This is a genomic window from Longimicrobiaceae bacterium (genome assembly GCA_036375715.1).
Lineage (GTDB): Bacteria > Gemmatimonadota > Gemmatimonadetes > Longimicrobiales > Longimicrobiaceae > DASVBS01.
The window spans coordinates 1-175867 of record DASVBS010000034.1 but is presented as its reverse complement, the minus strand read 5'-3'; the positions used below and the strand labels follow the sequence as shown (position 1 = coordinate 175867).

The following is a 175867-nucleotide window of genomic DNA, read 5'->3' as shown; positions in this document are numbered from 1 at the left end:
TCAATCCCAACCGCGCGAGACTCGCTCTCGCACCTGCTCTAAACGCCACCCGACCGTTCCACCGGCCAGGAAGCAATCCCAAATCCATCTGTTTCGCGTGCCCAGCCAGGCTCGCCGGGCGAGCCTTATATCTTATCCCCTCCGCTGCCCGCCGTCAAGGACCCGCGCGAGATTTCGCGGGAAAATGGATGACGGCGTTTTTGCGGGAGGGCCTCCAATATAGGCGGCTGCGGAGAGCACAGTCAACCCTGCGAGGAGGCCGTGACGGAGAGGATCGGTCCTTGCCTCTGGCCCTCGTACGAGGCCACGCCGCGGTGGCCGGAGCCTCAGAACCGACCGCCCGGAGAAACGCTATGCATGGAGCTCAGGCACAGGGGCCCGCACCCGCTTCGCTCGGGGCGACGCTCCTCGGCGGAGGCGGCACTCGCTTCCGCGTCTGGGCGCCCGCGCGCCGCCTGGTGGAAGTGGTCCTGGAAGGGGGGGCCGGGGCCCCCGCGGTCTTCCCTCTTCGTCCCCAGCCCGGCGGCTACCACCAGGGCGACGTGCCCGGAGCGCAAGCGGGCACGACCTATCGCTACCGCCTGGATGAGGATCTGCTCCGACCCGACCCCGCCTCGCGCTTCCAGCCCGAAGGCCCTCACGGCCCCTCCCAGGTGATCGACCCCGACACCTTCCGCTGGTCGGATTCCGGATGGCGGGGGCTCGACGCTGCGGAGCAGGTCTACTACGAGCTGCACATCGGTACCTTCACGGCTGAAGGAACCTGGCGGGCGGCCGAGGAGCAGCTCCCTGAGCTGTCGCAGCTCGGGGTCACGGCGCTCGAGGTGATGCCCGTCGCCGAGTTCGCCGGCGCCTTCGGATGGGGCTACGACGGCGTCGACATGTTCGCCCCCTACCATCGCTACGGCACACCCGACGACTTCCGCTCCTTCGTGGATCGGGCTCACGGGCACGGCCTGGGGGTGATCCTCGATGTCGTCTACAACCACCTCGGGCCTGACGGCAACTACCTCCCGGATTTCTCGGACAGCTACTTCACCGACGCCTACGAGGCCGAGTGGGGGGATCCGCTCAACTTCCACGGACCCGGTTCCGCGCCGGTGCGGGAGTTCTTCATCACGAACGCCGCCTACTGGATCCGCGAATTCCACCTGGACGGACTGCGCCTGGACGCCACCCAGAGCGTGCACGACATCCATTCGGGCCCCGCACACATCCTGGCGGAGGTCACGCGCGCAGCCCGTGCCGCGGCGAAGGGGCGGTCGATCGTCGTGGTCGCGGAGAACGAGCCGCAGCACGCGGAGCTGGTGCGGCCCGAGGAGGAAGGGGGGATGGAGATGGACGGGGTCTGGAACGACGACTTCCATCACTCCGCCATCGTGGCTCTGACCGGGCGCACGGAGGCCTATTATCACGACTATCTGGGCACGCCCCAGGAGCTCGTCTCCAGTGCCCGCTGGGGCTACCTCTACCAGGGGCAGCACTACGCCTGGCAGAAGAAGCGGCGCGGCCGCCTCGCCTTCGACCTCTCGCCGTTTCGATTCGTCCACTACCTCCAGAACCACGACCAGGTCGCCAACTCCGGCCGGGGCGACCGCATCCATCGCCTGACCAGCCCGGGGCGGCTACGGGCGATGACCGCCGTCCTGCTGCTCGGTCAGAACCCGCCGCTCCTCTTCATGGGGCAGGAGTTCGCTGCCGAGTCGCCCTTCCTCTACTTCGCCGATCACAAGCCGGAGCTCGCGGCCGCGGTCCGTGAAGGACGGCGAGAGTTCCTGGAGCAGTTCCCTTCCCTGCAGCGTGCCAATCTGCCCGATCCGGCAGACCCCGCCACCGTTGCCGAGTGCAAGCTCGACTTCACCGATCGGGAGCGAAATGCCCACGTGTACCGGCTCCACCGGGAGTTGCTCACCCTGCGTCGGACCGATCCGGTACTGGCCGCCCGCCGTGATCAGCGCCCGGAGGGTGCGGTGCTGGGTGGATCGGCCTTCCTGCTCCGCTACTTCGGCCCCCTCCACGACCATCGCCTGCTCGTGGTCAACCTGGGCCGGGAGATGCGCTTCTCTCCGGCGCCTGAACCATTGCTTGCACCGCCGAATGAGGCCGGCTGGAAACTGATCTGGTCCAGCGAGGACGAGCGCTACGGAGGAGGGGGAGCGGTGGAGCCGGAGCAGGAGGACGGGAGATGGCACTTGCCTGCTGAGTGTGCGATGCTGCTGGCGCCCGCGTCGCGAAGCGCGCCGCGGCACTGATCAGGGGCGGCGCAGGTCCAACATACAAACACGGAGGCGCGCTGGGGGTCGCCGGCGCGATCGTACCGGAACCCCATCAACTAGGGCTCGGCGTCGGGGCCTTCATGGATTCGTCGCCAGTTGCCCGGCGCGCGGGCGCGCGACGCGGAGCTCCACCGCCTCGCGGTGTTCCGGAACGCGAGCTTCCCATCCGAAAGTCTCCTTGATGCGCAGCCGCAGCGTATCGGCCGCTTCAGGATCGCCGTGGACGATGAAGGTTTCGCGCGGCGCCGCATCGAAGTTCCTCAGCCAGGTCAGGATCTCTTCGGCGTCCGCGTGAGCGGAGAGGTTGTCCAGCACGGCGACCTCCGCGTGCACCGGCACGTACTGTCCGTGGATCTTCACACGCCCCGCGCCGGACACCATGGTGGCGCCGCGCGTACCGGGGGCCTGGTAGCCCACGAAAAGGATGGTATTGCGGGGATCCGGGGCCAGCGCCTTCAGGTGGTGCACCACCCGCCCACCGGTGGCCATGCCGCTCGCCGAGATGATGATCCGCGGCATGCGCATGCGATCGATGCTCTTGGATTCCTCCACGGACTCCACGGGCTTCGCCACGGAGCAGACGGCGCGGCACTCCTCCGGCGTCAGCCGATGCTCCGCCGGATGCTGGCGGAAGATCTCGATGGCCGAAGACGCCATGGGACTGTCCACGAAGACGGGGACGTCCGGGATCCGGTTCGCAGAGCGGAGGCGGTAGAGCAGGTAGAGGAGCGTCTGGGTGCGACCGACCGCGAATGCCGGGATCACCACGGCTCCGCCTCGGTCAATGGTGCGGCGAACGATCGATTCGAGCTGGTCGAGCGGGTCGACGCGCTCGTGCAGGCGATCGCCGTAGGTGGACTCGACCAGCAGGTAGTCGGCGTGCGCAACCGTGGTGGGCGCCGGGAGCAGCGGATCGTGCGGTCTTCCCAGATCTCCTGAAAAGAGAATCGAGATTCCGTCGGCGCGCAGATCGATCATCCCCGCCCCCTGGATGTGCCCGGCCGGAACGATGGTGGCCGTGACCTCCTGGCCGAGCTCGATGAGGGTCCGGAATGGAACCTCTTCAAAGCGGTCGAGGCAGGCGATGGCGTCGTCGCGGGTGTAGAGTGGCAGTGCCGGCCGATGTTTGGTGAGGCCGTGCCGGTTGAGGTACTCGGCCTCCTCCTCCTGGAGGTGTCCGCTGTCGGGGAGGAGGACCCCGCACAGGGCCCTGGTCGAGGGCGTGCAATAGATCGGGCCGTTGAAGCCGTTGCGGACGAGCAGCGGAAGGTAGCCTGAGTGGTCGAGGTGCGCGTGCGTGAGCAGCACCGCGTCGATGCTTGCCGGGTCGACCGGGAACGGCTCCCAGTTTCGCTGGCGAAGCTGTTTCAGACCCTGGAACAGCCCGCAGTCGATGAGCAGACGTCGGGTGGTGGTCTCGAGCAGGTAGCGCGAGCCGGTTACGGTGCTGGCTGCTCCAAGGAAGGTCAGCTTCATCTCTCCTCCGCATTTGAGGGGGACACCACCAGCACCGAGCAGGGAGCGCTACGCACCACTTTGTTGACGATCCGCCCGATCATCGGGGTGCGGGCGACGTCACCTCCTTTGCTACCCAGCAACAGCAGGTCGGCCTTCTCGCTTGCGGCTGCCGAAATGATCTCGTAAGCCGGGTCACCCACCGCCACTTTCGTCGTCACCCGACCGTCGGAGAGACCCGCAGTCCGGACCTGCTCCCGGAGCCACGACTCCATTGCGCGGGTCGCATCCTCCTGCAGCCGCTCGAAGGTCTTCGTGGTGGGAAGCCCCGTGAGCTCGTCGACGAGGAGCACACGGTCCACCACGTTCAGGAGGGTGACGGAGGCATCGAAGCGCGATTGCAGTGCCCTGGCCCATTCCAGCAGCCGCGCTGAGATCTCGGAAGGATCGATGGCCACGAGGAGGTGGCGCGGAGGAGCATCGCCCACCTTTCTCGCTACCAGGACCGGGATGTCCGATTCGAAGAGCACGCGCTCCGCCGTGCTGCCCAGTAGCGCAGCCACACCACGCGTCGGCCCCTGTTCGCCGACCACCACGAGGTCGCCACCCGATTCCTCCGCCAGCCGGAGAATCTCGGCCGCCGGCGCTCCTTCACGAATGTGGGTGGTCACGTGGGGAGATACCCCCAGGTCGCGCAGCTCTTCCAGGCGGCGTTGCGCCGCGTTCCGGGTGGCAATGCGGAGCTGTTCGCGGTTCCCCGCGAGCTTCCGCAGCGGTCCCGGCAGATCGGGTGGGTCGATGACATGGACCAGCTCGTGGGCAGCCTCGGGAGCGAGATACCGCATCGCCCACAGCGCAGCTTCCCAGGAGCTCTCGTGGAAGTCGACGCCCGTCACCACGGTGTCGACCCGCAGGGCGCGAGCCGCCTCTTCGAGCTCCGACGCGGGGGTGTAGTCGGGCGGGACGAGAAGCACGGAGCAGGGGGCGGTCCGCGCCACGGTCGAGGCCAGGCTGCCGAGGTAGAGGTATGGCAACCGGCTGATCCCCTGGGTGCCGAGCACGACCAGCGGTAGCGATTCGTTCCGAACCCACCGGGTAATCGTATCGATCGCGTCCTCCGCCCAGAGAACCCGCGGAAGCACATCGACATTGCGTAGCGCGTCGGCGGGGACGACTCGCTCGATGAACCGTTCGAGCTGCGGGCGAATGGTCTCGGTCTCCACCTTTGCCGTGTCCGTCGTGGTTCCGGCCCAGGCGAGGTGTGCCACGGAGACCTGCACGCGATCGTCGCCCCTCGCGGACGGGCCGCCGGAGAACCCTTCGATCCACCCCAGGGCGGCTGCGAAGGCGGCGCGTGCCGCGGAGGAGAAGTCGGTGAGAACCCCGATCCGCCGGATAGGAAACTCGATCTGCTCCCGCACGATCAGGCAGGGGACGCTCGTCATCCGGATCACCCGATCCGCCGTGGTGCCCAGGTAGGGGCGGTCCGTCGGTGAGCCCCTGTGCGGCCCAAGCACGACCAGGTCAGCGCCGGTCTCCTCCACGTGTCGACGGGTCGCCTCGGACTCGGACGGATCCGCAACGACCAGCATGCCGGCTGGTTCGAACCCTGCTGGGGTCGATCGCTCGACCTGCGCCTCGAGCGCTTCCTGTGCCTGCTCGAAGGCCTCGAGATCGGGTGTGGTGTCCTCCGTGCTCAGCGCGGGGGGCAGCGTAGTGATCTTGAGCACGTGGATCAGGTGGAGCTCCGCCCCGGTGAGAGCGGCGATCGAGGCGGCCGTGCGGACGACCCGATCGCATTCGGTTGTGAGGTCGGTCGCGACGACGATCGACCGGATATTCCTCGGTTCCATCTCAGCTCCTCCCATGCTGGTCGGCCCGGCCCGGGCCGCGCCTCGCGCAGATCCTCCCCATCACCCGGTAACCATGAAGAGGACGACGACCCGCACGCTTCAAGCTGTCGGTCTCTCGATCGGCGCTCCGCTGGGCTGGTTGCTGATCGAGCTGCTTCGCGGCGTTCCCGCAGGTGCCGCGCTGCTTCGCAGTCCCCTGCTCTACCTCTACATGACCATAGGCACGGCGGTCGCCTTCGGTCTCTTCGGCTCGATTCTCGGCCGCCGTGAGGACCACCTGCTGGACGTGAACGCGCGTCTGGAGATGCTCTCCGTTACCGACGCGCTGACCGGCATGCGCAATGTGCGCTACTTCTATACCCGGCTGGCCGAGGAGCTCGCGGAAGCGAAGCGCACGGGCGATCCGCTGGCCGTGGTGATCCTCGACCTGGATCATTTCAAGCGCATCAACGACGAGCACGGTCACCTCGCGGGCGATGCCGTGCTCATCAACACCGCGCGCGCCGTTACCGCGACGACCCGCCACGGAGAGACCGAAGCGCGCATCGGGGGCGAGGAGTTCGCGCTCCTGTTGCCGAACAGCTCTGGATCCTCCGCCTGCGAGGTCGCGGAGCGCGTTCGCGCGGCCATCGCGCAGGTGGAGACCCGCCTGCCCAACGGCGATGCCGGCTTCGTTCGGATCACCGCGTCCGCCGGGGTGGCAAGCACCTCCGAGCTGCCTGGCGCCACTGCGCAGGAGCTGTTGCAGGCGGCCGACGAGGCGATGTACGCGGCAAAGGCTCAGGGGCGAAACCGCACCGTCGTGGCCGCCCCGCGACGCTGAGATCGGCGGCTTACGCAAAGCTGACCCGTCCGCAGATTTCTCTTGCGGGCGCCTACAAGGGGCCCCACAAGGGGCGCGCCTACGGGCCGGGATCGTGCCATCCGACGGTTACTGGTTGTGTGTCGCGGCGTTTCGTCCTCGGAAACCGTCCGGTCGGCGGCGCTGGCCGCACCCCCCATCACCGCGCCACCGCGGGCTCCTCGAGCTCGAGCAGCCGGAGCGTGGTGCTGACGACGGCGTCCGGAATGAGCGAGATGCTGTCGATCCCCGCCTGCACCAGGAAGCGCGCGAACTCGGGATAGTCGCTCGGGGCCTGTCCGCAGATGCCGACTTTCCGTCCGGCTGCTCGCGCGGCGGCGATGACCTCAGTGATCATCCGCTTCACCGCTTCGTTCCTCTCGTCGAACAGGTGAGCGACGAGCTCCGAGTCTCGATCGACGCCGAGTATGAGCTGGGTGAGGTCGTTGCTGCCGATCGAGAAGCCGTCGAAGATGCGGGCGAACTCGGCGGCGAGAATCACGTTGCTCGGGATCTCGCACATCACGTAGATCTCGAGGCCGTTCTCCCCGCGGACGAGGCCGTTTGCAGCCATCTCCGCGAGCACTCGCTCCCCCTCCTCCACTGTGCGACAGAAGGGGATCATCAGCTTTACGTTGCGCAGCCCCATCTCGTCTCGGACCTTGCACATGGCGCGACATTCGAGCGCGAAGCCCTCGCGGTAGCGGTCGTCGTAGTACCGCGAAGCCCCACGGAAGCCGAGCATGGGGTTCTCCTCGACCGGCTCGAAATCGCGGCCGCCGATCAGGCTTGCGTACTCGTTGGTCTTGAAGTCGGAGAGGCGAACGATCACGTCACGCGGCCAGAAAGCGGCCGCGATCATGGCCACCCCCTCCGCCAGGCGATCGACGAAGTACTGCCTGCGATCCGGGTATCCTTCCGTCAACCGGTAGATCTCCGCCCGCTCCCGCGCCTTCGAGACTCGTTTGGGGTAGAGGAGCGCCATCGGGTGGGTGCGCACGTGCGACCCGATGATGAACTCCAGGCGAGCCAGGCCAACACCGTCATTGGGGAGGGCCGAGAGCGCGAACGCCTCGGACGGGTTGCCCACGTTGAGCATGACTGCCGTGCGGGGGCGCGGCAGGTCGGCGAGGTCCGTGCGCTCGATGTGACTGCGTAGCAGCCCGCGATAGATATGGCCGATTTCCCCTTCTGCGCACGAGACGGTGACCTCCTCGCCGTCCGGAATCACCGACGTGCCGCGTTCGGTGCCGACCACCGCGGGGATGCCCAGCTCGCGGCTGACGATGGCGGCGTGGCAGGTTCGTCCACCCCTGTCGGTCACGATTGCTGCGGCGCGCCGCATCACCGGCTCCCAGTCGGGGTCGGTCATCTCGGTGACCAGCACTTCCCCTTCCCGGAGCTGATCGAGGTCGGCCGGGCTCCGGATGATCCGGGCGACTCCCTTCCCGATGCGATCGCCCACGCTGCGCCCGGTCACGATCACTTCGCCGGTCTCATCCAGGATGTGGCGCTCGATCACCGTTCCCGCGCGCTGGGCGTGCACCGTCTCCGGGCGCGCCTGCACCAGGAACAGCTCGCCCGTGAGGCCATCCTTGGCCCACTCCATGTCCATCGGGGTGGGCGTTCCGTGGTATTTCGAGTAGTGCTCCTCCACGGCGCACGCCCAGCGGGCCAGGGTGAGGATCTCGTCATCGGTGAGGACCCAGCGCCTGCGCTCGTCAGGGGGAACCGGGACGCTGCGTGTGGGCCGGCTGCCGCCTTCCTCGTAGATCAGCTTGAACTCCTTGGAGCCCAGCTTCTTCTGCAGCACCGGGCGGAAGCCCTGCAGGAGCGTCGGCTTGAAGACGTAGTACTCGTCCGGGTTGACGCTTCCCTGCACGACGCTCTCCCCCAGGCCGTACGCCGCGCTGATCAGGACCGCGTTATTAAACCCGGTCTCTGTGTCGATGGAGAACATCACCCCGGCGCTGGCGAGGTCGGAGCGCACCATCTTCTGGACGCCAACCGAGAGGGCCACCTGTCGGTGTTCGAAGCCCCGGTCGGCTCGGTAGACGATGGCCCGGTCGGTGAAGAGCGAGGCGAAGCAGCGCCGAATCGCATCGACGAGCATGCTCGGGCCGCGCACGTTCAGGAAGGTCTCCTGCTGGCCCGCGAAGCTCGCCTCCGGTAGGTCCTCGGCGGTGGCGCTACTGCGCACCGCCACGTCGCACTGCTCGCCGTATTCCTCCTCCAGGCGCTCATAGGCCTGGGACACGGCGTCCACCAGCCCGCGCGGTAGCTCCGCCGACAGGAAAGCGCTGCGCACCCGCCGCCCCGCTCGCTTCAGGCTGTCGATGTCCCTTACGTCGAGCCCGCTCAGCTCCTTCTCGAGTACCTCCTCGAGGCCGTTCTCGTGAAGGAAGGCGCGATAGGCTTCCGCCGTGGTCGCAAACCCGTCCGGCACGGCAATGCCGAGCGGTACGAGCGCCCGGCGCATCTCGCCCAGCGAAGCATTCTTTCCGCCTACCTCCGCCACGTCGTCCAACCCGACGTCGTCGAACCACCTCAACCAGCGAGCCACGGACATCGGATCATCTCCTTCCATAGTTCTTCATGGGCGCCCGGCGATCGCGAGCCCCACGCGGATCGAACACGCCGCCTGGGAGGCGCCGGTCGCTCATGGCGTTTGCGCTTCCGGTTGGGCCGCCAGGGCGGCGCTCGGAATCACCAGGACGTCGCACATCGCCGTGCGCACGACTCCTTCGGCCACGCTTCCGATAAGGAAGCGCGATGCGCCTTTCCGCCCGTGGGTGCCCACCACCAGGAGATCCGCCTTCCAATCAGAGGCTTCCGCTACGATCTCCTTGGAGGCCTCACCGATTCGGATTGTCGCAATCGAGCCAGGAGCCGAAGGATCGACCGAGCGGAGGAACCTTTCGAGTTCGGGCATGGCCGAATCGACGAGTGATTCCCTCGACAGGGGTGGCAGCGGCGGCACGTCGTAATCCAGCACCAGCAGAACCCGGTGCTCGGCCACCTCACCCCGGCCGAGTATCGCGGTGAGCTCGCGCCCGCGCCGATATACGGCCTCGCTATGGTCGGAGAGGTCGGTGGTGAAGAGGATCCGTCGAAGCTGGTCGTGCTCTTCCCTTCGCCGCACCAGGACGGGAGCTTTTGCCGCGCGCACCACCCTCTGCGCGGTGGTCCCGAGAATCGTCCGCGCGAGCGTGCCGCGCCGGGTTGCTCCCACCACCACCAGGTCGGCATGCACCTCGTCGGCGACATCGAGAATCGCCTTTTCGGCCGGGAGCGGTACCGCCCTGCAGACGATGGAAGCTCCCCGGGAGAGCGCCTGGACCTGGGCTTCGAGCCGCGTGCGCGTCTGCTCCTCGACCTCTTTCAGATGCTCGGAGCTGAAGACGGGCATCTCCGGATACGGGTACAGCACGGGGTCAGGAAGATGGTAAGCGTGGACCACGTGCAGTGTTGCCCCGAGCGCCTCCGCCAGGCGGAGCGTGGGGGCGAGCTGCGGGTCCTCCGGCTCCAGCTCGGCGACTCCGAGAACGATGTTACGAATGCCTTGCTCCATGTCTGCCTCCGGAAAGGGATGGACAGGACGAGGTAAGTCGCCCGGTCGCGGTCTGGTGCCGCTTCCCAATGTGCAGGGGGTGGGGTCGCAGGGTAATGGGGAATTGTTGGAGAGAATTGTCGGGAGGAACCCGAGCCCGCACCGACTCGACCGGGGCTCGGCCACAGCAATCGACCCGCCGCTTCGAACGCGACGGGCCGATGCCAGCGACCGCCGGAACCGCGACCCGTCAGCCTCTACTCGTTCAGGAAGCGTACCACCACCGGCACGTCCCGATCGGCGGACAGCACCACCGCGCGCGTGACGACTTCGCGCGCCTCCTCGAGCGAGGCGCGTGCCGGCACCTCGAAGCGGTCGAGTGCGGCCGCGCCCCGCGAGGCGCAGCGCACGGTGATCTGCATGGGTGTGTAGATCCCCAGCGTCAGAGCGCTCGCGACCTGGTTCAGGAAGGAGAGCTGGGTCTCTACAGTCGCGACGCCGTTGGGGCACTCCTCCGCCGCCTCGATCGTGGAAGGAGGCACCAAGCCGTAGACGAAGCCATGCGCCCACTCCACCTCGATCACCTCGCCGGATGGAGGCAGTCCCGTTTCGATGGTCGCGTGATAACAACCCGCGAGCAGGACGGTACCGACAAGCATGAACCCACGTCTTCCACGGCGCATGGGAGCCTCCGGGTGGGGAATGAAGCGGGCGTGCGGCCCGCAAGCGCGCCCGAGCGCTGCTCGGGCGGGTAGGTGCTCAGAGATTCGGAGGGTTTGTCGCGTTGTTCGGGTGGTGAGATCCGCCGCAGGTGCTCGGGAGAGCCACTTCGTTCGGTGTGCCGACGAGCTCGTGCGGAGCAGAGGGGGGCGGACGGAGAAGGTACCCGTCAACTATGCGAGCACGCCGCCTGAGCGCAACGATCTTCGCGTGCAGGCGGCGTGCATCCGTCGCGCTGCCGGCGGCAGCGGACACGCTCCGGGGAAGCGAGAGGCAGTCGAGAGGCTCAGGCGCAGCGTCGCCCGCCCCCGTTGGCCGGCTCGGGAGTCAGACGGTACATCGCCCTGCGGCCACGGCGGTCGGCCGAGTCGTGACCTTCCCCTTCGGCCAACCGGCGCAGGCGGTCCGGCTGCAGCACCTGGATCCTCGCTCCACGCTGGTCGATCGCGCCGGTCATGCGGAGATGACGGAGGGCGCGCGAGACGCCTTCGCGGGTCGTCCCGAGCTCTCCGGCCAACTCCTCCTGCGTACGCGGCAGCCGGAAGGTGGCGCCGGGTCGCAGCGCGTCGTGGGCGGTCGCGAAGGCCAGCACTGCACCCGCCACCCGGGTGCGCACGTTCTGGAGGGCGAGCCGGTCGACGAGCGCCGCGAGCGCGCGGACGCGCTGGCCCAGCTCGCGGACCACTGCCATGGCGACCTGTGGGTGGGTGCGATAGAGAGCATGCACCTCGTCCAGCGGGAGGAAGAGCACCCGCCCCGCCTCCGTGACGCGTGCGGAGGCCAGGTGTGCGCCCTCATCGAAGAGGGACACCTCCCCCAGCGAGTCGCCCGCCCGGAAGGTTCCGAACACCTGCTCGTCGCCGTCGCGGTTGGCGCGATAGCTACGCACCTCCCCTTCGACGACCAGATACAGACCGCGACACGGCTCTCCCTCACGGAAGAGGACCTCGCCACGACTCACGGCCCGGCAGACGGAACGCCGTACGAGGGCGGCGCACTCAGCCTCGGACAGCGAGGCGAACAGGGGCTGCTTCGAGACCACCCGGACTGGATCGTGTGTGCATCGGCGGCTCATGACCTCCTCCGGTCTGCGGAGTCCCGCGGATTGCTGCGGGGACGGCCGAGCGTAAATCGTCGGCCTGCACGTGACGCTAGGCCCCTCTGTGCAGCCGGTCAGTGACACATGTCACATCTTCTCAGGCGCCGCAGGAGGAACGCCGTGCCTCCGCCGATGCGCGGCTGCATGCCGATGCCGCCCCCCTTGTACTCCAGCCCGTCGCCATGCGGCGATGTATCCCTGGCTTCCACGTCTGCGAGGACCTCCGGAGCCGCCTTCAGACCGACTCTGCGACGATCTCGCGGGAGCGCTCCAGGTCGGCGAGGAACATGGCCTCCGCGTCCTCTCCGAGGTCGGGGTCGTCGATGATCGCGTCGAGCTCGTAGTTGACCGCGAATCCTAGCGGGTTGAGGTCGGTGGATCCCACCCGCACCCAGCGGCCGTCGACCACCGTCGTCTTGGCGTGCATCATCACGCCGCCCCATTCCCAGATCCGTACGCCGCTGCGCAGCAGGTTCGGATAGAACCGGCGCGCGAGGCGCGTGACCCAGGGGTGATCGTTTTTGCTGGGCAGGAGGAGCCGCACGTCCACTCCGTCCCGCGCCGCGCCGGTGAGCCCTTCGATCTCCACGAAGGAAGGAATGAAGTAGGCGGTTGCGATCCAGATCGAGCGCTCGGCCAGAACGCTTTGCACCTGGAGCCCCCGAGCCACACGGAGCTTCCAGGGCTCTCCCTCGACGATCGCCACCAGCGCTCCGCCGTCCGTCAGCGGCGGCCCCGGCCGGTTCAGGTGCTCCTCGAGAGGCGGAGCGGAGGCGGATCTACGCGCCGTTCGCTCCCACATCCGCTCGAAGGCGCGGTGCATGTCCCGGGCGGCTGGGCCGTCGATCTCCACCGCCGTGTCACGCCACTGGCGAGGCGGGCCCGATTCAGGACGGGCGGGATCCCACTCCTCCCCCAAACCGAAGCCCCCGGTGAACCCGATCCGCTCATCGACCACGAGCAGCTTCCGGTGATCGCGTGGGACGAGTCCGAACCACGGACGCCATCCGATGCGGTTGAAGATCCGCACGTCGACGAGGCCGACGCGCAGCTCATCCCAGAACCGGCGCGGCGTGCTCCGGCTGCCGATGCCATCCACCAGCATGCGAACGCGCACGCCCCTCTCCGCCACGGATCTCAGAGTTTCGGAGAAACGACGGCCCACCGCGTCGGGTCGCACGATGTAGCTCTCCAGGACCACCTGCTCGCGGGCGCTCTCGATCGCGCCGATCATCGTATCGAAGGTTTCGGGGCCGTCGTGAAGCAGTCGCACCCGATTTCCCGCCGTCATGCGCGCGGATGCCAGCCGCCACACTCCCCGAGCGATCTGTCGCGTGCGGCTCGAAAGTGCGGTGACGTCGGTCGAGGCGATCGGCTGGAGATGTTCGCCCGTCATCTGGCGGGGACCGAGGGTCGCAGAGGATGGGGTAACGCAGGCGTTCGCTGGCACCCGGGCCTCGTGACTCGGGCGGTCAGCCGGGGGACGAGGTCAAGCTCGCTCGACGATCCGACGGACCGTGCCTTCGTTCGCCCCCGCGAGGGGGGATCACCGCGGGAATGGTGAACCAGAAGGTGCTGCCGCGCCCGGGACAGCTCTCTGCGTGGATCGTTCCACCATGCGCTTCGACGATACCCTTCGCGATGCTGAGCCCGAGCCCCAGGCCATCACGCTGCTGTCGCTCTGCTTGCCAGAACGGCCGGAACAACCGGGAAAGGTCGTCCGGTGCAATGCCGCAACCGGTGTCGGTAACGGAGAAGCGCACCATGCTCCCGAAAGGGGCAGCACTCAACACGATCTCTCCCCCCGGGGGCGTGAATTTCAGGGCGTTGCCCACCAGGTTGGAGAACACCTGCAGAATCCGATCGCGGTCGGCCGAGATCTTAGGTAGCTCTTCGTGGATTTCGCCGCGCAGGGAGAGCGAGCCGACCTTGGCGAGAGACTGGTTGAGCTCGACAATCTCTTCGACGAGGCGGGCCGGCTCCAGCAGCACCCGGCTGAGGTGAAGCTGACCGGATTCGATGCGACCCACGTCGAGCAGGTCCTGAATGAGCCGGTTCATCCGCCGGGCGGATCGACCGATGAGCTCCGCCTGTTGATCCCGCTGTTCCGGCGTCAACCGGTCGGATCGCAACAGATCTGCGCTCATGGTGATTGCGTTCAGCGGATTGCGCAGATCGTGAGCGACGATGCGCAGAACGTTGTCCCTCGCAAGCAGCGCCTGCTGGCTCTCGCGGAACAGGCGTGCGTTGTCTACCTCGAGGGCGGCCAGGCGGACGAGTCGCTCGGCGAGCAGCAGGTCCGACTGGGAATAGGTGCGGGTGGAGGACACGAACAGCACCACTCCGAGCAGCCGATCCCGTGCTAGGAGCGGGACGGCCATAAAGGAGCGCGGGTCAAGCGCTGTGAGGATCCGTCGATGCTCCTCGTTCTGGGTCATCTGCCGCAGGAGCTGGTCGGATACCTCGGGTACCAGGACCGACTTCCCGGTTTCGAGCGCCTCCCGGGAGAGGTGCGGGCGGGTGCGGTCGAGCGGGAATCGCAGTAGCTCTCGAGTGAGGTCCGCCTTCAGAGGATCCGCGTGCGCTGCCTGCTGTCGCTTGATCGCCCCATCTTCGAGGAGATCGATAATGCAGAAGTCCGCGATGAACCGAACGGCGAGCTCGGCTACTCCTGCCAGGGTCTCCTCGTAGTCGAGGGAAGAAGCGAGCAGCTTCCCGAACTCGGCCAACAACGCTTCGGCCTGCACCATCCCTCCCGGCGTTTCCCGAATCTGCAAGGCGACGTTCATCGATCTCCCCCCCGGTGGAAGGCTTCGTGGGCGGATGATACCGGCCGCAAGGGATGACACGGCCAATGTGGGTGCCGCTTTCGCCCGACTGAAGTCAGGGAAAGTCAGGAATCTTTGTGGTGAAGTGCTGGACACGCCTACGGCGATCAGCGCGCCAGGTAGCCGCCGTCCACCGGGAAGTACGCACCGGTCACGAAGGAAGCCCGATCGGAGCTGAGGAAGCCGACGACCTCGGCCACCTCCTCCGGTTCTCCCAGGCGCCCCATCGGGTGAAGCGAGACCAGCATCTCGTAGGTCTCGGGATCGTTCTCCAGCTCAGCGATGAGCGGGGTGCGGATGAAGCCCGGGCCGACGGCGTTCACGCGAATGCCTCGCTGTGCGTATTCTATGGCGGCGGTCCTGGTCAGCCCGAGCATCCCGTGCTTCGCGCTCACGTAGGCGGGGGCAGTGGCGAAGCCGACCTGCCCGAGGATCGATGCCATGTTCACGATCGACCCGCCTCCGCTCTCGAGCATTGCCGCGATCTCGTACTTCATGCAGTACATCGCCCCCGAGAGGTTGATGTCGAGCACCTGGCGCCACCCCTCGATGGTGTAATCGGCGGTGTGGCTCGCCTCTCCGCCGATTCCCGCATTGTTGCAGGCGATGTCGAGCCGGCCGAAGGCCTCCACCGTCTCCCGGATCAGTGCGTCACATTCCTCCGGGCGGGACACGTCTGTTCTGACGAAGCGGGCTTCCCCTCCTGCCTCCCGGATCAGGCGGACGGTTTCGCTTCCCCCTTCCTCGCTGACATCGGAGACAACCACCCGCGCTCCGCCGCGCGCGTAGAGGAGTGCCACGGCTCGGCCGATCCCCGACGCCGCGCCGGTGACGATCGCGACCTTGCCCGCAAAGTCCGCCATTGTTTCCTCCCGGATCGAGAGTGGAGGGTTTGGGTGGATCTGCCCACGGGTTTGCTCCCGGAGCCGTCTCCGCCCGCGCCCGATCTTTGCTGCATCGTTGACCGCCCGGATCTGTCTCCGGCGCCTGATTCCGGCCCTGCAAGCGAGCGAACATGCGGCTGCTGACTCTGAAATCGATCCTCGTCGCCACCGATCTAGAGGGCGGCTCCGAGCCGGCTCTCCGTGCCGCAGCGGGACTGGCCCGCCTCTCGGGCGCCGGCCTGCATCTGCTACATGTGGCGGACGAGCCGACTCCGGGCGACTCGAATCACCTACGGGAGAGGCTTGCGCAGATCGCGCCACCGGGAGCGGAGGTGGCGAGCTGCAGAGTGCTCGCGGGCAATCCCGCGGAGGCGATCCTGAAGCACGCCGAGCTCCTGAGGGCAGATGCCATCGCGCTGGGTCCGCACCGCCGCGGCCGCGAATCCGTGGGGCCGATGGGCAGCACCGCGGCCGCGGTCGTCCGCGGAGCGCCCTGCCCTTGCCTGGTGGTTCCCGAGGACCTCCGGCTGCCGCTGGAGCGGGTTACGGCGGCGGTCGACCTTTCGGAGTCGAGCGCCGGGGCGCTGGTCGTGGCGCTGTCGTGGGCCTCGGCATTGCGCCCTCCGCGGCGCCGGGCGAGCCTGACCGTGCTGCACGTGGCCCGCAACGCGGACGCCAAGAGCCGGAGCGCGGCCCTTCAGGCCGAGGTCGAGCGGCTACGCGCGACCGGAGCCGACGCGGCGCACGTCGATGTCGACAGCCGCCTGGTTACCGGAGTCGACCCGGCCGAGGCGATTCTGGCGCAGACTCGATCGGAGCCCGTCGACCTGCTCGTGCTGGGCACACGCAGGGTTATCACCGCTGCCTCGGAGCTCGGCAGTGTCTCAGCCGCTGTGGTCGAGGCCGCCACCTGCCCTCAGCTGCTCGTCTCCCCGGATGCCGCGCGCGATGCGCTCCGCAACTCGCCGCCGATGGGCGTGGGGCACTGACCGTTGCTGAACCTCCAGGGCATCCTGGACGACCACTGCTCAAGCGACCACTTCCCAGAAAGGCGGGAAGGTGCCGAGCAGACCCAGCAGCACCAGCAGCAGCGTGCCGATGGTGATCATCCGCGGGTTCAGCTCCGAATCCCGCCAGCGGAGGTGCAGCGCTCCCCAGCTCACGAGCCAGATCAGCACGGCTGCGGTCGTTCGGGACGAGACGCCGCCGGCCGGCTCGTAGAGCACGGGAAGGGTCAGCAGCCCCATCTCGCTGAGGGTCACCACGAGCCCCATCGCGAAGACCCCGATTCCCGCCGCCAGGTAGGCCGCCATTCCCGCGCCATTCGACTGATGGGTGGCCACCCTGACCGAAACGGTCACTTCTCTGTCGCGAATCGCCATCTTGGTCCTCCTCTCGAGCTGCAGTGCGCCGGCGTTCCAGTGCCCCCTATTGCAGCGGCGCAACCTTGTTCACGAAGACCCCCAGCAGCGACACGTAGGCAACGAGCGCGAAGGCGATGGCCAGTAGCGCCGTTGCCATCCGACGAAGGGACGGCTCGCGCGTTAGACGCTGACGGTAGCGCCAGGCGACGAAGGCGACCGCCGTCGCCAGCATGGAGGCGATGAAGGGAACGTGTTCCTTGGACTCCATCGCGAAACGGTGCAGCCACTCGTTCGAAGGATCGGCCAGGAGCAGCGCGCGTGGGTAAGCGGCCAGATCCGTTGCGCCGTCGGGCGGTGTCGCGCGATACGGGGGGAAGATGACGTACGTGCCCACCAGCGTGGCGAGCCACAGCATCAGTGCGCTGAATCCGGTCAGGCCGGCGATAGACCGCGATCGATCGACCGCGACGCCTCCGTCCTGGGGGCGTGGGATCAGCAGGTAGATCGCCGCGAGGGCGGCCGCGAGGGCCAGCAGCCCGCCGCCACCGAGGACGACACCGTGGATCATCGTCCACAGGCTGCGTTCGGAGAATAGCATGGTCTCCTCCCCCGAAGGTGGATGGTTCGGCGCCGGATAGGTACAGGCGCCGTCAGCTTCCTCGCCGAAGTTAGCGGGCGGCCGTCGGGAGGCTGTCGGAGCTTCTTCGCGACGGCTGTGGGGAGATCGACGATCTGGTGTGAAAAAGGGAGCCGTGAGGGTTGGGGTTGTGGACTGCAGGCGGCCACCAACCCGGCTGTTGATGTCCGCGTTACCGTCCGGCGGGCGCGTCGGTGTCGGATCGGCCGAGCCGCTCACCATCCCGGCCGCGACGCTATCCTTCGCAGCAGCTGGGCGTTGACGGCGACGATCACCGTGGAGAGTGACATGAGCACCGCACCGAGCGCCGGGTGGAGCAGGATTCCCCACGGTTGCAACACCCCCGCCGCCAGCGGGATGGCGACGATGTTGTAGCCGGCGGCCCACCAGAGGTTCTGGATCATCTTCCGGTAGGTCGCCCGACTCAGCTCGATGATGCGCGGGACGTCGCGCGGATCGCTGCGCACCAGGACCACGTCGCCGGCTTCGACCGCGACCTCGGTCCCGGCGCCGATTGCCACGCCTACGTCCGAGGCGAGCAGCGCCGGGGCGTCGTTGACCCCGTCTCCGACCATGGCCACGCGCTTCCCCTGGCGCTGGAGCTGCCGGATCTTCTCGGCCTTGTCCTCAGGGAGCACCTGGGCGAAGACGGTGTCGATCCGCAGCTCGCGCGCGACCGTGTGGGCGACCGCCTCTGCGTCGCCGGTGAGCATCACGACCTCGATCCCACGCTCGTGCAGCCGCCGCACCGCGTCGTACGACTCCGGCCGGATGGCGTCGGCTACCGCGAAGGCGGCGAGGGCACGGCCGTTCTCGACGAGGTAGATGGCGCCCTGGCCACCCTCGGCGAACCGCTCGATGGCCGAGCGCATCTCCGCGTCAGGCTCCACGCCCAGCCGGTTCAGCAGATTCGGTCCACCCGCCCGCACGTCCCTGCCCTCCACCATCGCCCGCACGCCGCAGCCGGGGATCGCCTCGAAGTTGCTTGCGGGAGGGATCTCCAGCCCCTGTTCGCGGGCACTCTCGACGATGGCGTGCGCCACGGGGTGCTCGGCGTCCTGCTCGACGGCGGCAGCCATGCGCAAGGCTTCTTCGCGCGTCACTCCCTCGGCGGTGACCAACTCGACCACCCGGTGCTCGCCTAGCGTCAAGGTGCCCGTCTTGTCGAAGACGATCGCATTCAGCTTCCGGGCCTCCTCGAGCCCGCGTCGATCTCGCACCAGGAGCCCGCCCTTGGCGCCCAGCGTGGTGGAGATCGCGACCACGAGAGGAATCGCGAGCCCCAGCGCGTGCGGGCAGGCGATCACCAGTACCGTGACAACTCGCTCGATGGTGAAGCCCCAGGGGGCGCCGAGGAGGGCCCACGCGGTCAGCGTGACCACGGCCGCCGCGATGGCGATCAGTGTCAGGAGGAAGGCGGCCCGGTCGGCCAGTGCCTGAGAGCGCGATCGGGAGCTCTGCGCTTCGCTCACGAGGCGCATGATGCCGGCGAGGGCCGTGCCCTCCCCCGTGCGGGTGACCTCGACGCGGAGCGAGCCCCGTCCATTCACGGTCCCGGCGATGACCTCGTCCCCTTCTGCCTTCTCCACGGGTCGCGATTCGCCAGTGAGCATCGACTCGTTGACGGCGCTCTCGCCCTGTCGAACCACGCCGTCCGCGGGGATACTCATCCCTGGTCGGACGAGCACCAGGTCGCCAGTGCGCAGCGCGTCCAGGGGAACCTCTTCCGTTCCTCCGTCCACGACGCGCTCGGCCGTATTAGGGAGCAGCTTTGCCAGCTCCTGGAGAGCTCCCCGAGCCTGGGAGATGGAGCGCATCTCCATCCAGTGACCGAGGAGCATGATGGTCACCAGCGTGGAGAGCTCCTCCCACAGCGCCATCCCCGGGTAACCGAAGGTGACCACCAGGCTGAAGACGAATGCGACGGTGATCGCCAGGGAAATGAGCGTCATCATCCCCGGGAGGCGGTCCTTCAGCTCGCGCCAGGCCCCCTGCAGGAAGACGCGTCCGCCGTAGGCGAAGACGGCGGTTCCGAGGAGCGGAGCGATCCACTGCGAGCCGGGAAAGACGGGTGGTGTGTACCCGGTGAGCCGCGTCAGCAGATGGCCCCAGACGATGGTGGGGATCGTGAGGGCGAGCGAGACCCAGAAGCGGTTGCGAAAGAGCTCGGCGCTGTGGCCGGCGTGCCTGTCGTGAGCGGCGTGTGCATCGCGACCGACGTGCTGGTCCTGGTCGGTGTGGGCACCGTGGGCGGCGTGCTGGTCCTGGCCTACGTGCTCGTCATGGCCAGTGTGAGCAACGTTGACGTCATGACGGGTGTCACCCGCATGGTCGACCCGCGCGGGGGCTGCGCGGTCGTTGGGGCCGCCGTGCACGACGTTGCCGTCGTGGCCTGGCTGGCCGGCGTGCGCCGCATGGCCGTCGTGGGCTGCCTGGCCTACCCGCGCTTCGCGACCACCATGGATGTCGCGTGCGATGGCGGGAGGCTCGGCTGGCTCCCGCGTGGGAGGGTCATTCTCCGTTGACTGCCGACCGGCATGCTCGCCGGACCCGTGATCGTCCCCGTGTCTCATTTTCGCGGCCGTGAAAGCTGGAAGCACCAGATCGGCATTCGCCGACAACGCATGATCCCGTCCAGCCGTCCTGCAGTTCCGAGTGCCTGCACGGGCTCGGCCTGGGAGCGGGTGTGGATGGCCTGTAGTGCGGAAGCGCTAACTTAAGCGCCACCGCACTGCGGGTCCTTGCACCGAAGCCACATCGTGATCCTCCCCACGCCCGGGCCGTCATCCCCCGACAGACGCCGACGCTCCGGGAGCCTGCCGCAGGCGATACCCCGATCCGTCGCGCACCCACTCGATGCCGTTGCGAGCCAGGTAGCCCGGATAGCCGGCAGGAGATCGCAGCCGGGATGAGTCGCCGCGTCGAGCGGACGGTGGCGCTGCAGGAGTCCATCCCGGTGCACATCTTTTACACCACGGTCTGGGTCGACTCGGCCGGCCAGCTTCAGTTTCGAGAGGACCTCTACGGGCACGACCGACGCCTTGCCGGCGCGCTCGACGGCGACCTCGAGCGGGTCACGGAGCGGGCGAGCGGCGATTGCGTACCGGCTTGAGGGGCCTCAAACGTTACGGTACTCGAATTGCGCCCGCCTCCATACTGTCTGCCCTCATCCACCAGGGTAGGTTCGTCATGGCTGCCACCACTCCCGCACCCGTCATCGGCATCGCCCTGGGAGGCGGATCGGCCCGTGGCTGGGCGCATATCGGGGTTCTCGCCGCGCTCGCCGAGCGTGGCATCGAGCCCCAGATCATCTGCGGCACCTCCATCGGGGCGCTGGTGGGAGGAATCTACGCGGCCGGGAAGCTGGGTGAGCTCGAGTCGTGGGTCATGCAGCTGACCCGCCGGGAAGTCCTCGCGCTGCTGGACTTCACGCTCGGCGGCGGAGGAGCGATTGCCGGCAAGCGGCTGATCGACCTGTACCGGAAGCATCTCGGCGACATCACCATCGAGGAACTACCTCGACGCTTCGCCGCGGTGGCAACGGACCTGGGATCGGGGTCGGAGATCTGGCTTCAGGAAGGTTCCCTGCTGGATGCCATCCGCGCCTCGATCTCAATCCCGGGACTCTTTACTCCCGTGTTTCGCGAGGGGCGTTGGCTCGCCGACGGCGGGTTGGTCAATCCCGTGCCGGTCAACCTCTGTCGGGTGCTCGGGGCGGAGTTGGTGATCGCGGTGGACCTGCACGGGGCTTCCCTCCAGCGCTCCTCGCGCGGTGGGGTCGGCCCCGCGCGGCCGGCCGTCGTGCGCGACGGGGCGGATCGGTCGCCGTCCGCCGCCACCGAGCCCAGCGGGGTCGACGCCGCTCAAGCGCCCGCCAGCAACAACTCTCCCCCACCCTTCGGCTGGGTGGTGCAGTCGGCGTTCGACATCATGCAGATCCGCCTCAGCCGCTCCCGCCTCGCCGGCGATCCTCCGGACTTGCTGTTGACTCCGCGCGTCCTGCAGGTGCCCTCGTTCGAGTTCACGCGGGGCAGATCCACCATCGAGGAGGGGCGCAACGCGGTCCGGCGGATGATGCCAGCGCTGAACGACCTCATCGGCCTCGCGTCCGAGCGTCATCCTCTGCTGGACCGGCGGCCCTGAGACCAGCCTGAGGCCAGCTCTGAGACCATCTCCAAGAAGTGGCCGCGGCCGGACTTTCCTGGCCGAGCTGATGCGATTGATCCAGGGAACTATGGCCGCACTCGTACGCTCGGACCGCTTGCCGGCGGGCGACGATCGACGTCGGGGCGACGGCGGGTGCCGCTTCCAGGGAAGGGGACGGATTGCTTTTCGCCGGTGCAGCGATCGATCACCCGTCGCAACTTTTCGCTGACCTGCGCCTCGGCCCCGGCCAGCGCGTTGGCGCGGCGGACTTTCTCCACGAGGTCATCCGCGATACCCGCCTTGCCGGTGGGATCGGTGGTGCACGGTGGAGGTTTCGGTGGGAAGGCCATGCAGCCGCTCCTGAAGGTGCCAATCGGACTCTATCCTCCAAGTCTAGCCAGGGCGCCACTGGCCGGCTGCCGGGGTTCGTCGGTGAGCCCTGTCGGGGATCTCTCTACGGCGTACTCGTCATCCTCCATCCGGGTGAACCCCAGCGCCTCGATGATGGCTCGGGACAGCGCCCCGAAGGCCGACGCCGCGGTTCCCCGTGGGCTCTCCAGTACAGGCGGGGCGCCCCGATCCTCTCCCTCCATCACCGGCTCCTCGAAAGGAACTTCCACCAGCAGGGGCACCCCGCTCCGCTGAGCCAACACTGTGCCACCGCCGCGACCGAAGGGATGGGATCGGCGCCCGCAGGCGCAGGCGGTGTAGCACATGTTCTCGACGATGCCGAGCACTGGCACCTCGAGCTTGCGGAACATCCCCACCGCCTTCTCCGCCTCCTGCACGGAAAGACGCTGCGGCGTGGTGACCACGATCCCTCCGTCGACCACTACCGACTGCGCCAGCGACAGCGGGACGTCACCCGTTCCCGGAGGGAGATCGACCACCAGCACGTCCAGCTCGGGCCAGACGACCCCGCGGGAGAACTGCTTGACCGCCTTGCTCACCATCGGTCCCCTCCAGACCGCTGGAGACTGAGGGCCCAGGAAGAAGCCGAAGGAGACCACGGCAAGCCCGTGGGCTTCGAGTGGCAGGATCTTCTTGTCCTCGCTCATCCGGACGCGTTGAGCACCGTCCTCGATCCCGAGGATGATGGGGATGGACGGCCCGTAGATGTCGGCATCCATCAGCCCTACTCGCAGACCTTCCGAACGCAGCGCGAGCGCCAGGTTGGCCGCGACGGTGCTCTTCCCTACCCCGCCTTTGCCGGAGCCGACCGCGACGATTCGCGATACGCCGGGCAGTCGCCCGCGGCCGGCCCAGGGATCCGGGACTCCCGGGGCACGACGCTCCGGGGGTAGGATCTGCACCTCCACGCGCACCGCACCGATGGAGATGAGCTTCTCGCGGATCTCCCTTCGGAGCAGCTCGGGCACCTCCTCACGGGTGCTCGACAGCACCAGTGAGACGTGCACCCGGCCGTTGCGGACGGCGACGGAGCGCACCATCCCGAAGGAGACGAGGTCGCGATTAAGGCCCGGATAACGCACCTCCGCCAACGCGGCGCGCACCATGGACGGTGTGAGGTCCTCGTTGTCCGGCACGGCGCCGGGCGTCGACTCGTCGAACGGCCGCTCCATGCGCTTGCTCACAACCCGTGTTCCGCTCGCCAGCCGATCCGATCGAGCAACCAGGCGCCCGCGAGCCACGCGGCTGGTGTAGCCACCATCAGCAGCACGAGCCAGCGTCCGTACACGCCTTCGGGTCCGTAGGGCTCCGTGGCCACGTGCAATGCCGTGCTGCCAGGCAGCACTCCGGCTTCGGCGAGCTCGTGAAACGAGGTGATGGCGATCTGCACGCTGAAGAGGAGCAGAAAGATTCCGGTCACCTGGAAGAAGCGACGCAGGTCGATCCGGTGTCCCACCCGGACCCACAGCCACGCCATGGCGAGCGCGCCGACCAGCCCCAGGGCCGCTCCGGCGAGCAGACGCCCCTGCCGGACCTGGAAGAGGAGCAGCGCCGTCTCCATTCCTTCACGCGCGACCATGAGCGCGGTGAAGATGAAGATCCCGGCTGCAGCGGAGCCGGTAGCGGGCCGAGAGACGCTGGCTTCGATCCTGCCCTCGATCCGGCCGCGCATCCGCGGACCTTCCCTCCACATGTGCACCACCAGCCCCACCACCAGGGGAAGGGCGAGCAGGCCCAGCAATCCCTCCCAGAGAGGGAGGTTCGCCCCCTGCATCAGGATCCAACCGAGAATCGCGCTGGCGAGCAGCGCGGCTGCGATCCCCGCGTGGACGGCGAAGAGAAGCGCCGTCCTCCCGGTTCGTCGGAGGTACGCGATCGTGATCGCCACGATCAGGAAAGCCTCGAACCCCTCCCGAAGCACAATGATGAATGCCTGGAGCATCTCTCCTCGCCGTTGCCTTGTGCCGGGAAGGTGCGTGCACACCGGTCGACCCCCGCGCAGCCCGCTCCGCCAGCGGTCCGGAAGGCGGCCAGCGTCTGCACCGTTGAGATCGATTCTCAACCTGGCAACGGCGGTGCTCCCAGACCGTGACTTTGGTCACGATCCGGTGGTATGGCGACTCATGGCATGGCGGGAGAAGGCGCGGACCACCGCCGGCGGTCGGAGGTTCCATCAGCCGGGGTAGCCGTGGGAGGATGGAGCAGCGTCCTACGGCGCGGGGCGTGTCGGTTGGCAGCAGATTTTCGGAGCGTCCGCTGCGCTAGTCACCCGCGCTGGGCCGTGCCTGCGACGGTCTGACATCCAGGATTGGAGGGACCAGCAGGACCGGGCATTCCGCCTGGCGTACCACGGCCGACGAGACGCTTCCGATCAGCGCCCGTGCCAGGGCTCCGCGACCGTGGGTGCCAAGTACGAGCAGATCGACATCCGCGCTGGCGAGGCGCAGGATTTCCTCGACCGGTGAGACGTTCTGCAGGATCTCCGGCTGCACCTTCACGGGTACCTCCGGGGGCACCTTCTGCCGGGCGATGCCGATCTGCTCCATTAGCTGCTCCCGATAGAAGTCGAGGCTCACAAACGATCGTGCGACTTCGGCGCGTAGCGGCACGACGTAGGCAACCACCACGGTCGTGGGCTCTCGCTCGTCCGACCTCGGTGGGACGCCGAGCGCCGCGGCCCAGGTAAATGCCTCGTTCATCGCCAGCTGGGCCGGGTGCGACAGGTCGGTCGCGACCAGCACCTTCCGGAGCGGCAGGTTGATAGGATGTCTGACGATCAGGCAGGGCACGTCGCTGGTCCGGATAAGCCGATCCGCCGTCGTGCCGAGCGGTCTCTCCGGCAAGGGGCGGTGTCGGTGCGGCCCGAGGACGATGAGGTCCGCGGACACCTCATGGGCGCGCTCGTAGATGCCTCGGTGCGCGGAATTCACCTCGAGGCGCGCGCTCGCGACGGTCTGTTCAATCCCTACGCGCTCCAGCTGCGCCGCCAGTGCACCGCGAGCCCGATCGAGGCGCTCCTGTATCTCCGGAGCGCTCTCGATCACCCCCAGGAAGGTGACCTCCGCCGGCTCCACGTGCACCGCGTGAAGGTCCGCGCCGGCCAGCGACGCGATCTGAGCCGCCGCGCGTAGCACCTCGTCTGATGAGTCCGACAGGTCGGTGGCAACGAGCACGGAGCGAATCGGAAGCGGCATGAGCTCCCCCCGTTGAGCCGTTTCGGGTCGCGAATGAAGTAATCCCGCCCCTCACCCTACGATTCCGCGTTCTGTGAACGTGGTCGACGTCGGGTACTGATCCCCAGCGCCGAGTAAATCGGACACCATCCGACTAGCCCCGCCACCAGGAGCGCCGCGCCCACGATCCCTGCCAGCGCCCCGAGCCACGATCGCGATGGGTCGCCCCAGGCGAGGAGCACGAGGAGGCCCCCCACCAGGATCCGCAGAATCCGATCCCATCCGGCTTGGTTGACTCTGACCATGTGTACCTCCTGCTCTGCAAGTCGCAGCGCCCCAGGACCGCAATCAGCATGCGGTGCTGGGTTGTGCTGCCATAGCGGCTTGTGGGCAAGCGGTCTATTGGCGCCCGCTCTTCATGTCCGGGGCTGGTTCCCGAGCGCTGGCCAATCGATCCCAGGTATTGCGCCCCGAACCGTCTCCTCGCCTTGCGGGGTACGCTGCGGCATCCGCCTGTAGGGAGCGTCCTACCGGCCGGTACCGCGCTACCACGCCAATCCTCGCCCGCACTACAACTTAGCGCCCCAGCTCTGCGCGGGAGTCAGAAAACGCCCGCGAGAGGCGTAGGGAGAGCTACGCATCGGCACGGAAGGTTCGGGTGGGTTCGTTCGGGTAGCCGGCTCGTTCCGGTATCGCGCATCGCGCTCGCTCCGGGTGGTGGCGCGGCCACGGATCGGCATCTTCCCGACACGGTTCTCCGGCAATCCGCGACTGACGGGGGGATGAACCAGCACCAGTGTTCGCGGAGAAGCACACGGCTCCGATGAAGGCAGGACCCTACTGAAGCCCTATTGAAGGAGGAAGGGAGGACGAGATGCCGCAACAATCCACAGCATTCGGCAGCAGTCCGACCCTGAGCGAGTTGATGACAACCGAGGTCGTCACGCTCTCGCCGGACGACTCCCTGCGCCGTGCAGTCGAGGTGCTGTCGGCGCACAAGGTTAGCGGGGCCCCGGTCGTCGTCGGGCAGGAGGTGGTCGGTGTGCTGTCCGTCACCGACGTCATCGCCTTCCAGGGATCGACGCCCGGAGTACCCGCGGAGCGACCGGATCAGGTCGAGTGGGGAGAGTGGCAGCCGGCGGAGGAGTGGGTCGAAGGAGAAGAGCCCCCCGCCGCCTACTTCCTCGAGTTGTGGGAAGATGCGGGAGCGCCGGTGGACGAGCGCTTCCGCGCCAGCTCGGGCCCCGAATGGGACGTTCTCGAGGAGCACACCGTTTCGGAGGTCATGAGTCAGCGCGTCTTCTCGCTGCCGCCTGAGGCCACGGCACAGGAAGCCTCCGCCCAGATGCTGCGGCTCGGGATTCATCGCATCCTGGTGATGGACGGCTCGCGCCTGCTGGGAGTGGTCTCCGCCACCGACATGCTGCGTGCCGTGGCCGCGAGCTCGCCCGCGGACAGCCGATAGAGGACCGGACCTCAGCCGGCTCCCGGGAGAGTGACGGCACCAGTCGGCGCGGACCGCATCCGGGTTCCGAGCGGGGCCGATGAGACGCCGGTACGGGCGAGAGTTCGTAGGAGCACGCTGCCTTCTGCGTTGGAGAAAGCCGGCGGCAGTAGAGGCGGGTGCAAACCTACCCAGGCAGACCCCGGAAACAATCGCCTGGAGATGGCCGCCACTGAAGGCCACCTCCAGGCGACGGGAAAAGGCCGCCGGCGGATGGCGGCGCGGCGCAGCTTCCCTCCTCAGACCTTCAGGAAGATCCGCCTCCGGTACATCCAGAACAGCGTGAGCCAGAGGACCAGGAGCGCAGCCCCTCCGCTGGTGATCGGCTCGAACTCCGCTCCGAAGAGCTCGAAGAAGCCGCTCCCCAGGTGGATGCGCATGGTGTCGACGATGTATCCGGTGGTCTCGTGCACCAGCACGTACATGGCGATCGAGTTCATCCCCACCACCAGGAAGGGGAAGGCCCAGCGCCGGTATCCCTTCATGTCCAGCACGTAGTAGAAGAACGCGAGGAACAGCACGGCCCAGCCGCCGCTGAAGATCGCCCAGGATGGGGTCCAGATCCGCTTGACCAGGGGAACCACGCCGAGCACGTGCAGCAGGAGCCCCAGCACGATGCCCAGCGCGCCGAAGGCGAGCATCATCCGCAGCTTCTCCGACGCTTCCCGTCGGGTTCGCAACAGCTCACCCGCCAGCAGGCCGAACATCATCGTGGCCAGGGAGGGGATGAAGTTGAGGGTGAGATACCCTCCGCGGTTGTAGACGAAGGGTTCCTCGCGCGGGAAGAGGTTCAGGAACCACTGGTCGAACCAGGCCGCGAAGTTCGTGTTCTTGTTCCAGTGTGCCGCGAAACCTTGGAGTTGGTGCGGCCAGTCTGGCGGCACACCCACGCTGGCGGTATTGAAGCCGGGACCGGGCAGCGGGAAGAGAGCGAAGGCGAGCCAGTATCCGAACAGGATCAAGCCGGCGGACAGCCACTGCACCGTCGGCCGTACGTGCGCCAGCAGGAAGAGGAAGACGTAGCCGAGGCCGATCTGGGTGAGGACGTCCTCGAAGGTGAAGTACGTCTGAGGCCGTCCATTCGAGCGCAGGTAGATGCCCAGGAGGATCAGCACCACCGCCCGGTAGATAGCGTGTCCCAGCATGTGGCGGAAGGACTGCCCCCTGGCGCGGCGGCTCGCCAGCGAGAAGGGCAGCGACACCCCTACCATGAACATGAACGCCGGCTGGATCAGGTCCCAAGGGGAGGCGCCCACCCACGGGACATGGTCCAGCGACCACGCGATCCACTGGGCAACCGTGTTGTCAAAGGTCCGCGCCACCTGCGGGATGCGCATGATCTCCGAGGCCATGAACAGCATGGTGAAGCCCCGGAAGACGTCGAGCGAGGTCAGGCGCCCTGAGCCGGGCGGCGGTGCGGCGGTACCCGGAACCGCGATGGAAGCCCGCGCGGGAGCCTGAGGCGGTGCCTGAGTGGCTGCGGATGCGGGCGGAGGAGAGGACACCAGGCGCTCCATGGTCATCGTCCGGTCGGTGGGGCGGTCGGTTGCACGGCCACCGCGGCGCTGAGGCGGTGGCGGCGGTGAGCGGTGGTTCGAGGAGAATGGATGGTACGACGGGAGCGAACGGCGAGCAAGCGCTTGGAGCGGGTTCCGGTCATCCTCGGGAGGAGTGCACCCGAAGCGTTCGCTTCGAAACCCGTCCCTTCTCCACTCGACTCCTGCGAGGATGATGACCGGGACCGATCCGACGCTCTCTTTTCAGGCGGTTCCAGCCGCAATCATGCCGAACGTGCGCCCAGCACGTCCAGCATGATCTGCTGCTCGATGTAGCTCCGCTCGCTGGATCTCGCCGGCACGCGCACCACCAGGTGGACCTCGCCGGCAGCGGGCACCTGGATGGTGACGCGCGGCTCGACGTTCGGGATGTCGAGCCCGCGCTGACGGCTGAGCTGCTCCATGTGGCGGCGCACGTCGTCGAGGTACGGCGCGCAGTGGCGGCGTGCGGAAGCGAGGAGCGCCTCCGACGCGCTCTGCCAGTCATCCTCCCGTTTGTACGGGATCGTGAAGACGTGCAGGATGTAGTCGTGGGTGTAGCTCTCGTTGATCACCGGCTCCGACACGAACAGCGAGTTCGGAATCACCGCCATGCGGCCGGTCCGCTGGTGCGTGAGCTTGCCCGGCCCCACCTCGAGGATCGTCGTTGCCAGCAGGTTCTGGTCGATGACGTCGCCGCGGAACTCCTTGATCTGGATCCTGTCGCCGATCACGAACGAGCGCGACGCCATCTTCAGGATCGATCCCGTGATGCACAGGATCAGCTCCTTGGTGGCCACCACGAAGGCGACCGCGATGGCGACGATGGAGATGGCGATGGTGCGCAGCTCCTCCGCCCAGATCGTTACCAGGCCCAGGATCAGCAGCAGCGCCAGGCCGTTTCGCGTCTGAACCAGCCAGCGACGCCGCAGCTCCGGCGCCTGCACGTGGCTGTGAATGAACCGAGCTGCAATCAACCTGAGCACGATGACCGAGACAACGAGCAGTCCACTGCTCAGGATCAGCGGGATGGGCAGGGTGGTGGCAAAATCGAGATCGGGGACCATTCCGTGTTCGTGTCTCTGTGAGGCGGTTCCCGCCACCCGTCGGCGGGCACGAGCGACAGGAGGATATCGCCAGAAGGCCGCGCAGGCGATGGTCTGTGAGGAAGTGGGGGAGTACCGGACGGGCGCCGAGTCGCGCGCGGTCGCGGTCAGGGGGCCGTGCTCCGCCCGGTGTGTCACGCGGGACGACGAGCCAGCAGATGGCGAGCTGGCGTGGGCGACCGCAAGGGGGCGGATGACGACGACGCCGGCAGTTGAGCTTCGTGAGGAGAATCCCTAGTCGGCCTATCAGCTCGCTATCCGACCAGTCCGCCCGCGCTCGAGTACGGGGATCTCAGGACGGCATAAGAGAACAACTCCCGACACTCCGGGGCGGTGCTCGCGGATACGTTGGTCAGGCGGTGCTGCATTCGCGAACAGGACGGCCTCCACGACGCCCGTGGCACCCGCGGGGGAACCAACGTTGGCCGAACATCGTGTAGCGGCGGGCGTAGCCGTGATTGCGGCACCTCGATCGCCTGCGTCGTCGCCGGGCTCACGTCAGGGCTATCCACCAGGCCGCTACGAGCGTCCCGAGGATCCCGGTGAGACCCAGGAGAGCCACGAGAATGATGCCGACCCGCTCGCCAGGTTCAAGGTCGTTCGCAGTATGACGCGGTATCCTTCGAATCCACCGCTCGCGCAATTGCCAGTGCTCCATGATGGCTCCTTCCCCGCTCATTCCCGCCAGCCTGGAGTGCGATTCGGAACAGGGCGTGGATCACCTCCTCCCGGCGGCGGGAACCGCGGTCCACAGGAGTGTTTGCCTGATCCTCCGGCAATGGATACCCAGCATTTGGCGCCGTCGGAGTGACCTTCATCACAGCAGTCGCCGCCCGAAGCCAAGCTGAAGACAGGCGGCCCCGGGGATCCCTCATCCCGGGGCCGCCCTGTGTGGGGAGCCGTGCTGCTGGGTCCTTGCGCCGGATGTCCCGGCGCGGAGCTGTCCTCCTAGGACACGATCGTCCGAATGCGATCGGTCACGGCAGTCCAGCGGATCACATCGCTATCACCAAAGCCCGGCCGTCGAGCTACCCGGCCACAGAAATCTGGCTCGAGAAGGAATTCATTGCGGCTCGGGTAGCACGGTCAGGTCCACCGAATTGGAGAACTCATTCGTGTCGGGGTCGACCACGGCGACCGGATAGACCCCTTCCACCTCCAGGAACCCCGACAGTACCTGGCCACTGACCTCCGTCTCGCTGATGAACGTGGTCTGGAGCGTCATCTCACCAATGGCGATGATCAGGCCGGGGTGGAAGTTGCTGCCGAGGACCGTGAGCGTGAACGGGTCGTTCGTGAAAACGGTATCGGGCGCGATGTCCTCGACTACCGGCGTGTTGTTGACGGTTTCGAAGCTCTGGACGCCGCCATACGTAGTGTCGATGGATTCGCCGACGACGACCAGCTGATAGAAGTACTCCAACCCTGAGCCGAGACCCTCAACCAGTTGGGTGACCGTTCCCGCGCCGCTGCCAGGCGTGAACTCCACACCCGGTTGGATGGACGCTACGCTATCCGGGCTCGCGGAGAACAGGAACGCGTACTCGTAATCGAGTCCTGCCGCGTCGATGCTTCCCGCGAGGACCACGTCAGTTTCGCCGATGGCCGATGGGGGCAGCGTCTCGACGAAGGGGGTCGCTCTGTCGACCGAAAACACCAGCGGCTCTGCCTCGCCGCCGCCAGGTCCGGGTGAGACGATGTCGACCACATACGAGCCCGGCAGACGCAGATCGCCGGGCTGAAGCTGCACCCGAAGCTCTGCGGGGCTCACATACGTCGTCGGGCGCTCCTCACCTTCCCATAGCGCCTGGGTACTGGTGACGAATCCCGTTCCCGTGATCGTGATCGTGAGCCCGTCCGTGCTTGCCGTCGTGCTGGCCGGTGAGATCGCGTTCCCGACCGGCGTGGGGTTCTGAACCGTGACGCGCGCCTGTCCGGACTGACCCTCGCTCGTCGCCGTGATGTCGACGACGCCGGCTCGGACTGCCGTGACCAGACCGTCGGCGGATACTCGGGCGATGGAGGTGTCTGTGCTTGCCCAGCCGACGGGGCGACCCGGGAGAACGCTTCCATCCGCCGCCTCCACGCGCGCGGAGAGCTGCACGGTGGAACCCACCAGCAGGCCCACCGAGTCGGGCGTCACGATCACGGATCCTACCGGCACGCGGCTCACGATCACCGGCACGGTTGCCGGCGGCGCGGAGCCCGCCTGGGCCTCGATGGTGGTCTCCCCTTCCCCGACCGCGCGCACCATACCGGTTCCATCGACCGTGGCGACCGTTTCGTCGGCGCTGGAGAACTGCGCCGTGCGCGGCAGCGGATTGCCGTTGACGTCGTGCACGATCGCGGTAATCCGTGCCGAGTCGCCCACCTCGAGCTCGATCTGCTCGGGGACGATTTCGATCTCGGCTTCCGTGGCCCGCACCTCCACCACCGACTCTGCGGAGAGCTCTCCGCTTGTCACCCGCACCCGCGCCTCGCCCTCCGCGAGCGCTTCTGCGACGCCCGCGGGCGTAAGGCTGATCACGTCCGGGTCAAGGATCTCCCAGGTGAGCGGCGCGCCGGCAATCGTATCGCCCGTGGCGAAGAGGGCGTGGGCGCTGAGCCGCAGAGAGTCGCCGATGGCGGTGAGAGGCCCGTACCGGTCCTCGACGTGGATCTCCGCGGCAATAGGCACGAGCCCCGGTGTCGCCGTCACCACCTCCCCCTGGCGCAATACGACCTCGGACTCGGCGGAGAAGATGGGAGCCGCCCCCGCCCGGAGCTCGAGCACAAGAAGGAACGGCTCTTCAGGCTGTTCCATCTCGATCGAGACCTGTACCGGACGCGTAGAGCCGGGTGCAGGTAGCGCGAGCGTCGAGTCGAGAGCGGCCACGTCGCCCCGCCAGAGCTCGACGCGAACGGAATCCGCCTTGTCGAAGGCCTCCGCGGCCCCGCCGCTCTCGCCCGGGACGAACTGGTAACTGATCCGCATGCCGGCGCTGCCGAGCGCGGGCGCCGAGGGCGCGAAGAATCCGTCCTTGCATCCAGCGGCCAGGAGGGCGGCGAGCGCAGCGGCCGATCCCAGCCGGCGCATCTTCGAGCGGCTCATGGGCGGCCTCCCATGCGCACGGACAGGCTGAACTCGGCACCCGTGAAGCTACTGGAGCTTCCCGAGCGGACGTCTACGTTCCCATAGCGGCCGCGGATCGCCGGGATGAGCGTCACCCCTCCACTCGGCACCTCCAGGCCGATCATGGCGCTGCCGACGTAGCCCTGTCCCACGCCGTCGTCGTTCCGGTAGACGCGCGCGTCTGCCGACGGCGCCAACACGACGGAGCCCAGTGGCGTGCGTAGCCCCGCGCCGAACAGGAGCAGATCCTCCCCCGGCGCCGAGCCGCCCCCGAAGATCTCCGCCCGCTCACCCTCTCCGCGGTGCATCCAACCCGCATAGGTGATTGCATTGCCTCGAGCCCCCGCGGCGAAGGTGAGCGCACCCACCGCCTCCAGTTGGTCACCCGATCGATAGATGCCGGCCCCGCTCATCTGGTCCTCAGCGCGGTTCGAGTAGCCCCCTTGAAGGGTGAACCGAGCAGAGGGGGAGAGGTCGACGTAGCCGAACGCCCGCAGGAGTAGCTGGTTGCCAGGACGATACGCCTGGCCACCGTTCTTGAACGCGTCGTATTCGCGCTTCACGAGATAGGAGGCAGAGACGCTCAAGCCTGAGCCCTCGAAGGCCTGCGTGAGCGAGGCGCCGCCTCCCACGCCTCCGCCACTGCCCCAGGAGTTCACCCGCAGCGGGAGCAGGTACGAGGAAGCGAGAGCCGCCACCCGGGCTTCGTCGGCAGTCATGCTCTGCACCCCCGTCGGCAGCGCCGCGATGAAGGCCGCGCGGAGCGGGCCCGCAACCGCCAGGTCCAGCGAAAGACGGGAGTCGGTCAGACCCTGCAGCTCATACCTCTTTCCACGGACCGTCTCCACCTCGCCCCGCGCAAACGCTCCCTCCAGCGAGAGGGTGCTGGATGAGCCCAGGATCGGCACACGTACACTGAACGGGGCCGACAAAACGGTGAGAGATCTGGCGCCCACCGCCTCCGGATCGGAAAAGGTGTAGATCTCGAAGGATTCTCCGACGGTCGTCTGGGCGAGGGCGGCCGAGCCGTTCAGAATCCAGGCGAGGCCCGAGATGGCCAGCGCGCCTCGCATCACAGAGCGGTGGCTCATGGGGCCCCTGGCCGGCTGAGGATGATGTCGAGGATGCCGAGTCCGCCGAAGGGTCCAATATCGAAGGCCTCGACTGCGGGTGGCTTCTCCGGTGGGAGTGGCGGCCCGATGTCTGGAAGGAGCGGCGTCGTCCTCTCGACTACCGCGGTTACTACGGCGACGGTAATTGCTTGAGTGGGCAGCTCCTGGGCACGATTCATTGCCGCAGCCTGCATCGCACGCTGATTTGCCGCGTCGAAATTGGGGTCGAGGCGTGCTGCCTGGCGGTAGAGCTCCGCAGCCGCGCCGAAGTCGCCCCGGTCCTCGGCTTCCAGCGCGCTGCCGTAGGCGAGGAGCGCGTCCAGGCTCTGTGTGGGAGGCTGTCCGATGCGATCGAGCTCGGCCTGGGTCAGCTGAATACCCAGCCGCTCGTAGATGCCGATAGCGAGGCGTCGCTGCGCGTCGAAGAGGCGTCGCAACGCATCGCGCTCCTCCACTCGCCCGGTGCTCTCGGCCGAGCGCACGTCCATCACCGTCGCCAGCAGCTCGACGTCTTCGCCGCTCCCAGTGAGACTGCCCTGCACCACGTGCTCGGCCTGCAGCAGCCGCCCGCTTCTCGCCGCCGTGGCCGGATCCACATAGCCTTCCTGCGAGAGGCTCATCTCATCGAGCAGCAGCTGCACGCGGCTCCGCTCTAGCACCCTCAGACGCTCGGTCTGCGAAAGGTCCGTCGTCAGCAGGTCCGCAAGCGCGCGGCCGAGCGGCTCCAGGCGCGGGTCGTTGCCACGGTACAGGAACGGGTAGACGGCGACGGTCCCCGGTTGCGGCTCGGTGTCGGCCAGCTCGGCCTCCTGTGCCACCAGGCGCTTCGCCTCCGCCACCATCACCTTTCGCTGCAGCAGCCGGATGCGTCGAGCGACCTCCGTCGGCCACCTGCCCCTCTTCTCCACCTCGAGATAGGCCCGATAGGCCTCGAGGGCGTCGTCCAGGTCGCCCTGTTCCTCCCGCAGCGTCCCGAGCAACAGCAGGACGCGGGCATCGCCCGGGTTCTCCGCTCGGGCTTCCTCCAGCAGGGGCAGCGCTTCGTCGGCTCGTCCGGTCAGGCGATACGCCGACGCCAGAGCGAGTGCGGTAGAAGGCGAGTTCGGATCCCTCTGATGTGCCGCTTCGAGACGTGCGACCTCAGCGGCATCCGGCGGGGGGATGGTGGCGATGGCGCAGGCCGAGAGAAGGACGACTAAAGGTGCGCCGAGCCACGTGAAGCGGAGGCGAGAACCGGCGTTCGGCATGGGAGATAGTCCTTGTCCGCGAGGGGACCCGCCCAGCCAGCGCGCGTAGCGGCGCGCGGGCTGAGGAGAGAGGTGCGAAGTTGTGAGCGCCCGCGCTGGCCACGAGCAGGAATCTGTCACCGCCCAGGAATGTGACATCGACGTGATTCCGAGGAGGCGTGCAGTGGCTCGGTGCGAACTTCGCTTGACGTTGTGCTGGCCTGTATCCGGAGCCGTGATGGAGCGCTCCGAAGGAAGGACCGGGCAGCCTGACCTCAACCGCGCAATATGTATAGCGACATCTTGGCGAGCCAGGATCTTGTTGCGCGGGTGCGGCGCGGAATATCGAAGTTGCGGGGCCCGGCGTACAGACGGCGAGCCCGCGAAGCGCATCCACCCGTTCTGTCGTAGGATTGCGCGGCAGAGTATCAGGGGCTGGCGCCTTAGGGTTTCACGGCGGAGCGCCGGCGTCAAGCCCGGGCGGCCGCTGAAGCAGGCGGGCGGGGCGCCGAAAGGTTCGGCGCCACCCCCCGCGTGCCTGGATCGGCCTAGTCGCCCCGCTGAATCTGCTTGAAGCGCTTAGCGTTCTCGGTCATGGCGACCTCGGTGGGTAACCGTTCCATGCTCGAGGCCCCGAAAAAGCCGACCACACCCTTGGTGCGGGCCAGCACGTACTGGGCGTCCTCGGGTTCGGCGATCGGGCCCCCATGGCAGAGCACCAGGATCTCCGGGTTGACCTCCTTCGCCGCGTCGTGCATCGCCTGGATCAGCGGCACGCAGTCGTCGAGGGAGAGGGCGGTCTGCGCGCCGATGGTGCCCTTGGTGGTGAGTCCCATGTGCGGCACCAGTAGGTCGGCTCCTGCCCTGGCCATCGCCACCGCGTCTTCGACCGTGAACACATAAGGGCAGGTCAGCATCCCCTCCTCGTGGGCGATGCGGATCATCTCGACCTCGAGCTCGTAGCCCATCCCCGTCTCCTCGAGGTTCTGGCGGAACTTGCCGTCGATCAGGCCCACGGTGGGGAAGTTCTGCACTCCGCTGAAGCCCTGGTCCCTGAGCTGCCGGATGAAGGGGCGCATCAGGCGGAAGGGGTCGGTGCCGCACACGCCGGCGAGCACGGGGGTCTGTTTGACGATCGGCAGCACCTCGTAGCCCATCTCGACCACGATCGCGTTGGCGTCGCCGTAGGGCATCATGCCCGCCAGCGAGCCACGCCCGGCCATGCGGTAGCGGCCCGAGTTGTAGATGATGATCAGGTCCACCCCTCCGGCCTCGGCGCACTTGGCCGACAGGCCGGTGCCAGCCCCGGCGCCGATGATCACGCCGCCGCTCTCGACCGTCGCGCGGAGCTTGGCAAGGGCTTCAGTGCGATCCATGCTGGTTTCCTCCTGTGGCTAGACCGTGAGCATCTGGTGCGGGCGCTCCGCCCGGGTTTCGGCGAAGCCTGGGTCGAAAGTACGGAATAGCTGGCGTTGGCGAGCCTGCCCGGTGCGGCTATCTATAGCCGATGGCGTGTATGCCCGCCAATCAACCCAGGGCGCATGAAACAACCGGTGCGCAGACGCGCACCCTTGGCACACACTGACTACGCAATGCCGAGTAAGAAGAGGAGTGTGAACTACCGCATTAACGGAGCGGCGGACGAGTTGATCAAGCAGCTAGGCCTGCGGTTGGGGCTTTCGGGCGCGGCAGTGGTCGAATTCGCCGTGAGGCTGGCTCTCCGAACACCAGGGCTTCGCCCGACTCCGGAGTGGCGGCGATGGCACGACAACGCGGGGATCACCTCACCATGGACCCGGAGGGTCTCCGACCTGGCTTACGTGGGGATCAAGGAGCTCGCGGAGCGCTGGGGCCTGTCGGAATCCGACACGCTGGAATTCCTCGTGTGGGATATGGCGAAGCGCGAAGAGCTGATCGGGCGCACCTCTGTCACTTCGTAACCGATTGTTCGTGAGATAAGCGCGGTGCGGCTCTGACAGCACTCACCGATATCTCGCTTCTCACCTAGCCTCTGGAGGAGGTATGAAGATCGAAGTCAACGAGGCTCGGGAGTTCGAACGTGTATCGAGTCTGATGGAGGACCCAGCGGCGGTGTTCGTGTTCGGCTCCAATCTGCGAGGGGCACATGCAGGAGGGGCAGCGCGTGCGGCTCGCCTCCATTACGGCGCCCTCGAGGGTAAGGGTGTCGGGTTCTGGGGCAGGAGCTACGCAATCCCGACCATGGACGAGGCCCTGCGCACGCTTCCTCTGGAAGAGATCGACGTCTACGTGCATCGATTTCTCCGTGCCGCGAAGGCTCTGCCGGAACGGATCTTTGTGGTCACCCGCATTGGGTGTGGTATTGCGGGTTACCAGGATGAGCAGATCGCGCCCCTCTTTGACCTTGCCCCGGAGAACGTGAAGCTGCCGGAGGGCTGGAGAGAATACAACCTGGATGGGTAAGTGGGTGCCATCGTGGACCTCCACCCAATCCGGCAGATCGTTAGCGCGAGTGGTCGGTGACGCTTCCACCGCCCTCGTCGTCTATCTGACGGATATCCGGCTGGAACTGCCTAATCGTTCTCAAATTGCTCGGTCGTAGCGGTGCGGCGCACCCCAGAAGATTGGCGCATCTGGAACTCCGGCGGTGAGCCCCAGCTGTTTGGATCGAGAACTGGTTTGTCTTCATCGAGCTCCGCTTGGACCGGACGCCCAGCCACGTTCGTCTGGCCCGGCGAACGGACCACGCAGGTCCGCGCGACGGTGATCGGCTATCCAAGCGGAGGAAAGCCGCCCCCCGGGGGTGCGCATAGAGAAGGCGACGTTGCGGCAGCTTCTCACGATCAAAGGGTTCTCACGATCTCAGGGGACGGTCATATCAGGTATCGAGACACCTGGGCCGGGTCGCCCGAGCGAACGCCGGCGGCTTCTCGTGGCAGCGGTCCTGCTCCTGACGGCTGCTTGCACGGATCTCACCGAGCCCGAGCTAGCGCCGAGGGTTCAGGAGGACTTGCTGGCGGCTGGCAGCGGTGGCATCGTCGGGCAGCGGATCGGCGCCGGCGAGCGACACACGTGTCTTCTGCTCGGCGACGGCGTGATCAAGTGCTGGGGATGGGGGCCGGACGGCCAGGCGCCGGTAGTGAAGTACGCCGCCACGGCCAGATTCGTCGAGGTCGGTGCGGGCAACCTCCACAGCTGCGCGCTGCGGACCGACGGCGTCATCGAGTGCTGGGGATCGAACTGGACGCGGCAGGCGCCGGCCATCAAGCAGGCCACCCTAGGCACCTTTTTCACCCAGGTCAGCGTCGGCCGCGACCACAACTGCGCGCTGCGGAACGACGGGGTTGTCGAGTGCTGGGGCTACAATGAGGAAGGCCAGGCGCCGGAAACGCGCGCCACCCCCGTCGGGTTCGCGCAGGTCAGCGCGGGCAGGTACCACACCTGTGCGCTGCGCAAGGACGGCGTGGCCGAGTGCTGGGGATCGAATGAGTACAGGGCTGCGCCGGCCACGAGAAGCGCCACCGTCGGCAGATACATCCAGATCGCCGCCGGCTGGCTGCACACCTGCGCGCTGCGGAGCGACGGGGTCGTCGAGTGCTGGGGCAGCAAGTACTACGACCAGTCGCCGGAGACGAAGGTTGCCGCCACCGGCTCTTTCACCCGGATCGACGCTGGCGCTCATCACACGTGTGGACTGCGCACCGACGGCGCCATCGAGTGCTGGGGCGACGGCCATAACTTGGAGCGGCACGCCGCGAGCGGGCGCTTCGTGCGGGTCTCGGCCGGACCCTTTCACAACTGCGCGATCCGCGACGACGGCTGGGTGGAGTGCTGGGGGTCCGGCCGCGGAGTGCTCAACCCTCCCGAGCCACCGACCGGGGTCGTGGCGACGGCGGTTTCCCCGACCCGAATCGAAGTTACCTGGGAGGACACGGACACCGAGTGGTCCTTCCGCGTGAATCGCCAGGTCCTCCGGGACGACGGGCTCTGGGACTGGCAGTACCTCGGCACGACGGAGAAGAACCAGCCCTCCTACACGGACGACGCGGTGGCCCCGGGCCGGACCTACCGATACGTCGTGCGCGCCTGCAATCCGACCGGCTGCTCTGACTTCACGTTCGCGGACTCCGTAACCACGCCGACGGGCTGAGCCCGGCGGGCCCCCGGCCCCCCTCCGTCGGCTCCCCTCCAGGATCTCGTCAGCAGTCAGCGGGGAATCATCGATCGATTCCCGCCTGGATAAAGTCTGACGCAACTAGCCCGGTCGCTCGCCGCATCGGCGGCGCTCGACCGGGCTATCCATGTCCGTGACAAAACAACTCCGAAAGACGCGCCAGCCTGGACTCGAACCAGGGACCTACGGCTTAGAAGGCCGTTGCTCTATCCAGCTGAGCTACTGGCGCATGACCAGGCGCGGGCCCACGATGCGCCGCGGCCCGCGCCACTTCCGTGCCTTGCGCTGATCCGGGCGGCGCGACCGCAGCATCATCCGACCGCAGCATCATCGTGCGGGCGCCCACAAGGGGGCCCACCAGGGACGCCCCTACAGGCAATACCGTGCCCGATCGCGTAAGTCTCAGAACAACGCGGCGTTTGGTGTTGCGACCGGCTGCCCACACGGAGCAACACCGTGCCCGATCCGCACAGCTCGGGAACGGCGCGGCGCTCTTGTACCCGCCCGCGATCCGCGTGCGTCGTCTGACTCGAAAAGTCGGGACGGCCAGATTCGAACTGGCGACCCCCTGGTCCCAAACCAGGTGCGCTACCGGGCTGCGCCACGTCCCGCGAAAGGCTTCGCCGAAAGCTAGTTACGGCGCTACTGCGCGTCAACTCGGCGCGGGCACCGCCACCTCCTCGGTGGTCAATACCGCTGCGCCCCGAACCCGCCCCTCCCGCAACGCCCGCAGCGCCTCGTTCGCCGCCTGCAGCGGATAAGGCTCGACGGCGATCTCCAGAGTGAGCTCGGGCACTAGCGCCAGAAACTCCTCGCCGTCGCGCCGTGTGAGGTTGGCCACGGACCGCACTACTCTCTCCCCCCACAGGAGGGAGTACGGGAAGCTCGGGATGTCGCTCATGTGGATCCCGCCGCACACCACCGTGCCGCCCGGCTCGACCGCCGCCAGCGCGTGCGGCACCAGCGCACCCACCGGGGCGAAGATGATCGCGGCCTCCAGCTCCACCGGTGGGTGCTCGGTGGACGCCCCGGCCCAGACGGCGCCTACCTCCCGCGCGAACCGTTGCCCCACCTCGTCACCCTCGCGGGTGAAGGCGAACACCTGGCGACCCTGGTGCACGGCGACCTGGGTAATGATATGGGCGGCGGCACCGAAGCCGTAGATCCCCAATCGGCGCGCATCACCCGCCATCCGTAGCGAGCGGTAGCCGATCAGCCCGGCGCAGAGCAGCGGGGCCGCTCGCAGGTCGGGAAAGCCCTCCGGGATGCGGAAGCAGAAGCGGGCATCCGCCACCGCGTACTCGGCGTATCCACCATCCAGGTGATAGCCGGTGAACTCCGCCCGCGGACAGAGGTTCTCGCGCCCGCTCTGACAGTATTGGCACCTGCCGCAGGTCCATCCCACCCACGGGATCCCGATCCGGTCCCCGAGCGCGAGTCCCTGCACTCCCGCGCCGAGCTGCACGACCTCTCCCACCACCTCGTGCCCGGGAACGATCGGCAGGCGGGGATCGGGCAGCTCCCCGTCGACCACGTGCAGGTCGGTGCGGCAGACGGCGCAGCATCGCACCCGGACCAGGACCTGCCCGGGGCCCGGCTCCGGCACTCGCAGGCTGACGGGCACCAGCGGGGTGCCCGGAGCCTGCAGCTGCATCGCGAGCATCGAGGACATCGCCAATCCTGCCTGGTTATCCGGTTTCTCCGTCGGGGAGGATTGCTCCGCTGGGAAGGCCTATCCGTCGGTGCGGTCCGGCGACGCCACGCGGTTCCGCAGCGCCTCGGCTACCGCACGCATGGCGCGCGCCCGGTGGCTGAGCTGGTTCTTCCGCGCCGCGTCGATCTGCCCGAAGGTGGCACCTTCCTCCGGCACGTAGAAGAGCGGATCGTAACCAAAGCCTCCATTTCCGCGCGGCTCGCGCAGGATCTCGCCGTCGCACCGGCCGGCGAACACCCGTTCCCGCCCGTCTGGCTCCGCCACTGCCGCCACGCAGACGTAGTGGGCCGTTCGCCGGTCGTCGGGCACGTCGGCCAGGCGCTCGAGCAGGAAGGCGTTGTTCGCCGCATCCAGCGCGTCGCCTTCCAGGTCCGCCCGGCCGGAGAAGCGCTTCGACCGCACCCCGGGCGCACCACCCAGGGCGTCCACGCACAGACCGGAATCGTCCGCCAGCGTCGTCATCCCCGAGCGCCTCGCGAAGTAGCGCGCCTTGGCCATCGCGTTCGCCTCGAAGCTGTCGTGGACCTCGATCTCCTCCTCCGCCGGATCGTAGTCGACCCCGGCTTCACTGAGGTCGATGACGGCTGGCCCGCCGACCTCCTCCATGATCTGCCGGATCTCGCGGAGCTTGTGCGCGCTGCGCGTGGCGACGAGCAGGCGCCGGGTCATCCCAGAAGCTGCCGCTGGGCGGCGATGAGCCGCTCGATGGCGGGGCCGGCGAGGTCCATCATCCGCACGAGCTGATCGCGGGTGAAGGGCGCGCGCTCGGCGGTGCCCTGCACCTCGATCAGACCGCCCCCCTCCAACGCCACCACGTTCAGGTCTACCTCGGCGCGGGAGTCCTCAGCGTACTCGAGGTCGAGGAGCATCTCGCCCTCCACCACCCCCACACTCACGGCGGCGACCAGCTGCCGGAAGGCCCCCGTCGGCGAGCCACGCTGCGCGTCGATCCACGCGCAGGCGTCGCGCAACGCCACGGCCCCGCCGGTGATTGAGGCCGTACGGGTTCCCCCGTCCGCCTGGAGCACGTCACAGTCGATCCGGATGGTCCACTCCCCCAGCGCCTCGAGATTGACGCAGGCGCGCAGGCTGCGGCCGATCAGGCGCTGGATCTCCTGCGTGCGTCCGCCCACGTGGCCACGCTCACGGTTGGTGCGCTGCTGCGTGGCGCGCGGCAGCATGGCGTATTCGGCCGTCACCCACCCTGCCCCGCTTCCCTTCCTCCAACCCGGCACCCCTTCCTCCACGGAGGCAGTACACAGGACCTGCGTCCGCCCCATGCGGATCAGGCACGACCCTTCGGCATACTCGGACACGCCGCGCTCCATGGTCAGCTCGCGCATCTCGTCCGCGGCTCGTCCCTGTCGCACCGGTGCCGGCTCGGTCATTCGCCCCTCTCCTTAACCCGTTCGATGATGCTGCTCGTTGAGCGCCCGGGGACCAGCGGCACCACCTCTACTCTGCCGCCGGCCGCGATCACCTCGGCAGCGCCCACGATCTCCTCCGGCCGATAGTCGCCCCCTTTGACGAGCACGTCCGGGAGGATCGCCTCGATCAGGCGCAGTGGAGTATCCTCGTCGAAGCGCACGACGGCGTCGACAAACTCCATCGACGCCAGGACGAGCGCCCGATCCTCGAATTCGTTCAGCGGCCGACCTTCCCCCTTCAAGCGGCGCACCGAGTCGTCGCCGTTCAGCCCGACGATGAGGCGATCGCCCAACTCCCGGGCGGCGCGCAGGTATTCGACGTGTCCCCGGTGGATGACATCGAAGCAGCCGTTGGTGAAGACGACGCGATCTTCGCGGGGACGGCCGAAGCGGCGTACCGCCTCGTTCCAGCTCAGGACCTTCTCGGATGGATGGCGGACGCGTGAGGTCATGGGGCCGTAGGAGGCACCGCTTCCTGTGAGCGAATCTCGGCCAGGATCGCGTCGGCGCCCTGCTCGCGCAGCGCCGCGGCCGCCAGCCGACCGATCTCCTCCGCCTCCGCGACCTTCCCTGTCCGCTGGTGGCGCAGCAGCCGCTTTCCGTCGAGGCTCGAGACGAAAGCCGTCAGCCGCAGGTCGTCTCCGTCCACTTCGGCCAGCGCCCCGATCGGAATCTGGCACCCGCCCTCCAGCTCGCGCAGAAGGGCGCGCTCGGCCGCGACCGCGCATCCGGTGGGCACGTCGTGGAGCGTGGACAGCCGCTCGGCGGTCCGGGCGTCGTCGGCCCGCGCCACGACGGCCAGTGCTCCCTGCCCGACCGCGGGGAGCCACCGCTCGGGCTCGAGGTACTCCGCGATCCGCTCGGCCATACCCAGCCGGATCACCCCGGCGGCCGCCAGGAGGATTGCGTCGTAGTCGCCGGCCTCCAGGCGATCGAAGCGGGTGTTCAGGTTCCCTCTCAGGTCCTCGACGCGGAGGTCGGGGCGCGTGGCGAGGAGCTGGGCACGCCGTCGCAGTGAGCTGGTGCCGACCCGCGCTCCCGGCGGCAGGGTGTCGAGTGCGACCGTCGACCCCGGTGGGCCGATGAGCACGTCGCGAGGATCCTCCCGAGCGGTCACCGCGACCAGGGTCAGTCCGGTGGTGATGCGCGTCGGCAGGTCCTTGAGCGAGTGAACGGCGATGTCCGCGCCCCCTTCCAGGACCGCGCCGTCGACTTCCTTGGTGAACAGCCCCCGGTCCCCGATTCGCGACAGGGGTGCGTCCGTGATCCGATCCCCCTTGGTGCGGACGACGGAGATCTCCACCTCCAGTTCCGGATCCGCCGCGAGCAGAGCGTCGCGGATGGCGTTCGCCTGCCAGAGCGCCAACTGGCTCCCTCGCGTGGCGATTCGCAGGGTTCGGGTCATTGCGCCACCGCTGGACGCTACCACTGCGACTGCGCGCCCTCGACGAAGCGCGTCACTAGCTCCTGGATTGCGCGGTTGCGTCCCGCATCCGGGTTCTCGCTGTCGCCGAACGATCCCAGCACTGACTGTCCCTGTGCCCGCCAGAGCACCGCGTCGTTACGCACATCGTAAATCTCGGCGTTGAACACGACGCGTACCTGTCGCTGGGCGACCGGCACCTGGCTCGATCCGGTGGGGTTCTGGTTCGGGCGAACGCTGCTGACGACCTCCTCGTAGCTGGTGACCGCGCCGCGCACCACCGCGTCGGCGACCGACTGGTTCGCGAGCCTCACCCCGAGCTTGCGCGGCAGCTCCCGCTGGAGCGCTCGCTGTATGTCGGTTTCCAGCAGCGGCTGGCTCGTCTCGTTCTCGAAGGGGAGGATGGCGACCGTGCGCACGTGCGAGGGCAGCCCACCGCCCACGAATCCGTAGTTGCACGCCGCGGCGAGGATTGCCAACCCCGCCGCCAGTGGAACACAGCGACGCGTCATCTCACGGGGTCCAGATCTGCTCGGGAAAATTCTGCGCAACGACGTTCTGCTCGATCTCCAGGGTGAGGTTGCGATACGCTGCCCAGTCGCGATAGCTCGCGCGGGTGATCTCACCGGTTTCGGACCACTCCAGCCCGACCGTCTCCAGCGGACCTCTCGATCCCAGGCGCTGCACCTCGCGCAGCCGCGGCTGGGGCTCGTCGCCGACAGTGTACTCGTAAACCTCTCCATCCTCGGTGGCGTAGCGCAACACGGTCACTCCCTCGGCCGCCGTGGCGCTCTGCAGCGTGGCGTCGGAGGGCGGGCGAATCGCGCCCACACCTCCCCAGAGCAGTGCTGGTGAGGGGATGGCCACGTCGGTTCGAACCGCCGCGGGCATGCGTACCTGCTCGCCCACCATGGCGGCTGCGAGCACTGTTTCGTTGCGGGGACCGAAGAGGTCGAGCCTCAAGCGGTCGGGCGGCTGCAATCGAACGACCCCGCGCCCGCTGACCCGCGAGCCGGACTCGTCCAGCCGCCAGCTGAAGGTGATCTGCCGGGGCTCCGTCGGCGCCGTCGCCTCCGCCAGGGCGACGGCGGTGGCGCTGGGATCCGGTACCGGTGTCCCCACCGGAGCGGCCCTGCCCGCCGCGCAGCCGGTCAGCACGGAGCTCGCCAGAAGGAACCCGGCCAGCGCCGAGCAGCGGTGCGCTGCACCGGATGTGCTTCCCGATTCGGCTCGTCGTGGGGCCTTTCGACCGCCGGATCCCCGGAGCCCCTCCTTTCTCCTCCCCGTCATCGTCAGCATTCAGCGCACGCTCCGGATCGAGTCGATGATATCGCCAGGCAGGACCGATTGAATCGTCTCCCGCCCTTCCACCAGCTCGCCGAACGCCGTGTAGGTGCCGTCGAGGTGCGGCTGCGGCGAATGGGTGATGAAGAACTGGCTGCCGCCGGTATCGGGCCCCGCGAGCGCCATGCCCACGGTGCCTGCTCCATAGCGGAGCCGGTTGAGCTCATCGCGGATGCTGTACCCCGGACCGCCCGAAGTGTCCCCACGGGGATCGCCCCCCTGTACCACGAAGCTGGGCACGACCCGCGGCCACTCCTGGCCGTCGAAGAAGCCGGCGTCGGCGAGGGTCAGGAAGTTGTGGACGGTGAGGGGCGCGCTCGCAGGGTGTAGCCGCAGACGGAGCGTGTCACCTCCCGTGACCACCGCCGCTTCGACATTGCCGCCCACAAGGGCCGGAGCCACCAGCCGCTCCACCAGGGAACGATACCAATCCGGGTCGCGGCCCGTGTGGATGGGGAGTGGATCTCCCCAGCGTGCGGCCACGGCGGCCGAGTCGAGCCGCTCGACCGCGCGAAGGCGAAGCAGCGGGTCTTCGGCACGGTCGAAGCGGGCGAGAAAAGCGCGCGTCGCCTGCGGCCCACGCTCGGAGAGCGCACCGAGCCCGTCGAGGGCCGCCAGGGCCGCGTCCGGAACGGTGTCGGCCAGGGCGCGATCGTAGGCGTCGAGCAGGAGCGGCAGCAGCGAAGGGTCGGGATCACGCGCCAGCGCACTCAGTGCCGCCGTGCGGACCATCACGTCGCGGGCGCCGAGCTGCTCCACCAGCAGGTTCCGCAGCGATGCCAGTGCCGAATCCGCGGCCTCGATGAGGGCGTTCAACGCCGCGGCGGCAACCCGCCCATCGGGATCAGCTAGTGCGGCGCGGACCGCCTCCACCCTGCCCCCGGTCGCCAGCGCCACGGCGCGCGCCGCGGCGGACCGCAGGCGCCAGCTCGGAGAGGCGGCGAGCCTGCCCGCGACCTGCTCAGCCGTGACCGGCTCGATCAGGGCGAGCGACTCCGCTGCGGCGGCGCGCAGCGCAGCGGGCACAGAGTCGGCCATGGCGAGCGCCGCCAGATCGGACACAGTCGAGCGGGCCGCGGCGCCCGCTCTGCCCAGCGCCTCGGCGGCGGCGAGCGCCCGGTGTCGATCAGCGGCATGGAGAGCCTGCCGCAGAGTCTCGATTGCGGCCGGTTCGCCGTACCCGCCGAGCACCCGCAAAGCATTGACGGCAACCGTATAGGCGCTGTCGCCGGCCAGCGGGAGGATGCGTTGCAGCGCCTCGGACCGCGACACCCTCGCCGAGTCGAGGCGCTCCGCCGTGAGGGCGCGCAGCGCCTCGGCACGGACGCGCGGGTCCGGGTCGGAGAGAACCTCCAGGAGCCTCGGCGCCGCCCGAGATCCTGCTCCTCGCGCCAGGGCGTAAGCCGCCTTCCAGCGCAGGTCTGCGTCGGCCGCGGCGAGCCATCGCTCAAGGGGCTCGAGCCGCGGAAGCGGTGCCGTCTTCCAGACCGCCAGCAGTGCCTCACCCGCCAGCCGGCCGCGGCCTCCCCCGATCGGCAGGGTGTCAAGCAGGGCGAGGAGCGTCTCTCGTGCCTCGGATCCCCCGACCTTCCCGAGGGCATGGGCCGCTTCGAGGCCGACGGTGACGGTGGTGGAGTCCCCGCTCGCCAGCCGGGCTGCGAGGGCCGCAGCGTGAGTGGAGTCGCCGAGCTGGCCGAGGGCAAAGGCTGCGCTGGCGGCGACGGCCGTGTCCCGGTCGGCCAGGAGCCGCAGGAGGAGAGGCGCCCCCTCGGCCCGTCGCAATCGCCCGAGCGCGATGGCCACTCGGGCGCGGATCCGGGAGGAGGTGTCGGAGGCGAGCGCCTGCAGACGCGATAGATCCAGCTCGCGCCGGTCCTCCAGGCGGATCAGCTCGGCATGGGCGGCGAGGAGCTCGGAAGAGGGCGGGCGTGGCGCAACCTCGCCGACTGTTGCAGTTGGCGCGGGCTGAACGGTGGGGGCACAGGCTGCGAGCAGGGGCAGGCACACCGCCGCCGCAAGGGCACCGGCCCGACAACCGCGCGTCCGGAGCATTTCGGCCATCGCGGGAGCGTGCGGCAAGCTCCCCTCCCCTCTACCTCGCCTGCCGGGTGGTTCAGCCATCGCGCAGGCGCGCGACCAGCTCCGCCGGGAGGGTCCGCGGGCGGGAATTCGGATCGAGCGCGATGAGGGTGGTCTGCGCGGAGACCAGCCGCTGCGGCTCAGCTCTCGGCTCGCCCGCTTCGGGGATGCGGAAGATCGTGTAGTCGAAAGTGACCGAGCGCGAGCGGACCTCGCGAACCCGGGTCTCGACCCGGATGAGGTCGTCGTACCGGGCGGCGGCGTGAAAGCGCAGGCTCGCGTCAGACACCGCGAGCGCGACCCCCTTCCTCTCGACCTCCGCATAGGAGGCGAAGCGCTCCCGGATCAGCTCCGTCCGGCCGATCTCGCACCACACCAGGTAGTTGGCGTGATAGACGACCCCCATCTGGTCGGTCTCGGCGTAGCGGACTCGGAACTCGATCGTGCTGGTGCGATCCTGCGCCTCGGGCATGGGGTGGAGCTCGGGTGAACGGCCTCTCGGAAGAGCCGGGATTGTAGTCCGGAGGCGCGGAGAGTGTCAATCACCGGGGGGTATCGATGGGTAAGCCGTCGCAAAGGCTGAATTCGCAGCCAGCCGCATTGTGGCGCCGCCTGCCGGCCGGTACTTTGGCGCACCCATGAGCGAGAAGCCCTTTCTGATCGTATCGGACACGCACCTTGGCGCGGTGCCGGAGAGCACCGAACGCGCCTTCCGCCACTTCCTGGAGACGGAGGCACGCAGTGCCTCGGGGCTCCTGATCAACGGCGACCTCTTCGATTTCTGGTTCGAATACCGCTCGGTGGTGCCGCGCAAGCACTACCGGGTGGTCGCCGCACTCGCGAACCTGGTGGAGGCGGGGGTCCCGGTGTGGTTCATGGGCGGGAACCACGACGCATGGGGAGGCGACTTCCTGGAGAAGGATGTCGGCGTCACCGTGCTGCGCGAGCCGACGATCCTCGATCTGGCGGGGAGAAAGGCGCTGGTGGCCCACGGCGACGGCGTCGGGGCCGGTGACCTGGGCTACCGGGCGCTGAAAAGGTTCATCCGACATCCCCTGACCGTCGGCGCCTTCCGGCTTCTCCACCCGGACTGGGGCTCCTGGATCGCGGAGCGGGTCTCGACCACCGAGGAGAAGGCGATCCCATCGGATACCAGCAACCTGACCCGCGCCGAGCCGATCCGCGCCTGGGCGCGCGAGAAGCTGCTCGAAGATCCCTCCCTTCAGCTCGTTGTGGCCGGCCACTCGCACGTGCCCGAGCTGGAGGAGGTGGCGCCAGGCCGGTTCTACGTGAACTCAGGGGACTGGGTGCGGCACCGTACCTACGTCGTGCTCGATCCGGACGGCTCTCCCCCCCACCTGCGGAGCTGGTCCACCGACTGAACCTCGATCGGCCCTGTCCAGAGGCGGCGCACGATGGCCTCTACCTGCTCGCGGTCACCGGTGGTCAGCAGGCGAATGTCCCCCGGACCATCGTTGATCGCGAGAGCATCCATCCCGGCCAGCACGCGCTCGACCTGCCGCGCCACGGCTTCGCCGCTGTCGAGCACCTCGACCTCGGCGCCCATCACGTCCTGGATCGCGTCGCGCAGGAAAGGATAGTGCGTGCATCCGAGAACCAGCTTGTCGATCCCCGCTTCCCGCAGCGGAGCAAGCGTCCGGTCCAGCAACCGCTCCACGCTCTCCCCCGAGATCTCTCCCGCCTCCACCAGCTCGACCAGCTCCGGCGAGGCGCGCTGGAAGATCTCGACATTCTGGCCGTAGGTCTGCACCAGGCGGTGAAATCGCGCAGTCTGAAGGGTCGCCGCGGTGGCGAGCACTCCGATCCGCCCGACGCGGCTGTTCGCCGCCGCCGGCTTCACCGCCGGCTCAAGCCCGACAATGGGCACGGAGTACTCCTCGCGCAGCGTCTCCAGCGCAGCTCCCGAGGCGGTGTTGCAGGCAACGACCACCGCCTTCGCTCCCCGGTCGATCAACTCGCCGACCACCGCCACCGAACGGCCGCGAATCACTTCGAGGGGACGTCCTCCGTAGGGGCAGAAGGCGTGGTCCGCGAAGTAGAGGAGGTCCTCGCCGGGCAGGCGCCTGCGGATCTCCCGGGCGACGCTGAGGCCACCGACTCCCGAGTCGAAGATGCCGATCGGAGCCGGGTTCACCGCCGCCCCCCCACGTCGAAGCGCACCTGGAAGCGCGCTTCGCCATTCGGCCCCGGCGCTGCGCCCACGTGCCCGGGGAAGTCGGCGAGCTGCGCGGAGACGTATGCGTCGGCCGCGGAGAACAGCGCCCAGAAAATAGAGAGCGTGATCCAATCCTCCACCTGCTGCGCCCGCGTTGCCGCCAGCGAATCGCGTTGCTGGAGCCCCAGCCTGCCGGCCTCACGCAACTCGCTCTCCCGCTTGCGCGCGGCCGCGAGCGCGCGGTTGGACTTATAGACCATCCACAGACTACCCGCTTCCAGGGCGAAGTAGAACGCGCCCCGTCCCGGGGCGTCGACGTACGCCTGGCCCCACCCCGGGAGGACCAGCGACCGGATCAGCGCGGAGTGGGCGGAGTACGGGGCAACGTAAGCGGGGACGGAGTCCTCCGGGGCCGCTTGTGCTGTGTCTGCCGCCGCCGTGTCCACCACGGCTGTGTCGACGACTACTGTATCCACTGCCGCCGTGTCCCCGGGGAGCACCTGGGCGTGCAGCCGGGGGGGGCCTCCCGCCGTCAGGGCAAGGATAGCCAGCGCGAGCGCCACAAGCGGGCGGAGCAGCAATGACATCGACGCGATCGGATGACAGTGGGCACGGTTCTTATAGCTTCCGGTCCGCGTCCGTGCCCGAGGGTGGCGCGGCGGAAGGCCGGCGGAAAATAGACAGAGCTGCTCGCTGCGGGAAGTCCGCGAGGAGCGTGTAACCAACACGACGGAGTCGAGCGTTGATCCCCATCCGAGATGAGAATCCGACCGAGCTGACACCCTTCGTCTCGATGATCCTGATCGGGTTGAATGTCGCGGCCTGGATTCTTCTCCAGGGCGCGGGCTCGCCGCCGGTGTTGCTGGCCTCCATCGAGGCGTTCGGCAGTGTGCCGTGCGAGGTCACCGGGGGGTGCCCGGTGCGCGGGCTGGGTCAGAGCGCGCTGCTCACCTCGCTTTTCATGCACGGCAGCTGGGGACACCTGATCGGCAACATGGTCTTCCTCTGGGTGTTCGGGAACAACGTCGAGGACTCGATGGGGCACCTGCGCTTCATCGTCTTCTACCTGGTGTGCGGCCTCACCGCCTCGGCCGCGCACATCCTCTTCGCGCCCAACAGCGCGATCCCCATGGTCGGGGCTAGCGGTGCGATCAGCGGGATCATGGGCGCATACGTCCTTCTCTATCCTCGCGTGCGGGTCCACACCTGGCTGCCGCCGTTCTTCTTCGTCGACCTGCCTGCCTGGTACTTCCTCGGTTACTGGTTCGTGATTCAGTTGATGATGGGACTCTCGAGTCTGGCGCCCACCATGGCGGAACAGGGTGGAGTCGCCGTCTGGGCTCATGTGGGCGGGTTCGTGGCGGGGGTGGTGTTGATCCGGTTGTTCGAGAAGCGTCGATTGACCGAGGCCAAGCGAAAGAAGGTGAAGCTCTCGCGCGCCGAGATCGCGGATCTGGAATGGTGATCGATACGCTCCCCGACCGTTCGCGGGGACGGCCTCGTCCCCCGTCAATCGATCCCGATCGGCTCCGCCAGATGCCCAAGGCGGAGCTGCACGTGCATCTGGACGGGTCACTGCGCGCGACGACCATGCTGGAGCTCGCGGCCGAGCAGCAAAAGCCCCTTCCCCGCTCCGACGCGCGCAGCCTGCGGGACTACATGCACGTGACGGACGCCCGCAACTTGGTGGAGTACCTCGAACGCTTCGAGGTCACCCTCTCGCTGATGCAGACCGCCGAGAGCCTCGAGCGCATCGCCTACGAGTTGGCGGAGGACCTCGCGGGCGAGAACGTTCGCTACGCGGAGATCCGCTACTCGCCGTTGCTACATACGCGCGAGGGCCTGCCCTTGACCGAGGCGGTGGACGCACCGCTGCGAGGGCTGGCGAGGGCCGAACGCGAGCTGGGGATCCGAACCGCCCTGATCATCTGCGGGATTCGCAACATGGACCCCGCGACGTCGCGCGACCTGGCGGACCTCACGGTAGCCTACAAGGGGCGTGGAGTGGTGGCTTTCGACCTGGCCGGCGCCGAGTACAACTACCCGGCCAAGAAGCACCGCGACGCCTTCTACACGGTGATCAACCGCAACATGGCCACGACGATCCACGCGGGAGAGGCGTACGGACCGGAATCGATCCACCAGGCGCTGCACTACTGCCGCGCGAACCGGATCGGCCACGGAACCCGGCTCTACGAGGATCCCGACCTGATGCGCTACGTGCGGGATTTTCGCATCCCCATCGAGATCTGCCTGAGCTCGAACGTGCAGACGCGCGCGGTGGCCAGCTATGCCGATCACCCCGTGCGTCGCTATTTCGATGAGGGAATCGTGGTGAGTCTGAACACGGACAACCGCCTGATGAGCGGCACCACGCTCACCGAAGAGTACCGTCTGGCGCACGAGCACCTGGGCTTCTCCTGGGAGGAGCTGAAGCAGGTGGCGCTGATGGCCTTCGACGCCGCTTTCCTTCCCTGGGACGAGAAGCAGCGGATAATCGGGAGGGTGAAGGAGGAGATGGCGGCTATCCCTTCCCCGTGAGATAGCTCAGCACATCGAAGCGCGTGATGATCCCCGCGAGCGTGCCCTCATGACGGACGAGCACGGCCGGATTCTGACGGGTGAGCAGGCGGGTGACCGCCTCGAGCGGCATGTGCTCGTCGATGACTGGGAGCGGCGGGTCCATCAACTCCTGCACGGGGAGATCCAGCACGCTCGGGTTCTCCACCACACGCGCCATCAAGGTGGCGTCGGTCACGTGCCCCACGCAGTCGCCTTCCGCGATCACCGGGAGCTGTGAGATGTTCCGGCTCGTCATGAACTCGAGCGCGCGTCGAACCGGCGTGGCGGGCTCGACTGACACGATCGTCTCGGGCACGTCGTGCGACTTGAGTGACATCATCAGGGCAGCCGTCACCCGCGCGGGCTCCAGCAGCTGGTGCTCTCGCAGCCACTCGTCGTTGTACAGCTTGGACAGGTAGCGCTCGCCGGTATCGCATAGCATGGTGACCACGCAGGCGTCCGGATCATCGATCTCCCGGGCCACCTCGAGCGCCACATGGGTGATCAGCCCGCTCGATCCTCCGACGAAGAGCCCCTCCTCCCGGGTCAGGCGGCGCGCCATGGCGAAGGCAGTCCGGTCGTCCACGCTGCGCCATTCGTCCACGACCGTCAGGTCGAGAGTCCCAGGGATCTTGTCCTGGCCGATTCCCTCGACTTTGTAGGGCGTCCCTTCCCCCTTCTTGCCGGTCATTGCGTACTCGCGGATGATCGAGCCGACCGGATCTCCGCCGATGATGCGGATGTCGGGGTTCTTCTCTTTCAGGTAGCGACCCACTCCGGTGATGGTGCCACCGGTTCCCGCCGCAGCGACGAAGTGGGTGATCCTGCCCTCCGTCTGCTCCCACAGCTCGGGGCCGGTGGTCCGGTAGTGCGCTTCCGGGTTCGCCTGGTTGTAGAACTGGTTGGCGAGGATGGCGTTCGGAGTTTCTTCGGCGATGCGCCGCGCCATCACCACATAGTTGTCGGGGTGATCCGGCGGCACCGCGGTGGGGGTGATGATTACCTCGGCCCCGAAGGCCTTCAGCAGCCGCACCTTCTCCTGGCTCATCTTATCCGGGATGGTAAAGATGCAGCGGTAACCCCTGGGCACCGCAGCGATCGCCAGACCGACCCCGGTATTCCCGCTCGTCCCCTCGACGATCGTCCCGCCCGGCTTGAGGAGCCCCTCCCGTTCCGCCGCTTCGATGATGGCCGGGCCGATCCGGTCCTTCACCGAGCCGCCGGGGTTCATGAACTCTGCTTTGCCGAAAACCGGCGTGCGGATCCCCTCGGTGACGCGCCGCAGGCGGATCAAAGGCGTCCAGCCGATGAGATCCAGGACCGAATCGTACGGCCGTCGGTGAGGGACCTCCCGGGGGTCCGAATCAGAGGGAAGGTTGGTGCTCAAGGCACTGCTCCAGCGCTGTCGCTCCCCGGAAGGTCGAACTGTACCGGAAGGAGTACCCACGTGCCTACCGGTCCGTCATTCTGCCGCGCGGGCTCGAACTGCAGGTCGCGGGCGCCGTGCACAGCGGCGCTGTCGAAGGCGGGATATTCGCTGGGTTTCTCGACCCGAACCGTGTCCACCCGGCCTTCCTCGTTCACCCACAGGCGCAGAATCGTCTCGCCCTCCACCCCCGCGTCCCACAGCTCCTCGGGATAGTGAAAGGGGGAGCCCGGAAGCTGCCGGGGGGGCGTGACCGGCGCGGCCTCCTCACATCCTACCACCGCGGTCGCGATAAGCGGCAGGAGCGCCGCAACTGACGGAAGTCTCACGTGGAGCGACTCGAGAGGGTTCAACTTCTCGCCTGCGCGGAGAGCTCCGCGAGCAGGACGATCGCTTCGATAGGCGTCAGACGGTTTACGTCCACGCCCCGCAGGCGTTCCAGGACCGGGTGATCCTGGGCTTCGAAGAGGGGGAGCTGCACGTCGGCAGCGGGCCTGGTCGATCCGTTCGCCATTCCGCCTTCCAGCTCCCGGAGCAAGGTCCGCGCACGGCCGATCACCTCGACGGGAAGGCCAGCCAGACGCGCAACTTCGACACCATAGGAGCGGTCGGCACCACCCGCAACGAGCGAGCGCAGGAACACGATGTTCTCGCCATCCTCCTTCACCGCCACACTGTAGTTGACCACGCCGGGCAGCCGCTCCGCCAGGCGGGTAAGCTCGTGGTAGTGGGTGGCGAAGATGGTCTTGGCGCCGACTCGCTCGTGAATGTACTCGGTGACGGCCGTGGCGACGCTCATCCCGTCCCAGGTCGACGTCCCCCGGCCGATCTCGTCCAGCAACACCAACGACCGGCGGCTCGCGCCGTTCAGAATGGCGGCGGTTTCCGTCATCTCGACCATGAAGGTCGACTGGCCGCGAACCAGGTTGTCTGACGCCCCCACGCGGGTGAAGATGCGGTCGCAGATCCCGATGCGGGCCTCGCGGGCGGGGACGAAGGAGCCCACCTGCGCCAGCAGCTGGATGAGCCCCACCTGCCGCAGCACCGTCGACTTCCCCGCCATGTTCGGTCCCGTGAGGATCATGATCCTCGCCTCTCCATCGAGGCGGACGTCATTGGGGATGAAGTCCTCGCGGGGCATCATCGTCTCGACCACGGGGTGGCGCCCGGCACGAATGACCAGCTCGTAGCCGTCGTGGACCTCGGGTCGCACGTACTCGCGACGAACCGCCACCTCCGCCAGCGCCGCCAGTACGTCGAGCGCCGCCACGTGGCTGGTGAGCTCCTGCAGCCTGGGAACCAGCGCGGCGACCTGCCGGCGCACGTCCTCGAAGAGCTTGCTTTCCAGCGCCAGGATCTTCTCCTCCGCGCCGAGGACCTTCTCCTCCCACTCCTTCAATTCGGGGGTGATGTACCGCTCGGCGTTGGTGAGCGTTTGCCGGCGCTGGTATTCCTCCGGAACCCGCTCGAGGTGCGTGCGCGTCACCTCTATGTAGTAGCCGAAGACCTTGTTGTAGCCGACTTTGAGCGACCCGATGCCGGTGCGCTCGCGCTCCTGCGCCTGCAGCCGCGCGATCCATTCGACCGCCCCCTCGCGGAGCGAGCGGAGCTCGTCGAGCTGCGGGTCGAATCCGGGGCGGATCACGCCCCCGTCGGCGAGGTTGAGCGGGGGGTCGTCGCTGATCGCCGCGGCGACCAGCGCCCGTAGGTCGTCCAGCGGGTCGAGTGCTTCGCGATGTCGGGCGAGGACGTCAGCGCGGGCCTGCGCCAGCGCGGACTTCAGGGCCGGGACATGGGAAAGGGATGCGTCGATCGCCAGCAGGTCTCGCGGAGTGCACCGGGCGGAGCCGACCCGCACGGCCAGGCGCTCCAGGTCCTTGATGCTGCCCAGCTCCTTCCGCAGCTCGCGGCGCATGGAGGTGTCGTCCACGAGCTCCTCCACTGCGTCCTGCCTCCCCACGATCGCCTCGCGGTCGATGAGCGGCGACAGCAGCCAGCGCCGCAGGAGTCGACCGCCCATGGGCGTGAGCGCTTCGTCCAGAACCCCGAGCAGGGTCTGCCCGTCGGCGGATCCAAGCGGTTCGACCAGCTCGAGGTTGCGGCGGGTCATCTCGTCGAGCTGCATCTCCGTGCCCCCGCGCTCGATGCGCGGCGGCCGGAGCACGCCTGCCGCGGCAGGCTGCGTCTCGGCGAGGTAGGCGACGAGCGCGCCGGTGGCCCCCACCAGGAGGCCGTCGCCGGGACCAAAGCCGAACCCCTCGAGGGTGACCACGCCGAAGCGCCGGCGTAGCTCTTCCTCGCCGCTGGGGGCGTCGAACATCCAGTCGCTGCGATGAGTGCAGACCACGCGGTCCGCGCCCGGGATGGGGAAGAGCTCCCAGGACCGGGGCAGGAGGATCTCGGAGGGTTCCAGCCGCCCCAGGAGATCCGGGAGCTCTTTCCAGTTCGACGGCTGCACCCCGAGCTCGCCGGTCGAGAGATCCGTCCAGGCGACAGCAAGCTCCCCCGATGGATCGGACTCGCCGGTGATGGCCAGGAGGAAGTTGTTGCGTCGCGCGTCGAGCAGGCCCTCGCTGAGTGCTGTTCCCGGAGTAACCATCTCCGTAACCGCACGACGCACGATCCCCTTGGCCTGAGCGGGATCTTCGACCTGTTCGCAGATGGCCACGCGCCGCCCCAGCTTGACCAGGCGCTGCAGATAGGTCTCCAGCGCCGGCACCGGGATTCCCGCCAGCGGGGCGCGGGAGGAGCCGTTGTTCCGCGACGTGAGGGTGAGGTCGAGGAGGCGAGCGCCTTCCTCCGCGTCCTCGTAGAACATCTCGTAGAAGTCGCCCACGCGGAAAAGGACCAGGGCGTCCTGGTGGCGGGACTTGATCTCCCGCCACTGCTGCATCAGTGGGGTGTCGTCAGCCGCCATCGAGTTCCGCTCGGCGAGGGGCCCTGCAGGCGTTCGCGGGGCAGGAATCGGCAAGAAGAATGAAACGGCGAAGATAGACCGGCCCGGAGAGGGAGGCAACCGGCCGGTTCTGACCCCAAGTCAGCAGAGCCGCCACCACGGCCGCTCCCCCATGCTCAGGCGGCGACAGCGCCCGAGTGCGCACCGGCCAGCCTTAGCAGCAGCTCCTCGATCGCCTGTCGATCGGTCAACGGCGCGCTCTTGAGGAGTCGGTCGGTGCGGAGCAGGTCGGCCAGGGCGGCGTCCAGCTCCTCCACCGTCCAGGCGCGGGCCGCCGCGCCCACCCGTCGCGCCAGCCAGCGCTGGTTCGGCGGCAGCTCCTTCTCAAGCGCCGCCGGACCCCCGGCCACCGCGATCCCCACCCGTAAGAGGTGCCCGCCCATCCCGGCGACCAGCCCTACCGCGCTCTCCCCCGCTTCGAGCAACTCGGGCAGGAGCCGGAGCGCCTCCTCGAAGCGCCGCTCTCCCACCAGGTCAAACCAGGCCCAGCGATCCACCCGGGGGATGTAGCCGCCTACCGCGCGCACGTCGTCCAGGGTGATCGTCTTCCTGCCCGAAGCAAAGGAGGCGAGCTTCTCCAACTCCGTGGAAAGGACGCCGAGATGACTGCCGATCGCGCTCACCAGCGCCCGCGCGGCGTCGATCTCCAGCTCGAGGCCGTGCTCCTCGCGCGCGTGCTCCGTCAGCCACCCGGGGAGGTCGTTCAGCCCGAGGCGGGGGAATTCGACTGAGATCGTCAGCTTCTGCAACTGGTCGTAGAACTTGGCGCGGCTCCCGGAGGGCTTCTGCCCGCTCAGAACCAGGACCAGCCCTGCCGGTGGCGAGGCGGCGACCGATTCCACCACCTCGCGAGCCTTCGGGGAGAGCCCCTGCACGTCACGTACGACGACCACGCGGTGCTCCGCCATCATCGGCGGGGTGGCCAGGATGGAGGCCAGGGTCTCCGGCGTGACATCGTCACCGCGGAGCTGGTCGAAGTTGAAGTCGCGGGTCGTCGGGTCCAGAACCGCGGCAACGACACGCTGCACGGCGGCCTCGCGCAGGTGCTCCTCCTCCCCGTGGAGGAAGTAGGCGCCGGCCGGCTGCTCCTGCTCGAGATGCCGCGCGAAACGTGCGGGGGTGAGAACGGGCACGACTCCGAAGCCGGTGACTAATGCCCGTAGAGGCTGGCCGGGCGATAAGCGAGGGTGGTGGTGGGCCCCATCGCTTCCCGGAACAGCAGACTCCGACTGTAATACCCGGTGGCGGGCAGCTGCGGCAGCACCACCGCGGGTGTCGGGCTCCGCATGAGGACCGGTGTCAGGTCGTGGTAGGGTGCGTGAGCGACGATCGGCGGCAGCCGCACGGGGTCAGCGGGAGCAGGTCGGAGGGTCGGGATCCACGCACCGATTCCGAGGGCCGCGCAGATCATGAGGGTCACCGCCAGCGAAGCGCCCGAGCCGTGCTTGCCGCTCGCCTGCTCCAACGCATACAAGCGCCCCTGGAGTCGAACCTGGAAGTCCGGCGACGGCGCCAATGGAGGGAGCGATCGAAAGACCTGAACCCCACTCCCGATCACCCGGTCGTACCGGGCGCAGGAGTCGCACACCCGAAGGTGCGCCTCGAAATCCTCCCTCCGCTCCGCCGAGACGTATCCGTCCCGGAAATCGGAGTAGGACTCGAGAAACTCAGCGCAATCGATCATCGGAGCAGCAACCAGTGAAGGAGATACCGGCCGCGGAGGCCGCGTGACATGCACCCCTTCTACCGGCCACTGTGGCCTAAGTTCCAGCCTCGGCGAGCCCTTTCGGCGGGCCGAAATGCTGTGCCCCCGCCCCCCTCAAAGAGCGAAAGACCCCGCCGGGAGTCCAGCGAGGCCTTTCGCGTCTCGTGCGCAGCCTTCGGGGCGGCGACCGCCCGGCGTGCCTTCTCAGGAAAGCAGCGGCGCGATGATCTGCGCGAAGTTGTTGCGCGCGCGGTTCAAGCGGCTCTTCACCGTGCCGAGGTTGCAGGAGGTGATCTCCGCGATCTCCTCGTAGGTCTTCCCCTCGAGCTCGCGCAGGACGAAGACCACGCGGTGGTGCTCCGGCAGCTCCTCGACGGCCGCCTCCACCATCTGCCGAAGGTGGCGCTTACGGAAGAGGTCGTCCGGACGAAAGGTGTTGTCCTCCCACTCCAGCGGCTTCTGGTCCGCGTCCCAGTTCTTCTTGATCGCCTGGAAGAGCACCAGCGGGTTGCGCGAGCGATTGCGCAGCTCGTTCTTGGCCAGGTTCGACGCGATCGTGTAGATCCAGGTCGAAAACTTCTTGGACTGGTCGAAACGATGCAGGTGGCGATAGACGCGGATGAAGGTCTCCTGCACGAGATCTTCTGCGCGCTCCCGATCGCCTGTGGTGCGGTACACAAAGTTCAGCAGTCGACCCTGGTAGCGGTCGACGAGGACATTGAAGGCTCGCTTCTCCCCCTCGAGGAAGGCCGCGACCAGACCGCTGTCGTCCATTTCGCTCAGCGCGTCCCGCGGGGGTTGAGGATCCACCCCAAAGGCCCCGTCCACGGCGGATGATCTGGCCATCTTTCCCCCTGATATTGCCTTCGTGAATTCGGGATTGCCGTCCGGGATCGGGCGCCGCGAAGCGACGCTCGTAGACCGAGATCGAGCAGATTCCATACCATGTACCACCCCCTGTTCCCTGCCTCCTAACCCTCTATTCCGCATGAATTTACTTCGACGGAGGCAGGGATCCAAGCTGGGGGTGTATCCTTCTGTGTCCTTCAGTGAGGACAGGCGTGTGAGCAAAGCGGGACACGTCCGCTCGCTCGGACCACCGCTTTGCTCTGGTCACTACGAATGCGAAGGGGTGACGGTTTTCCTTCCGGCACCACCCTGCTGCTCTAACGTATGGTCGGGAAGCCGATTGCGTTGGGTCAGCGGGCGGGTCTGCTCGCCGACAGGAGGTAAGTCCAGGCGAAGAGGAGGGTGACTACGGTCTTGGCGTCGGTGATCTCTCCCTGCCGAATCAGGTCGAGGGCATGCGAAATGGGCATCCGCTCGACCTCGATGTACTCGTCGTGGTCGTGGGCCGTGTTTCCCTCGCGCAGGCCCTCGGCGAGGTACAGGTGGATGTACTCGTCAGTGAAGCCCGGCGTGGTGTGGATTCCCGTCAGTCGGGTGAAGCGGTCGGCCGTGTATCCGGTCTCTTCCTCCAGCTCCCGCCGGGCGCACACTTCCCAGTCCTCGCCCGGCCGGTCGGGCCGTCCAGCGGGGACTTCGAGCATGTACCCGCCGCCGGCATAACGGTACTGCCGGATCAGCACGATTTCCGGGTCGGGATCGTCGCGCTCGCTCAGCAGGGGCAGCACGGCCGCCGCACCGGAATGCCGGATCATCTCCAGCTCGCCGACCTTACCGTCCGGAAAGCGGACGGTGTCGATGCTCAGGTGGACGATCCGCCCGTTGTGAACCGGGACAGAGGACAGCTTCACCGGGGCTTCCCCGCCCTGTGTACGGTCCGTCACGGCAGATCCTCCACGTTGACGACCTCGACCGGCCCGAGGTCGAGTGCTTCGACGGGCCCACGGACCTGCGCCGCGTCCCCCACGATCACCACGCACATCTCCTCCGGCCGCACGTGCTGTCGGGCCACCCGCAGCACCTCGTCCGCCGGCACCTCGAGCACCCGGTCGCGGTAGGCGTCGAAGTAGTCCAGCGGCAGGCCGTGCAGCGCCAGCTCGACCAGTCGGGCCGTGACCCCCTCCGTAGTCTCCAACCGAAGCGGGAATACTCCGGCTATGTAGTTCCGAGCGTCCTGCAGCTCGCTGGCGGACACCGGAGCATCGCGGATCGCCTCTACCTCTCGGAAGATCTCGGTCAGCGCCGCAGCGGTCACCTCGCTTTGCACGGCGGTGGAGATCACGAATGGTCCGGGGTTGCGACGCATGGCGAACCCGGAGGAGACTCCGTAGGTGAAGCCCTGCTTCTCCCGCAGGTTCAGGTTGAGCCGGCTGGTAAAGGCCCCGCCGAGGATCGTGTTCATCACGATCAGCGGGAAGTAGTCGGGGGTGCTGCGCGCAACCCCGACGTGTCCCACCCGCAGCTCCGACTGTACCGACCCGGGTCGGTCCACGATCACCACTCGACGCGCGCGCGCCGCGGGCGCCGAGCTGACCACTGGACGCACCGAGGCGGGGCCGACCCAGTCGCCGAAGGTCGCTTCGGCGAGGTCACGAACGTCCTCCGGATCGAGGTTTCCGGCGACCACGAGAGTCGCGCCGAAGGGCGTGTAGTGGCCGCGATGGAAATCGACGATGTCTTGCCGCGTGAGCCCTTGCAGGGTGTGGGTGGTGCCGCCCAGCGGTCGCGAAAACGGGCTCTCGGGCGCAAAGAAGAACCGGGCGGCGACCTCGTTGGCCAGACCGCGCGGCTCCGCCCGCCGTTGCAGGATCGAGGCGATATGCTCCTTGCGCACCCGATCCACCTCGTCGCCCGGAAAGGAGGGGCTTCGCACCAGCTCGGCCATCAGCTCGGTGCCGGGGGAGAGCGTGGAGGTGAGCGCCGTCAGCTCCACCTCCGTGGTGTCCCAGCCGGTGCCGACGCCAAAATGCGCACCGAGGCTCTCGAAGGTCTCGGCGATCTCGAACGCTGACCGCCGATCCGTTCCCGAATCGAGGAGAGCCCCGGAAAGCGAAGCGAGGCCGGCACGATCCTCCGGCTCGAAGACGCCCGAAGCGGGGACGAGCAACGCCAGGGTCGCCACCGGGAGACCTTCGGTCCTCGCGGTGAGCACCGGAAGGCCGTTCGCCAGCTCGAACCGCTCGATGACCGGAAAGGCGAACGGACGACGCGGCCCGGGGCCGGGGGGCTGCGAGCGATCGACGCGCTCGGGGGTGGGTGTCGCGTTGGTTCCCATCAGCCGTTCCCTCCCCCGGCACGGGGCACGTAGGTGAGCGTGACCGCGCCTCCTCTGCTGAGGTAGGCGAGTGCGAAGCGCCGGATGTCGTCGGGGGTCACCGCGCGGTAGCGATCGAGTTCGGTGTTGATGCGGTACGGGTCGCCAAAGAGCGTCGTGTACATGGAGATCTGGTCGGCCCGTTCCCCCACCTGCTGCAGTCCGATCACCTGCCTGGCCTCGATGCTCGTCAGCGCTCGCGCCAGTTCGTGGTCGGGGATCCCGCCATGCAGAGCCTCGAGCTCCGTCCAGAGTGCCGCCTCCAGCTCCGCGATGTCGACCCCGGCATGGGCAGTGGCCCAGATCACGATCATCGCCGCCCCGGTCACGATCGGAAAGGCGAAGGCCACCACGCTCTGCGCCAGCTTCCGCTCCCGCACCAGCGAGCGGTAGAGCCGCGAGGACTTGCCGGTGGCCAGGAGGTGAGCAAGGACGTCGCCGGGATAGAAGTCTTCGTGCCCGTAGGCAGGCGTTCGAAAGGCCAGGTACACGCGCGGCAAGGCGATCTGGCTCTCCACCGTGACGCGGACCGGCTCGGGTCGGGGGATCGGGATCGCGGTACGCCCGGGAATTGGCGGAACCTCGGGACCGCGGGGGATCGGACCGAAGTAGCGATCAACCAGCTCCCGCGCACGAACCGGATCGAAGTCGCCGCAGATGGTGAGCACGGCGTTGTTCGGCGCGTAGTAGGTGCGGAAGAACTCCCGCACGTCCTCGAGCGTGGCCGCATCGAGATCGGCCATGCTGCCGATTACCGAATGGTGATAGGGATGATCCTCCGGATACACCAACGCCTGGATCCGCTCGTCCCAGTCACCGTAGGGCTGGTTGTCGACCCGCCAGCGCCGCTCGTTCTGCACGACGCTGCGCTGGTTGTCCAGCTTCTCCTGGGTCATGGCCGGGAGCAGAAACCCCATCCGGTCGGACTCCAGCCACAGGGCGAGCTCCAGCCAATCGGCCGGGACCGTCTCGAAGTAGTTCGTGCGGTCGAGCCAGGTGGATCCGTTCATCGATCCGCCCACCCGCTCGATGTGAGCGATGTGGGCGGTGTCGGGCACGTGCTCCGAGCCCTGGAACATCATGTGCTCGAACAGGTGGGCGAATCCCGTGCGCCCTTCCCGCTCGTTGCGGCTGCCGACGTTGTACCAGAGGTTCACCGCCACCACGGGCTGACGGTGGTCCTCCGACAGCACGACCCTCAGGCCGTTGGGCAGCTCGTACGGTTCTACCGGGAAATCCATGCAGCGGCAGTTTCGTTGCGGTGGCTCTCAGGCGATTCCGAGCAATACGAACGGGAGGATCAGGCTCTCGCGCAGCAGGAATCGCCACTCCGTTTCCGATCCCTCGCGAATCGGGCTGGTCCGGGTCGGCGAGCTGTACGGCCTGATCCCCAGGCGTGACGCCACGAGACGAAGCCGCAGCATGTGAAAGGGATCACTCACCAGCACCGCCGAGTGCAGGCCGCGCTCGCGCATCAACCGGGCGACGGCTCGCAGCGACTGCTCGGTGCTGATCCCGGTTCGCTCGACAAGGATACTGGTCGAGGGAACACCCGCCTTTACCGCATACCGGCGCCCCACCTCCGCCTCGCTGATCGTGTCTCCCACCCCGACTCCCCCGGTCAGGATCAACGTGCTGGCGATGGAGTCCCGATAGAGGGCGATCGCGTGATCCAGCCGCGCGCGCAGCACTGGCGACGGTCGTCCCTGATACTGGGCAGCTCCGAGCACGACGATGGCATCGGCGGGACGCGCCTGGTCACGATGGCCGAACAGATAGATAGCGAAAACCGATCCACCCCAACCCAGCGCGGCCACGAAGATCGTCCACCCGAGGATGCGGGCTGCCCTCATCGGCTCACGGCCGGGTGAGGATCCGCTCGTGGAAGACCCGCGGTAGCACTTCTTCCAGGAGCAGGCGGCGCGCCGCTTCCGCCCCCGCGTCCAACGCCTCTTCCACCTCCACGACCAGCGCCTCGTCGGCGGGGATGGCGGCGGCCCCGGCGCGGGCCAGGGCGGTCCACGCCTCGTCGATCCATCCTTCGGCCCCCGCTGCGAGCGCCGCGACGATCTGCACCTCCCCCTCCTCCTCGAGCTCGGGCGCCGTCCGCACCACCACCTCGGCTCCCTCCTCCTCCTCGCCCGACAGCATGCGCATGAAACCGGCGAGGAGGCGGGCTTCCACGTCTTCGGCGGCGAGCTCGGCGGCCTGCTCGAGGCTTGCCGCGGCGGACTGGGTGTCCCCGGCCAGCCAGTACGCCAGCCCCAGCTCCCGGTGGATCGCGGCGTCCTCGGGATCGAGGTCGCGCGCTGCCACCAGCTCGCTCACGGCCAGCTCCACCATCCCCTCGCGTGCGAGGTACGAGCCGTACTGGTAGCGTGCGGCGGCGAAGTGCGGCGCGGTCAGCGCCGCCAACCGAAGGACGCCCTCCGCCTCCGGGTCGTCGAACCGGGCGAGCCCGGCGCCCAGGAGCACCAGGATGTCCGGGTCCGTGGGCTGCGCGGCGAGGCCCTTGCGGAAGTAGTCGTACGCGAGCCCACGTGCCTCCATCTCACCGGCGACGGTGCCCAGCATGGCCATGAGCATGGGATCGTCCGGATACTCGGACTCCATTCCCTGCAGTAGCTCGAAGGCCTCGCTCCACCGCTCCTCGTCGGTGAGGCGCGAGGCTTCCTGCAGCCGCGGGTCCAGCTCGAGCTGGGGTGCTTGCTGTTCGGTGCCGTTCGCTTCCTTCGCCATGCTTGCCCGTGTGGCTGAAAAGGCCGGAAGGATGAAGCCGGCCTGAGGTCGCACAACATAGAGGGGTATTGCTACGGTGGCGAGAGGACCTGCACGGCCGATGCCTACGGGCGGTGCCGGTGGGCGCGAAGGTTGCCGCTCCCCCGGGCTTACTTGTGCGGAGGCGGGACGCTTGCCAGAATCCCCGGCTTCGACCAGGCGGCGGCACGAGGGCTTGTGCGGCCGCCGAACGGCGTAGCAGGAGATTCGCACCACCTGATTTGATGAACAGCTACAACCAGATCCGGCGGATCGCCATCAATACCGGCGGAGGCGACGCACCGGGATTGAACGCGGTGATCCGTGCCGCGACACTCACGGCGCTCCAGAATGGCTGGGAGGTCGTTGGCATCCGGCGGGGATACATGGGGCTGCTGGTCCCGGAGATCGACGGCGAGCCCGGGCTGGTGCCGCTCACCGCGGACATCATCAGCGGCATCACCCACCTGGGCGGCACCATCCTGGGAACCACCACGCGAGGCAACCCCTTCGGTCTCGAGGTTCGCACTCCCGATGGCACCTGGGGGAGCGGCGACCGTTCGCAGGAGATCATCGACCGTTTCCGCGAGGCGCAGATCGATGCGCTCATCGCCATCGGCGGTGACGGATCGCTGCGGATCGCGCACATCCTGTTTCAGCGGGGATTGCGCGTGGTGGGCGTGCCGAAGACGATCGACAACGACCTCGCCGCCACCGACGTGACGTTTGGCTTCCAGACCGCGGTGGAGGTGGCGACCGACGCCATCGGGCGCCTCCACTCGACCGCCGAGGCGCACCAGCGGGTGATGGTCGTGCAGGTGATGGGGCGGCACACCGGGTGGATTGCCATGGAGTCGGGTCTGGCGGGTGGAGCGGACGTGATTCTGATCCCCGAGATCCCTTACTCCGTCGACGCGATCGTAGATAAGATCCGGGAGCGGGAGCGGAGTGGTCGGCGCTTCAGCATCGTGGTGGTGGCGGAGGGGGCGCGGCCGGTGGGGGGCGAGCCGAGCTTCGTGGGCGACACCAAGCGCTACGGTGGCATCGCCGAGCGGCTGGCCAGCGAGATCGAGGAGAGGAGCGGGAAGGAGACGCGGACGCTGGTGCTGGGGCACATCCAGCGGGGTGGTTCGCCGATCCCCTATGACCGCAACCTGGCGCTCCGCTTCGGCGCCGCCGCCGTCCGCTGTGTGGAGCGCGGCAACTACGGCTGCATGGTCGCGCTGCAGGGGAACAGCATCCGCGCCGTCCCGCTCGGCGACGCCATCCAGGACATCAAGCGCGTCCCCATGGACGGCGAGCTCGTGCTGACGGCGCGGCGGCTGGGGATATGCTTCGGGGACTGACGCGGCCTCCGGCCGAATTACGAATTACGAATTACGGGGGGCACCGGTTCCTGGATGTCGCAGCCAACGTCTGGGTGGCGCTGCAACTCCGCGAGTGGCCTCGAAATCTCGTGAGCGGCAGCCGCCAGTAATTCGTAATTCGTAATTCCAGCCTTTACCTCGCCCGCTTGGTCGTGATCAGCACCACTCCGTTCGCGCCGCGGCTGCCGTAGATGGCGGTGGCGCCCGCATCCTTGAGGATGTCGATGCGGGCAATGTCGGCCGGGTTGAGGCCGATGAGGGCGCGACCGGGGGCGGTGTGGACCGGCATGCCGTCGATCACGAAGAGCGGCTCGGAGCTGCCCATGAAGGTCGAGACTCCGCGGATGCGGAGCGTGAACTCTCCGTTGCGGTTGCGGATGACCTGGACGCCGGCGAAGCGACCCTCGATCATCTCCTCCACGCGGGTGACCTTCTGCCCCGCGATGTCTTCCGCCGTGACCGACCCCACCGAACCGGTCACATCCTCCCGATCCTGCGTGTCGTAACCGACACGCACCTGCTCGTCGGGATCGGATTCCGTGGGTGGCCGGAACCCGTTACCGGCGCAAGCCGTCGATCCGACGGCCAGGAGCGCCAGTGTGACCTTCCGCGCGAGGCGGGACCGATCGCGATGATGCATGCTCCCCTCCCCTGGCAGGTGACCCGGCGTGCCCCGAGGAGATCGGGGTTCCTGGCTCGTCTCGTCACAGTACGGGAGGAGGCGCCAGGAATTCTGCAGATGATTTGAAGCGGCCCCGTACCGTCGCTTCGTCGGGCTGCTCGAGAAACGCTGCAATTACGAGTCCCAAGCCACTGCGCCTACAGATGGTTACAAAAACCGCGCGGAGGCCGTTTGGGGGATGCCTTGAAACCACACTCGAGGCCACGTACCTTGCCCCGCGACACGACACCACTCCGCAACCCCACCACAGACCACACGCGACAATGCCTCTGGATCGAAAGATTCGCTACGGGATGGTAGGAGGAGGTCCTGGCGCCTTCATCGGCGGGGTACATCGTAAGGCGGCCGCCCTGGACGGAGAGATCGAGCTCGTGGCGGGCGCCTTCTCGTCGTCGGCCGAGAAATCACGTCAGCAAGGGCGGGAGCTCTTCCTGGATCCGTCCCGCGTGTACGACTCCTGGGAGCAGATGGTGGAGAGGGAGAGTCGACTCCCGGAGGGCGAGCGAATCGACTTCGTCTCCATTGTAACACCCAATGTCTCCCATTTCCAGATTGCTCGCGCCTTTCTCGAGGCGGGCTTCCACGTCGTCTGCGACAAGCCGATGACGACCACCCTGGAGGACGCCGAGGAGCTCTGCCGGCTGGTGGAGCAGAAGCAGGCTGTCTTCGTCCTCACCCACAACTACACCGGCTTTCCCATGGTCAAGCAGGCGCGCGAGCTGGTGCGCCAGGGGAAGCTCGGGACGATTCGCAAGATCGTGGCGGAGTACCCTCAGGGATGGCTGGCGAAGGCGGCCGGCATCAACATGTGGCGTCTCGACCCCAAGATCGCCGGGATTTCCTCGGCCGTCGGTGACATCGGGCTGCACGCGTGGCACCTGGCGCGCTACATCACCGGTCTGGAGCTGGAGGCGGTCTGCGCCGACACCACCACCTTCGGCTCCGGATACGAGCTGGAGGACGACGCCAACCTCCTGGTTCATTACCAGGGGGGCGCCCGCGGCATCATCTACTCCTCGCAGATTTCCGTCGGTGAGGAGAACGGGCTGCGCGTGCGGATCTACGGCACCGAAGCGGGCCTCGACTGGCGGCAGGAGAATCCCAACTACCTCCGCGTGATGTACGTCGACCAGCCCGAACGAGTCTACAAGCGCGGCAACGACTACCTCGACCCCATCGTTCGCCACAACTCGCGCATCCCCTTCGGGCATCACGAAGCCTTCATCGAAGCCTTCGCGAACATCTACCGCAACGCCGCCCGCACCATCGCCGCCCGTATCGCGGGAGAGCAGCCGGGTGAGTTCGACACCGACTTCCCCACCGTGCAGGAGGGCGCGCGCGGCGTGCACTTCATCGAGACCGCCATCCGCAGCGGACGTGAGGGAGGCTGGGTAGAGGCGAGATATACGCCCCCGGGCGGGTGAAAATAGCGTTCATGATTTTGAACTTTGAATTTTTGATTTTGAATTGATTGCGGGGCGCATATCTCGGCCTTAATTCAAAATTCATACTTCAAAATTCAGAATTTCACACTAATCTCTAAGGTTCGACTCAATGGAACCGATTAATGTTGCGGTCATCGGGTCCGGCTTCATGGGAGCGGCCCACGTGGACGGGCTCCGGCGTGTGCCGGGGGTGAACGTGGTGGCGATCTCCTCGATCGATCGCCCGCGCGCGGAGGAGCTGGCCGCCAACTTCGCCATCCCCCACGTCTACGACGACTGGCGTGACATCCTGCGGCACCCGGATATCACCGCGGTGCACAACTGCACGCCGAACAACCTCCACTACGAGGTGAACCGGGAGTTGATCGCGGCCGGCAAGCACGTCCTCTCGGAGAAGCCGCTGACGCTGACTTCGGAGGAATCGGCGGACCTCGTGCGCTTGGCGCGGGAGAAGGGGGTCCTCACCGCGATCAACTTCAATTACCGCGGTTACCCCATCATCCAGCACGCGCGGGGGATGGTGGAGCGAGGCGAGCTCGGCGACCTGCACCTCGTGCAGGGGCACTACCTGCAGGACTGGCTGCTGCACGACACCGATTACAACTGGCGGCTGGAGTCGAAGATCAGCGGCGCTTCCCGCGCCATTGCGGACATCGGCTCCCACTGGTGCGACCTGATGCAGTTCGTCACCGGCCGTAAGATCGAGCGTGTCTTCGCGCAGCTCTTCCGCGTGCATGAGACCCGCAAGAAGCCGCGCCAGGAGGTGGAGACCTACAAGGGGAAGGAGCTGGGCGCCCCGCAGGAGTACGACGAGGTCGCCATCGACACTGAGGACGGAGGCTTCCTGCTGCTGGAGTTCTCCGGCGGGTTGCGCGGCTCGTTGACGGTCTCGCAGGTGAGCGCCGGGCGGAAGAACCGGCAGTGGTTCGAGATCGACGGCAGCAAGCGGGCGATCGCCTGGAATCAGGAGGAGCCCAACCAGCTCTGGATCGGCTACCGCGACCAACCCAACGAGGTCCTCATCAAGGACCCGTCGCTGCTCGACGCCAACGCGCGCACTTACGCCCACTATCCCGGCGGCCACCCGGAGGGCTACCCCGACGGCCCGCGCAACCTGTTCCTGAACTTCTATAAGGCAATCCGCGCCGGTGTCGGCAACCGCCCCGACCCGCTCGGCTTCCCGACCTTCGAGGACGGCCACGTCGAGGTGAAGGTGGTGGAGGCGGTGCTCAAGAGCAATGAATCGCGCACCTGGGTGGACATAAAGCTTTAATTACGAATTACGAATTACTGCTTCGCGGTTTTCCGTTTTCGCGGCAGACTTTCTGACTTCCAATTCGTAATTCATAATTCGTAATTCGTAATTTCCGCTTTCACTTTGCAAACTCAAACCAATCTGCGTTATGTCCCGACCAGTCACACTTTTCACCGGACAGTGGGCCGATCTTCCCTTGGAGGAGCTTGCACAGAAGGCCTCCTCGTGGGGATTCGATGGGCTCGAGCTGGCGTGCTGGGGCGACCACTTCGACGTGGAGCGGGCGCTCTCGGAGGACGACTACTGCCAGGGGCGCCGTGACCTGCTCGCCCGCTACGACCTGGAGGTGTATGCGATCAGCAATCACCTGGTCGGGCAGGCGGTGTGCGACCGGATCGACGAGCGGCACAAGGCCATCCTGCCGGAGCGGGTGTGGGGCGACGGCGATCCGGAGGGGGTGCGCCAGCGGGCGGCGGAGGAGATGAAGAACACCGCCCGCGCCGCGGCCAAGCTCGGCGTGAAGGTGGTGCCCGGCTTCACCGGCTCGTCGATCTGGCACCTGCTCTACAGCTTCCCGCCGGTGCCGGACTCCATGATCGATGCCGGGTATCAGGATTTCGCCGATCGCTGGAACCCGATCCTGGATGTCTTCGACGAGGTGGGTGTGCGCTTCGCGCTCGAGGTGCACCCGACCGAAATCGCCTTCGACATCTCATCCGCGGAGAGGGCGCTCGAGGCAGTGGGTCGGCGTGAGGCCTTCGGCTTCAACTACGATCCCAGCCACCTCGGTTACCAGGGGGTGGACTACGCCGCCTTCATTACTCGCTTCGCCGACCGCATCTACCACGTCCATATGAAGGACGTCTGGTGGTCGGAGCACCCGAAGCCCTCGGGCGTCTTCGGTGGTCACCTCCCGTTCGGGCACCGCGACCGGTACTGGGATTTCCGCTCGCTGGGGCGCGGAAGCATCGATTTCGAGGAGGTGATCCGGGCGCTCAACCGCGCAGGGTACGATGGTCCGCTCTCGATCGAGTGGGAGGACATCGGGATGGACCGCGAGCACGGCGCGGAGGAGGCGTGCGGCTTCGTGCGCTCAGTGGACTTCCCCGCCTCGGGGGTTGCATTCGACGCCGCTTTCGCACGCGACGCGCAGGCCTGATTCCACGCCACCGTCCGAGGGGCGCGCCGTCGGTGTTTCACCGGCGGCGCGCGGTTGCTTCCGGCCCCTCGAAAAGCTATGCTCAGCCAGGGAAAACTCACCGGGTGACCGGACGCCCGGGCTCCCACCTCATGCACCAGGAGGGTTCGTGTCCGCCATCCCATCGCCCAGGTCAGGAACCGGGCTGATCGACGAGTACTTCATCGAAAACCGGACCCGGTTGCTCGACGTGGCCGCCTACCTCGATCGGCTCGATCGCAGCGGCGACCCCGCGGTCCGCACTGACTTTCGCATGCGGGCCTTCCGGGAAGCGCTCGAGGTCCTGTGCTCCGATGAACCCGGGCGGGTAAAGCGGATACAGATGATCTTCAGCGACCCCACCACCGAGCCCCGCGCCGCGCTCGATCAGAAAGGGGCCAAAGGGGCGTACGACCGCTGGAAGGAGCAACCCTGATGGAATACATCGACCTGCACGCCCACATGGTCTCGCGGACCACCGACGACTATCAGCAGATGGCGCTGACGGGTTGCGTGGCCGTGACTGAACCGGCTTTCTGGGCAGGCTGGGATCGCTCCTCGGCAGACGGCTTCGAGGACTACTTCCGGCAGCTCACCACCTTCGAGCCCGCCCGCGCCGCCCAGTACGGCATCCAGCACTACACCTGGCTCTGCCTGAACCCGAAGGAGGGAGAGGACCGGGAGCTCGCGCGGGAGGTATTGCGGCGCATCCCCAAGTACCTCGACCGACCCAACGTGCTCGGCATCGGCGAGATCGGGATGAATCGGGTGACGCGCAATGAGATCGAGACGTTCCGCGATCACGTCGCGTTCGCCCTCGAGCAACACCAGATGATCCACATCCACACCCCGCACCTCGAGGACAAGTACAAGGGGACGCGCGCCACCATCGACGTGCTGCTCGAGTTCCCCGACCTCGACCCCAGCCGGGTCATGGTGGATCACGCCGAGGAGCACACCGTTGAGATGATCCTCGACAATGGCTTCTGGACCGGGCTCACACTCTATCCGCAGACGAAGGTTTCCCCCGAGCGCGCGATCGACATCATCGAGGAGCACGGCCCCGAGCGCATCTGCGTCGCCTCGGCCTGCGACTGGGGACCCAGCGTGCCGGTTGCCGTGCCTCAGTTCGCTCTGGCGATGCGCCGGCGGGGACACTCGGAGGAGCTGATCCGGCAGGTGATCTACAGCAACCCGGCGGCCTTCCTGGGGCAGTCGCCGAAGTTCCGGCTCCCCGCCCGCGGTCAGGAGGCGGTGGTGGCGAACGCGTGATGCGCAGGACGGTCGTCCTCGACGTTGTTGGGCTGACGCCGGCACTGCTCGGAGAACACACACCCAATCTGCAGGCTTTCGCATCGCGGGGGGCGGTTCGCGCCCTCCGCGAAGTACTTCCGGCAGTCACCACGACAGCGCACGCGACCTTCACTACCGGCGCGCTCCCGCGGGATCACGGAGTGGTCGCCAACGGGTGGTATTTCCGCGACCTGGCGGAAGTCTGGCTGTGGCGCCAGAGCAACCACCTGGTGCAGGGCGAGAAGCTGTGGCACGAGGCGCGGCGCAGGGATCCACACTTCACCTGCGCCCAGATGTTCTGGTGGTACAACATGTACGCGGACGTCGAGTTCTCCGCGACGCCCCGCCCGATGTACCCCGCCGACGGTCGCAAGCTACCGGACGTCTACACAGAGCCACCCGAGCTGCGGGCGGAGCTGACCGAGAAGTTCGGGATCTTCCCCCTCTTTCACTTCTGGGGGCCCAACGCCGACATCCGCTCGACCCAGTGGGTGGCGGATGCCAGCCGGTACGTATACGACACCAGGCGGCCGACCCTCACCCTCGTCTATCTCCCGCACCTCGACTACAACCTGCAGCGGATAGGCCCGGAAGACCCGGCCATCGTGCGCGATCTCCGCCAGATCGATGGCGTCTGCGGTGAACTGATCGAGCATTTCGAGCGGGACGGGGCCCACGTGGTGGTCCTATCCGAGTACGGAATCACCCCGGTGCGCGGCGCCGTGCACATCAACCGGGTGCTCCGCCGCGCCGGGCTGATCCGTGTGCGGGAGGAGCTGGGCAGCGAAAAGCTGGACGCGGGTGCGTCCGAGGCCTTTGCGGTGGCGGATCACCAGATCGCGCACGTGTACGTGCGGCGGCCGGAGCGCGTCGCTGAGGTCAAGGCCCTGCTCGAAGCGCAGGAGGGGATCGAGGTAGTCCTCGACGACGCCGGGAAAGCCGAGCGAGGGCTCGATCACCCGCGCTCGGGAGAGCTGGTGGCCATCTCCCGTCCCGATCGGTGGTTCAGCTACTACTTCTGGCTCGATGACGATCGCGCGCCTGACTATGCGCGCACCGTAGACATCCACAGGAAGCCTGGTTACGACCCGGTCGAGTTGTTCACCGATCCCGAGATCCGCGCCCTGCCGCTGAAAGTAGGGCTGACGCTGGCGAAGAAGGCGCTCGGCTTCCGCTACCTGCTGGAGGTGGTGCCGCTCGATGCCTCCCTGGTGAAGGGCTCGCACGGACGACCGGTCGACGATCCACAGGTCGGTCCCCTGATCATGTCGAACGCACCCGAGCTGCTTCCAGATGGACCGGTGGAGGCGACCACGGTGCGGGAAATCATCCTGCGCCACGTCTTCACCGATTCTCCCTGACCACGACGATGAAGATCTCTGAGCGCCTTCTCCCGTACCTGCGACTGGTGCGGGCTCCGGCGGTCTTTTCCGCGGTGGGCGATCCGCTCACGGGCATGTTGGTCGCCAGCGGTCGGCTGAGCGTGGGCCGTGCGGCGGGGGTGGTGCTGGCCTCCGCCTCCACCTATCTGGCCGGCATGGCGTTGAACGACGTTGCCGATCGGGAGGAGGATGCGCGCGAGCGTCCCGAGCGGCCCATCCCTTCCGGTGCCGTCGGGGTAGGTCAGGCGGCCGCGCTCGGCGCCGGGCTGCTGGGGCTGGGATTGATGCTCGCTCGCAGCGCCGGCGCGCGCCGCACCGGACCCGCGCTGGCGGCGTCCGTGCTCGCCTACAACTTCGCGCTCAAACGGACGACGCTTGGGCCAGCGGCGATGGGGGCGTGTCGCGCCCTTTCCCTGCTCACCGGCGCGGAAGCGGCCGCGCGGGGCGGCGGCCTGCGAAGAGGGCTCGGAGCTGCGGCGATCCTGGGAGGCTACGTGGCGGGCCTGACCGTACTCGCGCGCGGTGAAACGGAGGAAACCGGGAACAGGACGCCGCTCCCGGGTGTCGTAGTCGGTGGCGCCGCGCTGGCAGCTGCGGCCGTGCGCGGCGGGCGCCGTGCGCTTCCCTGGACGATCGCCGCTGCGGCACTGGCGGGAGGGGCCGTGCGCCGCGCCGTCGCCGAGCCAGGCCCGGCCGCCGTCGGCCCTGCAGTCGGGTCCATGATCCGCGCCATTCCCGCGCTGGACGCCGCGCTGGCCGCGCCGCGTTCTCCTGGCCGAAGCGCGCTCATCTTCCCGCCGCTACTCGCGCTCGTTCGCTGGGGGCGGAAGCTGATCCCCATCAGCTGATCGGAGCGGGAACGGGCAGGCGCGGGCCTACCTTTTCGATTGGAGACAGACTTTGAAGATCTGGATGATCGGCGCCCGTGGCACCATCGCGACCGCCACGGCCGTCGGTACCGTTGCTGCGCAGAAGGAACTCCTGCCGCTCGAGGGAGTGATCACTACGCGGCCCCCCTTCGATACGCTTCCCGGGTTGCCGCCGGTCGAGGAGATCGCCTTCGGCGGCTGCGACATCCGGGCGGGGACGGTGGCGGAGGCGGCCGCCGATAGCGCTTCCACGCGCGCGGTCTTTGCGCCCTCGGTACTGGAGGGGGTGCTTCCCGTCCTGCGGCAGGCGCCCCTCACCGTGGGAATCCTGCGTCGCGCCGGTGCTGCCGTGGAAGCTCTCGGTGGCGCCGAATCGCTCGAGCTGTTCCAGGAATCAGCGCGCGATGCCATCGCACGGGTGACCGCCGATCTCGAGCGCTTCGCCGACGGCGAGCAGACCGTGGTGGTGAACGTCGCCTCCACAGAGCCGCTCTGCGATCCCTCCCTCTTCGAATGGTCGCTGGCCCGCTTCGAGCGCGGGATCGAGGAGGACGACCCGCGCATCCCGGCCTCCACCCTCTATGCCTACGCGGCGCTCTCGCTGGGGATGCCGTACGTCAACTTCACTCCTTCCACCGGTGCCAGCCTGCCCGCCCTGGTGGAGATGGCCCAGACTCGCGGCCTCCCCGTGGCCGGGCGCGATGGCAAGACCGGCGAGACACTGGTGAAGACCACCCTGGCTCCCATGTTCGCCATCCGCGGCCTGAAGGTGGAGGGCTGGTACGGCACGAACATCCTCGGAAACACCGACGGTCAGGTCCTCTCCTACGCCGAGAACGCGGCGAGCAAGGTGGCGTCCAAGCAGGGAGTCCTGGAGCGGTGCCTCGGTTACAGTCCGGCTGGTGACGTACGGATCGACTACTTCCCTCCCCTGGCCGACCACAAGGTTGCCTGGGACTTCATCCAGTTCCGCGGCTGGGGCGGTCACCGGATGCGGATGCAGTTCACCTGGGAAGGCACCGACGCAGTCCTGGCGGCGCCTCTGGTGCTGGACCTCGCCAGGCTGATTACGGTGGCCAAGCACCGGGGAGAAGCGGGTCAGATTGCGGCGCTCGCGGCCTTCTTCAAGACACCCGAGGGAACCGAAGAGATGAATCTGCACCGGCAGTACGATGCGCTTCTCGAGTGGGCGGCGAAGGATACCGGGGGTAGGCGAGGAACGCTGCGGGCCGCCGGGGGCGGCTCCTGAGCATGCGTCTCGGCTACAACACCAACGGGTTCGCTCATCACCGGCTGGACGATGCGCTGGAGATCCTGGCCGCGATCGGCTACCAGGCGGTCGCGCTCACTCCCGATGTCCACCACCTCCCGCCCTTCTCGTCCACCACTGCCGATATGCGCCGCCTGCGGCGGCGCCTGGAGGAACTGAACCTGGCCCCCGTCGTCGAGGCCGGGGCCAGGTTCGTTCTGGACCCTCGCCGCAAGCACCGGCCTACGCTGCTGGAGGCGGATCCCGGCGAGCGCCGTCAGCGGTTCGAGATGCTGGGCCGCTGCCTGGAGATCGCAGCGGAGATCGGCGCGCCTCAGCTCTCGATCTGGTCCGGCGGGTTACCGGCGGGAGTAACCGAGGAGGAGGGCTGGGGGCGGCTCGTTCCCGCGGTTCACGAGCTCTGTGAGCGTGCTGCAACCCTGGGGGTGGGTGTCGCGTTCGAGCCGGAGCCGGGTATGTTCGTCGAGTCGATGGAGGGTTGGGAGCGGCTGCGCGACGCCGTCTCCCATCCCGCCCTGGGCCTCACACTGGACGTCGGTCACGTGCGCTGCACCGAGGACTACGGCCCCGGGGAGGCGATCCGCCGCTACGCTGACGACCTGCGCAACGTGCACCTCGACGATATGCGCGGGCGGATCCACGACCATCTCCAGATCGGCGAGGGCGAGCTGGATTTTCGGGCGATCCTGGAAGCGTTGCGCGAAGTGAATTACCAGGGAGTCGCTTCGGTGGAGCTCTCCCGGCACAGCCACGCGGCACCCGCCGCGGCGCAGGTCGCATTCGAGCGATTGCAGGCGGCTGCGTCGGCAGCTGGTTGATGGGTTGGCCGCGAGCTGGAGTCATGGCTGGGAGCTGAAGCGACGGCTGGGAGTCGGTGCGATAGCGGGGGGTCGATACGTCGGCCGGGGGCTGACGCCGATTGCTGATGCAACGGCCGGGGGTAATCCGCTGGCAGGGAGCTACAACGAACCCCCGGGGCCCCAACCCCGGGGGTTCTGTCGTAGGCCAGAGGATTATGACCCAGGATGCGGAGTCTCCTCCACGCCAGGTGCTCAGGCCGGTGCTCAGGCCGGCTTCTCGATCTTCGCCGGCTCCAGGTTCGGCACGATGATGTGGAAGATCCCCAGCGCAGTGACGTAGGCCAGGCCGCAGATGATGAAGATGACGGTGTAGTTGCTGTCCGTGGCCTCCAGGATCTGCCCGGTGAGCCACTGGAAGAGGAACCCTCCCATCGATCCGGCGAACCCGCCGAGCCCCACCACCGAAGCGGTGGCCCACCGCGGGAACATGTCGCTGGCGGTCGTGAACAGGTTGGCCGACCACCACTGGTGCGAGGCGGCCGCCATGCTCACGAACGCGACCGCCATCCACATGGTGGTTGCCAGCGGGGCGAAGACGGTGAAGACGATCAACAGGGCGGGAATCAGCATCGCGATCTTACGCCCCATGTTCACCGACCAACCGCGGTTCATGAGCGCGCCGGAAACGTATCCACCCGCCACTGACCCGACGTCGGCCACGACGTAGATCGTCAGCAGCGGCCAGACCAACTCGCTCAGGGAGAGGCCGAAGTTCGTATCGAGGAATTTCGGCATCCAGAACAGATAGAACCACCAGATCGGGTCGGTGAAGAACTTCGCCCCCACGAACGCCCAGGTCTGCTTGTAGGTGAGCAGCTTCCCCCAGCCCACCTTATGCGTGGGCTCGGGCGGATCGCTCCGGATGTACGCCAGCTCCGCGGCTGACACCCTCGGGTGATCCTCCGGAGAGCGGTAGATCGCCCACCAGGCGATGATCCAGACGAAGCCGAGCAGGCCGGTCAGGATGAAGGCCCACTGCCATCCGAGCGTGAGGGTGATCATCGGGACCAGCACGGGCGCCAGCATCGCCCCGACGTTCGTGCCCGCATTGAAGATCCCGGTCGCGAACGCCCGCTCGTTCTTGGGGAACCACTCGGCGACCGCCTTGATGGCGACCGGGAAGTTTCCGCCCTCACTGATGCCGAGCAGGCCGCGCGCAAAGGCGAAGCCCGGCACCGTGCGCGCCACCGCGTGCGCCATCGCGGCGAGGCTCCACCCGCCGATGAAGAGAGAGTAGCCCCGCTTCACGCCGATGATATCGCTCAGGCGACCCATCAACAGGTAGCCGAAGCCGTATGAGATGCTGAACGCCTGTACGATCGTGGCGTAATCCACCTCCGACCAGTTGAACAGGTCGGTGAGGTAGGGAGCCAGGATGCTGATCACCTGGCGATCGATGTAGTTGATCGTCGTCGCCAGGAAGATCATACCGCAGATTACCCACCGATAACCGGTGCGCTTCCCCTTGATCGCTCCCGGAACGCCTTCGGCGGCTTGCGCGATTGCGGATGCCCCGGCGCTCCCGGCATTGGCCGCATCGAGCTCGACCGACTCCGTGCCCGGGTTTCTCTCTTTCGAATCCATTCAAACTCCTTTGCCGCGTGGAAGGGGGGCGTACGGGAATCGCAGCGGGCGATCGCGGAGGTCGCCCGCTGCGCGGAATGTCGTCTATCGCTGGACGCGGCCGCTGGCATCGCCTTTCATCAGGGCCTGCACCTCGGCCACGCTGACACGGTTGAAGTCACCGGGAATCGTGTGCTTCAGACACGAGGCTGCGGTCGCGAACTCGAGCGCTTGCTGGTCGTCATCGTAGCTCAGCAGACCGTAGATCAGCCCGGCGGCGAACGAATCGCCGCCGCCCACTCGGTCCACGATATCGGTGATCTCGTACTTGCGGCTGACCAGGAAGTCGGTGCCATTGTGCAGGCAAGCCCCCCAGCCGTTGCGATCGGCGCTGCGGCTCTCGCGCAGGGTGATCGCCTGCTTCTCGAGATTGGGAAACTCGCGCATCACGCGCTCGGCCATCTGCCGGTACTTCTCCGTCTCCAGCTCGCCCGACTGGACATCCACGTCGACCTCGATGCCGAGCGACTTCTGGCAGTCCTCCTCGTTCGCGATCCCCACGGTCACGTGCTTGACCAGCTCCCGCATGACCTCGGGAGCCGACTTGCCGTACTTCCAGAGGTTCTTGCGATAGTTGTAATCGCACGACACGGGGATCCCTTTGGCCCGGGCCTGCTGCACCGCCTCGAGCGCCAGGTCCGCCGCGCTCTGGCTCAGCGCGGGCGTGATGCCGGTGATGTGGAACCACCCCGCGTCAGCCAGGATTGCGTCCCAGTCGAAGTCCCCCGGGCGGGCGGTGGCGATGGAGGAGTGCGCCCGGTCGTACGTCACCTTGGAGGGTCGCTGGTTCGAGCCGGTCTCGAGGAAGTAGATCCCCAGCCGCTCACCCTGCCGCCGGATGAAGGTGGTGTCCACCCCGAAGCGCCGTGCCTCGGCGATCGCCGCGTCTCCCAGGTTGTTGTCCGGCACCGCGGTGACGAAGGAGGCCGGAACACCGAAGTTGGCGAGCGAGACCGCCACGTTGCACTCGCCCCCACCGAAGGTCGCCTCGAGCACTGGCGACTGGAAGAGCCTCTCGTGCCCCGGGGATTTCAGCCGCAGCATGATCTCCCCGAACGTCACCACACGCTTCATGTTCTTTCCCCGGTCGTCTGTCTGATTGCTTCAACGGCCTTCGCGGTCTCCTCGCGGATCCTGTCGAACTGTCCCGCGCGGATCCAGTCGCTCGGTGCCATCCAGGACCCTCCGCAGGCCACCACGCTGCGGAAGGAAAGGTACGCGGGCAGCTTCTCCGCGTTGATCCCACCCGTGGGGATGAACTCCACCATCGAATAGGGAGCCGAGATCGCCTTCAGGTACGACAGCCCTCCCGCCGGCTCCGCAGGGAAGAACTTGAGGACCTTGAGGCCACGCTGCAGCCCCGCCTCGATCTCGGTCGGCGTGCAGACCCCCGGGAAGATGGGAATCCCCCGCTCGAGGCAGTAATCCACGACGACCGGGTTGAACCCCGGGCTCACGATGAACTGCGCTCCTGCCTCCCGCGCCTGGGCGGCCTGCTCGGTGGTGAGAACGGTGCCCGCCCCCACCAGCATCTCCGGCTGCGCCTTCGTCATACGGCGGATCGCCTCCGCCGCCGCGGCGGTCCGGAAGGTCACTTCCGCGCAGGGGAGGCCACCGGCCACCAGGGCTTCAGCGAGCGGTTCGGCGTCGGCGGGATCGTCGATGACGATCACCGGTGCGAGTCGCAACTGCCTCAGCCGTTCGAGCGCATCTTGCATAAAGTCGATCGTATGAGGTTTGCTATGGCGGCCGCGTTCATCACGCGGCGTCTTTCTCGAGGAGCGCCGCGAGGGCTGGCTCGGCTCCCTGCCCCTCGATCCGGATCAAGCTCTCCGAGACCGCCGTGAGCAATCCCGGAATGGAGGTGAGGTCGTCCTCCCAGAGCACTTGATCGGAGAGAGTGGTAGCGGCCAGCTCGCGTAGCGCCTCGTCGGTCCGGTCGGGGAGCGCCTCCCAGTGCTCACGCAGCCGATCCGACTGATCGTCCGGAGGTACGCGGAGGCCGCGCTCTCGGGCGGATGCCTGCAGCTCTCCCCGCATGAAGACGAGGAAGGCGGCGAGCCCGAAGGAAAAGGCGCTCGGAGCCCGGCCGAAGCGCTGCGCATATCGGCGGATGGTGGGAACGTTGCGCACCCGCATCTTCATCGTTCCCTGCAGCGTGATGTCGAGCAGCGCGTGGCGGATGAACGGGTTGGAGAACCGGTCGATGACGTCGCGCGCAAACTGCTCGGCACCCTCCGCCTCGAGCGTGGGAACGATCTCGTCGAACATCAGCTTCCGGACGAAGGCGCCGACCAGATCGTCCTCCACCGCCGCCCGAACGCTCTCGTGCCCGCACAGCAGGGCGGCGGGAACCATTGCCGTGTGCGTGCCGTTCAGCAAGCGCACCTTGCGCTCCCGATACGGGGTGACGTCGGACGTGACGATCACCCCCGGGTCGGCCTGAGCGAACTCGAGCCTCTGCTCCAGCGCAGAGTCTCCCTGTATGGCGAAGAGCCGGTAGACCTCGCAGGCGGTGAGCATCTCGTCCTGGTAGCCGAGGCGTTCGCGCAGCTCTCGGGCGCGCTCCTCCGTGGGCTTACCCGGGACGATGCGGTCCACGAGGGTGTTGCAGAAGGGCACCGAGCTCTCGATCCAGCGCCCGAAGGCCTCCTCCACGCCCCAGCGCGCGGCGAGATCGAGCACGATCTGGCGCAGCCGATCGCCGTTGTCCTCGATCAGCTCGCAGGGAATCACCACCACCCCGGCTTCCTCCGCGTAGTCGAATGCCCTGCCCCGCTCGAGGAGGAAGCGCGCCAGCTTGCCAGGGAACGAGCGCGGTGGCTCGAGCGACGGATCGTCCCCCTGGTCGAGGGTGATTCCGACCTCCGTGGTATTGGAGAAGACGAGGCGCAGGTCGGGGTTGCGCGCGCAGGCCAGCACCTCGCCCCAGGCGCCCTGCGACGAGATCGCCCGGCTCACGGAACCGATCACCCGGTTCTCCTCGAACCTCTCTCTTTCCTTCAGCCCCTGGATCGACAGGGTGTACAGGCCGTCCTGCTCGTTGATCGTCCGGTCGCGACCGCTCCCGGTGGATCCCACCATCACCACCCGGCCGTTGAAGCGACCCTGACGATTCGCCTGGTCCAGAAAGTAGTCGACGAAGCCGCGCAGGAACGCGCCGGTGCCGAACTGGATCGCCCGTTCGGGGAGATCCAAATGCGCGGGGTCAGGCAGAACCACGTCGGTTCGTGCCCGGAACTCGGGATCCAGAATCAGCCTGCGGGATAGTGTCGGTTGCATGCCGGGTCAATGGAAAACGGTCGCCCTCCAGCTCCTTCTGGCGAGGCGGAGCGGGGGAAGATTAGGTCTGGGGGCCGGTGTCGCTCGCAGGCTACCACGACGCCGAGCCGGGCACAATCATCAGCGACGGCGACGGGCCGCCGGGCTCAGAGAGTGACTCCTTCCTTCCAGATGGCGATCTCTCGGTACCCGTGACGCTCGTTGTTCGTCATCTCGCGTCCCGAGGCGACGTCGAGGATGTACTCGAACAGCTCGTCAGCGAGCTCCTCCATCGTTGCCGTACCATCAAGCAGCCGTCCCGCGTTGAAGTCGATCCAGTGCGGCTTCTTCTCCGCGATCGCCGTGTTCGAGGAGATCTTGACGGTCGGGACCGGGAAGCCCAGCGGGGTCCCACGGCCGGTAGTGAAGAGCAGGATCACAGCGCCGCTCGCCACCATAGCGGTGGACGAGACCCCGTCGTTGCCGGGCGCCTCCAGCAGGGAGAGGCCGCCGGTCTCCGCCCGGTCGCCGTAGCGCAGGACGCGGCGCACGGGGGCCTGCCCTCCTTTCTGAATTGCGCCGAGGGATTTCTCCTCCAGGGTGGTGAGGCCGCCCGCCTTGTTCCCCGGGGACGGGTTCTCATAGATCGGCTGGCCGTGCCGGATGAAGTAGTCCTTGAAGTCGTCGATCATGGTGACGACCTGGCCGAAGACCTGCTCGTCGACGGCGCGGTTCATCAGCACCTGCTCAGCGCCGAACATCTCCGGCACCTCGGTGAGGATGACGCCGCCGCCCATGGCGGACAGCCGGTCGGCGATTCGCCCGACCAGGGCGTTGGCCGAGATGCCACTGAAGCCGTCTGAGCCGCCGCACTTGTGCCCCAGGATGAGTTCGGAGGCGGGGCACTCCACGCGCCGATCAACCGCCATGCGCTCGACCAGCTGCGTCACCGCGTCGAGGCCTTCCTCGACCTCGTCCAGCACGTCCTGGGTGTTGAAGAAGAGGAGACGGCTCTGGTCCACGTCGCCGGCGACGCGGAGGAGGCTGTCCATCTGGTTGTTCTCGCACCCCAGCCCGAGCACCAGCACCCCGCCGGCGTTCGGATGGCGCATGAGCCCCGCGAGCACGCGTTGGGTGTTGACCAGGTCGTCGCCGAGCTGGCTGCAGCCGTACGGGTGGGCGAAGGCGTGTACGCCGTCGATGCGATCCGCGAAGCGCTCCGAAGCGGCGCGGGCGATCCGTTCAGCGGCAGTATTCACGCAGCCCACCGTGTTGACGATCCAGACCTCGTTCCGCACGCCTACCCGCCCGTCGGCCCGGCGGTACCCCATGAAGGTCGGGACCGGGCCCGTGTACGGCGCTGGCGGTGGGACCGGACGGTACTCGTAGCTCTGCTTCCCCGAGAGAGCGGTCGCCAGGTTGTGAGAGTGCACCCACGCTCCCGGCTCGATCGACTCGGTGGCCCGCCCGATGGGGAAGCCGTACTTCACCACCGCCTCGCCCGCCGCGATCGGCACGACGGCGATCTTATGGCCGGCGGGTACATCCTGCGCGAGGTGGAGCCGGCCCGTGGGCAACTCGACCTCCTCGCCAGCGGCGAGGGGACGCACCGCCACAACCACGTTGTCGGCGGGGTGGATCTGTACCGTCCGAGGGGTTTCCATCGCGATTTCTATCAACGGAGCGAGGCCAGGTACTCGACCAGGTCTACCAGTTCCTGGCGGGTCATCGCCTGCTCCAGGTTGTCAGGCATGAGGGACCCGTCGAGCCGCTGTCGCGCCTCGACGCGTGTCTTCGCATAGCGGGCGCTGACGCCGCCGGGGAGCCGCAACGTGAGTTCGTTTTCAGTTTCTCCCGCGACGATTCCCGACACTTCGGTCCCGTCGTCGAGCCGGATCGATTCCCCAAGGTAGTTGAAGCTGATACCCGCGCTCGGCTCCAGGATGGCTGTGTACAGTGCCCCGCGCGACAGCTTCGCCCCGATGGTGGAGAGGCCTGGCCCGAAGTCATTCCCCACGCCCTCGGCGGTGTGGCAGACGGCGCAAGCGCGAGCGAACACCGCCCGCCCTGCCTCGACGTCGCCGCGCTGCCGCGCCAGCTCGCCTACGGGCGGCAGCGGCGCCCCGTCCGCAGAGGCGGCAGCCGGTGGCGTGAGGTACTCCGCCGCGGCCTCCCGGATTCCGCTGCGGAAAGAGCTGAAGAGCACCGCGGCGGCCGCTGGCTCCAGGTCCGCGGGAAGGCTCCTCTGGCGAACGAGCTCCAGCAGCTGTCGCTCACCAGACTGCGTACGCCCGAGGGCTTGAACCGCCGCACGCCGCAGCGACAGCGGGCGGTCCGTCGCGGTGACGGTGTTTTGAAGGAGCTCGACCGCCTCGGTGCTGCCGGCCGCTCCCAGCACCAGGGTCGCCCGCTCCGTCCGCGCTTCGTCATCCCCCGCAAGCGCGCTGGCAAAGCCGTCCGCCGCTCCCCAATTCAGGGCCAGCCTCGCCGCCTGGATGCCCGCTGAGCTGTCCGGCTGCGCCAGCGCCAGATCGACGAGCTCGTTGGCGCGCTCTCGAGCCTCGTAGCGCTCGGCTAGCTGCACGAAGCGCTCGGTGCCGCGCACCGCGTCGAGCGCCCGGCGCAGAGCAGAGGCCACCCGGCCATCTCCTGCTGCCATTTCCGGCGTCAGATGCATGAGGGCCAGTGCAGCGATCGCGTCGCGATCGGGATGGTCGCCGTCGAGCAGCGTCAGGAGGGTCTGCTCGCGCGCGGCACCCTGGTGGAAGTCGAAGGCGCGGAAATACCGCAACCGCTCCTCGTCCTCGCTCGCGGTCGCACGGATGTAGGCCGCGAGCCGGGGGAGTGCTGCGTCCGTGCGCGCCCTCCACACCACGTCGCGAGCTGCCGGCGTGTTCAACCGATCGCCCGCGCGCTCTACCCATGCGGCAAAGAACTGGTCCCACCGCCCGTCCGCCGCGATTCCCAGCGCCTCGAGGTACCAGCGGTCCCGTCCGTCGTGCTGGAGGGCGAGCTCCGCCCATACCTCCGCCGTCTGTGGGTCGTCTTCATACCGGAGCGCCAGCGCCACTTCCCGGCGTACCTGCGGTGAGGGGTCGTGCACCAGGCGGCGGGCGAGCGGCAGGATCTCGAGCCCGGCGCGCCGGGCAACACGCAATCCTGTGATCCGCAGGTCGGGATCGTCGCTGGAGAGAGCCTCGTCGATGTAGCGCTCGCCGCGCTCCGGATGGAGGCCGAGGAGCCATAGGGCGCGCGCCTTCTCGCGGGAGCTCCCACTCTCCCACACCGCCCGGAGGGCGGCTTCTTCCTCCGCGCCCAGCGACTCCAGGCGCCGATAGGCGAGGTAGCGCGTCGCCTGGTTCGGGCTGGATAGTGCCCGCGCAGCTCCCTCGGCCGTCGAGAGGTCCGCCGGCATCACCCGGTAGGCCTGTTGCGGAGGAGCGACCCGGATGACCCGGCCGTAAGTCAGATCGCGGACATTGTGGCCGCCGACTCCGGGATCGTACCAGTCGGCCACGAAGAGCGAGCCGTCGGGCGCGGCGGCGACGTCGACCGGGCGGAAGAGCGGATCGTCGGTCCCGGTGAGGATCGGTTCGATCCTCCCGCGATAGCCGGCGCCGTCCTTCTCCACCGGGTAGGCCCGCACCACGCGCACGCCGGCGTCGGCGTGGATCATGGCGTTGTGATATCGCTCCGGCAGGAGGCTACCCTCGTACACCATGATTCCCGCCGGCGAGCCGGCTCCCGTCTGCAGGACGTTCGGGACCACGCCCGGATCGTTCAGGTGCCAGTGGCGCAGAGGAATCGAATCCGCCATGCCCGTGCGCGGCGTGCGCCAGCCAGCCCCGGTCATCTCGTCGGTGTAGCCGTAGTTCCCGCCTTCCATCACGAAGTTGATGCGCACGGCGCGGTTCCCGTCGTCGTCGTTGTCGCTCTGCCAGAGCGTGCCGTACGCATCGACCGAAACCTCGTAGGGGTTCCGGAAGTTGTGGCCGAGCACCTCGAAGCGGCTGCCGTCCGGTTCGACGCGGAATGCCATCCCCTTCCGGTAAGGATTGCCATTCGACGTGACCTTGTTCCCGGCCAGGTCGACAATCGTGTCGCCCGCGGGCGTGAGGACGAACTTCCCCTCGTCCCCCACGTTGAAGTAGAGCCGGCCGTCGGGGCCGAAGACGAAGGCGTGGACGGTATGGTCGTGGTCGGCGTCGTTCAGCCGGAAGATCACTTCCTTCTGATCTGCCCGGTCGTCCCCGTCGGTGTCGGTGAGGCGCAGGACCTGGCCGTAGGAGGAGACGATCACCTGGTTGCCGAGGACCGCGATCCCCATCGCCGCGTCGATGTCGCGGCCCTGGTAGAAGACCTTCTGGACGTCCGCCGCTCCGTCGCCGTCGCTATCCTCGAGGATCACGACGCGGTCGCCCTCCTCCCGAACAGGCTGATCGGGGTGCAGGGAGTTCCGGTAGTTGTAGCCCTCCACCACCCACACCCGCCCTCGATGGTCGACGTCGAGGTTGGTGGGGTTGGTGAGCATCGGCGACTCCGCGAAGAGCGTCGCCTCGAGACCGCTGGCTACCTCGATTCCTTCGAGCTCCGCGGCGCGGGGACGGAGCTGCTCGGCGGCGAAGGCAGAGACGACCGCCAGGCCGAAGGTGGTGCCGATGATGAGAGATGCTTTCATCTCGCAGTCCGGGAGGTGGGGCGCCGTGGTATGCGGCGCCCCTATCAGATGAGAACCCTACGCGAGCCGATACGTTTCCTTCGCGAGATCGTAGGCCAGGGCGCGGGCCATTTCGCGAGCGTCGCTCATGTCGACGATGTGCCGCGCGACCAGCCCCGCCAGGAAGTTGGCGTCCACTCTCCGCGAGAGATCGTGACGCGCGGGGATCGAGCAGAAGGCGCGGGTATCGTCGTTGAACCCGGCGGTGTTGTAGATACCGGCCGTCTCCGTCGTGAGCTGACGGTACCGGGTCATCCCCTCGATGGAGTCGTGGAACCACCAGGCCGGGCCCAGGCGCACCGCCGGATAATGCCCCGCGAGCGGCGCCAGTTCGCGCGAGTAGGTGGATTCGTCCAGGGTGAATAGCACGAGCCGGAAATTCGGGTCGTTCCCGTAGGCGTTGAGCAGCGCCCGCAGGTTACGGGTGTACTCGGTGCGAATCGGGATGTCGGCTCCCTTGTCCTGCCCGAAGCGCTCGAAGATCGCCTGGTTGTGGTCACGGAGTGAGCCCGCGTGGATCTGCATCACCATGCCATCCTCGGTGGACATCCGGGCCATCTCCATGAGCATGTGCGCTTCGAAGCGCCGCTGATCCTCCTCCGTCGCCTGGCCGCGCAGGGCACGTTGGAAGAGGGTATCCGCCTCCGCGTCCGGAAGACGCTCCGTGTACGGCTCCAGGACCGCATGATCGGTGGCGGTGGCGCCCAGCGACCGGAAGTAGGTCCGCCGATCCTCGAGTGCCCGGATGAACGAGCGATAATCCGCTACTTCGTATCCGCAGACCTCCGATAGCTTCTCTATCTCCGCCCGCCAGCCGGGCAGCGAGATCCGAAGAACCGCGTCCGGCCGGAAGCACGGAATCACCCGGCCACCCCAGCCCGAATCCCGGATGGCCTGGTGGTGCTCGAGGGTATCGGTGGCCGCGTCGGTGGTGCAGAGCACCTCGATGTTGAAGCGCTCGAAGAGCGCGCGCGGGAGGAACTCAGGAGTGCGCAGCTTCTCCGCGATCTCGTCATAGATCTGCTGCGCCGTCTGGCCGTTCAGCTTGCGCCGGATGCCGAAGACTTCGTGGAACTCGTGATCCAGCCACGCGCCGGTCGGGGTTCCTCGGAACAGGTACCAGTGCTCGCCGAAGATCTGCCAGATCTTGCGGGGATCCGTCTCGACCATGGTCCCGTCGCGCGCGGGGATTCCCAGCGACTCCAGCCGGATTCCCTGCGAATAGAGCATCCGGAAGATGTAGTGATCCGGGATCAGGATCAGCGCCGTCGGCTCGGGGAAAGGCCGGTTCTCCGCCAGCAGCGAGGGGTCGACGTGTCCGTGCGGACCCACGATGGGGAGGTCGCGCGTCTCCGCGTACAGCTCGCGGGCGATGCCGCGGATCGTTGGGTCCGGATCGAAGAAGCGGTCGTCGTCGAGCCTCAGGACGCCGTCGTCGGCGGTCCGGACGGAGTCGAGTACCGGTGATTGCATGGCGAGCGGTGGGCGCGAGTGGGATCCGGGCGGGCACCCGAACGGGCGCGGCTCGGAGAATTGTTCGCCACAATGACAATTGGGCGGAAAGAGTAAGCCAGGAGTAGCGTCCACGCAACGCCGCCCCACGGCCGCCTCACCTCTTCGCCCTTGCCCCCCTGGGAAGTGAAGACGAATTTGCCCGCCTGGCGAACAAAGCCTCTGCGAGTGATCCTCCGGAAGCAGCCGGCGCAGGGAGGAAACGGCGGAATGAAAAAGATCGACACGCGGAACTTTCAGCGCGCCACGCGCGCCACTCCGCGCCGGATCAATCGGCAGATCGTGCTGAACCTCGTGCGCGAGCATCAGCCCATCTCGCGGGCCGAGGTGGCGCGCCGCATGGGGGTGGGTCGCGGCATGGTGACCTCGCTGGTCGACGAGCTGCTCGCCGCTGGCGAGATCTACGAGGGAGAGAGCGCCGACTCCCCGCGCGGCCGGCGGCCCAAGCCCCTCTATCTGCGCACGCACGATCGCCATCTTCTCGCGGTTGACGTACGCTTCAGCCGGACGTATTTGATGTTGGCGGATTTCGCCGGCCGGGAGGTCGCGATCGAGAGCTTCCCTACCCCTTTCGATCCCGATCGGCTGGTGGCGGAAATTGCCGGTCGGGGAGAGGCGGTTTTGAGGCGCCACGCTGTGGCACGGTGCGAAGGGATCGGCGTGGTCGTGCCCGGGATGGTGGATCGCTCCAGCGGTCGGGTGCTGAACGCGCCGCAGCTTGGTTGGCGGGACGTCGATCTGCTCCCGGCGCTCCGCGCCGCAACCGCGCTCCCGGTCTACCTCGAGAACGCTCCCATCGCGTGCGCGCTCGCCCAGGTCTGGCTCAATCCGGGCGGAGGCGAAGGGAGCGACGATTTCGTATACGTCACGGTGTCGGATGGAGTGGGCGCCGGCATCGTGGTGCGGGGCCAGGTCGTTCGCGGGCATGGTGACACCGCTGGGGAGTTCGGCCACATCGCGCTGCACCCCGAGGGGCCTCCCTGCTTGTGCGGGTTGCGCGGGTGCTGGGAGGCATATACCTCGAACGTAGCCACTCTCGCGCGCTACTTCGGGCTCGACCTCGCCGACCCGGAGGCGCCGGAGAAGCTGCGGCAGCGAGGTGTGACGGTGGTGGACCTGGTCGCCCGCGCGCGCGACGGGGACGAGGCTGCCGCGAGGGCGCTGGCAGACACGGCGCACTACCTCGGGGTGGGTCTGGCGGGTATCATCAATGCCCTGAACCCGGCCCGGATCGTCATCGGCGGTGAGATCACCCTCGGGTGGGATCTGATCGAGCGGCGGGTGCGTGCTGCGACGCGCGCCCGGACGCTCACCGCAGCGGCCGCCGAGACCGCAATCGTGACGGAAGACGCCCGGCTCCACCCCCGCCTGCGAGGAGCCGCGGCACTGGTGGTAGCGCCGCTCTTTGCGGCGCCCGAAATCGTCTAGCAGCACGCAGGTGTTCCCACTCACCCGAGGAGATTGAACGTACATGGCTTTCCAAGACCTGCGGTCCCAGGCCACCCGCCGTTCCAAGGACGAGCTCATCCGTCACCTGTCAACGTTCGAGCTCGACCTGCGGTTCACGGCCGGGATCTGGTTCTTTTCCCCGCCCAACAGCCGCTTCCACGACAAGTACAAGGCTGAGCTAGCGCTGGAGCAGCGACTGGAGATCGCCGCGGGGCTCAAGGAGTACGGCCTCGTCGGGCTGGAAGCCCACTACCCGAACGAGATCAACGAGGACAACCTCGAGGTCTGGAAGGCCTTTTCCCGCGACACGGGGATCCGACTGGTCACCGTCATCCCCCTCCTCTTCTGGGATGAGGACTTCGAGTGGGGCTCGCTCTCGAACCCGATCGAGAAGCATCGTCGCAAGGCGCTCGACCGCACCAAGGCCGCACTGCGTCTGAACCGGGAGCTGGACACCGATTTCGCGGTCGTGTGGCCGGGGATCGACGGCTACGAGAACTGCTTCGGGGTGGATTTCGTCGGGATGAGGCAGCGCTTCGCCGAGGGGCTGGCGGAGGCGATGGACGAGGTGCCGGGCGTGCGTATCGCCTTCGAGCCCAAGCCGTACGAGCCGCGCGGGCGGATCCTCTACGGGCTGACGCCGGAAGGCGTGCTGCTCGGGCACCAGGTCGAGGGCATGCTGCGGAACCCCGAAAACCGCAGGATCCTGGACGAGGGGCACGCGCTCTTTGCGATGAACCCCGAGATCGGCCACGTGATCATGGGCTACGAGGACCTGCCGTACGCCCTCTCCTGGCCGCTCTCCGAGGGCCGGCTCGCCCATACGCACTGGAACAGCCAGCCGCTCGGCAACTACGACCAGGACCTCAACGTCGGCGTGATCGCCCCGGAGCAGATGGAAGCGGGCCTGTACACGCTGAAGATGTACGGCTACCAGGGCTACTTTGGCATCGACATCAACCCGGAGCGCATGCCGGTGGATGTCGCGCTGAAGAATTCGATGGACGCGCTGCGCGCGGCGAACGACCGCATCAACGAGCTGGATCACGAGGCGATCCTCCATTCCATCGAGAACCCGGCGGAGAACCGCGGGTGGCTGGAGGCCTATCTCATCCGCGCCCGTGCTCCGCACCCGGACCGGCTGGCGCCGCTTCCGCCGCTCAGCGGCCGGTAAGAGAGGCGCGTTCCCAGTCGCCGGTCTGACCCGAACGGGAACATGCCTCGCGCGCCGGGGCGGAGCTCGCACCGAGGCTGAGCCCGCTTCGGTGAACCCTGCCTGGTCGCGCATGAAGGATTGAGCATCGTGCTGTCGCGGAGGATCTCCGACCCTGTCGGGATCCTCCGTTGCTTACCTGCCTGTGTCACCCGAACCCGCACTGGACCCGTGCCCAGCTATCTCCTCGGTCTCGATGTCAGCACCACCGGCAGCAAGGCACTGTTGATCGACGAAGAGGGGCGGGTGGTGCAATCCGCCACCAATTCGCACCCTCTGTACACGCCGCGGCCCGCGTGGTCGGAGCAGGACCCCGTCGACTGGTGGACCGCCTCCACCGCCAGTATCCGGGCGGTACTCGAAGCCGCCGGCGTCCAGCCCGCGGACGTGGTCGGAATCGGCCTCACCGGCCAGATGCACGGGCTCGTGCTGCTGGACCAGGCCGGTGAAGTCCTCCGCCCGGCCATCCTCTGGAACGATCAGCGCACGGCGGCGCAGTGCGCCTCGATCACCGAGCGGGTCGGTCCCGAGCGCGTGCTGCAGATCACGGGCAACCCGGTGCTCCCCGGCTTCACCGCGCCCAAGATCGTCTGGGTAAAGGAGAACGAGCCGCAGGTCTACGCGCGGGTTGCCAGCTTCCTGCTGCCCAAGGACTACGTGCGCTATCGGCTCACCGGCGCCCTTGTCTGTGACGTGTCGGACGCTTCGGGAACATCCGTGTTCGATGTTGGCCGGCGGACCTGGTCAGATGAGATCCTGGAGGCGTTGGAGATCCCCCGCTCGTGGGTGCCGGAGGTGACTGAGTCGCCCGAGGTGAGCGCCCGTGTGAGCGCCGAGGGGGCGCGGGCGACGGGCCTGCTCGCGGGCACTCCGGTGGTCAGCGGCGCCGGCGACAACGCTGCGGCCGCGGTGGGCACGGGGATCATCCGGTCTGGCATCATCTCCGCGTCGCTGGGCACCAGCGGCGTGGTGTTCGCGCCGCTCGAGAGCTACCAGCCGGAACCCGCGGGGCGGCTGCACGCCTTCTGTCACGCGGTCCCCGGTCAGTGGCACCTCATGGGGGTGATGCTGTCGGCGGCGGGCAGTCTGCGCTGGTATCGCGACGCGATCACGGGCGAGAACGAAGAGAGCCCGTCCTTCGATTCGTTGGTGGACGAGGCGCGCAGTGTCCCCGCCGGCTCCGAGGGGCTCCTCTTCCTCCCCTACCTGAGCGGGGAGCGTACGCCGCACCCGGACCCCGACGCACGCGGCGCATTCGTGGGGCTCTCCCTGCGCCACGGCCGCGGCCACCTGACCCGGGCGGTCATGGAGGGCGTGGTCTTCGGTCTTAAGGATTCCGTCGAGTTGATGAAGCCGCTTGGCCTCAGTGTGGGACGCGTGCGCATCGCGGGCGGCGGCGCGCGCAGCACACTCTGGCGCCAGATCCTGGCCGACGTGCTCGACGCCGAGCTGGCAACGACGGATGCGACGGAGGGTGCGGCGTACGGTGCCGCCCTGCTCGGAGGTGTCGGCGCCGGGGTGTTCGATTCGGTCGAGGCAGCCAGCGATCGCGCGGTCCGGGAAGTGGAGCACATCCACCCGGGGGCCGACGTGGCCACCTACGCCCGCTTCTACGAGCGCTATCGCGCGCTCTATCCGGCCCTCGCGAACGAGTTCCACGCGATGGCCCGCCTGCTCGACAACCAGAGCTCCTGAGCCGAGGAGACCGCACCAGACGAGAACGCTCTACATGTACATGACCTTCCGCTGGTATGGCGTCGACGACGCCATACCGCTGCAGCATATTCGCCAGATCCCCGGGGTATCCGGGATCGTGACGGCGCTCTACGACGTACCGGTAGGCGAGGTCTGGCCGCAGTCCTCCCTCGCCCGCCTGCAGGAGCAGATCGGGGCGGCGGGATTGCAGCTCTCCGTGGTGGAGAGCATTCCGGTGCACGAGGAGATCAAGCTCGGGCTCTCCACGCGAGATCGCTGGATCGACAACTACTGCGAGAGCATCCGGAACATGGGCGAACTGGGGATCGGCGTGCTCTGCTACAACTTCATGCCGATCTTCGACTGGACTCGCACCTCGCTCGAGCTGCGGCTGGAGGACGGATCCACCGCCCTCGCCTACGACCACCAGGATCTGCAGCGGATCGACCTTTCCAAGGGGACGGGTGACCTCCCCGGCTGGGCCACCGCGTACGATGCGCGAGAGCTCGCGGAGCTGCTGGAGGCCTATCGGCAGGTGGACGAGGAGCGCCTGTGGGAGAACCTCGCCTATTTCCTCGAGCGGGTGGTCCCGGTGGCCGAGGAGTACGGGGTGAAGATGGCGATCCACCCCGACGATCCGCCCTGGTCGATCTTCGGCCTGCCCCGGATCATCACCGACGGGCCCGCGCTGCAGCGTCTGGTCGGGCTGGTGGACAGCCCTTCCAACGGAGTCACCTTCTGCACCGGGTCGCTCGGGCCCCGGCCGGACAACGATCTCCCCGCCATGATCCGCGACATCGGTGGTCGTGGGCGTATCAACTTCGTCCACTGCCGCAACGTGCTGCGTACCGGGGAGAAGCAGTTCCACGAGAGCCCGCATCCCTCCCAGTACGGCAGCGTGGACATGCGCGAGGTGCTGAAAGCGCTACGCGAGGTGGGATTCGACGGACCGATGCGCCCGGACCACGGGCGGATGATCTGGGGAGAGACCGGCCGCCCGGGTTACGGGCTGTACGATCGCGCGTTGGGCGCCACCTACCTGCTCGGCCTCTGGGAGGGATTGGGGGAGCAAGCGTGAGGCAGTTGGGTTTGAGGCCGCTCGGTCTGTTGCTGGCGGTGGGGGCTGCCGCCTGCGCGGTCCCCACCCGCGTGGACGTGCGCGGCCCCGACTTCCAGGGGGTGACCGCCACGAGGCTGCGCGGGAACGTTCTTCCCACGCCGCCCACCGGTATCGGCGCCATCGAGCTCAACGCCGAGCGCCTCGAGCGGCCGGAGGAGCCCTTCGAGTATGCGCTGCTGGTAGAGGTGCGCGCCGAGGGGCTACGCGTGCAGAACGGAGAATCGCTCGAGGTCGTGCTGGGGCGGGACACCGTGCGCCTCACGCGCGACTCGACCACCACCTTCTGGGCGCGGGTCGATCCGACCGTGCGCGAGCAGGCACGCTACCCCGCGCCCGATTCGCTGCTGATGCGGCTCGCCTCGGCCCCCGACGTGGTCGTCGCGGTGCGCGGGGCCGGTTGGTGGGAGCGCCGGCGTCTGTCCGAGGAGAATCGGGCGGTGCTGAGCCGGTGGGCGCAGGTGTACGTGCGGCCCGATTCGGTCGCGCCGCCCTTGCCGGAGGCGGGGGTGTCGGACAGCGCGCAGGGGGGTAGGCCCCCGCAGTAAGGGATCGGGAGGGGGCCATTCCCCGGCTTACTCCTCCACGCGCAACACGCCTCGCATCGTGATTCCGTGCCCGGGGAAGGTGCAGACGTACGGGTACTCACCCGGCTCCGAGGGGGCCTGGAAGTAGATCGCCTCCTGGGTGCCGGGCTGGAGCAGAGCGGTGTGGAACAGGACGTCCTGCGAGTCGGGGACGTAATGCTGCGTCTGACCTGAGAGGCCCAGGTTCATTGCCGCCTCCACCACTCGATCTGCCGCGCCCGGGGCGACTACGAGAAGGTTGTGCAGCATGTCGTCCGGGTTCTCCAGCACCAGGCGAATTCGCTCGCCGGGCTGCACCGTCACCTCGGCCAGGTCGAACCGCATCCCGGGTACCGTCCGGATCGTCACGGTACGGTCGACTGAGCCGTTCCACCCGACCGGAATGGTCGTCTGCCGCTTGGCTCCGGTCGCCACCGCCCCCGCCACCGAGCCACCGCCTCCACTCTCGTTTCGACTCGCGGCCGCCGCGACCGTGGGCCGTTCGCTCGTCGAGGTGGTTCGCATCCGCTCCCCCGCGGGGATCCGGTTCAGCGTGTAGTAGCCGGTGTCGTGGAGCAGCGGCTCACCCTCTGCCGACCGCACCCCGGACATGCGGATCTCGTGGGCGTACCCCTGCCTCAGCCCCTCCACCTGGAGGCGCGCCCGCAGTCCATCCTCCGAGACCTCGACGGCCGTGACCGGGTGCACCTGCTGGTCGATCGGCGGCGATCCGTAGGTGTGATGGTAATGGTAGGTGAAGCTCTGGATCGCGTACGAAGTGGGGTCTGCGGCGCTGGCCGGGTCCACCGGGCGGGTGAAAGTGATCTCGAAGCCGTCGGGCCGCGCCTCGACCTTCTGCGCCTCGAAGGGCATCTCACCGGTCCACACCAGCCTCTGCAATCCGAAAGGCGCCCTGCCGGTGGAGGCCCAGCCGCGGTTCGTCATCCCGACGAACATGGAGGCGTCGGTGCCCCAGATCATGCGCAGCACGCCCGAGGAGAACCCTTCGCGGAAGGGGAAGACGACGCCCTGGTAGACGCCGTCCACCTTCTCGAGGAAGACCCGCATGATCTTGCTGTGCCCCTGATCGCCGACGAAGAGCTGCCCGGCGAATGGACCGAACCGGCCACCCGTCGAATCGACCAGGATGTCGGAGGTTGAGATCCCCAGCACGGTGTGCGGGAACCAGACGGCGGGCGGCTTCAGCCCCGGAACGCGCTGGGCGACCACGTACTCGGGCTCGCCCGTGTCGGGGACGTCCTCCGGCCGCAGGCGCAGCGGTGACTCCGGCTCGTTCGTCCAGATCAGTCCAGCAGGGTTGCCGGCGAAGTCGCCGCGCTCCAGGTGGGTGATGCCACCGGAGCCGACCCAGTCCCCCTGGTTTTCTGCGTAGAAGAGCTCACCATCGAGGTTATAGCCATAGCCGGCGGGCGATCGTAGGCCGGTCGCGATCGGCGTCATCTGCCCGTCCGGCGTGATCTCGATGGCCCATCCGCGCCACTTGGCCAGGCTCGCGCCGTAACCGATCCAGGCCAGGTTGAGCGTGACCAGCATGTTTCCATCGGGGGTGAAGACCGGCCCGTACGAGTATTCGTGGTAGTTGCCTGACAGCGGCCAGGAGTACACGGTCTCGTAGCGGTCGGCGCGGCCGTCCCCGTCGCGGTCGACCAGCCTGGTCAGCTCGCCGCGCTGGGCGGTGTACAACGCCCCGTCGCGATAGGCGAGGCCGAGGGGTTCGTGCAGCCCGCGCGCGAAGCGGGAGAAGTGCGGCTGCGTACCGGCCTCCATATAGGGATCGTCGACGATCCAGACGTCCCCGCGGCGGGTCGCGATCCCCAGCTGTCCACCCGGAAGGTTGGTCATTCCGCCAACCTCGAGGACCACCCCTTCGGGAATGGGGATCGTGATCAGCCGGTAGTAACGATCCTCGGCGGCGGCCTGAGAGGAGGTGGCGGAGCGCTGCTGGGCCGCCGCGGGGGCAACGGCCGCCACCGCCCCTAGGAGGGCGCACAGGAGGGCGACGCACGCCCCTCGGGTAATGTGGCTCGTGGCTCTCACCAGATCACCTCGTACTCGGCAGTCGATTGATTGCGGCGGAAGGAAAGCGGAACGATCAGTTCCTGGCCGCCCTCGACGCTACGCAGTCGAGCCCTTTCGGCGCCGCGGCCCGGCACCAGGTAGAATCGGCCGTCGACGATGTAGGCCCCGTCGCGCGTGCGCTCGATCGATTCGCCCCGGGCGAGACGGAGGTAGAGGCCTCCACCCCCCGCGGGAGCGTCGATCCGAATCGAACGCGCCAGCCCCCGCCGCCCCTCGAGCAGCTGAATCCGATCTTCCACCGTCGCCTCGCCCGCACGATAGCGGAAGGTCGGAAGGCCACCCTCGTCCAGGTCATAGCCGAGGAAGCGGAAGCCGAACGAAGGCGGGATGGAATCCGGCCACGCAGCGTTCTCGTCGTTCAGCGTCGCCAGGGCCGGCCCGAGGGCGAACCGAACGACGCTGCCGAGAGGCACGGCGAGCTGCGGCTCTCCGCGCTCCACCCACATCTGGCTCGTCTCCAGGAAGGGGCCGCGCCACGCCAGCAGGACGTTGCCGAGCTCGGCGTCGTAGCTGTAATGCACGCCGGACGGATCCCCCACCGAGATCACGTGGGTGCGCTTCTCGCCGCCGTGCTCGAGGAAGCTGCGAAGCAGGTATGGCTCCCTACCCGGCTCGACGGTGACGGCGCCCTGCGCCGATCCCCGGCGGGTGCGTGTCTCGCTCGTGAGCGCTTGCCGGCGTACCCCCGGCCCCTCCGCAAAGAGGTCCACGCTGGCGGGCCGACCTTCCCGGTTCTTGAAGAGCTCGAGCACGAACTCCTGCCGACCCGCGGCGAGGTCCGCTTCGGCGGTCACGGAGCGTTGCCTTCCGTCGTGGACGAGCACCTCCCGCCCCCCGATCCGAAGCCGTGCGCCACCCTCCGTGCCGTTGCCCCCCTCGCCATCGATCCATCCGAGGCGGAGATCGAAGAGGTAGCGACCGGCGACCGGGACCTCGATGGTACCCTGCTCCACCAGCGCGAAGGCGTCGGCCACGCCCGCATTCGACGCCGTCAGGCGCGGTGACTCGCCGCTCCGATCGGGAGAGCGGCCGGTGAGGTCGGGAAGGCTCTGGAATTTCCCATCGTACGCCTTGAAGGTCAGTCCGGAGAGCTCCAACGCCTCGGCGCCGTAGCGCTTGAAGCGGATCTTCCGGAAGGCGATGGGTCCGTGATCGCCCTGAATGATGAGCGGCCCGGTCGCGGCCTCCCCCGGGAGGAACGCTCCCCGGGTGGGGCCGCTGAGCTCCACGTTCTCGTGGATGACCGCTCCGTTCAGCTCCACCCGCACGAAGCGGGCGTTCTCGATCTTATTCCCCGATGCATCGAAGCGCGGTGCGCGGAACTCGACGCGGAGCGTCTGCCAGAGCCCCGGAGCCCGGGCGGCGTTGAAGCGGGGCGCGTGACCCTCGAACCCTTCGTTCCCTGGCCCGCGCGACTCGTCCCACCGCTCGTAAATGCCTCCCACATCGCCGTAGGTCGGGTGCTCCACGCCCCAGCTGTCGAGCAGTTGCAGCTCGTAGCGCCCCTGAAAGTAGATTCCCGAGTTCGAGGCCCGGGGCACCATGAACTCGAGCTCGAGGTCGATGTCTCCGTGCTCCCAGGTGGTGCGTAGATCGCCCCCGTCGCCTGGCTTTGCGGTATTGACCACGACTCCGCTCCCCGGCGAGGTCGTGACTCTCAGGTTACGAGCTCGATCGGCGGCGACGCCGCCGACGATCCGCCAGTTCCCGGGTGGCTCGCTGAAGGCGGCGAGGTCGTTGAGCGCGATGCTGTCGAGCGGGAGCGTCGCGGGGGCCTGTGCCTGAAGCACGGGGGGACCGCTGGCCGCGAGCGCGACAGCGGCCGCCAGACCGAGGGCGTGTTGGAGCTTCATACGAACGTGAGTCGGGTAGGGTCTGCGGGAGGCCCAACATAGAAGCCGGTCATGGTGCCGGCAACCGTCAAGGGCGATCGGTCGCGCGGTCGCGGCACGTGTGGACCCGATCCTGCAATCCCCGCGGTCCCGATAACCTCACCGCAAACGGAGGCAGAAGCAGAGATGTGCACCGGACACCGAGCTTCCACGGCCCCGCGGCCGGCCCGCTACGGTCGTGGAGCGGACGCTACCCTCTGCCTTGCGGAGATTCCGGCAGCGGTGGGTCGGCTGTGAGGAGATCGGGCTGGATGCCTCGGCCGGGCTTCGAATTTGCTTGTGCCGCGCGTTGGCGCCGTACCGTGCTGGCGTTGATCTGCGTGCTGGCGGGATGTGCCTCGGCGGGTCGCTCCTCGGGCCCGGCCCAGCGGGTTTTGCCGGGATTCGACACCAGCCGCTATCCCGGTGACGAGGTGCTCCGCCTCTGGAAGAGGGAGTCGCCCTACCACTGGATCGGCTTCTACCTGCCGGCTCCGTGTCATCGGGAGACCTCCTGGTCCGGCAAGCGCCAGACGCTGTTGAGTATGGGCTGGGGGATCGCCATCCTGTACGTTGGCCAGCAGGCCTTCGAGGGGATCCCTCCGTCGGACGCGGTGACCGGAAGCCCCATCGTCTGTTCGCGTGCACTACTCTCGGAAGAAAGGGGGCGCCAGGACGCGCTGGACGCGGCGAACGCCGCGGAACGGGAAGGCTTTCCCCGCGGCAGCGTCATCTATCAGGACATCGAGAACATGCGGGTGATCCCCGACTCGATGCGTGCGTACTATTCGGGATGGCAGCGCGAACTGCTCGCGGACGGGCGCTATCTGCCGGGAACGTACGCACACCATCTGAATGCGGTGGAGCTGAGGCCCCTGGCCGAAGCGGTGTTCCGAGAGGCGGGACGGAGCGAGACTCCGCCGTTCTGGGTAGCCGGTGGTCGGGACTTCTCGCTGGACAGCCCCGCCTGGTCGATCGGGCTTCCCTTCGTGAGGATCTGGCAGGGAGCGCTGGACGTGGATCGGACCTGGGGCGGGCGCACGCTCCGGATCGATGAGAACGTGGCGACCTCTGCGTCGCCTTCCGAACCTCTGTACCCCTGAGGGGACGTGTCCCGGCGATATCGGGGCGATCGTGACGGTGGCGTCGTGGACCGACGACGCCTGGTGTACCAACGCCTGCGACGGGAGTTACGAGTGGCCTTCGACAACCGACGCGAATACTATCGGATCCCGTTTCCCGAGAGTGAGCGCCCGAGGGTCGTAGTGGGTACCTCGATCTCGGAGGTGATTGAGTGTTCCGAGCGCGGGCTGAGCTTCCATCCGTCAGCCGATCCCGGCGAGGTGGGAGACGTCGTGGAGGGCCGGATTCGCTTTCCTCGCGGGGTGGAGCTGCCGTTCCGGGGCGAGGTCGTTCGGGTAGCGGAAGACCGCGTATCGCTCGAGTTGAAGGGAAGCGGAATCCCCTTCGCGGTGATCTTCCAGGAACAGCTTCACCTGCGTCGCCGGAGCGATCGGTAGCGGAGCGGATCGCGAACTACGAATTACGAATTACGAATTACGGCTGCATTCTTCCGCTCTGTCGCGCGACGCAATCTCCACCAGAGTAGGGACGACCCTTGCGGCGGGCGTCCTGTTGGCCGGCCGCAAGGGTGGGTGGGGGTAAGCCTCGCGACGTCGCTCAGACGTAAGACTACCCAGATCAGCTACCATAGGCTTCCCTCGCCCGACGCAGCGCTCCTACCAGCGCTCGTGCGCGTGTGGCGAGAGCCTCGATGTCATCCTCATCCTTCCGCACCAGGGCACCTCCCACGCCGAAGGCAGCGGCTCCGGCCCTGACATATTCGGCGAGGTTCGTCGCGTCGATCCCGCCGGTGGGCACGAATCCCACGTCGTCCAGCGGAGCCCGCAGCGCGCGCAGATAAACGGGGCCGAGCGCGTCGGCGGGAAAGAGCTTGACCAGCCGACACCCCGCCGCGTGGGCCGCCTGGGCCTCGGAAGCGGTAAAGACTCCCGGAAGGTGCACCACGCCGACCTGGCGCGAGCGGGCGACGCTCTCAGGATCGAAGTTGGGGGAGACCAGGAAGGCGGCGCCCGCGCTCAGCGCCGCGTCGACGTCGGCGACCGTGCGGACGGTCCCCGCGCCAACCAGCAGCTCCTCTCCGAAATGCCTGCGGAGGGCCTCGATCCCTGCCAGCGCGCCCGCGCTGTTCAGCGTCACCTCCACCGCCGCCACCCCGCCCTTCCTCAGCGCCTCCCCGATGCGCAGCAGCGTCTCGTGCGGAAAGTTGCCTCGCACGATGGCGATGATCCCGCTCCTGCGTAGCGCAGCGTCGACTTGCGTGGCGTTCATATTGGCTTCACCCTATCTTCCCCGAAAATGAGTGCGCGACGGTCGAAACGTTGCACTCACCCGTGGGCGATGTGACCGTTGCCTGACCCGTATCCGGCGCGTCCAGTTGCCATGGAGTAGACCCGAGCGGGTCTGCGCATCGCGCAAGATCACCCATCGAGGCTCGAGACCACGACCGGCTCGACGTTCGGCGTAAGCCGCCGAGGCTACGGTCAACAAGCAGCCGGTCCATCAACCGTCCCATCCTCCACCAGTCCGATGCCGATCAGATCCTCGCAGGACACGCACGACGTGATCATCGTGGGATCCGGGGCCGGCGGCGGTATGGCTGCGTACGCGCTGACCACCGCGGGTGCCCGGGTCCTCATGCTGGAAGCCGGTGGGGAGTGGTTCCCCGAGCGGGACGCCAAAATGCTCCAGTGGCCCTACCAGTCCCCGCGGCGCGGGGCATCGACCCGCGAACGACAGTTTGGCGAGTTCGACGCCTGCGACGGGGGATGGGAGATCGAGGGCGAGCCGTACACGCGAGCGCCCGGGACCCGCTTCGACTGGTGGCGCGGACGCATGCTGGGCGGGCGCACCAACCACTGGGGCCGCATCTCCCTTCGCTTCGGTCCCGACGACTTCCGCCGCAAGTCGATCGACGGGCTCGGGGAGGACTGGCCGATTGGCTATGACGACCTGGCCCCCTACTACGACCGGGTCGATCGGTTGGTCGGCATCTTCGGGAGCGTCGAGGGGCTTCGCAACCACCCGGACGGTATCTTCCTCCCTCCGCCGGAGCCCCGCTGCTACGAGAAGCTGGTGAAGCAGGCAGCCGACCGGCTCAATATCACCTGCATTCCTTCGCGCCTGTCGATCATCACGCGGCCGCATAACGGCCGCGCCCCCTGTCACTACTGCGGACAGTGCTACCGCGGGTGCAGGACCAACTCCAATTTCTCCAGCCCGGGGGTCCTGATTCGCCCCGCGCTGGAGACGGGACGGCTGACGCTGATCACCCAGGCGATGGCCCGTGAGGTCACCGTCGGGAAGGACGGTCGCGTCACGGGCGTGAACTACATCGACAAGACCACGGGCGAGGACAAGCACGTTTCCGCGCGCATCGTCGTGCTCGCGGCGAGCGCATGCGAGACGGCGCGTCTCCTGCTCAACTCCCGGTCCAGCCTCTTCCCCCAGGGCCTCGCCAACTCCAGCGGAACGGTCGGAAAGTACCTCACCGACACGGTCGGCGTGGACGTGTCCGGGTTCATCCCCAGCCTCGTCGACCAGGTGCCGCACAACGAGGACGGCGTCGGCGGCGCCCACATCTACATGCCCTGGTGGCTGGACAACTCCAAGCTCGACTTCCCTCGCGGCTACCACATCGAGGTCTGGGGGGGACGGCAGATGCCGTCGTACGGGTTCATGGGCGGCATTCAGCGCTATGAGGGAGGCGGCTACGGCAAGGGCCTCAAGGACCAGTACCGGCGCTACTACGGCTCGACGGTCGGCTTCTCCGGCCGGGGCGAGATGGTCCCCAACGACGACTCCTATTGCGAGATCGACCCGAATGTGGTTGACAGGTGGGGGATCCCGGTGTTGCGCTTCCACTGGAAGTGGAGCGATTACGAGTACAAGCAGGCCAAGCACATGCAGGAGACCTTCCGGGCTTTGATCGAGGAGATGGGAGGAAAGCCCTGGGGCGACATGCCCGGGCCCGAGGATGGCTACGGGATCGCGACTGGCGGGCGCATCATCCACGAGCTGGGGTGCACCCGCATGGGGTCAGATCCGTCCACCTCGGTCCTCAACTCGAGCTGTCAGGCCCACGACGTACCCAACCTCTTCGTCGCTGACGGGGGGCCGTTCGTCTCCCAGGCCGACAAGAACCCGACCTGGACGATTCTGGCGCTCGCCTGGCGTACCAGCGACGAGATCGTACGCATGCGGAAAGCGGGGGAGATATGAGCTCGATGAATCGCCGCGAGGCTTTGGGTCTGATCGCGCTGGCGCCCTTCGCTCCTGCGACCGCGAAAACGGCGCCCGCACCCGCGCCTGCGCCTACCATCCCTACCCCTCCCGAGCACGCGCGGGCGGCGGCTACGCGTGGCCAGGAGCCCCGGTTCTTCACCCCCCACGAGATGGTCACCGTGGCGGTGCTCGCTGATATGGTGATCCCCGCGGACGACCGCTCCGGCAGCGCGACAGACGCGGGCGTGCCGGAGTTCATCGACTTCATGATGACCGACACGCGCGACGAGAATCTGCCGTTGCGCATGCGGGGTGGCCTGGCCTGGCTCGACGCCGAGTCGCGCCGTCGCTATCAGCGTCCGTTCGTCGAGTTGTCCGAAGCCGAGCGGACCGCGATCGTCGACGACATTGCCTGGCCCGAGCGCGCGCGCCCCGAGATGAGCCACGGCGTCACCTTCTTCAACCTCTTCCGCGACATGGTGGCCTCCGGCTTCTGGTCGAGCGAAATGGGGATCAAAGATCTGCAGTACATGGGCAACACCGCCGTCCAGTGGCAGGGGTGCCCGCCCGAGGCGCTGAAGAAGCTGGGGTTGAGCGCGGGCTGATCAGCGCGAATCGAGGTTCCACCCGGGGAGCTGCGGGCGGCCTTCGAGCCGCCCGTTTCATTGCTGCCCGCCTCCTTCCTCCCTCTAGCCCGCGCGCGCCATCTTCCCCCACCCCGCCGCCGATCATAGTTTCCGGCGCTTCATAGCGTCGGAGCGGCGGGCGCTCTGGCGGTAACCGAGTTGTCAACCATGCCTCACCGATCCGACCCCGTCATCATTCACAAGTTCGGGGGGACGAGCCTCGCCACGGCGGAGCGCTACCGTCACGTGGCGCGCGTCCTCTCGGAGCGTCCCGAGCCGCGCAAGGTCGTGGTGGTCTCGGCGATGAGCGGGGTAACCAATACACTGATCCGTGCGGTGGAGCGCGCCGGCGCGCGCGATCCGCACTATCGCGAGGAGATGGAGGTCATCCGCCAGCAGCACCGGGCTGCCATCTCCGAGCTGATGCCGCTCGACCAGGCCAAGGCGCTGCTCGAGCGCTTCGACCGTGATCTGACGGACATCGCGGACGTCCTCCACGCGACCTGGCTCCTGCGCTCGCACTCGCGCAGCGTGGTGGAGCTGGTCTCCGGCTACGGCGAAGTCTGGTCCGCGCAGATACTCGCCGGTCATCTGCTTGCCCGGGGCGAGCCGGTGACCTGGATGGACGCCCGGGAGGTGCTCGTATCGGAATGGGGGCCTGCGGGACCGACCATCCACTGGGAGGCGAGCCGTGCGCGCCTCGCTGCCTGGATAGAGGAGCGGGGCCCGCTTCCGCCCACGCTGGTGATCACCGGATACGTGGCCGCGAGCCCCGACGGGGTGCCAACGACGCTGGGACGCAACGGCAGCGACTTCTCCGCCGCCATCTTCGGATCCCTCTTCGAAGCCTCGGAGATCCACATCTGGACCGACGTGGACGGCGTGATGAGCGCCAATCCGCGGCTGGTCCCCGACGCGGTGCTGCTGACCGCCCTCTCCTACGACGAGGCGATGGAGCTCGCCTACTTCGGTGCGAAGGTGATCCATCCGTATACGATGGCGCCGGCGGTCGACCGGGCGATCCCCATCTACATCCGGAACACGTTCAACCCGACCTTCCCCGGGACGCGCATTCACCTGCAGGGGAGCTCGGAGTTCGCAGTAAAGGGCTTTGCCACCGTCGAATCGGTCGCGCTGATCAACGTCGAAGGAACGGGGATGATCGGCGTGCCCGGGACGGCCCAGCGGCTCTTCGGGGCGCTGCGTGAGGCGGGGATTTCGGTCGTCATGATCTCGCAGGCGAGCTCCGAGCACTCGATCTGTTACGCGGTGCCCGCGGAGGATGGCGAGGCGGCGCTCCGGGCTACCGAGCGCGCGTTCTTCGCCGAGCGCCACCAGAAGCAGATCGAAAAGATCGAGCTGGTGAACGACTGCTGCGTGCTGGCGGCGGTCGGCGACGGCATGACCGGCCAGCCCGGTGTGGCGGCCAACTTCTTCGGCGCGCTGGGCAAAGCCGGTATCAACATCCGCGCGATCGCCCAGGGCTCGTCCGAGCGGAATATCTCCGCGGTCATCGACCAGGCGGAGGCGAGTCGGGCGCTGCGCGCGGTCCATTCGAGCTTCTACCTCTCGCCGCAGACGCTCTCGATCGGCGTGATCGGCCCGGGTGTGGTCGGTAGCACCCTGCTCGACCAGCTCGCCGATCAGGTGGGAAGGCTGAAGGAGGAGCTCAACATCGACCTGCGGGTGCGGGCCATTGCGACCTCGCGATACATGCTGCTGGACGATCGGCAGATCGATCTCACCCGGTGGCGGAGGCTCTTCGAGCAGGAGCGCGAGCCAGTGGATCCGGACCGCCTCGTGCGCCACGTGCACTCCGACCACCTGCCGCATTCGGTCCTGATCGATTGCACCGCGAGCGAGGTGGTCGCCAGCAACTACGTGGATTGGCTGCGCCGCGGGATCAGCATCATCACGCCCAACAAGCGAGCCAACACCGCTCCGCTGGATTTCTACCGTAAGCTACGGGAGGCCGGCCGCGGCTCGGGCGCGCGCTATTTCTACGAGACGACCGTCGGAGCGGGCCTGCCGATCATCCAGACCCTGCGCGACCTGATCCAGACCGGAGACGAGGTACTCCAGATCGAGGGGATCTTCTCCGGGACGCTTTCCTACCTCTTCAACGCGTTCGACGGATCGAGGACCTTCTCGGAGATCGTTCTCGACGCGCGCGCGAAGGGGTATACCGAGCCTGATCCACGCGACGACCTTTCGGGGATGGACGTGGCGCGGAAGGTGGCGATTCTCGGGCGCGAGATGGGCCTCCCGCTGGAGCTCGCGGACGTGCGGGTGGAGAGCCTGGTTCCCGCGGAGCTGCGCGCCGGCACCCTGGAGGAGTTCATGGGGAGCCTGCACCACGAGGACGCCGCCATGGAGGATCTGCGGCGGCAGGCGGAGGCCAGAGGCGAGGTGCTCCGCTTCGTCGGTTCCGTGGACCGGGAGGGGCGAGCCAGCGCGACCCTGCGTACCTATCCCGAGGATCACCCCTTTGCGCGCATCCAGCTCACCGACAACATCGTCCTCTTCCGGACGCGGCGGTATCACGAGAACCCACTGATCGTGCAGGGGCCGGGCGCGGGACCGGACGTGACCGCCGGGGGCGTGTTCGCGGACCTCCTGCGCCTCGCGGCTTACTTGGGGGCGCCGCTGTAACTTCGGTGGACGGCGGGTCACCGATGGCTCGACTCGCCGTCCCGCCCCTCGAGGCTGCCCTGGAACATGCTCCCCGCAGAAGCCAGCTGCCTTCCGTCCTGTACCCCTCTCCCCGGCCAGTGCTTAGCAGGGACTTGGCGGGCACGTTGGGCCTCAGTCTCCAAGGGCCGGTTCAGCGCGGTCTGCTCTCGGCCTTGGCGGAAACGCCCGGGTGCGATCCCGAGCCTGTCCCCCCACTGCTGCTGCCTGCCCCGTAACTTCCTCCGCCGGGCCCTTCTCATTGCGCTTACCCGCTGTGGCACACCAGATTGCAGGCCCAAGGGCGCGGCGTACGAAGTCGCCTCACCGATGTCCCGGAAAGTTCGCATGACCGTATCACAGATCGCGAGGCGTGTCCTGCTGGTGGCGCTGACGCTGGCGGCGAGCGCGTGCGCCGCGGCAAGCCGCACCCCTGCGGGCCCCAGCACCGGGACCGCGCCTTCCTCCACCGCAGAGTACGAGGAGCTCTACTACGCCCGTCTGGACAGCGCGCAGACCCGCTACACCGCGGCGGACGTGCGCTTCATGACAGACATGATCCACCACCACGCGCAGGCCATCGAGATGTCGGAGATGGTGCCGGAGCGCACGGAGAATCCTCGTATCCATACCCTGGCGGGGCGCATCATCAATGCGCAGAACGACGAGATCGCCATCATGCGGCGCTGGTTGCAGGATCGCAGGCAGCCCGTGCCGGAGGTGGCCATGGGGGCAGGTGCGCACGGTGCGCATGGCGGGATCGATCACTCCCAGCACTCGATGAGGCAGATGCCGGGAATGCTCTCGCCGGAGGAGATCCGGCAGCTCGAGCAGGCACGCGGGGACGAGTTCGACCGGCTCTTCCTCACCGGCATGATCCGACACCACCAGGGCGCGGTCACCATGGTGCAGGAGCTCTTCGCAACGGACGGGGCCGCACAGGACGAGCAGGTGTTCAAGTTCGCGTCCGACGTTCAGGTAGATCAGACCACCGAAGTCGCGCGCATGCAATCGATGCTAGCGCAGCTACCGCAGCCGGTGGGCGGGCAGTAGGCCCTCCCCTCCATTCCACGGGTCCAGAATCGATCGAATCATGAGAACAATGCTCGCGCTCGCTCGGCGAGTGCGCTCCGGCGGAGCGGGAAGGATGCGGCTGGCGGCGGCGACGCTGCTCGGTGGCGCGCTCGGGCTCGCAGGATGCGCCTCTTCGTCCTCGGGCGCCGCCGCGGGCGGGCCGGCGGCAGCTTCGCCCGCCGCCTCGCCCGGGTCCGATCCCCGCGTCGGCCTGGGAGCGGGGCTGTTGGACGCGGAGGAGGCGATCTGGAATCTTCGCAAGCTGGCGAGCGTCCCGCCGCCGCGTGACTTTGTGGGCGTCACCAACTCCGACCTGGCCTTCAAGGACAACTACGTCTTTCAGGGCAACTACAACGGCTTCCAGATCTGGGACATCAGCGACCGGGCGAACCCGCAGCTGGTGACCGGCTTCGTCTGCCCTGCCTCGCAGAGCGACGTCTCCGTGTACCAGAACCTGCTGTTCGTCTCGGGCGAGGGCCTGAGCGGCCGACTGGATTGCGGAACGCAGGGTGTAGAGGCGGCGGCGAGCCCCGACCGGCTCCGCGGCCTGCGGATCTTCGACATCAGCGACATCCGCAATCCGGTGAACGTGGGCAACGTGCAGACGTGCCGCGGCTCCCACACCCACACGGTTGTGGTGGACCCGGATGACCCGGAGAACGTCTACATCTACATCTCGGGCTCGTCGGTGGTGCGCCCGGCGGAGGAGTTGCCCGGGTGCAGCGATGCGCCGCCGGAGGAGGATCCGAATACCGCGCTCTTCCGCATCGAGGTGATCAAGGTCCCCCTGGCCAACCCCGGTGCGGCGGCAATCGTCAGCTCGCCGCGCATCTTCAGCGGCCTGGTGGCCCCGCCCAGCCACGGGCTCGCCCCGGAGGAGCAGGCGGAGCTCGAGGCCGCGCAGGCGCGCGGCGAATGGGTGGTGGCGGTCGGTGAGCAGCTCATGGAGGTCCCACCGCAGGCGCTCTCCCAGATGCTGGCGGGGATCGTGGCCGCCCGAGGCGGCACTGGAGAGCCAACCGCGGCGGACTCGGCGACACTGCGCGCGAGGCTGCCGGCGATGATCCAGCAGATGATCGAGGCGCAGCGGGGACCGGGAAGCGGCCCCACGCAGTGCCACGACATCACCGTGTACCCGGCGATCGGGTTGGCTGGCGGCGCCTGTGAGGGTTACGGCCTGCTGATCGACATCAGCAACCCGGTGGAGCCGGTTCGGATCACGGCCGTCGCGGACTCGAACTTCTCCTACTGGCACTCGGCGACCTTCAACAACGACGGGACGAAGGTCCTCTTCACCGACGAATGGGGTGGCGGCGGAGCTCCCAAGTGCCGCGCGAGTGATCCCAAGGAGTGGGGCGCGGACGCCATCTTCACCATCGAGAATCGCGAGCTGAAGTTCCAGAGCTACTACAAGCTCCCGGCGCCGCAGACGGTGCAGGAGAACTGCGTCGCCCACAACGGGTCCCTGATCCCCATTCCCGGACGCGACGTGATGGTCCAGGCCTGGTACCAGGGCGGCATCTCGGTCTTCGATTGGACCGATCCGCAGAACCCGGTGGAGATCGCCTACCACGACCGCGGACCGATCGACCCGCAGCGGATGAGGATGGGCGGTTCCTGGTCGGTCTACTGGTACAATGGCGCCATCGTCAGCTCCGAGATCGCGCGCGGACTCGACATCTTCGAGCTGGTGCCCAGCGAGTACCTGACGCAGAACGAGATCGACGCTGCCAACACGGTGCGGCTCGAGTACCTGAACGCGCAGGGGCAGCCGCAGTACGTCTGGCCGCCGAGCTTCGCTCTCGCCCGGGCCTACCTCGACCAGCTCGAGCGCAACGATGGTCTCGCTGCCTCCCGCATCGAAACGGCGCGGCAGGAGTTGGTGCGGGCCGAGAGTACGGGCGGGCAGGCGAGGCAGTCGGCTTTGACGGCGCTGGCCGATCGGCTCGAGCAGGACGCCGGCGGGGCGCGCGACGCCGCCAAGGTGCGCCTGGTGGCCAAGGCCGTCCGCGATCTCGTCGGGGCGAGTTGAGCTCGCCAACAGCCGCGGGACGCTTCAGGGGCCGACACCACCGGGTGCCGGCCCCTTCGTCATGTTCCCTCATATCCTGCTTATCATCCCGTAGCCCTTCCTACCGCGAGACAGTCCTGCTTACCGCCCCCGTAGTCGTGCGCCCAAACCCAAGCGAGCTGCGGGGGCGCTCCTCCTACTCTTCCCCGCCATCATCAACGTTCACCTCGATGTTCGGTTCGTCCTCCGGGAGATCTACGTCCGGGGCTTCGACTTCGGGCATGTCGACTTCGGCGGGTTCGCCGCGGGAGAGGGCGTACCAGGCCAGCGCCGCGACGACCAGGGCCAGCAGGAGGACCCAGATCCCTGCGCTCGACCTGCGGCCGCGGTCGGTCGCCGCCGGACCCGACCCGGTCGTGCGGTGCACCGTCTCGCGTCGCTCGACCACCTCTCGTTGCTCCTCTGGCTGCCGCGGTGTCTCGTCCATCGGTCCCGTCCAGGTGAGAGGCTCAAATCCGGTCATTGGCTCGGGCTTACTGCGCCGTCCGTGCCACTCGCGCCCGTATGCACGATGCAACCTTCGACCGACTCTGTCCGTAGAGCGCTCAGGGCGCGGAACCGTCCGCTCCTTTCACCTGACCAGATGGAGGATTACGATGCGGGATCCCGTCGCGGCCGGGCTGCTCAGCCTGATCATCCCCGGCGTTGGCCAGATCTACAACGGCACGTGGATCCGGGGCATCTTCTGGCTGATCATCACGCCGGGACTGTGGCTTGGCACCGGCGGCCTTCTCGGTTGGGTCTGTCACCTGATCGCGGGATACACGGCCTACCGGTACGCCCAGCGCCACCCATACCGGTAGCATCGCGCTACGGGCTCCGGCGCGGCGGCCCATCCCCCTCGCCGTCGCGCCTGGCGGGGCGTACAATTGCGGGAGATTGGCTTCTTCCCTTCTTCCCACGCCAGGAGCCCGCAACATGTCCGTCTCGCGTCGCGCGTTCTTCGGTCTGGCCGCGTCGAGCGCCGCCGGTGCGTTGCTTCCCGCGGAGCTGCAGGCCCGCCTCCTTCCCACCCTGCGTCACCCACTGCCACCGCCCGATCGCCCGCTGGCTACTCCCGTGGTCATTGCATCCGCTAACGGGCTGCGCGGAGTGGCCCGCGCGTACGAGATGATCCAGCAGGGCGCAGATCCTCTCGACGCGGTCATCGCGGGCGTCAACATCCAGGAGCTGGATCCAGAGGATCAGTCGGTGGGTCTGGGCGGCCTCCCCAACGCAGACGGGGTGGTGCAGCTCGATGCCTCCTGCATGCACGGCCCCACCAACCGCGCTGGAGCCGTGGCAGCGCTCGAAGGGATCGCCACCCCGTCACTGGTGGCTAAGGCGATCATGGATCACACCGATCACATCTTGCTGGTCGGGGAAGGAGCCAAGCGCTTCGCTCTCGACATGGGCTTCGAGGAGCAGGAGCTGCTCACCGAAAAGTCGCGCCAGGACTGGCTGCGCTGGAGGGCGCGGCTGAACCCCTCGGACAACTGGCTCGATCCGGCCGATGAAGTGGCGGTTCGGTTCACCACCGGAACGATCAACATGAACGCGGTGAACGCCGCGGGTGACATCGCCTCGGTGACCTCCACCAGCGGGCTGTCGTGGAAGATCCCTGGCCGGGTGGGCGACAGTCCCATCATCGGCGCGGGCCAGTACTGCGACAACTCGGTTGGGGCCGCCGGATCCACCGGTCGAGGCGAGGCCAACATCAAGGTGTGCGGAGCGTTCCTGACGGTGGAATTCATGCGGCAGGGCGCCAGCCCGGAGGAGGCCTGCCTGCGCACCCTCGAGCGAGTGGTGCAGATGACCGAGCGCCGCCTGCTCGACGACCGGGGGCGGCCTCGGTTCGGCCTCAGTTACTACGCGATTGCCAAGGATGGACGCGTCGGCGGTGCCTCCCTCTACGAGGGCGGCCAGTACGCCGTTGCCGACGCCTCAGGTGCGCGACTCGTCGATTTCGCCTACCTCTACTCTCGCTCGGAGCGTCCCTGGTGATGGTCATGCGCCTGACTTCGATCCCGCCTCGCCACCAACCTGTTCTTCGGGTGATCTCGAGGCTTGCTCTGCTCGCCCTGTCCGGCCTCCTGGCGATGCCGCTCGACGGCGCTGCGCAGGAAAACAGTCGCACCCCCAAAGTGATCCTGATCGGCATCGACGGCGTCCGCCCTGACGTGCTGCGGTCGGTGCCCACGCCGAACCTGGACTCCCTGATCCGCACCGGCGCCTATAGCGATCGCGCCCAGACGGGACTACCCACGATCAGCGGGCCGGGCTGGGCCAGTATGCTCACCGGGGTATGGAAGGAGAAGCACGGGATCCTCAGCAACGACTTCCCCTTCCCGGACAACGGGCTGGATCGCTACCCCGACTTTCTCACCCGTATCGAGAGGACGCGGCCGCAGCTGCGCACCTTTGCCGTGGCGGACTGGCCGCCGTTGATCGAACCCCAGACGTCCGAGGAGCGGGGTACGGCTGGTCCGGTGCTGGGACAGGCGATCGATGCGCGCGTCTCGTACGACGGCGGCCGTCTTGGTTGGGGTGCGGCGGACGAGCTCTCGGTTGCGGCGGCGGAGGCGGAGCTGCTGAACAACGATCCGGACGCCATGTTCGTCTACCTCGGCAACCCCGATGAGGTGAGCCACCACACCGGCTCCATCGAGGACGAGTACATGGCGGCCATCGCGCGGGCCGATCGCCAGGTCGGGCGCCTGGTGGCGGCCATTCGCGCTCGCCCCAACTACGAACAGGAAGACTGGCTGATCCTCGTTTCCACCGACCACGGCCGGACGACGGACGGTGGACACGGCGGGGACACCCCGGAGGAGCGGACGATCTTCTTCCTTGCGAACGGCCCGCGCATCCGACCGGGATCGATCGACACCCCGCCCAACATCGTGGACGTCGCCGCAACCGCCCTGGCCTACCTGGGGATCGGCCCCGACCCCACGTGGGGCCTGGACGGCAGGCCGGTCGCCAACCTCGAACGCTAACGTGGCGGCCGACGAGATCCTCTGCGTGGGAGAGATCCTGTGGGACTCCCTTCCCGCGGGGCTCTTCCTCGGCGGGGCGCCCTTCAACGTCGCCGGGCACCTGCGAGCGCTGGGTCTGCCGGGCGCAATCGTTAGCCGTGTCGGTGACGATCAGCTGGGTCACGAAGCGATCCGGCGCGCAGCCCGTCTCGGCGTGCCCGTCGATCTGATCCAACTCGATCGTCACCTGGCGACGGGGTTCGTGTCGGTCGAGCTGGACGAAGCGGGCTCCCCGCACTACGAGTTCCTCAGCCCGGCGGCCTGGGACAACATCGAGCTGACCGCATCCGTGGCGGAGCGAGCCGCCGGCGCGCGGGCGCTGGTGTTCGGGACCCTGGCGCAAAGATCGGAGGCGAGCCGAACCACCCTGGGCTCCCTTCTCGACTACCCGCTCGTCAAGGTACTGGACCTGAATCTCCGCCCGCCCTACGACGATCGGGATGTCGTGCTCTCATCGCTGGAGCGAGCCGAGGTGGTGAAGCTCAACGAGGGGGAGATGGCGACCCTGGGTCGGTGGCTGAGCCTGCCGGAGGAACTACGCCCTGCCGCGGAAGCACTGGCCGATCGCTTCGGGTTCAAAGCTGTCTGCGTTACCCGCGGTGGCTGCGGCGCCGTGCTGCTGCGCGAGGGTCGGTGGACGGAGCACCCCGGCTACCGGGTGCAGGTGGTCGATACGGTGGGAGCCGGCGATGCCTTCCTCGCCGGTTTTCTCAAAGGCTACCTAGAGGGCGCGCCGGACCACGTGTTACTCGAGGAGGCGAACCTGCTCGGCGCCTTCGTGGCGAGCCGGGCCGGGGCGATCCCGCCCCATGACGGAGAGACGATGAAATCGATTCGGGGCGGTGGGTCGCATTGACCCGCCGCCCCATTTCGCGATCACCAACGGTTGTACGTGCACTGTGAACTAGCCGCAGACGATCGCGGAGGGTCGCCCCGAGGAACACAGACGGTGGTGTTGGTTCACCCCTCCTCGCCGGCGAGCTGCTTCCACAGGTAGGCGTAAGTTAGCGCTTGCATCTTGGCGCGCTGCTCATTGGTGACGCCCGCGCCGTGCCCGCCTTCGGTGTTCTCGAAGTACAGGACCGGGTAGCCCAGCGATTCCATCCGGGCAGCCATCTTACGAGCGTGCCCCGGATGGACGCGGTCGTCGCGGGTGGTGGTGGTGAACAGGACGCGCGGGTACTCCTTTCCCGACCGCACGTTCTGATACGGCGAGTAACGGCTGATGAAGGCCCACTGCTCGGGGTCGTCGGGGTTGCCGTATTCGGCCATCCAGCTTGCTCCGGCCAGGAGCAGGTGATAGCGGCGCATATCCAGCAGCGGCACCTGGATCACGATCGCCCCGAACAGCTCCGGGCGCTGCGTGAGCGCGACGCCCATCAGCAATCCGCCGTTGCTTCCGCCCATGATCCCCAGGTGCTGAGGGCTGGTGAGGCCCCGCGCAATCAGGTCTTCGGCTACGGCGAAGAAGTCGTCGTATGCCCGCTGCCGATTCTCGAGCTGCGCCGCCCGGTGCCAGCTCGGTCCGAACTCACCGCCACCTCGGATATTGGCGAGGACGTACACCCCACCGCGCTCCAGCCAGGCGGCACCGGTGACCGGGCTGTACGACGGGGTCATCGCCACCTCGAAGCCGCCGTAGGCGTAGAGGAGCGTCGGGTTGGAACCGTCCATCCGCGTGTCCTGGTGACGAACCACGAAGTACGGTATGCGGGTGCCGTCCTTCGAGGTGGCCTCGTGCTGCTCCACCACCAGGTCGTCCGCCGTGAACATCGCCGGCAGACGTCGGACTTCCTGCACCTCTCCATCTTCCCGGACCAGGTACAGGGTGGAAGGCTGCGTGAAGCCGCTGTAGCTGAAGAAGAAGCGGTTCTCGAAGGGGGAGGTGGCGGCGACACCCACATTGCCCATGGGAGGCACGGGAACCGGCTCGTAGCTCCACTGTCCGTCCGCATAGGTGTAGCGGCGCAGTTCCCCGCTCACGTTGTCGAGCAGCTGCACGAGCAGGAAGTCGCGGGTCGTCGAGGTGCCGCTGATGGTCTGGCGCTCGCCCGGCTCCAACAGCAACTCGAACTCCCGCTCTCCGGCGAGGAAACTCGCGTAGGAGGTGTGGACGAGCGAGCCCGCGGGGAAGCTCTTGCCGCCGACCTCCCAGGCGGAGCGGAGGTAGACGACCAGCCGGTCGCCCACGAGCTCGGCGTCGGCGTCCAGCGGGATGTCCAGCTTCACCAGCTCGCCGTCGCGCAGGACGTGGATGGCGGCCTCGAAGAATCGCGGACTGTGATAGACGACGTTGATGCGCTCGTCGCCCACCATCCATGTCCCCACATAGACCCCGACGTCGCTTTCCTCACCGGTGAAGAGCGTCCGGGCTTCGGCCAACGGGGTCCCGCGCCGCCAAAGCTTGCCGACGCGAGGATATCCCGAGGTGGTCAGGCTTCCCTCACCGAAGTCGGTGCTCACCAGGATCGCATCCTGGTTCACCCAGGCGATACTCAGCTTCGCCTCGGGAAGGTTGAACCCGTCCGGAATAAATTCGAGAGTCTCCAGGTCGAACTCCCGCACCTCCACCGCGTCCGAGCCGCCGCGCGAGAGCTGCACCAGGCAGCGGCGATACTCGGGTGCCAGGCAGCTCGCTCCGCCGAAGCTCCAGGGTACGTCTTCCTCTGCGGCGAGCCTGTCCACGTCCAGCACCACCTCCCACGCCGGATCTCCGGCGAGGTATGCCTCCCAGGTGATCCGCCGCCAGACGCCCCGCGGATTCTCGGCATCCTGCCAGAAGTTGTAGAGGCGGTCTCCGAGGATGCTGGGATAGGGGATGCGGTCTTCCGAGTCCAGGATCTCGAGGGTGCGCTGGAAGATCGGCTGATAGACAGGGGTCGCGGAGAGCTCGGCGACCGTGCTCGCGTTGTGCTCCTCGACCCAGGCGAGCGCCTGCTCCCCCTCGACCTCCTCCAGCCAGAGGAAGGGATCGTCATCAGTCCGGGCGTCGGGGATCCGTGCCGAGGGGCCTACAGGCGCCGACGCACCGCCTGCTTCCATGGTGGAAGCGGCGGTGGACGCCGGTGCGGGCGCAGGGTCTACGCCGGAGGGAGTACAGGACGAGCTCGACATCAACAGGACCGCGGTGAATGCGAGGCGTTTCGAGGACGGCATCCGAGCCTCCAGGGTCGGGATTGCGAATGGCCTACAGTCTACGCGATCACTCGTCCCCCTGCCACCGCTTGAAGAACCGGTCTTTCGGCATCGTTGGAGCGCGTCTCCTCCATGGGGTCCTCCGCCAGAAAGGCGCGCACCTCGGCCAGGAACCTGGGCCAGGCAGGCTCCGTCTCCAGCAACACGTGGTTGCGCCCTTCCAGCGGGACGAAGCGCGCGCCGGGGATGAGACGGGCCAGGAAGCGCCCCTGCTCGAACGGGACGACGGCGTCCTGCTTCACGTGGAGGACCAGAGTGGGCGTATGCACCAGCGGAGCGACCTCCGTCACGTCGATGCTCGCCGACGCGAGCCAGAGCTTCACCCCCTGTTCGGGGGACGCGCTGATCCTCTGCAGGTCGCTGAACCAGGCCATCTGCTCCGGCGTGCCCTCGGGCAGGAACATGTTGGCGAAGAACTGCCGGAACGCAGGATTGTCCTGCCCCCAGCCGTGGGGCAGCACCTGGAGCATCGCCTCGCTCTGCGCCCGCTCGGCGGGGGTACACGCCCGCCGGAAGCGTCCCTGCGCATACCCGCCGTAGAGGACGAGATGGCTAACTCTCTCCGGGTGCCGAGCCGCGAATGCGATCGCGAGCGCACATCCCTGCGAAAGAGCGACGATGGGGACGCGCTCGAGCTCCAGCTCGTCAAAGATCGTCTCGAGATCACCCAACCAGCTTTCGAAGGAGACGTCTTCCGTGTCCCGATCAGAGAGGCCTGAGCCCCGCTGGTCGTAGCGAATCAGCGTGTGGTCGCGGGACAGCTCGTTGAGCCAGTGACGCCAGACCGGGCTGTCCCAGTCGTACTCCAGATGGGTCAGCCAGTTGGCAGGCTTGAGGAGGGGCGGGCCGCATCCGCTGGTCGCGTAGGCGATGCGGTTGCCGTCGTACCCCCGGCAAAAGCGGATCTGCTGTTCCCGCCGCAGGGCGATTGGCTGCGCCGCCGGTGGCGTAGGCTGGGGCCGGCTGCGCTCTTCCGCCCATGTCACCGGGGCACAGAAGCGAAAGCCCGCGCCGCGTATCGTCCGCACGATGCGCTGCGCACTACCGTCGTCCTGCAGCGCCTGGCGCAGGCTCTTGATGCGGCTGTTCAACGTGGAGGGGCTCACGAAGCGGTGTCCCCACACCTCGTCGAGCAGCTCCTCCTTACGCACGAGCCGATCGCGGTGCTCGACCAGGTAGCAGAGCACGGCGTACACCTGCGGCTCCAGGTGAAGCGGGTCGTCACCCCGCCGAAGCTCGCACCGACGCGTGTCGAGCACGAATTCGTCGAAGAGGTAAATCATCGGACCGACCTCGTGGCTACTCTGGCGAAGTCGGCGTCGCCCGGGGTGTGGCATTATGTAGCGGCGCCGTCTACACGAAATCTCCCACCAACCTGCACGACCCCTTCAAGCACCGCAGTCCCTCCGTTCGCATGATAGGCGCGCACCCGACGCGCGACAACGATCATCTCGGCGTCGGGGGCTGGGCGATCACGACCATCCTCTCGCCCACCCCATGCCCCCTGTCTGACGGAGGACTTCATGGCCCGTCTACTTCCCGATCCGACCTTCTATCCGTCACCGACCATGGCGGCCGAGGCCGCTCCCGAGTCACTCGCCTACGTCGCCCTTCTCGCGACCGGGGACAATGGACAGAAGGACGCACTCGGCGTCGTCGACACCGACCCGCGCTCCACCGATTTCGGGCGACTGGTCGGTCGGGTCGAGTTACCCCACGGCGGCAACGAGCTTCACCATTTCGGTTGGAACGCCTGCAGCTCCCATCTGTGCGGCTACGCTCCCAACCCGCACATGGAGCGGCGCTTCCTGGTAGTCCCGGGAATCCACAGCTCACGCATCCACGTGGTGGATACGAAGCAAGATCCTCGCAATCCCCGACTGGTAAAGGTCCTCGAACCCGAGGAGGTATTTCGGAAGACGGGTTATGCCGCACCGCACACGGTGCACTGCGGGCCGGACGGCATCTACATGAACGCCCTGGGTAGCATCGACGGCGACGGCCCCGGCGGGATCTTCGTGATCGACCACGAGACCTTCGAGGTGAAGGGTCGATGGGAAAGGGAGCGTGGGCCCCAGAACCTGGCCTACGATTTCTGGTGGCACCTGGGACACGACACCATGATCACCAGCGAGTGGGGGACGCCGAACATGGTGCAGGACGGGCTCAATCCGGAACTGTTGATGGGTGGGAAGTACGGCAATTCCATCCACGTCTGGGATCTGAAGACCCGTCGGCATCTGAGTAAGCTGGAGCTGGGTGCCGAGCAGCAGATGGTGCTGGAGCTGCGTCCCGCCCACAATCCGCGCCGGGCGTACGGCTTCGTCGGGGTGGTGATCAGCCTCGCCGACCTCTCCAGCTCGATCTGGACCTGGTATCTGGATGCCGATTCCGGGCAGTGGAAGGTCCGCAAGGTGATCGAGATCCCCGCGGAGCCGGCCGATCCCGCCCTCCTGCCCCCGATTCTGGCGCCCTTCGGCGCGGTGCCGCCTCTGGTCAGCGACATCAACCTCTCGTTGGACGATCGCCAGCTCTACGTCTCATGCTGGGGGACCGGCGAGCTGAGGCAGTACGACGTGACCGATCCGTTCGAGCCGAAGCTCACCGGCAGCGTGCGCATCGGCGGCATCGTGAGGCGGACGCCGCACCCCTCGAATCCGCAGCGGCCATTGAATGGTGCCCCGCAGATGGTCGAGATCAGCCGGGACGGTTCGCGCGTGTATATCACCAACTCGCTGTACTCACCGTGGGATGCACAGTTCTATCCGGAGGGCATCCGTGGGTGGATGGCGAAGGCGGACGTCTCGCCGCAGGGAGGGATGAAGCTGGACGAGCGCTTCCTGGTGGAGTTCGAGGATGGGATCCGGCCCCACCAGGTGCGGCTGCAGGGCGGCGACGCCTCTTCGGATTCGTTCTGTTACGCCTGAGCGGCGCGGCTGCGCTCCGCCGCCTCCATGGATCATATGGGCACGAATCAGGCCTTGTTGTCATGAACACCGAGACTTCGTTGTGGATACTGCTCGGCCTCGGGGCCATGCACGGCTTGAACCCCGCCATGGGGTGGCTCTTCGCCGTGTCGCTGGGGCTGCAGGAGAATCGCAGGCGGGCGGTGTGGCGTGCGCTGGCGCCGCTCGCGGTCGGGCACGGGTTGGCCATCGGCAGCGCGGCCGCCGTCGCGGTGATGCTCGGAGTGGTGATCCCGCTGGGTGTGCTGAAGTGGGCGGTGGGTGGCGCGCTGGTGGGGGTCGGCGTCTTCCGGCTCCTGCGCCACCGGCACCCGCGGCTGCGCGGCATGCGGGTCCGCGCGCGCGAGTTGGTGCTCTGGTCATTCCTGATGGCCTCTGCTCACGGCGCCGGGCTCATGGCGCTCCCCTTCTTCCTCGAGCCCGGTCCGACGGCGGCGCCCGCCGCGATCCACGACGCCGCGGCGCACGCCCACGTCGGGCACGATCCGCCGACTTCCCAAGCCGGGTTGACCGACCCTCAGCTGCCCGAAGCGGGCGCTACGCGAGACGCCGGCCGCTACGCGGCGCTCGCCACGGGGGTGCACACCACGGGATATCTGCTGATTGCCGTGCTGGCAGCGGTCCTGGTGTACGAGCTAGCAGGCCTGCGGGTGCTGCGGCGCGCCTGGATCAACATCGACCTCGTGTGGGCAGCAGCCCTGATCGTCACCGGTCTGCTAACGCCGCTGGTCTGACGAGGGCGCTGGCGGGGCGGAATTACGAATTACGAATTACGAATTACTGGCAGTTGCGACTTGCGAGACTTGAGGCCAAACATCGGGAGATTGCGGGTTCGCAGCCTGGCGTCGCATGCAACCCCGCCGACGCCGACGGCCGCCGTCAAATTCGTAACTCGTAATTCATAATTCCTAGCTTCCGAGCGTGCGCAGCACGTCGGCGCCGGATACCAGCTCGAAGTGCCTGACCCAATCCTCCCGGTCGACGAGGAATTGGTCGTCCTCGGGGTAGAAGACGGCCACTTCCGGGCGGTTTCCGGCGAAGTTGCGCACCGCTTCCATGGATTCCCAGAAGGAGACGAGCAGGAACTCGGCCCGTTCGCCGTCCACGGAGCGTAGCGCCAGGGCGCCGAGGTTGCCTTCGGTCTCCCGGTATTCCTTCAGACCCGTCTCCTCGAGGTACTCCAGGTAGTGTTCCGCGTCAGCCGCGGCGGTCCATCCTCGCCAGGTTCGTGCAATCATCGTCCCTTTCCAGGTCGGGTTCAGCTCAGTCGATCCACTTGGTCATGAGATAACGATCGTGATCAGTGAAACCGAGGCCGCGGTAGAGATGCTGGCCCCGCTGGTTTCTGCGATCGACCTCGAGATGCAGCGCCCTGATCTCCTCCGCCCGGCAGACTGATTCAGCCCACTGGATGGCGGCGGTGCCGAGGCCTACACCGCGGGCGTTCTCGCGGATGTATAGCTCGTCCAGAAAGGCGTCGCGGCCGCGGTACTCCAGGCTGAAGCCGAACGCCAATACGACGTATCCGACCGCTTCGCCGCCCGCCACCACCAGGTAGACCCGTCCCAGCGACGGATCGCCGCGGAGCTCGCGAACCGCGCGGCGTGCGGCGTCGCGATCGAAGGGAAGCGCCTCCCCGAGATAGAACTCCTGCATCATGGTCAGCAGGAGGTCCTCCTCGTCCGCTGCGACAGCCACGAACTGCGGGATCATGGGGGGCGACCTCCGGACAGGGTGACACGGCTGGCCGTGTGCGTGCTGCTTCCTGCCACCTTACCCGTTCCCCCGCCATCCGGTCAACGACGACGGGCGTCCGACCGTGACAGCGGTGGGATCTCACCTGCGAAGGCGGCCCCGATCGCACGATCCGCCGGTCCCGCGAGGGTAGCGGTACAGCGGCCACGCGAACGGGGGCGCCACGCTCACGTGGTTCGCCCCCGTCGCATCGGCGAATCGGTGCTCGTCCTACCGATTGAACCAGTACGACAGCTTGATCAGGAAGGTGTTGGCGGGGTGAAGCCCGAAGAGATCGCTCATTTCGCCCCGGAATCCTCGGTCCCCCGCGACGGGTCCCGAGCCTTCCCTGCCCTGGTTCCATACCACGAACAGCGTGGATCCGGGTCGGTACTCCCAGCGCAGCACCACGTTCGACTGCAACTGCTTGTAGTTGAAGCCGCCCGGGTCATCGCTCACCTCCGGGTCGCTGTACGGGACGTAGCGATCCTCGTAGCGCTCAGCGCGAGGATTCGCGGAGAGCTCGCGCACGCTCGAGTACGTCCCTTTCGACACGAAGGGCTGCAGGTAAGTCTGGATCGATAGGTCGGGGCTGAAGGTGTAATTGAAACGCGCCGTCAGCGACGTGGTCGTCTGCTCCAGGTGCGCAAAGGTGTAGTGGTCGACCCCGTTGTCGTCCGTGAAGTTGCCGTACCACTGGTTGTCGCTGACGTTATCCTCCCAGTTCAGCTCGACGCTGGAGCTGAATCGTCCCCCTGTCTTGAACGCCAGTTCGGGGCCGATGCTCAGCACCCGATTTCGACCGCCGCTCCCACGGAAGTATTCGACGCTGAAATACGGAACCACCGAGCGGCGATCATCGCCGTTGACGAAGAACCAGGGGGCAACGAAAGGGTCCTGGCGAACCGCGGGTCCGCCGCGGGCGGCGCGATCGTCGTAGGTCTCGCCGATCCGGCCGACGGTCGCACCCATGTGCCATCCCCAGTTGTTCTTGAAGTCGATATGCAGGTTGGTGTTGTAGGCGCGCTCGAGGGGCAGTCCGTCGGTGGTCCAGTACTGCCACCAGTTGTTGTTGATCTGGAAGCGGTTGTAATAGCGCGTCTCGCGCCGGTCGAAGAGACCGACCCAGGTGCTCCACGAGATCTGGTCGGCGCGGCGCAGGAAGCCGAGGTCGTTGATCTCGAATCCGGGCGATCGTCTCTGCAGGGCGCTCTGGAAGAGGAGATGCTGCCCGGCCACCTTGCCGAAGGAGATCTCCTCCGCGTCACCCCAGAGGACCGTCCGATTGGGGTCCAGGGGGAGGTCCGCGTCGGGCCGCTGGTACTGGTGAACGCCGTTGCGCTGCAGCGCCAGGACCGCCTCGCTGGATCCCTCGACCCGGCTCCGGTCCAACGAGCCGGTGATCTCGTAGGTGTTGTGGAACAGGCGATGACGGAAGTCGAGCGCCGCCACATAAGCGCTGGACATCAGGTAGGGCTCGGTCCAGCGGTCCATGTTGCGGTTCACCGCGGTGAACATCGCCCCGATGGCGCTGTTGCCACCGCGCAAGTCCTGCGTGGCGCGCACCACCGCGAAGTTGGAGGCCGGGCTATACGTGGTATCGCCCGCGTTTGCCACGCCTCTCGTGGTCGAGTTCAGGACGCCCAGCGTCAACCCTCCGGGGAAGCGGCCGAGAAGCTTCGCCGCCCCGACGATGGTGACGGGCTCCAGCGGCAGCGAGTCGCCGTAGGTGCGGGCGAGCTCGGGCGTGCGGCCGATCCGGCGGCTGTAGTAGAGACTCTCCCCGCTGCAGTTGACCGCGTTGCAGTTCACGTCGAAGCGGAAGAGGCCCCGGCCGGCGACGAAGAAGGGCCGGCGCTCGTCGAAGAACGATTCGTAGGCGGTGAGGTTGAGCACCGCGGGATCCGCCTCGACCTGACCGAAATCGGGGTTGATGGTGGCTTCTAACGCCAGGTGCGAGGCGAGCCGGTACTTGAAGTCGCCGCCGAGCTCCATGTCGGAGCCGCGCCCGAACGCGTTGCCTTCGATGGTCGTGGCGTTGCGTGCGACCAGGTAGGGCATCGCCTCGAGCCGACGGGGAGTCTCCAAGCCCTCCAGGCCGCTCAGCGTCGCGAACTGCGAGACGAACCCAGTGACGGACTGCCGTAGCAGCGGCCAGCTGTAGCGCTCCCTGTGCCGGTAGACGTCCCGGTTCAGCATGATGCCGAACGTGTTGCTCCCGCCCGCCGAATAGCGCATCTGCGAGAGCGGGATGCGGAACTCGGCCGCCCACCCTAGAGAATCCGTGACGGTGGCCACGTCCCACACCCCGTCCCAGGCAATGTCCTCGTTGCCGTCGTCGTAGACCGCCAGGTCCATCTTCACCCCGGCCGCGTTGACGCCGAACTCGTAGCCCGAGCGACGGTCGTGGTACGAGTCCACGAACACCCAGATCATGTCCGAGGGGGTGAAGGAGTCGCGCCGCTCGAGCAGATGCCGGATGCTGTCCGGGGCCGGGTCGTGGGCACGCACGTACACGTACAGGTTGCCGGCATCGTAGGCGATGCGGCCGTCGGTGCGGTAGCGAGGCGCCTTCCCCTCGGTGGGGCGCCACTCGAGGAAGTCGTCGATCACCGGAGCGGCCGCCCAGACCGCATCATCGTCGCGGCCGTCGATGATGGGTGGCTGTTGTGCGCGCGTGGCCGTCACCACGTTTGCGCTGGTGGCGAGGGCCGTATCGGGGTTGAGGGTCTGAATTGGCGGAATCTGAAGCTGTGCCGGCGCCGTTACGGCAGCCAGCGCTAGGGCGAAGAGAGCGGGGGCCATGAAAGGAACTGTGAGAGTGGCGACCTTGCCCTGTCTGCCGTTGGATGCTCTCTACGCGGGGAGGGTTTAGCGAAGTTTCAGCTTGTTTAAATTTCGAGCTGGTGCGAGGGATGAGGTGAGGCGCGGATCCCGGATCCGCGCCTTCGTGAGGAGAGAGGGTTAACTCTAAGCCCCGACGGGCAGCGTGGTGTACGCCTGCCTCACGCTGTCTACTGCCTGCGCAGCGAGGGTGAGCTCGACCGCGGCCACGAAGTTCAGATCGTAGATTACCTGGCAGCGGAACTCGTTCGCGAAGTCGACCATCACGATGTTCGGCATGAAGGCCTTGAGTATCGGCGCCGAGGAGTACTTCTTGGGGTCGATGTGCTCGGCGATCCGCATATTGATCGATTCCTCCAGGCCGTCGCGCCACATCTGCATGAGCTTGCCGAGGTTCTTGTCACTCCACATGCCCTCGTTGCGCTTCTGGATGCTCTCCTTGAGGCCGGTGGTGGTCCAGTACATCATCCCCAAGACCTCAGGCGCGGTGGCCATGCCCTTGCGCATCAGCTTGCGCTGCTTGGACTCGTTCTGATGGAACTTCCTGATAGCGTTGAAGGGACTCGTGCCTCCTTTGCCGAAGTACTGGAGGCCTCTGTAGTTCGGATCGTAACCGCCGCCGCTCTCGTACAGGTTCCTGAACCCCAGGATTCCGTTGGCACCGTGATACTCGGGCGGCGTGGCCGCCAGTCCCTTGGAGCTGAAAAGGCAGATGACCTTTCCCTTCAGGTCCCGCAGCCGCTTGGTGTTGAGGTTTCCGCTGCCTTTATAGAGCACCGGGTACAGCTCGTGCGTGATGACCTCCGCGATCAGGCTCCAGTTCTCGCATTTGTCGAACTTCAGGATCAAGAACTCACTGGTGTGCTTTTCGACAAAGGCCCTTGCCTCGCGAAGCATCTTCTGCAGGCCTTCCCCGAAGGCCCCGCCTCGAAGCTTGGTGCGGGTGAGACCCTGGATCCTTCCCACCTCCGGGAGGTAACGCACCTTCTCCCTGTTCTTCATGAGCCTCTTGTCGGCGTGGAAGGCCATGAGAGAGGCTTCCTTAACATTCCCCTGGAAAGTCTTGTGGACGACCCCAACCGTCCCCGCGGCGACGCGCAGATCGAAGAAGCGCACTCCCGCTTCTGCCTGGCCGCCGATACTCAGCGACTGCGTCTGCACGTTCTTCCCGCCTCCGGTGATCCCGGCGTCGTGACTGCCCGCCATGACGATCTCGTGAAGCTGCTTGTCCTCACCCAGCTCAATGTACCTGATCATTCGGGCCTCGCTCGTCTCGAGAGGGGTTAAAGGGAAGGAACCGTCGGGAAGTCATGAGGATGCCGGGCGCAGTGGGAAGGACGTCAGAAGCCAGACGTGTCGATCAACCTCTCTTTGTTGCTACGTACTCCCGGAATCCCACCCGCGTGGTAAAGGCGCGGGACACTACAAATGGCTCGATGAGCCGTTCGAGCTCGGCGGGAAGAAGTGGAGGCCACGCTGGAGGGAAGCCTTCCACCGGCTCGAACCACATATGCTCGTTGTCCACCAGGCCGAAGCGCAAGGGGTGCTGCGGACGCTCCGATCCGGCTTCGATGGCCAGGAATAGCCGGGCGTCGGGCGCGGAAACCTCGGCCAGTCTCGCGACTACCCGCGGACGCTGGTGTGGCGCCACGCGATCCAGCAGGTTCCAGGCGAGCAAGACGTCGTACGGGCGCTCCCGGTGATGGGGAATGGAGGCGAGAGCCGCGTCGAGCTCCTCCTCGGAATCCGCGACGGATAGAAGGTCCTCGAAGCGCACCCAGCGGGCGAAGCCGCGGTAGACCTGTAGGCTGGAGTTGGTGGCGCCCCCCAGGTCCAACACGGAGTGCATGCGCTCCCTCGACACCCCGGCGAGCAGAGTGCTGATGCCGCGGGTCTGCCGCTCCACGCGAGCCGACCCAGCCACCGGAGGCGCCGGTGCTCCCACCGGCGCCTCCACGCGCTCCCATCGCCGGAGCCAGTTCATGGCGGGGACTGTGTTCAGGCGCGCGCCTCGGCGAAGAGCTCGGGCGACCCCTTCTTCTTGGCGTCGCCCTCCGCCGCCGGCTTCTCGCCTTTCGCGGAATCGGAGTTGGACTTGTCGTTGCCGCTGGTCCCGGAGGTGGCAGCCGTAGCGGCCGGTGCCTTGGTGCTCGCCTCGTTCTTCGACGCAGCCTTGCCGTTGGTGAATTCCGGCAGGTCGCCCATGTCGATGCCGCCGCGGAAGCGGGCGCCGTCCTCGAGCACGACCCGGGGCGCCGTGATATCGCCCTGAACGCGGGCAGAGGAGCGGAGGACTACCTGCTCCTCGCTGCTGATGTTCCCTTCCACGCTCCCTTCCACAACTACCACACGGCCCGTCACACTCGCCTTGACCTCTCCCTCGCTACCGATCGTGACCGCGCAGTTTTGCAGATTGATGGAACCCTCGACCCGGCCCTGGATGAGCAGGTCCTCGTCACCCGTGACGTCGCCCCGGATGGAGATGGAGCGACCGATTGCTGCGCGCTCCGCGTTGCTCGAGCGGGGAGCGGCCGTCGGGGCAGGCGCAGCGGAGGTAGCAGCCGGCGAGTTGCTCGCAGTCGGGGTGCTGGAGGTGCTCCGCTCGGGTTGCGGTGCGGGGGGGGCGGTCGGCGTGTCGTCCTTCTTCCACATAAGCTTCCTCCGGTGTTGGCGTAGACTCCCGCGCCCCGCGGAGGTCCGCGAGGCGGAAGAGACCGTCTCTCCGTCGAGTTGCGACGAGAGACGCACGCGCGGGGACTCGCCCGACCACCACAGGTGGCGGAGAAGAGGGGTCATCGCCCCCGGCGCTGTGAACCCGTCCGCGTCCGGGTCGCTGAAGTGCGCCTTCGGACGCGGGAACCGTTGTGCGATCGGGGGCGGGTGACCGCCTCCTCCCGACCCGGGGGAGGATAGCCTCAAACGGCCAGGTGAACAAGTGAAGGGGCGAAGGAGGGACGATGCGCGAGCGACGAGCCCTGGATAGACCGCTGCCGGATCAGAAGAGCTGGCTCACATCGGCGTCGAGCTGCTCGCCGAGACTCGCGTTGACCCGGGTGAGCACGCGCGTAAGCTCGGTCCGCGCGTAGTACTGCACTCCCTCACCCTCCTCGTTCCCCCGGAAGAGCTCGACATGCCCCAGCGGCCGGTCGCTCGCATCGAAGTAGTCGATCCGGACCACGCTGGTGAGCGTCCGGGGATCGAGATCGGGTACATACTCACTGGCCCAGATCCGGTCCAACCGGTCCATGAAATTGGCAAATGTCTGGTCCGGTTCGTCGGGCTCCTCGGGTTGCGTCCAGATCGCGGTACCTGGCTGTGCGCCATCGGCCCTATGCATGACGCGCTCGGCTTCCCCGGTCCGTACGACCACCCGCCGGATGGAAGCGTCGTCGAAGAGGTGGAGACGTCGCTCCGGCAGCAGGTACTCCGCCCTTTCCAGTCTGCGGAGGAATGCAGCGGGGAGCACATAGATTCGGCCCGTCTCGCGGTCGCGGACGTACCGATCGTTAACCCCCCAGGCCGTCCCGCCCACCTCGAGCTCGCGGGTCGCATCCTCAGTCCGCACGACGATCTTCGCCGTCGAGTCGGCGAGCCCATACTCGCTCAACCGTTGCTCGTCGACCGTGCCGAGGTCGCGCAGCGCCCGCGGGTCGGCCGCCTCGTCCAACAGGACGTCTCCTTCCTGGCCCACCACGAACTCGATCACCGTCGGAGCCGCTGGCATCGTGTCCGGCGCGGCGCTGTCGCCATCCGGAGTAGCGCTCTCGCTATCCGCTGCCACGCTATCGCCCGCGGTATCAGAAGGTGGCGTCTCTCTCGCCGGATGCGTCACGGTCCCCCAGAAATAGGTGCCCGTCTCGTCCTCGCGGCGCTCGATCGATACTTCTTGCTCATCCGACTCGTAGGCGATGGCGACGATGTCATCGACATCGGTGTCCCAGATGAGCACGGAACCGGGGGTGACCGGACCCGTCTTGTCACGCGTCCAGGTCTGGTACGCAAAGCCGAGGGTGGCCAGCAGCAGAAGGGCGTGAATCGCGGCAAGCTTCATGACCTGCTCCGTCGACGACGATGGCGGAATACGCCGGTCAAGCCGAGAACCAGCACGAGGCCTGGCGCTCCCAGGATGGTCGCGTAGAACCAGCCGACGTCTTCGGCTTTCGTGTGCACGATCGGCACGTCTTCTTCTGATTCGGTGACACCGGTGAAGGCCTCTTCGCCTCCCAGCCACTTGACTGCCTCGGCGGCCAGCGCCGCGTTGAGGCCCAGGCTCGAGAGCACCGCATCGGAGAACATCGCCGAGCTCGCGAAGACGAGGGCACGCATTTGCTGTTCGGGTTCGCCCTCGGCCGAGGCACCCGTCCCGTTCCCGATGTCCGCCTCGACAGCGGCGGCGAGATTGTAGGCATCCCGGACCTCGTCCTTGTCGAATTGATAGTTACGGTCGAGGTCCGCGAAGGTGCTGGGAAGGGAGCGCACGAGGAAGAGCGGAGACGCGTCTGATCCCTCGACCGGTTCGAGATAGCCGGGCCCCACGAGGAGAATTCCCGCGCCCATCCCCGCGTGGCTTACGGCCGTTACGGCTTCGTGGGAGGAAAAGCGGTCTGTTACGATCAGGCGGCGATCGGACAGATCCCCTCGCCGACGCACGTACTGCCGATCGTCCGCCAAGGGCACCGGAACGTACCGGACCCCGAGCCGCTGCTCGAGCCCGCTGGTGTCGAATTCGCTCTCCGGATCGAGGGCCAGCAGCAGCGACCCGCCACGAGCCAGATACCGGTCGAGAGCCGCCATCTCGCCTTCGAGGAAGCGACGCTGCGGGCCGAGCACGACCACCATTGCCGCGTCCGAGGGGACGTCGACGCTCAGGCCGTTGGTCAACCCCAGTTCGCGAATGTCGTAGTTCAGGTAGCCGAGGAGCTGCTGAAACAGCGTCACCCCACCGAGGCCCCTGCCCCCGAGGGGACCCGCCGACTCAGGGTCGTTCAGCTCCCCATGACCGGTGGTGAAATAGACGGTCCGTCGCTCGCGGAGAAGCGGGTAGAGGATGGTCTGGACCTCGCGATCCAGGCTACGCAGACGGATGCGCGCGCTGTCCAGCTCAGCCCCGACCACCAGCTGCTGCGACTGGTCGCCCCGCGTCAGCACGATCGTGCCGTCTTCGGTGACGTGATGCTCCTCTGCCACACTCGGCGAAGCCAGGCGGTCGTACTCTTCCAGCCGCACCCGGCCGGTGGCATTCGCCAGCGCACGGAAGTAGCCAAGGACCTCGTCCTTGACCGGGTTCACCTCCGGGAAGAAGAGGAGCACGTCGAGCGGCTCGTCGAGGCTGGAAACCATACCCGTGGTCGCCTCGCCCGGAGACGCCGTTCTGAAGTAGCTCAGGTCGAGTGACCTGTCTCGCTGGGAGACGACCCAGCCGAGCACGAGCAGGAAGGACCCCGCCAGCGCGACGGTGAGACCAGCGGCAGCCGTTTCCCGGACGCGAAGGGACTCCACTCCGGTGGCGCCGCTGCGCGCATGACGGTGGGCGCCCAGCGCGAGTTGAGCGCCCAGCGCGGATAGCAGGCTCGCCGCAAGAAGGATGGTCCACAGGACCAACACGATGGTCCGGAAGCGGTCACGGGCCGCTTCGTCGGCGAAGAGGAAATCCAGCCACCGCAGGCCCGTCTCACTGGAGGCGACGTAGCCGATCAGCGCGACGACGCACCCGGCGTAGGAGAGCAGCAACAGCGTCTCTACTCGCCGCGCTTCTTCGTCAGCTGTTCGCCAGGAGATCGCTCGCCACGCCGTGGCGCCCACCACGGCCAGCACGCCGAGTCCCGAGAAGAGCAAGCGCCCGGGAGCGAGGGTCGCGAGGATGCGCTCCCCGATGTAGATGGCGACGAGCCCACCCGCCAGGACCCAGGTGAGCCACCACGGTGCCCTCCGCGTCACGCCCATCTGCGCGCCTCCAGCGTCTTCGTCGAGAGCAGCAGGAAGAAGTAGAGCACGGAGAGGTAATAGACGACATCTCGCAGGTGCAGCGCGCCAACCTCGAAGCCGCTGAAGTGCCGGCCATGTATGGCGAGACCGGCAAAGACCCGCGATATCGGTGGGTCGACGACGCGCGCGAGCGGCCAGAAGAGAAACATCAGCCCGGTCAGCGCTGCGCCCAGAGCGGCTGCCAGGAGCTGGTTACGCGACAGCGACGATGCGAAGAGCCCGATCGACAACACCGCCGCCCCGAGGAGGAGCACACCCAGGTAGCCCACCGCGACGTGGCCCCAGGAAACCTTTCCGTTCACCAGCACAAGGAGTGGCATGTAGATGCTCGCCACCGTGATCGCGCCGAGGAAGAGGAAGGCGGAAAGGAACTTCCCGATCACGATGTCCCGGTCGCGCACGGGAGACGTGTTGAGCAGTACCACGCTGCCAGCCTGCCGCTCGTCGACCAGCAGACGAACCGATAGGGCTACCGCGGCGATCGCGATGAGACCGCTCGTGTTGAAGAAGAAGCGGCTCAGAACCTCAGCCGACAGTCGCGAACCGGCCGCCGGTCCGAGCGCTTCAGCGTAGAAGAGGAGTCCATCGAGCAGCAGTACGATCGATGCTACGATGTACCCGAGGGGTGATTTGAGGTATGCCCCCAGCTCACGCCGCAGAATGACTGTGATCGCGCGCACCGTTCCCTTCTTGCACTAGCTCCAGGAATACGCTTTCCAGCTTGCGTCGGCTCCGACCGAGGCCGATCACCTCGTAACCGGCTTCGACCAGCGCCCGGCAGATCTCCGGCCGGCGGTCCTCGTCCGATTCGATCGTGATCCGCAGGCCTTCCTCCCCGCGTCCCAGCTCCACTTCGCGGACCGCATCCACACGACGGATACAGGCAACGACCTGCGCGAACGCCTCCTCCCCATCGCCCTCGCCCGCCGGGGAGCGGATCGTCACCTCGATTCGCTGCGTGCCGAGCAGTCGGGCCGACAGCTCCGCCTCCGAGCCCGTAGCCACGATCTCGCCCCCGTCGATCACGAAGAGGCGGTCGCACGTTTCGCTGATCTCCGGGAGATTATGGCTCGAAATGAGAATGGTATGGCTGTCCTTGAGCGATCTCAGAAGCGTCCGCATCTCCACGATCTGGGCGGGATCGAGATCGTGGGCCGGCTCGTCGAGGATGAGAAGGGGAGGCTCGTGGATGATCGCCTGCGCCAGCCCCACGCGTTGCCGGTAGCCCTGCGAGAGGTGGCGAATCAGCTCGTCGGCGACGTCGCCCAGATCGGTGAGTACTTCCACCTCTTCGATCCGGCGCTCGAGCTCATGGTTGTCCATGCCGCGGAGACGGCCGGCAAAACGCAGGTACTCCCTTACCGGCATGTCTGGATAAACCGGGGGATGCTCGGGCAGAAAGCCTACCAGGCGACGCACTGAGAAGGGATCGCGAACCGCGTCGCTTCCGTTCACCAGCAGGGAACCCGCCGACGGCCGGAGGTCGCCGGCGATGATGCGCAGCAACGTCGTCTTCCCGGCGCCATTCAGGCCCAGGAAGCCGATGCTTTCACCCTGCTCGATCGCGAAGTCGACGGGGCCGAGGGCCCGTTTCCCGCCGTAGAACTTGGTGAGTCCGAAAGCACGTACCATCGGCTTGGCCACGTCTGCGGGGCTGGCAAGTTGCTGGTTGGGTGGCTTAGCCGGCAGACAAAATAGGAGACTCGGCCCGAAGCTCAACCCCATGCCGCTTCGAATGCGCGAGATCCCGCGAGCGTGCCTGCCAGGACGCGCTTGCTTTCGCCGCCCGTGGTGTTCGGAATCGTCGGACTGGCAGGGGGTGGGCGCCGCCTGACGTGAGGACGAGGGGGGGGTTCGGGCGATTGCTAGAGGAGGAGGTTAATCTGGTGGCTGTAGCTACGGCGACAGTCCGTGGGTTTGCGCCCAGTCTTCCCGTGACAGACGGTGCACGAGACAGTCGTCCTCGCCGAAGCGTCGCGCGCCGATGGGTCGAAAACCGAGGCGCTGGTAGAAGCGATGTGCGCGGGTGTTGCTCAGCAGCGGATCGATGAGGATGGCGGCCACCTCCGGGGCCGAGAAGCAGCGTTCAATCGCCAGCTCCATCATGCGCGTGCCCAGGCCTCGCCCGAGGTCGTCGGCCTCGCCGATCCAGATGTCGATCGCCCGGAGATCATCGGCGACGTCCTTACCCCAGTAGTGGCTGTCCTCGCGAGCAGGATCGATGATCTGGATGAAGCCGATGGGTCGACCGTCGAGCTCCGCGATCAGAAGCTCGCGCCACTCGGGGTTCCTCCCGAGCTCGATCTCCCACGCCCAGTCGTCGTTCGGGGCAGCCGCCACCACATGGGGCTGTTGGTCCCAGTGCCGTAGCAGCCCGAGATCGGCCGGTGTCGCGGGGCGCAGCGCGATCAAAGCTCCTGCTTTCCGGGCGCGTGCTGAAGCAGCCACTCCAGCGCAGCCGCCTCGTCGTCGAAGCGGGCCATGGGGCTCCCGAAGAGCTTAGCGGCCACGTCGAAGGAGCCTGATGCCTCTGGGGTGAGCCCTACGACCGCCCGCGCACGGACGTGCGAGCGGCTCTCCGCGACCCCCTGCTGCATGATCGCGGCGGTGACCAGGTTGTGGGGAACGTCAGTGAGGTCGGCAAGCACGAGGAGGGGGTCCCCCTCGTGCGACCGCACCCGCGCGAGAGCGTGCCGCGCGACTCCCTGCAGCTCGGCCGGATCGTGCAGGCCGGAGTAGTCGACGCGCAGCACCGGAGTTCCGCGGAGGTGGACCAGACGCACCCGCTCCATCGAAATTCGGCGCGTTCAGGTCCGTCTACGAGCGCTCCAGAGGAGCCAACCCGCCCACAACGCGAGCACCGCCGCCAGGACCGTGAGGAGGATGAAATGGAAGTCACTGGCGAGCGCAGCCGATTCGGCGGCGATTCGCGCGAGGTGAGCGATGACGATGACGGCGAAGATCACCCCCGAGATCAGCACATACGCGCGCATGGCGGTCTCCTGGGAAGGCGGGAGCAGCGACGCGGCACCTCAGACGCCGGCCGCTGCGAAGGGAGCTTCCAAAAGTATGGCACCCGGCCGCAGGGGCGGCAATGAAGGCATTGCGGATCCGACCCGGCGCGGAAGCCAGTGCCTCAGGAGGGCTGAATGGGCAGCTCCTCGGGGCCGGGCGCGACCGCTGGAGTCGCCGGCTGTCCCGCGCGGAGCTGACGCTCGAATTCCCGTTCCTCGAGCACCTTCTCCAGGGTCGACTCGAGCATGGCGACGCGTTCTTCCAGACGCGCGGTTGCGGCTGGAAGCACCTCCACGCTTCCGCCCTGACGAACCTCCGCCAGCCGGGAGATCGCACGCACGAGCGGTTGAACCAGGAAGATCCCCGCGATGATGACGAGGCCGATGAGCAGCGCCAGCACGGGGATCAGCAGAGCGAGGATGTCGGGCAGTGTCTCCATCGAGACCTCTCTGGACAGGTGACGAGCGGCAGCGACAAGGGAAGGATACGAAGGGCAACGGAGCGAGTTTCAGCAGGGGCGCGGAACGGCAAAATTTTGTTGAATTCTTAATCAGGGGCGATACGGATTACGAATTACGAATTACGAATTGCAGGCCGGAATTTCGCATTACGAACGTGCCAGTGGGTGCTCAACGTCGTTCCGTAATTCGTAATTCGTAATTCGTAATTCCGTAATTCCGCAAGATTCCGCGATCATGCTCACGATTCGCGCCGGCCCGGCTCCCGAAAGCCGATCGAGCGGTGCGTGTTGTCGCAGAAGGGCATTTGGGCGGAGCAGCCGCAGCGGCAGAGAGCCATGCGGGTGTCGCTGCGGATCAGCTCGCCGTCGGCACCGTGGATTTCGAGTCTGCCCTGCACGAGGTAAGGGCCATCGCGCACCGCGCGAACCTGCACCGCCCCGGGCTCCGGCTCCTGAGCGCCGCCGTCGTGCCTGACGTAGTGAAGCGCCCCGGTCGGGCAGAGCAGCACGGCTTCAGCGATCGCGTCCGCCTCCGCGCGCGTGAGATCGACCCACGGCCGGCGCCGTGGATTGAAGACGCGGGGGAGCGCGCGGATGCACTCACCGCTGTGAATGCAGCGCTCCGCGAACCAGAGGACGCTGATGCGATCGGTGTGATACTCGCGGGTCAGTCCGGCGGGGGCCTGGTTGGAGCGCGACGGCTCGGGCGGCGCGCCGCAACCCCCTTCGCTGGCATTCGCCTCATTGACTGCGGCGGGGCGCTGTGCATCCATGATCAAGCGCTGGTGAATTCGAGTGGCGCCCGGCGCGAATGCAATGTCCATGCGGAACTCTGCGAGGATTGACGCGGCGCCTGCGCGGCGGGCATGCGGGTATCATGCCGGGGCGGCTCCGTAGCGCAACTTTCCGTCGACTACGGTCGCCGCCGCCGTGTACGGGTGCTCGACCACCTTGCCGACGTCCATGATGTGCAGGACGCGGGCGCCGCCGGCCTTGAGCGCATCCGCGATGAGCGCGCGGTGACACCTCCACCACACCGCCTCCGAACACATGATCGCCGTCCGACGCGTTCGCGCGGCCGCCAGCAGGCGAGTCAGGCCGGCTCGGAATTCGGGCGTCTCCATGAAGTCGGCGTAGGCGCGAAAGGCGGGATGGCGCCAGACGGTATTGGTCGACCCGGGATCGGGCCTTCGCCGTCCGCCGAGATCGCCGAAGGGGAGGTACTCGATTCCGCGCGCGGCCAGGCTCTGCGCCAGGGGCTCGGCGTTGAAGTGGGGGTAGGCCCGCGAGCCAGGAAACCGGCGCACATCGGCGACCGCCTCGATCCCGTTCTCTTCCAGGAACGCGAGGAAGTCCTCCATGGACCGGGTAGAATGGCCGATGGTCCAGATCTCCAGGGGCCCAACCTCATCACTCCGCTGGTTCAACGTCCATCCCAGTGGTTCGTTCGGGATCGCGTGAGGGCCGTTCGCCCCCGCGCGAGTAGCCAGGTAGTCGAACTCTGAGAGTCCCGTGGACACCTTCTACGACGAGCTGGCCCCACTATATCACCTGATCTACGGTCACTGGGAGACCAGCATCGCACGCCAGGCGCGTGCCCTGGACGAGATCATCCGTGAGGAAGCGGGTGGTCACGCCCGCCGTCTGCTGGACGTCTCCTGCGGGATCGGCACGCAGAGCCTCGGCCTTGCGGAGCTCGGCTACCTGGTCACCGCTTCCGACCTCTCGCGCGGTGCCGTCGAGCGAGCGCGGCGGGAGGCGGCGGCCCGTGGGCTTTCGATCGATCTGTCCGTGGCGGACATGCGGGCCGCATTCGAGCGGCATGGAGGCGGCTTCGACATCGTGCTCTCGGCCGACAACTCGGTCCCGCACCTGCTGACCGATGCGGAGATCCTGCGCGCTTTCCGCCAGTTCCTGGGCTGCCTCAGTCCCGGCGGGATCTGCCTGATCTCGGTGCGCGACTACGCCACCACGGAGCGCGAGGGAAGGAAGCTCGTGCCCTACGGGGTCCGCACCGAGGACGGAGTGCGGTACGTGCTGCTGCAGGTATGGGAGTTCAGGGGCGACCTGTACGACCTGGCGATGTACTTCGTGGAGGATCGGGGCGGCGGCGCCGAATGCCGCACCCGGGTCATGCGCACCATGTACTACGCGGTGTCTATCGACCGGTTGATGCAGCTGCTGCGGGAGTCTGGATTCGAGGACGTCCACCGGGTCGACGGACGGTTCTTTCAGCCGGTGATCGTGGGCCGGAGACCGCCGCAGTGATGACGACGGGGGAGTAGCGCGAGCTTGCTGCTCGGGGACGACGTCGCTAGATGTCTACCCGATCGTAGCGCGGGTCGGACTCCCATACTCAGGGGCAGACATGCGGCTGCACGCAGGAACGAGCGGGTACGCCTACAAGGAGTGGAAGGGCCCTTTCTACCCGCCGGATCTCCCCGCTTCCGGCATGCTGAGCTTCTATGCGCAGCACTTCTCCACGGTCGAGATCAACAGCACCTTCTATCGACTTCCCACCGAAGAGACCCTGCGCCAGTGGGCCGAGACCGTGCCCGAGGAGTTCACCTTCGCCTTCAAGGCGCCGCAGGTGATCACCCATCGCAAGCGGCTGCGCGAGGCGGAGGAACCCACCAAGCGGTTCTTCGAGGTCACGGCGTCCCTGAATGGACGGCTGGGTCCTGTGCTCTTCCAGCTCCCTCCCAACTTCAAGAAGGACCTCCCCCGTCTCGAGGCCTTTCTGGAGCAGGTGCCGGAAGATGCACGCGTCGCGTTCGGGTTTCGCCACCCTTCCTGGTTCGACGACGAGCTGTTCGCTCTCCTGCGCGAGCATCGCCGTCCGCTCTGTGTGGAGGATGATGCGCAGGGAACGACGCCCCTGGTGAGAACAGCGGAATGGGGGTACCTGCGGCTACGAGCGAACGCCTACGAGGACGCGGACCTGCAGGATTGGCTCGAGCGGATCGCGGCGCAGGAGTGGTCCGATGCCTTCGTCTACTTCATGCACGAGGATACCGGCACCGGGCCGAGGTTCGCGCGACGCTTGAACGAGATCTTCCAGGAAGGGCCGCGCTAGAGAAGAGGCAGCGGGAGGAGATCGCCAGAGATCCCCTCCCGCTTCGCCTCAAGCACCTTGCTCGCGGCTGGCGCTACGTTGCGCGAGCGCCTTCCGGATGGATTCCGGCAGCTCTCGACAGGCGCACTTCTCCTGGTGCTCCAGGTGCCACTCGAGGCGCTGCTCCAACGTGGGGGTCTTCGGCATCCGGTGGGTACGGTGCCATTCGGCGTTGATGCCTCGCTTCTTCATAATAGATCCACACAATAGATCCGCCGGGTGTGACCGAAGGGCCTCGACGGCTAGGCTGAGGGTGGCTCGCTGCTGTTCCAGAAATCCCGATGGATCTTCCAGGCGCCCCCGTCCTGCTTCCAGATCACGATGTACTTGCCGTGATCGATCTCCGCCCCGGCGTCCCCTTCCACGACGTATCGTCCGACCTCGATGGCCACCGGGCCAAGACCGCTCAGCTCCACCGTCTTCAACTGCACCTTCCGGACGCCGGCATCCATTGCGCCGCGAAATACCGCCGCGATCGCGTCTGGACCATAGGCGACATCGCCGCCGGGTGGGAGGGCCTGGGCGTCGGAAGTGTAGAGCCTGCCGATGGCAGCCGCATCCCTGGCGGCGAAGGAGGACATGAACCGGCCGTTGGCTTCTGCGATCGCCGCGTCGAGGTCGAGCATCGCCTGCTGGGTGGGAGACATGGTGAACCTCGCTGAGGAAAGGTAGGAAGAGTGCCGATCGGATCGGCGGGGGGACGACGCTACCTCATGGCCTGAGCGACCGGATCGAGTCGAGTTTGCGGCGGAGCTCGCTACGGGAGGCGCGGCACAGCTGCCCTCCGGTAAAGAACGAGTCCTCGGTGACCTCTTTCCCGATGTAGTCGGGTAGTTCGATCTGCATCAGCTCCTCCAGGTCGCCGGCCTCCACCTCGCAGAGCACCAGGCCCTCGAGCTCTCCCTCGAACACGTCAATCGAGAAGACGTTCGCGCCGAAGAAGTGGTAGTAGCGCTGTTTGATCAGACGGTCCCCGGCGAGCCCGGCGATGAACTCGTACTCCATCGGGGAGAGGGGGATGGAGCCCACCATCTGCACGTAGGGAGAGCGGGTGGTCAGCTTCTTGGTGAGCTTGATGAACTCCCGTCCGGTGGCCGAGTCGGTCAGCGTCCTCACCCGCAGGTACGTGCGGCGCAGGTAGATGTCATCGAAGCGCTTGCAGTACGGTTCCACCAGCTCTCGCCACGACGCACCGGGCGCGAGCAGGAAGCGCCGCTCGTACTCCTGGCGCATGTAGCGCTCGGGCTCGGGGGAGATCAGGCTGGCGCCGAGGCTCGGGCGAGCCTGCTCTCCCCTGCCCTGCTGGCCGATGACGATCTCGTTCCCATCGGGATCGCGCACCCGGGCGACCCGCTCCCCCCAGGGCTCGTCCCGGGGCTCCTGAAGGATCGGCGTGCCCACCACGCGCAGGCGCTCCACCGCGGCGTCGCAATCCTCGGCGTAGATCCACAAGCTGATCGGGCGGCCATCCCCACCTGCCTCGCCGGGGTTCAGCCCTATCCCCAGATGCGAGGAGCCGATCTCGAGCCCGGCATACGCGAGCGTGCCATCGGGGGCCGAGAACTCGTAGATCACACGACCATCCAGCGCGTCGCGGTAGAAGCGGAGCGCCCGCCCCATATCGGGTGTGGCGATGATCGGGAACAGCGCTGTAAACATCCGTCTGCAGATCGGGGGAGCGTGGCGAGTCGCCTGCGGTCGGCTCTCAACCTTCGATGGTGTAAATCTCTCGCCTGCCGGAATCGACCAGGTCGTGGTACCCCTCCATGATCGCCTGGAACTCCTTCATCTCCTGCTCGGACTGCCCCATCTCCATGAACGCTTGCAGGCTGGGGACCTCCGTCTCCGCGACCAGCGTCCAGTAGCGTTCCGCACTGACGTCGGTCATCACCCGCATCTTACCCCACCCCTTCTGCTCGCCGAGGCGGGCCATGGCAAGGAACTTCTCCACCAGCGGCCGGACCTTTCCCGGCTTGCAGTACATCACCTCGCGGATGAGCAACATGGCGCCACCTCCTGAAGGCTAGGGAGGACGGGCAAGCCCGGCGATGGCCGGGCGGAGGGTTGCGATCTCAGCGGCAACGTCCCGACACCGGAGTCGATGCGCCCCGGAGCGGCCGTTGGGCAGCAGGAGGGCAATGCATTATTGGTTCGGACTCGACGGCCGGCAAGGCACGAATGGATTCTCCATGAACATGTCCTCTGCGTGGAAATGCTCCCCCGGCGCGAGTGGTGGAACGGTGTAGGCCGGCATTCCCGGTCCGAGGTCCAGGACCAGCTCCGAGCCGGGCTCGATCCCCTCGAAGCGATACTCTCCCTCCCAGCCGGTGCCCCACGTCCGGATCACTGCCCCACCCCCGGCGAACCTCTCCGTGAGCCGAACCGGCCAGAGGCTGAGGGGATCGTTGCAGGGGGTCACGATCACCCGACCGGAAACCGAAGCGGACCGGGCATCGAAGCGGTGCTCGCAGAAGCTCTCGCCTCCCGGTCGAGGCTCGAGCATCTCGCAGTGATGCAGCGGGATGGTCCACTCGGCCACCCCACCTACGTACCCGTAGCCGTTCCCCACGTTGGACGGCATGCTCCCCGGCAGGGTGACCTCGAGATCGGATAGATCGGGATGGAAGGGCCAATCGGAGGTGGCCACCGCCACGCGGATCTCCCGCCGGAAAACGTCGAGAAGTTCGGCGACGACGATCTCGGACCCATCGATGAATGCCCGGTGGGTGCCTGGCGCCGAGCAGCGGCTGGGTCGTGGACGCGTCGATGATGATTCCCTGCACCGTGGCTTCCTGGGCGCTGCCCGGGGAGGGCGTCAGGGCCGGGAGGAGGCAGAGCAGCGGAAGCAGGAACCGGGAAGTCGGGCGGGGTGGGATGGAAGGGGTCGGGGCCGTCATCGAAGGGAGTGGGAGTCGGGAGCCGCCTGGGCGTGCCTGGCGGCAGATCGGGGGCCGATGCGATCGCTAAAAGGTGGATTGTTCCGTGTCAAGGAAGGTCTTTGTTGAAGCTGGTTTGGAGAGGCGGCGGTCTCGCGCTAGCTTTGCGACATGGAACCGATCTTCCCGATTTACACAGCGGACCTCTTTCCCCCGCTCTATCGGGAGCTGGAGGACCTCCTCGGCCGCCTGCTGCCCGCGGACTGGGATCGTCCCACGGTCGCCCGCGCGTGGCGCGTTCGGGATGTGGTCGCCCACCTGCTGGACGGCGACCTCCGCAAGCTTTCCGCGTATCGCGACAGGCACCTGCTCACGCCGGGCGAGCCGCTACGGAGCTACGAGGATCTCGTGGCCTTCCTGAACAGGCTCAACTCGGAGTGGGTCGCGGTCACGCGACGCTTCAGCCCGGGCCTGCTGACGGAGTTGCTCGCCTTCACCGCACCGCGCGTGTGCGAGCTGATGGCCGTGTTGCCGCCGCACGAGCAGTCCCTCTTTGCGGTCGATTGGGCGGGAGAATCCGAATCAGAGAACTGGCTGGACATCGGACGCGAGTACACGGAGCGCTGGCATCATCAGATGCAGATCCGCGACGCGGTCGGCGCGCCGGGGCTGCTGGACTGGCGATGGCTGGGCCCGCTGCTCGATCTCTCCTTGCGGGCTCTCCCCCATGCCTACCGTGAGGTCCCAGCGCCGGCGGGGACGGCTCTGGTGATCCAGGTGACCGGCGAAGGAGTGCGTGCCTGGTCACTCGTTCGCGAGGATGCGGGTTGGCGCCTCTGGCGCGGCCCCGCGCCCCGGCCCTCCGCGAGCGTGACCCTGGAGGGCGACTGCGCGTGGCGGCTCCTGTTCAACGCCCTCCCGCCCGACGAGGCGAGGCAGCGCATGCGGATCGAGGGCGATGCTTCGCTGGCAGAGGCCCTGCTGGCGGCGAGATCCGTGATGGTGTTAGGGGCGGACGGAGGGTGAGGCGGACGGCCCCTGAATTCGATCGTAGAACAGGAAGAGGTCTCGGTATCTGCCCGTAGGGGCGCCCCTACGGGCCGGTCTCGTGCTGGGTGCTGGTGCTCGCCAGGCCCGACTTTGCATCGTAAAGTACTTGACAAATAGATACGTCCTGACGATGCTGGAAGAATAGGGCAGCGACTTCGATCGAGAGCGAGACAGATGAATCGATGGTTGAGGCGGGTTCGAGGTGCGATCGGGATCGGCTTGACGTGGGCGGCCGCCTGGTTCGGAGCCGGCATGATCCTCCTGTTCATCGTCGGATTCGGCGCGGCCGACGTCCCCTTCCCGCTCTTCTTCGGGCTGCTCGGCTTCCTGGCCGGAGTGACCTTCTCGCTGATCCTGGGGATCGTCGAGCGGCGTCGCAGCTTCGATCAGATGTCCCTGCCCCGATTCGCGGCTTGGGGAGCCGCAGGGGGGCTGGCGCTGGCGCTGCCGCTGGGTCTCTCGGTCGGGGGCGGTGCCCTGCCCATCCTCGTCCCGATCTTCGCGCTCGCCGGGGCGACCTGCGCCGCCGGCACGCTTGCATTGGCTCGATCGGCGCAGGACGGAGCGCGGCTCGGGCGCGGCGAGGAGATGGGGGGCGGGAAGCTCGGTAGGGGCGGTTGAGCGCGCCTGGAAGCCGCGACTCGCTCACGGCCTGCGTCTCAGCGGAGATCTCGCCGCATCAGCACGCGCGGAAAGCCGTCGAGCACGGAGGTGGTATCGGCGACCTTCTTGAATCCGGCTTTTTCGAAGAGGGCGCGGGTTCCGACGTAGGCCATGGTGAGGTCGACCTTCTCGCCCCGGTTGTCGACCGGATAGCCCTCGATCGCCGGCGCCCCCTGGGAGCGGGCGAATTCAACGGCGCCCTCGAGCAGGGCATGCGAGATCCCCCTCCGTCGAAACCCCGGTCGTACGCGGATGCACCAGACCGACCACACCTCCTGGTCGTCCACGTGGGGAATCTTGCGATTGCGGGCGAAGGTGGTCTCCGCGCGCGGGGCCACGGCAGCCCAGCCCACCACCTCGTCGCCCTCGTATGCCAGTACGCCGATCGGACCCCGCTGCATCAGGGCGGCCACCTTCTCGCCCCGCGCCGGTCCCATGAGCGCGCGGTTCTCCTTCGAGGGGAGCCGATAGCTCAGACACCAGCAGACGTTCGCATCGGGCCGCTTGGGGCCCAGTATGAGGCGAACGTCGTCGAAGTCGGTGGCGGGTCGTACTTCGATCGCCATCGACTCAGAAGCTCGCCTGGATACCGACCGCCTGGTTCTCCTGCGGGGTTGCGTTCCAGTACCCGTATTTCGCAGACACTTCCGCGAAGTGTTCCAGATCCTCCATGGTCGGAGGGCCTGACGCTTCGTCTGCCGACCTGCCCACCTCCGCGAAGAACCGACCCATCTTCTTGGTGGTGACCATCAGGGTCTCCACCGGTTTATCCGAGCTGTTGCGCCAGGCGTGAGGGGCGTTGCCGGGGATGTGGACGAAATCACCCGTCTTGATCGTCACCCATTCATGGCCGTCCCGTACCTTTCTGAGCGCTTCGACCGTCCCGGACACGACGAGGAAGTCCTCGGTATCGTCGTGGCTGTGGAGCGGCACCACTGCGCCCGGCGGAATCGTTCCCTTCATTACGCAGAAGTCGCTGCGCTCGTCATCGGGTGACGTCAGGTACTCCACCGTCGGCCCGAAGAGCTCGACGACGACGCCGGTGGTCGGGTTCTTCTGTACGCTCATCTGCTCGCTCCTCCTGATTATCGCACCGGTGCTGCCGAATGATCGCCCGCGTGTCCTGGAGGTGCGCCAGGCACCAGCCTTTCCAGACGACCCTTGCGGCGGACGATGTTCTTGTAGTCCCACTGGACCGCGCGGCCTTCGGCCAGCCACCGCTCCAGCTTCCCCGGGTCGATCTGATCGGGCGCGGTGTAGCGGATCTCGGCGGCCTTGAAGGTCCCTTCGGGCGCCAGGCCCTCCTCCTGGAACGACTGGCCGCTCCAGAAGAGCAGTCGGACGCAATCCTTGAGCTTGCTGTAGCCGACGATCGGGTTACCGTCCAGGAACCAGACCGGATGCCCGTGCCAGACCCGGTTCTCCGCCTCGGGAAGGTGGCGGTCGATGTGTTCCGCCAGCCGCTCGCAGATGGCCCGCTCCACCGGGCCCTGGGTACCGTTGTAGCGCTGTGTATCCGGGTGCATTGCCACCTCCGTGTCGTTGCCCACGATGGCCGCCGAATCCCTTCATCCCGCACACTACCTCGTCCCCTAGGCAGCAGGCGAGGTCTCCCCATCGAAAACCACCGTTTCCTCACCGACCTCCACCTCGCCGTACCGCAGGTCTCCCACCCGCTCATAGACGTGAAGGACGGCGCCCGTCGTGGTCGCCTGCGTCTCCACGAGCTGGAAGCTGCGGGGGATGGCTCCCTGGCCGAAGAGGCGCTTCCCTGCCCCGATCACTACCGGGAAGAACCAGAGCCGGAAGGTGTCCACGAGGTCGTGACGGATCAGCGTCTGGAGAAGATCTCCGCTGCCATGAACCTGGAGCTCATCCCCTTCTTCGACCTTGATCTTCGCCACGGCCTCGGCGACGTCGCCCTGGAGGAGCCTGGAATTGTTCCACTCGAGCCGCTCGAGCGTGCGGGAGGCGACGAACTTCGGCCGCGAGTTGAGGGCCGCACCGGCAACGTCCTCGGGATTGGTGGACTTCGGCCAGGAATTCGCGAAGATCTCGTAGGTCTTGCGGCCCAGGACGAAGCCGCCTGCGCGGCTCGTCCACTCGTTCATGATCTCCACCAGCTTGTCGTCGAAGTAGGGGACCAGCCAGCCGCCGTGGGGGAAGCCCCCCTCGCGGTCCTCGGTGGGACCGCCGGGGGCCTGCATGACGCCATCCATCGTCAGGAACGTGCCCACCACCAGCTTTCCCATGCTGCCTCCCCTTGCTTCTCAGGTGGTTGCCGAGCTCTCCCGAAGGCGAAATGCTGGCGCTGAAGGCGCGCCGAGCGTGGGACGAAGAGTGCTCATCCGTTCAGATACTCGGACCCCAGCGAAATCCGATCTCCAGCACCCTGATACCCGGCCTCGAGGGCAATGCGTCCACGATCGCCGCAAGGCGCGGAGAGAGGTTTCCGAATCACGGCGAACCCGGGTTGGCTGGTTGTCATCCTGTTCAGTGTACGGCCGAGCGAGTCGATTTCTGACGGGGACGTCGGAGACGGGCACGAAGCCCTTCTCCACCTCTACATGAAGCGAACGCGCTTCCCGGACGCGGAATGTTGGATGAGGGTCTCGAGACGTCGGATCCGGGTGGCTTCCTGCTTGGCGCCGATCACCCAGCCGATCACCAACCTGCGGTATCCGGGGGGCTGGGCTTCGAAGTGGCTCCAGGCCTCCGGGTTCGCCCTGAAGCGCGCCTCGTGCTCGGGCGTGAGCTCCGGCGGATTCCGACCGCGCAGCCCGCCACTCGGCTTCTCGGGATCGCGCGCCTCGAAAGCCCGCAGACCAGCGGGTTGCATTCGCCCGCCGCGGATGAGCTCTTCGGCGCGTCGAGTGTTGATCGCGCTCCAGCGGCCCCCCTGGCGGCGCGGGGTGAAGCGGATCACGTAGCTCTCCTCGTCCAGGGAGCGCCGAACCCCATCGATCCACCCGAAACAGAGGGCCTCGTCGATCGATTCCGGCCAGGTGATGCTGGGTCGCCCCGAGCCCTTCTTATAGAAGCCGACCCACAGCTCTCTCGCGGAGTCGTGGTGCTGGGCCAGCCACCGTCGAAAATCATCCGGGGTCGGAAAGAAGGTCGGTTGCATGGGAGAGCCCTCCGGGAGACCACCCGGGGCGGGTGTGCGAATCGACCCGGGGTGGTGTTCGCTCGTGTGGCTTTGAGCGCAGGGTCGCCGATCAATCGAAGAGTATGGAGACCCAGTGAGGCTGCGACAGGACCGTGCGCCTACGGTCTCCGCGCCGCAGGTCCAGCTCCTCACCGTGGTACTGGAGCAGATCCAGCTCGTGTGAGGCGAATCGATGCTCGTCGAGCGGGTTGAACATGACCACCTCCAGCGCATCGAGCTCCACGGCGGGTCGCACGAAAAAGAGGTTGTACGCCTCGCCGTTGGGTTCGTACAGGAACCGCTCGATCCCCACGACGCCGGTCGGTACATCGGCGTGGAGCGACTGAAGCGAGACCGGGTAGTGCCCCTGACGGGCGCGGTACGCTTCGATCTCCGCGATGAGGGGCTCGCTGTGCCGGATGGCCCGGTCACGACTCCAAGCCGCCGTGCGGGGGACCACCAGACCGGAGAAGGCGACCAGCAGCAGGGGCGCGATCACCAGCAATGATGGAAACGAGCGGGCGGCCGCACGAGGTGCGGGGGATACAGGGTCCCTGCGCCGGCGGCTGGACCACAGAGGCAGCAGCACGGCCACGGCGAACCCGATCCCCAGTGTAGCCTGATTCGCGGCAACGGCAGCGGCCGCGGTCAGCAACGCGAGCAGCCCGACCGCGGCCCGCGTCAGCGAGTACCACAGCCGATCGCGCCGCCTGTCGATCCACCACAGTACGCCGAGCGGCGTCAGAATCAGGCTCATCCAGGCCAGGAGCCGGGCAAGCAGAGAGATCGTGGCCGCCGAGAGGTCGAAACGGCCGGGAGCGTGGGGAAGGAGCATCGCCCCGAGGAGGGCGGCGACCAGCAGGATCGGACCGATCATGCGAGAACGGTCGTGGAGCGCCCGTCAGGTCGGTTCGCCCGCGGCTGCGGCCTTTGCGGCGGACAGATACGCCGGAGGGAGGTTCAGCAGGTTGGAGATCTTGCGGGCGAGGTACTGCTCGTGGTCCGCGATCTTTCCATCGGCGAGAACCACGCCCCACATGATCTCGGCCAGCACCATCTTCTGCCCCAGGTCGTAGCTCTGCTGTAGTTGGGAGGTGAAGCGGAAGTAGTCCACCGCGCTTTGCCGTTCCCGCTCTGCCAGATCGAGCAACCTGCGCCCGACCTCCGGAGGAAGCCCGAAGTGCCGCTCCAGGACGTCTTCCAGGTGAGATCGCTCAGAGGGGGAGAACTCGCCGTCGGCGTACGCAACGTCCAGCAGCAACACGCAGGCGGCGAGGTGCAGCGGGTCGGCGGCAGGAGGCGCTTCCGCCTCCCCCGTTCCGGCATTGGAGGTCGACCCGAATAGTGACCGGATGGCGTTCAGCAGCATCGCAGGAACCTGAGAGTCAGGCGAGAGAGGGGTTCGGTCAATCCGCAAGGACGCACGTCAACCGCCCCAGAACTTCCACCAGGGCCGGCGCTCGACCGAATCGGCGGCCAGCGCGGGGACACGCATCACCTCCGCCTCCCCCTGGCGGACGATGATGTCACCGACCGTGTCCCCCTTTGCCACGGGCGCCTCCACGGCCCGCGGCTCGAGCGTCCAATCCACCGTCGCCTGGCCACGCGGCACGAGCGCCGCCGCGTCCCGCGCCGCCAGGGCCGCTACCGTGGGAGTCGCCCCGCGCTGCACCGGCACTTCGCCCGCCTCATCCCCCGCACGGATCGGAGTGACCGTCGACCAGGAGCGGAACACCTCGTCCATCAGTCGACCGGCCAGGGCGAACGAGCTCTGCGGGCCGCGCGAGGTCTTCGCGCCAGTGACGACCGCGATCACGTCCATGTCTCCACGCCGTGCGGCCGCCGTCACCGAGAACCCGGCCGACACCGTGTAGCCCGTCTTGATCCCGTAGGCACCCTCGTACCGGCGCAACAGGAAGTTTGGGTTGGTCATCCCGGCGGTGAAGGTGGCGTTCTCGAAAGGGAAGGTGGGCGTGGCCGCGTACTCACGCATCAGCGGGTAGCGCAGCAGCTCGTTCCCGACCACGGCGAGGTCGCGGGCCGTCATCATGTTCTCCTGACCCGGGTTCGGGAGGCCGTGCGGATCGTAGAAGGTGCTTCCCTCCAGGCCGAGCTCCCGAGCGCGGCGATTCATCAGGTCGGCGAAGGCTTCGTTGCTCCCCGCGACCTTCTCCGCCAGCGCCGTCGCCGCGTCATTCGCGGACTGAATCATCGTGGCCGCGAGCAGGGTTCTCACGGAGAAGATCTGGTTGTGGGCCGCGTAGATCTGGGATCCGCCCATGCCGGCCGCGCGCGCCGAGATGGTCACCGAATCGTCCAGCGAGAGCCTTCCGGCCTCGATCTCCTCCATGACGATCAGGCTGGTCATCATCTTCGCCATGGACGCCGTGGGCACCGGAGTATGGGCGTTGTACTCGTAGAGCACGCGCCCGGTACCACGGTCGACCACGTACGCCGCCGTGTAGTCGACTCCCGGGCGACCGGCCCGCAGGAACCCTTCCGTGGGAGGCACCGGAGAGCCGGCCCCCGCAGCCGGGAAGGTAGCGGCTGCCTCGGCGACGGCGCCGGCCCGCGCGAGCTCCTGTGCCGCGGCCGAGTCTCCCGCGACGACCGAGTTTTCCGCGGCGACCGGGGCGGAGGAGCTGACGGCCTCGTGGGCCGAGTCGACCGCCGCCGGCTGGTCCGGAGCCTCGTCGGTGGCCGTGACCTGCGCCAGCCGGCTGCGCGTCTGGAAGAGCAAGCCGAGCGTCGCCAGGAGGCCGATCGCCAGCAGCACTGTCAGAATCTTCAGCCCACGGTTGGACCGCTCGCGATGAGAGAATGGGGACACGTCTTGGCGGGTTGGGGGTTACCGATGATCTCTGAACCAAAAGACGAGCGAGGCTGCGACCTCCGCAAGGGCGGAGCCGGCTCACAGCCCTCGAAGCGTTCTCGTGGCCGAGTCGACGCGCGATACCATCACCCTTCCGTTCCGGGGTGGACCTTCCGCGCCGCCGCAGGTGGGTGGATCGTCGGGCTCAGTGACTGTCGTCCTCGAGGTTGCTTGTGCTTTCCGCACGAAGCGTCGCTCGGCCGACCGCGTGCAGCAGATCGAGCACCTCCCGGTTCATGACCGCGCGTTGCTCAGCGGCCGCAATTCGTGGTCGCCTGTCCATCGGCTGGAAGCCGTACCAGCCAAACTGCGAATGGTTACCACCTTCCAACCATACCCAGCGGGTGTGGGCGGGAAGCAGATGGGCGTTCCGATCGACCTCGTCCGGAGTCGCCAGCCCGTCGCGCGTGCCGACGATCTTCGTCACCGGTACTGCGAGGCCGCTGAGGTCCATATCCCTCGGGTGCGAGGTGCCGATCAGGACCACTCCGGCGAGTCGCGGCGCGTTCGCCGCGTAGGTGGAGGCCACCACAGCGCCGCGCGAATGGCCCCCGACCACGACCGGGCGATCTTCGTGGATCGAGGACAGGGCTCGCGCGATACGCTGGTGCAGCTCCGGTGAGTCTGCGCCCCCGAAGGCGCCGCGGCGCGGAAGCTCGATCACGAGCACTTCGTGGCCGCCCTGCGCCGCGGAGCGGGCGAGCGGGGCGTACGCTCGGGGATCGACCAGGCCTCCCGGAAAGAACACGAGTACGGCGGACTCCCGGACGGTTCTCGGCTGGAAGCGCCATATGCCCTCGGCGCGCTCGACCGAAACGGTGGAGTCCGGCCGCGCCGCCGCTCTGCCTTCGGCGTTCGCCCGGTAGGCCACGAGGCTCCAGAGCACGAACCCGGCAGCGGCGGTGAGGCCAGCGGCGATCCAGACGCGACGGACGATGGGCCAGAGTCGGCTCACGACTCTGCCCAGGCGCCGAGTGCGCGCCGCACCAGCACCAGTTGGCCCACGTGATACGCGGTGTGATCCAATACCAGAAGGATCTCGCGCAGGTAGGTCTGGTCGGTGCCGTGAGGGGTCACCGCCAGGAGGTCGACTGCGGCATCGCGCGCGAGTCGCTGCAGAGCTTCGCAATCTTCCTTCGCGGCTGCGATGCTCTGATCCCAGGCGTCGGCGTGGGGTGGCTCGGGGGAGGGCGGCCAGTAATCGGCGGGCCATTCCGCCTCGTGGTACTCCTCGGCGATGGCAAAGTCCAGGATGTCCCGCTGGGTGAGCCGGATGTGCTCGACGAGCTCCCAGCAGGAGTGCGGCAAGCCCGGCGGTCGGGTGCCGCGGAGGTGGACGGGGATGTCGCGCACCGCCCGCTCGAACGAGACGTGTGCGTCGGACCACGCCAGCGATCGAGCAAGGATGTCCCGCGCCGCAGCGTCAGCGATCATGAGGAGCCTCCTGAGAGTTGCCGACGACCCCGGATGGCCTGCTAGGCGTTCAGCCGGGGCTCGATTCGTCCATCCGTCGCCCCTGAAAGAGCTCGACCGGATTTCCCGACGGATCCTCGACGATGATCTGTGATCCGCCAGGTCCGGAGACGGCGTCATCCATGCGGAAGGTGACTCCCGCCGCACGCAGCCGCACGATCTCGGCTGCGAGGTCGTCCACCTCGAGGTGCACCCGATTCCAGCCGCCCGGAACCTGCTGGCGTCCGTCCGGCAACGGATGTTTTCCCGAGCTTCCGTCCCCGCTCAGCAGGAGGCGAACGCCATCCCGCACGACGGAGGCGAAGGCCGGCGCGAAGTCACGCTCCACGGTGAAGCCGAAGAGGGACGTGTAGAAGTCCCTGGCCGCGGCCACGTCATCGATGATGTAGCGAATTCCCACCGTCGACATCTTTTCATCCTCCTTCTAGAGACCAAAGGTCCGGCTCCAACATCCCGCTACTCGCCGGGCCACCCTCCCGTAGCGCGGCGGCCGGCACCCGGTGTGATCCTTCGCTGCGCCCAGGAAGACAAGCCTACGCTGTCTGATGCTCGCCCCAGGGGCCATCAGGGAAGACCCGCGCTCTCCAGATCGAGGTCTGTGATGCCGTACATGCGCTGGTCGACCACGATCCCATCCTTGATGGCGCTGCGCCGTAGCGTGCCCTCGTGCGAGTAGCCGGCCTTCTCGAGCACGCGGTGCGATCGGACGTTGTAGGCGAAGGATACCGCATACAGCCGGGTGAGTTGGAAGGTCGGCATCGCATAACGAGTGACCGCCCGCACCGCGGACGCCATGATGCCGCGACCCCAGAACGTCTGGCCCAACCAGTAGCCGATCTCGGCTGAGCAGCGCTCGACATCCGCGCGCAATTTCACGCCGATCCCTCCGCCGGGATATCCGTCGATCACGATCGCGAAATCGGTGACCGGCTGCTGTCGCGCTGCCTGGCGGACCCAGCGGTCCGCATCCGCCGCCGTATAAGGGTGCGGGAACTGATCCCTGAGGTTGCGCCAGATCTCGCGATCGTTGGCGTGCCGCACGAGGTGCGGCTGGTCGCCCTCCTGCCACGGGCGGAGCTCGAAATCCCCGCAATCGATCCGCATCGGCACAAGGGGGTGGTCCTAAGTCCCCTGCCCGAGCTCCTGGGCGAGCCCGAGGAGAATCCCTTCCGGTCCCCGGACGTAGCAGAGCCGATACGAGTCTCCGTACCGGACTACTTGATCCACGACCCCCGCACCGTGCTTGCGGAGTCGCGCGAGCGTGTCGTCGAGATCGTCCACCGCGAACATCACCCGCAGGTAGCCGAGCGCGTTCACCGGGGCTCTGCGGTTGTCCGCGACCACGGTCGGTGCGAGGAACCGGGACAGCTCGAGGCGGCTGTGGCCGTCCGGCGTGCGCATCATCGCCACCTCCACCCGCATGCCGCGAAGTCCGGTCACGCCTTCCGCCCACTCCCCTTCGATGGGACCGCGACCCTCGAGCTCGAGACCGAGCTCGGTGAAGAAATCGATGGTGGAGTCCAGGTCCTCGACCACGATGCCGACGTTGTCCATCCGCTTGATCGCCATGGTCTCCCTCGGTGCTCGCCCCCTCCAGGTACGCCGACGCTCCGGCAGGCAAGGTCGTGGGACGCGCAGGGTGAGGCAAGGGACTCGTCGCGACCCCTCCGTGAGAGCTAAGAACCTTGCCCGCCGCATGCGCGGCGCACATCTTCCTTTCAGACTCTTAATGGAGACTCTGGAGGAAGCATGTCGGACACCTTGTCGCTGGTCAAAGGCACGCTTGACGTCCTGGTGCTGAAAGCGCTCTCGTGGGGGCCGATGCATGGCTTCGAGATCACCCGCTGGCTGGAAGGGCGCTCCGCCGGGGCGCTGGAGGTCCGCGACTCGGCTCTGTATCAGGCCCTCTACCGCCTGGAGGAGCGCGGGCTGGTGAAGGCGGACTGGGGGATTACGGAGAACAATCGGCGGGCGCGTTACTACGAGATCACGACCGCAGGCAGGCATTACCTGGCCACAGAGACGGCGCGATTTCTCCGCTACGCGGAAACCGTCTCGGGGATCCTGACCGTCCCGCAGGGGGCCTAGGAGGACCCATGATCCGCCCGGGGATCCGCCGACTGCTGCACCTGCCCGGCCGCGGCCGGGCGCGGAGGAGCGCGAGGTGGAGGAGGAGATCCGTCTCCACCTGGAGCTGCGCGTCGAGCAGCTCACCGCGGAGGGGATAGGGCCAGGGGAGGCCCGTGCCGAGCGTTGCGTCGTTTTGGCGAGCTGGACGAAGCTCGTCGGACGCTGCAGCGCGCGGCGCACCGCCGGGAGGAGCGGGTGCGCCTGCGCACCTGGATGGACGTGCTGCGGCAGGACGTCCGCTACGGCGCGCGGCAGCTCGCGCGGAACCCGACCTCTTCCAAAGATCGGGAATTACGAGTTGCTAATTGCGAATTTTGAATTCTAATCTTGAATTGTGAGGCGCGATCGTCTTTGCCTTTGGGTAATTCGTAATTCGTAATTCGCAATCAGCAATTATTCCCGCCGGAGCGCTCGCGTCATGACGAGGTCTCGTTGGGGATCAGCGCCCATGAGGAAGGTCTGGTCCCCGACTGTCTTGAAACCCCACCGCTCGTAGAAAGAGATCGCACGGGTGTTGTGCTCCCACACGCCGAGCCAGACCGTACCGCATCCAATCGTTCGAGCCATGTCGAGGCTCGCCCGCATGAGCGCGGCCCCCACTCCGTGGCCCTGCGCGCTCCGATCCACGTAGATCCGCTGGAGCTCGATGAGGTCCGGGTCGGTCACGCACGGTGGCGCCTCTCCGCTTCGGAGCTTGGCGTAGCCGACCGGCCGATCGCTGTCCTCCAGGAAGGCGAGTAAGAAGAGACTATCGTCGTCATCCAACTCTTCCCGAATCCGATCGATGGTGAACGCCGAGCGGACGTACGCCTCCAGGTGTTCGACCGTGTTGTCCGCGGCGAAGGTGTCGCGGAAGGTCTGCTCCGCGAGCACAGTCAGCGGCTCGGCATCATCGAGGGTGGCCGTGCGGATCTGGAGTTGTTCCAACATGAGCGAGGAGGAGATGGTGGTTGATTGCTCAGCGTCCTCGAGCCCTCGACTCAGGGCCGGAAGAGCCGCGGAACGAAGTCGTGCAGCGCCCGCCGCCAGGTCTGCCACTCGTGGGCTGTTCCCTGCGACTCGAAGAACACGACGTTCTCGAATCCGGCCTGCTTCAGGGCCTGCGTGATCGCGGTGGCGGCCCGGTGGAAGCGGGGCTCCTCGGTCCCGGCACTGAAGTAGAGGAGCCGCACCTCCCGGTTGATCCGCTCCGGGTCGGAGAGGGCGCCGCCATAGGCAGTCTCCGGATCGAAATCCTGTCCCAGCGCGCCGCTGAAGGACCCGATCCAGGCGAAGCGGTCCAGGTTTGCGAGGGTGATCTGCAGCGTCTGCCCTCCCCCCATCGACAACCCCGCCATCGCCCGGTGCTCCCGCTCCGGGAGCGTGCGATAGGTCGAGTCGACCATGGGGATGAGGTCGTCGACCACGAGCTGCGCGAACGCGTTGGGCGTGCCTCCTCCGCCTCCGCCGGGTGCGGCCCCCGCATCGGCCGCCGAGGAGTCCGGGGTGGCATAGCCCGTCTCCATCACCACGATCATGGGCTGAGCCCTGCCCTCGGCGATGAGGTTGTCCATGATGAGGTTCATCCGTCCCTGCTTTACCCAGCCACGCGCGTCCTCCCCTGCCCCGTGCTGCAGGTACAGAACCGGGTAGCGCCGTTCGGGGTCGGCGTCATAACCCGGCGGTGTGTACACGTACGCCTGCCGCCAACCACCGGTGGTGCTGGATCGATACCACCGCTCGCGGACCTCTCCGTGCGGCACGTCACGGGCGGCGTAGAAGTCGCCCGCCGGATCGGGTACATCGATGCCGCTGGACTGCCGGCCCCAGCCGAAGAACGTCTCGCTCCCGGCATCGTTCACCACCACGCTGTCGACCAGGAACCAGTAGTAGTGAAACCCCGGCACCGCGGGCCCGACAGTAACGGTCCAGACTCCGTCGTTGCCTCGCTGCATTGGCGTGGGTGCGCCGAGCCCGTTGTCGCTCCCGCCCGGGTTCAGGACGACGCTGCGCGCGTGCGGCGCCGCGATCCGGAATGTGACCCGGCCGTCAGGGTGAACCCGCGGGAAGTCTGCGCCACGCACGTTCGTGCTCGCGGGACGCGAGCCGTTCGCTTCCTGAGCGTGCAGCGGAACGGAGGCGACGATGGCCAGAGCAAGGATGACCGGAGCGGTGCTTCGTATCGTCACAGATCGGTTGTTCGACAACAGGACTCGGGCTACCCGCATCGAGGCCTCACTCGAATGAGGTGACAGTAGTCAACTAGCCGTACGTGAGCTCACTCCCTGATGATCTGAACGTCCTTGAACATGAACGCATTGTTGCTGACCCGCAGAGGCTTGCCGCTGGCCGTGGTCACGTTCCTGAGGATGACCTGCTTGGTTCGGATGTAGGGAAACTGCTCCCGGTACGACTCGTCCGTCATCTGCGGGTTGAAGTTCGCGAAGATCGCCGGGCCCTCGTACTCCTCCGGGTGATTCGAATCGTCGATGCGCAGGCCATCGATGATGATGCGCTCCGGCATGTAGGCGGTGTAGCCGAAATCGTGCTGTCCGGTATTGCGGCCGCCGATCAGGCTGGCACTCACGGGCCTGCCGCCGGAGGGCACGAACACGCTGTTCCGGATCACGATCTCTCCCTGCCACGTGCTGCCGTAATCGCTGCGCAGGTTGATGAAGTTGTTTCCGTAGACGGTGGTGTTCTCGACGGTGAAGACCCCGGTGCCGATGGCGTTGATGCCCATGTGCCCCAGGGTCGAGTTGCGGATGGTGGCGTTGGCGACCCCCATATGGGCATCGAAGCGCGACCAGGTGCAGTTGTCGTACAGGAGGTTCTTGCTGTAGTTGGAGGCCATGATCCCCCAGTACGTCCGGTCGTTGATGTCGTTGGTCTGGCGGTTGTTGATGAACGAGACGTTGAGGGCGCGGTTCACGAGCACGTCATATGAGCCCATGGAGACCGGTTCTCCCGCCGAGCCAATGGTGCGGTAAGTCTTGTGGCCGGTCAGCACGGTGTTCCGGACGGTGACATTGGCGGCATCGCCGATGTTGATGAATCCGCTGTACGGCGCGCCGTGATCTCCCTCGCCGGTGATGCGGTGCTCCAGCCCATCCACCGCCACGTTGGAGCGTCTGATCGCAATGTTCCGGTTGTAGTAGGTGTACTTCGACTCGGCCTGATTGGCGATGGTGGTGAAGCGGCCGCCGGTGATGTGCAGTGTCGTCTCGTCCATGGGCAGGGCCGTGATCTCCGTGATCCGATCGAAATCCCAGATGATCGGAGTGTTTGGATCCACGTTGCCCTGCGCGTCGACCACGAAGATGTCGGTTTGTGGGGCGCCGTTGTTCTGGTTGGGCCCATAGCGGATGTAGCGCCTGACCGTCGTATCGGTGACGGTGATCAGGGCAGGTCCAGGCAATGAGACGTCGATCTTCTTCTGATTTCTGCGGAGAGAGGAGATCCCGCTGAGCTCCAGCGGTTCGTGACTGGAGGCTACCTCGACGACGGAGGAGGTCCGATCCTGGACGTTCCGATCGTCGATGATGAACTCAGCCGTGCCGAAATCGGTGTCCGTCCGGATGACCGCCGTACGCTCCCCCACGATGTAGTAGGTGGCACCTTCGTCCGCGCGAACGGGGAGATCGTACTCGTTGGCGAACGCGTGCGCCACGGCGATGGCGTCGATGTCGTCCGTCTTGCCATCTCCGCGAGCTCCGAAGTCGCTGTACCTGACGAATCCTCGCTGGCGGAGCTCCAGGGCATCGCTCTCGGACACTGCTACGTGCAGGACTCCCTGGTCGTCCGTTCGAATCTCCGTGCTGGCACCCCCAACCTCGATCAGAACGTCGTCGGATGCGGTCTCGACCTGCGCCTCCGCCGGGGTCACGCCGAGAAGGAGACAGATGAAGAGGATCAGATATCTCATCGTGGGATTCTTCCGATTCCGATCATGCCGCTCGAGCGGCTGAAGAGAGGGTTCTGCTGGCCGAGGACGGCGAGCAGCAGGGTGGCCGTCTACCAGAGACGAAGGATCCGGTCTCCCCTCCGGCGAGGTCGTTTCCGGCCGCACGATAGGGGGCGGAGCGGGGGCGCGGCGCGTGCCGCACCGCCGAGTGGCTATGATGCCCGTGTGCAGCGTCCGCTGCAAGGCAGCGCGACGTGGGTCGGCGCAGGTGAGCGGAGGTGCGGTTGCTTGATCAGCGCGAAGGCGGGCGGAAAGTGACAAGCGTCCCCGGCCGTCCCTGACTGGATGGCCCCGCTAGCTCCTTGGCACGTGGGGGATCGGGCTGTGGAGGGGTTCACGGCCGAAACGCTTTCGCGACTGCGCCTTCAACTTCTCCCGTTCCACCTCACGATCGCGCGGCGGGGCCTTGATCTTCAGCGAACGAATGAGCCGCTCGGTGGCGGCGGCCACCTCGTCGACCGCTCGGTTGAAGGCTTCCTCGTTGACCTTGGAGGGACGCGTAGACCCGCTGACCTTGCGCACGTACTGAAGCGCCGCGGCACGGATCTCCTCTTCCGTGGCAGGCGGATCGAAATTGGCCAGAACCCTGATGTTACGACACATGGCAACTGCCTATCTGCGGATTCGAATAGGAGGTCGTAGGAGCACACGCGTGCAAAGCGGCGACCTCGGGTTGAACCAGACTCCAATCCACGGAAAACCCGCCGGCGCCCGCCTCCAGGATTACAGTCGGCTGCCCGGCCCTGCTTCGCCCGTGCAGTTGAGGTGGAGACGCCACCCGCCCAGGTCGACGAGCTGACCCGGCGGAGGGATGGTGGCTCGCTCGGGGTATCCTGGGCCGCGCCAAAGTTCGGAGCCAGCCTGAGCGCAGCCGCAACGACCAGCGGGAGGCATTGGTTCGGGCAAGGCATGACGCACCGCCGTTGGCTGGATTGTGGATCGGAACTTCGGGATGAGGCGACCCGTAAGGGCGGGTCGTGTGGACCACAAGGGGCGGCCCTACAGGAAGATCTCCAGATGCTCCGCGGGACGACAGGGCACGCGCAGCAAAGCATTCCTCATCACGCACGGCCCGAGCCACGGGCTCTCGTCCAAGCGATCGGAGGGGCGTCATCGAACACCGGGCACGCGGGTTGCGCCTTGCCCGAGAAACCCTTGAAGAGGAGGTGTGCCGTGGACCTGGTTACGTGGCTGATCGTCGGCCTGATCGCGGGAGTGCTCGCGGCACTCGTGGTGGGAGGCGTGGGGCTCATCGGAGACATCATCGTTGGCATCGTGGGGGCGTTCGTCGGCGGTTGGATCTTCCGTTCGCTCGGCGTCAGCACGCCTTTCGGCGGCCTCGCTGGAACGATCTTCACCGCCTTCGTCGGTGCGGTCGTCCTCCTCTTCATCCTCCATCTGGTGATGCGGGGGCGCGCGCGAGTATAGACCGGGCGCCGTGCGACTCCGCTGGCCGTCACCGTCACCCTCTGAAGCATGGTTGCAACGCCGTCGTAGCGCGGCTTCAAGCCCGCGGTAAATCGTTGAGCCGCGGGTAGCAGGCCTCAACGGCTTCCCGCGGCTTCGAAGCGAACTGCCGCCCACCTCGCCGGCGCCATGTGTGCAGACCGCCATGCTACGCGATCGTTCGTAGCTAGCGACCATGGTTCGGGCATGCAGCACCGACCGCCAGGCCGCTGGCGGCACCGAATCGCTATGCCGGCGCCAATGTTGCCGAGCCCGACCCCGGAACGAGCCCCACCGCGATACCCATTCCGATCGAGGATCCCATTCCTCCCCCCGTCGCAGGTGGTTAGCCGACGCGGTCACACTCCTGCATCGGGTAGTGCTTCGCTTGGTCTCGCCAGCGAGCTACGCCCGTATCGCAAATCACGCACGGATTACCGACGCAGGATCTTCTCCATCGTCTTACCCTTTGCCAGCTCATCGACCAGCTTGTCCAGGTAGCGCACCTTCCGCATGAGCGGGTCTTCGATCTCTTCGACGCGCACGCCACACACCACGCCCTTGATGAGCGACGCGTTGGGATTGAAGTGGGGTGCGTTGGCAAAGAAGGTCTCGAAGTCGCTTCCCAGGTCTATCTGCTGCTGCAACTCCTTCGTGCTGTAGCCGGTGAGCCAGCAGATGACCTGGTCGAGCTCTTCTTTCGTGCGGTTCTTCCGCTCCACCTTCTGCAGGTAGTGCGGATACACGCCCGCAAACTTCATCCGGTAGACGCGCTCGAGAGTCGTCGCCATGGTCTCCCCACGGTGGAGTGTCGAGTGGAAATTTGCCCAGACGCTTTAGAGCGTTCGTTATCGCCGGGGGGCATCCCAGAACAGGTTGAGGTACCTGTCAGAGAGTCGGGCATAGGTGGCGACCAACTACCAGAGGAGCTACCACCAGCTCGTGCCGCGCCGCGCAACCTCGCGGAGCCCCTGCGCCCGCCCCGCTCGCGTTGCCGACTCGAAGACCGCCGGATTCATTGGACTCCCGGCGGAGGTGATCGCCTCCATTGCCTCCTCGTCCGGCTGAATCACCACTACCTCCGCGCCCGACGCCCGCAGCTCCGCGACTCCCGCTTCCAGCGATACGAGCCGCATCGCCCAGGGCGGGGCGCGCAGAGCCAGCACGAGTACCCGCGCACATCCGGCGGCCAGGTCAGCGTTGTCGCTCGAGTAGAATCCGCCGTCGATGTAGGGTTGGCCGTCGAACCAGACCGGCGCGGCGCCGAAGAATGCCGTCGTGGCCATCAACGCATCGACCAGCTCGATGCCGCTTTCCCGGTCGAACGCCCGTCGCACTCCGGTCTCGGCGTTCAGCGCGATCAGCCGCACGCTCCGCTCCGGCCACTCCTGTAGAAGCAGCTGCGACGCCACCAGCGCCCTTCGGTCCGGCCCGCCGTGGGCGAGGGCGAGCTGCCCGATGCGCCGCAGGATCTCCGACCGGTCGCCGCCCAGCTCCTTCGCTCGCGCCACCTCGCGTTGCAGGTGAGCCCAGTCCAGCGGGGCGGACGGACGTCCCACGTGTGCCGCCGCGCCCACCTGCCGCGCGAACACCTCTTCCAGTGGAGCCCCGCGCGCGAGCTGCAGCGCCACCCGGGCTCCCGCCGAGGTGCCGATCAGCACGTCGGCACTCCGCACGTCGAGACCCCCCTCGGCCATTCCGACGACGAGCCCGGTGATCCACGAGCTCGCCGTGAAGCCGCCGCCGCCCAGAACGAGGGCGGTCTGGCTACTCGTCGGCACAGATCCTTCAGCCATCTCCATGCTCCGGCATGCTCTGCGGGCGGGCGCGGCGAGTCAAGGATGTGGAATGTACTCGATCCTGCAACTCCGGGGCGAGGGTGCCGCACACGACCAGAGTCAGGCGATGAATGCAGCGAAGCTGGGTGGGGGATAGAGGCTGAGCTCGAGAGAATGCCGGACGACCGGGGGCTCGGCGGCCCGTAGCAAGCAACGAGGTCAGAAGTACTCCTGAGCGATGCGGCGGCCAAGGTAGAGGCCCAGGCCCGTTCCAACGATGCTGAGGAAAATGGCGGCGGTAATGGAGAGCCGTGCGCCGATTGCCCAGCCGAGCCAGCCGCCCAGAGTCAGACCGAGGAAACCGAGGAGCTTGCTCAAGGTTGCTCCTTGTTGTTTCAGTTCGGCGTTCCGCGCCGATCCAGTTGATCCGAATTACGAATTCCGAGGGCGAGGCGGCGGCTCGGACAGTCCGGTGACTCCGCCATGCCAGGCGGCGGCCGAACCGTCCCGCTCCGCCGACTTCGATGTGCTGCGGGACGATGCGGCCGTACACACCGAGAGTATCGACCCCCGAGAAGTCGGGCGACACCCGGACCAGGAGTATCTCGGGGCCAAACAGGGAACCGGTCCCCATGCGATCCTGACGCCGCAGTCGGAGTTCGCCGCATCGGCCTGTCAGCCGGCACGGGTCGACCTGTGCCGGCGTCATGATTCAAGGATTGACCGGGATAAACGGTATGAAATCGCTGAAGCTGGGTTCGAACGGCTCGGGAAGGCGGCGCGCCGTCAGCCGCCCCTCGATGGCGACCGGTTGCCACCCGAGGTTCAGGTCGAAATAGTGAAGAGCCGCCGCGACGGATGGCCACTCCACGTCGTCCAGGATGATCAGCCCGCCCGGACGAACGAGCTTTCGCAGGAAGTACAGGTCCACGAAGACCTCGTGGAATCGATGGCTGCCATCGACGAAGGCCGCATCGGCCGTGAACCCCTCGCCCAGGACACGCGGGAGCACGCTGGAGGAGGGCTCTTCGAAGAAAGTGGTCTGCGCCATAAGGCCCGCCGCCTCCAGGGCCTCCAGGCCCACGTTATCGAAGGCCGAGGCCTGAAACGGATCGATGACGATGTGGGACGGGTTGGGTGGGCCCGTCGAACAGAGTGCCTCTCCGATCGCCAGAGCCGAGCTCCCATAGGCGAGGCCGATCTCGATGACGGTGCGAGCACCCTCGGCGATGAGCACTTCCCGCAGAGCGTCGCAGTCCCCCACCGGCATGGCGACGTTCTCGAAATCCCCATCGAATGGCCGGGTGCGTTTCGGACCGATGGCGTGCAGCTCCGCCCGGACCGCGCGAACACGGCGCAGTCGATCGCTGGCGTCAGAAGTCACCTTGAATGCCTGGTGTCTCCGAAGAGGTGAGGCGCACCAAAACGGAAATTTTGAATTCGGCTATGAATTCTCCCGAATCCCCCTCCCTGTCTCCTTGTCCCCTTGTCTCCTTGTCTTGTACAGTCCCGCTCACTGACGTTTCGTCAGCACGATATGCGTCGCTGCCTCCGTCGGCACGTGCGTCGTGCACTCATAGCCCAGCTCCAGGAGGTCGAGGCCATAGAACAGGTGCTCTCCCGAGCCCAGCAATCGCGGGGCGATCGCAATGTGCAACTCGTCGATGAGCCTCGCCTCCAGGTACTGGCGGATCGTCGAAACGCCCCCTCCGATCTGAATATCCTTCTCCTTCGCGGCCTCCCTGGCCCGGTCCATCGCCTCGTGGATTCCGCCCGTCACGAAATGGAAGACGGTACCGCCCTCCATCTCGGCTGGCGCGCGCTCATGGTGCGTCAGCACAAACACGGGGACGTGGTACGGAGGGTTCTTCCCCCACCACCCGCGCCAGGTTTCATCGGGCCACGAGCCACGGATTGGCCCGAACATGTTGCGCCCCATGATATAGGCACCCACACCCTTCCCGAATCTCGACGCGAATTCGTCGTCAACGCCCTTGGTGCCGTCGCTCTTCCCTCCCATTTGCCGGAAGGTGCGCGTCGGGAAAAACCATTCGTGCAGCTCTTCTCCGCCGACGCCGAGGGGTTCCTCCCGCGTCTGGCGCGGGCCGGCTCCGTACCCGTCCAGGGAGATGCTGAAGTTGTGCACGCGTACACGAGTCATTGTTTGCTCCGGAACCAGGATGAGAAACCGGAAACTTCGCAATCAGCGCAACGTCTTGCGGACCACGAGCTTCAGACCCGACCAGACCTCCGTCACCGCGCAGACTTTCACATCCACGAAACCCAGCGGCAGTGCCACCTCGCGGATGATATTCTCGCTGATGTCAGTCTCCACACCGGACGACTTTTTCGGCCATGACACCCACACCGCCGCGTCGGGGCGCACCTGCTCGCGGAGCGCACGCAGACGCCCCTCCATGTCCGCCCTTCGCGTGACAAAAAGGTGCACGATGTCGACCGCCGGTCCGATCCGCTCAACGATCGCCGCGTTTGCGGGTAGCGCACCGAGTCGATCGAGGTAGTCTGGTGGCGCGCCGACTGCCAGGAGGCTGCTCCCCTCCTTGATCCCGAGCTTCTGCGCCAGCGAGCGACCGGAGTAACCTGGCGTCGTGGGGGGTGGCATGAGTGCGACGGCTCAGCTGCGAATGGCGGGTTTGCATCCCCGAACCGAAATCATGGGTGGTTGAGAGAGGTCCAGGACCCCGGCTCGCACGTTCTCGCGGTGACGCTCGATCTCGTCCTCGGCTACCAGGCCGCTGCTCAGCAGATCACCTCGAATCATGTCGATCGTGGCAATCTCCAGCGGTATGCATTCAGGCCTGGCGATCGGGGAATATGCCTCCGCGGCACCGCTGCTCTGCTTCGACCTTCTGGTTGTCCAGGAGGTATCCACGATCCGACATCGATTCTCCATGCGCGATGGACGCGAGGCGCAGATCACGCCCCACCCGCCTCAGTGCGGCGGTAGGTGTTCACCAGGACCCCGGATTGCAGAGGACGGCTCTGGACCAGGGCGAGCCTAGTGGGCGCGAAGCCATCGGAGAAGAGCTTCTTCCCGCTACCCAGCACGAGCGGGTAGACGACGATCCGGTACTCGTCCACCAGGTCGTGCGCCGCCAGCGTCCGGATCAGCCCGGTGCTCCCCCACACGCGGATCTCTCCGCCGGGTGCCGCCCGCAGCTTCTGCACCTCAGTCGGGAGGTCGGCGCCCAGAAGGTGCGAGTTCCGCCAGCCTAGCTCCGTCAGCGTGCGCGACGCAACGTGCTTGGGGATCCGGTTGTACCTTCGGGTCAGCTCGCCCTGCAGGCCTTCCGCATTCTCGTCCCACACGCCCCAGGAGCGGGCGAAGATCTCGTACGTCTTGCGGCCGAGCAGCAGTGCCTCGGTCCCGCGCTCCCATTCCCCGATCAGCTCTCCGACCTCGCCGCGCTCGTCCATCTGCGCGTCGTAATCCATCCCCCAACCACCGTGCTCGAACCCGCCTTCGCGGTCTTCATCGGGCGCACCGACACCCTGCACCACGCCGTCGAGGGTGACGAACGCCTGCACCACGATCGTGCTCACATCTGCCTCGCTCGCCCTAGCCTACGAAGGCATCCGCCGCGGAGCGGCTGACGTTTCTCGCCTGGATCGGCCGCAGGCGCCACCGACCGTACGCCACGAACGCGGCCAGGAGGAAGAGGATCACGGTTGTGACCGCCGAGCTGTTCTCGCCTCTCGAGAGGTGCAGTACGGTAGCACTGGCGACGACGAAGGCGAGACAAGCGGCAGCCAGCGGGGTCAGCCACGGCATCTTCCGCGTAGCCGCGGGCAGGAGGAGGCCGATTGCACCGGCGATCTCCGCCACCCCGAGGAAGAGTCGGAACGCCACGCCGAGCGACTCGTTGATGATGGGAAGAAGCTCCGGTGGGGGAGCAACCAGCATCCAACCGTGCGCCGCGAAGGCCGCGGCAAGGAGCAGCTGCAGGATCCAGAGCGCGATGTTCATCGGCGAGGTCTCGTCCGTAGAGTGGGTGATTCTGATCGGTTTCACCCCATGCGTCGTAGGAGGCCCGGCGAGATCGACAAGTGCTCGATCCCGGGAGTTGATTCGCGCCAGCACGGTGGCAAAGTACCGCCGGCCATCGTGGCGGAGCGTAGTCGGCGCGACGATGCGCGGCGGTACTGCAATCAAAAGGTTCCAGGAAGCAGGTTTGGGTGACCCAGGCCGATGGTGGCGTTCCAGGTGCGGCCGTCACTGAACAGGCCGACTGCCGAGCTCTGCTCCCAGGCGCCGGATAATGCGGGCAGTGGGCTGCTCCAGGGGCGCTGAGGGGGGAACTGGCGAAATCGGGGCCGTGCGGCCGACAAGGACGAACTGAATGCACCTCCCTCACCTCGTCGAGAGAGTACGAGCAGAGATGCTACCGCTGCGCAACCTTGCCGCGTGTCCGTTGCCGGTTGGACTTGAGCGCGCGCCTCAGCGCTCGCTGCAACTCGTCGGCCCGACGGGTACCGAGGCGGATGGTCTCGCCGTTCTTGAGTACCACGTCTACGGTTCGGAAACCGGTGACACGGTACAGGTAGCCCAGCCGCGATGCGCGAATCCCCCAGCCCTGATGCCAGGGGGCTTTGCTGATCGAGACCTTCGTGATCTCCTTGAGTGGAACGCGACGGCCCGCACCCATCCCCAGGCTCACGTGCAGCTCGTCGGAGTTCACCTCGATGGTGATGCACCAGACGAGCAGCAGGCAGATCGCCGGGACAAGCAGGATCGGGATGATCAACACCGGGCTGGCCCCGGCAACGAACAACACGAAAACCGAGGAGCCTAGAACCAGCAAGGATGCAGCCAGAAGCCCATAGGCTACCTCCCTGCTCCTGTAAAACACCTCGACAAGGGCGGGGCGCAGAGGATACGGCGGGAACGCAGGAGCCACCATGTCGCTAACACCAGGATCGAAGGGACGGAGGAATCTGGTGGCCTTGTCCGCGACCTTCCTTTGTAACCTCTGTGTCATCCTTCGAGCTCCTCACCGCGAATAGTTCAGTCGCGCAGGCGACGTCGCGAAAGCAGGATGATCATCACGCCGGCGACGATCGCCACAGCTCCGTAGACCGCCCACTGCCGCTGTCCCGTCATGAAGCTGCCGGGCAGCAAGCCCATGCCCTGCAACAGCCATACGAGCCCGATCAAGGCGATCAGCGCGCCGACAATCGCGAATAATGCACGCATCGCAACAGGTACCCGCAGATAGTACCTACCCGTAGAAAACCTGCTAGTTCATCAGTACCGGGAACCGGATGGTGAGGATGGCATGGATGATACTCCACGCAATCACCACGATGGTCCAGAGCTTAGCCCGCCTGCTGAGGGGAAGGCCACCGCGCAGCATCGAGATTCCGAGCGGGATCAGGGCAATGCAGAGCCCCACGATGGCAAGCGACCAAATCTCCGTGCCTTTGAGGGTGCCGATCGGAAGCATCACCATGAGGCCGAGTGCAACGGAGCGGAACCACCCGAGCGTGCCCGAGCGATACGCGCCGATCGCCAGGAGCACCCACCCGATCATGATCGCGCCGTTCAGGTACCGGAAGATGTGAAAGGCCCGATACGAGTGAGACACGGCCTGGACCGCCATGTTCAGGTTCTGAACCCGGACGAGCTGGAAGGCGAGGTGGTCCACGCCCGCGGAGAAGGTGCGGTTGAAGAGACCGAGGACGGCGAGGCTGCCAGCCCATGCCGCCCACACTCGATTCCATCTCCCGATCAGATTCGCAAGGGCGATGATTCCGAAGCACAGCACGACGCTGCCGATCGAATAGAGGCTGTACGCCGCGGTGATCAGCGTTGGGTGCGCCTGGTAAGCGGCGAGCTGCTGAGGGGCAAAGAAGTGGAACGGGCTCCGGAGCAGTGCGCCGCTAGCGATCAGGATGGGACCCAGGATCAGACTGCCCCCTCCGACCCAGCGACCCGGAAAGGAGAATAGCTCGTCCGCCTGGGCGGTGCGGACTGCACTGGCCTGCGACAGCTCTATGGAGTCGACGGTCACTCTCTCACCTGGCATCGGTAGCAGCGTCCGAGCAGAAGACCGGCCAGACCGTTGGCCGCGTGGGCGTGGATGAGATCGTCTGCCGGGTGCACTCCATACGCGGACCTGCTCCGTCCAGGTTTCGCCATTCGGGCTGGTAACATCTATGGGATCGGCTCCAGCTCAGCTGGTGGTGGTCGGAGGCTTCGGGTACGGCGCGCTGTCGAAATAGATGCCGAGCGAGGTGATCTTCCCGTCCTCCACCTCGAACACTTCCGCAACGTGGCTTTCGAATGCCGGGCCACCGGGCGGCTGCAGCTCGTAGCGAGTTAGCGCGCAGACATGCTTGCCGTCCGCAATGATGCGCTCGACCTCCAGCGCCGTCACCATCGAGTAGAAGCGCCGGATTCCTTCAATGCTCCCCTGCTTCCCGGCCACGCGCTTCACCGGGTGAGTAAAATTCGTAAACCGCAACTCGTCGGAGAGGAGGCTCTCCCATCCTTCCTTCGCCCGAACGCGGGCGAGATAATCGGAAACCAGGTCTTTCGGTGACAATTTCAATCTCCTGTGGGAGGAAGGAGAGGTCGCGTGGGTCCGTTGTTGACCGCAGACGGTTGCACAGAGGACGCATTGTCCGTTTCCGCGCTCTGCGTCCCCGATGTAATCCTCTGTAACCTCTGTGGTTACCGCCCTTTATGCCCTCCCTCGCTAAGCACATCCGTCTGCTGATGGAATGCAAGCTTCCAGCCAGATTCATCCGGTACATACGTGCTGCTGCAATAGACGACAATGGGTTGCTCCTGATAATTCCAGCGTGCGGTGGCCTTGTAGACGAGAATGCGGGCGTCGTCGTGCCGCGGGAACGGTGCAGACGTGGCCGAGTTTGTACGCCACGGCCCCGACGCGGCAGCCGAGCATTGAAAGGTCCGGGAGGAGGAAGGGGAGGAGGAAGCCCACGCAAACCGTCTACAGGGGCCCGCGGACGCCACGATTTGAGGGTTATGTTGTACACTCAGTCAGGTCGAATCAGGGTCGTCGCCCTTTCTCGTTCTGACGTACACGACCTGGACGAAGGTTTCACCGGTCTGTTCGATGCGGTTGACGACACGCTCGATCTGACGAAACCCAGCCTTTGCGGCTACTCGGTGTCCGGCCGAGTGATCTTCGTCTACGTACAGGAGAACGCGATCAAAGTCGCCCTCTTCCAGTGCCCAGGAGGTCGCCAGGAGGGCCGCTCTGGTTGCCAACCCCTTCCCCCGCTCCGGCGGCGCGATTCCATAAGCGAGCTCGAGCTCGCAACCCTCGCGTCGCGACATATAAACGAAGCCGACCAGACGGCCGCGCTCCCGGATCGCCAGCGTGGCGCCGTGCGGTCCGCCCGGCGGACACCATCCCGCCAGAAACTCATCGATGCGCGCGCAAGCCCAGGCATACGGGTCTCCAAGGGGCGGCGATCCGGAGACCCAGATGCCCTCCAGAAGCACCGGATCAGCACCGTACGCGGCCAGCGCCGGAGCATCGGCCGGAGACGGCATCGAAAGCTCCAGGTCCCCATCGACGAGAGCCTTCGAGGGAGGATGGGGTAGATAGGAGATGTACGTCACGCCCCTATCTCAACCGTGAATCCTCCGGGCGCCTTCATATAGAAGCCGTAGCTGTGCCCCGTATCCTCCGGGAGGGGAGCTTCGAAGCCGTCCTCTCTGAGTCGACGGTTGATGTCGTCCACATTCTCGGCGCTTTCCACGAAGAACCCGACGTGGAAGTTGCCCGGGTAATCGACCTGGCGCGCTTTCATCAGGGTCAGGACGAACCCCCATCGGTCCGGCGCATCGGTCAGGAACGCCATGCCCGCGTTCCCGCCGACACGACGCATCCCCAGGTATTTCTCCAGGAACTCGCTCGCGGCGCGAACGTCGGTGACCGCCAGGTTGAGGTGGTTGAGCTTCATGGCGCGGGACAGGGAGTGGGATGAGAGGAGGTGCCATGGCGCAACGCTGCGGCCTGCGGCGTTCGGAAGCTTCAACTCGGGCGAGGTGCACCCAGAAAAATCATATCACATCCTCTACCCGACGCAAAACCTGGGGCTGAGCGGCAGGATCGCGCGGCAGAGCCGGGGCGGACTTGGGCCGGTAGGTAAAGTGTAGTCGCGCCACGGCCGCCGCAGCCGCCGCGGGCGTCAGGAGCAGGAACAGCGTCGGCGAACCGAGGAGAACACCGAGCGCCGCCCCCGCCACGGATGCCAGGAGCGGCTCGGTGATCACCCGCCACAGAGGCGCACGCCGGAGCACCGCCCAGGAGACGGTGGGAGCAATGACGGCGCCCATCGCGCCAAAGACACCGGCATTCCAGAGATAGTTGGCCAGGTCCGCTGGCGGAGCGCCGCCTACAATCTTACCGAGCACGGTGAGCGCGAGTCCCACGACTGCGCCGGCAGCTGCTCCGGCAAAGGTGAGTCCAGCAGTGATCCAACGCCGGGTCGGCCGCGCGGGATCGATATACCGGATCTTCGCCATAGTGACCTGTCCGCGTTCGGGTGAGGCTACTCGAGGGGCAGGAGGAATGAGCACGGTGTCTGGGTGAGAAGCTGTGGAGGAGATCGCCGGAGCACACCGGTCCCATTGACGGACTACCGGTGCGAGATTTGGAGGAGCGCGGTCGTGGAAGATTCGGCGTCCCTTATTGGCTGAAGATCAGTTTGGAGCACCTGTAGAGATCGCGCCGAGCGTTGCCGAGCAGAGGATACAATGCCTCCGCTCGGCGATCGCTGCAAGCCTTGGTCAGACCCGGCGAAGCACGGGTGGCAGTGAGCGCCTCCAGTTGGCGAGTCCGGGAACCATTTCCCGCCGTCCGAAGAAACGCTCGAAGCGGTTGAAGTGGTCTTTGAGAGAACGCATGGCAACCTCGCTGGATGAAGGTGGTGCTTCGACGAGCTTTGCCTTCTCCCAATGCGAGGCGGGTGCCGAGTGGCCGCTAATGCAGCAAATGCAATTATGGCAGGGGCTTACGCGCGAGTCGCTCCGAACTGATGTAGGACCGAAACGGCCGGTACTGGGACGCGTTCTTCCCACGGGCGAACGCACTGATCGGGTAGAAAAGTGCTGAACTGGTGAGCATCGCGCCCGGCGGGAGCTCGCCCTGAACCAACTACTGCGCAAACCGCTGCAGAGGTGACCTGTCCCCCACGAACCAGATATGTCCGAAGGGGTCCAGGAATCCGCCCTGACGGTGAGTTCCCCAGGGGGCCAGGTGATCGCGGATGGGGTCGAAATCTCCGTTGGCACCCGCCTCCACGGCCCGCCTGATGAATGCGTCGGGATCGTCGCAGAAGACCTCTACTCGCAAGGTGGTCGTCCCCAGAGCCTCAGGACTCTCCCATCCGTTCGCAGCCGGTTCCCCGACAAAGAAGCGGGCACCGCCGATCTCCAGCCCCGCCACAGAGCCCAGGTTCCACAACTCGGTCGCGCCCAGGGCGCGTTTGTACCAGGCGACCGCGGCCGGCGCGCTCCGCACTGCAAGCATCAACGAAATGACCGGCGGCGAGGTCTCGTTTGTCACTAAGGTCGCGTAGTCGAGAGTAGATGTTAAATACAGAGGTCGCAGAGGCTAACACGGAGGGCGCAGAGGACAACGAGCCGCGATACGAAATTGGGCGAAGCCTGTAATTCGTAATTCGTAATTCGTAATTATCGGTTTCCGTCCTCTGCGCCCTCCGTGCTAGCCTCTGTGACCTCTGTGCAGCCCTCTGTAACCTCTGTGGTTACCCCTCTTTACCGCTCCTGCCGTTACCGAGCCTTCACAACACCCACGGCAGGCGCCAGGACTCGCGCAGCAGCCGCTGCGCCTCCGGATTGTCCACGATGGCCTCCCTCTCGTCGTCCCAGCGAACCGACCCGCCGCTGCGAAGCGCGATATTGGCCAGCAGGCCTGCCTTGGTGAGTTGATGCCCGTAGCCGACGTTGCACGTGGTGTTCAGGTTCCGCGAGCGGATGCCATCGAGGAACTCGCGCAGGTGGCCCGGAGAATCGGGAATGTGCACCGACGGCTCGGGTAGCTCCTCCTGCTTCTTCCCGTCCACGTACACCTCGTGCCGGTCGTACGAGGTCACCAGCGTCGCCTGGGTCCCCTCGAACACGCAGCCGATGTGGCCCATGTGCTCGAAGCCAGGCAACGGCCGGGGGTGCAGGCGGAAGACGAAATTCAGACCGGGAAAAGCGAGCTGCGCTTCCATCGTGTCGGGCGTCTCGGTGCCGTCGTCGAGGTGGAACCGTCCGCCGATCGCCGAGACCGTCTCCGGCGCCTTCAGATCGAGGGCCCAATACGCCACGTCCGCGATGTGGCACCAGAAGTCCATGAACTCGCCGCCGGAATAATCCCAGAAGTAGCGCCAGGTAAAGTGGGAGCGCAGCGGGTTGTACGGCCGGCGGGGAGCGACTCCGAGCCAGAAATCGTAGTCCAGCCCGGGAGGTGGCGTGCCGTCGGGCGGATTGCCCCGACCTTCGGTGTTGGAGGCCTTCCAGAGGTGAACACGGGTCACCTTGCCGAGCTGGCCGCTCTTCACCCGCTCCACCACGCGACGATAGTTGGGGAGGTCGTTGTGGATGTGGTTTCCCATCTGGGTCACGCGCTGGTAACGCGCCGCGGCATCCGCCATCGCCCGCCCCTCGGGGATGCTGTAGCTCAGCGGCTTCTCCACGAAGACGTCCTTCCCCGCTTCGCAGGCGTGCACCGTGGGGATGGCGTGCCAGTGGTCGGGAGTGATCACGACCACGGCGTCGATGTCCGACTCGTTCAGTAGATCGCGGTAGTCATGGAAGGCCTTGGGCAACCGCCGCCCACGCTCCTGCACGAAAGCGATGGCCTCCTCGACGTGGTTGGCGTCGACATCACAAACAGCGGCGACGTCCACGTCCGGTTGCTCGAGGAAGCCGCGCAGGCGCGACATCCCCATCCCGCCCACACCGATGAATCCCAGCACGATGCGGTCGGCCGCGGAGGCGCCGCTCGCGCCGAATCCCCGCGCCAGCATCCGGTAGTCGAGGGCCGTCAGGCCGAGCAGTCCGGCGCCGGAGCGTCGGAGGAAGCTACGCCGGTCGAGGACGGCGTCTCCAGCGTGTCTGTTCGGGGTCTTGGAAGTCGGGTTCATCGAACTCTCCTCTACCGCACGGGCACGAACAACACTGCATCCGCCAGCACTGCACCGTCGGCGCCCTGCGTGCCGATCTCCAGCCACGCCTCCTGCGCGGGGTCGAACGAGTACTCGCCCAGCGACACCCACGACACGATCCCGTGCTGCACGCCCTCGGTCTCGCGCCGCAGGTCGATCGTGCGCTCCTCGGTTCCACCTGCATGCCGTATTGCAACCGGAGCATTGCTCGCCAGGCCGTCGACTGCCGGCCAGTACAGGTAGACCGTGTATAGACCCGCCGTACGGATCTCGGGCGTGAAGCGCACCGAGCCTCCGTCCCCACCTTCACTGCGTAGAACGGACAGCCCGTACGTGCCGCTCGGCTGCTCCCGCTCCCACTCGCCGCGGATCGTCACCTGCTCGGTGTAGCTATCGTCCACCAGGACCTCGGGCGTACTGCCGTCCGCAAGCGGATTCTCACGCAGCTCCTGCTGCAGCGCCGGTACGTCGATCTCCTGCACAGCAACACCGGCATCGATCGCCATCGTCGCCGCTACCGCCGTGGCCTGACCGAGAACCATGTAGACGGGCTCCATCCGGATCGACCCGAAGGCGATGTGGCTGGCGGAGAGCGCCACGGGGACGAGCAGATTGGTGACCTCTTCGCGTTTGGGTGTCAGGGAGCGATATGAGATCGGGTAGGGCGGAAATCCGCCGACCTCGACGTTCCCCTCGTTCTTCACCATCCCGTTCACCACCACGCGCTGGGTATTGTGGCTGTCCATGGTGTAGGCCGCCATGCCGACCGCGTCCGGCGCGACCTCGGTGCCGCGGGCGTTGTGCTCGGTCATGACGTATTCACCCACCAGTCGGCGCGCCTCTCGCACATAGAGCTGATGCGGCCACCCATCCGTGTCGAGGAACTCATCGGGGCAGTAGCCCCAGCTGCGCATCTCCTCACGGATGATCTCAGGAACGCGTGGATCGGTAGCGATAAAGTACAGCAGGCCCTTCTGGTAGCGCTCGTGCTCCCTCCAGATGCTGTCGCGAGTGGCGTAATCGGCCTCGGGGTAATCCCAGTTTCGGCCGATGAAATCAGTGGAGAAGCCGCCGCGGTTGTTCCAGTCCGTCTTCCCATTGGGCATGCGGCTGATGATGAAGCCGTTCTCCAGACTGTCCCACGGCCGCGCCTCCATCAGGCGCACCAGCAACTCGTAGCGCCGCGGGTCGTAGCCCTCCGGCGCCGAAATGGGGATGCGGTTGTCGCCCTGGCAGAGGGCCATGCGGAAGTTGTACGCCTGGACCTTCCGGTCGCCGGTGCCGTTCGGCTCTACCCCTACCCCGCTGATCTCCGGGAGGAGGCCGCTGGTGGAGTCCCCCTCGACCACGTACGGATCGACCCCGTCGGGAAACTGGTGGCCGGTCATGAGCTGCACGCCGTCGATCGTCTCACCATAGACTTCGTTCCCCTCACGACCCACGACGTACGAGGCGCCCGCCATCGCCATCAGGTCCCCCTCGTAGCTGGCGTCGATGAACTGCCGCGCGGCCACCACCAGATCGGGCGCTCCCCCACCCCCACCCGCGTATTCGAGGGTGACGGTGCGGATGTCCGTGCCCTCCTTCGACAGAGACTTCAGACGGCGCGAGAAGAGCACCTCCACCTCCGCCTCGTCGACGTAGCTCTCGAAGACCTGCTCGGCCACCTTGGGCTCGAACTGCCACGCCTCGAAGCGGCCGTAGACGCGGCCGACACGGCGGTAGAAGTCGAGGCCCAGACCCGTGACCGCGTACTTGTTGCCGATGTCGGTCTGGCCGAGGCCCCCCGAGCTCATGCCGCCCAGGTGTCGCCCCGGCTCGACGAGCAGCACCGACTTGCCGTACATGCGGGCCGTGTAGGCGGCGATCACACCGGCCGAGGTGCCGCCGTAGACCAGGACGTCCACGTTCAGTGCCGCCACGGGAGCGTCCTGCAGAGCGGCGGGCGTGGCTGTCATGGACGGCGTGTTCCGCCCAGCGGTGCAGGCGACGAGGAGCGTCATCATCATCACCGCCGCCGCTGGAGCGGTCGCGGCCCGGTAGAGCGGTAACGTCATTGTTGGTCTATGCGGGTGACTCGCGTCCGTCTGCGATCTCCGCCGCAGCCTCGTTCATCCGAAGTCACTCGATCGCAGCCTTGCGCTACCGCGGCGTTTCGAATTCGAACCATTGATGCCGCCCGGTCGGACGGGTTGACGGACGGATTGAGAGGGGCGATCACCGAAATGCCCGGAAGGCCGCCCAGGGCCGCGAAGCACAGACACGCCTTCCCTCGGGCAGCAACGCTCCAGGCGCCGATTGCTGGCTCACCGATCTGGTTCAAGCAGAGGTGGCCGGTTCTTACGGTACGAGTTCTTCAGCGCGATCTTGCCGTTACGAAAGGTAAACAGATCGCAACCGTGCACCTCCACGCGACTACCGTCAGCCCGTGTACCGGTGAAGATCCACTCCGAGACTCCCCGATCCCCGTGCACGAAATGGCATGCGTTTCCCCAGTGGGCATCGGGGAAAACCGCCCACACATCGACAAAGGCGGTGCGCACCGCTTCACGGCCGGCATAGCGAGTGCCGCAGGCGTCCGGGCCCGCCGACGATTCGAACGCGCAGTCCTCCGCCATGAACGCCATGAGAGAATCGATGTCGTGCCGGTTCCATGCACCGCAAAAGGCTTCCAGGAGCTCCGCGGTGACATCGCTCTTGCTCATCATGTCCGTTTCTCCACTCGGAGTTGCCGTGCGGTCTCCGCGACCCCAGAACTCGCGACCCGCGGAGGTCGAGCTGGTGCCGATTTCCTACCTGCGACGATCGAGGAGCTCCGATACTCGTACGAACGAGTAGCCGTCCGCTCGCAGGCGCTGGATGATTCCTTCCACGGCCTCGAGCGACTCTCGACGGCTCGGGAGCAGGATGATCGACCCCGGCCTCACCTAGCGGCAGCACGCAGGCCAGGAAAACGAGCTTGATCCTCACGGAATCTCAGAGACGGCGCCAGGATCGCGCGCGAACTTCGCCGAAGATGACTCCGTCGAGCTCGGGTGCGGCGAGACGCTGAGCGTTCTCTGAACGCCCTCCGCCGAGGAATGGCGCGCAAGCTGAGGCCACCTGCAGCGGATCGTCAGTCGGAGGCATGCTCGCGTTCAATGAAGAACCAGCGATGACCCTCGAGATCCTCGGCCCGGTAGCGCCGCCCGGGAGGCCCTTCTTCGATGCCCGTCAGGATGGTCGCGCCCGCCGCCCTGGCACGCTCGAAATGCGCGTCCAGGTCGTGCACGTGAACCAGGACTCCGTCGATGATCCACGGGACGGAGGACCACTTTCTCGCGCGCTCGCAGTGCTCCCGATGCCGCCTCGGTCCCTCGTAGTCCGGCGTCGGTGAAGCGAGCATCACCAGGCCGCCCCCCACGTCCAGCTCGCCGTGTGCCAGCCGCCCTTCGGCGTCGGCGATCCTCGTCCGCTCGACAAAGCCGAAAGCCCGGCAGAGCCAGTCCATCGCCGCCATGCCGTCCTCGTGCGCGAGCATCGGGATGACGACCTGATTCTCCGTGGCCATGTCAAGCATCCCTGCGAAGTGGAAGACCTGTCGACCCGCGGCCGCTGCAACGGCGTGCTGCCCGCGACGCTGTTGGAACCTCTCAACCGATCACCGGCTACGCCATCGACGTGCCGATGAACCAGGGGATGAGCAGCAGGAGCAGGTAGGTGATCCACAAGAGCGGCTGTGCGAAGTGCCGCCGGCCCTGACCCACCAACCACGCCACGACCACCACGTCGAACAGAAGGGCCGCCGTCGCGAACAGGATCCCCAGCCGAAATCCCTCGCCGGCGCCCCCGCCGGAGAGCTCGAGATAGCGCCGGGCGAGGAAGTAGCTCAGGCCAACCCACAAGACGAAGACCGGGAGCGCCACCGCCCAGTTTCGCGCCAGAAGAGGGATTCCCCGAGCGTTGCGGAGCGCCGGGACGTTTGCCGCCAGCGCACCCCACACGAACCCGGCGGCAAGGAAGATCGAGGTGTAGCCGATCGCCTTTCCTGGATGAGTAAGGCCGAAGAGCATGGTTCCTTCACTGCGCAGCCGGCCAGGTCGCCTCCAGCATCAGACCGTGGACGTCGAAGAACAGCATGTTTTCGATCGAACCGATCCGGTTGGTGGGCGTCACCTCCACCCCGTGGGCGGTCAAGCGCTCACGTAGTCGCTCCGCAGCCTGCGCGTCCGGCAGAGCGAAGGCGATGTGTTGCAGTGCACCCGGAATGAAGCCGCGACTCCGGAGACCCTCGGGGAACTGCGGAATCTGAGCATCCGGATGCTCGAAAAAATGCAACCCCCAGGTGGCGGCCGCCTCCCCCGGTCGGATGAAGCAGTGGCGCTGCGGGAGCACTCCTCCGCCGGTGCGGACCTCGCCGATCGTCATGCCGAGCACGTCCCGGTAGAACGCGATCGTCCGGTCGAGGTCCGGTGTGACCAGTGCCACGTGATGAAATCCCTGCCACGAACTATCCATACGACGTCTGCAAAGCTGGCTCAACGCTCAGGACTTGGGGGCAAGCACGCCCTATGTGCGCGCCACGTTGCTAGAAGCTGCGCGAAGCTGCGAGACCTCAAACTGGGCGCCTGCTTCGTCATCAGCAACCGAACCAGCCTGAAGGGGCTGTTTGAGCACCTCCCGCCTACAACTTCTCGGCAAAGTAGTAGTGGTTGTCGCCCCCGTCCTCTGCCTCGCCGACCAGGGTCAGGCCGGCCTCGCGCAGAAGTCGCTCATACGTGGGGGCCCCCAGCGATCGCGACGGGCGCCCCGTCATGGCGTCCAGCCATTTAACGGGCTCCCGGGGTGCAGTGAACAGAAAGCGTCCCCGGGGCTCGAGAGCGCGTCCTACCTTCTCGATGACGAGCGCCTGCGCGGCCGGCTCGAGCAGGAACAACAGACCCCAGGCGAGCACTCCGTTGAAGGTGCGGTGGAAGAACTCCGAGGCCTCGGCGGTATTTCGCTCGATTGAAACGCCCGGGAATCGCTCGCGGAACGCCGCGACCATGGTCGGTGAGGCGTCGACTGCGTAGATCGTCAGACCGGCTTCCTGGAGGATCCGCGTGCTCGGCTCACCCGGACCCGAGCCGAGGTCGAGCACCGTCGCCCCCCGGGGAAAGGAGCGGGCCCAGGCTTTGATGACAGCGGCGCCGACCGAGTCGCCGACGCGAGGACGGGAGCCTCGGCCGGCAATGTAGAGGTTCGCGATCGCGTCGTATCCGTTGGATTCGTCGTTGGCTGATGATTCCATTCGGGTCTTTGCACGCGGCAACGCTCAGCCGAGGCGCTCCGCGCGCTTCTGACGGACAGCCGCAGCGGCGGCCACGGCGAGAGACACCAGCGTCAGCAACAACGCAGGGGTGACGACGCCGGCGATATCTCCGTCCTCTCCCGACTTTCCGCGGGCGAGCCCCATCAGGGTCAGGATGCCGGCCACCATCAGCACAGCAAGGGCGATCGCGCTGTACTTGACCGTCTCTAGCATGCGGATGGAGAGGGGGTCTCCCATGGTGCACCTGCTGGCCGCGAGAATAGGTCAGGCATCTGTTCCAGCCTGTGCGTCCAATCCGCCGTGCGCTCCCGCTGGACACACCCCGCCGCAAGGGGCAAGTCGGCCCCAGAGAATCTACCTCGAGATCGGTCTGCTTGCAGGCGATGCGCGAGCGCCTTTACTCGGTCGAGGCGCCCCGAGGCCGCCTTGCAGATAAGGGCCTGCCCTCTGTCTCAGCTCCGGTTGGGATAGACGATCTTGTACACACGATTGGCCAGGCCGCTGGCGGTGTAATCGACAGCCCCCCGCCGACCGCGACCCTGCGGCGTGCGGGCACCCACCGAGTGAGCCTCGTTCCACCTCCGCGCATAGATCTGATCCAGAGCGTTGCGCAGGACCCAGTTGAGTGGATCGGTCTTTTTGTACGGGCATCGCCAGATGGCCTGCTCAGCCACCGCCAGCTCGTCCGCACTCAACTGGTTCACCGGGACGAACTTGTTGCGACTGACATGGAAGCATTGCCCCCGTCCATTGTACTCATGCGCGGCGTCCTTGCCGCAGCCGCAGGCCTGGGTGCACTGGTTGACGATCGTCCAGCCACCATCTGTCACCACCCCTGTCCGACCCACGTTCCAATCGTAGTGATGGATCTGGGTGATATGCCCGTACTCCCCGGTCGCGGTGTTCTTGAAATAGACCGTGGGAAGCTCGTTCACGGGCCCGGTGATACCGATGATGTTCTCGACTGTGTAGAAGTCGTCACGGTATGCCATGGTCATCCTCCGCTGTGACACGTTCCAGGGTTGACCTGCCTCTGTCCCCTAAGTTCGACGACGGCTTACTGTTCAGTGAAACGCAGCGTGTTGCCGTCTGGATCGTCGACATAGAACTCGCGCGTGCCCCAGCTTTGATCGATCGGCCCCTGATGAACCGGAGAGTCAGGATTGGCGGGGGGTCGAAGCCCTCGCGTCGTGAATTCACGGTGCAGAGCGTCGACGTCGTTCACGCTCAGAACAATGGCCTGCCCGAATTCTCCATCTCCGGAGTGGCTGGAAAGGTAGAGGAGGTCGTCACCCCGCCTCAGGACGTTGAAGGCCGGTTCCTCCACCTCCAGGCTCTCTTCTGCCAACTCGAAGTCGAGCACCCGCGTGTAGAATCGAACGGCTGACGCCATCTGGCTGCACCGCACGATCGGTATGATTGGCATCCGTGTTTCCGGGAAGGGGTGCCTGACAAAGGCGGCGGAAGAAGAGGAGCCCAGCGGACGAAAGCCAGGGCTGAAGGGTCGTGCGCGGGACTCAACGCCCACAGTCAAGTATGCGTGCCGTCGAGCCGGTGAGCAAGTGTTTTAAGACAGGCTGTGTGTTGCGCAAAAGCAGTCTCCCACTCGGCCTGGCGGGGGGAGGGAGAGATAGCGGGGACAAAGAGACAAGGAGACGGGGGGAGCGGGTGAGAAATCACCCGAAGGCGTTTCCTGAGAGGGGGATGGCCGGGAGCGAACCTGGGTGCTCCCGGCCACGTGAGGCGTACTTCGTCAGCGGCTCGAGGCGGCGTCGGCCTGGAAGCCCAGGGCCTCCAGCATCACCTGGAAAAGGTAGGTGTTCGGGAAGTAGCCGTGGACGCGCTCGGCGCCCGCGCCGATGGCGAGCGCAGCGACCTCCTCGCCCGTGTGCGAGTCGTTGACCAGCACGTTCTCGAGGCGTGCGACGTCCTCATCGTTGTCGCTGGCCCTCCAGGCGTCGTAGCCCTCGAGCAGGTCCTCACCGGGGTGGCCACCGTCGACCTGGATGCCGAAGGAATGATCGGCCGTGAATAGGAGCAGCGTCTCGTCCAGATCGACGCGGCTCTCCACCTCCGCGATCAGCCGGTCGAAATCGACAATGTTCTGCAGTCCCCTACGCGGGTCGCTGGTGTGGGCGTCCCATTCGACTACCAGGACGTAGCCGTTCGGCGACCGCTCCAGGATGTCGAGCGCTCTGAGGGTGGCGGCGCGGGCGTCGATCTCGTCGGACACGACCACCGGGCGCGTGCTGGTGTCAGGCACCTGCTCGAGCCGGGAGAAGATCGGACGGTGTGGCTGGCTGAGTTTCTCGTAGCTGGTGCCTGCGGCTGCCAGCTGCTCCCCGATCCGCTCGCGCCCGGCGCCGATCAGCACATCGACCCCGTCCCCGAACCGCGGCGAAAAGGCTTGCGGCAAGATCTCTCCCCACTTCCCACGGTCGTTCGCATGCGCGTAGGTGGCCGCCGGCGTCGCGTCGGTGATCGCCTGCGTGGTGACCACGCCGGTCCGCAGGCCATGCTCCTCCGCGTACTCGAGCAGCGTCTTCGTCGGCGTGCCGTCCTTCTCGCCCCGCACCACGTCGGGACCCTGGCTGATCACGCCGTTCTTCGTCTTCACGCCCGTGATGATCGCCGACATGCCGTTGGCCGAATCCGAGACGTAGGCGTCCACCGGCGAGGTGTCGCTCAGCCCGAGGTATGGCCACTGCTGGACGTGCAGCTTGAGCGGCGCCGCGTAGCCGAACAGGCTGGCCGCATTGATGGCCGGGATGCCCCCGGCATCGGCGAGGAAGAGGATGACGTTGCGCGCCTGCCCCGGCTGCGGCTGCACCTGGGCGTGGGCACATCCCAGGAGTGATGCGGCGAGCAGGGAGGCAAGCAACCGGGAGGAATACCTGTTCATGGGCTTGGGTCTCTGTCTTCCGAGGTGGGTTCGACGCGGGTGTCAGTTCCCCTGAGCGAACGGCCCGCGTGCCGAGCTGTGCACGTTCGTGGTCGGGTGCGCGGTACACGCAGGGTGGAAGGTAGCGCGCGGGTGGGCCGGAGTCACGAGTTGCACGCATCCTTCGGCTTGCGGCCTGAAGATGAGATCGTCCCGCCACCCGGCGTTCCCTGCAAGCCTCAGTCAGGCCCTGTAGTCCGCAAGGCGCCGGATGCGCCAGCTAAACCCCGCGGATCGCTCCTCGTACGCGGCGTAAGGCCACCTCCAGCACCCGGCGTATGTTCTGGTAGTTCCACTCGAGGTTGGCGGTGCTGACCGAAACCTCGCTGATCAACCCTTCCACATCGGGCACCGTAGCAAGCCGTCTCAGTGCGAGAGCCGCAGAGCTCGTATCGATTGGCTGTTCCAATGAAATACGCACGCGCAACTCAGGAGACAGGACATGCGAGGTGCTCGTGGCGTAGCGCCACGCCCGGTCCCGGGCATAGTCCATCAGAAGCTCCTGGTTGTTGATCGTTTGATAGTAGTAGGTTGAGATCGCAGTGCGGATTGCGGGGCTCCTGATCAATCGCAGGTTGCCGGTCGATTGCAGCTCGAGAAACGTATACGGCGATAGACTGAATGCGGTTGCCCAACCGACCTGTTCAATGGCACGGATGAGCGAATCGGCGCTCGTCGTTTTGCCGTTCAAGGCGGCGATCAACAATCTGGCTTGGGCTCCACGCGACCGTTCGATCGAGATTTGACGATCGAACTCGACGCTATCCGCGAGGAGGTCCGCCTCCAATCGTCGGAGGTAGGACTGCTCGAGAGCGTGCTCACGGCGCGTTTCCCACCAGGAATTGATCGCGAGCGCGACGAGCACGCCGGTAAGAACGACTAAGAACTCGGCCCCGAACCAGCGCAGACGCGAAAGCCACCGGTTATCGCTCTGCTCTTCGGTCCCTGCCGCGGGGGGCGAGGTCGTCATGTTGGTCGAGTTTATCGTGGCGGTGGGTCGCGGCGTGGCGACGAGGAAGAAGCGGGGGTCAGGCTTCGGCAGGATCGAATGCGCGCCGAACGCTCCGTGGCCCGACCAAGCGGGTCAGGGTCGCGGCAAGCGTCAGGGCCAGAGCGAGGCGCGCCGCGGGCATCCCGGTGTCTCCGGCGGCGAAGCGGGTGAACTCGACAAGCGTTTGTCAGGCCGCGAGCTCGTCTAACCCCGAGACGCGGTGGGATTCCACGGCCTCAGCCTCGGCACCCAGCGCGGCACATGCGCTCTGTATGCTTCGTACTCCTCCCCGAACCGGCGGGCAAGTCCAGGCTCCTCGACCACCGGGATGTACACGGCGTTGACAATGAGCACTACTGCCGTCCACGTCCCCAGGGCGGCAGAGGAAAAGGCGAGCGACTCGCCCGCCAGAATTAGAATGACGCCGCTGATCATCGGGTTGCGAACATGCCGGTACACGCCCGTGATCACCAGCCGCCGCGGAGGGTCCCAGGGCGCGAGCGTGCCCCTGCCGCG

The 175867-nt window shown here is 66.9% G+C and carries 175 protein-coding genes and 2 tRNA genes; 48 read left to right on the top strand and 129 right to left on the bottom strand.

What is annotated here, in order from left to right; translation table 11 throughout:
- The first annotated feature begins 353 nt into the window (after positions 1–353).
- Entirely contained in the window at positions 354–2252 is a 1899-nt protein-coding gene (gene treZ / locus VF167_07695) for a malto-oligosyltrehalose trehalohydrolase (protein ID HEX6925297.1), read from the top strand.
- Positions 2253–2354: 102 nt separating this feature from the next.
- Here treZ and VF167_07690 read toward each other — a convergent pair whose 3' ends face one another.
- Entirely contained in the window at positions 2355–3752 is a 1398-nt protein-coding gene (locus tag VF167_07690; GenBank protein ID HEX6925296.1) for an MBL fold metallo-hydrolase, read from the bottom strand.
- Positions 3749–5584 carry a universal stress protein gene (locus tag VF167_07685; GenBank protein HEX6925295.1) on the bottom strand — a complete coding sequence of 612 codons (1836 nt, stop codon included), beginning with the start codon at positions 5582–5584 and terminating at the stop codon, positions 3749–3751. Before VF167_07685 ends, VF167_07690 begins: the two co-directional genes overlap by 4 nt.
- A 73-nt stretch (positions 5585–5657) precedes the next feature.
- On the opposite strand from VF167_07685, the gene VF167_07680 reads away from it, so the two are divergent.
- Positions 5658–6407 carry a GGDEF domain-containing protein gene (locus tag VF167_07680; protein ID HEX6925294.1) on the top strand — a complete coding sequence of 250 codons (750 nt, stop codon included), beginning with the start codon at positions 5658–5660 and terminating at the stop codon, positions 6405–6407.
- 178 nt (positions 6408–6585) lie between these two features.
- Here VF167_07680 and ppsA read toward each other — a convergent pair whose 3' ends face one another.
- From ppsA to VF167_07645, 7 genes are all read right to left on the bottom strand, one after another.
- A complete protein-coding gene (ppsA, locus tag VF167_07675; GenBank protein ID HEX6925293.1) occupies positions 6586–8994 on the bottom strand; it encodes a phosphoenolpyruvate synthase in 2409 nt (802 codons plus the stop codon).
- Between the two features lie 90 nt (positions 8995–9084).
- Complete coding sequence (locus VF167_07670) at positions 9085–9996, bottom strand: universal stress protein (protein ID HEX6925292.1); 912 nt, start codon at positions 9994–9996, stop codon at positions 9085–9087.
- Between the two features lie 236 nt (positions 9997–10232).
- Positions 10233–10658 carry a Bor family protein gene (locus tag VF167_07665; protein ID HEX6925291.1) on the bottom strand — a complete coding sequence of 142 codons (426 nt, stop codon included), beginning with the start codon at positions 10656–10658 and terminating at the stop codon, positions 10233–10235.
- Positions 10659–10981: 323 nt separating this feature from the next.
- Positions 10982–11770 carry a Crp/Fnr family transcriptional regulator gene (locus VF167_07660; GenBank protein HEX6925290.1) on the bottom strand — a complete coding sequence of 263 codons (789 nt, stop codon included), beginning with the start codon at positions 11768–11770 and terminating at the stop codon, positions 10982–10984.
- Positions 11771–12029: 259 nt separating this feature from the next.
- Positions 12030–13190 (bottom strand): phospholipase D-like domain-containing protein, encoded by a 1161-nt coding sequence (locus VF167_07655; GenBank protein HEX6925289.1) that lies wholly within the window; start codon positions 13188–13190, stop codon positions 12030–12032.
- A gap of 76 nt (positions 13191–13266) precedes the next feature.
- Positions 13267–14583, bottom strand: coding sequence for an ATP-binding protein (locus VF167_07650; protein ID HEX6925288.1), 1317 nt, complete (start codon positions 14581–14583; stop codon positions 13267–13269).
- A gap of 146 nt (positions 14584–14729) precedes the next feature.
- Positions 14730–15485: an SDR family oxidoreductase gene (locus VF167_07645; protein HEX6925287.1), complete on the bottom strand. Its 756-nt coding sequence runs from the start codon at positions 15483–15485 to the stop codon at positions 14730–14732.
- A gap of 152 nt (positions 15486–15637) precedes the next feature.
- Here VF167_07645 and VF167_07640 point away from each other — a divergent pair, with 152 nt between their 5' ends.
- Positions 15638–16495, top strand: a complete 858-nt coding sequence (locus VF167_07640) for a universal stress protein (GenBank protein HEX6925286.1) — start codon at positions 15638–15640, stop codon at positions 16493–16495.
- A 39-nt stretch (positions 16496–16534) separates the two neighbouring features.
- Here the strand turns inward: VF167_07640 and VF167_07635 are convergent, their stop codons facing one another.
- The 3 genes from VF167_07635 to VF167_07625 form a co-directional block, all read right to left on the bottom strand.
- Positions 16535–16888: a hypothetical protein gene (locus VF167_07635; protein HEX6925285.1), complete on the bottom strand. Its 354-nt coding sequence runs from the start codon at positions 16886–16888 to the stop codon at positions 16535–16537.
- A 46-nt stretch (positions 16889–16934) separates the two neighbouring features.
- Positions 16935–17468 (bottom strand): hypothetical protein, encoded by a 534-nt coding sequence (locus VF167_07630; GenBank protein ID HEX6925284.1) that lies wholly within the window; start codon positions 17466–17468, stop codon positions 16935–16937.
- Positions 17469–17722: 254 nt separating this feature from the next.
- Positions 17723–20080 carry a heavy metal translocating P-type ATPase gene (locus tag VF167_07625; GenBank protein HEX6925283.1) on the bottom strand — a complete coding sequence of 786 codons (2358 nt, stop codon included), beginning with the start codon at positions 20078–20080 and terminating at the stop codon, positions 17723–17725.
- Positions 20081–20415: 335 nt separating this feature from the next.
- On the opposite strand from VF167_07625, the gene VF167_07620 reads away from it, so the two are divergent.
- Complete coding sequence (locus VF167_07620; GenBank protein HEX6925282.1) at positions 20416–20619, top strand: hypothetical protein; 204 nt, start codon at positions 20416–20418, stop codon at positions 20617–20619.
- 77 nt (positions 20620–20696) lie between these two features.
- Complete coding sequence (locus VF167_07615) at positions 20697–21650, top strand: patatin-like phospholipase family protein (protein HEX6925281.1); 954 nt, start codon at positions 20697–20699, stop codon at positions 21648–21650.
- 89 nt (positions 21651–21739) lie between these two features.
- Here VF167_07615 and VF167_07610 read toward each other — a convergent pair whose 3' ends face one another.
- The 5 genes from VF167_07610 to VF167_07590 all read right to left on the bottom strand — a co-directional run bounded on the left by VF167_07610 (position 21740) and on the right by VF167_07590 (position 25542).
- Positions 21740–22003, bottom strand: a complete 264-nt coding sequence (locus VF167_07610) for a hypothetical protein (protein ID HEX6925280.1) — start codon at positions 22001–22003, stop codon at positions 21740–21742.
- A gap of 30 nt (positions 22004–22033) precedes the next feature.
- Complete coding sequence (locus VF167_07605) at positions 22034–23248, bottom strand: Mrp/NBP35 family ATP-binding protein (GenBank protein HEX6925279.1); 1215 nt, start codon at positions 23246–23248, stop codon at positions 22034–22036.
- Complete coding sequence (locus tag VF167_07600; GenBank protein ID HEX6925278.1) at positions 23245–24006, bottom strand: FTR1 family protein; 762 nt, start codon at positions 24004–24006, stop codon at positions 23245–23247. The genes VF167_07605 and VF167_07600 overlap by 4 nt, the downstream gene beginning before the upstream one ends.
- Positions 24007–24325: 319 nt before the next feature.
- On the bottom strand, positions 24326–25258 hold the full coding sequence (locus VF167_07595; GenBank protein HEX6925277.1) for a universal stress protein: 933 nt from the start codon (positions 25256–25258) through the stop codon (positions 24326–24328).
- Positions 25259–25314: 56 nt separating this feature from the next.
- The gene (locus tag VF167_07590; protein HEX6925276.1) at positions 25315–25542 is read right to left on the bottom strand and encodes a DUF2892 domain-containing protein; all 228 of its coding nucleotides are present in this window, start codon (positions 25540–25542) and stop codon (positions 25315–25317) included.
- A gap of 620 nt (positions 25543–26162) precedes the next feature.
- Here VF167_07590 and VF167_07585 point away from each other — a divergent pair.
- Positions 26163–26702, top strand: a complete 540-nt coding sequence (locus VF167_07585; protein ID HEX6925275.1) for a CBS domain-containing protein — start codon at positions 26163–26165, stop codon at positions 26700–26702.
- 278 nt (positions 26703–26980) lie between these two features.
- Here VF167_07585 and VF167_07580 read toward each other — a convergent pair whose 3' ends face one another.
- The 6 genes from VF167_07580 to VF167_07555 all read right to left on the bottom strand — a co-directional run bounded on the left by VF167_07580 (position 26981) and on the right by VF167_07555 (position 36208).
- Positions 26981–28264: a hypothetical protein gene (locus tag VF167_07580; GenBank protein ID HEX6925274.1), complete on the bottom strand. Its 1284-nt coding sequence runs from the start codon at positions 28262–28264 to the stop codon at positions 26981–26983.
- Positions 28265–28521: 257 nt separating this feature from the next.
- Complete coding sequence (locus VF167_07575; protein ID HEX6925273.1) at positions 28522–29343, bottom strand: mechanosensitive ion channel domain-containing protein; 822 nt, start codon at positions 29341–29343, stop codon at positions 28522–28524.
- Positions 29344–30445: 1102 nt separating this feature from the next.
- Entirely contained in the window at positions 30446–32473 is a 2028-nt protein-coding gene (locus tag VF167_07570) for an Ig-like domain-containing protein (GenBank protein ID HEX6925272.1), read from the bottom strand.
- Positions 32470–33585 (bottom strand): hypothetical protein, encoded by a 1116-nt coding sequence (locus tag VF167_07565; GenBank protein ID HEX6925271.1) that lies wholly within the window; start codon positions 33583–33585, stop codon positions 32470–32472. Before VF167_07565 ends, VF167_07570 begins: the two co-directional genes overlap by 4 nt.
- The gene (locus VF167_07560; protein ID HEX6925270.1) at positions 33582–34853 is read right to left on the bottom strand and encodes a tetratricopeptide repeat protein; all 1272 of its coding nucleotides are present in this window, start codon (positions 34851–34853) and stop codon (positions 33582–33584) included. The genes VF167_07565 and VF167_07560 overlap by 4 nt, the downstream gene beginning before the upstream one ends.
- Positions 34854–35380: 527 nt before the next feature.
- Positions 35381–36208 (bottom strand): phosphoenolpyruvate hydrolase family protein, encoded by an 828-nt coding sequence (locus VF167_07555; GenBank protein HEX6925269.1) that lies wholly within the window; start codon positions 36206–36208, stop codon positions 35381–35383.
- 237 nt (positions 36209–36445) lie between these two features.
- On the opposite strand from VF167_07555, the gene VF167_07550 reads away from it, so the two are divergent.
- The 3 genes from VF167_07550 to VF167_07540 all read left to right on the top strand — a co-directional run bounded on the left by VF167_07550 (position 36446) and on the right by VF167_07540 (position 38961).
- Positions 36446–36772, top strand: a complete 327-nt coding sequence (locus VF167_07550; protein HEX6925268.1) for a hypothetical protein — start codon at positions 36446–36448, stop codon at positions 36770–36772.
- A gap of 82 nt (positions 36773–36854) precedes the next feature.
- Positions 36855–37274: a hypothetical protein gene (locus VF167_07545; GenBank protein HEX6925267.1), complete on the top strand. Its 420-nt coding sequence runs from the start codon at positions 36855–36857 to the stop codon at positions 37272–37274.
- Positions 37275–37743: 469 nt separating this feature from the next.
- A complete protein-coding gene (locus VF167_07540) occupies positions 37744–38961 on the top strand; it encodes a hypothetical protein (protein ID HEX6925266.1) in 1218 nt (405 codons plus the stop codon).
- A 179-nt stretch (positions 38962–39140) separates the two neighbouring features.
- Here VF167_07540 and VF167_07535 read toward each other — a convergent pair.
- The 11 genes from VF167_07535 to VF167_07485 form a co-directional block, all read right to left on the bottom strand.
- A tRNA-Arg gene (locus VF167_07535) sits at positions 39141–39214 on the bottom strand.
- Positions 39215–39522: 308 nt separating this feature from the next.
- Positions 39523–39596: transfer RNA gene (locus VF167_07530), tRNA-Pro, on the bottom strand.
- A 41-nt stretch (positions 39597–39637) separates the two neighbouring features.
- Positions 39638–40657: a zinc-dependent alcohol dehydrogenase family protein gene (locus tag VF167_07525; protein ID HEX6925265.1), complete on the bottom strand. Its 1020-nt coding sequence runs from the start codon at positions 40655–40657 to the stop codon at positions 39638–39640.
- A 60-nt stretch (positions 40658–40717) separates the two neighbouring features.
- Positions 40718–41368: an RdgB/HAM1 family non-canonical purine NTP pyrophosphatase gene (rdgB, locus tag VF167_07520; GenBank protein ID HEX6925264.1), complete on the bottom strand. Its 651-nt coding sequence runs from the start codon at positions 41366–41368 to the stop codon at positions 40718–40720.
- Complete coding sequence (gene rph, locus VF167_07515; protein ID HEX6925263.1) at positions 41365–42087, bottom strand: ribonuclease PH; 723 nt, start codon at positions 42085–42087, stop codon at positions 41365–41367. The genes rdgB and rph overlap by 4 nt, the downstream gene beginning before the upstream one ends.
- Complete coding sequence (gene rfaE2, locus VF167_07510; GenBank protein HEX6925262.1) at positions 42084–42578, bottom strand: D-glycero-beta-D-manno-heptose 1-phosphate adenylyltransferase; 495 nt, start codon at positions 42576–42578, stop codon at positions 42084–42086. Before rfaE2 ends, rph begins: the two co-directional genes overlap by 4 nt.
- Positions 42575–43531, bottom strand: coding sequence for a hydroxymethylbilane synthase (gene hemC, locus VF167_07505; GenBank protein ID HEX6925261.1), 957 nt, complete (start codon positions 43529–43531; stop codon positions 42575–42577). Before hemC ends, rfaE2 begins: the two co-directional genes overlap by 4 nt.
- 17 nt (positions 43532–43548) lie before the next feature.
- Complete coding sequence (lptE, locus tag VF167_07500) at positions 43549–44061, bottom strand: LPS assembly lipoprotein LptE (protein ID HEX6925260.1); 513 nt, start codon at positions 44059–44061, stop codon at positions 43549–43551.
- Between the two features lies 1 nt (position 44062).
- On the bottom strand, positions 44063–44707 hold the full coding sequence (locus VF167_07495; protein ID HEX6925259.1) for a hypothetical protein: 645 nt from the start codon (positions 44705–44707) through the stop codon (positions 44063–44065).
- A gap of 141 nt (positions 44708–44848) precedes the next feature.
- Positions 44849–46945 (bottom strand): HEAT repeat domain-containing protein, encoded by a 2097-nt coding sequence (locus VF167_07490; GenBank protein HEX6925258.1) that lies wholly within the window; start codon positions 46943–46945, stop codon positions 44849–44851.
- Positions 46946–47006: 61 nt separating this feature from the next.
- On the bottom strand, positions 47007–47444 hold the full coding sequence (locus VF167_07485) for a thioesterase family protein (GenBank protein HEX6925257.1): 438 nt from the start codon (positions 47442–47444) through the stop codon (positions 47007–47009).
- Positions 47445–47610: 166 nt separating this feature from the next.
- On the opposite strand from VF167_07485, the gene VF167_07480 reads away from it, so the two are divergent.
- Positions 47611–48354, top strand: a complete 744-nt coding sequence (locus tag VF167_07480; GenBank protein ID HEX6925256.1) for a UDP-2,3-diacylglucosamine diphosphatase — start codon at positions 47611–47613, stop codon at positions 48352–48354.
- Here VF167_07480 and murI read toward each other — a convergent pair.
- Together murI and VF167_07470 are read right to left on the bottom strand one after the other, a co-directional pair.
- Positions 48294–49127: a glutamate racemase gene (murI, locus tag VF167_07475; protein HEX6925255.1), complete on the bottom strand. Its 834-nt coding sequence runs from the start codon at positions 49125–49127 to the stop codon at positions 48294–48296. The two genes, VF167_07480 and murI, sit on opposite strands and share 61 nt — an antisense overlap.
- The gene (locus tag VF167_07470) at positions 49124–49735 is read right to left on the bottom strand and encodes a DUF5683 domain-containing protein (protein HEX6925254.1); all 612 of its coding nucleotides are present in this window, start codon (positions 49733–49735) and stop codon (positions 49124–49126) included. Before VF167_07470 ends, murI begins: the two co-directional genes overlap by 4 nt.
- Positions 49736–49890: 155 nt before the next feature.
- Between VF167_07470 and VF167_07465 the strand changes: the two genes are divergently transcribed.
- Both VF167_07465 and add read left to right on the top strand, forming a co-directional pair.
- Positions 49891–50613, top strand: coding sequence for a rhomboid family intramembrane serine protease (locus tag VF167_07465; GenBank protein ID HEX6925253.1), 723 nt, complete (start codon positions 49891–49893; stop codon positions 50611–50613).
- A complete protein-coding gene (gene add / locus VF167_07460; GenBank protein HEX6925252.1) occupies positions 50607–51689 on the top strand; it encodes an adenosine deaminase in 1083 nt (360 codons plus the stop codon). Before VF167_07465 ends, add begins: the two co-directional genes overlap by 7 nt.
- Here the strand turns inward: add and VF167_07455 are convergent.
- The 11 genes from VF167_07455 to VF167_07405 all read right to left on the bottom strand — a co-directional run bounded on the left by VF167_07455 (position 51673) and on the right by VF167_07405 (position 63756).
- Entirely contained in the window at positions 51673–53097 is a 1425-nt protein-coding gene (locus VF167_07455) for a cysteine synthase A (GenBank protein HEX6925251.1), read from the bottom strand. The genes add and VF167_07455 overlap by 17 nt on opposite strands.
- Positions 53094–53465: an energy transducer TonB gene (locus tag VF167_07450; protein ID HEX6925250.1), complete on the bottom strand. Its 372-nt coding sequence runs from the start codon at positions 53463–53465 to the stop codon at positions 53094–53096. The genes VF167_07455 and VF167_07450 overlap by 4 nt, the downstream gene beginning before the upstream one ends.
- Before the next feature lie 20 nt (positions 53466–53485).
- Positions 53486–56053, bottom strand: coding sequence for a DNA mismatch repair protein MutS (mutS, locus tag VF167_07445; GenBank protein ID HEX6925249.1), 2568 nt, complete (start codon positions 56051–56053; stop codon positions 53486–53488).
- Positions 56054–56208: 155 nt separating this feature from the next.
- Positions 56209–57225, bottom strand: a complete 1017-nt coding sequence (holA, locus tag VF167_07440) for a DNA polymerase III subunit delta (GenBank protein HEX6925248.1) — start codon at positions 57223–57225, stop codon at positions 56209–56211.
- A 17-nt stretch (positions 57226–57242) separates the two neighbouring features.
- Positions 57243–57776 carry a zf-HC2 domain-containing protein gene (locus VF167_07435; GenBank protein ID HEX6925247.1) on the bottom strand — a complete coding sequence of 178 codons (534 nt, stop codon included), beginning with the start codon at positions 57774–57776 and terminating at the stop codon, positions 57243–57245.
- 225 nt (positions 57777–58001) lie between these two features.
- Entirely contained in the window at positions 58002–58643 is a 642-nt protein-coding gene (locus VF167_07430) for a sigma-70 family RNA polymerase sigma factor (GenBank protein ID HEX6925246.1), read from the bottom strand.
- Between the two features lie 353 nt (positions 58644–58996).
- Positions 58997–59587: an NUDIX hydrolase gene (locus VF167_07425; GenBank protein ID HEX6925245.1), complete on the bottom strand. Its 591-nt coding sequence runs from the start codon at positions 59585–59587 to the stop codon at positions 58997–58999.
- On the bottom strand, positions 59584–60978 hold the full coding sequence (locus tag VF167_07420; GenBank protein ID HEX6925244.1) for a pitrilysin family protein: 1395 nt from the start codon (positions 60976–60978) through the stop codon (positions 59584–59586). Before VF167_07420 ends, VF167_07425 begins: the two co-directional genes overlap by 4 nt.
- Positions 60978–62258, bottom strand: coding sequence for a pitrilysin family protein (locus VF167_07415; protein HEX6925243.1), 1281 nt, complete (start codon positions 62256–62258; stop codon positions 60978–60980). The genes VF167_07420 and VF167_07415 overlap by 1 nt, the downstream gene beginning before the upstream one ends.
- A 27-nt stretch (positions 62259–62285) precedes the next feature.
- Positions 62286–62870: a YdcF family protein gene (locus tag VF167_07410; protein HEX6925242.1), complete on the bottom strand. Its 585-nt coding sequence runs from the start codon at positions 62868–62870 to the stop codon at positions 62286–62288.
- Positions 62871–62874: 4 nt separating this feature from the next.
- Positions 62875–63756: a hypothetical protein gene (locus VF167_07405; GenBank protein HEX6925241.1), complete on the bottom strand. Its 882-nt coding sequence runs from the start codon at positions 63754–63756 to the stop codon at positions 62875–62877.
- A gap of 263 nt (positions 63757–64019) precedes the next feature.
- On the opposite strand from VF167_07405, the gene VF167_07400 reads away from it, so the two are divergent.
- Complete coding sequence (locus VF167_07400; GenBank protein ID HEX6925240.1) at positions 64020–65120, top strand: ATP-dependent 6-phosphofructokinase; 1101 nt, start codon at positions 64020–64022, stop codon at positions 65118–65120.
- Between the two features lie 154 nt (positions 65121–65274).
- Here the strand turns inward: VF167_07400 and VF167_07395 are convergent, their stop codons facing one another.
- Positions 65275–65781 (bottom strand): TonB-dependent receptor plug domain-containing protein, encoded by a 507-nt coding sequence (locus tag VF167_07395; protein HEX6925239.1) that lies wholly within the window; start codon positions 65779–65781, stop codon positions 65275–65277.
- 305 nt (positions 65782–66086) lie between these two features.
- On the opposite strand from VF167_07395, the gene VF167_07390 reads away from it, so the two are divergent.
- From VF167_07390 to VF167_07350, 9 genes are all read left to right on the top strand, one after another.
- Complete coding sequence (locus tag VF167_07390) at positions 66087–67247, top strand: Gfo/Idh/MocA family oxidoreductase (GenBank protein ID HEX6925238.1); 1161 nt, start codon at positions 66087–66089, stop codon at positions 67245–67247.
- Between the two features lie 130 nt (positions 67248–67377).
- The gene (locus tag VF167_07385; protein HEX6925237.1) at positions 67378–68541 is read left to right on the top strand and encodes a Gfo/Idh/MocA family oxidoreductase; all 1164 of its coding nucleotides are present in this window, start codon (positions 67378–67380) and stop codon (positions 68539–68541) included.
- Between the two features lie 130 nt (positions 68542–68671).
- Entirely contained in the window at positions 68672–69682 is a 1011-nt protein-coding gene (locus tag VF167_07380; protein ID HEX6925236.1) for a sugar phosphate isomerase/epimerase, read from the top strand.
- A 148-nt stretch (positions 69683–69830) separates the two neighbouring features.
- Positions 69831–70136 (top strand): hypothetical protein, encoded by a 306-nt coding sequence (locus tag VF167_07375; GenBank protein ID HEX6925235.1) that lies wholly within the window; start codon positions 69831–69833, stop codon positions 70134–70136.
- Positions 70136–70972 (top strand): TatD family hydrolase, encoded by an 837-nt coding sequence (locus VF167_07370; protein HEX6925234.1) that lies wholly within the window; start codon positions 70136–70138, stop codon positions 70970–70972. The genes VF167_07375 and VF167_07370 overlap by 1 nt, the downstream gene beginning before the upstream one ends.
- Positions 70972–72354, top strand: coding sequence for a nucleotide pyrophosphatase/phosphodiesterase family protein (locus VF167_07365; protein ID HEX6925233.1), 1383 nt, complete (start codon positions 70972–70974; stop codon positions 72352–72354). The genes VF167_07370 and VF167_07365 overlap by 1 nt, the downstream gene beginning before the upstream one ends.
- An 8-nt stretch (positions 72355–72362) precedes the next feature.
- Positions 72363–73223, top strand: coding sequence for a UbiA family prenyltransferase (locus VF167_07360; protein ID HEX6925232.1), 861 nt, complete (start codon positions 72363–72365; stop codon positions 73221–73223).
- A 52-nt stretch (positions 73224–73275) separates the two neighbouring features.
- Positions 73276–74493, top strand: coding sequence for an inositol-3-phosphate synthase (locus tag VF167_07355; protein ID HEX6925231.1), 1218 nt, complete (start codon positions 73276–73278; stop codon positions 74491–74493).
- 2 nt (positions 74494–74495) lie between these two features.
- Complete coding sequence (locus VF167_07350; GenBank protein ID HEX6925230.1) at positions 74496–75332, top strand: sugar phosphate isomerase/epimerase; 837 nt, start codon at positions 74496–74498, stop codon at positions 75330–75332.
- A gap of 246 nt (positions 75333–75578) precedes the next feature.
- Here VF167_07350 and VF167_07345 read toward each other — a convergent pair whose 3' ends face one another.
- The 7 genes from VF167_07345 to uxaC all read right to left on the bottom strand — a co-directional run bounded on the left by VF167_07345 (position 75579) and on the right by uxaC (position 86448).
- Complete coding sequence (locus VF167_07345; protein ID HEX6925229.1) at positions 75579–76958, bottom strand: MFS transporter; 1380 nt, start codon at positions 76956–76958, stop codon at positions 75579–75581.
- A gap of 84 nt (positions 76959–77042) precedes the next feature.
- Positions 77043–78071: a sugar kinase gene (locus tag VF167_07340; GenBank protein HEX6925228.1), complete on the bottom strand. Its 1029-nt coding sequence runs from the start codon at positions 78069–78071 to the stop codon at positions 77043–77045.
- Positions 78068–78715 carry a bifunctional 4-hydroxy-2-oxoglutarate aldolase/2-dehydro-3-deoxy-phosphogluconate aldolase gene (locus tag VF167_07335; protein ID HEX6925227.1) on the bottom strand — a complete coding sequence of 216 codons (648 nt, stop codon included), beginning with the start codon at positions 78713–78715 and terminating at the stop codon, positions 78068–78070. Before VF167_07335 ends, VF167_07340 begins: the two co-directional genes overlap by 4 nt.
- Positions 78716–78755: 40 nt before the next feature.
- Positions 78756–80279, bottom strand: a complete 1524-nt coding sequence (locus VF167_07330) for a tagaturonate reductase (GenBank protein ID HEX6925226.1) — start codon at positions 80277–80279, stop codon at positions 78756–78758.
- Between the two features lie 146 nt (positions 80280–80425).
- Complete coding sequence (locus VF167_07325; GenBank protein ID HEX6925225.1) at positions 80426–81922, bottom strand: altronate dehydratase family protein; 1497 nt, start codon at positions 81920–81922, stop codon at positions 80426–80428.
- A gap of 11 nt (positions 81923–81933) precedes the next feature.
- Positions 81934–84936, bottom strand: a complete 3003-nt coding sequence (locus tag VF167_07320) for a PVC-type heme-binding CxxCH protein (GenBank protein HEX6925224.1) — start codon at positions 84934–84936, stop codon at positions 81934–81936.
- Positions 84937–84993: 57 nt separating this feature from the next.
- On the bottom strand, positions 84994–86448 hold the full coding sequence (gene uxaC, locus VF167_07315) for a glucuronate isomerase (protein ID HEX6925223.1): 1455 nt from the start codon (positions 86446–86448) through the stop codon (positions 84994–84996).
- A gap of 249 nt (positions 86449–86697) precedes the next feature.
- Here uxaC and VF167_07310 point away from each other — a divergent pair, with 249 nt between their 5' ends.
- The 5 genes from VF167_07310 to VF167_07290 all read left to right on the top strand — a co-directional run bounded on the left by VF167_07310 (position 86698) and on the right by VF167_07290 (position 92509).
- Positions 86698–87915, top strand: coding sequence for an ROK family transcriptional regulator (locus VF167_07310; protein ID HEX6925222.1), 1218 nt, complete (start codon positions 86698–86700; stop codon positions 87913–87915).
- Between the two features lie 43 nt (positions 87916–87958).
- Entirely contained in the window at positions 87959–89110 is a 1152-nt protein-coding gene (locus VF167_07305) for a TIM barrel protein (protein ID HEX6925221.1), read from the top strand.
- 210 nt (positions 89111–89320) lie between these two features.
- On the top strand, positions 89321–90844 hold the full coding sequence (gene xylB, locus VF167_07300; protein HEX6925220.1) for a xylulokinase: 1524 nt from the start codon (positions 89321–89323) through the stop codon (positions 90842–90844).
- Between the two features lie 34 nt (positions 90845–90878).
- Positions 90879–91922 carry a mannonate dehydratase gene (gene uxuA, locus VF167_07295; GenBank protein ID HEX6925219.1) on the top strand — a complete coding sequence of 348 codons (1044 nt, stop codon included), beginning with the start codon at positions 90879–90881 and terminating at the stop codon, positions 91920–91922.
- Entirely contained in the window at positions 91919–92509 is a 591-nt protein-coding gene (locus VF167_07290; GenBank protein HEX6925218.1) for a hypothetical protein, read from the top strand. Before uxuA ends, VF167_07290 begins: the two co-directional genes overlap by 4 nt.
- Positions 92510–92536: 27 nt before the next feature.
- Here VF167_07290 and VF167_07285 read toward each other — a convergent pair whose 3' ends face one another.
- Positions 92537–94585, bottom strand: coding sequence for a plastocyanin/azurin family copper-binding protein (locus VF167_07285; GenBank protein ID HEX6925217.1), 2049 nt, complete (start codon positions 94583–94585; stop codon positions 92537–92539).
- On the bottom strand, positions 94582–96480 hold the full coding sequence (locus VF167_07280; GenBank protein ID HEX6925216.1) for a DUF1080 domain-containing protein: 1899 nt from the start codon (positions 96478–96480) through the stop codon (positions 94582–94584). Before VF167_07280 ends, VF167_07285 begins: the two co-directional genes overlap by 4 nt.
- Positions 96481–96821: 341 nt before the next feature.
- On the opposite strand from VF167_07280, the gene VF167_07275 reads away from it, so the two are divergent.
- Both VF167_07275 and VF167_07270 read left to right on the top strand, forming a co-directional pair.
- The gene (locus VF167_07275; GenBank protein ID HEX6925215.1) at positions 96822–97601 is read left to right on the top strand and encodes a glycoside hydrolase domain-containing protein; all 780 of its coding nucleotides are present in this window, start codon (positions 96822–96824) and stop codon (positions 97599–97601) included.
- Positions 97602–97607: 6 nt separating this feature from the next.
- Entirely contained in the window at positions 97608–98018 is a 411-nt protein-coding gene (locus tag VF167_07270) for a PilZ domain-containing protein (GenBank protein HEX6925214.1), read from the top strand.
- Positions 98019–98199: 181 nt separating this feature from the next.
- Here the strand turns inward: VF167_07270 and VF167_07265 are convergent, their stop codons facing one another.
- Entirely contained in the window at positions 98200–98850 is a 651-nt protein-coding gene (locus VF167_07265; GenBank protein ID HEX6925213.1) for a bifunctional 4-hydroxy-2-oxoglutarate aldolase/2-dehydro-3-deoxy-phosphogluconate aldolase, read from the bottom strand.
- Positions 98851–99108: 258 nt separating this feature from the next.
- Here VF167_07265 and VF167_07260 point away from each other — a divergent pair, with 258 nt between their 5' ends.
- From VF167_07260 to VF167_07240, 5 genes are all read left to right on the top strand, one after another.
- Positions 99109–100800: a GMC family oxidoreductase gene (locus tag VF167_07260; GenBank protein HEX6925212.1), complete on the top strand. Its 1692-nt coding sequence runs from the start codon at positions 99109–99111 to the stop codon at positions 100798–100800.
- A 5-nt stretch (positions 100801–100805) separates the two neighbouring features.
- Positions 100806–101408 (top strand): gluconate 2-dehydrogenase subunit 3 family protein, encoded by a 603-nt coding sequence (locus VF167_07255; GenBank protein ID HEX6925211.1) that lies wholly within the window; start codon positions 100806–100808, stop codon positions 101406–101408.
- Positions 101409–101597: 189 nt separating this feature from the next.
- Positions 101598–104081: a bifunctional aspartate kinase/homoserine dehydrogenase I gene (gene thrA, locus VF167_07250; protein HEX6925210.1), complete on the top strand. Its 2484-nt coding sequence runs from the start codon at positions 101598–101600 to the stop codon at positions 104079–104081.
- A gap of 366 nt (positions 104082–104447) precedes the next feature.
- Complete coding sequence (locus VF167_07245) at positions 104448–105152, top strand: DUF305 domain-containing protein (GenBank protein ID HEX6925209.1); 705 nt, start codon at positions 104448–104450, stop codon at positions 105150–105152.
- 40 nt (positions 105153–105192) lie between these two features.
- Positions 105193–107205 carry a hypothetical protein gene (locus tag VF167_07240; protein HEX6925208.1) on the top strand — a complete coding sequence of 671 codons (2013 nt, stop codon included), beginning with the start codon at positions 105193–105195 and terminating at the stop codon, positions 107203–107205.
- Between the two features lie 175 nt (positions 107206–107380).
- On the opposite strand, the gene VF167_07235 is transcribed toward VF167_07240, so the two are convergent.
- Complete coding sequence (locus VF167_07235; protein ID HEX6925207.1) at positions 107381–107671, bottom strand: hypothetical protein; 291 nt, start codon at positions 107669–107671, stop codon at positions 107381–107383.
- Positions 107672–107840: 169 nt separating this feature from the next.
- Here VF167_07235 and VF167_07230 point away from each other — a divergent pair, with 169 nt between their 5' ends.
- The 4 genes from VF167_07230 (at position 107841) to VF167_07215 (ending at position 111117) form a co-directional block, all read left to right on the top strand.
- Complete coding sequence (locus VF167_07230; GenBank protein HEX6925206.1) at positions 107841–108047, top strand: hypothetical protein; 207 nt, start codon at positions 107841–107843, stop codon at positions 108045–108047.
- A gap of 115 nt (positions 108048–108162) precedes the next feature.
- Positions 108163–109227 carry a N(4)-(beta-N-acetylglucosaminyl)-L-asparaginase gene (locus tag VF167_07225; protein HEX6925205.1) on the top strand — a complete coding sequence of 355 codons (1065 nt, stop codon included), beginning with the start codon at positions 108163–108165 and terminating at the stop codon, positions 109225–109227.
- Positions 109228–109277: 50 nt separating this feature from the next.
- Positions 109278–110222 carry an alkaline phosphatase family protein gene (locus VF167_07220; GenBank protein ID HEX6925204.1) on the top strand — a complete coding sequence of 315 codons (945 nt, stop codon included), beginning with the start codon at positions 109278–109280 and terminating at the stop codon, positions 110220–110222.
- 1 nt (position 110223) lies between these two features.
- On the top strand, positions 110224–111117 hold the full coding sequence (locus VF167_07215; protein HEX6925203.1) for a carbohydrate kinase: 894 nt from the start codon (positions 110224–110226) through the stop codon (positions 111115–111117).
- 104 nt (positions 111118–111221) lie between these two features.
- On the opposite strand, the gene VF167_07210 is transcribed toward VF167_07215, so the two are convergent.
- Both VF167_07210 and VF167_07205 read right to left on the bottom strand, forming a co-directional pair.
- The gene (locus VF167_07210; GenBank protein HEX6925202.1) at positions 111222–113417 is read right to left on the bottom strand and encodes a prolyl oligopeptidase family serine peptidase; all 2196 of its coding nucleotides are present in this window, start codon (positions 113415–113417) and stop codon (positions 111222–111224) included.
- A gap of 38 nt (positions 113418–113455) precedes the next feature.
- The gene (locus VF167_07205; protein ID HEX6925201.1) at positions 113456–114739 is read right to left on the bottom strand and encodes an alpha/beta fold hydrolase; all 1284 of its coding nucleotides are present in this window, start codon (positions 114737–114739) and stop codon (positions 113456–113458) included.
- A gap of 240 nt (positions 114740–114979) precedes the next feature.
- On the opposite strand from VF167_07205, the gene VF167_07200 reads away from it, so the two are divergent.
- Together VF167_07200 and VF167_07195 are read left to right on the top strand one after the other, a co-directional pair.
- Positions 114980–116383 carry a selenium-binding family protein gene (locus VF167_07200; protein HEX6925200.1) on the top strand — a complete coding sequence of 468 codons (1404 nt, stop codon included), beginning with the start codon at positions 114980–114982 and terminating at the stop codon, positions 116381–116383.
- 62 nt (positions 116384–116445) lie between these two features.
- Positions 116446–117156, top strand: coding sequence for a hypothetical protein (locus tag VF167_07195; GenBank protein ID HEX6925199.1), 711 nt, complete (start codon positions 116446–116448; stop codon positions 117154–117156).
- 174 nt (positions 117157–117330) lie between these two features.
- Here the strand turns inward: VF167_07195 and VF167_07190 are convergent, their stop codons facing one another.
- The 16 genes from VF167_07190 to VF167_07115 form a co-directional block, all read right to left on the bottom strand.
- On the bottom strand, positions 117331–117660 hold the full coding sequence (locus tag VF167_07190; protein ID HEX6925198.1) for an antibiotic biosynthesis monooxygenase: 330 nt from the start codon (positions 117658–117660) through the stop codon (positions 117331–117333).
- A 25-nt stretch (positions 117661–117685) separates the two neighbouring features.
- Positions 117686–118135, bottom strand: a complete 450-nt coding sequence (locus tag VF167_07185) for a GNAT family N-acetyltransferase (GenBank protein ID HEX6925197.1) — start codon at positions 118133–118135, stop codon at positions 117686–117688.
- A 252-nt stretch (positions 118136–118387) separates the two neighbouring features.
- Entirely contained in the window at positions 118388–120961 is a 2574-nt protein-coding gene (locus VF167_07180; protein ID HEX6925196.1) for a DUF5916 domain-containing protein, read from the bottom strand.
- A 165-nt stretch (positions 120962–121126) separates the two neighbouring features.
- The gene (locus VF167_07175) at positions 121127–122257 is read right to left on the bottom strand and encodes a hypothetical protein (GenBank protein ID HEX6925195.1); all 1131 of its coding nucleotides are present in this window, start codon (positions 122255–122257) and stop codon (positions 121127–121129) included.
- A 103-nt stretch (positions 122258–122360) separates the two neighbouring features.
- Positions 122361–122984 carry a hypothetical protein gene (locus VF167_07170; GenBank protein ID HEX6925194.1) on the bottom strand — a complete coding sequence of 208 codons (624 nt, stop codon included), beginning with the start codon at positions 122982–122984 and terminating at the stop codon, positions 122361–122363.
- A 14-nt stretch (positions 122985–122998) separates the two neighbouring features.
- Positions 122999–123652, bottom strand: coding sequence for a polymer-forming cytoskeletal protein (locus VF167_07165; GenBank protein HEX6925193.1), 654 nt, complete (start codon positions 123650–123652; stop codon positions 122999–123001).
- A 343-nt stretch (positions 123653–123995) separates the two neighbouring features.
- The gene (locus VF167_07160; GenBank protein HEX6925192.1) at positions 123996–125051 is read right to left on the bottom strand and encodes a DUF4340 domain-containing protein; all 1056 of its coding nucleotides are present in this window, start codon (positions 125049–125051) and stop codon (positions 123996–123998) included.
- Entirely contained in the window at positions 125048–126943 is a 1896-nt protein-coding gene (locus tag VF167_07155) for a Gldg family protein (protein ID HEX6925191.1), read from the bottom strand. Before VF167_07155 ends, VF167_07160 begins: the two co-directional genes overlap by 4 nt.
- Positions 126934–127665, bottom strand: a complete 732-nt coding sequence (locus VF167_07150; protein HEX6925190.1) for an ABC transporter permease — start codon at positions 127663–127665, stop codon at positions 126934–126936. Before VF167_07150 ends, VF167_07155 begins: the two co-directional genes overlap by 10 nt.
- Positions 127634–128629: an ABC transporter ATP-binding protein gene (locus tag VF167_07145; protein ID HEX6925189.1), complete on the bottom strand. Its 996-nt coding sequence runs from the start codon at positions 128627–128629 to the stop codon at positions 127634–127636. The genes VF167_07150 and VF167_07145 overlap by 32 nt, the downstream gene beginning before the upstream one ends.
- A 252-nt stretch (positions 128630–128881) precedes the next feature.
- Complete coding sequence (locus VF167_07140) at positions 128882–129397, bottom strand: GNAT family N-acetyltransferase (GenBank protein ID HEX6925188.1); 516 nt, start codon at positions 129395–129397, stop codon at positions 128882–128884.
- On the bottom strand, positions 129394–129777 hold the full coding sequence (locus VF167_07135) for a hypothetical protein (GenBank protein HEX6925187.1): 384 nt from the start codon (positions 129775–129777) through the stop codon (positions 129394–129396). Before VF167_07135 ends, VF167_07140 begins: the two co-directional genes overlap by 4 nt.
- A 15-nt stretch (positions 129778–129792) precedes the next feature.
- Complete coding sequence (locus VF167_07130) at positions 129793–129978, bottom strand: hypothetical protein (protein ID HEX6925186.1); 186 nt, start codon at positions 129976–129978, stop codon at positions 129793–129795.
- 143 nt (positions 129979–130121) lie between these two features.
- Complete coding sequence (locus VF167_07125; protein HEX6925185.1) at positions 130122–130439, bottom strand: hypothetical protein; 318 nt, start codon at positions 130437–130439, stop codon at positions 130122–130124.
- Positions 130440–130699: 260 nt separating this feature from the next.
- Positions 130700–131284: a (4Fe-4S)-binding protein gene (locus VF167_07120; GenBank protein ID HEX6925184.1), complete on the bottom strand. Its 585-nt coding sequence runs from the start codon at positions 131282–131284 to the stop codon at positions 130700–130702.
- A gap of 51 nt (positions 131285–131335) precedes the next feature.
- Positions 131336–131980, bottom strand: a complete 645-nt coding sequence (locus VF167_07115; GenBank protein HEX6925183.1) for a DUF488 domain-containing protein — start codon at positions 131978–131980, stop codon at positions 131336–131338.
- Between VF167_07115 and VF167_07110 the strand changes: the two genes are divergently transcribed.
- Both VF167_07110 and VF167_07105 read left to right on the top strand, forming a co-directional pair.
- The gene (locus VF167_07110) at positions 131973–132728 is read left to right on the top strand and encodes a methyltransferase domain-containing protein (GenBank protein ID HEX6925182.1); all 756 of its coding nucleotides are present in this window, start codon (positions 131973–131975) and stop codon (positions 132726–132728) included. The two genes, VF167_07115 and VF167_07110, sit on opposite strands and share 8 nt — an antisense overlap.
- Before the next feature lie 100 nt (positions 132729–132828).
- Complete coding sequence (locus tag VF167_07105) at positions 132829–133536, top strand: DUF72 domain-containing protein (GenBank protein HEX6925181.1); 708 nt, start codon at positions 132829–132831, stop codon at positions 133534–133536.
- A 48-nt stretch (positions 133537–133584) separates the two neighbouring features.
- On the opposite strand, the gene VF167_07100 is transcribed toward VF167_07105, so the two are convergent.
- From VF167_07100 to VF167_07080, 5 genes are all read right to left on the bottom strand, one after another.
- Complete coding sequence (locus tag VF167_07100; protein ID HEX6925180.1) at positions 133585–133767, bottom strand: hypothetical protein; 183 nt, start codon at positions 133765–133767, stop codon at positions 133585–133587.
- A 50-nt stretch (positions 133768–133817) separates the two neighbouring features.
- A complete protein-coding gene (locus tag VF167_07095) occupies positions 133818–134222 on the bottom strand; it encodes a nuclear transport factor 2 family protein (protein ID HEX6925179.1) in 405 nt (134 codons plus the stop codon).
- Positions 134223–134286: 64 nt separating this feature from the next.
- A complete protein-coding gene (locus VF167_07090; protein HEX6925178.1) occupies positions 134287–135234 on the bottom strand; it encodes a VOC family protein in 948 nt (315 codons plus the stop codon).
- A 46-nt stretch (positions 135235–135280) separates the two neighbouring features.
- Entirely contained in the window at positions 135281–135580 is a 300-nt protein-coding gene (locus tag VF167_07085) for a hypothetical protein (GenBank protein HEX6925177.1), read from the bottom strand.
- A 138-nt stretch (positions 135581–135718) separates the two neighbouring features.
- Positions 135719–136228, bottom strand: a complete 510-nt coding sequence (locus tag VF167_07080; GenBank protein HEX6925176.1) for a hypothetical protein — start codon at positions 136226–136228, stop codon at positions 135719–135721.
- 394 nt (positions 136229–136622) lie between these two features.
- On the opposite strand from VF167_07080, the gene VF167_07075 reads away from it, so the two are divergent.
- Together VF167_07075 and VF167_07070 are read left to right on the top strand one after the other, a co-directional pair.
- Positions 136623–137477: a maleylpyruvate isomerase N-terminal domain-containing protein gene (locus VF167_07075; GenBank protein ID HEX6925175.1), complete on the top strand. Its 855-nt coding sequence runs from the start codon at positions 136623–136625 to the stop codon at positions 137475–137477.
- Between the two features lie 198 nt (positions 137478–137675).
- On the top strand, positions 137676–138122 hold the full coding sequence (locus VF167_07070; protein ID HEX6925174.1) for a hypothetical protein: 447 nt from the start codon (positions 137676–137678) through the stop codon (positions 138120–138122).
- A 38-nt stretch (positions 138123–138160) separates the two neighbouring features.
- Here the strand turns inward: VF167_07070 and VF167_07065 are convergent, their stop codons facing one another.
- The 13 genes from VF167_07065 to VF167_07005 all read right to left on the bottom strand — a co-directional run bounded on the left by VF167_07065 (position 138161) and on the right by VF167_07005 (position 147226).
- Positions 138161–138730: a GNAT family N-acetyltransferase gene (locus VF167_07065; protein ID HEX6925173.1), complete on the bottom strand. Its 570-nt coding sequence runs from the start codon at positions 138728–138730 to the stop codon at positions 138161–138163.
- A gap of 4 nt (positions 138731–138734) precedes the next feature.
- Positions 138735–139232, bottom strand: coding sequence for a cupin domain-containing protein (locus tag VF167_07060; protein HEX6925172.1), 498 nt, complete (start codon positions 139230–139232; stop codon positions 138735–138737).
- A 17-nt stretch (positions 139233–139249) separates the two neighbouring features.
- Positions 139250–139690 (bottom strand): DUF1801 domain-containing protein, encoded by a 441-nt coding sequence (locus VF167_07055; GenBank protein ID HEX6925171.1) that lies wholly within the window; start codon positions 139688–139690, stop codon positions 139250–139252.
- Positions 139691–139756: 66 nt separating this feature from the next.
- Positions 139757–140416, bottom strand: a complete 660-nt coding sequence (locus VF167_07050) for a dihydrofolate reductase family protein (protein ID HEX6925170.1) — start codon at positions 140414–140416, stop codon at positions 139757–139759.
- Between the two features lie 311 nt (positions 140417–140727).
- Complete coding sequence (locus tag VF167_07045; GenBank protein HEX6925169.1) at positions 140728–141291, bottom strand: YdeI/OmpD-associated family protein; 564 nt, start codon at positions 141289–141291, stop codon at positions 140728–140730.
- A gap of 91 nt (positions 141292–141382) precedes the next feature.
- Entirely contained in the window at positions 141383–142189 is an 807-nt protein-coding gene (locus VF167_07040) for a hypothetical protein (GenBank protein HEX6925168.1), read from the bottom strand.
- Positions 142190–142213: 24 nt separating this feature from the next.
- On the bottom strand, positions 142214–142681 hold the full coding sequence (locus VF167_07035) for a TerB family tellurite resistance protein (GenBank protein HEX6925167.1): 468 nt from the start codon (positions 142679–142681) through the stop codon (positions 142214–142216).
- A gap of 57 nt (positions 142682–142738) precedes the next feature.
- Positions 142739–144142, bottom strand: a complete 1404-nt coding sequence (locus VF167_07030; protein HEX6925166.1) for a D-alanyl-D-alanine carboxypeptidase family protein — start codon at positions 144140–144142, stop codon at positions 142739–142741.
- A gap of 187 nt (positions 144143–144329) precedes the next feature.
- Positions 144330–145139: an alpha/beta fold hydrolase gene (locus VF167_07025; GenBank protein HEX6925165.1), complete on the bottom strand. Its 810-nt coding sequence runs from the start codon at positions 145137–145139 to the stop codon at positions 144330–144332.
- Positions 145136–145618: a DinB family protein gene (locus tag VF167_07020; protein HEX6925164.1), complete on the bottom strand. Its 483-nt coding sequence runs from the start codon at positions 145616–145618 to the stop codon at positions 145136–145138. The genes VF167_07025 and VF167_07020 overlap by 4 nt, the downstream gene beginning before the upstream one ends.
- Positions 145619–145667: 49 nt before the next feature.
- Complete coding sequence (locus VF167_07015) at positions 145668–146066, bottom strand: VOC family protein (GenBank protein ID HEX6925163.1); 399 nt, start codon at positions 146064–146066, stop codon at positions 145668–145670.
- A 155-nt stretch (positions 146067–146221) separates the two neighbouring features.
- The gene (locus tag VF167_07010) at positions 146222–146761 is read right to left on the bottom strand and encodes a GNAT family protein (GenBank protein HEX6925162.1); all 540 of its coding nucleotides are present in this window, start codon (positions 146759–146761) and stop codon (positions 146222–146224) included.
- Between the two features lie 18 nt (positions 146762–146779).
- On the bottom strand, positions 146780–147226 hold the full coding sequence (locus VF167_07005; GenBank protein HEX6925161.1) for a VOC family protein: 447 nt from the start codon (positions 147224–147226) through the stop codon (positions 146780–146782).
- Between the two features lie 180 nt (positions 147227–147406).
- Here VF167_07005 and VF167_07000 point away from each other — a divergent pair, with 180 nt between their 5' ends.
- Together VF167_07000 and VF167_06995 are read left to right on the top strand one after the other, a co-directional pair.
- Entirely contained in the window at positions 147407–147745 is a 339-nt protein-coding gene (locus VF167_07000) for a PadR family transcriptional regulator (GenBank protein ID HEX6925160.1), read from the top strand.
- A gap of 165 nt (positions 147746–147910) precedes the next feature.
- The gene (locus VF167_06995; GenBank protein HEX6925159.1) at positions 147911–148105 is read left to right on the top strand and encodes a hypothetical protein; all 195 of its coding nucleotides are present in this window, start codon (positions 147911–147913) and stop codon (positions 148103–148105) included.
- A gap of 75 nt (positions 148106–148180) precedes the next feature.
- Here VF167_06995 and VF167_06990 read toward each other — a convergent pair whose 3' ends face one another.
- The 4 genes from VF167_06990 to VF167_06975 all read right to left on the bottom strand — a co-directional run bounded on the left by VF167_06990 (position 148181) and on the right by VF167_06975 (position 152333).
- On the bottom strand, positions 148181–148717 hold the full coding sequence (locus VF167_06990) for a GNAT family N-acetyltransferase (GenBank protein ID HEX6925158.1): 537 nt from the start codon (positions 148715–148717) through the stop codon (positions 148181–148183).
- A 50-nt stretch (positions 148718–148767) separates the two neighbouring features.
- The gene (locus tag VF167_06985) at positions 148768–149955 is read right to left on the bottom strand and encodes an alpha/beta hydrolase-fold protein (protein ID HEX6925157.1); all 1188 of its coding nucleotides are present in this window, start codon (positions 149953–149955) and stop codon (positions 148768–148770) included.
- A gap of 89 nt (positions 149956–150044) precedes the next feature.
- The gene (locus VF167_06980; GenBank protein HEX6925156.1) at positions 150045–151691 is read right to left on the bottom strand and encodes a right-handed parallel beta-helix repeat-containing protein; all 1647 of its coding nucleotides are present in this window, start codon (positions 151689–151691) and stop codon (positions 150045–150047) included.
- A gap of 333 nt (positions 151692–152024) precedes the next feature.
- Positions 152025–152333, bottom strand: coding sequence for a DUF2277 domain-containing protein (locus VF167_06975; GenBank protein HEX6925155.1), 309 nt, complete (start codon positions 152331–152333; stop codon positions 152025–152027).
- A gap of 570 nt (positions 152334–152903) precedes the next feature.
- Between VF167_06975 and VF167_06970 the strand changes: the two genes are divergently transcribed.
- Positions 152904–153158, top strand: a complete 255-nt coding sequence (locus VF167_06970) for a GlsB/YeaQ/YmgE family stress response membrane protein (protein HEX6925154.1) — start codon at positions 152904–152906, stop codon at positions 153156–153158.
- Positions 153159–153610: 452 nt separating this feature from the next.
- Here VF167_06970 and VF167_06965 read toward each other — a convergent pair whose 3' ends face one another.
- From VF167_06965 to VF167_06825, 29 genes are all read right to left on the bottom strand, one after another.
- Positions 153611–153967, bottom strand: a complete 357-nt coding sequence (locus VF167_06965; GenBank protein HEX6925153.1) for a DUF2200 domain-containing protein — start codon at positions 153965–153967, stop codon at positions 153611–153613.
- 138 nt (positions 153968–154105) lie between these two features.
- On the bottom strand, positions 154106–154972 hold the full coding sequence (locus tag VF167_06960; protein HEX6925152.1) for a patatin-like phospholipase family protein: 867 nt from the start codon (positions 154970–154972) through the stop codon (positions 154106–154108).
- Between the two features lie 201 nt (positions 154973–155173).
- Positions 155174–155332 carry a hypothetical protein gene (locus VF167_06955; protein ID HEX6925151.1) on the bottom strand — a complete coding sequence of 53 codons (159 nt, stop codon included), beginning with the start codon at positions 155330–155332 and terminating at the stop codon, positions 155174–155176.
- Between the two features lie 334 nt (positions 155333–155666).
- A complete protein-coding gene (locus VF167_06950; protein HEX6925150.1) occupies positions 155667–156338 on the bottom strand; it encodes a class I SAM-dependent methyltransferase in 672 nt (223 codons plus the stop codon).
- A gap of 129 nt (positions 156339–156467) precedes the next feature.
- Entirely contained in the window at positions 156468–157115 is a 648-nt protein-coding gene (locus tag VF167_06945) for a dihydrofolate reductase family protein (protein ID HEX6925149.1), read from the bottom strand.
- A gap of 42 nt (positions 157116–157157) precedes the next feature.
- Positions 157158–157577, bottom strand: coding sequence for a hypothetical protein (locus VF167_06940; protein ID HEX6925148.1), 420 nt, complete (start codon positions 157575–157577; stop codon positions 157158–157160).
- 12 nt (positions 157578–157589) lie between these two features.
- Positions 157590–157736 (bottom strand): hypothetical protein, encoded by a 147-nt coding sequence (locus VF167_06935; GenBank protein HEX6925147.1) that lies wholly within the window; start codon positions 157734–157736, stop codon positions 157590–157592.
- Positions 157737–157891: 155 nt separating this feature from the next.
- Positions 157892–158518: a dihydrofolate reductase family protein gene (locus VF167_06930; GenBank protein HEX6925146.1), complete on the bottom strand. Its 627-nt coding sequence runs from the start codon at positions 158516–158518 to the stop codon at positions 157892–157894.
- 16 nt (positions 158519–158534) lie between these two features.
- On the bottom strand, positions 158535–158987 hold the full coding sequence (locus VF167_06925; protein ID HEX6925145.1) for a DoxX family protein: 453 nt from the start codon (positions 158985–158987) through the stop codon (positions 158535–158537).
- Positions 158988–159357: 370 nt separating this feature from the next.
- Entirely contained in the window at positions 159358–159777 is a 420-nt protein-coding gene (locus VF167_06920; protein ID HEX6925144.1) for a hypothetical protein, read from the bottom strand.
- A 203-nt stretch (positions 159778–159980) separates the two neighbouring features.
- A complete protein-coding gene (locus VF167_06915; GenBank protein HEX6925143.1) occupies positions 159981–160169 on the bottom strand; it encodes a hypothetical protein in 189 nt (62 codons plus the stop codon).
- A gap of 43 nt (positions 160170–160212) precedes the next feature.
- Positions 160213–160986, bottom strand: coding sequence for a hypothetical protein (locus VF167_06910; protein HEX6925142.1), 774 nt, complete (start codon positions 160984–160986; stop codon positions 160213–160215).
- Between the two features lie 162 nt (positions 160987–161148).
- Positions 161149–161520, bottom strand: a complete 372-nt coding sequence (locus tag VF167_06905; protein ID HEX6925141.1) for a nuclear transport factor 2 family protein — start codon at positions 161518–161520, stop codon at positions 161149–161151.
- Positions 161521–161981: 461 nt separating this feature from the next.
- Positions 161982–162500, bottom strand: coding sequence for a GNAT family N-acetyltransferase (locus VF167_06900; protein ID HEX6925140.1), 519 nt, complete (start codon positions 162498–162500; stop codon positions 161982–161984).
- A gap of 65 nt (positions 162501–162565) precedes the next feature.
- Positions 162566–162913, bottom strand: a complete 348-nt coding sequence (locus VF167_06895; protein HEX6925139.1) for a VOC family protein — start codon at positions 162911–162913, stop codon at positions 162566–162568.
- Between the two features lie 100 nt (positions 162914–163013).
- The gene (locus tag VF167_06890; GenBank protein ID HEX6925138.1) at positions 163014–163478 is read right to left on the bottom strand and encodes a hypothetical protein; all 465 of its coding nucleotides are present in this window, start codon (positions 163476–163478) and stop codon (positions 163014–163016) included.
- 631 nt (positions 163479–164109) lie between these two features.
- Positions 164110–164484: a VOC family protein gene (locus VF167_06885; GenBank protein ID HEX6925137.1), complete on the bottom strand. Its 375-nt coding sequence runs from the start codon at positions 164482–164484 to the stop codon at positions 164110–164112.
- A gap of 274 nt (positions 164485–164758) precedes the next feature.
- Positions 164759–166108 carry a Gfo/Idh/MocA family oxidoreductase gene (locus VF167_06880; protein HEX6925136.1) on the bottom strand — a complete coding sequence of 450 codons (1350 nt, stop codon included), beginning with the start codon at positions 166106–166108 and terminating at the stop codon, positions 164759–164761.
- A gap of 11 nt (positions 166109–166119) precedes the next feature.
- On the bottom strand, positions 166120–168186 hold the full coding sequence (locus tag VF167_06875) for an FAD-dependent oxidoreductase (protein ID HEX6925135.1): 2067 nt from the start codon (positions 168184–168186) through the stop codon (positions 166120–166122).
- Positions 168187–168435: 249 nt separating this feature from the next.
- Positions 168436–168837, bottom strand: a complete 402-nt coding sequence (locus VF167_06870) for a nuclear transport factor 2 family protein (protein ID HEX6925134.1) — start codon at positions 168835–168837, stop codon at positions 168436–168438.
- A 407-nt stretch (positions 168838–169244) separates the two neighbouring features.
- Positions 169245–169679 carry a VOC family protein gene (locus tag VF167_06865; protein ID HEX6925133.1) on the bottom strand — a complete coding sequence of 145 codons (435 nt, stop codon included), beginning with the start codon at positions 169677–169679 and terminating at the stop codon, positions 169245–169247.
- Positions 169680–169776: 97 nt separating this feature from the next.
- Positions 169777–170181, bottom strand: coding sequence for a hypothetical protein (locus tag VF167_06860; GenBank protein ID HEX6925132.1), 405 nt, complete (start codon positions 170179–170181; stop codon positions 169777–169779).
- Positions 170182–170188: 7 nt separating this feature from the next.
- Entirely contained in the window at positions 170189–170626 is a 438-nt protein-coding gene (locus VF167_06855; protein HEX6925131.1) for a VOC family protein, read from the bottom strand.
- 166 nt (positions 170627–170792) lie between these two features.
- Positions 170793–171398, bottom strand: a complete 606-nt coding sequence (locus VF167_06850; GenBank protein ID HEX6925130.1) for a class I SAM-dependent methyltransferase — start codon at positions 171396–171398, stop codon at positions 170793–170795.
- Positions 171399–171422: 24 nt separating this feature from the next.
- Positions 171423–171656, bottom strand: coding sequence for a hypothetical protein (locus tag VF167_06845; protein ID HEX6925129.1), 234 nt, complete (start codon positions 171654–171656; stop codon positions 171423–171425).
- Positions 171657–171871: 215 nt separating this feature from the next.
- Positions 171872–172411, bottom strand: a complete 540-nt coding sequence (locus tag VF167_06840; GenBank protein ID HEX6925128.1) for a hypothetical protein — start codon at positions 172409–172411, stop codon at positions 171872–171874.
- Between the two features lie 65 nt (positions 172412–172476).
- On the bottom strand, positions 172477–172845 hold the full coding sequence (locus tag VF167_06835) for a VOC family protein (GenBank protein HEX6925127.1): 369 nt from the start codon (positions 172843–172845) through the stop codon (positions 172477–172479).
- Positions 172846–173172: 327 nt separating this feature from the next.
- On the bottom strand, positions 173173–174321 hold the full coding sequence (locus VF167_06830) for an alkaline phosphatase (protein HEX6925126.1): 1149 nt from the start codon (positions 174319–174321) through the stop codon (positions 173173–173175).
- A gap of 259 nt (positions 174322–174580) precedes the next feature.
- Complete coding sequence (locus tag VF167_06825) at positions 174581–175330, bottom strand: hypothetical protein (protein HEX6925125.1); 750 nt, start codon at positions 175328–175330, stop codon at positions 174581–174583.
- On the opposite strand from VF167_06825, the gene VF167_06820 reads away from it, so the two are divergent.
- Entirely contained in the window at positions 175329–175559 is a 231-nt protein-coding gene (locus VF167_06820) for a hypothetical protein (protein ID HEX6925124.1), read from the top strand. The two genes, VF167_06825 and VF167_06820, sit on opposite strands and share 2 nt — an antisense overlap.
- Here VF167_06820 and VF167_06815 read toward each other — a convergent pair.
- A partial coding sequence (locus VF167_06815) for an isoprenylcysteine carboxylmethyltransferase family protein (GenBank protein HEX6925123.1) occupies positions 175556–175867 on the bottom strand: 312 nt, incomplete at its 5' end. The genes VF167_06820 and VF167_06815 overlap by 4 nt on opposite strands.

What these genes read in the sequence shown, in the direction of transcription:
- VF167_07650 (HEX6925288.1), bottom strand. Translation starts at nt 14,583, where the DNA reads ATGAACGTCGCCTTGCAGATTCGGGAAACGCCGGGAGGGATGGTGCAG.
- VF167_06825 (HEX6925125.1), bottom strand. Translation starts at nt 175,330, where the DNA reads ATGACGACCTCGCCCCCCGCGGCAGGGACCGAAGAGCAGAGCGATAAC.
- rph (HEX6925263.1), bottom strand. Translation starts at nt 42,087, where the DNA reads ATGACCGAGCCGGCACCGGTGCGACAGGGACGAGCCGCGGACGAGATG.
- VF167_07680 (HEX6925294.1), top strand. Translation starts at nt 5,658, where the DNA reads ATGAAGAGGACGACGACCCGCACGCTTCAAGCTGTCGGTCTCTCGATC.
- VF167_07195 (HEX6925199.1), top strand. Translation starts at nt 116,446, where the DNA reads ATGAACACCGAGACTTCGTTGTGGATACTGCTCGGCCTCGGGGCCATG.
- VF167_07085 (HEX6925177.1), bottom strand. Translation starts at nt 135,580, where the DNA reads ATGTTGCTCATCCGCGAGGTGATGTACTGCAAGCCGGGAAAGGTCCGG.
- VF167_06980 (HEX6925156.1), bottom strand. Translation starts at nt 151,691, where the DNA reads ATGAGATATCTGATCCTCTTCATCTGTCTCCTTCTCGGCGTGACCCCG.
- VF167_07210 (HEX6925202.1), bottom strand. Translation starts at nt 113,417, where the DNA reads ATGCCGTCCTCGAAACGCCTCGCATTCACCGCGGTCCTGTTGATGTCG.
- VF167_07660 (HEX6925290.1), bottom strand. Translation starts at nt 11,770, where the DNA reads ATGAGCCGCCGATGCACACACGATCCAGTCCGGGTGGTCTCGAAGCAG.
- VF167_07585 (HEX6925275.1), top strand. Translation starts at nt 26,163, where the DNA reads ATGACAACCGAGGTCGTCACGCTCTCGCCGGACGACTCCCTGCGCCGT.
- VF167_07040 (HEX6925168.1), bottom strand. Translation starts at nt 142,189, where the DNA reads ATGATCGGTCCGATCCTGCTGGTCGCCGCCCTCCTCGGGGCGATGCTC.
- VF167_07235 (HEX6925207.1), bottom strand. Translation starts at nt 107,671, where the DNA reads ATGGACGAGACACCGCGGCAGCCAGAGGAGCAACGAGAGGTGGTCGAG.
- VF167_07240 (HEX6925208.1), top strand. Translation starts at nt 105,193, where the DNA reads ATGAGAACAATGCTCGCGCTCGCTCGGCGAGTGCGCTCCGGCGGAGCG.
- VF167_06860 (HEX6925132.1), bottom strand. Translation starts at nt 170,181, where the DNA reads ATGCTCTTCGGCCTTACTCATCCAGGAAAGGCGATCGGCTACACCTCG.
- VF167_07000 (HEX6925160.1), top strand. Translation starts at nt 147,407, where the DNA reads ATGTCGGACACCTTGTCGCTGGTCAAAGGCACGCTTGACGTCCTGGTG.
- VF167_07620 (HEX6925282.1), top strand. Translation starts at nt 20,416, where the DNA reads ATGAGTCGCCGCGTCGAGCGGACGGTGGCGCTGCAGGAGTCCATCCCG.
- VF167_06820 (HEX6925124.1), top strand. Translation starts at nt 175,329, where the DNA reads ATGTTGGTCGAGTTTATCGTGGCGGTGGGTCGCGGCGTGGCGACGAGG.
- VF167_07590 (HEX6925276.1), bottom strand. Translation starts at nt 25,542, where the DNA reads ATGGTCAGAGTCAACCAAGCCGGATGGGATCGGATTCTGCGGATCCTG.
- VF167_07635 (HEX6925285.1), bottom strand. Translation starts at nt 16,888, where the DNA reads ATGGCGATTCGCGACAGAGAAGTGACCGTTTCGGTCAGGGTGGCCACC.
- VF167_07665 (HEX6925291.1), bottom strand. Translation starts at nt 10,658, where the DNA reads ATGCGCCGTGGAAGACGTGGGTTCATGCTTGTCGGTACCGTCCTGCTC.
- VF167_07265 (HEX6925213.1), bottom strand. Translation starts at nt 98,850, where the DNA reads ATGAACGCCACGCAAGTCGACGCTGCGCTACGCAGGAGCGGGATCATC.
- VF167_07370 (HEX6925234.1), top strand. Translation starts at nt 70,136, where the DNA reads ATGGAATACATCGACCTGCACGCCCACATGGTCTCGCGGACCACCGAC.
- VF167_07010 (HEX6925162.1), bottom strand. Translation starts at nt 146,761, where the DNA reads ATGCGGATCGATTGCGGGGATTTCGAGCTCCGCCCGTGGCAGGAGGGC.
- uxaC (HEX6925223.1), bottom strand. Translation starts at nt 86,448, where the DNA reads ATGCAATCACCGGTACTCGACTCCGTCCGGACCGCCGACGACGGCGTC.
- VF167_07180 (HEX6925196.1), bottom strand. Translation starts at nt 120,961, where the DNA reads ATGGCCCCCGCTCTCTTCGCCCTAGCGCTGGCTGCCGTAACGGCGCCG.
- VF167_07090 (HEX6925178.1), bottom strand. Translation starts at nt 135,234, where the DNA reads ATGTTTACAGCGCTGTTCCCGATCATCGCCACACCCGATATGGGGCGG.
- VF167_07580 (HEX6925274.1), bottom strand. Translation starts at nt 28,264, where the DNA reads ATGACCATGGAGCGCCTGGTGTCCTCTCCTCCGCCCGCATCCGCAGCC.
- VF167_07075 (HEX6925175.1), top strand. Translation starts at nt 136,623, where the DNA reads ATGGAACCGATCTTCCCGATTTACACAGCGGACCTCTTTCCCCCGCTC.
- VF167_07435 (HEX6925247.1), bottom strand. Translation starts at nt 57,776, where the DNA reads ATGATCGATTGCGCTGAGTTTCTCGAGTCCTACTCCGATTTCCGGGAC.
- VF167_07525 (HEX6925265.1), bottom strand. Translation starts at nt 40,657, where the DNA reads ATGTCCTCGATGCTCGCGATGCAGCTGCAGGCTCCGGGCACCCCGCTG.
- VF167_07545 (HEX6925267.1), top strand. Translation starts at nt 36,855, where the DNA reads ATGAAGATCGAAGTCAACGAGGCTCGGGAGTTCGAACGTGTATCGAGT.
- VF167_07335 (HEX6925227.1), bottom strand. Translation starts at nt 78,715, where the DNA reads ATGCAAGATGCGCTCGAACGGCTGAGGCAGTTGCGACTCGCACCGGTG.
- VF167_07095 (HEX6925179.1), bottom strand. Translation starts at nt 134,222, where the DNA reads ATGTCTCCCACCCAGCAGGCGATGCTCGACCTCGACGCGGCGATCGCA.
- VF167_07100 (HEX6925180.1), bottom strand. Translation starts at nt 133,767, where the DNA reads ATGAAGAAGCGAGGCATCAACGCCGAATGGCACCGTACCCACCGGATG.
- VF167_07305 (HEX6925221.1), top strand. Translation starts at nt 87,959, where the DNA reads ATGGCTTTCCAAGACCTGCGGTCCCAGGCCACCCGCCGTTCCAAGGAC.
- VF167_07555 (HEX6925269.1), bottom strand. Translation starts at nt 36,208, where the DNA reads ATGGATCGCACTGAAGCCCTTGCCAAGCTCCGCGCGACGGTCGAGAGC.
- rdgB (HEX6925264.1), bottom strand. Translation starts at nt 41,368, where the DNA reads ATGACCCGGCGCCTGCTCGTCGCCACGCGCAGCGCGCACAAGCTCCGC.
- uxuA (HEX6925219.1), top strand. Translation starts at nt 90,879, where the DNA reads ATGTACATGACCTTCCGCTGGTATGGCGTCGACGACGCCATACCGCTG.
- VF167_07395 (HEX6925239.1), bottom strand. Translation starts at nt 65,781, where the DNA reads ATGCATCATCGCGATCGGTCCCGCCTCGCGCGGAAGGTCACACTGGCG.
- VF167_07430 (HEX6925246.1), bottom strand. Translation starts at nt 58,643, where the DNA reads ATGGCCAGATCATCCGCCGTGGACGGGGCCTTTGGGGTGGATCCTCAA.
- VF167_06855 (HEX6925131.1), bottom strand. Translation starts at nt 170,626, where the DNA reads ATGGATAGTTCGTGGCAGGGATTTCATCACGTGGCACTGGTCACACCG.
- VF167_07155 (HEX6925191.1), bottom strand. Translation starts at nt 126,943, where the DNA reads ATGGGCGTGACGCGGAGGGCACCGTGGTGGCTCACCTGGGTCCTGGCG.
- VF167_07615 (HEX6925281.1), top strand. Translation starts at nt 20,697, where the DNA reads ATGGCTGCCACCACTCCCGCACCCGTCATCGGCATCGCCCTGGGAGGC.
- VF167_07380 (HEX6925236.1), top strand. Translation starts at nt 68,672, where the DNA reads ATGTCCCGACCAGTCACACTTTTCACCGGACAGTGGGCCGATCTTCCC.
- VF167_07405 (HEX6925241.1), bottom strand. Translation starts at nt 63,756, where the DNA reads ATGGCGAAGGAAGCGAACGGCACCGAACAGCAAGCACCCCAGCTCGAG.
- VF167_07565 (HEX6925271.1), bottom strand. Translation starts at nt 33,585, where the DNA reads ATGAGCCACCGCTCTGTGATGCGAGGCGCGCTGGCCATCTCGGGCCTC.
- VF167_07400 (HEX6925240.1), top strand. Translation starts at nt 64,020, where the DNA reads ATGAACAGCTACAACCAGATCCGGCGGATCGCCATCAATACCGGCGGA.
- ppsA (HEX6925293.1), bottom strand. Translation starts at nt 8,994, where the DNA reads ATGTCCGTGGCTCGCTGGTTGAGGTGGTTCGACGACGTCGGGTTGGAC.
- VF167_06990 (HEX6925158.1), bottom strand. Translation starts at nt 148,717, where the DNA reads ATGTTGGAACAACTCCAGATCCGCACGGCCACCCTCGATGATGCCGAG.
- VF167_07280 (HEX6925216.1), bottom strand. Translation starts at nt 96,480, where the DNA reads ATGAAGCTCCAACACGCCCTCGGTCTGGCGGCCGCTGTCGCGCTCGCG.
- VF167_07560 (HEX6925270.1), bottom strand. Translation starts at nt 34,853, where the DNA reads ATGCCGAACGCCGGTTCTCGCCTCCGCTTCACGTGGCTCGGCGCACCT.
- VF167_07105 (HEX6925181.1), top strand. Translation starts at nt 132,829, where the DNA reads ATGCGGCTGCACGCAGGAACGAGCGGGTACGCCTACAAGGAGTGGAAG.
- VF167_07015 (HEX6925163.1), bottom strand. Translation starts at nt 146,066, where the DNA reads ATGTCGACGGTGGGAATTCGCTACATCATCGATGACGTGGCCGCGGCC.
- VF167_07480 (HEX6925256.1), top strand. Translation starts at nt 47,611, where the DNA reads ATGAGCGAGAAGCCCTTTCTGATCGTATCGGACACGCACCTTGGCGCG.
- VF167_07175 (HEX6925195.1), bottom strand. Translation starts at nt 122,257, where the DNA reads ATGATCAGGTACATTGAGCTGGGTGAGGACAAGCAGCTTCACGAGATC.
- mutS (HEX6925249.1), bottom strand. Translation starts at nt 56,053, where the DNA reads ATGGCGGCTGACGACACCCCACTGATGCAGCAGTGGCGGGAGATCAAG.
- VF167_07345 (HEX6925229.1), bottom strand. Translation starts at nt 76,958, where the DNA reads ATGGATTCGAAAGAGAGAAACCCGGGCACGGAGTCGGTCGAGCTCGAT.
- VF167_07170 (HEX6925194.1), bottom strand. Translation starts at nt 122,984, where the DNA reads ATGAACTGGCTCCGGCGATGGGAGCGCGTGGAGGCGCCGGTGGGAGCA.
- VF167_06835 (HEX6925127.1), bottom strand. Translation starts at nt 172,845, where the DNA reads ATGCCAATCATACCGATCGTGCGGTGCAGCCAGATGGCGTCAGCCGTT.
- VF167_07005 (HEX6925161.1), bottom strand. Translation starts at nt 147,226, where the DNA reads ATGGCGATCAAGCGGATGGACAACGTCGGCATCGTGGTCGAGGACCTG.
- VF167_07045 (HEX6925169.1), bottom strand. Translation starts at nt 141,291, where the DNA reads ATGCAACCGACCTTCTTTCCGACCCCGGATGATTTTCGACGGTGGCTG.
- VF167_07205 (HEX6925201.1), bottom strand. Translation starts at nt 114,739, where the DNA reads ATGATTTACCTCTTCGACGAATTCGTGCTCGACACGCGTCGGTGCGAG.
- VF167_07060 (HEX6925172.1), bottom strand. Translation starts at nt 139,232, where the DNA reads ATGAGCGTACAGAAGAACCCGACCACCGGCGTCGTCGTCGAGCTCTTC.
- VF167_07570 (HEX6925272.1), bottom strand. Translation starts at nt 32,473, where the DNA reads ATGAGCCGCTCGAAGATGCGCCGGCTGGGATCGGCCGCTGCGCTCGCC.
- VF167_07225 (HEX6925205.1), top strand. Translation starts at nt 108,163, where the DNA reads ATGTCCGTCTCGCGTCGCGCGTTCTTCGGTCTGGCCGCGTCGAGCGCC.
- VF167_06880 (HEX6925136.1), bottom strand. Translation starts at nt 166,108, where the DNA reads ATGAACCCGACTTCCAAGACCCCGAACAGACACGCTGGAGACGCCGTC.
- VF167_07325 (HEX6925225.1), bottom strand. Translation starts at nt 81,922, where the DNA reads ATGGAAACCCCTCGGACGGTACAGATCCACCCCGCCGACAACGTGGTT.
- lptE (HEX6925260.1), bottom strand. Translation starts at nt 44,061, where the DNA reads ATGACGCGTCGCTGTGTTCCACTGGCGGCGGGGTTGGCAATCCTCGCC.
- VF167_07670 (HEX6925292.1), bottom strand. Translation starts at nt 9,996, where the DNA reads ATGGAGCAAGGCATTCGTAACATCGTTCTCGGAGTCGCCGAGCTGGAG.
- VF167_07420 (HEX6925244.1), bottom strand. Translation starts at nt 60,978, where the DNA reads ATGGGAACCAACGCGACACCCACCCCCGAGCGCGTCGATCGCTCGCAG.
- add (HEX6925252.1), top strand. Translation starts at nt 50,607, where the DNA reads ATGGTGATCGATACGCTCCCCGACCGTTCGCGGGGACGGCCTCGTCCC.
- treZ (HEX6925297.1), top strand. Translation starts at nt 354, where the DNA reads ATGCATGGAGCTCAGGCACAGGGGCCCGCACCCGCTTCGCTCGGGGCG.
- VF167_07260 (HEX6925212.1), top strand. Translation starts at nt 99,109, where the DNA reads ATGCCGATCAGATCCTCGCAGGACACGCACGACGTGATCATCGTGGGA.
- VF167_06870 (HEX6925134.1), bottom strand. Translation starts at nt 168,837, where the DNA reads ATGATGAGCAAGAGCGATGTCACCGCGGAGCTCCTGGAAGCCTTTTGC.
- VF167_07630 (HEX6925284.1), bottom strand. Translation starts at nt 17,468, where the DNA reads ATGCTATTCTCCGAACGCAGCCTGTGGACGATGATCCACGGTGTCGTC.
- VF167_06885 (HEX6925137.1), bottom strand. Translation starts at nt 164,484, where the DNA reads ATGCTTGCAGTGCGGAGCGCGCCGGCCGCGGTCGCCTGGTACAAACGC.
- VF167_07165 (HEX6925193.1), bottom strand. Translation starts at nt 123,652, where the DNA reads ATGTGGAAGAAGGACGACACGCCGACCGCCCCCCCCGCACCGCAACCC.
- VF167_06890 (HEX6925138.1), bottom strand. Translation starts at nt 163,478, where the DNA reads ATGGCGAAGATCCGGTATATCGATCCCGCGCGGCCGACCCGGCGTTGG.
- thrA (HEX6925210.1), top strand. Translation starts at nt 101,598, where the DNA reads ATGCCTCACCGATCCGACCCCGTCATCATTCACAAGTTCGGGGGGACG.
- VF167_07130 (HEX6925186.1), bottom strand. Translation starts at nt 129,978, where the DNA reads ATGCGCGCGTATGTGCTGATCTCGGGGGTGATCTTCGCCGTCATCGTC.
- VF167_07310 (HEX6925222.1), top strand. Translation starts at nt 86,698, where the DNA reads ATGAAAAAGATCGACACGCGGAACTTTCAGCGCGCCACGCGCGCCACT.
- VF167_06965 (HEX6925153.1), bottom strand. Translation starts at nt 153,967, where the DNA reads ATGGCGACGACTCTCGAGCGCGTCTACCGGATGAAGTTTGCGGGCGTG.
- VF167_07330 (HEX6925226.1), bottom strand. Translation starts at nt 80,279, where the DNA reads ATGCAACCGACACTATCCCGCAGGCTGATTCTGGATCCCGAGTTCCGG.
- VF167_07230 (HEX6925206.1), top strand. Translation starts at nt 107,841, where the DNA reads ATGCGGGATCCCGTCGCGGCCGGGCTGCTCAGCCTGATCATCCCCGGC.
- VF167_07320 (HEX6925224.1), bottom strand. Translation starts at nt 84,936, where the DNA reads ATGAAAGCATCTCTCATCATCGGCACCACCTTCGGCCTGGCGGTCGTC.
- VF167_07050 (HEX6925170.1), bottom strand. Translation starts at nt 140,416, where the DNA reads ATGGGAAAGCTGGTGGTGGGCACGTTCCTGACGATGGATGGCGTCATG.
- VF167_07415 (HEX6925243.1), bottom strand. Translation starts at nt 62,258, where the DNA reads ATGGATTTCCCGGTAGAACCGTACGAGCTGCCCAACGGCCTGAGGGTC.
- VF167_06945 (HEX6925149.1), bottom strand. Translation starts at nt 157,115, where the DNA reads ATGACTCGTGTACGCGTGCACAACTTCAGCATCTCCCTGGACGGGTAC.
- VF167_07390 (HEX6925238.1), top strand. Translation starts at nt 66,087, where the DNA reads ATGCCTCTGGATCGAAAGATTCGCTACGGGATGGTAGGAGGAGGTCCT.
- hemC (HEX6925261.1), bottom strand. Translation starts at nt 43,531, where the DNA reads ATGACCCGAACCCTGCGAATCGCCACGCGAGGGAGCCAGTTGGCGCTC.
- VF167_06940 (HEX6925148.1), bottom strand. Translation starts at nt 157,577, where the DNA reads ATGCCACCCCCCACGACGCCAGGTTACTCCGGTCGCTCGCTGGCGCAG.
- VF167_06840 (HEX6925128.1), bottom strand. Translation starts at nt 172,411, where the DNA reads ATGGCATACCGTGACGACTTCTACACAGTCGAGAACATCATCGGTATC.
- VF167_07640 (HEX6925286.1), top strand. Translation starts at nt 15,638, where the DNA reads ATGCGGCTGCTGACTCTGAAATCGATCCTCGTCGCCACCGATCTAGAG.
- VF167_06895 (HEX6925139.1), bottom strand. Translation starts at nt 162,913, where the DNA reads ATGAAGCTCAACCACCTCAACCTGGCGGTCACCGACGTTCGCGCCGCG.
- VF167_07120 (HEX6925184.1), bottom strand. Translation starts at nt 131,284, where the DNA reads ATGGACATTGCATTCGCGCCGGGCGCCACTCGAATTCACCAGCGCTTG.
- VF167_06915 (HEX6925143.1), bottom strand. Translation starts at nt 160,169, where the DNA reads ATGCGTGCATTATTCGCGATTGTCGGCGCGCTGATCGCCTTGATCGGG.
- VF167_07350 (HEX6925230.1), top strand. Translation starts at nt 74,496, where the DNA reads ATGCGTCTCGGCTACAACACCAACGGGTTCGCTCATCACCGGCTGGAC.
- VF167_07625 (HEX6925283.1), bottom strand. Translation starts at nt 20,080, where the DNA reads ATGAGACACGGGGACGATCACGGGTCCGGCGAGCATGCCGGTCGGCAG.
- VF167_06865 (HEX6925133.1), bottom strand. Translation starts at nt 169,679, where the DNA reads ATGGCCACGGAGAATCAGGTCGTCATCCCGATGCTCGCGCACGAGGAC.
- VF167_07070 (HEX6925174.1), top strand. Translation starts at nt 137,676, where the DNA reads ATGAATCGATGGTTGAGGCGGGTTCGAGGTGCGATCGGGATCGGCTTG.
- VF167_07125 (HEX6925185.1), bottom strand. Translation starts at nt 130,439, where the DNA reads ATGGAGACACTGCCCGACATCCTCGCTCTGCTGATCCCCGTGCTGGCG.
- VF167_07360 (HEX6925232.1), top strand. Translation starts at nt 72,363, where the DNA reads ATGAAGATCTCTGAGCGCCTTCTCCCGTACCTGCGACTGGTGCGGGCT.
- VF167_07035 (HEX6925167.1), bottom strand. Translation starts at nt 142,681, where the DNA reads ATGCTGCTGAACGCCATCCGGTCACTATTCGGGTCGACCTCCAATGCC.
- VF167_07610 (HEX6925280.1), bottom strand. Translation starts at nt 22,003, where the DNA reads ATGGCCTTCCCACCGAAACCTCCACCGTGCACCACCGATCCCACCGGC.
- VF167_07020 (HEX6925164.1), bottom strand. Translation starts at nt 145,618, where the DNA reads ATGATCGCTGACGCTGCGGCGCGGGACATCCTTGCTCGATCGCTGGCG.
- VF167_07245 (HEX6925209.1), top strand. Translation starts at nt 104,448, where the DNA reads ATGACCGTATCACAGATCGCGAGGCGTGTCCTGCTGGTGGCGCTGACG.
- VF167_07135 (HEX6925187.1), bottom strand. Translation starts at nt 129,777, where the DNA reads ATGGAGCGGGTGCGTCTGGTCCACCTCCGCGGAACTCCGGTGCTGCGC.
- VF167_07190 (HEX6925198.1), bottom strand. Translation starts at nt 117,660, where the DNA reads ATGATTGCACGAACCTGGCGAGGATGGACCGCCGCGGCTGACGCGGAA.
- VF167_07470 (HEX6925254.1), bottom strand. Translation starts at nt 49,735, where the DNA reads ATGTCATTGCTGCTCCGCCCGCTTGTGGCGCTCGCGCTGGCTATCCTT.
- VF167_07255 (HEX6925211.1), top strand. Translation starts at nt 100,806, where the DNA reads ATGAATCGCCGCGAGGCTTTGGGTCTGATCGCGCTGGCGCCCTTCGCT.
- VF167_07340 (HEX6925228.1), bottom strand. Translation starts at nt 78,071, where the DNA reads ATGAAGCGTGTGGTGACGTTCGGGGAGATCATGCTGCGGCTGAAATCC.
- VF167_07365 (HEX6925233.1), top strand. Translation starts at nt 70,972, where the DNA reads ATGCGCAGGACGGTCGTCCTCGACGTTGTTGGGCTGACGCCGGCACTG.
- VF167_07595 (HEX6925277.1), bottom strand. Translation starts at nt 25,258, where the DNA reads ATGCCGCTTCCGATTCGCTCCGTGCTCGTTGCCACCGACCTGTCGGAC.
- VF167_06960 (HEX6925152.1), bottom strand. Translation starts at nt 154,972, where the DNA reads ATGGCTGAAGGATCTGTGCCGACGAGTAGCCAGACCGCCCTCGTTCTG.
- VF167_07645 (HEX6925287.1), bottom strand. Translation starts at nt 15,485, where the DNA reads ATGGCGGACTTTGCGGGCAAGGTCGCGATCGTCACCGGCGCGGCGTCG.
- VF167_07200 (HEX6925200.1), top strand. Translation starts at nt 114,980, where the DNA reads ATGGCCCGTCTACTTCCCGATCCGACCTTCTATCCGTCACCGACCATG.
- VF167_07065 (HEX6925173.1), bottom strand. Translation starts at nt 138,730, where the DNA reads ATGGCGATCGAAGTACGACCCGCCACCGACTTCGACGACGTTCGCCTC.
- VF167_07185 (HEX6925197.1), bottom strand. Translation starts at nt 118,135, where the DNA reads ATGATCCCGCAGTTCGTGGCTGTCGCAGCGGACGAGGAGGACCTCCTG.
- VF167_06845 (HEX6925129.1), bottom strand. Translation starts at nt 171,656, where the DNA reads ATGGGAGACCCCCTCTCCATCCGCATGCTAGAGACGGTCAAGTACAGC.
- rfaE2 (HEX6925262.1), bottom strand. Translation starts at nt 42,578, where the DNA reads ATGACCTCACGCGTCCGCCATCCATCCGAGAAGGTCCTGAGCTGGAAC.
- VF167_07600 (HEX6925278.1), bottom strand. Translation starts at nt 24,006, where the DNA reads ATGCTCCAGGCATTCATCATTGTGCTTCGGGAGGGGTTCGAGGCTTTC.
- VF167_06975 (HEX6925155.1), bottom strand. Translation starts at nt 152,333, where the DNA reads ATGTGTCGTAACATCAGGGTTCTGGCCAATTTCGATCCGCCTGCCACG.
- VF167_06935 (HEX6925147.1), bottom strand. Translation starts at nt 157,736, where the DNA reads ATGATTCGAGGTGATCTGCTGAGCAGCGGCCTGGTAGCCGAGGACGAG.
- VF167_06850 (HEX6925130.1), bottom strand. Translation starts at nt 171,398, where the DNA reads ATGGAATCATCAGCCAACGACGAATCCAACGGATACGACGCGATCGCG.
- VF167_07055 (HEX6925171.1), bottom strand. Translation starts at nt 139,690, where the DNA reads ATGCACCCGGATACACAGCGCTACAACGGTACCCAGGGCCCGGTGGAG.
- VF167_07690 (HEX6925296.1), bottom strand. Translation starts at nt 3,752, where the DNA reads ATGAAGCTGACCTTCCTTGGAGCAGCCAGCACCGTAACCGGCTCGCGC.
- VF167_07490 (HEX6925258.1), bottom strand. Translation starts at nt 46,945, where the DNA reads ATGCTCCGGACGCGCGGTTGTCGGGCCGGTGCCCTTGCGGCGGCGGTG.
- VF167_07160 (HEX6925192.1), bottom strand. Translation starts at nt 125,051, where the DNA reads ATGAAGCTTGCCGCGATTCACGCCCTTCTGCTGCTGGCCACCCTCGGC.
- VF167_07655 (HEX6925289.1), bottom strand. Translation starts at nt 13,190, where the DNA reads ATGACGGGCGAACATCTCCAGCCGATCGCCTCGACCGACGTCACCGCA.
- VF167_07385 (HEX6925237.1), top strand. Translation starts at nt 67,378, where the DNA reads ATGGAACCGATTAATGTTGCGGTCATCGGGTCCGGCTTCATGGGAGCG.
- VF167_07410 (HEX6925242.1), bottom strand. Translation starts at nt 62,870, where the DNA reads ATGAGGGCAGCCCGCATCCTCGGGTGGACGATCTTCGTGGCCGCGCTG.
- VF167_06875 (HEX6925135.1), bottom strand. Translation starts at nt 168,186, where the DNA reads ATGACGTTACCGCTCTACCGGGCCGCGACCGCTCCAGCGGCGGCGGTG.
- VF167_07685 (HEX6925295.1), bottom strand. Translation starts at nt 5,584, where the DNA reads ATGGAACCGAGGAATATCCGGTCGATCGTCGTCGCGACCGACCTCACA.
- VF167_07485 (HEX6925257.1), bottom strand. Translation starts at nt 47,444, where the DNA reads ATGCCCGAGGCGCAGGATCGCACCAGCACGATCGAGTTCCGAGTCCGC.
- VF167_07575 (HEX6925273.1), bottom strand. Translation starts at nt 29,343, where the DNA reads ATGGTCCCCGATCTCGATTTTGCCACCACCCTGCCCATCCCGCTGATC.
- VF167_06900 (HEX6925140.1), bottom strand. Translation starts at nt 162,500, where the DNA reads ATGCCGTCTCCGGCCGATGCTCCGGCGCTGGCCGCGTACGGTGCTGAT.
- VF167_06830 (HEX6925126.1), bottom strand. Translation starts at nt 174,321, where the DNA reads ATGAACAGGTATTCCTCCCGGTTGCTTGCCTCCCTGCTCGCCGCATCA.